Genomic DNA, 224,314 nt, shown 5'->3' on the forward strand with positions numbered 1-224,314 from the left:
ATCTTCCTGCTGTGCTTCCTCGTGCTGTTCGCGGCGGCGGGCATCGGCAACGGCTCGACGTACCGCATGATCCCGACGATCTTCGCCCTCAAGGCCAACGGCGGCGTCGGCGCGCAGCGCAAGGCCGCCGCGGCCCTCGGCCTCATCTCGGCGATCGGCGCCTACGGCGGCTTCTTCATCCCGCAGCTGCTCGGCTTCTCGAAGACGACGTTCGGCTCGTACACCCCCGCCCTCGGCTGGTTCGCCCTCGCGTACGTCGCGTTCCTCGCCCTCACCGCGGGCGTCTACCTGCGGATGTCGAAGAAGACCGGAACGCGGATCTGACCCCATGAGCTCCGCCGACACCCACTGCCCCTACTGCGCACTGCAGTGCGCCATGACCGTCAGCCACGCGGGCGCCACGACGGTCACGGGCCGCGACTTCCCCACCAACCGGGGAGGGCTCTGCGCCAAGGGCTGGACGTCGGCGGAGCTCCTGGCATCCCCCCACCGACTCCGGATGCCACTGATGCGGCGCCCCGACGGGACCCTCGCCGAGACCACCTGGGATGAAGCACTGGATGCCGTGGCCGCGGCGTTCCGCGACACGAAAGCCACGCACGGCCCCGACGCCAACGCCATCTTCGGCGGCGGCGGTCTCACGAACGAGAAGGCGTACCAGCTCGGCAAGTTCGCTCGCGTCGCGCTCGGCACCTCGCGCATCGATTACAACGGCCGCTTCTGCATGTCGTCGGCGGCGGCGGCATCCAATCGCGCCTTCGGGATGGACCGGGGCCTGCCCTTCCCCGTCACCGACCTCGACGACGCCTCGACGATCCTGCTGCTCGGCTCGAACGTCGCCGCGACCATGCCGCCGTTCCTCGCCCACCTCGCCGGGGCGCGCGCAGCCGGCGGGCTGATCGTCGTCGACCCGCGCCGCTCCGCCACCGCGCGCCTCACCGAGGACGGTGCCGGAAACCACCTGCAGCCCGCTCCCGGCACCGACCTTCCGCTGCTGCTCGGCCTCACGCACATCGTCATCACCGAGAACCTCCTCGACCGCGCGTATATAGAGGAGCGCACGACGGGGTTCGACGCGGTGCGGCGATCGGTCGGGGCGTGGTGGCCGGAGCGGACGTCCTCGACCACCGGCGTCCCCGTGGCGCAGCTCCGCGAAACCGCACGGCGCCTCGCCGCGGGGCGCGCGTACATCCTCACCGGACGCGGCGTCGAACAGCACGTCGACGGCACCGCCACCGCGACCGCCGCGATCAACCTCGCCCTCGTGCTGGGGCTCGTCGGCCGCGAGGGCTCGGGCTACGGCACCCTCACCGGGCAGGGCAACGGCCAGGGCGGGCGCGAGCACGGCCAGAAGGCCGACCAACTGCCCGGCTACCGCTCCATCCGCGACCCCGACGCCCGCCGCCATGTCGCCGGGGTGTGGGGCATCGACCCCGATGAGATCCCGGATGCCGGCATCCCGGCCACCGCTCTTCTGGCCGAACTCGGCGGGCCGGTGAAGACGCTGCTCGTCGCCGGGTCCAACGTCGTGGTGTCGGCGCCCGACGTGGATGCCGTGCATTCGCGGCTCGCCGCCCTCGACACCCTCATCGTCTCCGACTTCTTCCTCTCCGAGACCGCGGAGCTCGCCGACATCGTGCTGCCCGTGCTGCAGTGGGCGGAGGAGGAGGGCACGATGACCTCCCTCGAGGGTCGGGTGATCCGCCGTCGCCGAGCGCTCCCCGGACCCGACGGCGCCCGCAGCGAGCTGTGGATCCTGGCCGAGATCGCGCGGCGCCTGGGCGCGGCATCCACCTGGTCGACGGATCCGGCCGAGGTGTTCGACGAGCTCGCCCGAGCCTCGGAGGGCGGCATCGCCGACTACTCGGGCCTCTCGCACGCGCTGCTCGACACGGGAATCGAGGCGTATTGGCCGTACCGCTCCGAGGGCACCCCGCGACCGTTCACCCGGCGCTTCGCCCACGCCGACGGCCGCGCGCGTCTCGTGGCGGTGGATGCCACCCCCCCGGCGCCCACGGATCGCGGAGATGAGCTCACCCTCGTCACCGGCCGCTACCTGCAGCAGTACCAGTCGGGCACGCAGACCCGGCGGGTCGCCGAGCTGAACGGGGCCCGCCCCGAGGCGCGGCTCGAGATCCACCCGGCCACGGCGTCGCGGCTCGGCATCCGCGAGAATGCGGTCGTCCTCGTGTCGAACGAGCGGGGCGTGGTGCGGGCGCGGGCGACGGTGACGACCGACATCCGCCACGACACCGTCTTCCTGCCGTTCCACTACGCGGGCGACGAGTGCGCCAACCGGCTGACCGAGGCGCTCGTCGACCCGACGTCGGCCATGCCGGAGTTCAAGCGCACGCGGGTGCGCGTGGCTCCGGAGGCCGCTGTGCCCGTGCCCGCGTTCCCGCGGGGGTCCGTGGTGGTCTCGGCGCATCCGGACCCTGTTCGCATCGAGGAGGGAACCCATGCCTGAACGCGTGGTGCTGGTCGGCTACGGCCCCGTCGGAGCGCGGCTCGTCGAGGGTCTGCTGCCCGCCGTGCGCGAGGGGCGCATCGACCTGACGGTCGTCGGCGCCGAGCCCCACGATGCGTACAACCGCGTCTTGGTCGCCGAATATGCCGTCGGACGCATGGATCGCGCCGGGCTCGACCTCGGCGACCGTCGCGTCGCTGAACAGGCGGGAGCGCGGTTCCTCCTCGGGGTCGCGGTGGCCGGAGTCGACCGCACGCTCCGCTCGGTGCGGCTGGAAGACGGCATCCGTCTGGCCTACGACCGACTCGTGCTGGCGACGGGCGCCCGCGCGAACGTGCCGACGCTCGCCGGGGTGCGACGCTCCGCGGCCCTCGACGGCGACCTTCCGCGCGGTGTCGTGGCGTTGCGCGACCTCGCCGACGCCGAGGTGGTGCGCGCTGCGGTCTCGGCCGGGAGGCGGATCGTCGTGCTCGGCGCGGGGGTGCTCGGCATGGAGCTCGCCCTCGCCGCGGCCGAGGCGGGCGCCGAAGTGACGGTGGCGTACCACTCCGCGGCGCCGATGAACCGCACGCTCGACGAGAACGGCGGGCGCGTCCTCGCCGCCGCCGCGGTGGCCGCGGGGGTCGAGATGAGGCACCACGCGCGGGCCGAGAGCATCGTGCACCGCTACGACGACCACGGGCAGGCGTGGTTCGACGGCCTGGTCTGCGCCGACGGGCGCGTGCTCGCGGGCGACCTGCTCGTGCTGTCGTGCGGGGTGGGTGCGCGCACCGAGATCGCCGCAAGGGCCGGACTCTCCGTGTCAGCCGGCGTGCTCGTCGACGGCTCCTCCCGCTCTTGGACCGACGAGAACGTCTTCGCCATCGGCGACTGCGCGCACGTCGCCGACCCCGCCGACGCGGCGCCCGACGGACGCGTCCCCGGCGGGCCGAGCGGACTGATCGGCCCCGGCTGGCGCCAGGCAGACCGCCTCGCGACGCTGCTCTCGTCCGGAGCCTCGGCGCCCGCACCGGCCGAGCGCCCGGGCGTCGTCATGCTCAAGGCCGAGGGCATCGACGTGGTCGCCGGCGGCGTCGTCGACGCCGACCCCTTCGCGCACGCTCCCGGATGCCACGGCCCGCAGGTCACGATCTGGGCCGACCCCGCGCGCGGTGCGTACGTCAAACTCGTCACCGTCGACGGTGTCCTCACCGGCTTCGTCGCGGTCGGGATGCCGCGCACCGGCGCCGAACTCGCCCTGCTGTTCGAGCGGGGCTCGGAGCTGCCCGCCGATCGGTCGTCGCTCCTGCGACTCGACGCGCCCGACGCCGGTATGGCCGTGGTCGCCGACCCTTTCGCGGCCGATGCCACGGTGTGCTGGTGCAACGGCGTGAGCGCCGGCGCGATCCGCGAGGCCGCCGCCGCCGGAGAGCCGACGGTCGGGTGCGTCAAAGCCGCGACCCGCGCCGGAACCGGCTGCGGCGGCTGCGTCGGCCGGATCACCGAACTGCTCGCACGTGAGGCCGTGCCCGCGTAGCGCGCGCGGGCCCGCTCCGCGTGTGAGGGGTCAGATTTTGTCGCCCGGCGGCCACGGGAGCGACGATTCTCGACCCCTCACGCGCGCCCCGCGGGCGCGGGCTGGGGGACGACACGTCCGCGATACGCCGGAGCAGTACGCTGCACGCATGCCTCCGCTCGCCACCCTTCCCGCGTTCGTTCTGGCATCGCTCGTGCTCATCGTCATCCCGGGACCGGGTGTGCTCTTCGTGATCGGTCGCTCCATCGCCCTCGGACGCCGCGCGGGCGTGCTGAGCGTCGTCGGCAACGCCATCGGTAACATCCCGGCGATCCTCGCGACGGCTTTCGGCGTCGGCGCGATCGTCGCGTCGTCGATCGTGGCCTTCACCGTGCTGAAGATCGTGGGCGCGATCTACCTCGTGTGGCTCGGCATCCAGGCCATCCGCCATCGCCACGCGCACCTGGCGGCGGCCCGCCCGGCCGCGCGATCGAGGTGGACGCTGCTGCGGCAGGGCTTCGTCGTCGGCGTGACCAACCCGAAGACGATCGCGTTCTTCGTCGCCGTGCTGCCGCAGTTCGTCGATCCGCACGCGGGGGCGGTGTGGTCGCAACTGCTCGTGCTCGGGCTCATCTTCCAGGTGCTCGCGCTCATCTGCGACAGCACCTGGGCCCTGGCAGCCGGCACCGCCCGCACGTGGTTCGCCCGCTCGCCGAAGCGCCTGTCGGCCCTGTCGGGAACCGGCGGCGTCATGATGATCGGCCTCGGCGGCGCGCTCGCGCTCACCGGCGCGAAGAGCTGACCGCCCCGCCGGCACGACTCCGGCAGACGGCGGCCGGAACGCGTCGATCCCGCGCGCGAGCGACCGATGCGCCGGAGTCGCGCGTCACCGGAGGACGCGAATCGCCCCTCACCCGCGAACGGACGCGCCCAGATCGGCCGACGCCGAGCCCTCCACCCGCGTGCCGTCGGGGGCGTAGCGCGAGCCGTCGACGGGGCTGTCCCACGTGCGTTCGGCGTCGTTCCACGTCAGCGGCGCCGGCGCGGTGACCGCGCGCGTGCGTCCGTCGATCATGGAGACGGCGGCCGTGCGCAGTCCCTGGCGGGCCACGAGTCCGGCGCCCTCCGCGGGTCTCTTCGTCGGCGCGGGAACCGCCTCGGCGAGCGCCATCGCGGCCACCCGGGCACGCCGCGCGGCCTCGCCGATCCCTCGACCGAGATCGGCGGGCACGGTCAGGCGCGTGCCGATCGTCCGCATCCACTCGGGTCGTCCACTGCGCGAGACGCCGCGGATCTCCGCGGTCAGGCGCATCGCCGCCGCCGGGGCGTTGGTCATGCCCCACCCGGCGTATCCCGTGGCGAAACGCAGGCGGCCGAGACCGCGCGGCATCCCGCCCACGAACGGCACGAGGTTGTGCGACTGGTAGTCCTGCCCCGACCAGCGGGCGATCTCCGCGCCGACGGGGAGCGTCCGGCGTGCCCACGCGGCGAGCCCCTCGGCGAGCGCGACCTCCGACGATGCCGACCCGACCGGATGCCGCGCCCCGGTGACGATGAGCGCGGAACGCCCGAACGACGACGGGGCCGCCACGACGCTGCGCCCGTCGACGCCCACCTCGCTCCACATGCCGCCGGGGGCCTCGGCATCCCCCTCGAGCTCGAAGGCGATCGCCCACGAGCGCAGGGCCCGGGTCTTCAGGTCGTAGAGGCCGCGGCGGGTGATGGGCGTGCCGGTCGCGAGGACGACCGTGTCGCCGAGAAGCGGGCCGCGGTCGGTCTCGACGCGGCCGGCGGGGAGCGCGTGCACATCGGTCACGCGGATACCGGTGTGCAGGGTCGCACCCGCGTCCACCGCGGTGCGAGCAAGCGTGCGCGCCAGCATGACGGGATCGAGGGCCAGCTGATCGTCGAGCGCGAGGGCGCGCACGGGCGTGCGTCCGCCGAGGTCGGCGGGAGCGTCTTCGTGCAGGGTGAGACCGGCCTCGCGGGCCGCGTCGCGCACGGCGTCGAGGGCGGGATCCGCGGCGATGCCCCGCCCGAAGGTGAAGGCGGTTCGACGGTCCGCGGTGTCGCCGGCGCGCTCGGTGAGCCACTCCAGGCCCGCGCGGTTCGCGTCGACGTAGGCGCGCACCAGGCTCGCCGGATGGTGCCTCCGCAGCGACGCGAGGGTCGTCCCCTGCAGCAGGGATGCCATGCCGACGGACGCGCCAGTGGCCCCCTGCCCCACCCCGCCCGCATCGACCACCGCGACGTCGACGCCGGCCTCGGCGAGCATGACGGCGGTGGACAAGCCGGTGATGCCGGCGCCGACGATCACGACGTCGTGCCGTGCGCCGGACTCGAACGGGGTGCCCTCGACGGGCGTCTGATCGCGGAGCCACAGGGGGGAGGTCATGCGGTCCATCCCATCGCGGGGGCGGAGGTCTCGGCATCCACTTGCCCCCGGCGGTGGTTTCGGTTAGCCGCGGGTGGCGGATGCGCCGACGCCCTCGCCGTGACGGCGTGGACGGGTGGACCCACTCACCTCGCTCGTCTTCGTCGTGGTCATGGCCGCCGTCGCCCTCTCCGCGGTCTCCGGTGTCGTCCGAGAAGCCGTCCGCGACGAGCTCACCGCCCGCGGTCGGGAATCGCGCGATTCTCCGGCCTCCGACGCCTAGGCTCATCACGTGAGCGAGACCCCTGCCCCGCCGAGCCGGACGGCCGTGGTCGCCGCCGCCATCGACCTCTTCGTCGCGAACGGCTACGACCAGACCTCGGTCGAGCAGATCGCGCAGGCCGCGGGGGTGTCGCGCTCGACGTTCTTCCGGCAGTTCGGCGGGAAGGAAGACGTCGTCTTCGCCGACCACGAGGTGCTGCTCGCCGAGACGCGCGCCTATCTGTCGCAGCCGCACGACGACCCGTGGGCCGCGGTGTGCGAGGCGTCGGTGCGGGTGTTCCGCCACTTCGCGGCCGACCCCGAGCTCGCCCGCCGTCGCTATGTGATCGTGCGGGAGATCCCCGATCTGCGCGACCGCGAGATCGTCACGGTGTTCCGCTACGAACGCCTCTTCGACGAATACCTCCGCGAGGCCCTCCCCGGCCTCGACCCCCTGGATGCCGTCGGCTTCGCCGCCCTGGTCACGGCGGTGCACAACCACGTGCTGCGCCGGCTCATGCGGGGCGCCCGGGTGCCGGCATCCGTTCTGCGTCGCGCACTCGACGACGTGCTGCGTCGCTACGGCGTGCACGCCGACGGCGACGACGCGTCGGGCGACGACCTCATCGTGGCAGCGTTCCCGCGCCGCATGCCCGCCGCCGAGGTGACGCGCCGCCTGCGCGCCTCGCTCGGCGACTGACCCGGGGCCGCCTCCCTCGCCGCGGCGCGGCACTGCCCGAGCCGCGGGTCCCACCCCCTGTCGAGTGTCCAAGACACGCCGTTCGCCGGGGCGCCATACGGCGTGTCCTGGACACTCGGCGCTTCTCCCGAACCGCCGCCCCGGCATCCCCCCGGTCGAGTGTCCAGAACACGCCGTTCGCGGCGGCGTCATGCGGCGTGTCCTGGACACTCGAGAAGCGCGTCGGCGCGCACGCGGTGCGAGTGCGAGGGGTTGCCGTGAGAAACCCCCACGGCGTGACACCGAGTATCAGCGTGAGCGATACTGGGAACCATGACCATCGACGCCGATGCCCGCGCCCTCCCCGGAGAGCGCGTCGCCCACTACGACCTGCTGGGCCGCCGCGACACCGACTACTACGCCGTCTTCGCCGACATCCCCGACGCCGACCGCGCCGCGTGGAATGCCGCGAAGACCTTCGCCGACGAGGTCGGCGAGCGCATGCAGGGCGAGTGGGATGCCGCCACCTACCCGATCGACCTCGTGCGGCGCATGGGCGAGCTCGAGTTGTTCACCGACGGCATCGAGCACCCCGACCTTCCGCGCACCTCTCCCCTGGCCGCGGGACTGGTCAACATGGAGATCTCGCGCCACGACGGGTCGCTCGCCACGGCCCTCGCCGTGCAGGGCGGCCTCGCGCTGCGCACGCTGGCGTTCTACGGATCGCCCGAGCAGCAGCAGCGCTGGCTCACCCCCCTCGCCGCCGGCACCGTCCTCGGCGCCTTCGCGCTCACGGAGCCCGACCACGGTTCGGATTCCGTCTCGCTCGAGACCACCGCGACCCGCACCCCCGACGGCTGGTCGCTGAGCGGCACGAAGAAGTGGATCGGCAACGGCGCCTCCGGCGGCATCACCTTCGTCTGGGCCCGCGTCGACGACGAGGGCGGCGACGACCACGGCAACGTGCGCTGCTTCCTCGTCGAGCAGGACACCCCGGGCTACACGGGCACCGTCATCACCGGGAAGGTGTCGCTGCGCGGCATCCATCAGGCCCACATCGTGATGGACGACGTGCGTCTCCCCGCGGATGCCGTGCTCCCGGGCACCCGCACGTTCAAGGACGCGTCGGTCGTGCTGTTCGCCACCCGCTCGGGCGTCGCGTGGTCGGCCCTGGGCCACGCGACAGCCTGCTACGAGATCGCGCGGACGTATGCCACAGAGCGCATGCAGTTCGGCAAGCCCCTCGCGAAGTTCCAGATGGTCCAGGAGCGCCTCGCGCAGATGCTCGACGAACTCACCGCGATGCAGCTGTACTGCCGGCGCCTCGCCGACCTCGAGACCTCCGGCGGCCTTCGACCCACCCAGGCCTCCCTCGCCAAGTACCACAACACGCGCGCGGCCCGCCGGGTGGCGTCGATCGCGCGCGACCTGCTGGGCGGCAACGGCATCCTGCTCGAGAACGGCGTGATGCAGCACATGGCGGACATCGAGGCGATCCACACCTACGAGGGCACGGAGAGCGTGCAGGCCCTCCTTCTCGGCCGCGACATCACGGGCATGAGCGCCTTCGTCTGACCCCGGATGCCGAGACCCCGGCGCCGCGATCGCTCTCGGTCGTCCGCGCCGGGGTCTCACGGATCGCCGCCCTATCCGCCGGTCCCCACCCGCGCAAGCCGCGCGGACGATGTCGGGACCTCCCGCTAACGTCGTCGCATGGGCCTCTTCTCTCGCCATCCCGCGCCGCGTCGCGCGGTCGAAGCCGTCGCCGAGACCGTGCAGACGCCGCCGAAGAGCTTGTGGGCCGATGGGTTCGGGCGTCTCGCCGTACGCGCGGTGCAGATCATCATCGTCGTCGTGCTGGTCGCGGGTGTCATCTGGGGCATCCGTCAGGTGACGCTCGTCATCATCCCCCTGATCCTCGCGCTCATCTTCGCGTCGGCGTTCGGGCCGGTCACGATGTGGATGCGACGCAAGGGCGTCCCGGCGGTCCTCGCGACCCTGCTCACGCTGCTCGCGGTCGTCGTCGTACTCGCGGCCCTCGGGTGGCTCGTCGTCAACGCCGTGATCAACCAGTGGGACACCCTGAGCTCGCAGGCCGTCGAAGGATTCCAGAAAGCCCAGGACTGGTACCACACCCTGCCGTTCGCCATCTCGCCCGATCAGGTCGACCAGGCCGTCCAGGCGATCGGCGACTTCGTCACGAGCGCGCAGTTCGGCACCGGCGCCCTCGCGGGGGTCAGCGCCGTGGCCTCGTTCGTCACGGGCTTCGTGCTCATGGTCGTCATCCTGTTCTTCTTCCTCAAGGACGGCCCGCGCATGTGGGAGTTCGTCCTCCGCCCGTTCCACGGCAGCGACTACGAGCGCGCGCGTCGCATCGGCGACAAGACGGTCACCGTCCTCGGCTCGTACGTGCGCGGGACGGCGTCGGTCGCCGCCGTCGACGCCATCGGGATCGGCATCGGCCTGGCCGTCCTGGGTGTGCCGCTGGCGCTCCCGCTGGCCGTGCTCGTCTTCCTGCTCGCGTTCATCCCGATCGTCGGCGCCGTGACGGCCGGCATCCTGGCCGCGCTCGTCGCTCTCGTCACCAACGGGTGGGTGATCGCCCTGGTGGTCGTCGGCATCGTGGTCGTGGTCAACCAGCTCGAGGGCAACTTCCTCCAGCCCGTCCTCATGGGCCGGTCGATGAAGCTGCACTCGTTCGTCGTGCTGGTCGTGCTCGCCGGCGGGACCGCGATCGGCGGCATCCTGGGCACCCTGCTGGCCGTGCCCCTCACGGCCGTCGTCTGGGGCATCATCACCGTCTGGAACGGCTCCGACAAGCCGGCCGAGTGGGCCCGCCGCAAGAAGCGCAAAGACCCTGTGCCGCTCGCGGGCGACGAGAGCTGACGACCGTGTCCTACGACATCCCCTCACCGATGCTGGCGAAGTCGGTGCCCGAGGTTCCCGACCACGCCAAGGTCGACGGGGGCTTCAGCTACGAACCGAAGTGGGACGGCTTCCGTGCGCTGGTCTCGTGGGACGGTACCGACGTCGAGATCGGCAGCCGGGGCGCGAAGCCTCTCACCCGGTACTTCCCGGAACTGGTGGAGGCGTTCGCGCGACTGCTCCCCGAGCCGTGCCTCATCGACGGCGAGGTCGTGGTGGCGCGCGGCGAACCGGGCACCCAACGGCTGGATTGGGAATCCCTCTCGCAGCGCATCCACCCCGCGGCATCCCGGGTGAACCTGCTCGCCGAGGAGACCCCGGCGATGTTCATCGCGTTCGACCTCCTCGCCCGCGGCGAGCGCGACCTGCAGAACGAGCCGTTCTCCGAGCGCCGGAGGCAGCTCGTCGATCTGCTCGGTGACGTGCCGCACCCGGTGCACGTCACCCGCACCACCGACGATCCCGACCTCGCGCGCCGGTGGCTGGCCGAGTTCGAGGGCGCCGGTCTCGACGGTGTGATCGCCAAGCCTCTCGCTCAGCCCTACGCGCCGAACAAGCGCACGATGTTCAAGATCAAGCACGCGCGCACGGCCGACGTCGTGCTGATCGGCTACCGCATCCACAAGTCCGGCGAGGGCGTCGGCTCCCTGCTGCTGGGGCTCTACGACGACGACGGTCGACTTCACGGCGTCGGGGGTGCGTCGGCTTTCACCGACAAGCGCCGCCGCGAGCTGATCGACGAGCTCGAGCCGTACGTCGAGCGCGACGACGAGGGCGCCGCCGTCACCGGCGAGACCGACCGCTCGCGCTTCTCGGCGTCCAAAGACGTGTCGTTCGTGCGGCTGCGTCCCGAGCGCGTTCTCGAGGTGCGCTACGACCAGCTCGAGGGCATGCGCTTCCGGCACACGGTGCAGTTCGATCGGTGGCGCCCCGACCGCGACGCCGGCTCGTGCACCTTCGCGCAGCTCGACACCGTGAGCTCGTACGACCTGGGCGACGTTCTGGACTGACTCGCAGCGAGCCCGGGCGCGGTGCGGGCCGCTCCGTCATGCACGAGCGGCACCTCGGGCCCGGCCGGTCGCGCGCCGCTCGTTCCTGCGCACCGCCCCGCCACCAGAACAGGGGATGCTGCGAGAACAGGACGATCAGGTCGCCCGCGTCCTGTTCTCGAGGTATCCCCTGTCCTCGCGACGCCGGAGGCCGCTCAGCGCACCTCCACGGCATCCGCCTGCCGGGCGATCAGCACGACACCGGCTGCGGCGGCAGCGAACATCGCCGCGAGGATCGCCCACCCGGCGGTACCGAGGTCGATCGCCGTCATCGTCACGACGGCGGGGGCGATCATCGCCCCGACCGCATAGCCCGTGCCGTAGACGCCCTGGTAGCTCCCCATGCGCTCCTGAGGCGCGAGGTCGAAGCTCAAACTCCACCCCGCGGCGCTCGAGGCGATCTCGGCGAGCGAGTGGGCGACGGCCGCGGCGAGCAGCACGACGATCACCGCCGTCGCGGGCCCCCATCCCTCACCGCCGATCCATCCCGCCCCGGCCCACAGGGCGCACGCGGCGACCATGAGCCACCCGGCGCGGATCATCGCCCGCCCGGCTCCCGAGAACGTCCCGGTCCCGCGACTCATCCGCACCTGCAGCAGCACCACGACCACCGTGTTGACCAGAAGCAGCGGACTGACCACGACGTCGGCGGCGATCGTGTGCGCGACGACCCACAGGGGCACGCCGATCTCGAACACCCCGAACTGGATGCCGAAGACCCCCATGAGTGCGGTCAGCCACAGGAAGCGCGGGTCGCGGTAGGGGCTCCGCACGGCGGCGACCGGCGCGGAGGCCGGGGTCTCGGCATCCGGGTCCTCCCGCCGGACGTCGACGCGCCGCGGGTCGAGACCGGCGACGAGCACGGCGGAGAGCAGGAAGAGCGAGCCCGCGATCGTCATCGTGAGGTGGAACGCGAACGGCGTACCGAGCGCGAGGGGGACGGCTGCGACCGCGGTGCCGACTCCGATGCCGACGTTCGTGACGGTGCGCATCGTCGCGCGGATGCGCACCCGGTCCTCACCGCGGAACGCCCGCCCGACGACGGAGGAGCGCACGCTCCCCCCTCCCTGCTGCGCGAGCAGCACGAGCGAGGCGACGATCACGAGCGTCGGAAGATCGCGGACGAAGAGGTAGCCGATGAGCGCCGCCCCCTGCACGACGTGCAGGACGATGAGCATCTTCCGCGCGCTGACGCGGTCGGAAAGGTGACCGAAGGTCAGTGAGCTCGCGACGCCCACCGCCCCGGCGATCGTGAGGCCGATACCGACCGCGACGGGCTCGAGCCTCACGATGAGGGTCAGGTACAGCGTCGTCAGCGTGAAGAACGCGCCGCGGCCGAGCGTGTCGACGAGGGTGACGGTGAGCAGGCGGCGCAGTGTGCGATCCGTCTGCACGAGGGTTCTCAGCGGGACGGTCGGGATCGTGCTGGTCACCATCTCATTGAGGCAGGCGTCGCCGGCGGCCTCAATCGATGTAGCGTGAGGCTTCATGATCCGGTACGAGTTGGACGCCGCCGATATCTCGGCGATCCGGTTCGGCGTCTCACCGCTGTCGGAGCTCGGGCTGGGGCTGCGCGCCCTCTCCCAACCCGACGGCTTCCCCCTTCAGCAGCCGTGGCTGGAGCGCATCGCGTCGGTGCGCCCCCTGCTCGACCTCGAGGTGCTCCTCGGGCTCGTCAACGACCGCAAATGGACGGCGGACTTCGTGAACCCCCGCCCGTCGTCGCCGCTGACCTCGCTCGACGACGAGCTGGTCGCGCTCGGACGCATCCCCCGGGCGCGCTTCGTCGCCGACCTCGAGCGCCTCCATGGCGAGGTCCCGCCGGTGTTCCGCGGGCGGCACGACCTGGTCGTCGCTCGTCTGCAACGCGCTCTCGCCACCGCGTGGGACCTCTGCTTCGCCCCGCACTGGCCGCGCATGAGCGCCGTCCTGCGGGCCGACATCGCCTACCGCGGGCGGATCGCCGCGCAGTCGGGTCTGGGCGCCGTGCTCAACGGACTCTCGGATGCCGCCCGCTACGACGGCCGCCACCTCGACGTGCGGCTGTGGAACCCCGACATGCGCCGTCGGCCCGTGCTCGGCGACGGCCTCACCCTCGTGCCCTCGATGTTCACCGTCCGCGTCTCGACCCCCATCGACGACGATCTCCCACCGACGGTCATGTATCCGGCGCGCGGGCAGGGCGCGATGTGGTCGCGCAGCACGCAGCCTGAACCCGACGCCGTCTCCGACCTGCTCGGACGCACCCGCTCGACCCTTCTCGCAGCGCTGGGTGAGCCGGCATCCTCGACCGATCTCGCCCTGGGGCTCGGCGTCTCGACCTCCGCGGTCAACCAGCACCTGCGCGTGATGGAACGCGCCGGGCTGCTCAACCGCGCCCGGTACGGCCGGGCGGTGCTGTACTACCGCAGCGCAGCGGGCGACGCGCTGGCGGCCGGCGTCTGAGGCGCGGGCGACGGCGGCAGGCGCTTCGGTGCCGGTCATGCCGATGGTCGACGGCACCCGCGCGGAGCGCTTCCGTGCCGGGCGACGCACGATGACCGGAGGCACGCGCGGAGTGCGATTCGGTGCCCGGTGACGGGAGGCGCGCGGCGACGCGGCGGCCGCGCGGTCGCGCCGCCATCGGCATCCGCCCCAACGGGTCGGCACTCGCGGAAACAGGCGATCAGTCGAGAACCGGACGCCGATCTCTCTCGCCGTCCTGTCCCGGAACGATCTCCTGCTCTCCGCCCTCGTCCGCGCTGCGCCGCGTCACTCCGCCGGCGACTTCGCCCGTGACGGCTGCACGCGCGGTGGCTCGCCGGGCATCTTCGGGAACTCGGGCGGGAACGGCAGTTCGCCGAGCCCGTTCTCGAGATCGCGCTGCCACCACTCCAGCAACGTGTCGATGCGTCCGGGCTTCTCGGCGAAGCCCTCCCACGGATCCCCGACGGATGCCAACCGCTCCGGCACCGAGCGCACCGTGAACGCGAGCGGGTCGAGGCCGTCGAGCTCGTCCCAGGCCACCGGGGTGGACACCGTCGCGGTGGGCAGGGCCCGCGGGGAGTACGCGCCGGCCATGGTGCGGTCGCGATTCGCCTGATTGAAGTCCACGAAGATGCGCTCGCCCCGCTCCTCCTTCCACCAGCTGGTGGTCACGACATCCGGCATCCGACGTTCCAGTTCGCGTGCGGCGGCGATGACGGCGTGCCGCACGTCGAGGAACTCGTGCGTGGGCTCGATCGGGCAGAACACGTGCAGGCCCCGGTTGCCGCTCGTCTTGATCCAGGGCTCGAGGCCCGCCTCGCGCAGCACCACCCGCAGCTCCTGCGCCGCCGTGACGGCCTCGGCGATGCCGGTGCCGGGCTGCGGGTCGAGGTCGATGCGCAGTTCGACGGGATGGTCGGGGTCGGTCGCGAGCGAGGCCCAGGGGTGGAACACGATCGTGTTCATCTGCGCGGCCCACACCGCCGAGGCGATCTCGCCGAGGAAGAGCTGCGGATGCCGCCGCCCGCTGTTGTAGGTGACCGTCACGGCCTCGACGAACGCCGGCGCCCCCTTCGGCGGGTTCTTGGAGAAGAAGGCCTCGCCGCCCACGCCCTCGGGAAAGCGTTCGAGCGACACGGGCCGGTGTCCGTTCGCCGCGGTGAACGGGCCGCCCACCGCGATGAGGTACTCGGCCAGCTCGCGTTTGGTGATCCCGACCTCGGGCCAGAGCACCCGGTCGGGGTTCGAGATGCCGACCTCGCGGTCGCCGTCGGGGCCCGGGACGGTCAGCGTGACGCGAGGGGATGCCATGTGCCGACGCTAGTGCGCGGGCCCGCGCCGTGTCTGCCCCGTTGCGCGACGGCGGTCGCACCGTGCGCCGCGGGGCGCCGAATGTGGTCCCGGGGCCACCGCGCACGCTCCGCTCGCGCGCCCGCTCCGCGCCACCCGCGCGCACGCGGGTGCCCCGCGGCATCGCTGTCCACCCCGAGCCCCGGCATCCACCCCCGGCCTACGCTCGAGTCATGACCACCGCCGCCGCCCGCACCGCCCTCGACATCGCCGACTGGCGCCGCCGCGTGTTCGCGCTCTACGACGCCGTGCGCGAGGCCGACGACCCCGAAGACGCCCACGAGCTCTGGCGCATCGAGCGCGACGCGCTCTTCGCCGATCACCCCGCGACGCCGCTGCTCCCGGAGCAGCGCGACGGATTCGTGGGCCTGCCCCTCGCCCCCTACGACGCCGCCTGGCGCTTCGAGGTGCCGCTGCTCGACGCCGACGAGGCGTCGTTCGTCGCGACCACCGGCACCGACGGCGAGGTCGGCTTCGAGCGCATCGGTCGCGTGGAGCTCCCCGACACCGGATCGCTCGACGTCTGGCGCCTCACGTCCTACGGCGGCGGACTGTTCGTGCCCGTGCGCGACGCGGCCGCCGGTCGGCCGGGCGGCACGTACGGAGGCGGACGCTACCTGCTCGACACCATCAAGGGCGCCGACCTCGGCCGCGGAGCCGCCCCCGACACCCTCGTCATCGACTTCAACTTCGCCTACAACCCCTCGTGCGCCTACGACCCGATGTGGGCGTGCCCGCTCGCTCCCGCCGGCAACGTGCTGCCGGTGGCGGTCCCCGTCGGCGAACTGTACGGGGTGTGAGGGCCGAGCTCCTCGGCATCCAGGATCCGGTCGGAAACGACGGCGGGCCGCCCCTCCAAGAAGGGGGCGGCCCGCTGTCGTCGTGCGCTCAGGACTCCGCGGCGGCGTCCTGCGCGGCGAGGTCGATGACGGGCGCGAGCTCGTCGCGCGTGAGGCGGATCCACGGGCCCGCCGGATCGATCAGGATGCCGGTGAGCGCGGGGTCGCTCGCGAGGGCCTTCGACAGCTGCGCACGGCTGATGGGCAGCGGCTGATCACCGCGGCCGAGCGCGAGGAGTTCGAGGGGGTGGCTGAAGACCTCGAGGAAACGCTCGCCCGCGGCCGAACGCGACTCGGCGACGCCGATCGGTCCGCCCTCCTCGGTGCGGTTGACGGCGATCCACATCGGCGCTTCGGCGACGATCGCCTCGACGATCGTGGCCACCGTCTCGTCGGTACGCGTGTCGCACAGGGCGGTCTTGATGCGCAGCTCCGGGTCGACCTCGGCCACCATGCGCTCGAGGAGCGCCTTGGGCAGCACGGCGCGGTTGTCACCGGATGCCGGGTCGAGCACGATTCCGGCGTAGGAGCCCGAGAGGACGTGTCGCAGCAGGGCCATGATGGGCTGTCCCATCGCGGAGGTGTCGTGGTCGCCGTCCGCCTCGACGCTCGCGCGGAGCGCCAGGCCCCCGCTGTACGCGAGCACGAGCTGCTCGTCGCCGCGGTTGGCGACGGCGAGCGGAAGGTCTTTGCCCTCGGCCAGCAGCGCCCGCGCGTCACCCTTCACGCGCAGGAACACGTGACCCTGCAGCAGCTGACGCGCGACGTTGAGCAGCTGGGCCGGCTCGGGCTGCCCCGAGATCTCGGCGAGGGCGTTGCCGAGCAACGCGTTGTCGCGCAGGCCCTGCACCGTCTCGGGCGCCTCGGGGGCCTCCATCGGGCCGGGCTGACGGGCCGACGGGCGTGCGGCGACCGGCGGGGCGTTCGTCAAGGTCGGTGCGGGCTCGGGCCCCGCCCCCACTCCGCGGAACGACGACATCGAGATGCCGACGGTCGGCGCGGCCTCGGCCGGAGCGGCGGGGGTCGCGTCAGCGGCGGGAGCGGCATCGCTCGGGCCGGCGGGGTCGACGGGCTGTTCGCCCGGTTCGATCGTGGTGTCGGGCCGGTCGACCGATGCGTCGTCGGATTCGGACTTCTTGCGGCGCGAGAACAGAGCCATTCCGCCAGCCTATCCGGGCGGTCCGGGGGCCAGGGCCCCGTGGGCCCTGGCGGGGCGCGGCACCGCGCGGCACGGCAACGCGCTGATGCGCGGGGCGTCGGGTCGGCGGGTCGGCGTGCGGGGCGTCGGGTCGCCGTGCGCCGCGTGACCTCCCCCGCCTCGCGCGGACGCGCTACAGCTTCGCGATCGGCGCGATCTTCACCAGCAGCTTCTTCGGACCCACCGTGTCGAAGCGCACGTGCGCCACGCGCTTCGCGCCTTCGCCGGTCACGGCATCCACTCGGCCCTCGCCGAAGTCGTCGTGGCGGATGCGATCACCCGCGGCCAGAACCATGTCGCCGTTGTCGCGCACCTTCGCGGGGATGCGGTTCGGGAACTTGCTCGGGTCGGCCGGTGCGCGCTTGGGCAGGGGGACGAGGTCGTCGCCGTAGCGATTGCCCCCGCCGGGCTGGCCGGGGCGACGGCCGCGCGCGTTGAGCGCGCGGGACTGCGATCCGCCGCGGCCGTTCACGTCGCCCGGCGACTGACGCCAGTCGATGAGGTCGGCGGGGATCTCCTGCAGGAACCGGCTCGGCATGGCCACCGTGACCTCGCCGAACTGCGCGCGGGTCATCGCGAGCGAGACGTGCAGTCGTTTGCGGGCGCGCGTGATGCCGACGTAGAACAGACGACGTTCCTCCTGCGGCCCGCCCGGTTCGTTGGCCGAGATCCGGTGCGGCAGCAGGTCTTCCTCGACTCCGGTGAGGAACACCGCGTCGTATTCGAGGCCCTTCGCGGTGTGCAGGGTCATGAGCGAGACCGAGCCCGACGCGTCGTCGAGGTCGTCGGCATCCGCCACAAGGGTCACCTCGGTGAGGAAGTCGATGATCGTGCCCTCGGGGTTGTTGCGCGCGAACTCGCGCGTCACCGCGATGAGCTCGTCGAGGTTCTCGAGGCGCGCTTCGTCTTGCGGGTCTTTGCTCGCGCGCAGGGCGTCGAAGTAGCCGCTCTTGTTGAGCAGCAGCGTCAGGCCCTCGGTGACCGAGGTGGAGGGGGCGAGTTCTCCGGATGCCGGCAGCATGACCGCCGTGGCCTCGGTGAGCACGGCGTCGAGCTGATCGATCGCCTTCTGCAGCTTGGGGCCGACGCCGAGCTGAGCGGAGTTGGCGAGGGCGTCGCGGAAGGTGATGTCGTGCTCGGCGGCATAGCGTGCGATCGCCGTCTCGGTCACGTCGCCGATACCGCGGCGCGGACGGTTCAGGATGCGGCGCAGGGCCATCGAGTCGGCCGGATTGGCGACGGCCACGAGGTAGGCGAGGGCGTCCTTGATCTCGGCGCGCTCGTAGAACTTGGTGCCGCCCATGATCTTGTAGGGCACCGCGGAGCGGATGAAGATCTCCTCCAGCGCACGGGACTGCGAGTTGGTGCGGTAGAACACCGCGACGCCGGAGTAGTCGACGCCCTTCTTGTGCAGGGCCTCGATCTCGTCGGCCACGAACTGCGCCTCGTCGTGCTGCGAGTAGCCGGTGAACCCGATGATCGGGTCGCCCGCGCCGACGTCGGTCCAGAGCTTCTTGTCTTTGCGGTCGAAGTTGTTGGCGATGACCGCGTTGGCCGCAGACAGGATGTTCTGCGTCGAGCGGTAGTTCTGCTCGAGCAGCACGACTTTGGCGCCCGGGTAGTCGCGCTCGAACTCGCTGATGTTGCGGATGTCGGCACCGCGGAACGCGTAGATCGACTGATCGGAGTCACCGACGACGGTGAGGGATGCCGCGTCCTCGCCCGCGGGCTCCGCGTCGAAGATCATCATGCCGCCCGAGGAGAACGGCTCGGCGTCGGAGCCGACGGGGCGCGTGAGCTCGTGGATCAGTGCGTACTGCGCGTGGTTGGTGTCCTGGTACTCGTCGACGAGGATGTGCCGGAACCGCTTGCGGTAGACGTCGGCGACCTGGGGGAACGCGCGGAAGAGGTAGACGGTCTGGGCGATGAGGTCGTCGAAGTCGAAGGCGTTGGCCCGCTGCAGTTCGCGCTGGTAGGACGAGAAGATTTCGACGAAGACGCGTTCGGCGGGGTCGCTCATGTTGGCGGAGCGGGCGTACGACTCGGCGTCTGCCAGTTCGTTCTTGAGCTTCGAGATGCGGCTCTGCGTCCCCGCCGGGGTGAGGCCGAACGAGTCGCCCTCGTGCTCTTTCACGAGACGCTTGATGAGCGCGCGCGAGTCGCCGGAGTCGTAGATCGTGAACGACTTCGTGAAGCCGAACTGCTCCGCCTCGCGGCGGAGGATGCGCACGCACGCGGAGTGGAAGGTCGAGATCCACATGCCGTCGGCCTTCTGCCCGATGAGCTGATGGACGCGCTCGCGCATCTCGCCGGCGGCCTTGTTGGTGAAGGTGATCGCGAGGATCTGGCTCGGGTACGCCTCGCGCGTGCGCAGCAGCGAGGCGATGCGCCGGGTGAGCACGCTCGTCTTGCCCGAGCCGGCGCCGGCGACGATGAGCAGCGCCTGACCCCGGTAGGTCACGGCCTCCCGTTGCGGACCGTTCAGCCCCTCGAGCAGATCGGCGTCGGGTCGGGCGGCCGACGGTGCGGAACCGCCGACGATGAGGGGCGTGGAGGCGTCGGTCATGGCGCCTTCAAGTCTAGGCGGGGCCTCCGACATCGGCCTCGCGGCCGGGCGGCCTCACGAGCGCGACGCGCGCCGGTGGCCCGGGGTCACCCCCGACGCCCCGGGCCACGCGCGGGGCCCCACGACGCCGGAACCCGCCCGACAGCAGTGCGCCGACGTTACGCGCGACCCTCCCCCGCCGCACCCGACGACAGCAGCGACTGCGCGCGGGAGAAGTGCTCGGCATCCACCGTCACGTCCCAGCGCTCGGCCTCGAAGCCCTGCACCGACGAGAAGTCGCGGCGGCCACCGGTGAAGGCGTGTCCGGCGAAACCGAAGACCGCGCCCCAAACGGCACCGAGCACGAGACCCAGCAGCACGAACCCGAGGAATCCTCCGACGCTCAGCAGACCGATCAGCACGCCGATCATCAGGCCGAACCACGCGCCCGACGCGGCACCCAGCAGCGCCGCCCGTCCACGGGTCATGCGCCCCGTGACCTGCTCGACGATGCGCACGCCGTGTCCGACGATGGCGGTGTGCTCGACGGGGAACCCGGCGTCGGACAGACGGTCGACGGCGGCCTGTGCTCCCGTGTAGTCGCTGAAGCTCGAAAGGACGCGGCGTTCGGGGGTGGCGCGGGTGACGTCGGACATGATCGGTTCCTTCCCTCGGGGTGCCCCACGCTAGACCCCCGAGGTGGTGTGCGAAGGGCGCTTGCACCCCCACCGTCGGGAGGTTAGGCGAAGCGGTGTCAAACCCGTCGGGCGCCGCGTTCCGAACCGCGAGGATGGACGCATGCGCCTCATCCTCAACATCCTGTGGCTCGTGCTGTCGGGTTTCTGGCTCTTCCTCAGCTACCTCGCCGCGGGGGTGGTGCTCTGCATCCTGATCGTGACGATCCCGTGGGGCATCGCCTCGTTCCGCATCGGGCTGTACGCGCTGTGGCCGTTCGGCCGCGAGATCGTGGCGAAGCCGACGGCGGGCGTGGGGTCGTTCCTGGGGAACCTTGTGTGGGTCGTGCTCGCCGGCTGGTGGCTCGCCCTCGAGCACATCGTCACGGGGCTCGTGCTGTGCGTCACGATCATCGGCATCCCGCTCGGTATCGCGAACTTCAAGCTGGTGCCCGTCTCGCTGTTCCCGCTCGGTAAAGAGGTGCGCGAGATCCGCCGCGGCGGACCGTTCGATCAGACGCTCGGTCGCTGAACGTCGCCCACGCGGGCGGGGCGTCCGCGATCGGGCGCTCGAGGGCGCCGAGTCTCAGCGCGTGCGGCGTGCGTACACGCGGCGCGGCAGGGCGAGCAGGATGCCGACGATCGTGGCGATCGCGCCGATCACGGCCGTGACGCTCACGAGTTCCACCGGGAAGGCGCCGTCGCGCATACCGGTGAGGCGCGCGAGATCCCACGGCAGGATGCCGATCTGCTCGTTCCAGGAGCGCAGGGCGTCGCCCGCTCCCGCGACGGCGACGGTGGCGGCGGGGAGCGCGTAGCCGATCCCCATGCCCGCGAGGGCGATGCCCGCGGCGCGAGGGCGACCGAGTTGCGGAGCGAGCGACCAGCCCGCGGCGACGAAGACCCACGCCACGAGGGCGAACGCCACCATCAGGTAGAGGATCCGCACGGCCGGCACCGCCCACAGCGACGGCCATACGCCGTCGGGGCCCGACAGGGCGACGGCCAGGAGCCCGACGACGCAGCGCAGCACGAGGGCTCCCCCGACCGCCGCGATGATGGGCCACGGCGATCGGCGGCCGAGCAGGAGCCGCACGGCGGTGGCGAACAGGAGCCACCCCAGGATCGCGACGGCGACGCCGAGGAGTCCGTCACGCGGGGTCTGGACGATGCGCGTGGTGACGAGCAGCCCGCCGGGTACGAGGATCATCAGCCAGCGATCCAACGGCAGCAGACCCAGGCTCGACTCGCGGGCCCGCCAGGGTCGCGTCGAGGCGATCCAGGTCGCGCGCGCGGCCGCGGCGCCGGGCCGACGGACCAGGCTCGTGCGAGCGGCGAGCATGCCGATCACGAGCCAGGCGACGCCCAGGGCCAGAAGCACGCGCGCGAGCCACTCGGTCGTGGGATCGACCATCATGGGCACCCGCGCGAAGGGATCCACCAGCACGGCGATCACCGCACCGGAGGCCACAAGGATGCCGAAGACGCCCAGGGCCAGGATGCCTCGCCCCGCCGTCGTCGCCATGCGTCAACGTTACCCGTCGCAGGCTGGGCGTCCGCTCGGGGCGGTCGGGGCTCGACCGCCTCCCCGGGCCGCTCAGCCGCGGTCGTGGAGGGTGACGTGATAGCCGTCGGGATCGGCGAACGTGAAGGTGCGACCGAAGGGACCGTCGATCGGGTCCATGACGATGCGCTGGCCGTCCGCGGCGAGGGCGTCGTGGATCGCCTGCACGTCGGTCGCGAGCAGCCACAGGGCGACGCCCACGCCGGGCTGCGCGACGCCGGAGAGGTCGGCGCCCGGGGCGAGGTCGCGGAGCGCGAAGGCGATGGGGGCGGTGGAGAAGACGACCGCGTGCGGCGGGCCGGCGGGCGATCGCTCGAGGCCCAGGTAGCGCTCGTAGAACGCGTGGGAGGCGGCGAGGTCGCGCACCTGCAGGGAGACGAAGTCGGGACCGGTGACAGGCATGAGAACTCCTTGTGTGTCAGTTATCTGACATCAAGCGTATGTCAGAATACTGACATGACGCAAGAGCGGATCGATCTCGACACCTCCCTCGGCTATCTGCTGAAAGAGGCGGCCAGCGCGCTGCGAGCGGCGATGGAAGACGTGCTCCGCCCGCTCGGCATGACGATCACGCACTACTCCTGCCTCGAGCTGCTCGCGCAGCGCCCGGGCCTGTCGAACTCCGACCTCGCGCGCGGGGCATTCGTGACCCGGCAGTCGATGAACGTGCTCCTCCACACCCTCGAAGGCGACGGCATCGTCGAGCGACCCGCGACCCCGACCTCCGGCAAGGTCCTGCCCGCACGCCTCACGGCGAAGGGCCACGAGACGCTCGCCGCGGCGAGCGCGGCCGTGCGGGATGTCGAGCGGCGCATGCTCCACGGGATGACGGATGCCGAGCAGCAGGCCGCCCTGCGCGCGCTGCGCTCCATGGTGGCGGCCCTCCGGATCTGAGGTCACGAGCGGATTGTGTAACAATCCATCCATGCTTCCCGCTCTCGCGATCCTCGCTGCGGCGCTGTGCTTCTCCACGACCGGCACCGCGCAGGCCCTGGCCGGGGTCGACGCCTCGCCGATCGCCGTCGGCGCGGCACGCATCGTGGTCGGCGGCGGCATCCTGGGAGTGCTCGCCCTCGCCCGCAGATCCGCGCCCCGCCCCGCGACAGCGACGCGGGCGTCGACCGCCGCGCTCATCGCGGTCGGTGCGATCGGCGTTCTCGCCTACCAGCCGCTGTTCTTCCTCGGCACGCGCGAGAACGGCGTCGCCATCGGCACGGTCGTCGCGCTCGGGTCGGCCCCCATCGCGACCGGCATCGTGGATGCCGTGCGCCTGCGCCGCGCCCCCTCTGCGCGGTGGATGCTCGCCACCGCCGTCGCCCTCGCCGGGGTGGTGCTGGTGTCGGGGGTGACCGGCGGCACCGTGGCGCTGGCCCCCGGAGGACTGCTCGGGTCGGTCGGCGCGGGGATGTCGTACGCGCTCTACACGGTGTGCGGCAAGGCCCTGATCGAGAGGGGGTGGGACTCCACGCGCGTGATGGGCACGGTCTTCGGCGTGGCCGCGGTCGCGAGCGTCCCCGTCCTCCTGCTCGCGGGCACGGAGTGGCTGCTCACCCCGAACGGTCTCGCGCTCGCGCTCTGGCTGGGCGTTGTCACGACCACGGTCGCGTACCTGCTCTTCGGATGGGGGCTCGCGCGCCTCACCGCGGTGACGGTGTCGACACTCACCCTCGCCGAGCCGCTCGCCGCGACCCTCCTCGGCCTCTTCGTGCTGGAGGAGCACCTCACCCCGGTGGGCGCCCTCGGTCTCGCGCTCATCGCGGCGGGTCTCGCCGTGGTCTCGGCTCCCGTTCGTCGGCGTCAGGAGGTTCCGGATGCCACGTCTCGCGCGTGACGCCCCCACCCCGGGTCCTCGCGCGGCCGATGTCGTCGCCGACGCCGTCCGCGCCGGCATCCTGTCGGGGGAGCTCGCGCCCGGCGCACCCCTGCGCGAGGAGGAGCTGAGCGACACCTTCGGCGTCTCGCGCCACACCGCCCGGACGGCGCTCGCGCGGCTCACCGCCGAACGACTCGCCACCGCCGAGCCGTACCGCGGCGTGCGGGTGTCGTCGCTCGACGATGACGCCCTCGTCGCGCTGCAGCAGCTGCGGTGCGCCCTCGAGACCGAGGCGCTGCGGATCGTCCGCGACCGCGGCATCCGTCCTCCCGACGTCGACGCGGCGCTCGACGAGCTGGCTGCGGCGGAGGCATCGGGTGACTGGGCGGCGACGCTCGCTACCCACGCCCGCGTGCATCTGGCGCTCGTCGAAGCGGCCGGCAGCGCGCGGATCGCGGAGGAATACCGTCGCCTCGACTCCGAGATGCACCTGCTGCTGACGCACGTGCGGCCCGCGTACGCGTCCGGCGCCCTCACCGAGGAGCACCGCGCCTACGTGACCGAGGCGCTGCGCGACCCCGAACACGCCGTCCGTGCGCACCTGGAGCACTCGACGCGGGCGATCATCGAGCGGCGGCGCGCGGGTTGAGCGACACGCGGCGACACCTCCCGTCACGCACCGCAACGCACCTTCGTCGGGACGGCGGGGCGAGGTTAGCGTGGGGGCACATCGCGGCGATCCGGGCGGTCCCGGGCCTCGGCTCATAACCGAAGGCGTGGCGGGTTCGACTCCCGCCGTCGCGTCCACGTCCCCGCCGCCGAGGCACCATGCCGAGCACTCCCCGTCACCTGCCATGCTGGAGGAATGACCTCCCCCGCACCCCAGGACGTCTCGGTCGGCAGCGAGATGATCCGCCTCGGCCCGTTCCTGAAGTTCGCGGGCGTGCTGGACTCGGGCGGTGACGTCAAAGAGGCGATCATCGACGGCTACGTCCAGGTCAACGGCGAGATCGAACGGCGACGCGGGCGTCAGCTGCAGGCCGGCGACGTGATCGCCTTCGAGGGTCGCTCCTTCCGCGTCCAGGTCTGAGGCCCGCCGCCGGCGGAGCGCGCGGCTCTCGCGCCCGCCGGGACACGACAGAGGCCCGCCCTCCCCTCGCGGGGAGGACGGGCCCGAAGATCGGCATCCCTCGCTCGTGACAGGGGATGCCGCCGGAGCAGGTCAGTGCTCGTCGTAGTGGTCGCTGTGCAGCGCGTGACGATGGCCGTCGTGCACGTAGTCGGCGTGGTCGTCGTGCTCCACCTTCTCGTGGCCGCAGTCGTCGCCGTGACGGTGGTCGGCGATCGAGTGCTCGGCCGGGGATTCGTGCTCGTCGTAGTGGTCGCCGTGCAAGGCGTGGTGGTGGGTGCCGTGCACGTAGTCGATGTGATCGCCGTGCTCGATCTTCTGGTGTCCGCAGTCGTCGCCGTGGGCGTGCTCGTCGACGGTGTGCTCGGCGTGGGTTTCGGCGGTGCTCATTGTTCGCTCCCCTGGTCGGTCGGTTCGGTGACGTGGGCGATCGCGTCGAGCACGACATGGGCGACGTGCTGGTCGGCCAGGGCGTAGCGGATTTCCTTCCCGTCACGCTCCGAGGTCACCAGGCCCGCCTGCCGCAGAGTGCGCAGATGCTGCGACACGAGCGGTTGAGAGAGTCCGGATGACGTTGCCAGCGCGCCGACCGTGAGCGGTTCGCGGTTCAGCAGCCAGACGAGCGCGAGGCGCGACGGGCTGCCGAGGACCTTGAACAGCTCCGCGGCCTCGTCGAGTCCCGCGATCTTGTCCACGCCCTCACTCCACCAGACGCATAAACAGATTGCAATGTGTTTGTCATGTCGGGAACGGTTCTCGTTCGCGTTATCGCGGCGTCACTCCTGGGCCTACCCCTGCCGCCCCTTGAAGCGAGGGTTCAGCTTGTTGATCACGAAGACCTTGCCGCGCCGACGCACGACCTGCGCGCCGGGCTGCTTCTTCAAGGACTTGATCGATGCGCGGACCTTCATGTCATCCTCCTTTTTGATAACCGTTATCAATAACAGGCTAGGGTGTTTACGATCCCGAGACAACCGAGAGGTGGATGCCATGCCCCGCACGATCGCCATCATGGGCGTCTGCGCCCCGGAACGCCGGTCCTACGCCGAGAGGACCGCCGTCGCTCTCGAACGCCCTCTTCACCTTCTGCGATTCGCCGATCTGCGAGCCGCGCACGCTCTCCCGACCCCGCGCCCCCGCGCCTCGGACGACCACGCGGTCGTCGACCTCGGCAGCGACGTCGATCTGATCCACGTGCTCGTGGCTCGCGGAGGAGCAGACGTCGACGCGGTCTGCGTCGTCGACGCCCGCCACATGATCGGCGACCTGCTCGACGACGCCGCCCTGGTGGCATCCGCCCGCCCCGGCGACACCCGTGGCGACGTCGGCGCCCGCGCGCGCCAGGCCGCGCTCGCGCTCGAGCTCGCGACCCGCATCGTGTGGATCAACTGGGAGCAGGTCCCCACACCCGCTCTCGCCGTGCAGATGGCACTCGCCTCGCACCTCAATCCCCGCGCCGTGCTGCGACTGTCCCGTGATCCCGTGAGCGACCTGCGCTCCCCCGCGAGGCACGAGGGCGAGCTGCTCGAGCGCGCGGGATGGGTGCGGGCGCTCAACGGCGAACACGACCCGTTCATGCGCGACAACCGCGTCGCGACGCTCGTCTACGAGCAGGTGCGCCCCTTCCACCCCGAGCGCCTGTCCGCCGCCCTCGACCGATTGGACGACGGCGCGGCCGGTCGTCTCGTGCGCTCAGCGGGCTTCTGCCGCCTCGCCTCGCGGCCCGGCATCCTGGCCCGTTGGGAGCACGTCGGCTCGGCGATGTGGATCGAACCCCTCGGCGCCGACGACGGCCGCATGGGCCTCGGTCAGGAGATCGCCTTCACCGGTCTCGACCTGTCGGCGCCGCGCCTCGCGCACATCCTCGACGAGGCCGCCCTCACCGACGCCGAGCTCGCGGCCGGCCCGGCCGCCTGGGCGGCGTTCGCCGATCCCCTTCCGGCCTGGCCCGCCACGCAGCCCTCGATCCCGGATGCCGGCGACTGACCCGCACGCACGTGTCAAGCCGGTTCGCCCGCACGGGGTCGAGGAGCACGGTGGAGTCATGAGCACTCCTGACATCCCCTCCCGCCACTCCGACGACGCCCACGCCGACTCCGCCGCGCCCACCGACGCCGTCACCGACGAGGTCCGCGAAGACGCCGCCGAGGCGGAGGAGCACGTCGACCTCGACGACCACACCGGCGACGCCGTCGACGGTGACGCCGATCCCGCCGATGCTCCCGGCTTCCCCGCCGCCAAGGGCCACGCCTGACCGGGACCGCGTACGTCGGCGTCTCGGGGTGGCGCTACCCGCGCTGGCGCGGCGACTTCTACCCGCGCGGGCTCGTGCAACGGCGCGAGCTCGCGTACGTGGCTGAGCGCCTCCCGAGCGTCGAGCTGAACGGATCCTTCTACTCGCTCCAGCGGCCGTCGAGCTATCAGCGGTGGCGCAGCGACGTCCCCGACGACTTCGTCTTCGCGGTCAAGGGATCTCGCTACGTGACGCACATGCTGCGGCTGCACGGTGTGGGAACGGCGCTCGCGAATTTCTTCGCGTCGGGAGTGCTGGCCCTCGGACCCGCGCTCGGCCCCGTCCTCTGGCAGCTGCCTGAACGCGTCGAATTCGACCCCGCCGACCTCGACGGCTTCCTCGCCCAGCTTCCCCGCACGACCGGGGAAGCCCTCGCCCTGGCGCGCCGGCACGACGAACGTCTCGAGGGGCGCGCCTGGCTCGAGATCGACGCCGACGTGCCGCTCCGCCATGCGCTCGAGCCCCGCGCCCAGTCCTTCGCCGATCCGCGCGCGGCCGATGTCCTGCGCGCGCACGACGTCGCGCTGGTGCAGGCGGACACCGCGGGGCGGTGGCCCGCTTTCGACGCCGACACCGCGCACCACACCTACATCCGCCTGCACGGCTCACGAGAGCTGTACGCCAGCGGGTACGCGGCCGACGAGCTCGACGCGTGGGCAGCGCGGATCCGTGGGCTCCTCGACGGTTCCCCGGACGGCATCCCCCGCGACGTCTACGTGTATTTCGACAACGACGCGCGGGGCCGGGCGCCGTACGACGCCGTGGAACTCGCGGCCCGCCTGCGCTGACGCGTCCGGGCGAAGAGCACAGTGCGGTGAGGTTCGGGACCGTCCACCGCGCCGGCTTCCCTGGCCCTCACGGCGCCCGGCTCCCGCGCTTCTCGCCGCGACCGGACGCGGCTCACGATGCCGCGAGCGTCCGCCCGAGCGCATCGCCCGAGGTCCACGCGGTGCGCACCGCCGCGCTCTCGCCCCAGGCGTCGCCGCACGCCGACAGGCCCCGCGAGCGGAAGAACGGCTCCCCGGTCGTCTCGGTCGGACGAGCGAACGTCCACCGGTGCGCGTGGGTGGCGACCGGGTCGTCGTCGATCCGCAGCAGACGCTTCGTCGCGGCCACGACGGGCGCGACCGCCGCGTCCGGATCGTCGAGGTGGCGGTGCGCGCGCTCGCCCGTCGTGTGCACCACGAGCACGGGGGCGCCGTCCCCGCGCCGGTCGCCGTCGTCGGCGAGGAACGAGACGTCGGCGTCCTCGGCCGCGAAAGCGCCGTGCAGGTCGGCATCCCACCGCCGCTCGTCCCACCGCAGCACCACGGCGATCACGGGCTCCCACTCCTGCTCCCCGCCCGGGGCCTCCCCCGTCACCCGCGCGGCTTGCGGGGCGGGCATGGCCAGCACCACCTCGCCGGCGTCCTCGCCGTCGACGCGGAAGGGCTCGACGCGTCCGACGACGCGTTCCGCCTCGACGTCCAGCCCCTGGGCCAGATCGAGCGCGAGGGAGCGCAGTCCGAGGGGAGCCGCCCACCGCATCGGTCCGGGCTTCGGGGCGTGCGAGCCGTCGGGCTGGATCACCTGGAACGTGTCGGTCCAGGGGCGCGCGAGCTCGCGTTCCTCCCAGTCGGCCACGACGTGGGCGAACCCCTCCGCCTCGCCGACGACGAAGTACGACGCCCCGAGATCCACCGCGCGCCCGTCGATGGTGCGGCTGGACAGACGCCCGCCCACGCGCCGACCGCGATCGAGCACGCGCACCGACCGCCCGGCATCCTGAACCGCCCGCGCGCAGGCGAGCCCCGAGATGCCGCCGCCGACCACCGTCACATCCACCGTCATGCCGTCATCCTCACGCGGACGCGCCGGAGGACGGGCGGGGTTGCGCCCGGAAGAACTCCACGCCCAGGTCGGGGTGGTCGACGAACACCCCGTCCAGGTCGGCGTCGCGCAGCACGGCCCATTCCCCCCGCCAGTCGCCGAGAGCGGCCCTCCCGCCACCCCGGCGGTACCCCGGCAGGAGGAAGGCGTTCTCGGGGCGGCACGTCCAGGTGAACACGCGCAGGCCGCGGTCGTGCGCCGCGCCGACGAACGCGGCGGGTCCCTTCGCGCGGCCCCACCGGTCGGGGGCGAGGACGAGCCTCTTGTCGGGGCTGATGCCCTCGACCGCATCGGCGAGCGCGTCCAGCCCCGTCCCCGAGAGCATCGAGGCGTAGGTCGTGGCGTCGGAGCCGTCGCGTTCGCGCAGATCCCAGGGAGCCCCGTCCGCCTCGATCAACTGCACGAGCGGAACCCGGATGCCGCGCTCCCGCAGCCGCGCGAGCACGAGGGGCTCGAACGATTCGATGGTCAGCGCGTCCGCGGCATCCGCCCATCCGCTCTCGCGCACCTCGGCCGCGACGAGCTCGGCCATGTCGTACCCGAGACGGGAGAAGGCCGCGGCGTGCTTGATCTCGAGGACGACGCCGACGCCGCCGTCGCGCGCGAGATCGAGGACGTCGCGCAGACGCAGTACGGGATCGACGTCGTCATGCGCGGCGCTCGCGGGCCGGATCGCCGGGATGCGCTCGCGGCAGCGGAGGGTCTGCAGCTCCGCCCACGTGAAGTCCTCCGTGAACCAGCCCGTCAGACGCTCTCCGTCGATCACCTTCGACGTGCGTCGTGCGGCGAACTCCGCCCGGATCGAGACGTCGGTCGTCGCGGAGATCTCGTTCTCGTGGCGCACCACGAGCACGCCGTCCTTCGAGGGGACGACGTCGGGCTCGACGGCATCCACCCCCGCCGCGATCGCCCGCAGATAAGAGGATCGGGAGTGTTCCGGGAGGTATCCGGGGGCGCCGCGATGACCGATGACGACAGGCACCCCGTCACGCTAGCGAGGGCGGGTGAACAGCGGGTCCGCTCAAAGCAGAATCCCAGTCAGCACAAGGATTCCCGCGGCCCTCTCGGCTAGTGTTGTCTGACAGCACGGTGCTGTGATCACCATCTTTTGGAGTGTGAGTTCCCGTGGCCCTCAACAACCCGGCATTCAACAACCCGGCGTTCCAGGACCCTCGAGCCGGTGGCGCCCAGACGCGCTACAGCCCGCCCCCGGCCGTCGACCCCGCCGCCGCCGCGTCGATCGAAGGCGCGTACGCCGCACCGTCGGCGAGCGCCGTCGACACCGGCCGCATGACGGTCGAAGACACCGTCATGAAGACCTTGGCCCTCTTCGGCATCCTGGTCGTCACCGCCGTCGTCGGCTGGATCTGGTCGATGGCCGGCGTCAGCGCGGCCAACCCGAACCCGAGCGCCGCTCCGATGATCGTCGGTGGCCTCGTCGGTTTCGTGCTGGCCATGGTCGCGACTTTCAAGAAGAAGCCCTCCGTCCCCGTCTTCGTCGCCTACGCGGCGTTCGAAGGCCTGTTCGTCGGCGGCATCTCGGCGTTCTTCGAGTTCATCTTCCCCGGCATCGTCCTCCAGGCGACGCTGGGCACCCTGTCGGTCGTCGGTGTGACGCTCGCCCTGTTCGCGAGCGGCAAGATCCGCGCGTCGGCCCGCGCCACGAAGATCTTCATGATCGCGATGGTCGGCTACCTCGTGTTCAGCCTGGTCAACCTCGGCCTGATGCTGTTCAACGTCCCGATCGCCGGTGGAGCCTTCGGCCTGCTGAGCGAGGTCAAGATCCTCGGCATCCCGCTGGGCCTGATCGTGGGCGTGTTCGTGGTCATCATGGCCGCGTACTCGCTGGTGCTCGACTTCGACCAGATCCAGCGCGGCGTCCGCAACGGCGCCGCCCGCGTCTACGGCTGGGTCGGCGCCTTCGGCATCATGGTCACCGTCGTGTGGCTGTACGTCGAGATCCTGCGTCTCATCGCGATCGTTCGCGGCAACAACTGACGTCTCCATCCGTCGCGCGAAGGGCCGTCCCGTTCGGGGCGGCCCTTCGTCGTTCCCGCGCTGACGCCCCTCTCTCCCGTCGAGTGTCCAAGACACGCCGCGACCGGGGACGACACGCGGCGTGTCCTGGACACCCACGCCCGCGCCGCGCAGGCCGCGGCGCGACACCCGCACACCACCCCCGCACTGCCGCAAGGGGTACGGGCGCCGGATGCCGCGGCACTAGCCTCCCGGCATGAGCCCCGCCAAGACTCCTCCCGAGATCCTCGACATCGACGGCCAGGAGGTGCGCGTGACCAGTCCCGACCGTGTCGTCTTCCCGGAGCCCGGGCTCACCAAGCTCGACCTCGTGCGGTACTACCTCTCCGTCGCCGACGGCGCCCTGCGCGGAGCGGGCGGGCGGCCCATGGTGCTCAAGCGCTTCTCGAAGGGTCTCGACCAGGAGCCGTTCTTCCAGAAGCGCGTACCCGAGAACCACCCCGCCTTCATCGACACCGCGACCCTGCGCTACGCCTCCGGCACCTCCGCCGAAGAGACGGTGATCCGGGATGCCGCGGGTCTGGCGTGGGTCGTGAACCTCGGCTGCCTCGACCTCAACCCGCACCCCGTGCGCGCAGAAGACCTCGACCACCCCGACGAACTCCGCGTCGACCTCGACCCGATGCCGGGCGTGGACTGGTCGCAGATCGTCGACGTCGCGTTCATCGCGCGGGACGTGCTGGCCGACCACGGCTTGACCGGCTGGCCGAAGACCTCGGGATCCCGTGGCCTGCACATCCTCGCGCGCATCCGCCCCGAGTGGGAGTACGCCGACGTCCGCCTGGCCGCGGAGACCCTCGCACGTGAGGTCGAGAACCGTGCGCCAGGACTGGCCACGGCCCGGTGGTGGAAGGAGGAGCGCGGCGAGAGCGTCTTCGTGGACTTCAACCAGAACGCCAAGGACCGCACGGTCGCCTCGGCGTACTCCATCCGCGCGCTCCCCGACGCCCGCGTCTCGACCCCGCTCACGTGGGACGAGGTGCGGGGCCGTCGGCCCGAGGAGTTCACCGTCCTCACCGTGCCCGAACGATTCCGCGCGATCGGCGACCCGCACGCGGGGATCGACGACAGCGCCGGATCCCTCGACGCGCTCCTCGCCCTCGCGACGGAGCTCGGCCCGGCCGAGAAGCCCCCGCGCGGCTCCGACGGCTCCGGCCGTCGCGCCTCGACCATGCCGCTCATCGAGGTCGCCCGCACCAAGACCAAGCCCGAGGCGCTCGACGCCCTCGAGGCGTGGAAGACGCGGCATCCGCGGGCGAGCGCCGCCCTTCATCCGGCGGATGTCATGGTCGACGGCATGCGCGGCTCGAGCTCGCTCTGGTACCGCGTCCGCGTGAACCTCCAGCACATCCCGGATGCCGAGCGCCCGGCGCAGGAGGAGCTGATCGCCGACTACGACCCCTGGGCCGGCCGCACCGCGTCCTGATCCGCTGTCAACGAACCCACGATGTGACGCATCCCGTAGGCGAACGCTTCGTCGAGGTCGCCCCCGAGACGGAAGGCGCCGGTCAGCTCCATCGTGATGAATCCGAGCGCCCACGAGGTCAGCAACCGCGCCGCATCGAGGGCACGCTCGGACCCGACGATGGCCGCCGTCGCGCGGAGCACGGGTTCACTGGTCGCCGCGAGCCGCTCCGGATCGATCGATGACGCGAACAGCAGACGGAACGCCTCGGGCCGCTCCTGTCCGAAGCGGCGGAAGACGGTCAGCAGTTCGCCGAGGTCTCCCCCGGCATCCGTCAGTCGACGTGTCAGCTCGTCCGCCGTCGAGATGCCGACCAGTCCGAGGAGCGCCTCCCGGTCGCGGACGCGTTTGTACAGCGACGGAGCCTTGACCCCGACAGCCGCCGCCACGGCCTGCATCGTGACAGCGGCCGGACCGCCGCTCTCGAGCAGGCGGGCGGCCTGCGTGACGATCTCGGCGAGCGACGTGCGTTCTGGTGTCGGCATCGGGCCTCCTCATGGCTACACAGATAAGCTATCATGGCTATTGCTCGTAGCCATCCCGCGAAAGGTCACCCCATGCGACTCGCCCCCTCCCTCCACCGCCTCGGCAACGACATCGTCGCCTCCTACCTCATCTCCACGCCCGACGGGATCACCCTCGTCGACGCCGGCCTGCCCGGCATGTACGCCGACCTGACGCGCGAGGTGGATGCCATCGGCCGCCCGCTCGACGACATCCGCGGCGTGATCCTCACGCACGGCGACAGCGACCACGTCGGCTTCGCCGAGCGCCTCCGCCGCGACCACGGCGTTCCGGTGTTCGTCCACGCCGCCGACGCCGACCGTGCGCGGGGCGGCGACAAGCCGAAGACCCCCGTCGGCCCGATGCGGCTCGGCCCGCTGGTGAGCTTCGCCGCGTTCGGCCTCCGCAAGGGGATGCGGCCGCAGTGGCTGACCGACGTCGAGGTCATCGACGGTGACACCACGCTCGACCTCCCCGGCACGCCCCGGGTCATCTCGATGCCCGGACACTCGCCGGGCAGCATCGCCGTCTTCTCCCCCGAGGTCCGCGCCGTCTTCGTCGGCGATGCTCTGACCACCCGCCACGTGCTCACCGGCCGCACAGGTCCTGGCCCCGCGCCCTTCACCGACGACCCGGCCGAGGCACTGGCCTCGCTGGCGCACATCGCCGACCTGGATGCCGACTGGGTCCTCCCCGGTCACGGACCGGCGTTCCGGGGCTCACCGGCCGCCGCCGTGAGCGCCGTCCGCGAGGCCGCGCGCGCCTGATCGCAGCAGCCGACGGACCGCCGCCATGAAGGCGATCCGCCAGACAGAGCGCGCCTGAGCCCGGACCTCACCGACTATCGACGCGACGACGCGTGACGACCAGCGCCGGGCTCAGCGGCGCCGCGGGCGCGAGAGCGCGTCGCCGCAGGCTGCCGCGAGCGTCCGCATCGCGCGCGCGGGGCTGAGGGCCGACGCCGCCTCCACGGCCTCCGCCGACAGGCTCTCGCGCGCCTCGGCATCCGTCAGCACCCGGACGAGAGCCGAGACGAGCGCATCCTCATCTCCGTCCGGAACCAGGATGCCGCCGCCTCGGGCCAGCATGTCGCGCGGGCCGTAGCGGATGTCGTAGGCCACCACGGGGGTCCCGTGCGCGAGGGCTTCGGCGAGGGCGAGCCCCTGACCCTCGAACGCCGAGGTCGTCAGGTACACCGCCGCGTGATCGAGGACGGCGCCGGGGTCGTTCGTGAGCCCCGGGAGCGACACGGCGCCGGCCAGCCCGAGATCGGCGATCAGGGATTCCAGCTCGTCCCGCTGGGCACCGGCCCCCCAGAGCTCCAAGCGTGCCGTCGGGACCTCGGCGACGACCCGGGCGAACGCGCGGACGGCTGCGGAGAGGCGCTTGCCGGGAGCCAGGCGCCCGAGCACGACGACCAGGTCGGCGTCGCGACCCGCCGCGGGGACGACCGTCCCGGGCGCGCGGACGGCGTGCGGCGCGACGAGGTCGTTCGCCGCGGTTCCGAAGCGTTCGCGCACGTCGTCGCGCTGGTGCGCCGTCGGCCAGAGCACCGCGTCGAAGCGCGGGGCGATCTCGAACCAGCGCGTCCAGAGCGGGTTGAGCGCGGAGTCGGCACGGTAGGGCGGTTCGAGGTGGATCGTGTGGACGGTGTGCACGATCCGGACGTCCTCGTCGCCCCACCCGACGACCAGCTCGCCGAGCTGCCGCGACTCGCAGATGACGACGAGAGGTCGCTCGTTCTGCGCCCGCAGTTGCGTGCCGAGGTGCGTGAGCCACGCGCGGTAGAGCGCCCCGAATCCGTCGATCACCCCGATGGAACCGCCGGTGGCATCCCGGATGACGATCGGCGCCGTCGTCAGGTGCCAGTCGGGGTCGACGACGGTGGGCAGCGCGACCGCCCCTCCGGCGACGTCCCGGTATTCGAGAGAGGGATCCGGCTCACCCGCGTGGGCAGCCTCGCGCACCCACTCCGCGGCTCCGCCGTCAGGGGCGACGGCCTCGTCGAAGAGATTGCGGAAGAGCCCGGATGCCGACACGGCCCCTCGCTCGACGAAGGTCTGCCGGTGCGCGGTGTGGGCGTCGGCGGTTCCCGGGTCGACGGTCAGCAGCAGAGGCGCCGCTCCGGCATCCGCCATCTGCCGCGCCCGCGCGAGGGTCGAAATCGTGTACCCCCCGTCGAGGTCGGGGATGAGCCTGCTCGACAGGATGAGGTACCAGGCGTCGGGGAACTCAGCGTCGCTCACGTCCCCATCCTCCCCCACCCGCAGCTCACCCCGCGGCGTGCCCGAGACTCGGTGATCTCGGCGTGCTCGTCGGGTCGCGGAAGGTGGCCCCGGGGCGCCGCGCGTGCAGCTGCAGACGTCGCGCGGGTGCCGTGCGCGGCCCCGGGGCGACGAAAGGGGCCCCGGGGCCACCTCGTGACACGGTCTGAGGGGGATTCGCCGCCAAGGGGACCTCGACCGGCTGACACAGGGCAACGACGCCGCCCTCCGGTGGAGGGGTGTCGTCATCGAGTCGATCGGGGAAGGGACCCCGCTCTCGACCCCATACCCTCAGCGGACCGACAGAGCGCCGCCGTCGCCGGACGGCGCAGGGGCACCGTCTTCGGGTCGATCGGGGTAGGGGCCCCGCTCTCGACCCGCGCGCCGCAGGCGCGCTCATACCTCGACCGGCTGACACAGAGCAACGACGCCGCCGTCCGGTGGAGGGGTGTCGTCTTCGAGTCGATCGGGGAAGGGGCCCCGCTCTCGACTCGAAGATGACACCCCGGAACCGGACGACGGCGCCGTTGCGGGGCCGGGGTCAGCCGAAGCTCACTCCCACTCGATCGTCCCCGGCGGCTTCGACGTCACGTCGAGCACCACGCGATTCACGTCGCGCACCTCGTTGGTGATGCGGTTCGAGATCTTCGACAGCACGTCGTAGGGCAGGCGCGTCCAGTCGGCCGTCATGGCGTCCTCCGACGACACCGGCCGCAGCACGATGGGGTGGCCGTAGGTACGGCCGTCGCCCTGCACGCCCACCGAGCGCACGTCGGCGAGCAGCACGACGGGGCACTGCCAGATCTCGTCGTCGAGGCCCGCCTTGGTCAGCTCGGCGCGCGCGATGGCGTCGGCCTCACGCAAGATCTCGAGACGGTCAGCGGTGACCTCGCCCACGATGCGGATGCCAAGACCGGGCCCCGGAAAGGGTTGGCGGCCGACGATGGCTTCCGGCAGGCCGAGCTCGCGGCCGATCGCGCGCACCTCGTCCTTGAAGAGGGTGCGCAGCGGCTCGACGAGCTCGAACTGCAGGTCTTCGGGCAGGCCGCCGACGTTGTGATGGCTCTTGATGTTCGCCGTGCCGGCACCTCCGCCGGACTCGACGACGTCGGGGTACAGCGTGCCTTGCACCAGGAATCGCACCTGCTCACCCTCGGCCGCGGCCTCGGCGACGAGGTCGGCCTGCACCTTCTCGAACGCACGGATGAACTCGCGGCCGATGATCTTGCGCTTCTGCTCGGGGTCGCTGACCCCGGCGAGGGCGTTCAAGAATGTCTCGCGCGCGTCGACGGTGATGAGCTTCACGCCCGTGGACGCGACGTAGTCGTTCTCGACCTGCTCGCGCTCGCCCTTCCGGAGGAGTCCGTGGTCGACGAAGACGGCGATCAGCTGGTCGCCGACGGCCTCGTGCACGAGCGCCGTCGACACAGCGGAGTCGACACCACCCGACAGGGCCGAGATCACACGACCGGTGCCGACCTGCTGGCGGATGCGCTCGACCTGCTCGGCGATGACGTTGCCGCTGTTCCAGTCGGCGGGCAGACCCGCAGCCTTGTGGAGGAAGTTCTCGAGCACGTTCTGTCCGTGATCGGTGTGCTTGACCTCGGGATGCCACTGCACGCCGTACATGCGGCGGGTGTCGTTCGCGAAGGCGGCGACGGGCGTGTGCGCGGTGCGGGCGAGGACCTCGAAGCCCTCGGGAGCACGCGAGACCTGGTCGCCGTGGCTCATCCAGACGTTCTGCTCGGCGGGCTGGCCCTGCAGCAGCGTCCCCTCGGTGACCACGGTGGCGTCGGTCGCGCCGTACTCGCGCAGGCCCGTGTTGGCCACCTCGCCGCCGAGCGCCTTCGCCATGACCTGGAAGCCGTAGCAGATGCCGAGCGTGGGCACGTCGAGGTCGAACACGTCGGTGTCGAGGCTCGGGGCCCCGTCTTCGTACACCGACGAAGGACCACCCGACAGGATGATGCCGACCGGGTTCTTGGCCGCGATCTCCTCCGCCGAGGCGGTGTGCGGCACGATCTCGCTGTAGACGCCGGCCTCGCGGACGCGGCGGGCGATGAGCTGCGCGTACTGGGCGCCGAAGTCGACGACGAGGACGGGTCGCTGGGACGTTTCGGTCTGTTCGGTCACCGGGTGCCCTCCGGGGCGGAGACGGGAGCCGAGGCCGGGGCGGCCTCGCGCTCGGCGAGATAGGCGCGCACGCCGCGGGCGGTGCGCACCTCCAGGATGAAGGAGAGGAACGGCACCACGCCACCCAGGGCGAGGAAGACGAACCGACGGAACGGCCACCGCATCAGGCTCCAGACGCGGAAGCACGAGAAGAGGTAAACGACGTAGAACCAGCCGTGGGCGACGAGGATGGCCAGCGAGACGTTGACGCCGTCGCCGGTCGACAGGATCTCGCACCCGCTGCCGCCGGGCACGAAGAGCGAGAACCACTGGCAGTCGGGGCCGGGGACGGCATCCGCGAACCACAGGAAGCCGCCGGATCCGCCCAGGAACAGCTCCACATGAATGGGCGTGTACTTCAGGATCATCTCGGCGACCAGCAGCAGCAGGCCGACACCGGTGATGATCGAGCAGATCTGGTAGAACTTCAGGGCTCCGCGGATCGCCGGGAACGAGGCGAGCTTGGGGGCGCGGGGCATGGATGCCAGTCTAGTCGCGGGGTTCCGCGGGTTCTGCCGCGAGGGGGTCGGGCTGCTCGCCCTCGAACTGTTCGTCCTCGAGGTCTTCGACCTCCTTCTCCCAGGCGTCGCGCGCCAGGCGGTACCAGAGGTAGAGAGCGAAACCCGCGAAGACCGCCCACTCGGCGGCGTAGAAGATGTTCAGCCAGTTGACGCGCGAGCGCTCGTCGGGTGCCGGCGACGCGATGGCGTCGAGGGGGCCGATGGCCGTCTGCGACGCGATGTACTGCCGGTAGACGTTCAGTCCCGCCGTATCGCTCCAGCGCCCGAGCAGCATGGCCGGCGACATCTTCACCAGCGTCTGCGGATCGGCCCCGGCGGGCGGGACCGAGGGGCCCTCGTCGGAGATCAGGCGACCGGTCACCTCGACCTCGGCACCCGGGTCGGCCTGGGCGTCGGCCCGCAACTGCGCGGCGGCGGCGTTCGCCCGGCCGAGATCGCTCGTCCACCCCGTCGCCACGGCGATCGAGGTCGGCTCGGTCGTCCCCGAGACGCGGAGCTGGCCCGTCACCCAGTAGCCCTCGACGTCGTCGTTGAAGCGCGACGCCACGACGATGAAATCGGATGCCACCCACGTGCCGGTCACCTCGACCCTCTGCCCGACGAGCGGCTCGGGCAGGTAGTCGCCCGGCTGCACGACGTCGTCGAGCGGACGCACGACCTCGGTCTGCCCGGGCTCGGGCGGCGACGTGTCGACGGCTCTCCCGAGCTGCCACTGCCCGAGCCACGCGAGCGCTCCCGCCACCACGAGCGAGAACGCCAGGAGGGCGATCCACCGAGGCCGCAGCATGACCTCCCGCAGCGTGGGCGGGAAGATCTGAGGCGGTGCGGGGGCGGTCGCGGGAGTGGACGTCATGCGGTCTCCGGCGTCAGTGACCGTACGGGGCGACGACGACCTCGACGCGCTGGAACTCCTTGAGGTCGGAGTACCCGGTGGTGGCCATCGACTTCTTGAGCGCGCCGATCAGGTTGGCGGTGCCGTCGGCGACGGGCGCGGGGCCGTAGAGGATCTGCTCGAGCGGACCCACGCGGTCGACCGCGACCCGGCGTCCCCGCGGCAGCTTGGCGTGGTGCGCCTCGGGGCCCCAGTGGAAGCCCCGGCCGGGGGCATCGGTGGCCCGCGCGAGCGCGACGCCGAGCATGACCGCATCCGCGCCCATGGCGAGGGCCTTCACGATGTCGCCCGAGGTTCCCACACCGCCGTCGGCGATCACGTGGACGTAGCGTCCGCCCGACTCGTCGAGGTAGTCGCGGCGGGCGCCGGCGACGTCGGCCACGGCGGTCGCCATCGGCGCGTGCAGGCCGAGGGTGGCACGGGTCGTCGACGCGGCTCCCCCGCCGAAGCCGACGAGCACGCCCGCGGCTCCGGTGCGCATGAGGTGCAGGGCCGCGGTGTACGTGGCAGCCCCGCCGACGATGACGGGCACATCGAGGTCGTAGATGAACTTCTTGAGATTGAGCGGCTCGGCGACGCTCGACACGTGCTCGGCCGACACCGTGGTGCCCCGGATGACGAAGAGGTCGACGCCGGCGGCGACGACGGTCTCGTAGAGGTCGTGCGTGCGCTGCGGGGTGAGGGCACCGGCGACGGTGACACCGGCGGCGCGCACCTCGGCGAGGCGGTCGCGCACGAGCTCGGGCTTGATCGGCTCGGAGTACAGCTGCTGCATGCGCCGCGTGGCGTCGGCCTCGGGGAGGGTCGCGATCTCGGCGAGGAGCGGCTCGGGGTCGTCGTAGCGCGTCCAGAGACCCTCGAGGTCGAGCACGCCCAGGCCGCCGAGGCGCCCCAGCTCGATGGCGGTGCGCGGGCTGACCACAGAGTCCATGGGGGCTCCGAGCACCGGGATCTCGAACGGGAACGCGTCGATGGTCCACGCGGTCGAGACGTCTTCGGGATTGCGCGTGCGCCGCGACGGCACGACGGCGATGTCGTCGAAGGTGTAGGCGCGGCGGGCGCGCTTGGCGCGGCCGAGGTCGATCTCCATGGTCACCCGACCAGCCTACCCGCGCCCCCCGACATCCCCGTCGGATCCTCCACCGTCGCGAGAAGCGACCCACGGCGGCGACGACGGCTCATCGGCGCCGCGCAGGAGCCGCGTGAGGGGTCCGTCGAGGGCGAACAGCACGAAACCGATGGACCCGAGCCAGGGACTGAGCGCCATCGCCAGCCCGCTGATGACCACCGCACTGACGCTCGCCCGCCCCAGACGGCGGGCGTCGACGGCCGACAGGTCGGTGACGGCTCCGGATCGCACCGCCCACATCCACTGCAGCCACCCCAGCACGATCGCCAGGAAGAAGTTCACGGGCAGGAGAACACGTCCCAGGAGGAAGTCGCTGTATGTGGTGTCGAGGGATGACGTGAACGGCACCAGCACGATCAGAAGCAGGCGGACGTTGTTGATCCACATGCCCGCATTGTCGATGCGGACGATCCACTCGAACTGGCGCACATGCGTCATCCACATCACGCACAGGATGAGAAAACTGATGACGAACGAGAAGAGCGGATGGCCCAGGTCGCGCAGGCCCGTGACGAGGTCGTCGTCGGTGCGCACCGTCCCGAGCGACTGATCCGTCAGCCCGAGCACCAGCAGGGTCGCCGCGATCGCGAAGACCCCGTCGGTGAACGCCTCGGTGCGGCGCGTCGACACGGACGCCTCCGGGTGACTCCTGCTCCGGATCATGCGCTCAGCGTATCCGCGTCGCCGAGCACGACGAAGGGCCGGGTGGTCGCCCACCCGGCCCTTCGTGGGAAGCGCGTTACTTCTTGTAGTTCGGCGCCTCGACGACGATCTGCACGTCGTGCGGGTGCGATTCCTTCAGCCCCGCCGACGTGATGCGGACGAACTTGCCCTTGGCCTTGAGCTCCTCCACGGTGCGCGCTCCGACGTAGAACATCGACTGACGGAGTCCGCCGATCAGCTGGTAGGCGACGGCGGAGACCGGTCCGCGGTAGGGCACCTGGCCTTCGATGCCCTCGGGGATCAGCTTGTCGTCGCTGGGCACGTCGGCCTGGAAGTAGCGGTCCTTCGAGTACGACGTCTTCTTGCCCCGGGTCTGCAGCGCGCCGAGCGAACCCATGCCGCGGTACTGCTTGAACTGCTTGCCGCCCTGGAAGACGATCTCGCCCGGCGACTCATCGGTGCCGGCGAGCAGCGAACCCAGCATGACGGTGTCGGCGCCGGCGACGAGCGCCTTGGCGATGTCGCCCGAGTACTGCAGACCGCCGTCGGCGATGACGGGCACGCCCGCCGGGATCGCGGCTTTCGCGGCCTCGTAGATGGCCGTCACCTGGGGCACGCCGACGCCGGCGACCACGCGCGTGGTGCAGATCGAGCCCGGTCCGACACCCACCTTCACGGCATCCACTCCCGCGTCGATGAGCGCCTGAGCGCCCTCGCGGGTCGCGACGTTGCCGCCGATGACGTCGATGTGGTCGAACGACGCGTCGGCCTTGAGTCGACGGACGATGTCGATGACGCCGGCGGACTGGCCGTTGGCCGTGTCGACGACGAGCACGTCGACGCCCGCGTCGCGCAGGGCCTCGGCGCGTTGCCACGCGTCGCCGAAGAAGCCGATCGCCGCACCCACTCGCAGGCGCCCGTGGTCGTCCTTGGTGGCGAGGGGGTACTTCTCGCTCTTGTCGAAGTCCTTGATCGTGATGAGACCGGCGAGCTTGCCGTTCTCGTCGACCAGGGGGAGCTTCTCGACGCGGTGCTTCGCGAAGGTCGCGATGACGTCGTTCGCGTGGATGCCGACGTGCCCGGTGATCAGGCCGTCCTGGGTCATGACGTCCTTGACCTTCGTGGTCTGACGTTCGAAGCCCGAGACGAAGCGCATGTCGCGGTTGGTGATGATGCCGACGAGCACGCCGTCGGGGTCGACCACGGGCAGACCCGAGATGCGGTACTGCGCGCACATCGCGTCGACCTCGGCCACCGTGGCATCCGGGTTCGTGGTGATCGGGTTGGAGACCATGCCCGACTCGCTGCGCTTGACCTGGTCGACGATGCCGGCCTGGTCCTCGATCGAGAGGTTGCGGTGCACGATGCCGATACCGCCCTGGCGGGCGATCGCGATCGCCATGCGCGCCTCGGTGACGGTGTCCATCGCGCTGGAGAGCAGAGGGGTGGCCACTGTGATCCGGCGCGTGAGCCGCGACGACGTGTCGGCCTCGCTCGGGATGACGTCGGTGTGCCCCGGCAGGAGCAGGACGTCGTCGTAGGTCAGTCCGATGAAACCGAAGGGGTCGTGCTGCTCCATGGATCCTCCTGCGCGCGCGGCGCCTGCTCGATGAAAGGACGTCGTCGGCCGGTGCGCCCGGGAAAGCGCTCCGCCTGGAATTCTAAAGCGTCGGCGGCCCCGGAATTGTTCCCGTGGGCCTGGCCGCTGCACGCACCGCGGATGACACGGTTCGCTAACGACAGTGTCTGCGAAACACCGTCGACACATTACGCTCGTAGCGTCGACCGTCGAAGCTGACGGGACGACTTCGTCAGCGCTGCCGAACTGGAGACTCCGTGGGTCATTCCTCCCCCACCGCGATACGATCGCGCACCCTATCCCGACTGGCCGTGATCGTCGCGCTCTTCGCGAGCACGATCGCCGTCCTGAGCCTGTTCTTCGCGACACCCGCGAACGCCCAGACCACGCCCGCCCCCACCCCCTCCGCCTCGGCGGGAACGGGCGACGTCGCCACCCAGTACTCCATCGGCGGCATCATCCGCGCGGGAGACGAACCGGTCGAAGGCGTCGAGATCAGCGTCGAAGGCTCCGGTTTCTCGGAGATCGGCACCACGGGCGCCGACGGACGCTGGGCGGTCGCGGTCCCCGGACCCGGCGCCTACACCGCGACGCTGCAGGTCGACACCCTCCCCGACGGCGTCGCCCCGCGCGACCCCGACAACGTCACGCGCGACGTGACCATCGGGACGACCAACACGGTGAACGTCCTCTTCCCCACCGGTGAGGGCACGGCTGCGACGGGCTCCATCTGGGACACGCTCTTCTCGCGCTTCTTCTACGGGCTCAACTTCGGCCTGCTGCTCGCCCTCGCCGCGATCGGCATCTCGCTCATCTTCGGCACCACCGGCGTGAACAACTTCGCCCACGGCGAGATGCTGACCTTCGGCGCGATCATCTTCTACGTCTTCACGGCGATGGGGTGGAACATCCTCCTCGCGATCCTTCTCACGGTCGCCCTCTCGGCGGCGTTGGGATGGACGCAGGATGCCGTGCTGTTCAAACCGTTGCGCAAGCGCGGCGTCGGACTCGTACAGGTGCTCATCGTGACGATCGGCCTCTCGATCGTGCTGCGCTACCTGTACCTCTACTTCTTCGACGGCGGCACGCGCAACATCGACACCGGCATCACCGACAACGTCACGATCGGCCCGGTCACGGTGACCCTGACCTCGATCATCAGCATGGGCATCAGCGTCGTCATGCTGGGACTCGTCGCGTACTTCCTGACCCGCACCCGCATCGGCAAGGCGACGCGCGCCGTCAGCGACAACGCATCGCTCGCCGCGGCGTCCGGCATCAACGTCGACCGTGTCATCCGCATCGTCTGGGTGCTCGCGGGCGCTCTCACGGGTCTGTCCGGCGTGCTGTACGGCCTGTACCGCGGAGTCACGTGGGACATGGGCTTCGCGATCCTGCTGCTGCTGTTCGCGGCGGTCACCCTCGGTGGTCTCGGCAGCGCCTTCGGCGCCCTCGTCGGATCGCTCATCATCGGCATCATCACGGAGTTGTCGACCATCGTCATCCCACCCGACCTGCGGTACGCGGTGGCCCTGATCGTGCTCATCGGCGTGCTGCTGTTCAGGCCGCAAGGTGTGCTCGGTCGTAAAGAGCGGATCGGCTGAGGAAGAACGACATGGACTGGCTTTCGATCTTCAACAACGCCGCGGGCGAGCTCATCAGCCCGACCACCGCGGCCTATGCCCTCGCCGCCATCGGCCTGAGCGTCCACTTCGGCTACGCGGGGCTGCTCAACTTCGGTCAGGCGGGCTTCATGGCCGTCGGCGCCTACGCCTTCGCCATCGCGACCCTGTCGTTCGCAGCCCCGGTGTGGCTCGCGATCCTCGTCGCGATCGTCGCCTCGGTGCTGTTCGCCTTCCTCCTCGGCATCCCGACCCTGCGTCTGCGGGCGGACTATCTGGCGATCGTGACGATCGCGGCGGCGGAGATCGTCCGCTACGTCGTCTCGACCGTGGGTCTGACCAGCGTCACCGGCGGGTCCCAGGGCCTGAACGGGTACAACCGCGAGTTCCAGGCGATCAACCCGCTGCCGGCCGGTACGTACGGCATCGGACCGTGGACCTACTCCGCGAACGACTGGTGGGTGCGCCTGTTCGGCTGGGGCCTCGTCATCATCGCGACGATCCTCGTGTTCCTGCTCATGCGCAGCCCGTGGGGTCGCGTGGTCAAGGGCATCCGGGAAGACGAGGACGCCGTGCGCAGCCTCGGCAAGAACGTGTACTCCTACAAGATGCAGGCGCTGGTGCTCGGCGGCGTCATGGGCGGACTCGCGGGCGTGGTGTTCATCCTCCCCCGCGCCGTGCAGCCCGGTAACTACGGAACGGCCCTGACGTTCTTCATCTGGACCGCGCTCCTGCTCGGTGGAGCCGCCACGCTCCTCGGCCCGATCGTGGGCTCGATGCTCTTCTGGGTGCTGCTCTCGCTGTCGAACGGCATCATCGTGGGACTGCGCGACGTCGGCATCCTGGGCTTCATGTCCAGCACGCAGACGGGCCAGGTGCGCTTCATCCTCGTCGGCATCGGACTGATGCTCCTCGTGATCTTCCGACCACAGGGCATCTTCGGCAACAAGAAGGAGCTGTCGTTCAATGTCTGACACGACCGTCACCCATCCTCTCGTCAAGGGAGAGGTCCGACCCGGCTGCGAGAAGGTCGATCCGATCGTCGTCGCCGACGGCGTCACCCGCCAGTTCGGCGGTCTGAAAGCCGTCGACGTCGAGCACCTCGAGATCCCCCGCGGGCAGATCACGGCCCTCATCGGCCCGAACGGCGCCGGCAAGACCACGCTGTTCAACCTGCTGACCGGCTTCGACAAGCCGAACACGGGTCGCTGGAGCTTCGAGGGCTCGAACCTCGCCAGCGTCCCCGCGTTCAAGGTGTCGCGCCGGGGAATGGTGCGCACCTTCCAGCTGACGAAGTCGCTCGGTCGGCTCACCGTGCTGCAGAACATGCTGCTCGGCGCCCGCGGGCAGAAGGGCGAGAACCTGTTCCGCGCCCTCATCCCGGGCACCTGGCGCTCGCAGGAGGCCGCCAACACCGAGCGCGCCGACGACCTGCTGCGCCGCTTCAAGCTGGATGCCAAACGCGAGGACTTCGCCGCGTCGCTCTCGGGCGGCCAGCGCAAGCTCCTCGAGATGGCGCGCGCTCTGATGAGCGACCCGAAGCTCGTCATGCTCGACGAGCCGATGGCCGGTGTGAATCCTGCGCTCACGCAGAGCCTGCTGGGCCACATCCTCGACCTGAAGAAGGAGGGGATGAGCGTGCTGTTCGTCGAGCACGACATGCACATGGTCCGTCACATCTCCGACTGGGTCGTCGTCATGGCCGAGGGCCGCGTGGTGGCCGAGGGGCCGCCCGAGACGGTCATGAGCGACCAGGCCGTCATCGACGCCTACCTCGGCGCCCACCACGACACCGACCTGGGCGACATGACCACGTCGCAGCTCGAGACCATCCAGGCCGAGGCCGCCGCGGAAGCGGAGGCGGAGCTCACCGCCGACGAGAAGGACGGAAAGCTCTGATGACCGACACCACCGCCACCCGCACCCCGGTCCTGCGCACCGACGATCTCGTCGCCGGCTACCTACCGGGCGTCAACATCCTCAACGGGTGCACCGTCGACGCCTATCAGGGCGACCTCATCGGCATCATCGGCCCCAACGGCGCCGGCAAGTCGACCCTGCTGAAGGCCATCTTCGGCCAGGTGAAGATCCGCGGCGGCGCCGTCCTGCTCAACGGCGAGGACATCACCTCGTTGAAGGCCGACAAGCTCGTCGGCAAGGGCGTCGGCATGGTTCCGCAGAACAACAACGTGTTCCCGAGCCTGTCGATCGAGGAGAACCTGCAGATGGGGCTCTTCCAGCGCCCCAAGGTGTTCGCCGAGCGCTTCGAGTTCGTCACGGGCCTGTTCCCCGAGCTCGGCAAGCGGCGTCGCCAGCGCGCGGGCTCGTTGTCGGGCGGTGAGCGTCAGATGGTGGCCATGGGACGCGCCCTGATGATGGATCCTTCCGTCCTCCTGCTCGACGAGCCCTCCGCGGGTCTCTCGCCCGTGCGACAGGACGAGACCTTCCTTCGCGTGGCGGAGATCAACCGCGCCGGCGTGACGATCATCATGGTCGAGCAGAACGCGCGCCGCTGCCTGCAGATCTGCCACCGCGCCTACGTGCTCGACCAGGGCAAGGACGCGTACACGGGCACGGGTCGCGAGCTGCTCACCGACCCCCGCGTCATCGAGCTGTACCTGGGCACCCTCGCCGCCGACGAGGACGCCAAGCGCGACGGGAAGGGCCCCGAGGCCTGATCCGCCGCCGATACGCCGCGAGTGCGGCGCTCACCCTGGTGGGCGCCGCGCTCGCGGCGTGTTCGGCGCCTTCCCCACCGCCCGCGCCATCGCTCGAGGTCGCCCTCGTGCAGCAGCGCGGCGACATCGCCGTCGACCGCGTGCAGCTGCGCGTGACGAACACCTCCCCCGTGGCCACCACGCTCACAGCGGCATCTTTCTCCTCCCCCGTCCTGGACGGGCCCGCGGAATGGGATGCCACACGGCCGACCACCCTCGCGGCGGGGCGGACGGTCGACCTCCCCGTCTTCCTCCCCGCCATCCGCTGCACCGACGCCTCGGGTGTTCCCGAGGCCACGGTCACGGCCGACGGCGCGACGACGACCGTGACCCTGTCCGACGACCTGGACTTCATGCACCGGGCGAGCGCCACCGCGTGCGATCGTGCGGAGCTGGCATCCGTGGTGCGGGTGACGGCCACCGGAGCCGCCGTGGGCCCTGACGGCTCGATCACCCTGCGTCTGGCGGTGGAGCCGTCGCAGAGCGGCGAGGGGACGGCCGAGCTCGTCGCTCTGCGCGGAACGGTGCTGCTGCGCTTCGCCGCGGGCGCTGCGGCACCGCTCGGGGTGAGCGTGTCCGCGCGGGACGCGCCGTCGGTCGTCGAGGTCGCCGTGGTGCCGCAGCGCTGCGACGCGCACGCCATCGCCGAGGACAAGGTGGGCACCCTCTTCGACCTCGTCGCCCGCGTCGACGGGCGGGAGATCGTGGTGCCCCTGGAGCGCTCGAAGGACGTCGCCGACGCGTTGCTCGTGCTCACCGCCCAGGTGTGCGGCCTGACCCCCGCGCCGTGAGCCGGGTTCCTCTGCCCGGAGAGGAGGGGTGCGAGCGAGTTCCGGAGCACGCGAAAGGGGCCCGGATCCGAAGATCCGAGCCCCTCGCGTGGAGTCAGGTCACTCGTTGAGCGAGCCGAACTCCGTGTTCAGCAGGGTGTACTTGTTGTCGGCACCGTACTGGTAGATGCCGATGTACGCCTCGGTCGGGTCACCGTTCTCGTCGAACGTGATCGGACCGGAGACACCGTCGTAGTCGATGTCCTTGCCGTCGTTGATCAGCGCGAGGCAGTCGGCGAACGTCGTGCACTTCTCGCCGCCCTCGGAGACCGACTGCATGTTGTCGCGGATGGCCGTGCCCGAGTCGTCCTTGGCCTGCGCCGCGGCGAGAGCCGCGACGATGACCGCGTCGTACGACTCCGGCGCGTAGCTGTAGTCGGTGAGCGCGGGGTCGATCTCCTTCAGACGCGACTGGAAGTCGGTGTCGGCGGGGTTGCCGGGCAGCGTGCCCTTCGCGCCCTGGAGCGTGCCGGCCGGGAACTCGTACGAGTTCGACAGGTTGCCGTCGACGAAGTACACCTTCGACGCCGCGTAGCCCTGCGTGCTGACCAGCTGCGGGATGATCGAGGAGGTCTCCTCGAACGCGATGACCGCGATCGCGTCGGGCTGGGAGGCGAGCAGCTGGTCGACCTGCGAGGTGAAGACCGTGTCACCCGGGTTGTAGGGGACCGCGACCGAGACCTCGCCACCGGCGGCCTCGATGGCCGTGGTCGCGTTGTCCTTCAGGCCGGTGCCGTAGGGGTCGTTGATGTAGATGATGCCCACGTTGGCGGCACCGTCGCCGACCATCAGGTTGCCGAGCACGCGGCCCTGCAGCACGTCGGAGGGCGCGGTACGCCAGTAGTACCCGTCGTCGGCGTAGGTGGTGAAGTCGGGCGAGGTGTTGGCCGGCGAGATCTGGACGATGCCCGCGTTGACCAGCTGGTCGATGAAGGTGAACGAGACACCCGACGACGCGGCACCGATGACGACGTCGGCTCCGGCGCTGACGAGCTCGGACGCCGACTGGGTCGCGATGTCGGTCGTGGTGTCGCCCGAGTCGCGCTCGGTCAGCGTGGTCGTGAACGGGAATGCGTCTCCCGTGGCCTCGATGTCTTTGATGGCCAGCTTCACACCGGCGACCTCGGGCGGGCCGAGGAAGGCGAGGTTACCCGTGGCGGGCAGGATCGTGCCGACGCTGAACGTGCCGTCGGCCTCGGACACGGCGCCGCCGCCCGACGATGCACTCGGTGCAGCGGCATCGTTGCCGCCACCGGAGCATCCGGCGAGGACGAGCGCGCTGGCGCCGACCAGGGCGATGCCGCCGAGGATTTTGGCGCCGCGCGTGCGCGAAATGACGTTCATAGTGCTCCTTGCTGTGAATGAACGTTGGGCGACCCTATGGGCCACCTGGTGTCCTAAACCTAATCGGCAGCTCATTTTCCGCGTGTTGCCGTTCGTTAACGATGTGCGTCGAAGCGGTCACGGCCGCATAACGGTTCAGCCCGCGTCTTGACGGCGACCCCGAAGGAGCACGGGTCGCCGGACCCGGAACGAAGAAACGGCCGGATCGGGCAGGACGAACGCGGAACGACATCCTCCGCGCCCTCATCGTCGCACCCGCCGCCGACATTGTCTGTCGACCGAACGGAGGACGCCACGGCGGGTCGGACGAGGGGATCAGACGGGTTCGGCGACGTCGTCCACCACACGCCGGTGGCGCCGCGCGGCCACGATCGAGTCGACGCTCAACATGACCAGCGCGACCCACACGAGCGCGAACCCCACCCACCGTTCGAGCGTCATGGGCTCGTGGAGCACCCATACGCCGATGATGAACTGGATGATCGGCGCGACGAACTGCAGCAGGCCGATCACCGTGAGGGGGACGCGCCGGGCACCCGATGCGAACAGCAGCAGCGGTACGGCCGTGACCGCGCCGGCGAGCAAAAGGAGAACGGTGTGCAGCACCCCGGCCGTGCCCAGCGTGATGCCCGTCAGGTTCGCCACGAAGATCAGCTGGATGACGGCGACCGGCAGCAACCACATCGATTCGAGGGTCAGCCCGCTCACGGCATCCACCGCGGGACCGATCTGCTTCTTCACCAGTCCGTAGAAGCCGAACGAGAAGGCGAGGGTCAGCGCGATCCACGGGAAGGCGCCGTATCCCACGACGATCACCAGGACCGCGGCCACGGCGATACCCACCGCGATCCACGGCAGGAGCCGCAGACGCTCGCGCAGCACGACGACACCCAGCAGCACGGTCACGATGGGGTTGATGAAGTAGCCGAGACTCGTCTCGATGACGTGCCCCGTGAGGGCACCGAAGAGGTACGTCTGCCAGTTGACGTAGATGAGCACACCGGCGACCGCGGTCAACAGCATCAGCCGCGGTTGCCGCACGATCGCGAGGAACGGGCGCCACGCGCGCAGCACGGTGAGAAGCAGCAGGCAGAAGACGAACGCGAGGAGGATGCGCCAGGCCACCACCTCGAACGGGCCGGTCGGCTTCAGCTGCAGGAAGTAGATGGGCAGCACGCCCCACAGCAGGTAGGCGCCCAATGCGTACAGGGCGCCGCGGGTGCCCCCGCCGGTCGGAGCGGAGGGAGCGGGGGTCACCGATACAGCCTACGCGCGCCCCCGAGGCGGCGACGGTCGCGCACCCGCGCATTCCTGCCATCGCGTGGCGAGCGCTCCGCATCGTCCATCGACCCCCGGGGACGACGCGCGCCCCCGCCCTCCCCCGGGAACGACGAAGGCCCCGGATGCCGAGCACCCGGGGCCTTCGATCGAGTCACGCGATCAGCGGACGACGACCGCCAGGACGTCGCGAGCCGAGAGCACGAGGTACTCCTCGGCGCCGAACTTGACCTCGGTGCCGCCGTACTTGCTGTAGAGCACGCGGTCGCCGACGGCGACGTCGAGGGGGACACGGTTGCCGTTGTCGTCGATACGGCCGGGGCCGACGGCGACGACTTCGCCCTCCTGCGGCTTCTCCTTGGCGGTGTCGGGGATGACGAGACCACTCGCGGTGGTCTGCTCAGCCTCGACCTGCTTGATGACGATGCGGTCCTCGAGCGGCTTGATGGAAACCGACACGGTCTACCTCTTCTTTCTCGTTACAGAAGACTTGTCAGCACTCACGCGGGGAGAGTGCTAATCCGAGTGTAGAGAAGCGCTGGCACTCACGCAACGCGAGTGCCAGCACACTCCCCCGCCTAGGCTGAATCGGTGGATACCAGCGAGCTGACCGCCCTGCTCACGCCCGACGGCCTGCGCCTGCTCGACGAGCTCGGTCCCATCGGCTCGACCGACGAGGCCGCCCGCGCGGTGTCGCGGCTGCGGGCGGCCGGGCACTCCCCCGACCTCGTGTCGGCGGTCGTCGGCCAGGCCCGGCTCCGCGTCCGCGCGACCGCGAAGTTCGGCGCGTTCGCCGACCGCATGCTCTTCACCCGCGCGGGGCTCGAACAGGCCACGCGCCTTCCGATCGCCGCGCGTCACGCGGGCCGCTTCCGCGCCGCGGGCGTGTCGAGCGTCGCCGACCTCGGCTGCGGTATCGGCGGTGACGCGCTCGGGCTGGCGGGACTCGGCATCCGGGTGCACGCGGTCGACGCCGACGAGGTGACCGCCGCCATCGCGGCATACAACCTCGCCCCGTTCGGCGACGCCGCCACAGTGGCGCACGCGCGCGCCGAAGAGGTCGACCTGACGGGGACGGATGCCGTGTGGCTCGACCCTGCACGCCGCACGGCGGGCCACTCCGAGACGCGGCAGGTCGCCTCCGGCGAATGGTCGCCGTCGCTGGACTGGGTGGTCGAGCTGCTGCGGAGCACCCCGGGCGGGGTCAAGCTCGGCCCCGGCTTCGATCGCGCGCGGATCCCCGACGACGTCGAGGCCCAGTGGATCAGCGCCGACGGCTCGACCATCGAGCTCGTCCTCTGGTCGGGGGCGCTCGCGCGCGAGAACGTGCGACGCGCCGCGCTCGTGGTGCGCGGCACCGACGCGTGGGAGCTCACGGCTCCGGCGGACAGCCCCGACGCCGAGCCGCGGGACCTGGGCGCCTTCGTGCACGAGCCCGACGGCGCGGTCATCCGCGCGCGGCTCATCGGCGAGGTCGCGCGAGCACTCGAGGCGGGGATGCTCTCGCCGCAGATCGCCTACCTCACCTCCGACGCACCGCTGACGAGTCCGTTCGTGCAGTCGTTCCGGGTGCGCGAGCAACTGCCCGCCGACCCGAAGAAGCTCGCACAGGCGCTGCGGGCGCGCGGGATCGGCACGCTCGAGATCAAGAAGCGCGGCGTCGACGTCGACCCGGCGGCGCTCCGCCGGAAGCTCTCGCTCCGCGGAGACGAAGCGGCGACCCTGCTGCTCACCCGCGTGGGGTCGACGCGCCTGGCTCTGCTGGCCGACCGCGTCTGACGCCCGCCGGGCTCCCGCGCCTCAGCGCACGGCGAGCTGCGAGAAACCCCAGATCAACCACCCTGCGCTGAACACGACGGCCAGCAACGACAGGGACAACGCCCACACGGCCACGCGCCGGCTGTCGTGCGCGCGTCTTAGCGACAGGATGGCGAGGATCGCCCCGATCACGCCCAGGGGAAGCAGCCACCCGGTGATGAGGGCGGCGACCAGCGCGAGGATCGCCACGGCGAGCGCCCACGGCGCCAGCGAGGGCGGGGGTTTCGGCGCGGGCGGGACGTACGGGATCAGGTGGTCGCCGAAGGCCGCCATCTCCAGCTGCGCGGTGGGGAGGCGTTCGGGGTCGTCATCCGCGATCTCCGGGCGCTCGCCCGCGGGCACCATCCACGGCCGACGCGGGTCGATGGGCGCCGCGGCCGACTCGGGGGTCTCCTTGCGCGCACGGCGCGTGGGCGGGGTCTGATCCGTCACGGCGACCGGGTCTCGGCATCCGGAGCGGGGGCATCCGGGTCTTCGGCGACCTGGATCTCGGTGACGGGAAGGGTGGAGTCGGCTCCGAAGGCGAGGGTCGACGGGCGCCGACCCGAGGCGATGAGCTCCGCGGCGAGGGCGGCGATCATCGCGCCGTTGTCGGTGCACAACCGCAGCGGCGGAATGCGCACAGCGACCCCCGCCGCCGCCGCGCGCTCGAGGGCGACGTCGCGCAGGCGCTTGTTCGCGATCACGCCTCCGCCCAGCAGCAGTCGGGGCACGCCGTACCGCGCGCACGCGTCGAGGGCCTTGGTGACGAGAACGTCGACGACGGCCTCGCGGAAGGATGCCGCGACATCGGCGACCGGCACCGGTTCACCGGTCGCCTCGTGCTGCTCGACCCAGCGGGCGACCGCGGTCTTGAGCCCCGAGAACGAGAAGTCGTAGCGGTGGGATGCCATGTCGGAAGCGCGTGAGAGCCCCCGCGGGAAGCGGATCGCCGTGGGGTCGCCGCTCGCCGCCGCGCGGTCGATCTCGGGCCCCCCGGGGTAGGGCAGCTTCAGCAGCCGCGCGACCTTGTCGAATGCCTCGCCCGCAGCGTCGTCCATGGTCTCGCCGAGCAGCTCGACGTCGCTCGTGAGGTCGCGGACCAGCAGGAGCGAGGTGTGCCCTCCGCTGACGAGCAGGGCGACCGTGGGGTACTCGAGCTCCCCCGCCTCGGCATCCAGGATGTCGGCGGCGATGTGGCCCACGAGGTGGTTGACCGCGTAGAGGGGCTTGTCGAGCGCGACGGCGAGGCCCTTGGCCGCCCCCACCCCGACCATGAGCGCTCCGGCGAGCCCCGGGCCGCTCGTCACCGCGACGGCGTCGAGGTCGGCGAGCGTCACGCCGGCCTCGGCGAGCGCGGCGTCGATCGAGGGCTGCAGCGCTTCGAGGTGGGCGCGCGCCGCGACCTCCGGGACCACGCCACCGTAGCGGGCGTGCTCGTCCATGCTCGAGGCGATCGTGTTGCTCAGCAGCGTCCGGCCGCGCACGATGCCGATGCCGGTCTCGTCGCAGCTGGTCTCGATGCCGAGCACGAGGGGCGCGTCCATCAGCACCATCCCTTTCCGGTGGGCGACGGTGTCGCGGAGGCCGACGGCGCGTCGGACGCCGCGACACCGGGCGCCGCGCCGCCCGAGACCTCGGCGCGCCGGGCGGCCCACCCCCGCAGGTCGAGCTGCATCACGATCGCGTCCACGTCGTCGGGCTGGTAGTAGCGAGGGCGTCGCCCGACCTCGGCGAACCCCTCCGACACGTAGAGCGCCTGCGCCACCGGATTGTCGGCGCGCACCTCGAGGAACACGTCGTGCACACCGCGTGCGACGGCCTCATCGAGCAGCGTGGTCAGCAGGGCCCGCCCGCGCCCGCGTCCGCGAGCGGCCGCCGAGATCGTGATGGTCTGGACGTCGGCATCCCGAGCCCCCCGCACCGCGCGCAGGCCCGCGTACCCGACGAGACGCCCGGCTTCTTCGACGACGACGTAGAAGCCGTGCGGGGAGGCGAGCTCCTCGCGCATCATGGCCGCGCTCCAGGCGTCGGTGGGGAACGACGTGCGCTCCAGGTCCATGATCGCGTCGAGATCGGCGGCGGTGGCCGCGCGGGTCGACATCAGCTGACCCTTTTCGGCGCGTGGGCGGCGACGACATCGGGGCTGCGCAGGTAGAGCGGCTCTGCGCCGGTGAGGGTGCGGTCGGCGTCGAGCGCCCGCGCCGCGACGAGGGCGATCATCGCCGCCGACACGCTCGTGGCGTCGTATCGCCGGGCACCGATCTCGTCGAGACGCGCGTCGAGGTCGTCACGCGGGCTGAGGGCGGCGTCGGAGAGGCGCACCGGTAGACCCTCGTCGTCGATGCCGTCGTAGACGCTGAAGGCGAATTCGCGTCGCCGCGCGTCGGTCACCACGGCGAAGCGCCCGGTCTCGGTGCCGGTCAGGGCATCCGCGAGCAGGACGCCGAGGGCGACACCGTCGTGGCTGGGCACCGGCACCACCGGGACGCCGCGGCCCAGCGCGTAGACGCGCGCCGTGGCGATACCGACCCGCAGACCGGTGAACGGACCCGGGCCCATGCCGACCGCCACGTGGGTGGGGGCGACGGCGGACGATGCGCGGCGCAACAGGTCGCCGATGACCTCGGCGTGCCCGAGGGGATTGGCGCTCTGTTCGTCGGCGAGCACCTCCCCGTCGCGCGCGATCGCCGCGACGGCGGTGCCGAGCGAGGTGTCGATGCCCAAGATCACCGTTCCAGGGTATCCGCCGCCCTCCTCCCCCGAGCGTCACGGCATCCGCCGGCCCCTCCGCTCCGAAGAAAGGGCATGGATGCCACGGCACTCGGGCTGCGCCGCATGGTCGTCCCCACGGGGGTCGGCCCCGTCGTCGTGCGCGCGGGGAGGGCGTCGGGCAGTCCGGTCGCGACCGTGCTGCTGCACGGCGCGGCGGGGTCGTGGGCCACCTGGGCGCCGATGATCGCGGCGTCCGACGATCTCGGGCTCCCGCTCTCAGACATCGTGGCGATCGACCTGCCCGGTTGGGGCGAGTCCCCCGGCCCGGTTCCCGCGCCCGCCGACCTCGCCGTCGCCGTCGCGGCGGTGGCGCGCGCGCTCGGCTATCCCCGCTGGCGCATCGTGGGCCACTCGCTGGGCGGAGTGATCGCCCTCGACGTCGCCGCGCGCTTCCCCGCCGAGACGGTCGCCGTGGGCGTCGTCTCCCCGAGCGGCGCGGGCGCCCGCGCGGTGATGCAGCGCCCGCTGATCGGTGGGGTCCGCCTGCCCTGGCTCGCGGGCATGGTGCTGGCCATGCGCATCCTGCGCGCACTCGGTCGTCTCGCCCGCCCCCTGCTACGCGTCCTGCGTCGAACGGGGGCGCTGCGCACGCTCGCGCGGCCGCTGTTCCGGCATCCGGAGCGCGTCGACCCGGCCGTGAGCGCGGCACTGGCCGACGAGATCCGCCCGTCGGCCTTCCTCACCGCCGCGCGCATGTCGCGCACGCACGATGACGGCGTCTGGCGCCGCATCGCCTGCCCGGTGCGCTCGGTGCGCGGCGCGCACGACGTCTTCGTCGCTGCGGAGGACTCCCGGGCCTGGGCCCGTCTGATGCGCGACGTCGACGACCGCGTCCTCGCCGACAGCGGGCATTTCGCCCACGTCGAGCAACCCGCCGAGACGCTGCGCGCCCTGCGCGAGGTCTGGGCGGCCGCACGGACGCCGCAGTCTCCGCGACCGCGCCGCCGTGGCGCCGAGCCCCGACGCGGGCGCGCGACGCCGGCGACCTGACGAGAGCGGCCGTGCCGTCAGGGACGACGCGAGATCGTCACGGCGCGCGGGGCGTCGGCGTCGAGTTCGACGGTGTGCACGGCGATCTCGCCGCACGCGTTGTCGACGCCGCGACCGCCGGTCTGCCGCGAGATCTCGATCTCCCACCACGCGTCGGCCAGGTATTCGGCGACGCCACGGCCCCACTCCACGATCACCGCGCTGTGGGCGACGTCGATGTCGAGGTCGTCGAGCTCCACGGCGGCGCCGAGACGATAGGCGTCCACGTGCACCAACGGCGTCCCGCCGACCAGCGAGGGGTGCGTGCGCGCGATCACGAACGTGGGGCTCTGCACCGGCCCCCGGATGCCGAGTCCCTCGCCGATGCCGCGGGTCAGCGTCGTCTTGCCGGCGCCGAGGGGACCCGTGAGCACCACGACGTCCCCGGGCTCGAGCGCTCGCCCGATCCGTCGTCCGAGCTCCTCCATGTCGGCGGGGGCCTCGACCACCCGCTCACCCAGCAGCGCCTCCGGAACGCTCACGCGTGCACCTCCCGTCGGGGGACGCGCGCACCCACGCGCGTGACGATCTCGTAGTCGATCGTGTCGGCGGCATCCGCCCAGTCCCGCGCCGAGGGCGCTCCGAGCGTCGGATCACCGAAGAGCACGACCTCGTCGCCGACGGCCACGGGATGCTCGCCGACGTCGACGACGAACTGGTCCATCGCGATGCGACCGGCGACGGTGAAGCGGCGACCGCCGATCGACACCGGCCCGCGGCCCGACGCCTGACGCGGAACGCCGTCGGCATAGCCGAGCGGCACCAGTGCCAGCGTCGTGTCGGCCGACGTGCGGTAGTCGTAGCCGTACGAGACGCCGGTCCCCGCGGGAACGCGACGCACGGCCGCGACCGCGCCCCGCAGGGTCATCGCGGGCCGCAGACCCAGGTCGGCCGGGGTGCGGTCGGCGAAGGGCGAGACTCCGTAGAGCCCGATGCCGATGCGCACGCAGCCCAGGCGGGCCTCGGGGAGCGCGATCGCGGCGTTCGTCGCGGCGATGTGCCGCAACGGCGGCTGCAGGCCCGTCGACGCCGCCAGCACCACGCCCTCCTCGAATCGGGCCAGTGCCGCGCGGTCGTCGTCGAGGCTGGTGTTCGACAGGTGCGAGAAGAGCCCGACGACGCGCAGACGGCCGATGCGCTCGAGACGGGCCGCCTCGGAGAACACCACCCGCCAGTCCGCCGGGGCGATGCCGTTGCGCGAGAGCCCCGTCTCGATCTTGAGGTGGACGGCCGCGGGGCGGTCCTCCGTCGCCGCCTGAGCCGCCCGCAGCAGTTGATCGAGGTCGGAGATCCCCAGCTCGATCCCCTCACGGACGGCCTCGTCGAACGACGCCCCGGGGGCGTGCAGCCAGGCGAAGAGCGGAGCGCGGACGCCGGCCCGGCGAAGCGCCAGGGCCTCGGAGATGTCGGAGACGCCGATCCGCGCGGCCCCACCGCGCAACGCGGCCACCGCCGACCGGTGCGCCCCGTGCCCGTAGCCCTCGGCCTTGACCACCGCGATCACCTCGGCGCCGGTGAGCGCTCGCAGGTGCCGCACGTTCTCGGTGATCGCGTCGACGTCGACCAGCGCTTCGCGCAGCACGCCCGGTGCCATCTTCATGCGGTGTCCTCTCGGGCCGGAACGGGAATGGATGCCGGATGCGAGGGCTCTCCGCCCGCGTGGGGAGTCGTGGCCGGAACCGCCTCGGCGATCACGTACGCCGTCGCCAGCCCCGCGTCGTGCGACATCGAGAGGTGCAGCGCCGTGATGCCGCGCGCGGCGACGGTGGACGCCGTCTCGCCCCGCAGGGCGAAGACGGGGCGCCCCGAGGGCTCGGAGGCGATCTCGATATCGGTCCAGTGCACGCCGTCCGACCCGCCCAGCGCCTTGATGAGCGCCTCCTTCGCCGCATACCGCGCGGCGAGCGACCGTGGCTTGAGAACCCGCTCCGCGGGCGCGAACAGGCGCGCGAGAAGCCGCGGCGTCCGCGCGAGGTGCTCCTCGAACCGCGGCACGTCGACGAGGTCGACGCCGATTCCGACGATCATGCGGCCTCCTCCCGGCATCCTGTCCATTCTGCCGGTGTCCGCCGACGTCGGTCGCCCTTGTCGGCGCCGGACGCAGGGGGATCAGCGTCCGATGCGGCCCGCGGCGGGGCGGACGCCTCGGACCCCGTCGACGGAGACGACGAGGGGGCCGGATGCCACGGCATCCGGCCCCCTTCCATCGGCGGTCCTACTCGACCGTCACCGACTTCGCCAGGTTGCGCGGCTGGTCGACGTCGAGGCCCTTCGCCTCGGCCAGTCCCATCGCGAAGATGTGCAGCGGCACGACGGCGAGCAGCGGCTCGAAGAGGGGAGCCGCGAGAGGGATGCGCAGCACCTCGTCGGCGGCGGGGAGCACGGCGACGTCTCCCTCTTCGGCGATCGCGATGACGCGGGCGCCGCGCGCGCGGATCTCCTCGATGTTCGAGACGACCTTCTTGTGCATCTCGCCCGAGCCGCGGGGGCTCGGCACGACCACGAAGACCGGCTGCCCGGGCTCGATCAGGGCGATCGGCCCGTGCTTCAGCTCGCCCGCGGCGAAGCCCTCGGCGTGGATGTACGCGAGCTCCTTGAGCTTCAGCGCTCCTTCGAGAGCGATGGGGTAGCCGACGTTGCGGCCGAGGAACAGCACCGAGCGGGTGTCGGCCATCCAGTGCGCGAGCTGCTCGATGCGGGGCTGCTCGGACTCGAGGACGCGCGCGATCTTGCCGGGCACCGCCTCGAGCTCGGTGACGGCCTCGACGGCGACGACGGGGTCGATGGCTCCGCGCACCCGCCCGACGTGCAGGGCGAGCAGGTAGAGCGCGGTGATCTGCGCGACGAACGCCTTCGTCGAGGCCACGGCGACCTCGGGGCCGGCGTGCGTGTAGACGATGGCATCCGACTCGCGCGGGATCGTGGCGCCCTGGGTGTTGCAGATCGACAGCGTCTTCGCGCCGCGCGAGCGGGCGTACTTGACGGCCATCAGGGTGTCCATGGTCTCGCCCGACTGGCTGATCGACACCACCAGCGTCCGGGACGAGAGCACCGGGTCGCGGTAGCGGAACTCGTGCGCGAGCTCGACGTCGACGGGAACGCGGGTCCAGGTCTCGAGGGCGTACTTGCCGACCATTCCGGCGTAGGCGGCGGTGCCGCACGCGATGACGAGGATGCGGTCGATGTCGGCGAGGAAGTCGTCCATCCCCTCCAACTCGGGGATCTCGACCCGACCCTCGTGGATGCGGCCGCGGATGGTGTTCGCGACGGCCTCGGGCTCCTCGGAGACCTCCTTGGCCATGAACGACGACCAGCCGCCCTTCTCGGCCGCCGACGCGTCCCACGTGACCTCGAAGGCCTCGACCTCGACCGGGGCGCCGGAGAAGTCGGTGACCTCGACGCCGTCGGGGGTGATCGCCACGATCTCGTCCTGCCCGATCGCGAGCGCGTTGCGGGTGTGCTCGACGAAGGCGGCGACGTCGGATCCGAGGAAGTTCTCGCCCTCGCCGAGGCCGATCACCAGCGGGGAGTTGCGGCGCGCGCCGACGACGAGGCCGGGGTGGTCCTCGTGCATCGCGAGGAGCGTGTAGGCGCCCTCCAGGCGCGACACGACGGCGCGGAAGGCGGCGACGAGGTCTTTGGACCGCGCGTACTCGCGGCCGATCATGACGGCTGCGACCTCGGTGTCGGTCTCGCTGCGGAAGCTGAAGCCCTCGCCCACGAGCTCGCTCTTGAGTTCGGCGAAGTTCTCGATGATGCCGTTGTGGATGACGGCGAGCTTGTCGTCATCGGCGAGGTGGGGGTGCGCGTTCGCGTCGGTGGGTCCGCCATGCGTGGCCCAGCGGGTGTGCCCGATTCCCGTCGTGCCGTTCGGCATCGGCGAGGACTCGAGATCGTCGCGCAGCACCGCGAGCTTGCCGGCGCGCTTGCGCATGCCGAGAGCGCCGTCACCGTCGATCACGGCGATGCCCGCGGAGTCGTACCCCCGGTACTCCAGACGCGACAGGCCCGCCAGAAGGATGTCCTGGCTCTGCCGAGGACCCACGTAACCGATGATTCCGCACATGGTCACCGAGTCTACGCGGCGGGGCTGAGGGAACCCCTCCGCGGCGTGCCCCGAGCGGCGACCGGGCGCGGCGCCACCCGTCGGACCGCGGGGATGCGGTCAGAGCTTGCGCAGCAGCACCGACTCCACGGTGTGGTCGGCGCCCTTCTGCAGCACGAGCTTGGCGCGATGCCGGGTGGGCAGCACGTTCTCCTCGAGGTTGGGCAGGTTGATCTCGCGCCAGTACCCGAGGGCCCGCTCCACCGCCTCCTCGTCGCTGATGTCGGCGAAGACGCGGAAGAACGAGGTCGGGTTCGTGAAGGCGTTGTCGCGCAGGGCGAGGAACCGGTCCACGTACCAGCGCTCGATGTGGGCGGCGTCGGCATCGACGTAGATCGAGAAGTCGAACAGATCGCTCACCGCGACCTCGTTCGGAGACGGCGGCGGCTGCAGCACGTTCAGACCCTCCACGATCACCACGTCGGGCCGATGCACGCTCACGTGCGCATCGGGCATGATGTCGTACCGCACGTGGGAGTAGAACGGCGCCCGCGCCTCCTCCGCCCCCGACTTGACCTCGCTCAGGAACTCCACGAGCGCCCGACGGTCGTACGACTCGGGGAATCCTTTACGGTCCATGAGCCCTCTGCGCTCGAGCTCCGCGTTGGGGTAGAGGAACCCGTCGGTGGTGACCAGCTCGACCCGCGGGGTGTCGGGCCACCGGCTCATGAGCTCGCGCAGCAGGCGGGCGATGGTCGACTTCCCCACCGCCACCGATCCGGCGACGCCGATGACGAAGGGGGTCGTGGCATCCGGTTCGCCCAGGAACTCGCTCGTGTCGGCTCCGAGTCGCCGCGTGGCCCGGGCGTACAGGCTGAGCAGACGACTGAGCGGCAGATACACCTCGGCGACCTCGCGCGGATCGAGGCGGTCGCCGATGCCCCGCAGCTGCACGATCTCGTTCTCGGTCAACGGCTGCTGGAGACCCCCGGCCATGCGGGCCCAGTCGTCGCGGTCGATCTGACGGTAGGGGCTCAGCGACGGTGCGGGAGCGGTCGTCTCGGCGGCGGACACCTGCTCATGCTACCCGCGGGGCCCGCACCACCCGGCGACGCACGCCCGGCGCCGTTCGCTACGCTCGGACCGTGCGCTTGGGAGTCCTCGACATCGGCTCGAACACCGTCCACCTCCTGGTGGCCAACGCCCGGGCGGGAGGACGGCCGACCGCGACGAGCTCCCACCGCTCGGTGCTCCGTCTCATGCGCTATCTGCTGCCCGACGGATCGATCTCGCCCGAGGGCGTCCAGGGCCTCGTGGATGCCGTGACCGCCGCCTGCGAGCGCGCCCGCGCCGAGGGGGTGGACGAACTGCTCGCCACGGCGACCTCGGCCGTGCGCGACGCGACGAACGGCGAAGACGTGATCGCGAGGATCGAGGAGGTGCTCGGGCAACCGCTCCAGGTGCTCGGCGGCGAGACGGAGGCGCGCTTCACCTACCTCGCCGTCCGACGCTGGTTCGGGTGGTCGGCGGGGCAGATCCTGCTGTTCGACATCGGCGGCGGCTCGCTCGAGATCGCGGGCGGCGCCGATGAGCTCCCCGACCTCGCCGAATCGGTGCCCCTGGGCGCCGGACGCTCGACCGTGCAGTTCCTCCCGCACGACCCCCCGAGCGACGCCGAGATCGACGCCCTCCGCCAGCACGCGGCATCCGTCCTCGCTCCTGTGGCCGAGCGGTTCGCCGCGCTCCCCCGCCCCGACCACGTCATCGGGTCGTCGAAGGCCATCCGCTCGCTCGCGAAACTCGCCGGCTACCCGGTGCCGGGATGGTCGGGCATCGACCGTATGGTGCTGCCGCGCAAAGAGCTGAAGGACTGGATCCCCCGGCTCGCCCGCATCCCGGCCGACGCACGCGAGGCCCTGCCGGGCATCACCGCCGATCGCACATTCCAGATCGTCGCGGCGGCGGTCGTCGTCGAGCGTGCGATGAAAGCCATGGACGTCGAAGAGCTCGAGGTCTCGCCCTGGGCGCTGCGCGAGGGCGTGCTCCTGCGCTACATCGAGTCGCTCGAGTACTGACCGCCGCGGCGCTCCGCGCCCCGCCACCCGCCACCGACACCGAGGCCCCTGAGCCTGTCGACGGGACCGGGCCCCGCCCGGCGAACCCACTCGCACCGACGACGAAGGCCCAGGCACCCCGCACGGGGTCCCTGGGCCTGTCGAACCGACCGGACCTACAGCGCCAGGCGCTCGCGCACGACCTCGGCGAGACGGTCGGCGTGGGCTCGGGCGACATCCTCGGATGCCGCCTCCACCATCACACGCACCAGCGGCTCGGTCCCCGAGGCGCGAAGCAGCACGCGACCGGATTCGCCGAGTTCTGCGGTGGATGCCGCGACCTCGCGCTGCACGACCTCGTCGGCGACGCCGTCGCGGTCGACACCGCGCACGTTGACCAGTACCTGCGGGTACACGGTCATCAGCGAGGCGAGCTCGCCGAGCGTCTTGCCCTGGCGCGCCATCTCGGCCACCAGGTGCAGACCCGTGAGCAATCCGTCGCCCGTCGTGGCGAACTCGCTCATGATCACGTGACCCGACTGCTCGCCGCCGAGGGAGTAGCCGCCCTCGTTCATGGCCTCGAGCACATACCTGTCGCCGACCGCGGTCTGCAGCACCCGGATGCCGTGCTCCTGCATCGCGCGATGAAGACCGAGGTTGCTCATGACCGTCGCCACGAGGGTGTCGTCGACGAGAGCGCCGCGCTCCTTCATCGCCACCGCGAGGATGGCCATGATCTGGTCGCCGTCGACGACGTTGCCCTGCGCGTCGACCGCGAGGCACCGGTCCGCGTCGCCGTCATGGGCGATGCCGACATCGGCGCCGAGGCGCACCACCGCCTCCGCGAGCACGTCGAGGTGGGTCGAGCCCACCCCGTCGTTGATGTTCAGGCCATCGGGGTCGGCACCGATGACGGTGACCTGCGCGCCGGCGTCCTTGAACGTCTCGGGAGACACCCCGGCCGCCGCGCCGTGGGCGCAGTCGAGCACCACGTGGATGCCGTCGAGCCGGTGCGGGAGCGAGCCGAGCAGGTGCAGCACGTAGCGGTCCTCGGCATCGGCGAAGCGTCGGATGCGACCGACACCGGCACCGGTGGGCTGCAGACGCTCCCCCTCGAGGGCGCGCTCGATGCGCTGCTCGACGATGTCCGGGAGCTTGGTGCCCCCGCGCGCGAAGATCTTGATCCCGTTGTCGGGAGCGGGGTTGTGCGACGCCGACACCATCACGCCGAAGTCGGCATCATGGTCGGCGATGAGGAAAGCGGTGGCGGGGGTGGGGATGACGCCCGCGTCGAGGACATCGACACCCGACGAGGCCAGGCCCGCGGCGACCGCGGCCGCGAGGAACTCCCCCGAGACCCGCGGATCACGCGCGACGACGGCGGTGAGGCGGCGGCCTTCGGCCTTCCGCGCCTCCGCAGAACGGCCCTGGCCCAGGACGACAGCAGTCGCCTGGGCCAGGTGCAGCGCGAGTTCGGCGGTGAGGAGGCCGTTGGCCAGCCCCCGCACCCCGTCCGTGCCGAAGAGAGGCATACGGAGGGTCGAACTCAGCGCTTGGAGTACTGAGGCGCCTTGCGGGCCTTCTTGAGACCGGCCTTCTTGCGCTCCTTGACGCGAGCGTCGCGCGAGAGGAAGCCGGCCTTCTTGAGGGTCGGGCGGTTGTTCTCGGCGTCGATCTCGTTGAGCGCGCGGGCGATGCCCAGGCGCAGCGCGCCGGCCTGACCCGAGGGGCCACCACCGGAGATGCGCGCGATCACGTCGTACGAGCCCGCGAGCTCGAGCACCGTGAACGGGTCGTTGATCAGCTGCTGGTGCAGCTTGTTCGGGAAGTAGTCCTCGATCGTGCGGCCGTTGACCGTGATCGTGCCCGAGCCGGGAACCAGACGCACGCGGGCGATGGCCTGCTTGCGACGGCCGACGGCTGCGCCGGGAACCGAGAGCACGGGGCGCTCGGCCGCGACGACCGACTGCTCGGCCGGCGTCTCGGTGCTGTAGTTGCTGGAGTCGATGTTCGACACTGTTTCGTCCTTATCCGGCGGCGCTTACTGGGCGACCTGGTCGAAGGTGTATGCCGTGGGCTGCTGGGCACCGTGGGGGTGCTCTGCGCCGCGGTAGACCTTGAGCTTCTTGAGCTGCGCCGCGCCGAGGCTGTTCTTGGGCAGCATGCCGCGGATGGCCTTCTCGACCGCGCGGACGGGGTTCTTCTCGAGCAGTTCGTCGTAGGTGACGGACTTGAGGCCGCCCGGGTAGCCCGAGTGGCGGTAGGCCTTCTTGTTCTGGAGCTTCTGACCCGTGAGCGCCACCTTCTCGGCGTTGATCACGATGACGAAGTCGCCGGAGTCGATGTGGTTGGCGAAGGTGGGCTTGTGCTTGCCGCGGAGGAGGACCGCCGCGTGCGAGGCCAGGCGGCCGAGAACGACGTCGGTGGCGTCGATAACGACCCACTCGCGCGTGACCTCAGCGGCCTTGGGGGTGAAAGTGCGCGTCACAGTAGTGCTGCTTTCTTGATCGAACGGAGGAGTTCGTGAATCCCGCTCCGGTGGTCCGTTGCCCCGCCGATGACGGGGGAACAGGGCCGGTGGAGGGCTCACGTTCGGGCGACCCGCTCGCAGGGAGGCGGGCACCAAAGAGCAAGACTACGGCATCCGGATGCCATCGCCAAACGCCGACGGCACCCCCCGACGGCGGGGCGCGTGCGTCCCTACGAGAGCAGGGTGCCCGCAGCCACCAGCGCGTACCCCGTGGCGTTGAAGACCATGTGCACCGCGACGGCCGGCCAGACGCGCCCGGTCGCCACCACGAACGCCCCGGTCACGGCGCCGACCGCGGCGAGCGCGATCGACGCGAGATGGTCCTGTCCCGCCGCGAACTGATGCGCGAGCACGAACAGCGCCGTCGAGAAGGCGACGGCGGCGATCGCCGCCGGGACGCGCCCGCTGCGCTCCCGCAGGAGCACGTACGCGCAGACGAGCACGACCCCGCGGAAGAAGAACTCCTCCACCATCGCGGCGCCGATCGTGTCGGCGAGCGCCTCGGCGAGGAACGCTTCCGGCAGCGATCCGTCGGAGGAGAAGGTGGAGGGCCACGCGGCCGGGACGCCCCCGATTCCGGCGACGGCGCCCTGCATCGCGCGGAGAGCGACGCCGAAGACGATGCCGTAGAGCACGTCGACCGGACGGAGGCGAAGCAACCCGCGCGGCCGGGAGCGCGAGAAGGCGACGCCGACCGGCACACCGAGGGCCACCCACACGATGGCCCGCGCGCTCGCCTCGGCCGTCTCCGGCGGGAGCAGCGCGGATGCCGCCCGCTGGGCCAGAAGGCCCGCGCCGAGCGCACAAACGGCCCAGGCCAGCAGACCGAGGTCCCAGCGGCGGGTCGTCGAGCGCCCCTCCCGCCAGAGCCGTGGACGACGGCGTCGACGCCGTGACGACCCGCCGGTCGAGGCGTCGGCGGCGTCGGACATGGCGCTCAGGCTAGGTCCGGTCTGCGCCTACTCGCCCTCCTCGCCCGGCGGATGTGGACGTGCGCCCCCACGTTTCACCCACGCCCTCATCACGCACCGATGCCCCGTCACCGGGCGGCGACGGGGCATCGGTCGGATCGGACGCGTCCCCCGCGGGTGCGGGCGAGAGTGGGGCGCGTCGACCGGGTCAGCGCTTCAGGAAGTCGATGAGCACGCGGTTGAACTCGTCGGCATGGCTCACGTTGACGCCGTGCGGCGCCCCGGCGACCACGTGCAGCTCACTGCCCGCGATGGCCTCGTGGGTCCGCTTTCCGGAGCCCTCGAACGGCACGGTCGCGTCGCTGTCGCCGTGGATGACGAGAGCGGGCACGGTGACGTGCGGCAGGTCGTCGCGGAAGTCAGTGGTGGCGAACGCCTCCATGGACTTCAGCGCAGCGTGGTGATCGGCCTGGTTCGCGAGGCGCTCTGCCTCGGCCTGCTCCTCGGGCGCCACGGCCAGCTGGCCGTCCACCGAGAAGAAGTCCGTCGTGAACTGGTGGTAGAAGGCCTTCTCGTCGTCCTTGAGCCCCTGCTTCATTCCGTCGGCGGTCTCGTCGTCGAGGGGGCCCTCGGGGTTGTCCTCGGTCTTGGCCAGGTACGGCGGCACCGCGGCGGCGAAGACGACGCTGTGGATGCGATCGGCGCCGTGGCGCGTGAGGTAGCGCGCCACCTCGCCGCCGCCCATCGAGAAGCCCACCAGAGTGGCATCCCGCAGATCGAGCGTCTCGATCACGGCCTGCAGGTCGTCGGCGAACGTGTCGTAGTCGTACCCGGTGCGGGGCTTGTCGCTCCGGCCGAAGCCGCGGCGGTCGTAGGTCACGACCCGGTGGCCGGCCGCCTCGAGGGCCGGGACCTGGTGCGCCCACGACTCGCCCGACAAGGGCCACCCGTGGATCAGCACCACGGGGCGACCGGCGCCGCCGGTGTCGTCCACGTGGAGGTCGATGTCGGTCAGGAGTCCATGGTGTGCGGTGATCTCGCTCATGGCAGACATCGTTCGCCCGTCGTCTGAACGGAAGCCCGCCGTTGACGACCGCGCCGCGTCTTGGTAAGTCCCCGATCGACGCACAGGCGTCGCCGCGACGCAAGCTCTCCGCGGGCCCGTTCGCACCCGGCTAGCCTCGCGCCATGGCCTCGACCCGCTCCTTCGCCGTCGCCCTGCTCGCCGCATCGACCCTCGCTCTCAGCGCATGCTCGCCCGCCGCCGGTGGGGGCGGATCCCTCACCCCCACCGATCAGGATGCCGTCCGCGCGGTGACCACTGCCGAGTCCGATGCCGGGGGCCGCGCGTTCGAACTCGACAGCGATGACGATCAGTGGGAGGTGCACGTCGCGGTCGGCGACCGGGAGGTCGAGGTCCGGGTCGCCACCGACGGAACCCGCGCGGAATCGTCCGACGACTCCGAGCATCTCGACGCCGACGACGACGCCGCCCTCCGGGCCGCCACGACCACCCTCGCGGATGCCATCCGCATCGCCGCGGCACGCGCCTCCGGCGGTGCACGGGTGGAGGAGGCGGCCCTCGAGCAGGAGGACGGTACTCCCGTGTGGAAGGTGGAGATCGCCGGAGGCACGACGGTCCGCGTCTCGGGCGTCGACGGAAGTGTCCGCTGAGGCAGCAGAAGCATGCCGCATGCGCAAGCCCGGCGCCGGCATCCGTGAGGCTCGCCCCGTCTCATTACACTCGGCGCATGCGCCACGCTCTCGACGCCGACGGACATAGTCCGAGCGCCCGGGTGACCCCGGGTACCGGACACATCGCGGGGGGAACGGAGCGGCGATGAACGACCTCGCGCTCAACATCGTCCTGGTCGTCGTCTTCGTGCTCATCGGCGGAGTGTTCGCCGCGACCGAGATGGCCCTCGTCACCCTCCGCGAGAGTCAGGTGAACGCGCTCGCCGCGCGCGGGCGGCGCGGCCAGAAGGTGGCTGACCTCGCTCGAAACCCCAACACGTTCCTCTCCGCCGTCCAGATCGGCGTCACGGTCGCCGGTTTCGCGTCGGCCGCATACGGCGCGTCCTCGATCGCGCCGTCGGTGACCCCGCTCTTCACCGCCTGGGGGCTGGAGGAGCCGGTCGCGGCCACGGTCTCCACGATCGCGCTCACCCTGGTCATCGCCTACCTCTCCCTCGTCCTGGGCGAACTGGTGCCCAAACGACTCGCGATCCAACGCAACGCGGCGTTCGCCTACGCCGTCGCCCCCGTGCTGAACGGCTTCGCGAAGCTCATGCGGCCCGTCATCTGGCTGCTGTCGATCTCCACGAATGTGCTGGTGCGCCTGCTCGGCGGCGATCCCGACAAGACCGGCGAGGAGCTCACCGAGGAGGAGCTGCGCGACATCGTCTCGAGCCACGAGGGCCTCCCCGCTGATGAACGCCGCATCCTCGACGACGTGCTGTCCCTGCGCGATCGACATGTCAGCGAAGTCATGCGCCCCCGTCCGGAGGTCGTCACCCTGGATGCCGGCGGCTCGATCGCCGAAGCCGTGGAGCGCGTGCGGGACCTGCCGTATTCGCGCTATCCCGTCGCCGAGCACACGATCGACGACGTCGTCGGCTTCGTGCACGTGCGTGACCTCTACGAGGACACTGCGCGCCCCCTCGCCGCCGTCATGCGCGACATCCGTTACATCCCCTCGACCGCGCGGGTGCTGCCCACCCTCACCGCGATGCGCGCCGAGGGCAGCCATATCGCGGTCGTCGTCGACGAGTACGGCGGCACCGACGGCATCGTGACCCTCGAGGACCTCGTCGAAGAGGTGGTGGGCGAGATCTTCGACGAATACGACGTCGCCGCCGAGCAGCCCCTGGCCGAGGGCGAGCACGGAACCGTCGAGGGACGCCTCAATCTGCAGGACTTCGAGGAGGCGACCGGAGTGGTCCTGCCACGCGGTGCGTCCGACACCGTGGCCGGGTTCGTGGTCGAGCGACTCGGCCGCCTCGCCCGCGTCGGCGACACCGTGGAGGTCGACGGCGCCACCCTTCAGGTCAGCGCGGTCGACCGTCGCCGCGTGGCGGAGCTGCTCGTCACGCGGCATCCGGTCGACCACGACGAGGACGCCGCGGCCCGCGACTGAGCGCCCGCGGACGGTCCGGGCCCGCTCCGGGCGCACGACCGGTCGCCGGCGGGGCGTCGCCCGCCCGCGGGTGGGGAGGCTCAGGCGAGGTCGCCTCCGAGCGGGGCGACGGAGTCCCCCAGCTCGAAGTGATGCCCGTTGATGGCGAGCAGATCGCGGTCGCCGTCGGGCAGGAAGCCCGACGGCACCGTGAAGCTCGCGTCGCTGCGGCGGATCATGCGCCCATCGTCGCCCGGGAGCGGGGGCGATGGCAGGGCTTGACAGGATGCCGGAGCCGACCTCCGCCGATTGAGTTGTGCACAACTCAATTGTGTGCAACAGTTCTCTCATGCCCGCCGTCGACGCCCTCGTGTGCTTCGCGCTCTACGCCGCCAACCGCACGACGACGCAGGCCTACCGCGTGCTCCTCGAGCCGTGGAACCTCACCTACCCGCAGTACATCGCCCTCGTCACCCTGTGGGCCGACGGCGACCAGACCGTCAAAAGCCTCGGGGAGGCGTTGCAGCTCGACTCGGGCACCCTCTCGCCGATGCTCGCCCGGATGGAAGCGGCGGGCTACATCGAGCGGAGCCGTCGCTCCGACGACGAGCGCGTGGTGTCGGTGTCCTTGACCACGCGCGGTGCCGCGCTTCGCGAGGAGCTGGCTCATGTCCCCCGTTGCATCGCGGCAGGAGCGGGTCTGTCCGACGCCGACACCGCACGTGAGCTCATCGATGCTCTGCACCAGTTGACCGAGGCCATGAAAGACCTGCGCGACCACCCCGACACCGTTCTGTCGGCGGTGGGCGCCCCTCGCCACCCGGCATGATGCCGCCGCTCCCCCTCGTCCCCAGAAAGGAACACCCATGGACGTTCTCTACACCGCAGAAGCCGTCTCGACGGGCCACGGCCGCACCGGCCACGTGACGGCCGGTCCCTACATCGACCTCGAGGTCGCGCCGCCGAAAGAGATGGGCGGATCGGGCGCGGGCACCAACCCCGAGCAGCTCTTCGCCGCGGGTTACGCGGCCTGCTTCCACAGCGCCCTCCACGCCGTCGCACGCGGTCGCAAGATCGCGCTGGAGGACTCGTCGGTCGGCGGCCGTGTTCACATCGGGCCGAACGGCCAGGGCGGCTACCAGCTCGCGGTGCTGCTCGAGGTGGTCCTTCCCGGCATCGAGCACGACCTCGCCCAGGAGCTCGCCGACCAGGCGCACCAGGTGTGCCCCTACTCGAACGCCACGCGCGGCAACATCGAGGTGACCGTCACGGTCTCCGAGGACTGACCTCTCGACTCCCGGGGCGGGGCGCTGAGCCCCACGTATCGCGTCCCGTCCTGGGTCTGCTTCCGGCAGCGTGCGACGCCGCCCGTTCCGTGCGGGCGGCGTCGTCGTATCCGCCGACGCCACCCTCGATTGTCAGGACAGCTGCAGCTCGGCCTCGGTCTTGGGGTAGGAACGGCGCAGCCACTGGCCGAATCCCGGCTGGGCGAGACAGGCCGATTCATCGGCGCACGTGACGACCGGGTCCTCGGCCGCATACACCTGGTAGACCCCGACCTTCGCATCCAGCGGAGCACCGATCACGTTCACCGGCTGACGCTTCGACGGATACCCGATGTAGTACGTCACCGCGTCGGCCGACACCCCCGCGGACGGCGCCACGGCCCGCACGAGCGAGCCGACGCACGAGTGGTCGGGATGATCGCCGCGGGCGAAGGCGCTCTCGTGCGGGATGTTCGTCGTGATGTGGTCGGGCCGCCCCGCGTGGATGAGCTCGGCGACCGTGTCCGAGAGACGAACGGCGTCCAGAGTGGGGCCGTCGTCGATGGGCGCCAGGGCCGGCACGATGCCGTTGATGAGCTGCGTCAGCCCGGCGCCGCCGGTGGCGGGGAAGCCCTTGGCGCTCAGATTGCCGTCCGGCAGTCGCAGCACGGTGATCGACAGACGCGACTCGTCGCTGGGAACGAACCGCGTGACGCGGGCCCCGCTCAGGAGGGTGATCTCGCTCGTCCGCCACGGGGCCTCACTGCCGCGCATCCGGTCGTAAGCCGCGCGGATGCCGGCCTCTCGTTGCTGCGCATACGCGAGGCCGCGTCCGGCGTCGCCCGCGGTGATGAAGATCGTCCGCAGGGTCGCTCCCGAGGCGATGACGTCGCCGAGGTGCGGATTGGCGAAGATGATGTCGTCATCGGCATGCGCCCACACCGCCACCGTGGTGTCGGCGCCCGGCTCCTCGAAGGCGGGCGACGCGTCACGGGGCGCGTCACGGGGCTGGGGCACGATCGGGCTCAGCTTCACCCACGTGCCGTCGGGACCGTCGGAGCGTCGCATCTCCCGGTAGACCAGCGCGCCCCCGCCGATCGCGGCGAGGCCCCCGACGGCGAGGCCGCCGAAGACGAGCGAGCGGCGCGAGATCGACGGCCGGCGGGCCGCGCCCGACCCGTTCCGCGCGTCGCGGCCGACGGCGTCGTCGCCGCCCGAAGGCTCGTCGATGTCACTCACGGCGACTCCGTCCTGTGTTGCGCCCCCCGGCGACGGATTTTCGGGTTCCCCCTCGCCCTCGGGCGTACCTCGACGGTATCGCGATGCACGCCGCTCACCGCACACGAAACCCCGCGGCGGCGCGACGTCGCGGGCAGAGCGGACCGGTCACCGCATCGATCATCCCGCGGGTGACACCGCCCGGCGGAGCGGTCCACCCCACACATGGCCGATGCTCAGCCCGCGCCTAAGAACGCTCACGAGACTCGCCCCATGCAGACGTCCTCACCGCCGCGGTCTCTGTCGCCCGTCGCCCTCCGCATCCGCGCCGTCCTCAACGACTGGGACCCGATCGGAGTCCATCTCATCGGCCGGGGATGGCCCGACGACGAGTACGACGACCTCATCCTGCCGATCCTGAAAGCCCTCGAGGTCGCCCCGAGCGTCGACGAGCTGGCAGACGATCTGCGGGAGGTCGTCGAGGTCGACTACGGGCTCCCCTCCCCCGACGGATGCCACGACGCGGCCCGCTCGCTCCTCGCCCTATCCCGCTGACCGCTAACCCTCGGCGATCCAGGGCGCAAGCCCTGCCGACCGGTCAGGACCGGGTCCTATCGTGCGGTTCATGGTCGATCTCTCCCGCCCTCAGACGCCCGATCCGTACCCGCTCCTTCCCGCCGCCGCGTCGTTCGACGTGGCCAGCGACGACATCGGCGACGGTCAGCCGCTGAAGGACGACCAGGTCGCCGAGAAGGGCAACACCTCCCCCCACCTGCGATGGTCGGGCACCCCGGAGGGCACCAAGTCGTTCGTCGTCACCTGCTTCGATCCCGATGCGCCCACGCCGAGCGGCTTCTGGCACTGGGTGCTCGTCGACATCCCGGCCGACGTGCACGAGCTCGCCACGGGGGCCGCTGCGGAGGACCTGCCCGGCGCGGCCTTCCACGTGCGCAACGACGGCGGCGAGAGCGGGTTCATGGGCGCCGCTCCCCCGCAGGGCGATCAGCCCCACCGGTACTTCTTCGTCGTCCACGCCGTCGGCGAGGAGACGCTCGGCGTCGACGCGGACGCGAGCCCCGCCGTCGTGTCGTTCAACCTTGCCTTCAAGACGCTCGGCCGGGCCATCCTGCACGGCACCTACCAGCACTGAGGCCGGGCGATGACGAAACGCAGTGAGGGCTTCGACAAGGACGAGACGATCGCGGACGTCGAGGAGCGTGTGAAGGTGCGCTTCCCCGACGCCTCGCCGGAGGTCGTGCACGACGAGGCGGTGGCCGCCGTCGACAAGTACGCCGACGCCCCCGTGAAGGATTTCGTCGACATCATCGCGGAGCGCGACGCCCGCGCGGCCGTCGAGGACGCCCTCGGTTCCGAGGCGTGATCAGCCGAGCTGCAGTTCCGCCTCGGTCTTCGGATACGAGCGCTGCAACCACTCACCGAACTTGCGGGTCTTGAGGCAGTTGGCCCGGTCGGCGCAGCGGATCACCTTGTCCTGCTGCGTGTAGATCCGGTAGGTGTCCACCTTGCGGTCCAGCACGGCGCCGTCGAGGTTGCGCGGCAGGTTCTCGGACGGGTAGCCGACGAAGTACCGGATGCCGGGCGCCACCGCCACGTCCGACGAGAGCGCTTCACGGACGAGGGTGCCGACCACCGAGTGATCCGGGTGGTCGCCGGGGGCGAAGGCGCTCCCGCGCGGAATGTGCGTGAGCGTCGCACTCGGCCGCACGGCGTCGCCGAGCTCGCGCAGCGATGCGACGAGTTGGTCGCGGGTGATCGCCGGGCCCCCGTCCACCGGGGCCAGCGAGCCGATCGAGCCGTCGATCAGCTTGCTCAGGGTGGCGAAGCCCGTCGCCGCGAAGCCGCCGTCCGTGATGTTGCCGTCCGGCAGCCGTACGTAGGCGACCGAGATGCGGGGATCGCCGTCCGGGCTGAGACGGCGGATGTGCAGGCCGGTGTCGAGGGTGATGTCGTCGGCGTGCCAGAGCCCCTCCTGCCCGCGCATGGCGTTGTAGGCGCGCAGGATGCCGAGCTCCCGGGCCTGGACGTACTCCATGCCCTTGCCGGCGTCGCCCGCCGTGAGGAAGACCGTCCGGACGCACTGACCCGCGGCGATGGCGTCGGAGATCGTGGGGTTGGCGAAGATGATGTCGTCGTCGGGATGGGCCCAGACGGTGAGGAGCGTGGGCGCCCCGTCGCAGACCTGTGCGGCCGGAGACGTGGGCGGATCCGGCGTCGGGGTCGGTGTCGGTGTCGGGGTCGGCACGGGAGCCGGGGCCGGGGACTCGGGCGCTGACGCCGACGGAGAAAACGACGCCGCGGTCGGCGAGGCGGTGGTGTCGATCGCAACCGGATCCCCGGCGGGCCGCAGAAGTGCGAAGGCGAAGATCGCCGCCACGGCGACGAAGAGCACGGCGGCAATCGCGATCGCGGCGATGAGGCCCGCCGACCCCTCGCGTCGCGCGCCGGTGAGGGGCGGGGGGACGCGGGTCATCGTGTTCCTCCGGACGGCGGGTGTGGCATCCATCCCGCGTCGCGGGGGTGATCTCGCAGGCGGCCGGTGTCGGCCGATCCGCTGCCCGAGTGTAGGGGACGCGTCTCTCACAGGGCCACCCGTGCCCCGTCCTGCGCTGACGTGAACCGCGTGATCTGGCGAACCAACCTCACACGACAGGCGAGTTATGGGGTGAGTACTGGGGTGTTTCAGACTCATGACAACTAAGGCAGGGTGACTCGCCGGGTGACTTTCGCCTGTTATCGTTCACGGGGTAAGCCGACAAGCTCGCCGGTGGGGGGAGGAGCTGCACATCGTGACGTCCGACCTGCAGGTGAGCGCTGTCTCTCCCGACGCGGAACCGCTCGACGCGCGGGTGCCGCGGGAGGCCGCGGCGCCGACTCCGATGTACCGCCGCGATCCGTGGCGACGGCGCTACCGACTCAACCTCGCGCTCACCGACCTGTTCTCCCTGGTCTGGGTCGTCTACGGCACGCAGCTGCTCTGGTTCGGGCTCGGGAACGCCCAGGTCGCCGCCGGTCGCGACAGCCGGATCAGCGATCTGTCGTACTGGCTCTTCTCGGCGATCCTCATCGTCACCTGGATGTGGGCGCTGTCGTTCGTCGACTCCCGCAGCGACCGGGTCATCGGCACGGGATCTCAGGAGTACGTCCGCATCGCCGACGCCAGCTTCCGCCTGTTCGGGACGGTCGCGATCATCGCGTTCCTGACGCAGATCGACGTCGCTCGCGGCTACCTGCTCATCAGCCTGCCCCTCGGCATCCTGGTCCTGATCTTCACGCGTTGGATGTGGCGACAGTGGCTGGTGGCGCAGCGCTCACGCGGTCTCTACTCCGCGAACGTGCTGCTCGTCGGGTCGCTGCCCTCCGTCACGCAGTTGGCGCGCGAGTTCGGTCGCTCGCCGAGCGCGGGCTATCGCGTCGTGGGCGCATGCGTCCCCAACGGCAAGATCGCGGACGTCATCCCCGGCACGGCGATCCCCGTCATGGGGCACGTCGGAGACGTCACCCGCGCCCTGCAGGTGACGGGCGCGGACACGGTCGCGATCACGAGCGCCGACGACCTGCCCGCCGACAAGGTCAAGCAGATCTCGTGGAGCCTCGAGGCCGGCCGTCAGCACCTCGTCCTGGCTCCGAGCATCATCGACATCGCCGGCCCCCGACTGCACACGCGCCCCGTGGCGGGACTCCCCCTCATCCACGTGGAGACGCCGAAGTTCTCCCGCGGGCAGAGCTTCCTCAAGCGCAGCGTCGATCTCCTGGCAGCGTCCGTCGGCGTCGTCCTGCTGAGCCCTCTGCTCATCTTCCTCATCATCGCCGTCCGTCTCTCCAGCGACGGTCCCGTGTTCTTCCGCCAGACCCGCATCGGGTTCCGCGGACGTGAATTCACGATGATCAAGTTCCGCTCGATGGTCGTCAACGCCGAAGACCTGCTCGAACAACTCGCCGCGCAGGAGCGCGACTCGGGCAACGAAGTGCTGTTCAAGATGAAGAACGACCCGCGTGTGACCCCCATCGGGCGCATCATGCGGAAGTTCAGCCTCGACGAGCTGCCCCAGTTGTTCAACGTGATCGGAGGGTCGATGTCGCTCGTCGGCCCCCGCCCGCCGCTGCCCTCCGAGGTGGCCGTCTACGCCGATCACGTGCACCGCCGCTTCCTCGCCAAGCCCGGGATCACCGGCCTCTGGCAGGTCAGCGGGCGCTCCTCGCTCTCGTGGGAGGAATCGGTCCGCCTCGACCTCTCGTACGTCGAGAACTGGACGCTCCTCGGCGACTTCGTCATCCTCGGCAAGACCGCCCGCGCCGCCTTGGCGCCGGGCGAGACGGCCGCGTGAGAATCCTGCGCTCCCTCGCGGGTCCGCGACCCGGCGTGTCCGTGTCGCGTCGATGTGAATCTGAAAGGCTCTGATCGTGCGTTTGTCTGTGGTGGGTTGCGGGTACCTGGGAGCCGTGCACGCGGCCGCGATGGCGTCGATCGGGCACGAGGTGGTCGGCATCGACGTCGACGAGCGCAAGATCGCGTCGCTGTCGAAGGGAGAGGCGCCGTTCTTCGAGCCCGGTCTGCAGGAGATCCTCACCGAGGGCATCGCGTCGGGCCGCCTGTCGTTCACCACCGACATGTCGGCCGCGCAGGGCGCGAAGGTGCACTTCGTCGGCGTCGGGACGCCCCAGCAGGCCGGCGGCCACGCCGCCGACCTCACGTACGTGGATGCCGCCGTCGACGGGCTGCTCCCCTTCCTCAGTGAGGGCGACATCGTCGCCGGCAAGTCCACCGTGCCGGTGGGGACGGCGGCCCGCCTCGCCCCGCGCGTGGCCGAGCGCGGCGCCGTGCTCGTCTGGAACCCGGAGTTCCTGCGCGAGGGCTGGGCCGTCCAGGACACCGTCGACCCCGACCGCCTCGTCGCCGGCGTCCCGTCCGAAGACGGCAAGCCCACCGCCGACGGCGAGCGCACTGCCGAGGTCCTGCGAGAGGTCTACCACCCGTCGATCGCGAAGGGCACCCCCTTCATCGTCACCGACTACGCGACCGCGGAGCTGGTGAAGGTCTCGGCGAACGCGTTCCTCGCGACGAAGATCAGCTTCATCAACGCCATCGCCGAGATCGCCGAGGTCACCGGAGCCGACGTCACCACCCTGGCCGACGCCATCGGTCACGACGCCCGCATCGGCCGCCGCTTCCTCGGCGCCGGCATCGGCTTCGGCGGCGGATGCCTCCCGAAGGACATCCGCGCCTTCTCCGCCCGCGCCGAGGAGCTGGGCCGCGGCGAGTCCGTCGCCTTCCTCCGCGAGATCGACGCGATCAACCTCCGCCGCCGCGACCGCGCCGTCGAACTGACCACCGACGCCCTCGGCGGCAGCGTCTTCGAGAAGAAGGTCGCCGTCCTCGGCGCTGCCTTCAAGCCCCACAGCGACGACATCCGCGACTCCCCCGCGCTCGACGTCGCCGTGCGCCTGCACGGCCTCGGTGCGCGGGTCACGCTCACCGACCCGGCTGCGATCGAGAACGCCCGGCGCATCCACCCCCAGCTCACGTACGAAGCCGACCTCGACGAGACCCTCCGCGACGCCGATGCCGTGATCGTCGTGACCGAATGGGACGAGTACCGTCGCGAGCTGTCCCCCGAGCACGCCGCTTCGCTGGCCCGGGGGCGCGTCGTCGTGGACGGACGCAACTGCCTCGACCCCGTCGCATGGCGTGCCGCGGGCTGGACGTACTTCGGCATGGGTCGCCCCTGACCGCAGATGCCGCACTCACGGACGCCCCGGCCATTGGCCGGGGCGTTCGTCGCACGAGGAGGGGAGCGACGTCAACGGTCGCGACGCAGCGGGCGTTCACGACCTAGACCGGGGGGACCCCTCCGTGCGAAAGGCCCCCGCTCATGTCATCGCCCACCGCGAAGCCTGACTCCCCCACCGATCTGCACCCCCGTTCCTGGAAGTACGTCCTGCGCACGAGCGTCCGCGAGTTCGGCGCCGATCAGTGCACCGACATCGCGGCCAGCCTCGTCTATTACGGCGTCCTCGCCCTCTTTCCCGGGCTGATCGCGGTCTTCTCCCTCCTCGGCGTCGTGGGGCAGAGCGACGCCGCCGCCGACACGGTTCTGGACATCCTGGCCCAGGTGGCACCCGGCGGCACCACGGACCTCCTGTCCCAACCCATCCGCGACCTCGCCGCCTCGCCCGCGGCGGGCTTCGCGCTGGTCTCCGGTCTCGTCCTGGCGATCTGGTCGGCATCCGGCTACGTCCGCGCGTTCAGCCGAGGGATGAACCGCATCTACGAGATCGACGAGGGGCGCCCCTTCCTCGCCCTGCTTCCCGCCCAGCTCCTGCTGACCGTCGTGACGGTGGTGCTGGTGGCGTTCTCCGTGCTGCTCCTGGCCGTGTCGGGGCCCGTCGCCGAGGCCGTCGGATCCGCTCTCGGGCTCGGTGGCGCCGTCGTGACGACGTGGAACATCGTCAAGTGGCCGGTCCTCCTGGCCGTCGTGGTCGTCATCCTCGCCGTGCTCTACTACGGCGCACCGAACGTGAAGCAGCCGCGCTTCCGCTGGATCAGCGTGGGTGCGATCGTCGCGATCGTGGTCCTCGGGGTGGCGACGGTCGGCTTCGGCCTCTACGTGACCAACTTCTCCTCCTACGACCGCACCTACGGCTCGCTCGCCGGCGTGATCGTGTTCCTCCTCTGGCTCTGGATCGCCAACATCGCCATCCTCTTCGGTGCGGAGCTGGATGCCGAGCTCGAACGTGGACGTGAACTGCAGGCCGGGATCCCGGCGGAGCGCCGGGTGCAGCTGCCCCCACGGGGCACGGCGAAGATCGAGAAGGCTCGCGAGAAGAAGGAGAAGGACGTCGCCGAGGGACGCCGCATCCGGCTGACCCGTGGCGAGGATCGCGACTGACCGTCGCGCGAGCGACCTCGCATTTTCCTCCTCGGGCGTGACGAATACGCCCCGCGACGCGTCTGCGTAGTGACGGTCCGGAAGGGATCACCGCCGGACCCCATGCAGAAGGAGGATGCCATGCGCAACAAGATCATCCTGATCGGCGCCGTCGCGCTCGTCGCCTATGTCGTGGGAACCCGCACCCCGCGCGTGCAGGTCAAGAAGCGGGAGTCCGTCGGGCACCAGATCGTGCGGCTGTGGGACGACCCCAAGGCGCGCCGCCGTCGGCACAAGGCGGCGAAGAAGGCCGCCCACGCCGCCCGCAAGCGCGCCCGCCGCACCTTGCACGACCTGCGCTCCTGACCCGACGCCACCGAGAGAGAAGGGAACACCCCACCATGGGCCGCACCGCCTCGAGTCGGACGCTGATCCGCTCGCGCCGCAGCACCGCTGCCGCGCTGACCGGCGCGGGAGTCGTCGCCGTCATCGCGCTGCTCGGCTTCTTCCCCCTCGTGGGGTTCCTCGCGGGCGCGACGGCGAGCACCGCCGGACTGGTGCCGTTTCCCGCGGTGAGCGTCTGGCTGGTCACGCTCGTCGGGCTCCTCGTGACGATCGCGCTGCTCGCGGCCTCCGCGACCCGCCGCCGGGCACCCGCGGCGTGGGCGTTCTCCGCGACGGCGGTGGTCGTGGCCGTCGTCGTGACGGCGTTCCCGCTCATCGCCGTGATCGTGGGCTCCGTCGAGCGCGCGGGCGACCTGGGCAGCGTCGTCGAACAGCTCGTGCAACGGTTCGGCGGGCAGGGCTGACGCACGCCTGTGGATGACGCCCCCACACCGCGGCATGCGCATGCAAGAATGCTGCCGCGAGGAGGACCCATGAACCCATCACTTTCCGATGTGCGGCGAGACGGTGACCACCACGGCGACGACGACCTCCTGGACGGCTTCCCCCCGAAGTGCCCGGCCTGCGCGAGCACGATGGAGCCGCACTCCTCGGGCGACGAGCGCGCGTGGTGGCGATGCGGCGAGTGCGCGCTCCCCCTGATCGTCTGACCGGGCGGCTACGCTGAGCCCGTGGGGGCCACCATCCTGATCTCGATCTCCGCCGTCGTCTCGGCGGTGCTGGTCGGCTTCGTCGCTCGGCGCATCCTCGGGACCGCCGTCGGATGGCCGCGCAGCATCGTGGTCGGCCTGCTCGTCTTCTTCCTCGGTGTGCCCTCGGCCCAGTGGACGCTCCGTCAGACCGGTCTCACCGACACGGCCGCCCCCGTTCCGGCGAACGATGTCTGGCTGTGGATCGGGCTCATCGCCCTGTCACTCGCGTGGGTGTTCGCCCTCGGTGTCGCCGCGCTCGTCGCGAGCGAGGCGATCTTCCCGACGCGCCCTCTCCCCAATCCCATCGACCTCGTGCGCGCCGCCTTGCGTCAGCGCAAGCGCACCCGTCGCTACCTCGAGATCCTGACGATCGCCTCCCGGCACGGCGTGGGATGGCTGTTCCACGGCGGTCGCTCGCGCGTCGAGGAGCAGCTCAGCACCTCGGAAGAGCGCGCGAACGCCATCGTCGCGACCATCAACGACGCGGGAGTGAGCTTCGTCAAGCTGGGCCAGGTCCTCTCCACCCGCCGCGATCTCATCCCCGAGCCGTACCTCTCCGCCCTGTCGTCCCTCCAGACGAACGCCACCACGCTCGCCTGGGACACCGTCCGCGGGGTCATCGAGGCCGACCTGGGCGCGGCCATCGACGAGGTCTACGCGCAGGTCGATCCGGTGCCCCTCGCCGCGGCCTCAGTGGCGCAGGTCCACCGCGCCGTCCTGCGCGACGGCACCCCTGTCGTCGTGAAGGTGCAACGCCCCGCCGCCCGCGCCCAGGTCGAAGCGGATGCCGACATCATCGGCCGTCTCGCGCACCGGGCCGAGATGCGCACCCGCGTCGGCCGCGATCTGCGGATCGAGTCCGTCGCGCGGGGGTTCACGAGCACACTGGTGGAAGAACTCGACTACCGGATCGAGGCCCGGAACACCCGGATGATCCTCTCCACCCTCGACCTCATCGACCGCGCGGAGCCCTCCCGCCGCGGCGTCGTGACGGCTCCCCGGGTCTTCGAGGCGGCTTCGGGACAACGCGTGCTCACGATGGACCTCGTCGACGGCGCGGCGCTGAGCGACAGCGTCGATCGCCTCGCGTCCTTCTCCGCCGAGGATCGTGATCGTCTCGCTCAGACGCTGATGTCGACGGTCATCGAACAGATCCTGGTGTACGGCGTCTTCCACGCCGACCTGCACCCCGGCAACGTCCTCCTCAAAGACGACGGGACTCTCGGGCTCATCGACTTCGGCGCCGTCGGGATCATCGAACGCAGCCGCCGGCAGCACATGACCGCTTTCCTCCTCGCCGCATTGAGCGAGAACGACGTCGCCGCCACCGACGCGCTCCTGCTGATCGTCGATCCCCCGGACGGCCTGGACATGGACGCGTTCCGTCACGACGTCGGCGTCGTCCTCACGACCGAGCACCTCCGCACCGACGGCCAGGGGTCGATCTTCACCCGCATGGTCGACGTGATCCGTCAGCACCGCATCGCCCTCCCCGGCGAGCTCGCCTCGGCCTTCCGCAGCTTCGCCACCCTCGAGGGGTGTCTGCGCGTCCTGGTCGACGACTTCGACATGGTCGGTCGTGCTCTCCCCCTCATGCCGACGCTGCTGCGTCGGACCCTCTCGCTCAAGCGCATGGCCACCGATCTGCAAGCGCAAGCCGTCATCTCGCTGGCGCGCCTGGAACGGATGCCGCAGCGTCTCGACGCCCTGCTGTCGGGTGTCGAGAAGGGGTCGATCGGCGTCACCCTCCGCAGCGACGACGGGAACGACGTCAGCGGGATCCTCGGACGAGTGACGGCCGAGGTCGCGTCGACGCTCGTGTCGATCGCCGCCGTCGTGATCGCGGTCGTCCTCGTCATCGCGGGAGGCGGTCCGGTGCTCGGCGGGTCGGTGACCCTGTTCGCCGTCCTCGGCGCGGTGATCGGTCTGTTCGGGTTCCTGGGCCTCCTTCGCATCGTGCGGAGGACGTTCACCCGACCGCGGTGAGGCGTCGGCGCGTCGTGCGCGATGCCGCCCGCGCCGCGGCAGTACGGTGAGCGCACCACCGACCGGTGGACGGGCTCCGAAGGAGAAGTCCCATGATCGCTCTCGCCGTCGTCGTCATCGCCGCAGCCACCTGGGCGATCACTGCTCTCGCCACGGGGATCGGACTCGGACGGGTCATCGCCCGTGCGGATTCGGAGAGGGCGAAGGGCTCACTGTCCGCAACGCCGCGTCTGTCGGAAACGGTGCCGTCGTGAGCGGGGAACCGGCCCCCTGACGCCCGCCCGCGCCTGAGCGTGGAGCCGTGCGGCCGGATGCCGGGCGTTCCCCCACCCTGCACGCGAGGGATGGGCTACGCGCGGGCGCGCGGGAGCCGATCGTCATCCGCGGAGGGCGCATCGTCGCCCACTCGGCGCCCCTCCCCGCTCGTCTCCTTCTTCTGCGCGGTCTCGCTCGCGGGCGCTGACCGAGCGGCATCCCCACTTTCGCCGGATCCCCACTGGGCTTCACCCGTGGCCCCACCCGGATGCTCGCCCGACTCTGCGGGCGATATCACTGACTCGGTCGCCCCCGACGCGATGTCCTTGAGGATGCGACGGGGATGCAACGGCCGGGGGTCGTATTCCCGCCAGTCCGGTGCGAGCTCGTCGAGCTCGTCGACGACCTGCGCACGACCCTGCTGATACAGCGCGTGGAGGCGGCCGATGTGGCGCGGAAGCGCCCGCCGGAGCTCGCGCAACCGCTCGGGTCCCATGATCACACCGACCAGGACGGCGACGACGATCATCTTGTCTATTCCGAGGTCGAACACGTCAGCTCCGTTCGCTCGATCCGGCGACCCGCAGGGCGTTCTCCCGCGCGTGGCGATACTCCCGCCGGCTGAGGGGTCGCGCCACGGATGGCCCTGTGTCGGACGGTGTCGGTAGGGCCGTCAGGGCCGCGAGGATCGACGAGACCGCCTGCGTCGCCTGCCGCTCGAAGGCGAGCCACGCAGCGTCGGCACCCCCCACGGGGTCGAGCATGTCGTCCTCCTCGGGATCCCGCGGAGGACGACTGAGCCGTGAGCGCGACGCCGCCTGAACCAGCGCCGCCCAGCTCGGAGCTCGACCGGGGACCGTCTCCACCAGACGCGAGAACTCGCGGATGGTGAACACCGACGAGATGAGATCGGGACGCAGGTCGAGGACGACGCGACGGTGCGCGCGCTCCGCACACAGAACGGTGTCCCCCGTGCGGAGGAATCCCTCGTCCAGCCGCCGTGCGCGATGCCCCTCCAGGCTCAGCCCGTACGTGCGCCCGAGAGTGACGACCTTCTCGTCGGCCGGGGTGGACGGCCGGGCGAGCGTTCCGGCGCTCTGGAACGTCAGGTGCGCCTTGTGCCCCTCGGGCGACCGCGAAGACAGCAGAGCTGCGACGAAGGCCGAACGGATCACGTTCGCCGTGCAGACGATCACGACGCGGTCAGCACTCACGGTCACCTGTCTCCTCGTGGCACGGTCGCCCCCTGCGAAGGACGGCGCGGGGGTGAACCCAGTAAAGCCGTGCTGCGGGATGCCGCCTCGCCGTCCCTCCCTCTCGACTGCGACGGTGAAGCTGGTGAAGTCATGCCGGGGTCCGGGCGAATGTCGAACGCCTCAGGAGGAGTGGAAGACCGTGGACCCGAGCATGAAAGGACGGTCCTCCTCGAAAGGTCACCTCATGGGCATCTTCGGCAACGCATTCTCCGGCTGGCATCTCCTCCTGATCCTCGCCGTCGTCCTGCTGCTGTTCGGGGCGTCGAAGCTGCCGGGTCTGGCGAAGAGCGTCGGCGAGTCCGTTCGCATTCTCCGATCGGAGAGCGCGGCGCCCGACGAGGCCGCCGATGATGCCGCAACAGCCGCTTCGCCTGCCGTGGCCGATCGCGCCGCCGACAGCGGACGCACATCGCCGTCGGCGTGAGCCGCGACGCGCGCGAGCGCCGTCGGAGCGAACGGATCCGGTCGGATGGGAGAGGAGGGGCGATGCCCCTCCTCTCCCATCTTTCGGAGCTCCGACGCCGACTCATGATCGCGGCCGGCGCCATCCTGATCGGGGGCGTGGCCGGGTTCCTCCTCTCGGACATCGTGATCGGTGCGGCCGCCGAGCCGCTGTCGCACGTGCACGGTCCCTCGGTCGCCACTCTGAACTTCACCCGACTCGGCGAAGCCTTCGACCTCCGTTTCAAGATCGCCCTGACGCTGGGCATCGTCTTCGCCGCCCCGGTCTGGATCTGGCAGGTGTGGGCGTTCCTCGTACCCGGACTCACGTCGCGCGAGCGGCGGATCGGCGTCGGCTTCGTCTGCGCCGCCGTCCCCCTCTTCCTCGGAGGGGTCGTCTTCGGATGGACGATCGTCCCCCAGGTCGTGAACGTGCTCGCCGGATTCGCTCCGGCAGCGTCGACCACCATGCTGACCGCGGGTCAGTACTTCGACTTCCTTCTCAAGCTGGTCGTGGGCATCGGGATCTCCTTCGTCTCGCCGCTGGCCCTTGTGGCCCTGAACGCCGCGGGGGTGCTGAGCGCCCGGGCGATCATCCGAGGATGGCGGGTCGCCTTGGTGGCGATCATCGTCTTCTCGGCCGTGGTGACCCCCGCCTCGGACGTCATGAGCATGGTGCTCGTGGCTCTGCCCCTGTGCGCGCTCTACGTCGGCGCCGCGGTGTGGACGTGGATCCACGATCGACGGAAGGCCCGCCGCGTGCTCTCAGGCGCCTGACGGACGTCCGTCGACGAAGTCCCGGAGATGACCGTCGGCACGGACGGCGTCTACGAGTGCCCTCGTCGCCTCCCTGGACAGGGCGATCGACACCCCGCGGGGCGCCTCGACGACGAGCCATGTCTCGGCGTCGGCGGATCGGCGGATGAGGCCGATCTCCCATTCCTCGAGGTGACCGAGACCGCGACCCGTCGCGGCTCGCGTGCGGAGAGTGACCGCGACGCCGCCGCTGCGGTGGTCTTCGTCGTCGGGATGAACGGTACGACCGTGCTCCGTCGCGCACCAGTCGAAAGCACAGGGACGGGGGTCGGAGTCGAAAGCGTCTTGTCGGTTCATGGCGCACACCTCTCTCAGAGGACCGCCCGGGAGGGCGGACCGAACGGGGGTGGGCACGACACCAGTCTGCCGCGAACCTCCGACACTGCCGTCAGCGCCCGGGCGCGAGGCCTTCCGGCGGCGTCGGGACGAGGTCGCGGAGAGGAACGTCGAGGACCTCCGACAGCAGCACCAGGGTGCGCAGCCGGGGATTCGCCGCCGTTCCCGGGTTGGACTCGCCCTTCTCGAGCTTCCGGTAGGTGAAGGTCGCGAGTCCGGCCGCGTGCGCCACCTGCTCCTGCGACAGGTGCTTCCCGGCCCGCGCGCGGAGAAGGCGCACTCCGAGCTCTCGCGCGAACTCGGTCCAGGGGTCGGGCGCTTCGCTCATGCTTCCAGCTTGATCGGCGACCAACTCTCACATGAACATGTGAACATGCTGCCCTGGTGCGGATTGCAACTCCGTCAGCGCCAGGAGGACATGGTGAGCGGGAGGGCCCTTGGGGTGATGAGGGGAGCGATCCGCGTGCGGGTCGGGGCGATCCACCGGTCGCACCCCACCTCCTCGTACCGCGTCCGCCCGCACCCGGAGACGTGGCTGCGCGCCTCACCCGCGCACTGCTCCTCTGCGGCCGACCATCGCGCGCGCGCACGGGTGGGACATTTCCCGCGCCCACCGTCGTATCCACACCCGGGCGGCGGTTTCCTCACGACCTCGGGGCGCGGTCCGCGGAGCACAGATGAACCCTTCCGTCTCAATTGTCGACTCACCCCCCACCTCAGATGACGTCACCCCTCTGACGGCCGAGCGACGCATTCCCTGGCAACGCCGGTACGCGCGACTCGTCCTCGCGATCGACACCATCGTGGTCGCGGTCGCCGTCTTCGGGTCGCAGCTCTTCTGGTTGGGCCCGCACTCGGTGGACGTCGCGTCCTCTCCGCTGGACTACACCACTCTCTCGCTCGTCCTCTCCGTCGCGTGGCTCGCGGCCCTGACCGTCTGGGGGACGCGCCATCCCCGGGTGATCGGCTACGGGGTGACCGAGTACCGCGTGACGCTCGCGGCATCGTTCCAGTTGTTCGGCGCACTGGCGATCGTCGCCTACCTGGCAGGGGCCGACGTCTCCCGCGGGTACTTCCTCCTGAGCCTCCCCATCGGGACGACCGCCCTGCTGACCGGGCGGGCCCTGTGCCGCCTGTGGCTGCGGAACCGCCGCCGTCACGGCGTGATGAACGCCCGCGTGATCCTGGTGGGCGCCGCAGACGAGAACGCCCGCGTCGCAGCGGAACTCGCTCGACAGCCCGCCGCCGGACTGCAGGTCGTCGGCATCCACGAGCTCGCGGGCGATGCAGCCGCCGCGTGGGACGACGCGCAGGCGGCGTCTCTGCGGCGGCTCCTGACCGACCTGCGGGCCGACAGCGTGCTGATCTCGGGGGGCGCCCAGCTCGAGGCGCGCGACATCCGACGGATCGGGTGGAGCCTCGACCCGCGCCAGCAGCATCTCATCGTGGCCGTCAACCTCACCGACGTCGCAGGACCCCGCCTTCACACGCGCCCCGTCGCCGGGCTCCCCCTCGTGCACATCGAGACGCCGCAGTTCTCGGCGACACAGCGCCTCCTCAAGCGCGCCTTCGACATCGTCGGCGCCGCGACGCTCCTGCTCGCACTGTCGCCCGTGTTCCTCGTGCTCGCGCTCCTCGTCCGTGCATCCGGCCCCGGTCCGGTCTTCTACCGTCAGGAGCGCGTCGGTCAGGGCGGGACGCACTTCGGCATGATGAAGTTCCGGTCGATGATCGACGGCGCCGATGCCACGCTGCAGGCCCTCCTGGCCGAGCAGGGGCGGGAGGGGACCCCGTTGTTCAAGGTGGTCGACGATCCCCGCATCACGCCGATCGGTCGCTGGCTCCGCAAATACTCCCTCGACGAGTTGCCCCAGCTGCTGAACGTGCTCGCAGGCCAGATGAGCTTGGTGGGCCCCCGCCCGCAGCGCGACGCCGAGGTGGAGTTCTACGACGACGACGCCCACCGCCGCCTCATGGTGCGCCCCGGCATGAGCGGCCTCTGGCAGGTCAGCGGTCGGTCCGCGCTCGCCTGGGACGATGCGATCCGGCTCGACCTCTTCTACGTCGAGAACTGGTCGCTGGTGGGAGACCTCACCATCCTCGCGCGGACGTTCAAGGCGGTCCTGGTTCCAGGCGACACCGCTCACTGACCTCGACCGACGAGAAGAGGCGCCGACCATCTGGCCGGCGCCTCTTCTCGTCTTCGGTGCGCGTGCTCAGTTCGTCCGGCGGCGTCGACGCCCCGTCGCGGACGAGACGGGAGTCACGGGGGTCTCGTTTTCACTCGACGAGTCACCCTCGACCAAGACGGAGGTCCTGCGCTGCGAGAGGGTTCGCAGCCCGCTGACGTTCTCCGGGGGCAACTCCGATGTCCGCCGACGAGGGCCGGTGGTCTCGTCTCCGTCCACGACCTCCGCGACCCGGCCTCTCCGACCGAATCGCCACCAGGACGCCTTCACCGCGCCGCGCGGCGCCCCGTATCCGTAGTACCCGCCGTACCGGCCCCCGTAGTACGACGAGTCGACGCCACGGAGGGGAGCCCGGTTCAAGACGACCCCGAGGAGATGTCCTCGCGTCTTGCCGATGTTCTCGGCGGCCCGGGAGAGCATGTCGTCGGTCGTCCGTCCCGCGGTCACCACGAGGACTGCACCGTCGGCCCAGCTCGCGATGACGGCGGCGTCGGCCACCGCGAGCGTGGGCGGGGAGTCGACGATGACCACGAGGTCCTCGGCGAGCTTGCTCGCCAGCGCCTGCATCCGCTGCGATCCGACCATTTCGCTCGGATTGGGCGGGGTGCGCCCGGCAGCGACGACGAAGAGTCGACCGTTCTCGTCCACCTGGTGGGCGACCTGCTCGATCTGGGCGCGCCCGGCGAGCACGTCGGACAGCCCCACGTCGTCGGAGAAGCCGAACATCCCACCCAGGACCGGGCGACGCAGGTCGGCGTCGACGAGGATGACGGCCTGCCCGGTCGCGGCGATGCTCACGGCCAGATTCGCCGCCGTCGTCGACTTGCCGTCACCGGGGAGCGGGCTCGTGATCACCATCACGCGCGCGGGCCTGTCGACGTCGACGTACTGCAGGTTGGTGCGCAGCTCGCGCATCGCCTCTTTGTGCGCGAACGACCCTCGGCCGTCGCGGATGTCGTCGAAGGAGAAGACCGCGCGCCCCGACGCCAGCTCCTTGTCGACGGGCAGGATGCCGACCACGGATGCCGCGATGGTGTCGGTGATGTCCGAGGCTGTGCGTACGCGGCGGTCGAAGGCCCGGCGCACGAGGGCGAACACGACTCCCGCGAGCGCCCCGACGAGGGCGCCGATCCCGATGTCGAGCTTCACGTTCGGAGAGGAGGGCGAGGTCGGCAACCGCGCGGAGTCGCCCGCGATCAACCGCACGGCGCTCTCGCCGCCCTTCCCCGTCTGCAGCTGGTCGACCTGCGTCGTCATCCCCCGGATCCAGGCCTCGGCGAGGTCGCGGGCCGACTCCGGCGTCGGGCCGGTGGCATCGACGCGCACGTTCACCGTGTCGACGGGGTTGGAGACGCGAACGCGTTGCACCAACGCCTCCGGACTGTCGGTCAACCCGAGCTCGGATTTCGCCGTCTCCGCGACGCTGCGCCAATACCCCATGTCGATGAACGATTTCACTTTCGACAGCGCCAGCTGATCGCCGGCGAGCGCGGCACCCGTCGATCCGTCGGAGGCGACGGCGGCGACGTAGCCGCTGGCGTCCGCGGTATACACCCGGGGTTGCACGGCGCTCCACGCCAGTCCCACCAGGCCGCCTGCGATCGTCAGGGCGACGATCGCCTTCCAGTACGCGCGCAGGATGCGCACCACTCGCTGCATGTCCACTCGTGTCCGCCTTTCCGCGCCCGCCGGACAGACCCGTCGGACCGCCCGCAGCATAGGCATGCGCGACGCGACGGCGGGACCAGTCCCTCCCCCGCCGCGACCGGGCGAGGAATCGATCGGGCCGCTCTGCTGCCGTCGGAAGGGGTGACGCGGATGGGGTGATGAGGGGATGACGAGGAGGATGAAAGAGCCGCCCTCGATCCGTCTCGTCCTCCCCCTCACCCCCAGGATCATTCCTGCGCGGTCGGCGACCCGCTGCGCGCACGAACGCGTCCGACCGGAGGCGTTCGGTTCCTGAACAGGAGGTACCGATGCTGATCGATGTGGATAGCCTGCCCACGAACGCGCGCTCCACCCGTCGCACGAGCCGTTTCTGGGCGCCCCGCGACGGCACGCTCGCTCGTCTGCACGACGCGCTGAGCGGCGACGTGGTGCTGGTCCGTGGTCCGGCCGGGGTGGGGAAGACCTCTTTGCTGCGTCAGTTCGCCGCGTCGCTCGAGGACGATCCGGAGCGCGGCGTGCAGCTCATCGACGCCGCCCAGGTGCCGGCGATCCCCGTCCCGCGCGTCCTCGAGGCCTTCGCCGAGGGGCCGCCGGTCCACGTGCTCCTGATCGACAACTTCGTCGACGAAGCCGGGGTGACGACCGAGGACCTCCTCGGCATGCTGCGCAGCGATCCCACCCTTCGCCTCATCGTGGCCACTCGCGTGTCGACGGGGCTGGAGAGCCCGCTCGTGGCCCTGGAGTTCGACGTGCAGGTGATCGCCGCGGACGACCTGCGCATGACCCGCGACGAGTTGACCACGGTCCTCTCCCTGAACGGTGTGCCATGGACGGACCCCGCCGTCGACGTGCTGACCGAGCTCACCTACGGCTGGCCCGCCCTCGTGCAGCTGGCGGGCACTCGTCTGCGCCTGGAAGGGACGTCGCTGCGGACGCAGGACGACGCGGTCGGTGCGGCGCGTTACGCGGTCGCCGCCCTGACCAGCGACATGGAACAGCGCCTCGCCCTGCCCATCACCGATGAGATGCGCCTCCTCGCCGTCGCGCCCTACATCACCGCCCCTTTGGCCGAAGCGATCGGGGTGGAAACCACCACCGTCCTCTCGCACGATCTCCTGAGTCGCATGCAAGCGGCGGGCCTGGTCTGGCCGGGTTCCACGCGCGTCACCCTCGCCGAACCGATCCGCGAGCAGTGGGCGGGGGTCATCGCCGCCCGCAGCCCCCAACTCGTGTCCGCCGCACGACTCCGGCTCCTCGATCACCTCGTCGAGGGAGGAGAGCCACTCCTGGCCGCTCAGCTCGCCGCCGACGCCGGCCAGTGGAACACCCTCGCGGGAGTCCTCCGATCATCGGGACCCGAGATCTGGGCACGCGATCACGACGCCTTCACCCGTCTCGTCTCCGCACTCCGGACGAGCGGGCCCGCGGACCCGAAGGTCGTCGGCACCCTGCTCGCTCTCGACGCCGAGACGGCGTCGTCGCCCGAGACCCCGGCGCAAGCGGTCACCGCCCTCGGCCGACTCACGGATGCCAAGAGCGCCGCCGCGGCCGACCTCGATGCGCTCATCCTGCGCGTGAGCCTGCTCCGCGCCGCGGGTCGCTTCGCGCTGGCCACGGAAGCGGCGACGCTCCTCTCAGACGCCCTGCGGCGCCGCCATGACCTCGCCGGCGAGCCGGTGCACGAGGGCTGGTACCAGATCGGGATGACGGCGTTCGCGATGGGCAAGCTCCGCGAGGCGACCGTGGGGCTGGGACAGGCCGAACGCGCGGCGCCTCCGGCACGGCGCATGCGCGTCCGCGGAGCCCTCGCCGTCATCGCCCTCCTCGAGGGGGACGTGCGCGGCGCTCGGCGCATCATCGACGACAATCGCGAGGACCCCTGGCTGGCGTCGCCCTGGGGCGAGGGGATGCGCGTCGCCGAGGCCTGGCTGCTCCTCGAGACCGGCGACGCCGCGGAGGCGAGGGAACGCTTCGACGCCATCCCGGCGACCGAGGGAGCCCGTGAGCTGTGGCCTTTCGCCGCGGCGGCGCACACCCTGTCATTCCTGCTCTCGGGTGCGGCATCCGATGCTCTCGGGCTGCTGCGCGCCTGGACGGGGCGCGCGCGCAGCACGCCTCCCTCGCACTATCAATCCACGCAGATCCTCACCGCACGAGCGAAAGTGCTCATCGCGCTCCGTCAGGCGAGGAAGGCGTTGGCGCTGTTCGAAGGACCCTTCGCGCTCTCGCCGGTGACGGCGCCCGCGATCGCCCTCTCTCAGCTGTATGCGGGACGCACGCATGAAGCCTTCGTCATGAGCGTGAAGTGGGGCCTGCACCACGAGCCGTCCGCTCGTGCGGCGCTGGAGAGTCTCGTCGTGAGCGTCGTCGCGGATGTGCGGCTCAACGGCGTCGACGCGCACCGAACGGCGGTGCAACGAGCGGAGGCGCTCAGCACGCGTCACGATCTCTGGGGTCCGTGGAGCGCCGTCGCACCGGAGGATCGCGCTCTGGTGCTGCGACTGCTGTCTCCCGCCGCACGGGCGCACGTCGCCGAACGCGCGTCGTTCTTCGCATCGTCGGTGAGCGTGCCCCATCTCACCAAGCGCGAGCAGGTGGTCCTCGCGCATCTGACACCCACCTCGACGATCGCGGACATCGCCCGTGCACTCGTCGTCTCACCCAATACGGTCAAGACGCAGCTGCAGAGCCTCTACCGCAAGCTCGAGGTGTCGGACCGGTCGAGCGCGATCCGTGCGGCCCACGCATGGGGACTCATCGAGGGCGACGGCGAGGGTTGATCGGGTGGTCGCGCCGCCGTCGACGCGACCACCCCACCACTGCGCGTCCGACGAAGAGCAGGACGAAGACGAACACGACGCCGGGAACGGTCAGCGGGATTCCGGCCCCTCGCACGACCATCAGCACGACGACCAGAGCCGTAACGGGCAGGAGGACGCCCGCCGCCCGCTTCAGCTGGCGAACCGTCAGAAGACCCTTCGCCCGGCGGCGCGGCGGGCGGGACCCCACGTCAGAACCCGCGTCCATCGGGCGTCGATTTCCGCAGCTCGCTCGCGATCTGCGATCCGAACACGCCGAACCAGGCGATCGCCAATGTCGCGGCCGTGAACTCCAGGTTGCCGCCCAGCACGGTGTCGCCCCGGAACAGGGCGAGCATCGCGCCGGTGAGAGAGGTCGCTCCGACCGCGACGAGGATGAAGACGCTCGCCCCCCGCATCCACGGGCGCCGCCGCACCAGGGCGACCTGCCCCATCGCGACGATCGCGAGCAGGAAGCCGATCACGGCGAATGTGATGTGCACGAGATCCTGCGGGAGCGCTCCGGGCGTGAAGGGAACCGGACACCCCGGCGAGCAGGTGACGGCCGACGCGACACCGAAGCACAGGCCGCACAGGAGAAGAGTCGTGGCGATGGGCCACCCGACACGATAGGCGTCATCCGGGATCCGGTGGAGAGCCCGGTCGACGAGGACGGCCGCGACGGCCAGCAGCAGCAGCGCGAGGTTGAACACCGGGGCCGTCGGCATCCCGGTCGCCCCGAGCTGACTGACGTAGTGCACGCTCGGGTCCCACAGGCGGCAGACCCAGATGAGCGCCGCACTCGCGAACGCGGCGGCGGCGCCGCCCGCGGCCTGGGTGACGTGTCGGCGTGCGATCGCGGTCGGGCGGATGCCGGCCAACCGGTCGACGGTCTCGGTCATCGGCTCCTCCTGGATCGGGCTCCGCCACATTACCGTTCGACCGGTCCCCCTTCCGCGGGGTGGGGGTGATGTGCGCATCATCATGGGTGATTTTCCGGGGGCGGTCCGCGGACCCGATCCCGTCCGCGTCGGATGCTGGGCGTGCGGGCAGAGCGGCAGCGTCATCGTGCGAGCCGGGGGGCCGCACCGTCGGACCGTCGCTCTGCCCGCACCCCCTGCGCGCACGCCGGGCGGGCGGATCGCTCAGCGCGGCACGCGTGCAGCCCCCGCAGACAGGCGAATCCGCGGGTGAGAAACGGACCTCTTCGACGGCGCGCATCGACCCCGACTGGGAGGCTCGGAGAGAGCGGATGCCGAGTGGCTCTCCCCCAGAACCTCACTCTCCCGTGGCTCTGCTCGCTCACGGATGCGCGGCCCCGGTCACGGCACCCGGCCGCAGGGCCGCGCATCCTCCACCCCCTCGAATCCATGACCACCATGACCGATGAGGTCGGGTCGAGGCGCGGGTGGCGATCATCAGGAGGCACATGTGACCGAGCGACCCGACCGCAGCCCGGACGCCCTCGGCGACGACCGCCCGTCCGAAGCCGCAGCGGATGACTCCGTGCTCGACGCGCTGCTGAGGGCGGTCGAGAGCGATGCCGGTCCCGTCTTCCCCGTCGGGTTCCGCGGATACGACCGGGATTCCGTGGACGAAGCCGTTCGCGAACTCGGCGAACGCGTGCGGCGCAGTGCCGAGGAGGCGCACGATGCGCAGCTCCGGGCCGAGGCGAGGTTGGCGAAGCAACGGGCGGAGCACGATCAGGAGCTCGCGGAGGCCATCCGTCGACACACGGAGGAGAACAGCGCGCTCCGCGAGCAGGTGCGCGAGGCCTCTGCCCGCGCGGCGGCGGCGGAGACGCAGGTTTCGGCGCTCTCGAGCGAATTCGCGGGCCGCCGCAGCGACGACGACCCCGAGCAGGGCCGCCAGCAGTTCGACGCGATCTTGCGCGTCGCCGAGGAGCAGGCGTCGGTCCTCGTTCAGAACGCCGTCGGGCAGGCGGAGCGGCTGCTCGCGAGCGCGCACGCCGAGGCCGCGACGATCCGTGACGACGCGGTGACCGAGCAGGCCCGCCTCCGCGCGGAGGCGCAGCACGATGCCGATCAGATCCGTCTCCGCATCGAGACCGAGGCGACCGCGCACGCGGCGCGGCTGGAGCGGGAGGCGGCTCACGCGGCCGAGCGCGTCTCGCAGGCCGAGCGAGAGGCCGTCGCGGTGCGCACCGAGTCGGAGAAGGGGGCGGCCGCGCTGCGCTCGCTCGTGTCGAGGGAGACCGCCGACCTCCGCGCCAAGGCCGAACGCGACGTGCGGGAGATGACGGCGCGGGTGCTCGAGTTCGAGGAGTCCCTCACCCGGCGGCAGGACGAGGCCCAGCAGGAGTTCCTCGTCCTGCACGACCAGGCCGTGGCCCACGCCGAGCGGATCACCTCCGACGCGAGCGAGCAGGTCGCCGCGGCGCTGGAACACGCGCGACGCATCGCGGCCCGGGCCGACGACTACGAACGTCTCGCTCGCGCGCAGGCCCAGCAGGTCGAGGCCGATGCGCAGGTGCGCGCTCGCGAGGTGCTGGATGCCTCACGCGAACGGGCGCAGACGATCGCCGACACGATCACCCAGCACGCCGCCTCGGTTCTGCGCGATGCGGAGGACCGCACGCGCGACCTGCGCTGGCAGCAGCAGCAACTCGGTAGCTTCATGGCCGAGATGAACGAGATGCTGCGCGCGGTTCCGCGAGGCGGATCGGACGGGCGCGACCTCGGCGACGACGACGGCACGAGTCCGTCCGGGCCCGGCGTCGCCGACGGCGATGCGGCCGACACGCTCGACGACGCAGAGGGTCTCGCGGCATCCTCCGATCACGGAGAGTGAGCGCCGAGCCGCTCCTGCTCCCACTAGCGTGGAGCGATGCGCACCGTTCCCCTCGGCTCCTCCGGTCTCTCCGCCCCCAACGTCGTGGCGGGCATGATGCGGATCGACGACAAGAGCGACGCGGAGGTCCGCGCGCTCTACCAGGCGTCTCGTGACGCCGGCATCGACTTCTTCGACCACGCCGACATCTACGCGCGGTCCCTGCACTCCGCGGAGGAGCGGTTCGCGCAGGCCCTGTCCTTGAGCGACACGGAGCGCGCCGAGATCCGCCTGCAGACCAAAGCGGGGATCGTGCGGGAAGGGCCGTACTTCGACTTCTCGTACGAGCACCTCGTGTCGTCGGTCGAGAGCTCGTTGCGGGCCCTGCGTACCGACTACGTGGACGTTCTCCTGCTGCACCGACCCGACGCGCTCGTCGAACCCGACGAGGTGGCCCGGGCGTTCGATCACCTCGAGGAATCCGGAAAGGTGCGGGCCTTCGGAGTCTCGAACCACACGCCCCGCCAGATCGACCTCCTGCGGACGGCGGTCCGCCAGCCGATCGTCGCCAACCAGATTCAATTGTCCATCGCGCACGCGCCCGTCATCACGCAGGGGCTCGCGGCGAACATGGAGAGTGCTCGGCAGTCGGTCGTCCTCGACGGCGGCGGTCTCGTCGAGTATTGCCGCATCGAGGGCATCACGATCCAGGCCTGGTCTCCGCTGCAGGGGACGCGTGGAGGCGGCGGGGTGTTCCTCCGACACCCCGAGTACGACGAACTCAACGCGGTCATCGACTCTCTGGCCGCCCGATACCGCGTCACGCCCATGGCGATCGCGGTGGCATGGATCACGCGGCATCCCGCGGGGATGCAGGTCGTCCTGGGCACGACGACACCGGGGCGGGTCACCGAGGCTGCGGAGGGCTCGGACATCGAGCTCACCCGGGCGGAGTGGTACGCGCTCGTGCGTGCCGCAGGTTACGTCGTTCCCTGAGCGCGTCGCTCGTCAGTCGCCGCGACGACGGCGTCGGCCTCGGGAGATCACGACGATGGCGCCGATGACGACGATGGCCGCGCCGAGAAGCGGGATCAGGACGAAGGCGAGACGCCCGGCTTCCGCCTCGGAATCCGGTTGAGCCTGCTCGGCGACGACGGCGGATACCGAGGAGGCCGTGACCGCGACGTCGCCCTGCACGCTCGCCGACCCGGTGGGTGAGGCGAACGCGGGCATGGGTGCGAAAGCGATCGCGGTGGCGAGCACCGCCGAGGTGATCAGGGGGGATTTTCCGGTGCGCACAGCGTTCCTTCCGTCGGATCGCCCAGGCTACGCACGCTCCGGCCGGTCAGCCCGACGGTAGACGAGAGGGTCCGGGGAGGATATGGGCACGGCCTGTCGCCTAGGCTGGCACCGACCGCCGACGAGACGAGGCCACGAATGTCGCGATCCCGACGCCCGTGGGGAGCCGTCTTCAGCGGCGTCGCGGCGGTGATCCTGGCAGCCCCGACCCTGGTCTTCCCCGCGGATTCGCCGACGGAGCCGAAACTCGGTTTCCTGGCGGTCGGAACGGTCGTGTTCGCCGTCTCCGTGGTGCGGATCCGGGCGGAAGGGATCGAACGCACCACCGCCCCGCCGGAGGAGCCCCTCACCGAGGAGTGAGCGCCTCCAGGGCGTCCGCGGTGATCACGGAGATCGGTTCGGTGGGCAGTTCCCACGAGGCGAGGGGTTCCATGCAGTTCTTCCGTTCGTGGGTGTCCGAGTTCGGGCGACCGTCGCCGGTCGACGCGCGACGTGAAGGTCAGGCGGCGCGGGCGAGGCTTCGCGCGACCTTGTGGCCCTGAGGGGCAGTGCGAGCGGACGAGGATGCCGTCGCGGGCTCGTCGAGCGCGATGTCGAGGCTGAGCCCGCGCGAGGAGTTGGCGTCGTTCGCCAGGCGCTTCAGGAGGTTCTGGTCGAGCGCCTCGGGCTGCTCGGAGTCGAAGACGAAACGCAGCGGGATCGAGGGCTGCAGCCAGATCGTGGACCGGCCGACAGGCTGATCCGGACCGTGCACCCAGGACAACGTGAAGCTCTCCCCCCGGCGGAGCTTGGTCGCGACGACCACCTTCACGTGCGCCAGCATGCGGTCGTCGATGTCGATCGGCTCCGTCGAGGTGCCGTAGAAGAGCTTCGCCATGGTGATTCCCCTTTGCTCGTTGCTCACGGATAAACTTACTAGGTAGACTAGCGAATAGGCAAGCGAGATATTAGGAGAGCGATGACAATCGACACCCCATCGCCCCCGTCGTATTGGTACAGCGAGAGCTCGGACGACGAGCGTGGCGCACGGATCATGGAGGCGATGCGGGCATATCGTTCCGCCGAGATGGCGATGCGCCGGCGCACCCAGGAGTCCATGGCGATGGGCGAGAACGAGCTGCTCGTCCTCCGCTTCCTGACACGATCGGCCGCAGCGAACTCCGCCGTCACTCCGATCGACCTCGCCCGGCATCTCGGCGTGTCGACGGCATCCATCACCGCCCTCCTCGACCGGCTCGAGAAGTCGGGGCATCTCCAGCGCCGCCCCCACCCGTCCGATCGGCGGAAGGTCCTCGTCTCGAGCACGACCCATGCCGACGACGAGATGCGCGACACCCTGACCGGCATGCACGCGCGCATGATGCAGGCCACCCGTAGCATGACGGAGGAGGAGACGGTCGCGGTCACGGGCTTCCTCGACCGGATGCGGTGCGCCGTCGCCGACCTCTGCGGCCGAAGCGGAACGTGCTGTCCGACGGCACAGGCTCAGCACTCCTCCCCCCTTTCGTCGGACGCTGCCGCGTGAGGACCTCCGTCGGTGTCGGGATCGTCCTGCGCACCGAGGCCGAGGCGGACGTCGTCCTCTCGATCACCCCCGCGGACGGGTGGACCCACGACGAGACCCTGACGGTCGACACGGACGGACGGGCGATCCCCGCGGTCGAGGTCGCGGACGCGCACGGTACTCGCGCGCATCGCGTCGTCCTCCCCGCGGGGCGGACCCATGTCACCTATCGCGGTTCCGTCTCCCCTCCTCGCGCGCCCGCCCCCTCCGACGAGATCGACCCCGTGCGCTACCTGCGACCCAGCCGCTACGCGCCGTCGGACGATCCGCGCCTCTCGGACCTGGCGCCCTCGCGGTCCTCCTCGGCGCGGGAGCGCGTACGCGAGATCACGCAATGGGTTTCAGAGAGGCTCGATTACGTCTCCGGCGTCAGCGGCCCCACCGATACCGCTCTCGACACGCTCCGTGAGGGCGCCGGAGTCTGCCGCGACTACGCGCACGTGACCATCGCCCTCCTGCGCGCCGCGGGGATCCCCGCGCGACTCGTGTCCGTCTTCGCCCCGGGACTCGACCCGATGGACTTCCACGCCGTCGTCGAGGCGTTCGTCGACGGCCGGTGGGAGGTCGTCGATGCCACACGCCTCGCACCCCGTGCGCACTTCGTCCGCATCGCGACCGGTCGTGACGCCGCCGATACCGCCTTCCTCACGACTGTGTCGGGCACGGCGACGTTGGAGTCGGTCGAGGTGACGGCAGTGGCCGTCGGCGATCTCGTCCCGGACGATCCCGACGCGTCGATCCTGCTGCGCTGACTCCGTCTCGAGACGGAGGCACGGTCACGCCACCCCGGGTAGCGTCGGGGCATGGACCTCATCGTGCGGTCGCCTCGCCTGCTCCCCCGTCTCGTCGTCGGACTCGTCGGCCTCGCTCTCGTGGTTCTGAGCGCGATGGCCGTTCCCGCGCCGGCGCGCGCAGACGTCGGCGACTTCACCTTCGACTCGTTCTCGGCCGACATGACGCTCTCCCGAGCCGACGACGGGCACGCGGAACTCGCGGTGACCGAGACCCTGGTCGCACGTTTCCCCGACGAGGATCAGAACCGCGGCATCATCCGCTCCCTCCCCGATGACTACGACGGGGTCCCCCTGCACACGCGGGTGGTCTCGGTGACCGATGCCTCCGGCGCCCCCATCCCTTACGACGTCGAGACGGACCGGCGCGAGGTGCGGGTGCTCACGGGCGACGACTCCTTCGTGCGCGGCGTGCAGACCTACGTCATCTCGTACACCCAGCGCGACGCCATCCGTTCCTTCGCCGACACGAACGCCGACGAGTTCTACCGCGACATCAACGGCACGCAGTGGGAGCAGCCGTTCGGTGCGGTGAGCGCTCGCCTCCGGGTCGACCCCGCCCTGACGGATACCGCCCTCGACGGCGCCGCGGCGTGTTACGTCGGGACGCAGGGATCATCGCAGACGTGCACCCTCGACCGCGCGACGGACGGGGGCGGCCTCGTCTTCGAAGCGGGGGCCGAAGGGCTGGCCCCGGGAGAGAACGTCACGATCGCCGTCGGTTTCGCGCGCGGCACCTTCGTCGCGGGTGAGGTGGTCCGCACACCGCTCGAGCAGTTCTCCGTCGATGCGGCCCCGCTCCTGGCCGGTTCGTCGCTCGGCGCCGTGGGTGTCGGCGCCCTCGGTGTGGCCGCAGCGGTCATGGCTCGGCGTCGCGGACGCGACGCCGAGGGGCGCGGCATCATCGTCGCGGAGTACGACCCGCCGGCGGGAGTCGACGTGCTGCAGGGCGCGGAACTGGTGGCGCGTCGCGGGACCGGCATCCCCGCGGCCATCGTCGACACCGCTGTGACGGGGCACCTCCGCATCGTCGACGACGGCGACGCGCGGAGCCTCTCGCTCGAGCTCGTCACGGCCGAGGGAGCCGATGCGCTGCACGGGGCGATCCTCGGAGCCGTCTTCGGGGCGCACGCACGCCCGGGAGCTCGCGTATCGCTGGGCCCCGAGCGTCAAGACGTCGCGAAGGCCCTGCAGCGGCTCCCCCTCGCCGCCGCGTCCGAGCTGCGCGCTCGCGGGTGGAGCGAGAAGCAGCGTCTCGGACGCTCCCTCGCCGCGGCGGGTCTCGCCGTGGGCGCGTTCGTCGTCGCGGTGCTGGCCCTCATCCTCGCCGCGATGGGGACGACCCCGGCGTGGTGGCAGATCGCTGCGATCCCGGTGACGGTGGTGCTCGGCATCCTGAGTTTCACACTGCTGCGCTACCGCGATCGGATCACGGATGCCGGGGCCCCGGCGCGCGACCATCTTCGGGGGCTGCGCGAGTATCTGCAGCTCGCGGAGGCGGACCGACTGCGCGTGCTGCAGAGCCCCGAAGGGGCGGAGCGACGACGGATCGATGCGGGCGACGCGCGCCAGGTGCTGTACCTCTACGAGCGCCTCCTGCCGTGGGCGATCGTGTGGGGCGTCGAGAAGGAGTGGTCCGAGGCGCTCGACACGCGGGTCCGCGAGAGCGGCGACGACCTGCACTGGTACCGGGGCGGCGGCGGGTTCTCCTCCGCCGCTCTGATGTCGACGATGGGGACGCTGCGCACGGCGAGCACCCCGGTCACGACGACCACGAGCGGCTCGGGGAGCTTCTCGGGCGGCTCGTTCGGGGGCGGATTCTCGGGTGGGGGCTCGGGTGGCGGCGGAGGCGGCGGACGCTGAGTCGACCGGTCACTCGGCGACGCGCACGACCTCTGCGATGACGCGCGGGTCGGCGAGCACGCGGAAGTGGCCTCCGCTGGCCAGTTCCACGTTCCGGGCACCGGCGAGCTCGCTGCCCTCGGGGATGTGCGGGTCGAAGGGGCCGTAGACCGACACGATCCTCGCGTTCGCGTCGGCCGCCGCCGCGAGCGCGCGCATGGTGGCATCCCCCGAGGCGAACGCGCGCAGCGAGGGCGTGGGCATGAGGCGGCTGTACCGAGACCCGCCGAAGGGCGTCGCGACGGCGACCATCGCCCGCACCCGAGCCCCCTCCGGGTCGAAGGCCATCAGGTGCTTGCCTATCAGTCCGCCCTTGCTGTGGGCCACGAGGACGACGTCGTGCAGGTCGCGGGACGACAGAAGAGCCGCGACGCGACCGGCCGACTCGGCGATGGGACGACGATTGTCGCCCAGCTCCGTGACCACGTGCACCGGGTGTCCGCGCTCGTGCAGGGCGCGGGCCAGCGGCTCCAGAAAGCGCCAGGTCTCGTAGATCCCGGGGAGGAGCACGAGGGGGCGGCCCGAGCCCTCGCGAAGGTCCTCATCGACTGCACGCCCCCAGGCCGCGCGCACCTGCGCTCGCACGGCGTAGGCGTAGTCCTTCGCCCACCACGAGAGGTCACGCGCTCCGGTCCGCACGGCGGTCACGGCATCCATCGGCATCCCCCCATCCTGCGGGCTCGGACGCGGGCCGTCTGCGGGGTTGCGGCGACGGTGCCGCACACCCGCACAGCGGGCGCAACCCCGGGATCTCGGCGCTCGAGGCCGCCCTAGGCTCGGGTCATGGACATCTCTGACATCCGCTGGAACGAGCCCGCACGGCAGAAGATCCTCGACGACGCCGACAACGTGCTGCGGGAGGCCGTCGTGGCGATCGCGCGCGAGAACGACGGGATCTCGTCGGACGAGGCCTTCGCGCAGATCAACGCGCGGATCAAGGACCGCTTCATCGACTACGAGCCGGGCCCGGATATTCGCACCTACGCCGACGCGATCGCCGCCGGGGAGATCCCCACCGACGACGCCGGATGACCCGCGGCACGATCCTGCCGCCCGGGCGCCAGTTCGTCCTCACCTGGGGCGTTCCGCGCGAGTACGGCGGGCTGACCGCCGCGCTGCTGCAACGGTCCCGTCTCTTCGCCGGTCGAGGGGCGACGCCGGTGCACATCTTGACGTGCGACGACCGGGACGACCGCGACGCGGTCAGCGCCGAGCTGACCCGCCGCGACGCCCTCGGCGCCGGAGTGCGCGTCACCAACCTGTGGGATTGGCTGCGCGAGAACGAGCTGCGCGGGCGTCCGGTCTCGAGCGGCGCCGGATTCTCGCCTCTCCCCTCCGACGCGGAGGAGGAGTTCACGGGCGATGTTCTCGTGCGCCGTCTCCGCAGGGATGCCGACGGCACGGTGCTGCAGATCGACCACCTGCGCCCGGACGGAACGCTCGCGGCGAGCGATCGTCGGGACGTCCCCCACTCGTCCGCACGAGCGCGACGGATCATCGTGACGTGCGACGCGAGCGGCGCCCCCCGTGCCGTGTGGCGCGGGGTGCGCCAGCTCTACGCCGCATGGCTGGACCGCCTCACGGCGGGCGAGCGGTCCTTCCTCCTCGTCGACAGCAAGGCGATGGCGCGGTTCGCCGCCGGCTACCGCCGGCCGGGGGTGATCGTGCTGCACGTCGTGCACGGTTCGCACCGCACCGACGACGGCACGGCGATCCGCCCGTCCCGCGCCGAGGTCTTCTCGCGGTTGAGCGCCTTCGATGCCGTCGTGTTCTGCACCGCGCGGCAGGCCGGGGACGTGCGACGCGAGGTCGGCCCCGCGCCCCTTCTGGCCGTCGTGCCCCACCCCGTCGCCGTCGCGGGAGACGTCGACACGCGCAGCCCGCGCCAGGGCGCGATCGTGCTCGCGCGACTGGAGCCCATCAAGCGGGTGGAGCATGCGGTGGATGCCGTGTCCCGCGCCCGCGAGCGCATGCCGTCCCTGACGCTCGACGTCTACGGCGACGGCCCGGACCGCTCGCGTCTGGAACGGGGCGACGCCGAGGGCGTCCGCTTCCACGGCTTCGACCCCACGGCGCGCGACGCCCTCCGCCGGGCATCGGTCCTCCTGCTGACGAGCCGCTCGGAGGCTTTCTCGCTCGTGGTCGCCGAGGCGATGGCGGCGGGGTGCCTGCCGATCGCGTACGACGTGCCCTACGGTCCGCGTGAGTTGATCCTCGACGGCCGCACGGGGTGGCTGGTGCCCGCCGGCGACGTCGACGCCCTCGCCGAGGCGGTCGTGCGGGCGGCATCCCTCGATCCGACGACGCTCTCGCGGATGCGTCGACAGGCGGTGGAGCGCGCGCAGCTCTACGACGAGTCGCGGGTGCTCACCAGGTGGGCCCTGACCCTGTCGCGTGCCGCACGGCGTCACCGCCTGCGCGAGGCGACCTGGCGAATCCGCGAGGTCGTCCGGCGCCGCCTTCAGATCGGCTGAGACCCCTGCCGCCCGCGCCCGAGCGGGCGTACGCTGCCTCTACCCGGCCCCGGCATCGCCGGCGCGGATGACGCCGATCCGGCGTCCCCGACGACTCCCGCCCGTCGAGCCCGTCCCCCACACGGCTCCGGACGGGAGTCGTCGTCCGGGTCAGCGGTCCTCGCCGTAGCCGCGGATGCTGCGGAGGTCGTCCTTCAGGTCCTCCTTCGAGGCGTCGCCCGGGACGATGTCGTTCTGCGGCGCGCCGTCCTGAACGGCCGCGTCCGCCGCCTGCTGTTCCTCCGCGCCGTCCTTCTTCTCCTCGACGCCCGCGTCCGTGGCGCCGTCCATGACGGGGGCGTCCTGCGTCTCTTCGCGATCGGTCATCGTCGTCCTCCTCGGTGACAGTGTTACGGCATCCTGACCCCTGCCTGCCGCCGGGAACCGGGGCTTGCGCCGCTCGGCCCGGAATGCTCAGACGCCGTGGTGCGCGGGGTGACGCCGCTCGAGGGCGGAGCCCTCGACATCGACGTTCGGCACGATGCGGTCGAGCCAGCGCGGCAGCCACCAGACCGACCCGCCGAGCACGTGCATGAGCGCCGGCACGAGCAGCATGCGCACGACGAACGCGTCGAACAGCACGCCCAGGGCCAGCCCGAGTCCCATCGATTTGATGATCACGGAGTCGGAGGCGATGAAGCCGGAGAACACCGCGATCATGATGATCGCGGCCGCCGTCACGACGGTGCGGCCCGCGCGGAAGCCCTGGGCGACGGCCAGGCGCGGCGCCGCGCCGTGAGCCCAGGCCTCGCGCATCCCGGATGCGAGGAACAGCTGGTAATCCATGGCGAGCCCGAAGAGGATGCCGACGAGGATCACGGGCAGGAAGCTCAGGATCGGGCCGGGATTGTGCACGCCGAACAGGTCGCCGAGCCAGCCCCACTGGAACACCGCGGTCACCGCACCATAGGTCGCGAACAGCGAGAGCACGAAGCCTCCTGTGGCGATGAGCGGCACGAGCAGCGAGCGGAACACCGCCACCATGATGAGGAACGACAGGCCCACGACCACGACGAGGTAGATCGGCAGGACGTCGGCCAGCCCTTCCGAGATGTCGATGTTGATCGCCGCTGCTCCGGCCACGCCGAGGGCGATATCGCCGTTCACGGGCGGCAGCGCGCGAAGGTCGCGCACCAGCTGCTCGGTCGACACGGCGTTCGGCCCCTCGGCGGGGATGACCTGGAACGCGGCGAGGGTGCGGTCGTCTGAGACGGCGACGGGGGCGACCGCCGCGACGTCGTCCTGCGCGAACAGTTCGCGGGCCACGTCGAGCTGCAGGCCCTGGACGTCGGCTTCGGCGGTGCCCCCGGGGAGGGCGGCGGTGACGAGCAGCGGCGCGTTCGCGCCGGCACCGAAGGCATCCTCTGTCCACGTGAACGCCTGGTAGGCGGTCGAGTCCTCCGCCTCGGACCCTCCGTCGGGCAGCCCCAGACGCATCGACAGGGCGGGGATGGCGACGACGAGGAGGGCGACCGTGGCGACGAGCATCGTGACCACCGCGCGCACCGTCGACATCGGCCGAACGGGGCGACCGGTCGTCGCGACGGATCCGGTCTCGATCCGGGCCGCGCGCCGGGGGTGCTCGTCGGCTTCGATCGCCGCGGTACGAGCGGTGCGACGGGGGTGCTCCGCGGCATCCGCGGCGGCCGCGGCGCGGGCACGGGCCGCGCGACCGAGGACGCGCATCCCCGCGCGGCCCAGGAGTGCCGGCGTCAGCGACACCGCGATCAGCACGGCGACGAGCACACTGACGGCGCCCGCGGTACCCATGAGCCCGAGGAACGGGATGCCCGTGATGTTGAGCGCGAGCAACGCGACGATCACCGTCATCCCGGCGAACACGACCGCATTGCCGGCGGTGCCGTTGGCGAGACCGATCGATTCGACGACGTCCGCGCCCTGGAGCAGCTGCCGTCGGTGACGGTAGAGGATGAACAGTGCGTAGTCGATACCCACGGCCAGTCCCAGCATCACACCGAGGATCGGGGTGACGGATGCCATCTGCACGAGGCCCGAGAACGACAGCGTCGCCATGGCGCCGATGGCGACCCCGACGAGCGCCGTGATGATGGGGAACGACGCCGCCAGGAGCGACCCGAGCACGACGACGAGGACGATCGCCGCGATCGCGACGCCGATGGCCTCACCGAGTCCGAGGATCTCGGGCACGCCCTGGGAGATCTCCGTGTTGAAGGCGACGTCCACGCCCGCGACGGGGTCGGCAGTGAAGTGCTCGACCACGGCCTCCTTCGACGCCTCGGCGAGCTCGAGCCGGGGCTGATCGAACGAGACGTTGACGATCGCGGTCGATCCGTCATCGGAAACGAGCCGGATGGCGTCCGCGAAGGAGAGGAGTTCGGCGCCGTCGTCGAGCTGCGCCTCCTGCGCGGCGATCTGCGCGAGACCGTCGGCCACCTGGGTCTGCTGCTGTTCGAGGGCGCTGCGCTGCTGGTCGAGCTGCGCCTGCTGCGCGTCGAGGGCGTCGAGCTGCGCCTGCTTCTGTGCGGCCGGGAGGGGTGCGGCTTCGAGCTGCGCGCGGGCCGAGTCGAGTTGCTGCTGACCGGCGTCCAGCTGCGCGGCGCCCGCGTCGAGCTGCTGCTGGCCGGACTCGGCCTGCGAGCGCGCATCGGCGAGCTGCCCGCGGCCGTCGACCACCTGCTGGCGCTGATCGTCGAGCTGCTGCTGGGTCGCGAACGGATCGGTGACGCGGGCGACGTCGGGGAGGTCGCTCGACGAGTCGACGAGAGAGGTGATGGCGCTCTTCTGGTCGGACGTCAGAGCCGAGCCGTCCGTCGTGCGGAACACCACCGCTCCGGAAGCGCCGCTGAAGTCCGGGAGCTCGTCCTGAAGTTCCGCGATGACGTCGCCGGATGCCGTGCCGGGGATGTCGAAGCTTGAGCTCAGGCCTTTGAAGCCGACGAGGAACCCGCCGACGACCACGCCGAGGATCACCACCCACGCGACGATCACGGCCCAGGCGCGCCGGGCGGCGAAGGTTCCGAGACGGTGCAGCAGTTCGGCCATGCGGTGTTCCTCTCGTGCGGTGCACGCGGAAGAGCACCGTCGGCTCCGACCAGTCCCGGCAAAGATAACACGGACCGTCTCGTCTTGTTCGACCGCGTCATCCCCCAGAATGAGGGCATGGTTCTATCGCGAAGCGGACCGGTCCGAAGCGAAGCGGCGCACCAGGCGATCCTCGACGCCGCGGTGGCCCTCTTCGCCGAGCGCGGCTACGACCACCTCACCATGGAGGGCATCGCTCGGCGCGCCGGGGTGGGGAAGCAGACGATCTACCGGTGGTGGCCGAGCAAGGGCGACGTCCTCGCCGAGGCGATCCTCGAGGGACGCCTGCTCGGCCGCGAGCGCGACCTGCCCGACACGGGGGACGCGCGCAGAGACCTGGCCACCTGGCTGAACGGACTGTTCACGCTACGGGCCAGCGCCGACGGCGAGGGGTTGCTGCGCTCTCTCGTCGCCGCGGCCGCGGGGAGCGCGGAGACGGGTCGACGACTGCGCGCGGAGATCCTCGCGGCACCGCTCGTCGAGCGACTCTCCACCGCGATGGCCGGAACGACGGGACCTCGACTCGACGCGGCGGCCGACGCCCTCCTCGGCGCCGTGATCCTGCGCGCGCTCAGCCGTGAGGAGTTCGACTTCGACGACATGCTGCACCTGGTCGACGCCGTGATCGGCACGCCGACACCCCGCCGCTGACGCACACCGCTCGCCACCCCGCGGCCGTCAGCACCCTGATCTCTACCACGCGGCGCTGACCGGCGTCCAGACCGGGAACGCTCAGCCGCGTCCCGTACACTTGAGGGAGCAAGGGGAGTACTCCCATCGCGACGATCTCGTCAGTACGGTCCACGTCATCGTGAACCCGGGACGTCGGCCCATCTCGCCGGGTGGAGGAGACCTTGGTGTCTTGTCGTACACCTTTCTCCCTTGGAGGCCGCCATGGGCGTCACCCCCCTCATCTGGATCATCACGATCGCGATCACGGTCGCGTTCTTCGTCTTCGAGTTCTTCGCGCACGTGCGGAAGGCGCACGAGCCGTCGATCGCCGAGTCCGCCCGCTGGTCGGCGTTCTACATCGGGCTCGCGCTGCTGTTCGGTGTCGGCATCGGCGTGGTGTCGGGCTGGACGTACGGCGGCGAGTACTTCGCCGGGTACCTGACCGAGAAGGCCCTGTCGATCGACAACCTGTTCGTGTTCCTGATCATCATGACCGGGTTCGCGGTGCCGAAGATCTACCAGCAGAAGGTGCTGATGATCGGCATCGTCATCGCGCTCATCATGCGCGGGGCGTTCATCGCGGTGGGCGCCGCACTGATCGAGAACTTCTCCTGGATCTTCTACCTCTTCGGCGCCCTTCTGCTGTTCCTTGCGTACCGCCAGGCGTTCTCGCACGGCGAGAGCGACCCCGCCAACGGCAAGTTCATGCAGTTCGTCCGCCGCGTGCTCCCCGTATCCGAGGAGTACAACGACGACAAGCTCACCGTTCGTAAGAACGGCAAGCGCTTCGTGACGCCGATGCTGCTGGTCATCATCGCGATCGGCTTCATCGACCTGGTCTTCGCCGTGGACTCGATCCCCGCGATCTACGGCCTGACGAACGAGGCGTACATCGTCTTCACGGCGAACGCCTTCGCCCTCATGGGCCTGCGCCAGCTGTACTTCCTCATCGGCGGCCTGCTCGAACGCCTCGTCTACCTGGCGCAGGGACTGGCCGTCATCCTGGCCTTCATCGGTGTGAAGCTCGTGTTCCACGCCCTGCACGTCAACGAGGTCCCCTTCATCAACGGGGGCGAACCGCTGCTCTGGGTGCCCGAGATCCCGATCTGGTTCTCGCTGCTCTTCATCGCCGCCACGGTGGCCGTCGCGACGATCGCGAGCCTGCGCAAGACCCGGAACGACGACGAGAAGAAGAAGCGCGAGACCTTCGACGGCGAGAAGGTCATCCACGCTCCCGAGGACTGACCCTCCGAACTGATGACGGGCTCGCGGCGTTCGCCGCGGGCCCGTCGTCGTCTGCCGCATCCGACCGACGAGCGCAACCCCGGCGAGACGCTCCGGTGGTCGTCCTACCGTGGCCGACATGACGCGATTCGGCTACACCCTCATGACCGAGCAGAGCGGCCCGCGGGCGCTCGTCGACTACGCCGTCGGTGCCGAGCGCGCCGGCTACGACTTCCTCGTCTCCAGCGATCACTACTCGCCGTGGCTCACCAGCCAGGGCCACGCCCCCTATGCCTGGACCGTTCTCGGCGCCGTGGCGCACGCGACCACCGACGTCGAGCTGATGACCTATGTGACCTGCCCCACCGTCCGATACCACCCCGCGGTCGTCGCCCAGAAGGCGGCGACGCTGCAACTGCTGTCGGAGGGCCGCTTCACTCTCGGTCTCGGATCCGGCGAGAACCTCAACGAGCACGTCGTCGGCGAGGGATGGCCCGCGGTCCATGCCCGTCAGGACATGCTCGTCGAGGCGATCGAGATCATCCGCGCGCTGCACACCGGCGACCTCGTCACCTACGACGGCGAGTACTTCCGCGTCGACTCCGCCCGCGTGTGGGATGCCCCCGACGGCGGGGTCCCGATCGGTGTGGCCGTTTCCGGCGAGCACTCCATCGAGCGCTTCGCTCCGCTCGGCGATCACCTCATCACCACGGAGCCCGACGGCGACCTCATCAGCGGGTGGGATTCCCACCACGACGGAGAGTCGCGCAAGATCGGTCAGATCCCGATCAGCTGGGATCCCGACAAGGATGCCGCCATCGCACGCGCTCACGACCAGTTCCGCTGGTTCGCGGGGGGATGGGCCGTCAACGCCGACCTCCCGACGCCGGCGGGCTTCGCGGGGGCTTCGCAGTTCGTCCGACCGGAGGACGTCGCCGACTCGATCGCCTGCGGCCCGGATCTCGACGAGCTCGCGGAGAGCGTGCGTCCCTTCATCGATGCCGGCTTCACCGACATCGCCATCGTCCAGGTGGGCGACGAGCAACAGCAGCGATTCGTCGACGAGATCGCCGCTCCGCTGCTGGAGAAGCTCCGCGCCCTGTGACCGGCGGCGGGGCGCGCCCGACGGCGCGTCCCGCGGCTCACCGGCCGATTCGTCCCGTCTCGGCGACCCACTGTTCGAGGCGCCAGACGGGGAGGCGGAAGACGCGGGCGACCGCGACCGCCGTGAAGCGTCCTTCGACGACCGCGGCGATGGCGAATTCCCGCAGCGACGTGAACTCGCGACCGGCGAGGGCCCCCTCCCGCAGTTCCGCGAACGTGCGGGGCTGGCGCGTCGCGACGGGTCCCGAGGCATCCAGGACGTAGGGCGATCGCGCCTCGACGGCTCGGCGAGGCGAATGCGGACGCTCGGACGCTGACGGAGCCGGTTCCGGCGCGCCGGTGGGCGCGGCCTCGATCGCGACCGGCCCGCGGGTCCGCGTCCACGGCGCCGGCGGTAGCTCTCCGCCCCAGGTGACCTCCGTCGCCGGCACGACGGCTCCTGCCCGCTGGCGCAGAGGCCGCCCCTCGGGAGGGGCGTTGACGATCGACTCCCCGATCGGTTCGGGCATCGTCGGCGCGGCTCTCGCAGACGTCCATGGCGCTACGGGGAGCTCACCGCCCCAGACGACCTCGCTCGGCACCACGTACGAGCTCGCGACGGGAGGGGCCGGCGCGGTCTCGAGCCAGGGAGCCGGAGGCAGGTCTCCGCCCCACACCACGTCGCTGGGAACCACGTAGGCGCTCTGCGGGGCCACGGACGGCTCGGCGGGGGCGGGGACGGCATCCCCGAACAGCTCGCCGACCTCGACCTCGAACGTCTCGGCGAGCGCGACCAGCGTCGCCAGCGACGCCGTCGTGCGGCCCGCTTCGATCGCCCGCACGCGGGACTCCGACAGCCCCGCCTCGAACGACAGGGTCAGTACCGTCAGGCCGCGCTCTTCGCGCAACCGGCGCACGTGACGAGCCAGCGTGCGCAGCACCTCGTCGAGACGCCCGTCGAGGGGTGCCTGTGTCATCCGGTCCTCCCGTAACCGAGGATGCCAACCTGTGTCCGGGGGAGACAGTGAACAGTACCGCGTTCGCGGCGGGCAGCGCGGCACGCCGTCGGCGGCGCGCCGCCGTCAGCCCCGCAGCCCGGTCGAGCCCAGGACGCGCTCGACGACGATCTCCAGCACGACGCGCTCGGGGTTCACACGAGGCCGGCGATACCGCGCGGCGTAGAGCTCGACGGCGTGGGCCACGGCATCCGGATCATCACTCACGCGGGCGGTGCCTTCGAAGCTCATCCAGCGGGCCCCGTCGACCGAGCACACCGCGGCGCGCCCGCCGCGGACGGCGTTGACGAACTTCTGCGTCCCACGCGATCCGATCACGCGGACGACGCCGTCCTCGTAGGTGAAGCCGACCGGGACGGCATGGATCCGTCCCGACCGACCGAGGGTCGAGAGGGTGGCCAGGTGGTATTCGCTCAGGAAGGCGAGGGCGTCATCGGTCAGCACCCCTCCAGCGTGCCACGCGAGACGACCTCCGACACGGTCTTGGTGGCCGTCTCCCATCGACGGATGCCGACGGCTCGGACCGTCCTCTCGAGGGGGGCGTCGGCGGCGAGCACCCGCAGCGCGTCGCCGAGGCGCTCCAGCGGAACCCGGCGGGCGAGCGTGACGTGCGGCGTCCACGCTCCCGGTCGCGTGTGGTCGCCGTCGTCTCCCGCCCCCGCGAGGTCGTGCACCCGCGCGTGCAAGTCCAACAACGCGGCCGAGGGGACCACCGAGCGCGCGATCACCCGCGTGCGCCCCGTGCCGAACAGCACGGGAGCCCCGAGGGTCATCCCCCGGGGAAGGGCGTCCGCGAGCAGTGCGCCGTCCACGTCGGCGAGGGTCGGGCGCACCAGCAGCGTGATGTGGGGACGGTTGCTCTCTCCGGTGTGGCGCGCCTGACTCGGCAGGTCGGCTGCGACGAGGGCATCCCATTCCCCGCGGATCGCCGCGTCGGATTCGTCGTCGAAGACGAGCTCCAGACTGACGATGTCGCTCACGGTCGGATCACCGGGTCGACCACCACGCCGCCGCCACCAGTGCCGGCTGGAAGAAGAGTCGTCCGAACCGCTTCTGGTCGGTGTCGAGGCCGAAGGCCGACCGCCCCTTGCGCCATTGATCGATGTTCCCCGGGAAGATCGCGATGAAGAAGGCCGCCAAAGCGGCGCCGACACGGCGACGCTCCTTCGGCAGCGCGACGAGCGCGAGCCCGAACGCCGCCTCCACCACTCCGGAGGCCACGACCACTGCGTCTCGATCGAGCGGGCCGTGCTCTACGAGGGCATCCGGCACCTGCGCCTGGAAATCCCGCCGAGCGAAGGTCAGGTGCGAGATTCCGGCGAACATCATTGCCAGGGCCAACGCCCAGCGCACGAAGGTCTTCATGGCAGCACGCTAGATCGCGATCGTTCGCCCCCCGGCGGGCTTGACGACGCACGTCCGGGCTCTTCGCCCCCTCGAACCGGGCGCTACGACACCGGTCCGGTTCATGCAACCCCCGGCCGCTGACGACGCGTCGCGCTTGACTGGGAACACGTCAGACGAGGAGGTGCCCCATGACGATGACAGACGCCGGATCCCCGTCGATCCGCGAGGAGGATCTCGATGCGCTGCTCATTCGGGCCGCCTCCGGCGACTGCGACGCATTCGTCGCCTTCTACGACGCGACGGCGCCGCGCATCTACGCCACCCTGCTCGCGCTGACGGGTGTGGCCGCGAAGGCCGAGCTGCTGCTGGAGGGGATCTACGTCGAGGCGTGGGAACGCATGCGCGGCCGTGACGCTCCCCCGTGCCCGGGCATGCAGTGGGTGTCGGCCATCGCGCATCGGCACGCATCCGGGCGGGCCTGAGGCCGGAGCCAGGTGGACCGTCGCTGTTCAGGAAGCGTCGACGGGGGTTGCGATCACGCCGTGCGTCTCGAGATCGACGGTCAGACCGCTCGAGGAATTCGCGGAGTTGGCGTACGTCTGGAGGAGGGCGGGATCGAGCATCTCGGGCTCGACCGCTCCGAAGACGAAGCGCAGCGGGATCGACGGCTGGATCCAGATCGTGCTGCGACCGGTCGCCTCACCCGATGGATGCCGCCACGACATCGTGAAGCTCTCCCCGCGACGCAGCTTGGTGGCGATGACGACCTTCACATGCGCGAGGACACGATCGGGGATCTCGATCGGGCGCTCGGAGGAACCGTAGAACAGTGAGCCCATCAGCTTCTCCTTCCGAGGATGCCATCTTCGATTATTTTACTAGGTTGGCTAACTATCGCCAAGTGAATTCGCGGAGAATGTGCGGGGAACCGGATTGTTGGACGGGGGCGCGAATTAGTTCGGTCCTCTGGAATCTCGGGGACCGAACTACAATGGCGCCACGGGGGCCCGACCCGGAGGAGACGTATGACGATCGAGACCGCTCACGACCCCGCATCCACCACCGCTCGAGCGGTCGAACGCCTCCGCCTCGCCGAAGCCCGTCTCGCGCGGCGGCGCCAGACGGAGTGCGGTCCGAGTGAGAATGCGCGGGCCGCGATGCGCCTCATCCTCGAGCGCGCGGACGCCGGCGCACGCATCACGCCGACGGAGATCGCCCAGTCGCTCGCCATCTCCACGGCATCCGTCACCGGAATGCTGGACCGCCTGCATGCCGGTGGACTGATCTCCTTCGAGGCGAACCCCGCCGACAGACGCAGCAAGTTCGTGATGCCGTTGGATCGGGACGCCGATCCCGATGCCGTAGACCCCGTCACGGCTCGCATCCGGGAGTTCGCGCTCGATCTGCCCACCGACACCGCCGGTCAACTCGTGCAGTTCCTCGACCGGGTTCGCGAAGTCGTCGACGCCGAATGTCGCTGACGGCGTCAGGTCGCCGCGACCGCCTCCGGCTCGGGCTCGTTCGTGATGCTCAAGCCCCCGGGCGAGCTCGCCTCGTTCATGAGGTCGTCGATCCATCGACGATTCAGCTGCGGGGATCGGCTGCCGTAGAAGTGGAAGACCAGCGGGATCGACGGCGAGATCCACAGGCTGCGCGTCCCGCTGCCGTCACCGAGCGGGAAGTGGAACATGAAGGGCTCGCCGCGACGCAGCTTGTTCATGAACACCATGCGCAGGTGGGACAGGGTTCGATCCTCAATGTCGAACGAGTGACCCAGGGTGTTGTAAACCAGTTTTCCCACCATGACAGCGTACCGCGCTCCACCCGGTTAACTACTGCTCGACAGCTTCTCTCGGGCCTCAACTAGAGTGCTCAGCGTGCCCCGACTCCCGCGTTCCCTCCGCACCCGGCGCCGGGTTCCCCGCGCCGTGCTGGTGGCGCTCGCCGTGGTGGCGGCTGTCGCCGTCATCGCCCTGATCGCGGTCGTCGGCAACCTCGTCACGACCCTCTTCCAGACGTTGGCCGCCCGCCCGCCCGCCGTGGACACGCGTATCGTGGCGCCCGACGAATCGAAGGCCGCGCAGGCGGCGAGCGCAGGCGGCGACGCCACCGAGCAGGCCGCGGCGCAGTGGCTGGCCTCGCAGCCGACCACCTACTGGCTCACCCCCGAGATCGACCCCGTCGACGAGGTGTGGGACCGCGTCGCACACCTCGCCGCAGAGGCCCGCGATCAGGATGCCGCCCTCTCCATCGCGGTGTACGGCCTTCCCGATCGCGACTGCGGCAATCACTCCGCCGGCGGTCTCGACCCGGAGTCGTATCGCGCGTGGACGCAGCGCATCGGAGACGCGCTCGGCAACGCGTCGGACATTCAGAAGATCGTGGTGCTCGAGCCCGACAGCATCGCCCTGTCGTCGACGTGCGGCACACCGTCCGACCGCGCCGGCTACCTCAAGGAGGCCGTCGACAACATCCGCGGGACCAACACGTGGATCTACATCGACGGGGGCCATTCGTCCTGGCATCCGGTGAAGGAGATGGCCGACCTGATCCGCGCGACCGGCCTCCTGTCCGACGTGCGCGGCGTCGCCCTCAACGTCTCCAATTACCAGGACACGGCGGCCGAGTTCGACTACGCCCACGCATTGTCCGACGAGCTGGGCGGCACGCACGCCGTGATCGACACGTCCCGCAACGGCGCCGGCCCGGCGGGGTCCGAGTGGTGCAACCCGGCCGGTCGTCTCGTGGGCAGCCCCGGCGGCTCGTTCGGCGACGGCGTCGTCGACACGAATCTGTGGATCAAGCCGCCCGGCGAGAGCGACGGCGAGTGCAACGGAGGGCCCACCGCGGGCACCTGGTGGCCCTCGGCGGCCGTGGAACTCACGCGCGACCAGCGCTGACCGCGCACCCGCAGTCCGCGCCGCGCGCAACCCGTCGGTCGTCATCGTCGGGAAGTGTGTCAAGATTGCGCTCGTCGCTTCGCGACACCGCGTCTCGGGGGAGTACGCGGGCACGATCCCGTGCGAAGCCGGAAGAGTGGGTGAAATGAGCGACAGCTCCGAGTTGCTGAAGACCGCGGTCATCGTCGAAGACGATCCCGACATCCGTCACCTCCTCGTCGAAGTGCTCGAGTCCGCCGGGTTCTCGACCGTCTCGGTCGGAAACGGCATCGACGGTGTCCGCGCGGTCCTCGCCTACCAGCCGTTGATCACCACCCTCGACGTGAACATGCCCGGCATCGACGGGTTCGAGGCGGCCCGCCGCATCCGTCAGCAGAGTGACACGTACATCATCATGTTGACCGGCCTCGAGGAAGAGGCCGACGTGGTGCTCGGACTCGGCGCCGGCGCCGACGAGTACGTGGTCAAGCCGTTCCGTCCGCGCGAACTGCGCGCCCGCATCGAGGCGCTCCTCCGACGCCCCCGCGGCGGGGAGTCTCACGCGAGCACCGCACCTCGGCAGGACAGCGTCGGCCGCTCCTTCCCGAACCCCCGCCCCGAGGCGACCACTCCCCCGGTCACCTCCTCGGCACCGAGCGCTGCGGTGATCGTGCCGTCGTCGCAGGGACCCGAACCCCGCGCCGAGGCGCAGGTAGCCCCCGCCGCACGGACGGAGCTCGTGCCCCGTCCCGCCGCCGGCGACCTCACCCCCACCGGTGGAGCGTGGATCGCGCACCGCGACCTGCAGCTCGACCCCGACAGCCGTCTCGTCCGCGTCGGCGGCGAAGAACTCGAGCTCACGCGCACCGAGTTCGACCTGCTGGCCACCCTCATGGAGTCCAAGCGCCGCGTGCGCAGCAAGGCCGATCTCACGCTCGTCCTCCGCGGGGAGTCCTACGTCACGAGCTACTTCGTCGGCGAGGCCGACAAGAGGGCGATCGAGGCGCACATGACGAATCTGCGCCGCAAGCTCGGCGACAACCCGGCCAATCCGCGCTACATCGAGACCGTGCGCGGCGTCGGTTACCGCCTGACCTCGGAGCTGCTGGCCACGCCCTGAGCCCCCTGCGAATAACGGATGCCTCGACCCTCCCCAGGGCCGAGGCATCCGTGTCTCTGATGCGTTCGGGCGCGATCAGATCGTGTGTTCGTCAGACCTTGAAGCCGTGCTGGCGACGAACGAGCTTGGAGAACATGAGGAGGGTCTGCAGCACGGTGACCACGCCGACGATGGGCCATCCGATCCACAGGATCGAGGACTGCACCATCGGCCCGACCATGACCCAGATCACTGCGAGGGCGATGGCGACGGCGATGAGGACCACCATCGGGGTCCAGTGCCCCAGTCCGCCACCGCGCTCCGCCTTGGCCTGCATCGCCCAGTTGTCGACCTTCTTGCGCGAGAGGAAGCGGGTCCACGAACGCACGAAGTGGCTGATGCGGATCCACATGAACAACTCGGCGGGGAAGAACAGCACGGCGAAGAGGACGTCGCTGCGGTTGCAGTTCTTCATGGTCCGCGCGATGCGCAGGTTCAGCAGCATGGCGATGACCGGCGGGATCAGCCACAGGGGCGAGAACACGAAGGCGCCGATCGACAGCGAGCCCGCGAGCAACGTGAGGAACGCGACGCGCACGAACAGGTTGGTCAGCATGCCGAAGTTCTCGAACCAGCGCAGACGCAGGTTGGGGTGGAAGGGCTGGCCCTTGGTGTCACCGCGCTGCCCCGGCCACATGAGTTCGATCGCGCCGTAGGTCCACTTGACCTGCTGGGCGTCGTAGCCCGACAGGGTCGTCATGCCGCCCACGTCGGCCCGCGCGTACGGGCTGATCTTGGTGAGGTAGCCGGCGCTCTTGATCTGCAGCGAGAGGAGCGAGTCCTCCACCTCGGAGTCCTTCACCCAGGGGGTCGACTGGTGGTTCTGCTTCATGGCGTCGCGCAGGGCGTTCGTCGAGAAGATCGAGAACTGTCCACCCAGGACGGCCATGTTGCGCCCGCGCAGCATGTTCTGCAGGTTGAACGCGGCGAACTGCGTGCGCTGCCCGGCGGTCAGGAAGCGGGCGATGGCGCCCTTGATCGGCTTGTCGTCGATCGTGTAGATCGCCGAGATGCCGCCGATGCGGGAATCCGACACGGCCTCGGTCTCCAGGTACTCGACGGCCTTGGTGTCGGCGATGGTGTCGCCGTCGACGCCGAGGAGGTAGTCGTATCCCTCGACGAGCGAATACCCGTAATTGAGGGCACCCACCTTCTTGTCGGGGTTCTTGCCGATGTCGTGCACGAACACCTCGGTGAACTGCTCGCCCAACTCGGTCTGCAGCTCGTGCGGCCCGCTGTACTCGGAGGCGATCTTGACGGTCGCGTCGGAGGTGTTGTTGACGACGACGTGGATGACGTCGGGCACACGGGTCTGCGCGAGCAGCGCCTCGATCACATCGGCGATCGACTCCTCCTCGTTGTACGCGGGGATGACGCAACCGATCGTCGAGCGGTGCACCGAGGTGTGCTCGAGTACCGCGGCGAAGTCGTCGGCGAAGCCGTGATCCTCCGCCGACACCGACGCCGCCAGCTCGCCCTGGTGGAGGTTGAATTCCCGGGCGGTGGGGGTGAAGCTTCGCGCATCAGTCATGGCGGTGTCTTCCTGTCGGTGTAGCGGCGGATCGGCCATGTCCCACTCTGGTAGGTTCACCGCAAGGCGACCACCGCACACGACCACCGTCCCCGCAAGATTTCCGCAAGATTTGCGACGGACACCCGAAGGAGACGCGCCCCGTGATCTTCCTGGCGCTGCTGGCATCCATCGTCGCTGCGGGCATCGCGCTGACCATGCTGTTCCTCACCCATGGTCGACCGGACGACGACCGCGGCGGCCAACGCGCCGACATGGTCCGCTATTTCGGGATCGCCGCGGTCGCGGCCCTGCTCTGCGGCACCATGAACGTCCTCGAGACGGCCGGAGCCGGCGAAACGGCGGCGGCGGTGGGCAACGCCACGAATCTGGTCGCCGTCGGCCTGCTCTGGGCGGGCGCGCGGCGGCTGAACCACCGCCGCGCGATCGGGGCGGTCAGCACCGCCGCGGGCGCCGTGCTGATGCTGGGCTTCACGTTCCTGATCCCCCTGGAGGATGCGACGCTGCTGAAGACCGCCGGCCTCACCGTCTACGGCGCCCTGAGCGCACTCGAACTCTCGCGGCGGCCCCTCGGCGCCCTGTCCGGCGCACAGATCCTGTCGTGGACGCTGGGCGTCTATGCGGCGTACAACCTCTGCCGACTCGTGGTCGCCGCCGTCATGGGGCTGGAGCCCCTCGTCGGGAGCGGCCCGGTCTCGGCCGAGGCGACCGCCGCCGTCAGCGCCGTGGCCATCGCCCTCGTCTCCGTCGCGGCCGTGCGCTTGGGACGCCAGCTCGACGACGCACCGGCACCGGGCACCCGTGCGCACGACCGGGGCTCCCTCCGCCGCGAGGCCGCCCGGATGATCGCGGGGAACTCGCCCGTGCGGGCCACGCTCGTCCGCGTGCCCGAGATCGACCTGATCCGCGCCGCCCACAGCACCGGACGAGCCGAGACGATGCTGCGCACCGTGGCAGCGGCGCTCGATGACGCGATCGACGACGCGGCGTGCGGGATGCCGTCACGCGACACGGTCTTCGCCGTCGCTCCCGCCATCCTCGACGCGGCGGAGCTCGAGCAGGCGGTCCGCCGCGCCTTCGCCGGACGCATGCCCGGGATCGACTACGACGACGTTCCCGACCTCGTCTTCGAGCACTACCTCGTGGGCGACGTCGACGACCTCTCCCTCCTGATGGAGAGCACCCGCCAGCGCCCGCGGCAGGAGCACCGCGACGACTGAGGCCGACCCGTCGACGGCGTCAGTTCGAACCGGTGCTCTGCCCCCACCCGGGGGCACGGCCGGTGCTCGACGAGGTTCCGGTCGTTCCGGCACTGGCGCCCTGGCCCTGATCGGTGAAGATCGCGATCGGCAGGTACTGGTAGACCGTCTGCTGCGAGAACGACGAGTCGGTGTTCGCGGTGCCTTCGACGGCGACGTTGAGCGCGAACTCGAGGGTGATGCCGTACGTGTCGTTGGGCAGTTGCCGGATGGAGGTCGTCGGCACCAGCAGGCCGCCCTGGAAGCTGTTCAGGAGCAGGCCGCGGTCGGAGCGCAGGGTGTCCGAGGGAACCAGGGTACGGGGATCGGCACTGAACTGGAAGGGGTTGGAGACCTGACCGCTGGTCTGGGCGGTCTGCGACGAGATCGACACGGAGGACAGGTAGACGCGTCGCTTCTGCGTGAGGACGGCCTTCTCGTCGACGCGGTTGTCGACGACGTTGATCGCGAAGCCGAACTGCTTCTCGTCCGTCGACGACCACTCCATCGTGCGCTTGGGGTTGACCGCCCAGACGTCCAACCGCACCTCGAGACCGTCGGCCACCTCGGAGGTGAGCGAGACGGATCCGTCGTAGGTGAACTGCGAGTCGAACGGCTTGGATGACGCCGACGCCGCCGGTTCGGGGGTGGCGACGACGACGGACTGCCCGCCCGCTCCGCCGGCCTGGCCGGGCAGCGCGGCGAACAGATCGGCGACCTGGGTGCAGCCGGTCAGCGTCGCGGGAAGGACGACGGCCACGGCCAGGGCCGCGGCGATTGCGCGCGCGCGACGGCGAGAGGTCTTGCTCACGGGATTCTCCTGAGGATCAGCGCGAGATCGCGCAGAGGTCGATGAACGACCATCACGCTGCGGGATGCAGGCCTCAGGGGGAATCTGACCGGGCGTCGTGACACGTGTTCACGCGCGGCGAGCAGAGACAGGATGGCGCGCTGAACATTACACCACTCTCTATACACTCGATGACATGGCATCCGCGAGGAGCGTCCCCCCGGCGGTCGTCGCGGGAGGCGCACACGACGAAGACGGCGCGAGCCCCAGCAGTCGCACGCGCTCCGTCTGGCTCCTCCAACTGGTGCTCGGCGCCAGCGTGGTCATCACCGTCCTGCTCGTCCAAGCGCTCGAGCCCTCCCTGTTCTCCCTGTGGTCGTTCTCGTCCGGCGTCGGCGTGGTCATCGCGCTCACCGCGGTCGCGATCGTCGTACCGTGGCAGCGGCTCCCTCGCGCGGCGGTGGCCGCGGTCCCCTTCGGCGACATCATCGGCATCGGGTTGCTGAGCTTCGGGACCGACCTCCGATTCGGGTTCTTCTGGGTGTTCCCGATCATCTGGATCGCCACCCACTTCGCCCTCGCATACCTCGTCTCCGCCCTCGGCACCGTCGGTGCGCTGATCGTCATCGACGCCGCCGTGAACGCCACGGGGCCCGTGACGGCTCTGCGCCTGATCGTGGTGCTCCTGTCGCTGACGTTCATCGCGATCACGTCGTTCCTCTCCGCCCGTCAGACGCGGGCGTTCAAACAGCTCCTCCGCCGCCAGGCCAGCCGACTCCAGGGCACGCTTCAGCGCGTGTCCGGTCAGGAGCGGCGCGTCTCGCAGATGCTGAACGGTCTCGACACCGGTATCGCCCGCCTCTCCGTCGACGGCGAGGTGCTCGCCCTCAACGACACGTACGTCGACCTGTACGGCGTGGAGCGGGACGAGCCCCAGCGTCCCGGCGGTGCCGTCGAGTACGCGAACCTGCGCGGCGAGCCGCTTCCGGAGTCCGAGCGGCCGTTCGCCCGCGCAGCCAGAGGCGAGCAGTTCGACGACGAGAGGGTGTGGCTCTTCGACACGCACGGCGAATGGCACGCCCTGTCCGTGTCGACCCGTCGCCTGATCTCCTCGGACGAGGCGGAGAGCACGCTGCTGATCGTGCACGACATCACCGCGCTGATCGAGTCGGAGCGCGCACGTGAACGACTCGCCGCCACCGTCTCGCACGAGCTGCGCAATCCGCTGACGGCCATCATCGGACACGCCGATCTCGCCCTCGACGACCCCGGGCTGCCCCCGAAGGTCCGAGACCAGCTGGAGGTCATCGCGGGAGCCGGCGAGCGCATGCAGGCGCTGATCTCGGAGATCCTCGCCAATTCGCGCGGTGTCTTCAAGGACCAGAGCGCCCCTGCCACCGCGGACGCGAGCCGCATCATCGCGTCGTCGCTCGCCTCCTTCCGTCCCGCCGCCGCGGCGCGTCGCGTCAACGTGATCGACGAACTGCCCCCGTCGGCCGACGTCCTCGGCGACGCCTTCCGTCTGCGCCAGGCCTTCGACAACATCCTCAGTAACGCCATCAAGTACACCCCGGCCGGCGGCACCATCCGCATCTCCGGCGAGGTGTCCCCCGACGATGTCATCCTGCGCTTCGCCGACACGGGGATCGGCATCCATCCCGATGATCTCGCCCGTGTCTTCGATCCGTATTTCCGCGCCCAGAGCGTGCGCGACAGTTCCACCCCGGGCACGGGTCTGGGAATGGGGATCATCCGCACCATCGTGGAGGACCAGGGCGGTTCGCTGTTTCTGGACAGCGAGCTCGGCGCCGGCACCACGGTGACCGTCATCCTTCCGGTGCGCAGCGAGGCGGAAGCCGCGTGATGCCCGACGACGTCCTGTCCAATCTGGGCCTGGCGCAGGCGACGGTGGCCACGCTCGGCACCGTGATGATCATCGGGCTGGGGTTCCTCCACCGGCCCTCCCGCTCCGCGTTGCTGTGGTCGCTCGCCTTCGTCCTGGCGATGACCAGCACCTGGGTCTCCGTGACCGGCGCGATCCTTGACGACGAGACCGTGCGGAGGGCCGGCCTGGGGCTCATGCTGGGCGCCCCGGCGCTGATCTGGTCGGGGTTCCGCGCGCGTCGCGGGGTCGCCTCGCTGCCGTGGATCGGCGGCCTGCAGGCCATCCTCACGGCGATCGTCTTCGTGTCCGTCGTCGATGTCAGCGCCTACGGGCTCGCGTTCCGACTCGCGTTCCTCGCTGCGGCGGTGTTCGCCGGCCTCACGCTCGCCGAGCTGCGTCGCGCGGCCGATCGGCTCGAGCGGATGGCCCTGCCCCTCACGATCGTCTCCGCGGCATTCGTCGCCCTGGGCGCCGGCATCCTCATCTCCGGGCTCTCCGCCCCCGCGACGATCGGCGACCTCGCCCTGCCGCGTGTGCTCAATGGTCTGGCGATGCTGGTCTTCCTCGTCTGCGCCACGGTGTCGCTGCTGTATTTCACGTCGGTGTCGCCCAGTGGGCGGCGGGCGGCATCCTCGTGGCCCCACTTCGTCGTCACCGCGTCCGACCGCCTGCGCCGCGCGGCTCAGGCCCGGGAGGAGTCCTGGGCGGTCCTCACCGTCCGACTGGATGACCCTCAGCAGTTGCGCAGCGCCGCCGGCGAGAACGCCTGGATGCGACTCGTCGAGGACTTCGAGAGGGTCGTCGTCGAGACATTCCCCGCCGAAGCCGATCTGGGCCGAGAGACGCGCGGTCGGGTGGTGGTCGTCCTGGCGCGTCCGGACTCCGTCCTTCGCGAACAGGTGCGCACGGTGCTCCGACGCATCACCGAACTCGATGGATCGGCATCCGTCGGCGTCCAGCTCTCGGCGAGCGTGGGATGGGTCGCCGCGGAAATGGGCGGTTTCGACCTGCCGACCCTCATCGCGGATGCCGATCGCGCGGCCGCCGAGGCGACCCTGCAGGGCGGGGACCGCTGGCAGCGCGTGCGCGCCTGATCAGCCGCCGGATCCGGTCTCTCCGCCGCCGGCGATCGCGACGGTGAGGGTGTCACTGGCGGTCTGCTTGGCGAACTCGTTCGATGTCGGGGTGGTCTGCACCAAGAACTCGAAGGTGAACTGGAGGGTGACGAACGTCGCCTCCGCCGGCACCTCCCCGACATTGAACGTCTGCGAATAGCTGTACGGAGACAGGACGAGATAGCCCGGGGCATCGGTCTGATCGGTCTGCGCCGCCAGCGGTGAGAACGACTGCGCCGCGTTGCCGGGGACGGCCGTCATGGTGGCCCGTTGCAGGTAGACCTTCTGCCCGTCATCCGGGGAGACCGTGGTCATCATCGACAGGCTCACGGGCTTCAACGCCGTCGGCGTCCAGCGGTCCATCGACAGCGTCGACCAGTAGTCGACCGTGGCGCTGACGGCCCCCGCGGTCAACGGCCGCTGCGTCGAGCCGCTGCTCAGGTCGTTGCGGACGGGCTGCGGAGCGGAGGATGCCGTGGGTGTCGGCGAAGCCGAGGCCGTCGCCGGTCCTCCTCCCTGGGCCCACGGAGGAGCGCCGCATCCGGCGAGAGCGAACGCACCCGCGACCAGCAGTGCCGCGGCACCGATGAGCCTGCCGCGCCTCGTTGCGAGCCCCATTCGTCCTCCCCCGGATCGTTCCCTTCAGTGTAGGTGTCCGAGGACGGGTGGCTGCCGCCGGGTGTCTAAGGTATGCGCGTGCAACGCTCGTCCCCTTCGGTCCCTCGCCGTCGTGCGCCCGCCGTCTTCGCGGCCGTGGTGCTCGGCGTGTTCATCGTCGGCCTCGGCTGTGCGGTCTGGATCGGGCTTCGGGGCGCGTCGGCCGTGCAGCACCTGCGGTCGGCGCAGGCGACGGTCGGCTCCGCGACGACCGAGGTCGCCGATCCGGCGGGAGCGATCGAGCGCCTCGGCGAAGCCGCCCCCGACACCTTGGCCGCGCGCGCCCTCACCGGCGACCCGGTGTGGAGGGGCGCCGAGATCCTGCCCTGGATCGGACCGCAGCTCGCCGCTGTGAGGAGCGTCGCCGCGTCGGTGGACGACGCGGCATCCACCGCCGTCCTCCCTCTCCGAGCCGCCGCCGCCGTTCTCGCACCCGGCGCCCTCCACACGCCCGATGGGGCCATCGACGTGGCGCGGATCGCGGCCGCGCGGCCCGCGGCCGCCGATGCGGCGACGCGGCTGCGGATGGCCGTCGACCGTATCGCCGAGATCGACCACGAGCCTCTCCTCGGGGCCGTGTCCACGGCCGTCTCCTCGACCTCCGCCGCGCTGGATAGGGCGGCCACCGCCGCCGAGGCGCTGGAGCGCGCGACCACCCTCGTCCCTCGCATGCTCGGGGCCGACGGCCGACGCTCCACCCTCCTGCTCTTCCAGAACAACGCCGAGTGGCGATCCCTCGGCGGGGTGGTCGGGGCCGTGGCCCAGGTGGATGCCGATGCCGGGCGCCTCGCCCTCGTCGCTCAGGCGTCGAGCGCCGATATCACCGCCTTCGTCGACGACCCGGTCCTGCCTCTGCCCGACGATGTGCGCGGCGTCTTCGACACGCGTCCGGCCCGGTACCTGCAGAACACCACCCAGGTTCCCGATTTCGCCGTCGGTGCCGCTGTCGCCCGTGAGATGTGGCGTCGCACGCACGGCGAAGAGGTCGATGCGGTCGTCGCGCTGGACCCGGTGACGCTGTCGTATCTGCTGCGGGCGACCGGACCCGTCACCCTCCCCACGGGCGAAGTGATCGACGGCGACGATGCCGTTCCCCTCCTCCTCGACGAGGTGTACCGCCGCTTCGCTGATCCGCGCGAACAGGACGCCTTCTTCCAGAGCGCCGCCGCCGCGGTCTTCGGGGCGCTGGCGGAAGGACGCGGTGACTCGACCGCTCTCGTCGAGGCCCTGACGCGGGCGGGCGACGAGCGCCGCCTCCTGGTGTGGAACGCGGATGCCGCCGACCAGGCCGTGCTCGACGGATCGACGCTGCAGGGCGCTCTTCCCGTGTCCGATGACACCCGCACAACGGTCGGGGTCTATCTCAACGACGGCACGGGCTCGAAGATGGACTACTACCTGCACCCCCGCACGGCGATCGGATGGTGCGCAGACGGCCTGGCGACCCTCCGGGTGAGCCTGCGCAACGACGCGCCCGAGCCCTCCACGCTCCCGCCCTACGTGACGGGTGGGGGCGAGTACGGCGTCCGTCCCGGCGACGCGCTGACCGGCGTGTACGTCTACCTTCCGCCGGGGGCCGAGGTCGTCGACAGACGCACGTCGTCCGACGGAGCCGTCGCCCCGGGCTTCGCGGGCGGTCTGCACGACGGCCGGGCCGTGGTCAAGTGGTCCGTGCAGCTGTCCCCCGGCCAGACGGGCGTCCTGGACCTCGACATCCGGATGCCGACCACCCCCCGCCTCGAGATCCTGTCCACGCCGACGCGGGATCCACACGAGACGCCCGACGTGGGAGCGTGTCCGGCCGCTGGGTGACCCCTCTTCGGCGGCTGCGGGTGAAGTCGCGAGGCACGGGGCGTGAAAGGGAACGGGACACGCCGCACCGCGCACTCCTCCTCCGCGAGACTCCCCGGTGGAGCGGCGCGTTCCGCTTTTCGAACACCGGCTCGACCACGCCAAGCAGATGGGGCACACCATGAAGACCACGATCATCCGGGCCGTCGCGGCGCTCTCGCTCGCCGCCGCCGCAGTGCTGGCGCCCACGGCCGCCAACGCCTACACCGACCCCGCCGTGATCTCGGTGACGCCGCCCGTCGTCGCTCCGGGCGGCAGCGCGACGTTCACGACCGATCGCAAGGGCTTCGACGGTGATGAAGACGTCGCCATCTCGATCACCGGTGTGGCCGCGAAGGGCGTGGCCCTCGCGTCCATCGCGACCGAGACCAACGATTCGCTGCGGACGAAAGCCGTCGATGGCAAGATCCACGCGCAGGTTCGCTTCCCGGCGAACGCGACGGGCGTCTACTCGTTCACCTTCACCGGCACCCGCAGCGGCGTGGTCCTCCACTCGAGCGTGACCGTCACCCCGGTCGGAGCACCGAGCGCACCCGCCCAGGGCGGTCTCGCGGTCACCGGCTTCGATGCGGGCAGCACGACGGGCCTGTGGCTCACCGGCGCGGCCCTCCTGGTCGGCGGTTCGGCCGTCGGCATCGGAACCGTCATCCGCCGCCGCCGCGCCTCGAAGAGCTGACCCTCCTGACAAGAAGAGGGGGCCGTCCTCGGACGGCCCCCTCTTCGGCGGTGCCGAGCACTCAGTCGAGGGCGCCCGCACGCGATGGGGTGACCTCCGCGGTGACGAGGATCGGGAGGTGGTCGCTCTGTCCCTGGGGCAGCGTCTTGATGTGGGCGATGTCGAATCCCATCGACGTCGCGAAGTCGTAGTGTCCGCGGAAGAAGCGGTACCGCGTGTACGTCCGTGTGTCGCTGAGCGTCAGCTCGTAGCCCTGATCGCGCACCTTCTGCCCGAGGTTCTCCTTGAAGACGGGGTAGTTGTAGTCGCCGACCATCAGCGCGGGCAACCCCGGGCCGAGGTTCTGCAGCTCCGTGAGCGCCGTCCGGATCTGATGGCGGCGGAGCGAGTTGAGCGCGGTCAGGGGCGCGGCGTGGAACGAGGCGACGATGACGTCTCGCCCGTGGTCGATGTCGCGCAGGCGCACGCCGAGCATCCGTTCCTCGGCCGGTTTGAGCACGTAGTCGTGAAGCGACTTCTTCAACGCGATCGCCCGGACCTCTTCGGCGCGGAACGTGTTCTCGCGGTAGTACAGCGCGAGACCGAGCCGATTGCGCTGGGTGGCATCCGCCAATCGGAGGCCGCCGATCCGCTCCGGAATGTCCGTGGAGTCGCACTCCTGCAGGCAGAGCACGTCCACCTCGTGCTGCTCGACGAGCGCGGCGAGCTCACCCGCAGCGCGATGCTTGTTGAGGTTGTACGAGATGACCTTCATGGCGGAGCCAGCCTACGACTCGCGCCGATGCCGCTCCTGAGGGGTTGCGCAGCCGCCGTGAGGTCGATTCAGGATGCCGACTCGTCGGCGTCCCGTCGGTTCCGCGTCTGCTCCGCGCGCGCCGCGAGCAGGTCGTCGGCGGGGTATCCGACCTCGGCGAGGACGAGCCCCCGGGCCGCGAGAACCTTCGTCTCCGGGATCCGCATGCGAGCGTCGCGGATCGCCACGACGTCGTCGATCGCGATGCGCCCCTCCCCCACCGCGACGCACGCGCCCACGAGCGCGCGGACCATGCTGTGGCAGAAGGCATCGGCGCGCACGTTCGCCACGAGGACGCCGTCGTCGCCACGGTGCCAGTCGTATTCGAGGAGGGTGCGGATGGTGGTCGCCTCTTCGCGGGCCTTGCAGTAAGCGGCGAAGTCGTGGAGCCCGATGAGGCGACCGGCGGCGGCATCCATCGCCTCGACGTCGAGAGCGCTGCGAACGGTCGTCGTCCTCGAGCGATCGAGCGGGTCGTAGTCCGTTTCCGCGTCGGCCAGCCGGTAGGAGTACCGACGCCAGACCGCCGAGAAGCGGGCGTCGAAGCCCTCCGGCGCGAGAGACGTGCGACAGACCGTGACATCCGGGTAGGCGCCGAGGACACCGCGGACACGACCGGCCAGGGCGGCGACCGCGTCAGCCTCATCGTTGTCGCGACGCCGTCGCGGCAGGCGGGTGATCTGCGCGTCGTCGAGGTCGAGATGCGCCACCTGGCCGGAGGCGTGCACTCCCGCGTCGGTGCGCCCGGCCACGACGAGACGGGGCGAGCCGCCGATGATGCGTTCGAGCGCCCCTTCGAGCTCGCCCTGCACCGTCCTCAGCCGCGGTTGCCGCGCCCATCCCCGGAAATGCGTGCCGTCGTAGGCGATGTCGAGACGTATGCGCACACGTCCAGCCTACGAGCGCCGCAGCCGGGGAAATGACGGATCCCCCGGTCGGGGACGGCCGAGAAAACGACGGAGCCCCCACCCTGATGGGTGGGGGCTCCGTGCGAGCAGGAAGCTCAGGCCTTGGCGTCGTCCTGGACGGCGTCATCGGCGGCGGCCTCAGCAGCCGCGCCTTCCTCGGGCGACTCGGCGCCAGCGTCGGCGGCCTCGTCGGTCGAGGTCTCCTCGACGGCGGGCTCCTCCGCAGCGGGCTCCTCGGCGGCCGGGGCGGCAGCGGCAGGAGCCGCAGCGGCCTTCGACGACGCCTTCTTGGCGACGGGCTCGAGGACGAGCTCGATCACGGCCATGGGGGCGTTGTCGCCCTTGCGGTTGCCGACCTTGGTGATGCGGGTGTATCCGCCGTCACGCTCGGCCACCAGGGGCGCGATCTCGGTGAAGAGGGTGTGCACGACCTCCTTGTCACCGATCACGCTCAGCACGCGACGACGCGCGTGCAGGTCGCCGCGCTTAGCGAAGGTGATGAGACGCTCGGCGAGCGGACGCAGGCGCTTGGCCTTCGTCTCGGTCGTCTTGATGGACTTGTGCGTGTACAGGGCTGCCGCGAGGTTCGCGAGAAGCAGACGCTCGTGGGCCGGGCCGCCTCCGAGGCGGGGACCCTTCGTGGGCTTAGGCATGTCGTGTTACTCCAGTGAAAGGTTCGGTCGGGTCCGACCGGGGTCAGACGGTCTCTTCGTCGTAGCCGCTGTAGAACTGGGCGCCGTCGAAACCGGGCACCGAGTCCTTGAGCGACAGTCCGAGCGAGGTGAGCTTGTCGCGCACCTCGTCGACCGACTTCTGACCGAAGTTGCGGATGTTCATCAGCTGCGTCTCGGAGAGGGCGACCAGCTCCGAAACGGTGTTGATGCCCTCGCGCTTGAGGCAGTTGTACGAGCGGACCGACAGGTCGAGGTCTTCGATCGGCATCGACAGCTCGTTCGAGAGGACGGTCTCGACCGGCGCGGGGCCGATCTCGATGCCCTCGGCCTCGACGTTCAGCTCGCGAGCGAGACCGAACAGCTCGGTGAGGGTGCGGCCGGCCGAAGCGACGGCGTCGCGCGGCGCGATGGACGCCTTCGACTCGACGTCGAGGACGAGCTTGTCGAAGTCGGTGCGCTCGCCGGCACGGGTGGCGTCGACGCGGTAGCTGACCTTGAGCACCGGCGAGTAGATCGAGTCGATCGGGATCTGACCGGCCTCGGCGTACTCGTTGCGGTTCTGCGTGGCCGAGACGTAGCCGCGGCCACGCTCGATCGTCAGCTCGAGCTCGAACTTCGCGGTGTCGTTGAGCGTCGCGATGACCAGCTCGGGGTTGTGCACCTCGACACCCGCCGGAGCGGAGATGTCGGCGGCGGTGACCTCACCGGCGCCGGTCTTGCGCAGGTACGCCGTGATGGGCTCGTCGCGCTCGCTCGAGACGACCAGCTGCTTGATGTTCAGGATGATCTCGGTGACGTCTTCCTTCACGCCCGGGATGGTGCTGAACTCGTGCAGGACGCCGTCGATGCGGATGCTCGTGACGGCCGCGCCGGGGATCGACGACAGGAGGCTGCGGCGCAGCGCGTTGCCGATCGTGTAACCGAAACCGGGCTCCAGCGGCTCGATGACGAAACGGCTGCGGAACTCCCCGATCTTCTCCTCGGTCAGAGTGGGACGCTGTGCGATGAGCACTATGTGTTCCTTTCGATCACGTGCCCGCTATATGACACGTGTAATGGGGTGAGGTGTTGAGTTGTACTCGCGGGATGATGCTCGACCTCAACGGTCTCGCGGCATCCGGAAGTCTGAGTCGCGCGTGAGCGCGGCGTTCCCGGGGAGCGACGAGCACTCCCCGGGAACGGACGCGTCAGACGCGGCGGCGCTTGGGCGGACGGCAGCCGTTGTGAGCCTGCGGCGTCACGTCCTGGATCGAGCCGACCTCGAGACCCGCAGCGGTCAGCGAGCGGATCGCGGTCTCACGACCCGAACCCGGACCCTTCACGAAGACGTCGACCTTCTTGACGCCGTGCTCCTGCGCCTGGCGAGCGGCCGACTCCGCGGCCATGCCGGCGGCGTACGGCGTCGACTTGCGCGAGCCCTTGAATCCGACACCGCCGGACGAGGCCCAGCTGATGACGGCACCCGAGGGGTCCGTGATCGAAACGATGGTGTTGTTGAACGTCGACTTGATGTGGGCCTGACCCACGGCGATGTTCTTCTTCTCCTTGCGGCGCGGCTTGCGCGCGGCGGACTTGGCCTGTGCCATGTGCGTTCTCCTGAATCCTGACGCTCAGCCCGCGGCTTAGCGCGCCTTCTTCTTGCCGGCGACGGTGCGCTTGGGACCCTTGCGGGTACGCGCGTTCGTCTTCGTGCGCTGACCGCGCACCGGGAGGCCGCGGCGGTGGCGCAGGCCCTCGTAGGAACCGATCTCGACCTTGCGGCGGATGTCGGCGGCGACCTCGCGACGGAGGTCACCCTCCACCTTGTAGGTGCCTTCGATGTGGTCGCGAAGCGCGACCAGCTGGTCGTCGGTGAGGTCCTTGACGCGGATCTCCTGGCTGATGCCAGTGGCGTTCAGGATCTCGACGGAGCGGGTGCGGCCCACGCCGTAGATGTAGGTAAGTGCGATCACCACGCGCTTGTCGCGCGGGATGTCGACGCCGGCGAGACGTGCCATGCGGCTCTCCTCAGAGTGTCGTGGAGGTGTGGAGCAGGATCGGTGCTCGGGCCTCCGCCCCGAGGTGTCCCCCACCCGCCTGCGCGGGAAGGATCTGATCCTGCCGATATGTATTCAGTTGGAAAAGGTGTCGAGCTGGAAGCTCAGCCCTGGCGCTGCTTGTGGCGCGGGTTGCTCTTGCAGATCACCATCACGCGCCCGTGACGACGGATCACCTTGCAGTGGTCGCAGATGGGCTTGACGGAGGGGTTGACCTTCATGATGTTCCTGTTTCGCTGTCTTCGAGACCGCGGGTGCGGCTCGTTACTTCTCGACCGGACTCAGCGGTAGCGGTAGACGATACGACCACGGGTGAGGTCGTACGGGCTCAGCTCGACGACGACGCGGTCCTCGGGGATGATGCGGATGTAGTTCTGTCGCATCTTGCCCGAAATGGTGGCGAGCACCTTGTGACCGTTCGTCAGCTCGACACGGAACATCGCGTTGGGCAGTGCCTCGGACACCGTGCCCTCGATCTCGATGACACCGTCTTTCTTCGCCATAAACTCGCTCACGCTCAGTTGCAGACCGGCCGGTCTGCGGTGGATGGGGATTCGGTGCCTCGACACGCCAAGGAAGGCGCAACGCACCAAAGATCAAGCATACGTGGTAATACTCGCCCCGGCAACTCGCGGGGCGCGCGTCAGCCGTTCAGTCGACCGACGATGTCCTTCTGCGGATCGCCGGTGAGGTCGGACTGGTTCGACAGCACCGTCCCGTCCACGGCGATGGTCGGCGTGGCGATTCCGCTCTGCCCGGGCTGCACCGGGGTCTTCTGCGTCATCGCCGTGACGAACTTCGAGTAGGTCCCGTCGTCGATGCACGAGGTCACGGCATCCGACGCACCCGCCGACGTCGCGATCGACGCCAGTGCGGCGTTGTCGAGACCCGAGGTGTTCTCCGTCGGCTGCTGCGCGTACATCGCCTTCACGAAAGCCGGGATGTTGGAGGCGTCGTCGACCGCCACGCAGTACGCGGCATTCGCGGAACGCGTGGAGTACTGCGTCCCCTGCGATGCGCGGTCGAGGATCGAGATCGGGTGGATGTTGAGGGTGATCTCGTTGTCGGCGACGAGCTGGTCGAGTGTCGGGCCGTAGCTCTGCTCGAACTGGTTGCAGATCGGGCACATGAAGTCGACATACGTGTCGACCGTCTTCTCCCCCGTGCCGACGGAGATCGCGCCCGTCTCCGTGTTCACGGCCGACGACTGCGGAAGGGTTCCCGGCGAGGTCGCCTGACTGTTGGCGAACCAGACCACGCCGCCCACGACCAGCACGACCACCACGACCGCGGCCGTGATCCCGATCGCGAACCAGTTCGTGGACTTGCGGACAGCCGCCATCATCATCAGTCGATCTCCTTCGGCACCACACCGAACGGCGCCAGTTTCTCGGCACCGCCGTCGTGAGCGGTGAGGACCCAGATGCCCCCATCATGCACCGCGACGCTATGTTCCCAGTGGGAGCCGTCTGTGCCGTCGACGGTGGACACGGTCCACCCGTCGTCCTCGACCAGGGTCGCCTGGTCTCCGATGACGACCATGGGCTCGATCGCCACAGCCAGACCGGGGCGTACTTCCGGACCGCGGTCCTCGACCGCGTAGTTGAAGATGCTGGGCGGTTCGTGCATCTTGCGCCCGATCCCGTGGCCGACGTAATCGCGCAGGATGCCGTACCCGCCCTCGGGCGCGTGTTCCTCGATGTAGGACTGGATCGCGGCACCGACCTCGCCGAGGTGGGTCGCGCGGCTGAGAGCAGCGATGCCGGCCCACAGCGAACCCTCCGTGACCTCGGACAGACGGCGGCGGGGGGCGACGAGCGCGTCCGGCGCATCGCCCGGCACGATCACCGTGAAGGCCGAGTCACCGTTCCACCCCTGGAGCTCCGCACCGGCGTCGATCGACAGGATGTCGCCGGCCTGAAGAGGTCGTTCGTTCGGGATGCCGTGCACCACCTGCTCGTTGACCGATGCGCAGATGGTGTGGCGGTAGCCGCGCACCATCTGGAAGTTCGACTTCGCCCCCCGCGAGCCGATGAGACGCGCGGCCTCCGCGTCGAGCTGCAGGGTGGTCATACCGGGCTCGATGAGACGACGGACGGCATCCAGCGCGTCCGCCGTGATCAGCCCGGGCTCGATCATCGAGCGCAGCTGCGCCGGCTTCTTGTAGATCGAGGAGCGCAGTCCCACGTCAGCGAGCCGAGATGCCGCGCGCGTCGAGCGCCGCGAAGATACGAGCCGTGACCTCGTCGAGGCTGCCGACACCGTCGATCTCGTCGACGATGCCGCGCGTGCCGTAGACGTCGAGGATCGGGGCGGTCTCCCGCTCGTAGATCCCCAGTCGCGTCGCGATGGCTTCTTCGGTGTCGTCTGCTCGCCCCTGCTCCGCCGCGCGCGCGGTCAGGCGCGACAACGACTCCTCGCGGGGGACGACGAGCGCGATGACGGCGTCGAGCGCCTCGTCACGCCCTTCCAGGAACTCATCGAGGTGCAGCACCTGCGCGAGGTTGCGCGGGTACCCGTCGAGGAGGAATCCCTCGGCGGCATCCTGTTGCGCAAGGCGGTCGCGCACGACCGCGCTCGTGAGCTCATCGGGGACCAGATCACCGGCGTCGATGATCGACTTCACCTGGAGGCCGAGCTCGGTGCCGTCTTTGACGTTGGCGCGGAAGACGTCGCCGGTGGAGACGACGGGGATGCCCAGGGCTTCGCCGACGCGAACACCCTGCGTTCCTTTTCCGGATCCCTGCGGTCCGACGATCAGAAGACGCGCGGTCATCGCAGCAGCCCTTCGTAGTGACGCTGCTGGAGTTGCGCGTCGATCTGCTTCACCGTCTCGAGACCGACACCCACGATGATGAGGATCGAGGCCCCGCCGAACGGGAAGTTCTGGTTGGCACCGACCGTCGCGAGCGCCACCAGGGGCAGCAGCGCGATGAGGCCGAGGTAGATCGAGCCCGGGAGCGTGATGCGGGTCAGGACGTAGTCCAGGTACTCCGCCGTGGGGCGGCCCGCGCGGATGCCGGGGATGAATCCGCCGTACTTCTTCATGTTGTCGGCGACGTCGACCGGGTTGAACGTGATCGCGACGTAGAAGTAGGCGAATCCGATGATCAGGAGGAAGTAGATCAGCATGTAGAGCGGGTGGTCACCGCGCGTGAGGTACTGCGAGATCCACGTCACCCACGGCTGCGGCTCCTGGCCCGCCTGCGGCTGGTTGAACTGCGCGATGAGCGCGGGGATGTACAGCAGCGACGAGGCGAAGATCACGGGCACGACGCCGGCCATGTTCACCTTGATCGGGATGTAGGTGTTGGTACCGCCGTAGGTGCGGCGCCCGACCATGCGCTTGGCGTACTGCACCGGGATGCGCCGCTGCGACTGCTCGACGAACACGACGAGCGCCACGATGACGATGCTCACCGCCAGCACGAGGAGGAAGACCTCGACTCCGCGGGCGTTGAGGATGGAGATCATCGCACCGGGGAAGGTCGCGGCGATCGAGGTGAAGATGAGGATCGACATACCGTTGCCCACGCCACGCTCGGTGACGAGCTCGGCGAACCACATGACCAGGCCCGTACCGGCGGTCATCGTGATGATCATGAGCAGCTGCGCCCACCAGATGTCGTTGGTGAGCAGCTGCTGGCACTCGGGAACGCCGGCCGAACCGAAGAGCTGACCCGAGCGGGCGACGGTCACGAGCGTGGTCGACTGCAGCAGCGCGAGCGCGATCGTCAGGTAGCGGGTGTACTGGGTGAGCTTGGCCTGCCCTGCCTGGCCCTCTTTGTACAGCGTCTCGAAGTGCGGGATCACCACGCGCAGCAGCTGCACGATGATCGTCGCCGTGATGTACGGCATCACACCCAGCGCGAAGATCGACAGCTGGAGCAGCGCGCCACCCGAGAACAGGTTGACCAGCGAGAGCAGGCCCTCGGTGCCGCCCGACTGGTTCAGGCACTGCTGAACGTTGGGGAAGTCGACGAAGGGCGTCGGCACGTGGGCACCCAGCCGGTAGATGGCGATGATGCCCAGCGTGAAGGCGATCTTCCGCCTCAGGTCGGGCGTGCGGAAAACCCGCGCGATGGCGCTGAACAAGGGAGATTCCTCCAGAACGATCTCGGCGCGCGACGGGGCGCACACCAAATCAGACTAACCCAGAAGGGGCCGACGGCCGTAAGGCCGCCGGCCCCTGCGGGGTCGGGCGTCAGTTGACGGAGCCGCCTGCGGCGACGATCTTCTGCTCAGCGGAGCCGGAGACCTTGTCGACCGAAACGGTCAGCGCGACCGAGATGTCGCCGGTGCCGAGCACCTTGACCTTCTCGTTCTTGCGGACGGCGCCCTTGGCCACGAGGTCGGCGACGGTCACGTCGCCACCCTGCGGGTAGAGCTCGGCGAGCTTCTCCAGGTTCACGACCTGGTACTCGACGCGGAACGGGTTCTTGAAGCCGCGGAGCTTCGGGGTGCGCATGTGCAGCGGCATCTGCCCACCCTCGAAGCCGACCTTGACCTGGTAACGGGCCTTGGTTCCCTTGGTACCGCGACCGGCCGTCTTACCCTTGGAGCCCTCACCGCGACCGACACGGGTCTTCGCGGTGTGAGCGCCCGGGACGGGACGCAGGTGGTGGACCTTGAGCACGCCGGGGCGCGCCGCGGGGGCTTCCTTCTTGGCGGCCGTCTTACCGGCCGTCGCCTTCTTCGGGGCGTCGACCGTAGCGGTCTCGTCCTTCTTGGCAGCCATTAGTCGATCTCCTCAACCTTGACGAGGTGGGCGACGGTCTTGACGTAGCCGCGCGTCTGCGCGTCGTCGGGACGGACGACCGAGTCGCCGATCCGCTTGAGACCGAGCGAACGCAGCGTGTCACGCTGGTTCTGCTTCTCGCTCACCTTGGACTTGATCTGCGTGACCTTCAGACGCTCGGCCATCAGGCACCTACCTTCTGAGCGGCGGCCTCGGCGCGCACGAGGCGGGCCGGGGCGACCTGGTCGAACTCCAGGCCACGGCGAGCGGCCACGGCGCGGGGCTCCTCGAGCGCCTTCAGAGCCTCGACGGTCGCGTGCACGATGTTGATCGTGTTCGACGAGCCGAGCGACTTCGAGAGGACATCGTGGATGCCGGCGCACTCGAGGACGGCGCGGACGGGACCACCGGCGATAACACCGGTACCGGCGGCGGCGGGGCGCAGGAGCACCACACCGGCGGCGGCCTCACCCTGGACGGGGTGCGGGATGGTCGAGCCCGAGCGGGGGACGCGGAAGAAGTTGCGCTTGGCCTCTTCGACGCCCTTCGAGATCGCGAGGGGCACTTCGCGGGCCTTGCCGTAACCGACACCCACGACGCCGTTGCCGTCACCCACGACGACGAGCGCCGTGAAGCTGAAGCGACGGCCGCCCTTGACGACCTTCGACACGCGGTTGATGGTGACGACGCGCTCGAGGAACTGGCTCTCGTTGCGGTCGCGCGAACCACGGTCGCGCTGGTTGGTGTTGCGCTCGCGACCACCGCGACGGGGCTCGCGCTCGCGCTCGGCGGGGGCCTGAGCCGCAGCCGCACCCTCAGCCGGTGCAGTCTGCTCGGTCACTTCGGTCTCCTTGTTGTCACTCACAGGTTCAGCCCTCCTTCGCGAGCTCCGTCGGCGATCGCCGCGACGCGTCCCGCGTAGCGGTTGCCGCCACGGTCGAACACGACGTCGGAGACGCCCACGGCCTTGGCACGCTCGGCGACGAGCTCGCCGACCTTGCGGGCCTTGGCGGTCTTGTCACCGTCGAAACCGCGCAGGTCGGTCTCGAGGGTCGAGGCGGAGGCCACGGTGTGGCCCTTGCTGTCGTCCACGACCTGGACGAACACGTGGCGCGCCGAACGCGTCACGACGAGACGGGGGCGCAGCTCGGTGCCGACGACCTTCTTGCGAAGGCGCGCGTGACGACGAGCACGAGCGACAGACTTTGTCTTGACAGCCATGGTCACTTACCACTCTTTCCGGCCTTGCGACGCACGACCTCGCCCGCGTACCGCACACCCTTGCCCTTGTACGGCTCCGGCTTGCGGATCTTGCGGATGTTGGCGGCGGCCTCGCCGACGGCCTGCTTGTCGATGCCGCTCACGGTGACCTTGTTGTTGCCTTCGACCGTGAGGGTGATGCCCGCGGGCGGGTCGATCAGGACGGGGTGCGAGAAGCCGAGGGCGAACTCGATCGAGCTGCCCTTCTGCGCCACGCGGTAACCCGTGCCGACGACCTCGAGGCCCTTGGAGTAGCCCTGGGTGACACCGATGATGTTGTTGTTGATGAGGGTGCGGGTCAGGCCGTGGAGCGACCGCGACTCGCGCTCATCGTCGGGGCGGGTGACGAGAACCTGGTTCTCCTCGACCGACACCTCGAGGGGCTGGGCAACGGTGAGCGCGAGCTCGCCCTTGGGGCCCTTGACGTTGACCTCCCGGCCGTTCACCGAGACGGTGACTCCGGCGGGGATGTCGATGGGAAGACGTCCAATACGCGACATGTCAGATCACCACACGTAGGCGAGGACTTCCCCGCCGACGCCCTTCTGCTCGGCCTGACGGTCGGTGAGGAGACCGGAGGAGGTGGACAGGATGGCGACGCCGAGTCCGCCGAGGACCGTGGGGACCTCGGTCGACTTCGCGTACACGCGAAGACCGGGCTTGGAGACGCGCTTGATGCCGGCGATCGACCGCTCGCGGTTCGGACCGTACTTCAGCGTCATGTTGAGGGTCTGGCCGACCCGGGCGTCTTCGACGCTCCAGTCGGCGATGTAACCCTCCTGCTTGAGGATGGCGGCGATGTTCGTCTTCAGCTTCGAGCTCGGCATCGACACGGAGTCGTGGTGCGCCGAGTTCGCGTTGCGCAGACGGGTCAGCATGTCTGCGACCGGGTCTGTCATCGTCATGTGTTGCTTCTTTCTTTCATGAGGTTTCGGCTGCCGTTACGCGACAGCCGACCTTCGATGACGGGCCCCCGGAAACCCGGGGGCCCGAGGGGTCAGGCCTGCTGGTCGGCCGACTGGAAGGGGAACCCGAGCTGGCGGAGCAGCGAACGGCCTTCGTCGTCGGTCTTGGCGGTGGTGACGATGGTGATGTCGAAACCACGCACGCGGTCGATGCGGTCCTGATCGATCTCGTGGAACACGGACTGCTCCTGGAGACCGAAGGTGTAGTTGCCGTTGCCGTCGAACTGCTTGGCCGACAGACCGCGGAAATCGCGGATGCGGGGCAGGGCGAGGTTGACGAGACGGTCGATGAACTCCCACGCACGGTCGCCGCGGAGGGTGACGTGCGCACCGATGGCCTGGCCCTCGCGCAGCTTGAACTGCGCGATGGACTTGCGGGCCTTGGTGACGACGGGCTTCTGACCGGTGATCTTGGTGAGGTCGTCGACCGCACCATCGATCACCTTGCTGTCGCGAGCAGCCTCGCCGACACCGGTGTTCACGACGACCTTGACCAGGCCGGGGATCTGCATGACGTTCTCGTAGCCGAACTCGTCCTGCAGCGCCTTCTTGATCTCGGCGTTGTACTTCTGCTTCAGGCGGGGCTGGATCTTGCCAGCCACCGCGGCAGTGTCGGTGCTCATATTCAGAGGTCCTTGCCGCTCTTCTTCGCGTAGCGCACACGGACGGTGCGCTTGACGCCGTCCTTCACCTGCTCCTCGACACGGTGACCGACACGGGTCGGCTTCTTGGTCGAGGGGTCGACGAGCGCGACGTTGGAGATGTGGATCGGGGCCTCGAACGTCTCGATGCCACCGGTCTTGGTGCCGCGCTGGGACTGACCCACGCGGTTGTGCTTGGTGACGTAATTCACGCCCTCGACGATGACGCGGTTCTGCTCGGACAGGACCTCGAGGACCTTGCCCTGCTTGCCGCGGTCGCCGCCGCGCTCGGGCTTGGCGCCCGAGATGACCTGAACCAGGTCGCCCTTCTTGATTTTCGCCATGATCAGATGACCTCCGGGGCGAGCGAGACGATCTTCATGAACTTCTTGTCGCGAAGCTCACGACCGACCGGTCCGAAGATACGGGTGCCGCGGGGCTCCCCGTCGTTCTTCAGGATCACGGCGGCGTTCTCGTCGAACTTGATGTACGAGCCGTCGGGACGGCGGGTCTGCTTCACGACACGGACGACGACGGCCTTGACCACGTCGCCCTTCTTGACGTTTCCACCCGGGATCGCGTCCTTGACCGTGGCGACGATGACGTCACCGAGGCCGGCGTAGCGGCGGTTGGAGCCGCCGAGCACGCGGATGGTGAGCAGCTCCTTGGCGCCGGTGTTGTCGGCGACCTTCAGCCGGGATTCGTTCTGAATCACTTTTTACTCCTTGGGTTCCAAGCAAGCCGCGAGGCTTACTTGGCCTTCTCGAGGATCTCGACCAGGCGCCAGCGCTTGGTGGCGCTGAGCGGACGGGTCTCGTTGATGACGACCAGGTCGCCGATGCCCGCCGAGTTGGTCTCGTCGTGCGCCTTGACCTTGGAGGTGCGGCGGATGACCTTGCCGTAGAGCGGGTGCTTCACGCGGTCCTCGACCTCGACGACGATCGTCTTGTCCATCTTGTCGCTGACGACGTAGCCACGACGCGCCTTGCGGTAACCGCGGGCGTTCTCGTCGCGAACATCGTTCTCGGCGTGCTCGTGACCGGCGACCTGCGCCTCGGCCTTCTTCGCGGTAGCCATTACTCCGCCTCTTCCTTCGCGGCGTCGTCAGCGGCATCCGCCTTCTTCGCCTTGCTCTTCTTCGCCTTCGCCGGAGCCTCGACCGGAGCCGGGGTGGCGCGGATGCCGAGCTCGCGCTCACGGATCACGGTGTACAGACGCGCGATGTCGCGCTTGACTGCACGGATGCGACCGTGGCTCTCGAGCTGGCCGGTGGCCGACTGGAAGCGCAGGTTGAACAGCTCTTCCTTGGCCTTGCGCAGCTCCTCGACGAGGCGCTGGTCTTCGAACGTGTCGAGCTCGCTCGGAGCGAGCTGCTTGGTGCCGATCGCCATTACGCGTCGCCCTCCTCGCGCTTGATGATGCGTGCCTTCAGCGGCAGCTTGTGGATGGCACGGGTGAGTGCTTCACGAGCGAGTTCCTCGTTGACACCCGCGACCTCGAAGAGGACGCGACCCGGCTTGACGTTGGCGACCCACCATTCGGGGGAACCCTTACCGGAACCCATGCGGGTTTCGGCCGGCTTCTTGGTCAGCGGACGGTCGGGGTAGATGTTGATCCACACCTTTCCACCACGCTTGATGTGACGCGTCATGGCGATACGAGCGGACTCGATCTGACGGTTCGTCACGTACGCGGGGGTCAGCGCCTGGATGCCGAACTCACCGAACGACACCGTGGTGCCACCGGTGGCCTGACCCGAGCGACCGGGGTGGTGCTGCTTGCGGTACTTGACCTTGCGGGGGATGAGCATTACGCCGACGCTCCTTCTGCCACGGGGGCCTCGTTGCGCGGGCCACGACGACGGTCGCCACCGCGGTCGTCACGACCGCGCGACTTGGGCGCGTTGGCCTGCTCGCGGGCGAGCTCCTTGTTGGTGAGGTCGCCCTTGTAGATCCAGACCTTCACGCCGATGCGGCCGAAGGTCGTCTTGGCCTCGTAGAAGCCGTAGTCGATGTTCGCGCGCAGGGTGTGCAGGGGCACACGGCCTTCGCGGTAGAACTCGGAGCGGCTCATCTCGGCGCCGCCGAGGCGGCCCGACACCTGGATGCGGACACCCTTGGCGCCGGCGCGCTGAGCGCCCTGCAGACCCTTGCGCATCGCGCGACGGAACGCCACACGAGCAGACAGCTGCTCGGCGACACCCTGCGCGACGAGCTGAGCGTCGGCCTCGGGGTTCTTGACCTCGAGGATGTTCAGCTGGATCTGCTTGCCGGTGAGCTTCTCGAGGTCGGCGCGGATGCGCTCGGCCTCGGCGCCGCGGCGACCGATCACGATGCCCGGACGGGCGGTGTGGATGTCGACGCGGACGCGGTCACGCGTGCGCTCGATCTCGATGTTGCTGACACCGGCGCGGTCGAGCGACGTGGTCAGCAGGCGACGGATCTTGATGTCCTCGGCGAGGTAGTCGGCGTAACGCTGACCGGGCTTCGTCGAGTCCGAGAACCACCGCGACACGTGGTCGGTGGTGATGCCGAGGCGGAAGCCGTACGGGTTGACCTTCTGTCCCATTACTTGCTCGCCTTCTTGTTGGCGCGAGCCGGGGCTGCCTCAGCGGCCTCGGGCGTCGCGAGCACGACCGTGATGTGGCTCGTGCGCTTCTTGATCTGGAAGGCGCGACCCTGAGCGCGGGGCTGGAAACGCTTGAGCGTCGTGCCCTCGTCGACGTACGCGTTCTTCACGTACAGGTCGGCGTCATCCAGGTATTCGTTCGTCTTGTCGGCGGTGACGCGAGCGTTCGCGATCGCCGAGGCGACGAGCTTGTAGATCGGCTCGCTCGCGCCCTGCGGCGCGAACTTCAGGATCGCGAGGGCCTCTTCGGCCTGCTTGCCCTTGATGAGCGCGACGACACGACGAGCCTTCTGAGGGGTCACGCGGATGTGTCGCACACGTGCGATGGACTCCACCATTTCTCTCTCCTCCTCGGTCGCCTTAGCGGCGACGGCCCTTCTTGTCGTCCTTCACGTGGCCGCGGAAGGTGCGGGTGGGCGAGAACTCGCCCAGCTTGTGGCCGACCATGGTCTCGGTCACGAACACGGGGATGTGCTTGCGACCGTCGTGCACGGCGATGGTGTGTCCCAGCATGGCGGGGATGATCATCGAACGGCGCGACCAGGTCTTGATGACGTTCTTGGAACCGGCTTCGTTCTGCGAGACGACCTTGCGAAGCAGGTGCTCGTCGACGAAGGGGCCCTTCTTAAGGCTGCGAGGCATCTTCCTCTACTCCTACTTGCGCTTCTTGCCGGCGGTGCGACGGCGGACGATCAGCTTGTCGCTTTCCTTGTTCGCGTGGCGGGTGCGGCCCTCGGCCTTACCCCACGGCGAAACAGGGTGACGACCACCGGAGGTCTTACCCTCACCACCACCGTGCGGGTGGTCGACCGGGTTCATGGCGACACCACGCACGGTCGGGCGGACGCCCTTCCAGCGCATGCGGCCGGCCTTGCCCCAGTTGATGTTCGACTGCTCGGCGTTGCCGACCTCGCCGATCGTGGCGCGGCAGCGCACGTCGACGTTGCGGATCTCGCCGGAGGGCAGACGCAGCTGCGCGTAGGGGCCGTCCTTCGCGACCAGACGCACCGAGGCGCCGGCCGAACGGGCCATCTTCGCTCCGCCGCCGGGACGCAGTTCGATCGCGTGGATCACGGTACCGGTGGGGATGTTGCGCAGCGGCAGGTTGTTGCCGGGCTTGATGTCAGCGCCGGCACCCGACTCCACGACGTCGCCCTGCGACAGCTTCGCGGGGGCGAGGATGTAGCGCTTCTCGCCGTCCGCGTAGTGCAGCAGCGCGATGCGCGCGGTGCGGTTGGGGTCGTACTCGATGTGAGCGACCTTGGCGTCGATGCCGTCCTTGTCGTTACGACGGAAGTCGATCAGACGGTACTGACGCTTGTGGCCACCACCGATGTGACGCGTGGTGATGCGGCCCTGGTTGTTGCGGCCACCGGTCTTCGACAGCGGGCGCAGCAGCGACTTCTCAGGCGTCGATCGGGTGATCTCGGCGAAGTCGGCCACCGACGAGCCGCGGCGACCGGGGGTCGTGGGCTTGTACTTGCGAATAGCCATTGTTCTTGTCCTCTATCCCGACCGTCAGCCGACAGACGTGAAGATGTCGATGGTGCCGGACTTCAGCGTGACGATGGCACGCTTGGTGTCCTTGCGCTTGCCGATGCCGAAGCGGGTCCGACGGGCCTTGCCCTGACGGTTCAGCGTGTTCACCGAAGCGACCTTGACGCCGAAGATCTTCTCGATCGCGAGCTTGATCTCGGTCTTCGACGAGCGGGGGTCCACCAGGAAGGTGTACTTGCCCTCGTCGATGAGCGAGTAGCTCTTCTCGGAGACGACCGGCTTCAGGATGATGTCGCGCGGGTCCTTATTGACGGTGGTCATGCCGAGACCTCCTCGGTGGCAGCGCTCTTCGACGCGACGAACGCGTCGTAGGCGGCCTTGGTGAAGACGATGTCGTCGGAGACGAGCACGTCGTACGTGTTGAGCTGGCCGACGGTCAGCACGTGGACGTACGCGAGGTTGCGCACGCTCTTGATCGTCAGCTCGTCGTCGCGGTCGATGACCACCAGGACGTTCTTGACGGCACCGAAGGCCTTCAGCGCGGCAGCGGCGGCCTTGGTCGAGGGCGCACCCTCGATGGCGAAGCTGTCGACGATGTGGAGGCGCTGCCCACGAGCACGGTCGCTGAGCGCACCCAGGAGGGCGGCGGCGATCATCTTCTTGGGGGTGCGCTGGCTGTAGTCGCGGGGCTTGGGCCCGTGGACGATGCCACCACCGGTCATGTGCGGCGCGCGGATCGAGCCCTGACGGGCGTTACCCGTGCCCTTCTGCTTGAAGGGCTTGCGGCCGGCACCCGAGACCTCGCCACGACGCTTGGTCGAGTGCGTGCCCTGGCGAGCCGCGGCGCGCTGCGCCACGACGACCTGGTGGATGAGGGGGATGTTCGTCTTGACGTCGAAGAGCGCGGCGGGCAGCTCGACAGAGCCGGCCTTGTTGCCGTCGGCCTTCACGACGTCGAGCGCGAGAGTCGAGTCAGCCATGATCAGGCACCCTTCACTGCGTTGCGGACGTAGACGATGCGGCCACGAGCACCGGGGACGGCGCCCTTGACGAGCATCAGGCCCTTCTCGGCGTCGACGGCGTGCACCGTGAGGTTGAGGACGGTCACGCGCTCGCCACCCATACGGCCGGCCATGCGCATGCCCTTGAAGACGCGGCTCGGGGTCGACGAGGCGCCGATCGAACCGGGCTTGCGGTGGTTGCGGTGCGCACCGTGCGATGCGGAGACACCCTTGAAGTTGTGACGCTTCATGACACCGGCGGTGCCCTTGCCCTTGCTGGTGCCGACGACGTCGACCAGCTGGCCGGCCTCGAAGAGACCGTCGACGGTGAGCTCCTGGCCCAGCGAGTAGTCGGCGGCATCCGCGGTGCGCACCTCGGTGAGGTGGCGGCGCGGGGTGACACCGGCGGCGTCGAAGTGAGCCGTGAGGGGCTTGTTCACCTTGCGGGGGTCGATCTGGCCGTAGCCGATCTGAACGGCGTTGTAGCCGTCCTTCTCGAGCGAGCGCAGCTGGGTCACGACGTTCGGGGCGACCTCGATGACGGTGACGGGAACGAGCTTGCCGTTCTCGTCCCACACCTGGGTCATACCGAGCTTGGTGCCGAGGAGGCCCTTGGAGATCTTGGAGTTGATGTCAGCCATGTCGGACCTCAGAGCTTGATCTCGATGTTGACATCGGCCGGGAGGTCGAGGCGCATCAGCGAGTCGACGGCCTTGGGCGTCGGGTCGATGATGTCGATGAGGCGCTTGTGGGTGCGCATCTCGAAGTGCTCGCGGCTGTCCTTGTACTTGTGGGGCGACCGGATGACGCACACGACGTTCTTCTCGGTCGGAAGGGGAACCGGGCCCACCACGGTGGCGCCGGCACGGGTCACGGTGTCGACGATCTTGCGCGCCGACGAGTCGAGCCCGGCGTGGTCGTACGACTTCAGGCGAATGCGGATCTTCTGTCCCGCCATTGTCTGCTCTCTCTCTTTCAGCGTCTTACCCGACCTGGGGCATTGGACGCACGGTGGTGCTGACGCACCCTGGCACTTCCCCTCGCTCACGCGAGAGATGCTGCACCGCTGTTCAGCTGTCAAACCGGATGCCACGTCGTGGCCTCCGGCCCGCCCCGCGCACGCACGCGTGCGAATCCCGTGAAGGATGAGGGGTTCGGTGTGGTGTTCTGCTGCCCGCGGCCCAGGACCCTGCGCTTCCGCGCCGCCTGTGCACTGCCGAGACAGTGATCCTGGCGCGCGCCGAGCGCACGCCGGAATGTGGAACTGGACTAGTCTACGGACCCCCGGCACGTGTCGCAAACCCGGGCGTGTCGCGTGCGGCGGATGCTCAGGATCACCCTTCGAACCCATCCCGAACCGGCGGAGCTGCGCCATAGGATGGTCGCGCCTGGGGGGCGATCACAACGACCATCGCGCGTCTCCGGCCGGACAGGAAGGCACGGATGAGTCCTGCTGACGACGGGTCTGCACCCGCGACCGTATGCACCGTCGACGCGATGGGCGTCGTCGTCGACATGCGCACCGACGCCCCCCTGCCGGACCGGATGCGCTCCCGCATCCTGGAGGCGTGGCGCGATTGCCGCGTCGGGGCCGAGGACACCCGCGGTCGTCGCGTGCTGGAGCTCCACCCCGACGCGTTCGTCGACCCCGACGGCGGGCTCTCGAACCTCTCCACCCTCGTCACGCTGGAGGCGCTCGACGCCCTCCGCGGCACGCGGCTGCTCCTGCACGCTGCCGGGGTGGCCACCGAGGACGGCCGCACGATCGCGCTGGTGGGACCCTCCGGTCGCGGCAAGACCACGGCATCCCGTCATCTGGGACGGCACTTCAGCTACGTGAGCGACGAGACCGTGGCCGTCGCCGACGACCTCGCGGTGAGCCCCTATCGCAAGCCGCTCTCGGTCATCACCGAGGGGCTCGTCCACAAGGAGCAGATCGCGCCCAGCCACTTCGGGCTGAAGGGTCTGCCCGCTGTGCCGCTCCGGCTCGTCGGGCTCACGCTCATCGACCGCCGACCCGGGTCCCCGACGGTCGGTCCCGAAGTCGTCGACCTCATCGACGCCGTCTGCGAGATGACCCCGCAGATCAGCTATCTGCCGGAGATGCCGGCCCCGTTGCAGCGGCTGGCGCGACTGTTCGACACGATCGGCGCCCCCACCCGGTTGATCTACCGGGATGCCACCGAGCTCCCGGCCCTCGTGCAGCAGATGTTCGATGCGCCCCCGCCGCGCGCCCAAGCCTGGACGCTCCCCCGCCGCACGGACTCCGTGGGTCCGTGGCGGGCCACCGCGTACGACGACGCGATCCTCGTGGACGGCCGCGCGTGCATCCTCCGCGACGGTGTGGTGACGGCGCTCGAGCAGCTCGGACGCCTCGTCTGGACGCTGTGTCTCGCGGGGGCGTCCGAGGAGACGATCGCCGAGGCGGCGGAGGCGGAGTTCGGCGAGCCGGCGGAGGGGAGCGCGTCGGCGGTGATCCGTTCCACTCTCGACGAGCTGCGCACACGCGGGTTCATCGAGGCCGCATGACCGACCGGACCTCTCCCCCGGTGCCGCGTGCGCGCGGATGGCGACGGGTGCGCCGGTCGCCCGTGACCCACGTGATCGCGGCGTTCATCGTGCTGGCCCTCGTACAGCTGTTCCTGGTCAAGCCGTTCCAGGTGCCGTCGGAGTCGATGTCGCCCACGCTCGAGACCGGCGACCGCATCGTGGCCGACCGGATCTCGCTCGCCGTGTCCGACCCTGCGCAGGGCGACGTCGTCGTCTTCTCGCGCCCGGACGCGTGGAAGACGGATGCCGCGCCGCACGGAGCGCTGCGGACGGCGGCGGGGTGGGTCGGCGACCTCGTCGGATTCGGTCCGAGCAACCTCGATGCGCTCGTGAAGCGCGTCGTGGGGACCCCGGGGTCGACGGTGCGGTGCTGCAGCACTGAGGGGCAGGTCGAGGTCGACGGGGTCGCGCTCGACGAGGACTACGTTCGCAACGACCTGCCCTTCATCGCTGGACAGCTCGACTGCGAGAGCGCCCCCACGTCCTCGCGATGCTTCGGCCCCATCGACGTTCCCGAGGGCCACTACCTCGTGATGGGCGACAACCGGGCGAACTCGGCCGACTCGGTCGTCGGATGCCGAGGAGCCCCGGCATCCACGGACTGCGCACGCTTCGTCGACCGCGCGGACATGATCGGCGAGGTGCGCGCGATCGTGTGGCCCCTCGACCGCGCGTTCGGCCCACTGGACTGACGGCGGGCGGGCCGCCGCTCCCCCGTCCGCGGCGTCCGTCCGACGACGGCGCCGCCCCCGAGGTGGGAACGGCGCCGGCGCGAATAGGTGTCAGGCGTTGCCGATGTGCTTGTCGACGTTCTGACGGACCTCGTCGACCTTTGTGTGCTGCTCGGCCGGCACGACCTTCTTGATCGCGTCGGCGGCGCCGTCGAGGATCTTGTCGCTGACCTCTTCGGCCTTCTCGCTCTTGAGCGCCTCTTCGATCTTGTCGCGGTTCTCGTCGAGGAGCTTCTTGCCCTTGTTGATGATGTCGTCGACGCCCATGGCGTTCCCCCTCACTCGGTCGATCCGGCCGGAACGCCGGGTCGATTCACCGCTCATTGTGGCGCGCGTGGTCATCGCGGGGAAGACGTTGACGCGCACGGACGACGAAGGGCGCCGCGCGGTGTGCGCGACGCCCTCGTGTCACCGGTAGGTCAGATGGTGACGCCGCTGTCGATCGTCTCGAAGTTGACGGCAGAGGCCTCGACGACGGCGCGCGTCGGCGGCAGCGTGTTTCCCGAGGTCGGGCGGAGGATGACGTACGGAGCCGGAACGCGGTTCGCCGAGCCGTTGAGCAGCTGGCCGGAGTACGAGAACGTGATGCTGCCCGACGTCCCAGACGCGACCGTGCCGCCGGACTGGGTCCAGCCGCGCAGGTTCTGGAGGATCGGGGTGTAGTCGCCCGATCCCGACCACTTCACCGTGATCGTGGGCGCCGACGCGTAGTAGGAACCGGCCGGATACTCGTCGCCGTTTCCGTCGTAGATGAAGAACCCGAAGCCCGAGGTCGACTGGTTGATACGGATCTCGTTCGGGTTGCCGCCACGGTAGGTGGAGATCGACGTGCCACCGTCGAGCGTGCTCGCGGACCCCGACGGCACAGGCTGCGGTCCGGTCGTGCTGGCGGAGGCCAGCGGCGCGGCGACGGCCACGGCGATGACGGGCGCGGCCCACGCGGCGGTCTTGATGACGGCGCGACGGCTGACGGAGCCGGTGGCGGTCTCGGAGTTCTCGGTGCTCATGTGTGCCCCCCAGGGGTTCGATCGGATGTCTCGTCCGTCATCGGGTGAGGAACGAGGTGACAACACGGCGATGATCTCGACGCGGGGCGGTGAGCACGCGGGTGAGTGGCGGAAGACGGCGTCTCGGGTATGAGAGATGGCGCGTCAGGCGCGAACCGCGTGCGGGCGGCGCGCAGCGCGCACGCGCGTCGGAGAGGGATGCCCCTCAGCGGCGAACGCCCGAGCAAGAGACGAGCCGTTCGCGAGACCGCAGGTGTGCGCCACCCGCTCGATCGAGAGCGAGGAATAGGCCGGATCGCGCAGCAGTGTCATGGCGTGCCGAACACGCGCGCCCCGGATGCTGCGGTCCATCGTCGTGCCGCGCGCCGTGAACTGCCGCTGCAACGTGCGCAACGACGTGTTCAGCTCCGCGGCGACGGACGCCGCCGTCAAGTCGGGATCCCCGACGCGCGCGGTGATGACCGACAGGGCGGCCGCGTGCAGGTCCGCCGCGGGCTTGTCGTGCCGGGCTTTCAGCGACGCCACGACGACGCCGACGATCATCTCCTGCAGCAGTCGCTCCATGAAGTAGAGCGAAAGCCCGGTCTGCCGGTCTCGCGTCGTCGCGCAGGTCCACGCGAAGGTCAAGAACGGCCAGAAGAGGGCGGAATGCGTGTCGATCGCGTGCGCGAAGGGAGCCTCGATCCCGATGCCGTTCAGCACCTGAGCGGGGAACGTCAGCACGAGGTGGCACTTCGCCGCCGGGGTCATCGCCGCCTGCGCTCGCGAGGCGAGCAGTGCCGTGCTCGGCCCCTTCTCGGTCACCGCCCCACGAATGGAGGGAGGGCGGTCGAGCGCGATGAGCAGGGAGACCTCGTCGTCCGCGGCTCCGGATGCCACGGACACCGGCCGCGCGTGAACACTCGCGCGAATACGCACGCTGCCGAATCCGGCTTCGATCGGAGCGGTGTCGTTGACCGCGATGACCACCGACGCCCCCCGACGCAGTACGACAGGACCGCACCGGATGCGCGATCGTCGCGCCGGATCGCAGCCCAGCGCATCACCCATGCAATCGGGAGGAACGCAATGCTTTCGCGGTGGAACGTCAAGGGATTGTCAAGATTGCGCTAAGACTTGCACAATTCGCGCAGCCGGATGCCGCGAGCGGTGAAGCTCACGGCATCCTTCCTCCCCCTCAGAGCCCGGCGGTGGCTCGAAGAGATCGAGGATCGTCAGCTGGAGAAACCGGCGACGAACGGGTCGCACGACGGATCGATCGTGACCGGGGTGTCGCTCGCCGTCGGGGTGTGGCGCAGATCGAGCGGACCGAGCGGGCCGGAGGGCAGCTGCACGGTATACGAGACGGTGCGGGTCTCGTTCTGGCCGAGCGTGACCATACGGCTCTCACCGGTGTTGCCGTTCTCGTTGCCGCTGCGCGACAGCGACGCGATGTCGCCCTGCCCGGGGTCCATCGCCGTGATCGCCGCGCCGGGAGGTGCGAAGAACAGCGTGTCCAGCATCATCGTGCGCGGAGGCAGGCCGTAGGAGCTGTTACGGAAGCCCAGCGTGTACGCGTTCGTGATGTCATCCGTGATGCCGTTGCGCATGTTCATGCTGACGTTCACGGTGCGATCCGCTGCGTTGCACGAGGCGAAGACCTCGGTTGAGAGGTGGTACTCGAGCTTGCTGACCGAGAAGTCGTTCAGGTAGATGCCCAGCTGCGTCGACGCGGCGTTGTCGCCGCGCAGACCGCCGTCGAGGCCCACCTCCGTGACGAGGGCCTGGGCCTGCTCATCGGTGAACCAGAGGTTGATGCGCTGCTCCTGCGCGCTCCGGGTGAGCTGGTCGAACATCGCGATCGGGTTCCACTGCCCGGCTGCGAGGCGCGAGAAGACCGTCGACGACACGGCCGCGAAGAACTCGTCGGACGAACGTCCGTTGTCGCCGGCGTCGCCGTAGCGCTGGTAGGCGTCGCTGAGCACGAGCTTCACCGCGTTCTCCGCGGTGATCTGCTCGCCTGTCGGCAGATCGACGGGTCCGAGAACCTCGAGCATGTGCGCGAGCACGACCGGGTCGATCGAGATCACACCGTCGAACTGCGAGCCATCGGTGCGCTTCCACAGGGATTCGAACAGGCGCGCCGTGGTCGGGAAGTCCGGTGAGAACGTGAAGTCCTGCGAGTACCGCGTGAAGGTGTCGGGGTAGAGCGCGAGAGTGCTCTCGGGCAGGTCGAGCGCCGAGCGGCCGGCCTGACCCGCCGCGTAGAACGCCATCGAGTCGGACTGCTCCTTGAGCTCAATCCGTCCGTTGTCGACGACCATGACACTCGATGCGGCGGGGTTGCCGCCGGTGGCGCGGATCTCGGCGTTGTTCTGGAAGAGCACCAGATACGTCTTCGGTCCGTCCGCCCCCGCGGCCGCCAGCAGCGACGGTAGGTACTTCTGCACCAGCGTGAGCGAGGGGGCGGCCTGGTCGACGATCTGCGCGACTTGGTCGAGCGGCTCGGTGACGATGGGCAGCAGGTTGGTGCGGTCGATCCCGTCGGTGACCACCTTGGCATCCGTGAACGCGGCGGTGATCTCGGGCAGAGCGCCCTCGGCCGCGCGGAACGGCTCGAGGTTGATGCCCCCGCCTTCGACGGCGAGCGACGAGAAGTCCGAGGCCGACAGCAGCGCGACCGTCGGCGGGAGCGCCCGCGCGGTCAGCTCTCGCGTCATCGCGGTGAGATTCTGCACCGCCTCGGTGTTGTCCTTGACGAGAGGAAGGGAGGATGCCAAGTCCCAGAGCGGTCCGGACGAATTGGCATCCGCCCGATTCGTCTGCTCGAGCACCTCGCCCGAGACCTGGTTCAGACCCGCGATGTCGCGGTTGGCGACGATCTGCGGAACGAAGGAGAGCTTCGCCTGCGCCCCGAGGAGGTCGGTGCGCACGACGCCCGCCTGGTGGGCGAACGCGAGGGCGACGGCGGCCGCTCCGAAGACGGCGAAGCCGAGAGCGCCCAGGGTCCAGCCGGTGATGGTGGCGGCAAGAGAGGCGCGAGACGAGCGCTCGGGCGCTTCATCCGCACCCGAGCGGCGAGACCTGTCGCGGCGCGAGCTCGCGTCGGCGATCACGAGCTGGTCCCCGTGCCGTCACCGGTGGTGGGGGGATCGACGATGATCGGCGGGAGACTCGGCTCCTCCGTCGGCGGATCCGTCGGGGTATCGGTAGGCGGATCCGTGGGCTGGGTCGGAGGGGTGGACTCCGAGGGCGACGGGGACGGCGACGGCGCCGGGTTCGTCGACCCACCTCCCGAGTTCGACCCGCCCGAGCCCGGGTTGCGCGTCGGCTGCTGCGTGGGCGTCCGCTCGCGTTCGGCTTCTTCGAGCGCGAGCACACGCTGGTTCTCGGCACGAAGGGCGTCGACGGCCGCGGCGTAGACGGGCATCTCGGCGAGACCGTCTCCCCCCGCCTGCTGAGCAGCAGTCACACGTCCCGCCGCGTCGGTGACCGCCGCGCGGAAGCTCTGGGCCGCAGAGTCGTTCTCGATGACCAGCTTGTCGGCCTCCGCCTTGATCGCGGATCCGAGGGTCGCGAGCTGCGACTTGAATGCCGATACCGCCGCGGTGATCTGCGACCGGGCATCGCGTGCGTCGGTGATCAACGTGGGCAAAGACTCGCGGGCGAGACGGACGCCGTCGATCGCCTTGCCCACGTCAGCGAGCGACTTCTCGTCGATCGATGCGCGCTGATACTCCGGGATGGAGACGGACGTCGCGGTCGCGGACGCCTGCAGCAACGTGCCGCGCGCCGCCTCAGCCGCACCCAGGGCTGCTCCGTCTACGCGGCCCTGCAGCGCGACGAGGACCGATTCGCTGGCCTGCGCCAGCGATGCGGCCTCCGTCACCGACGCGTCATAGAGGTCAGCAGCGGTCTGCAGCACCTTCGTGTCGTTGGCCAACTCCGCCTCGCGCTCGCGCAGACTGACCATCGCATCGTCGGCGGGGTTCGCCGTCGCGCGCTGTACGACCGCGAAGGACGCCGTACCGACGATGGCGAGCACCGCGACCACAGCGGCTGCCACGCTCAGATAGTTGACCGCGCCGGCCTTGCGTCGTCCCCCGAACAAGGGCCTCTTGCCGACTTGCGCCAGTTCCGGGGCCTGCCAGCCGGCATCCTCGGCGGACTTGCCGCCAGCGCCAACGAGCGCGGAGAGGGCGGCGCGAGAGTCGGGCGTGGATGCGGGGCGGGAGCCGCCGACGAGCGCCGAGAGCTCTTCGGACCGCGTTACGACGCGCGATGAAGCGCCGTCGCCGACCATAGCTTTTAGCTCGGCGGACGAGACGGTTGACTCGACCTCGGGCGTCGCGCCCGATGAGTCCCCCACCAGCTCGCGAAGAGATTCGGTCTCCCTCGACCGCCCCGCTGCGGGAGTAGGAGCCTGATCGCTTTCCGGCGGCAGCCCGACGAGCTTCCTGAGATCGTTCATGGCGTCTCCCGGGCGCCGGGTCGGACGCCAATCCTCGAAATGTTGGGGGGTCTAGGGACAACCGGCTCAATGCGGGCAGTCCCCGAAGAGGATAGCTGGAAAATCGGTTCCGTTCCGCGGGGCGTCCGCGCTCACCCCAATCAGCTGGCTAATGTCCCACCGCTCTCACCACAGGTCTCGCCGAAACTATCTGCGGAGTTCCTGCGTATGCGATCGCGAGGCGTGTCCGTAGAGCACGTCAACTGGCCGTCGTGCATTACATCCATGGGCGTCATCGCGTCACTTCATTTGCGGGCCAGCATCCCCACGACACCGCCGAGCGTTGTTCAGTACGGAGCTCTCCGCAGTCACGAAACCAAGCAGACCTGTAAAGCACGGCGCTCCACAAGCTCCCTCAGCCATGCTCCCGAAAAGACCACCAGATAACTTTGGCTCGACGTGTAATCGGAGCGGCGAGTCGTCCTTGAAGCTCGTCCTGGCCGTTGGCTCAGTTGGCTCACGGTCGCGGATACATCTTCCACTTCCCGCGGGTGTCACCGGTAGCTGCGGGACCGCAGCTCTCGACGGCTCGTGGCGGACGCACGGCCGTCCACGGCTACCGGTTCGACAGGAACCTCTGATGAAGGCGCCCAACACGACCAGACGACGAACCCGAGAAGAAGAAGGTAGGGCCTGTGCGACTCCAGGACAGGGGTGAAGGAAATGGAAAACGCGTAGGCGATCACCGCCCCCGCCGCGGCATATCGCCCCCTCCTCAGCGCAAAGATGAAGGAACAGGCGAAGAGAAGCAGGAAAAGAAGAATTCCCGGAACTCCTAGGCTGATCAGAATCTGATACCAGGCGCCCTCGATGTAGATCTCATTCGCGTTGAAGGGCGCAGCGGCCTGCGCGGCTGAGGCAGCTCCGGCCCCCAGCCAGTCGTGCGCACGCGCTGCCCGTAGGGCTAGATCAAGCAACGCATCACGCGCGGCGGTTGACGATCCCGCCTCCGCAGAGTCCACTCGCTCTTGGAAGACACTGGACTGGAAAGCGAGCACCAGACCACCAAGGAGCAGCACTCCGAGACCGAGTCGCGCCAGGACGGGCACCTTGCTTCGGGGACTGAACATACTGACGCCCACCAGGAGAGCAGCCGCGACGGCAGCTGCCCCGAGCGAGTTTCGGGAGACCGTCAGCAGAACCCCGACGAGGGCAGCCCCAGCGAAGAGGAGGTTACGGTTCGCTCCCCCTTCGAGCTTCCGACCGACTGAAATCGCGAAGGCGATCGAGAAGAAAAGTCCGGCATAGAGGGGATGGCCGAGGGTCGCGTACGCCCGGTAGACGGACCAGTGCTGAACCGGCTCGGACCCAGAGAGCGCAATGAGAGGGTCGAAGATGGGATTCCGCTGGAGGACGAATTCGACGAGCGCGTACACCGTCAGAATCACGGCCAATATCTGCCACGTCGAGAGAAGCCGAGCAACATCCGCCTGAGATGCGCGAGCAGTGAGGAAGACTCCGAGCGAAAGCGCGAAAGCGATTACATATGTGTACCGGAACGGAGCCGAGCCGGCCAGCACGGACACCCAGAGCATCCACGCGCACAAGATGACTGCAAGCACGTTGATGAACTGCAACGAACGCGATCGCGGTCCGGCTTTCACCGCGAGCAGGCGGATACGCCATAGAAGCACGACGAAGAGGGCGACCGAGAAGTTATTGAGCAACGTCTCGGCGTAGAGCTGACGCGGAACGATCACCAACGCAACCAGCGCTACCGACGGCAAGTACTTGTTCGGGACTCCGAGAAGAACTAGAGCACCCGCGAAGCCGACAACCGCAAGCAGCCCGACCCTCCCAAAGGGAAGCGCGACCGCTAGTCCAACCATGAGCGCGAGCAAGCCGACGAGGACGAACACGGGAGCTCGAAGACGATCACTCATCGGACTGCCCAGAGGTCGTAGGGAAAGGCGTTCAGCAGCGGCTCAGCGTCCCACGTGAGAGCCGCACCGCCGCCCATCCGGAGGGCGTCCTCCGCGTCCCCCGCGATCTCCACGTCGCGGCGACCCGAGCCCTCGAAGTAATCCCGGTACTTGAACTCGGGTTCGTGCGCGGAAGCGATGAGCCGGGCAGGTATGCCGAAAGATTCGGCGAGCACAATCGCATGCAGAGAACTCCCGATGACCAGATCGCTAGACGCAATCTGGATCAGACAACTCTTGAGGCTGCTGGTCGGGTCGAGCAGGCGCGGATCTTCGCTATCGAAAAGAGGAAGGTCGTTCAAGTTCGGAACGACGAGAACATCGCGTCTGCTGCTGGCCTCGAGAAATTCGCTGCGTTGCCACAATCGGCCCACCAGAAGACCGGGATCTCCGTAGATCTCTGGGGCGTCGAAACCCTGATCGACCAGGTACTGCCGTGTCCGCGGTCCCCGAACAGCACGCACGTCGAGCCTCGTGGCTGGCAACGGGAGACCCACCGACTTGCCGTTTATGCCGGTCCCCCAGACCGTGTCTCCGTCGCTAGCCATTCGGAGAATAGAACCGACTGAAACGAGCCGTGCGTTACGGGCCGCCCGGGCGGGGCCCAGACGATCAGCCACCAAACGTTTCGCAATCACCGGCCCGAGAAGGTCGCCGAAATTGTTGACGCGCCGGAACCAGCCTGACGGCGACGATGCGAAACCAGACCGCTGCCATCCTCTCGGGTTCCAATGAACGAGCTCGACCCGAGACATCCAGATCCTCTCCTTAGCGCTGACATCTGACGTTGGTCACGACCGAGCCCGCCGTTTGGTTGAGGTTGTCGCAGGACACGATGTTATCCAACCCCGCGCGCACCCAGACGCCAACTCCACCTTCTCCCGTAGCGATCACATTTCGAGAGAACGTGTTCCGCATACCCCAGCCCGCTGCGGAAGAGTCCTGGGCGATGACGGCATTCGTGGCTCTCCCCGTGACTCGGTTGTCCTCGACCACCCAATCGTTACCCTTGATCGCAATGCCCGCCAACGAGTCAGCGGTCCCCGCCCCGTTCACCACGTTGCCCCGCACATCTCCGCCGGCGGAGCCAGCCTTCACTTCGATGGGTTCAGCCGTGGTGGACCAGATCGTGTTGTCTGCCACGATGTTGCGGTCGCTGCGGTCCGGCTGACAGGAGGTGAAGGCGCACCAGTTCTTTGGGTCCGTGCCGATGTAGACGCCTTCGCCGTATGTCGGCCCTGTCTTGCCCGTCGCAGAGACCGAGTTCTTCACCAGAACCGAGTCGGTCGTGCCGTAGCGCAGGTGCAGGGCCTCCTCACCTATGTTCTGCACGCGGGTTCCACTGATGGTGACGTGCGAACTCGAGCTCACGGAGATGCCTTTCCGTACGTTCTGCACAGTGAACCCGACAACATTCACGTATGACGAGTCGTAGATGTGCAGCCCGTATCCGGAGCCGACGTCGCCGTTGTCGATAACCGCGTCTCTGGGCCCGCAGATCCAAACGGGCGCATCAGAACGCGCGCTTACCGACAGACTGAAGGCGCCAGCGTAGGTACCGCTCGCGAGCCGTATCGAGCCTCCCGGAGCGACGCCTCGCATCGCCGCGCGGAGTTGGCTCGCATCCGACACCGTCACGGATGGAGCGGGGCAATCCGCCAGAGTCAGCGTCCTGTCGACTACGACCGGCACCTGAACTGAAGAGAAATCGCTCCTGGGCGATTTCAGCCCGGAGGAATCGACCGCCAGTACGGTCCACTCGGCCGTAGAGCCCGGCGCCACACCCGCGTCCACGAAGGTACTAGCCTCCGCCGGCGCTGTCTCCACAAACTGGAGCCCTCCGCCCGTCGACAAACGCCGCCACAGCTCATACCCAACGACATCCTGGTCAGCAACGCGGGTCCAGGTGATCGTCGCTCCATCGCGACGAGCGACCGCGGACACCTCCGCAACCCGAGCGGGTGGAGTGGAATCCACAACCCGGATGGCATCAAGATTGATTTGGCGAGTCGTCGACAACGGGTTTTTGGAGCCGGTTCGTGAAATGACAACCGTATGCGTTCCGGGAGCCAGGTCACGTGCGGACAACACCGTCAAAGCAAACTGGGAGGTCTTCGAGTAGAGGTCGACGGTGGTTGACGGAGCAGAGTCCACCGAGACGGCCGCGATTCCCAGCCAAGGATTCTTGCGCGCAATGATGTCGAATCCCGTGCCCTGGAATGTGAAAGTCGCGAACCCATTCGGGTCGTTCGTCGTGGATGAGTTGCGACCACTGTCACCGCTCGTGTCCTTTGAGACGACCCAATCTCCGGCATAGGTGATCGTGGGTGAGGTGTTTTCGTAGGTCCCAGAAGAAGGCTTCGCGGCGTCAGCGATAGCCGGTTCCTGCGGAACTATCGCAGACGCCACCACGACAGAAATCAAGGCAGCACAAACCACTTTTAAAGCATTTCGCATCATCGGGGCCCCCGCCTCGTGCACTCTTCCGCGAACAACGCTGAAGTGGTTACGTTGCTTGAGGAATGCGATCGTGTCAACCCGGCTGATCGGCGACGCCGAGGTTTTGATACGGTGCATGCTCGCCGACAAGCTGTTGCCCGTCTCTAGCCGGGAACGAGCAAGTCGCGCCGAGAGCGAGTCGATCCGAGTGACAGGTGTGGGGGTAGGTCATTCCGAAAACGTCAGCCATGGCGGTGGGCCTGGCGGCAATCGTTCTGACGCTCGCAGGTTGCTCGGAGGCGGTCACAGTCCGTGCGCCAACGTCCACTTCGCCATCGGGCGCGGTAGAGCTTCGGTCGTCCCCCATCGACCCGGATGCGCCGTCGGAGGCGGAGCGCCAGTATTTGAAATCCGTGCGCGCCCTGGGCAGCGGCATTCTGCTTTTTGAACGCGCAACGGACACGCAGCTGCTCGTCGCGGGATGGCAAGCTTGTGCGGAGATGAATGTCGGCAGCCGTGCGACGGAGATTGTTGTCATTGAAGGCGAGAAACGCGACGCCACGGGGGTCTACCGAATCAGCGGACTCGTCGTCTCGTCCGCGGACCTGTATCTTTGCTGAGGAGCTGACGGGCGTTACGAATCGACGACGTGGGTGCGGACTGTTCGAGCTCAACGAAAATCGACGGAGGGGTCGCGGCACCGACCCGATCGGCGGCCGCCGGTGCGAGGGGAAGTGTCTTTGAGGGCTTTGTATCTGTCGGGGGCCCCTAGGCTCTCGACGCGTGACTCCACGGAGAGCTTGGGGCCGAGATCTCACATCCTCGGCGTGTTGTTCGCATTCCGCCGGGCGGGCATTGAGGTCGACGAGCTCATCGTCGGGGACCGGTCCCCCGCCGCGTTCACCCAGCAAGGTGCTGAGGCGCGGCTGTCCAGGAGTTGGCTGACCGTTCTCGCCACGGACGTCCTGCGCCTTGCCTACCGCTTCCGGAACCAGTTGCTCGCTCGGCGCATGTTGTCGACCGGCCCGTACGACTTCGTGTACGAGCGGTACTCGCTGTTTCAAAGTCTCGGAAGTGTCCGACGTAAACCCGTGGAGTGGATCCTTGAGGTGAACGCTCTGCTCGCGATTGAGGCGACGAGCGAGCGTCGAGCGACCACGAGCCGGGCGATTGCAAAATGGGTTGAAGGCCGCACGTTCCGAAAGGCAGACCGCATCGTCGCAGTCACCGAGTCGCTCCGTGAACAGATCGCTTCCGTCTATGGCGTAGATTCCGCGCGTATCGAAGTTGTGGCGAACGGCGTCGATGTACAGCCGGGCCAACGGCGTGCACCGGAATCACTCAAGAGAATCGGCTTCCTTGGAGCCCTCTACGAATGGCAGAACCTCGACGCACTCATCGGCGCGCTGACGCTACCGGGTCTGCGACATCTGAACATCGATATCGCGGGGGACGGACCACAGCGCGCGCACCTTGAACATCTCGCAGCCAAGTTGGGCGTAGACGACCGTGTTGTATTCCACGGACGCGTGCATCCGGACCGCGTACAGGAGTTTCTCTCAACTGTTGACCTTTGCTACGCGGGTCACGACAGTTCGAACGGTGCCTACTTCTCCCCGCTCAAGCTTTGGGAATACCTGGCAGCCGGACGTCCGATCGTCGCGTCGATGCATCAGGTGACGACGGAACTGTCTGAAGAAGGTTTCGCCGTGATCACCTTCCAAGGGCGGTCGGCCGACCACGTCGGCGCCGTGCTGCTCCGCATCAAAGACGAATACGCCGCTCTGTCGAAGGTGGCAGCGGAAAGTGTCGACCGGGTACGCGAGTCCTTCTCCTGGGATGCGCGACTCGCGCCGCTTGTGCGATCGATCACCGCAAAGCACCATGGCGGTTGAGCACATCTCCTTGCCCCTCGGCCTGGGGCGCGTTACGCCGATGACTGCGACCGCGGTGACTGACCTCATCCTGGAGCATTCTTCATCATCGCGAGGCAAGCCGCTCATTCTTGGCAATCTCAACCTCCACGCCCTGTATGTCCGGGAGGTCGATCGAGATATGCGTCAGTTTGCCGAGATCTCGGACCTGACGTTGATTGACGGAGCGCCTATCCTCGTTCTGGCGGAGGCCGCCCGGCGGCGCAGAATCTCACCCTCGAACCGGATCGGTAGCACCGACTGGCTTGAGGAACTCATGCGACGTCAGCAAGCGATCACGGTCACCGCGATCGGCGGGACGGCACGCACAGCGTCCGCCGCATCTTCGTGGGCCAAAGCTACGAACCCCGCGGTAACTTGGCACGCCTTCGACGGCTACGGCCCCCATATCACCCGGCCGTCCGCACGCTTGCAGGAAGCGATCGCGGCAAGCGATCTCGTTCTTGTAGCGCTCGGGATGCCGAAACAAGAGAAATGGATTCTCGAGCACCTCGGCCTGCTCGACGGATGCGTGGTCGCGAACGTGGGCGGATGCTTGGACTATTTCGCAGGTGAGCAAGATTTGGCACCTCGATGGATGGGAGCCGTTGGTATCGAGTGGGCATTCCGCCTCGTCAAGTCGCCCAGACGGCTTGCCGGGAGGTACTTGATCGAGCCGTTCAGGCTCGTTGGCCTGGTCGTTCGGAGGCTTATACGTGAGAGGAATGCAACCGATGGGTAAGACCGCTTTCCGCTCGCCGTTCCGGGCGCACAGACGCGTCACCGTCCTGCAAGCCGACCGGGAACGAGGAGGAGGGACTCGTTTCGTCCATCAAGTAGTGCGCTACGCGCCTTCAGAGGTCCGGCATGTGTTCTTCTCATGGCCTCGTGCGCTCTGGGGCCGCTATGACGTGTTCCATGTGCACTGGCCGGAATTCCTGCTCCGAGCATCGACACCGATACGGTCTCTCGCGAAGGTTCCGCTCTACCTTGCGTTCGTTCTCCGGCTCGCCGTCACTCGAACGCCTGTAGTTCGCACAATTCACAATGTGGTGCCGCACCACGAAGGTCTGGCATATGAGAAGCCGCTGTTGAAATTGCTGACGAGCATGGTGCGGTTCAATGTCGTTTTGAACGAATCGACCCCGGTCCCTCCAGGCGTTCCCCATACCCTGATTCCACACGGAGACTATCGGGAGAGCTTCGCGTCATATCCGAAGTCAGACGCCGTTGATGGTCGACTTCTGGCCTTCGGGCGCATCGAGCGTTACAAGTCTGTGGACGTCCTCTTGCGGTCCTTCAGGCAGGTACGCGGCGAATACGAGCTACGCGTCGCCGGACGCGGTGAGTACGCGGTCGTGAATGAGCTCGAGCAGCTTGCGTCAGAAGACGCGCGTGTGACGACGAGGTTCGAGTTTCTGAGCGACGCTGACCTCGTGCGCGAGGTGACGTCTTCAGAACTGGTCGTCTTACCGTATGACGAAGTGCATAATTCGGGTGTCGCGCTCGTTTCCCTTTCGCTGAATCGGCCGATCATCGCGCGCCGCGGCCCTTCTACGGAACTGCTCCAGCAAGAAGCCGGTCCCCACTGGGTTTACCTGTACGACGGCGAGATGACACCGGGGTCTTTGGAACAGGCACTGGCGGCCCTGCGCGGCGACAAGGGGGTGAGAGAGGCGGAAGCCCGACTTGTCGGTCGTGATTGGTCGAATGTTGCATCTCGATATGCGGAAGTCGCACTGACCGTTTCGGATAGTCGCAAGAAGGCTGCCACCCAGCAGTACTTCGTCAATCCGAGTGGACAGCGGGACAATCTCGGAGACTCGGTGCTTCGGCGGCCATATCTGCAGCATCTGCGAAGCCAAGGAGCCCTGCACGTCTACACCGGCAGCGACGACAGTTATGCGTCTGGTCTAGGGCTGGAGACAGAAGACGTCCAATATCGGAGCCGGGGCGCCTGGCTGTGGGCGCTGGCACGCGCAGCACTTCGCAGGCGCGCTGCATACGCCGTTAATGCCGGAGAGATCGTCCTCGATCGTCGATACCTGGGAATTGCGGCTTGGCAGATCCCCGTCTGCGGGCTCGTTCGTCTCACCGGCGGGGATGTTGTCGCACTCGGTATTGCCACCCGATCTCGTCCGAAAACTCCGCAGGCCGTCGCAGCCTTGCGCGCGACGCTTGCTCTTGCCTCGAAGGTGGCGTGGCGCGACCCTCTGTCCGGGGTCGCCCGCGCGGATTCTGTGATGCCTGACTGGGCATTCGCGATTCGCACGACACGTGCTCCGCGACCGCGAGACATCCTCGCTGTCACCTTCCGGTCCGACCGCCCGCCCCTGCTCCCCTCGGAACGCGACGCTCTCAAGGCGCTGGCGGACCAGCTTTCGCTCGGAATTGTCGTGGTCACCCAGGTCAGGCGAGACGAGCAAAGCAATTCGGTTCTCGCTGAACAACTTGGTGCAACGCTGTTGAACTGGCCCAGCGATCGATCGCATGCCGCCCACGAGGAGCACGTACGAGAGCTCTACGCACGGACCAGCGTCGTCGTGAGCGACCGCATCCACGCTCTCATCATTGCCGCGACAGAGGGCGCCGTGCCCGTGGGCTACTCGACGACCACAGACGAAAAGATTGCTCGCACCTTCTCAACCGTGCTGTCTCGCCCGATCTCAGCGAGCCGGAGCGCTCCCGAGGGGACGAGTTTGCTCGCGAAGGCGAACGAAGTGCTGTCGTCGCACGACGACTTTTACGAGGCCTTCCTGAAGGCCCCCGACTTGATTTCCGCGGCCGTGGACGAGGTCCGCACTGACTCAAAATGGAAGATGTGACAGATGTCCTCTCTTGTCTACACAATTGCGCAAAATGGATATGGCCGCGCGTTCGCGCGTTGCATTAAGTCCCAAGAACGGTACGCCGACCGTATCGGCGCGCGATTCGTGGTCATCGACAAACCCTCTTACGTCCCGCATCCCGCGCTCAGCGCCTGGCTCAAGGTGCCAGTAATGCAGCACGCGCTCGATGAGGGCTTCGAGACCGTGGCGTACATTGATGCAGACTGCGAGGTTCGGGCTGACGCGCCGGACTTCTCCGACGAGTTCGGCTCACACCCCCACGCTGTCTTGATGGCTAACGGACGCTCAGGCCGTCTCAACTCGGGCGTGATGTTTAGCCGTCAATCGACCGAGGCGAAGGCGTTCTTCACCGCGGTTCGAGAGAGCCTCACGCAGAAGATCTCCGACGAAGCTCGAGCGAATCTCAAATACGAGAACGGCAACATCATCCACGTGGCAAACCAGATTGGTGGCGTCAGCATCCTCGGTAAGGAGTGGAACAACACCGAGGACGTCAACCTGCACGACAGGATCCGACACTTCAGTGGTCCGATGGCGGCCACCTACCGCCGTTCCTTCCTCGACGAGGCCTTCTATCGATTGATCAAGAACACGATCTCTCGCAGACCGGCTCAACCAGTTCAGCGTGAAGCTGACTTCGACAAGGCGCTTGATGATCTCGTCGCCGATGTGGTCCGCATCTACCCTTCTCTCTCCCAGTGAGGTCGTACGCGACGGATGAGTGAATCGGGTTCCGTAGGCGGGCGCGCAGCGAGCTCCATCCCCTGGATTGCGCTCGACAAGTGGGGCACGCGACTCATAAGCATCGTCGTCCTTCTTGTGCTCGGTCGCATTCTTTCGGTCGACGACTTCGGACTCATTGCGCTGGCTCAGATCTTCATTGCTTTCGCAGGCGTCTTTGTGGATCAGGGGTTCAGTAAAGCCCTGATCCAACGATTTGATCTCACGCCGACGCATGTCAATACCGCGTTCTTCGCGTCCAACGTCCTGGCGGTCATTCTCGCTGGCGCATCGGCGTTGCTCTCTGGACCAATTTCCTCCCTCTTCGGCTCCCCCGACCTCCAGCCAGTGATCGCCGTATTGTCCGGCGCCCTGGTCGTGAACGCCCTATCGTCAACGCCGGCCGCGCTGATGGAGCGCGATTTTCGGTTCCGCGAGCTTGCTATCAGACGAGTGTCCGGCGCGTTCGCGGGCGGAGTTGCCGGCATCGTTCTTGCTCTCGCTGGCGCAGGAGTCTGGAGTCTGGTGGCGCAGACGATGGTGGCAGCGGTCGTGGGCTTGATATCGATTTGGTTGACATCAGGCTGGCGCCCGGGGACGACGGTCTCGCGGGACGCACTGAGGGAGCTGTGGTCCGTCGGGTTCGCGGTCCTGGGCATCGAGCTGATCGGATTGGTCAACTCTCAATCCGACAGGCTCCTCGTAGCCGCTTTTCTGAGCACGGAGGCCCTGGGCTTCTACTTCATGGCCATGAGACTCGTTTCTCTTCTGGTCGAACTCTTCTCGTCGATCTTCTCCACAGTCTCGCTTACCTCTCTTTCACGGCTGCAGAACGACCGTCCCTCGATGCTGCGGCTGCTCTACAAGCTTGCGGGGTCCAGTTGCGCGGTGGCGATCCCCGTGTTCACCGGGGCGGTCATCATGGCTCCCGTCCTCTTCGAAGTCGTGATAGGCGCAAAGTGGCAACCCAGCGTCGTGCTATTTCAAATCCTTTGCGGACTCGGCGCTCTGAACGCGCTCGCTTACTTTGACCGGAGCACCCTGCTCGCCGTCGGTCGCGCTGGGGCAGCTTTTCAACTTACGCTCGGCCAAAGTATCCTCGGCATTCTGCTCGTGCTCGGGGTTGCGCCGTTCGGAGTGATCTGGGTTGCGTTGGCCGTGACCGCACGTCAGTATCTCTTTTGGCCTATTCGTTTGTGGTATCTCGCTCGGTACGCGGGTGTTCGCCCGCTGACCTACTTCGTCCAATGGTTCACGCCCTTTCTCATCTCCGTCTTCGTCCTTCTGGGCGCTTTCCTCCTGTCCTCTTACGTCGTCCGGTTTGACGATTCGCCGCTTGCTTACACGTTGGTCATGATTCCGTGGTGGCTCGGGTCCTTCGCGTTGGGATTTCGGCTATTCATGTGGGACACGGTCCGCACCGCCATTGAGGTCGTCCGGCGTCGGGGCAAGTGAGAGCGCGAAGTTCACAACACAATCTCGCCCTGAGGGCGGCGGCGACAGCAATCGCGATCGGCGCCTGACTGCGTCCATTCCTCAATGCGCCGCCGACAGGCATGGATTGGATTTGTCTGACGAACCCGCGTGAAGGCGAGAGCCGATCTGTTGAGGCGCAGGAGGAGATCGTAGGTCAGCCCGCGCTCTCCGGTCCTCGCACCTCCCTCGCCCCCCCGGAAAATAGCTCGGTCCTCTCGCTACAGAGCGTCGCGCGGATGGGACCGTATCGGCAGTCGATCGTTCCCCCAGTTGCGTAGATCCGCTTCCTGAGACGCTCTCTGCCGGCTCGATCTCGGAGGCCGCTTCCCGCCTGCGCGCGCCAACACCCGGGGCCTCACAAGGCCCCGCACAGGATCAGATCGATCAAGATGGCCTTCTCAGCCCCAAATCGGGCAACGATTTTGGGGTGTGGGTTGAGCCAAACGTCCGAGGCTGCAGACTCGGGCGGCGACGCGCAACGCCCGGACAGCCCAAGAAGCGTGCGCACGGCATTCCTGAAGCCATTCTTTGAATGTCGTAGGGTAGGCGGAGGGACGTCGAGTGCGGCGCGGTTTTTCTCGGCGGCCTGGGCCGCAGAGTCCGCGGGACGCTCGAGTCTCCGATCATCAACCGCTAGGCGAATGGACCAGGTTTGGAACTGCGCGACTATCTCAGGATCCTTCATCGGAACTGGGTCCTCATACTTGCGCTGACGGTCCTCGGTGGCGCCGGGGCGTTCGGCTACTCGTTGCTTCAGACTCCTACCTACGAAGCGAACACAGAGTTGTACGTGTCGGTCCGGTCCGATAGCTCGGGTGTGAGCGAGTTGGCGCAGGGCACCAATTTTGCGAGGCAGGCAGTCGTAAGTTTCGTCGACGTGGTGGACAGCGCCCTCGTGCTCGACCGCGTTATCGACGACCTGAACTTGGACACGACAGCGCAGACGTTGGCGAAGTCGGTGGCACCTTCGGCCTCCACCAATTCGGTGATCATCTCCATACGGGTCTCCGATGCGGACGCTGAACAGGCGGCCGCCATCGCCAACTCTGTCGGGAAGAACTTTGCCGACGTCGTGGTGAACCAGTTGGAGAAGCCCGAGGGCGACACCGCAAGCCTCGTACGCGTAGAGACGATCGCGCCAGCGCTGGTGCCGACATCTCCTTCATCCCCGCATGTCGCGATGAACATCGCTCTCGGCCTCATCCTTGGGCTCGTGGTTGGCCTGTCCATCTCAGTTCTCCGTACCGTCCTGGATACGAGGATTCACTCTCTGCACGACATCGAGGCCGCGACAGAGGCTCCGGTCCTGGGGGGCATTGCTCTCGACCCCGACGCGAAGAAGCGCCCACTCATCGTTCATGCGGACCCCCGGAACCCTCGCGCGGAGTCGTTCCGAAGCCTGCGAACCAACCTGCAATTCGTGGACGTCGACGGCTCATCCCGAATATTCGTCGTTTCCAGTGCCGGGCCGGGCGAAGGAAAGTCCACGACCACGGCGAACTTGGCAATCGCGCTCGCGGAAACCGGCGCAAGGGTAGCCCTGGTCGACGGTGACCTCCGGCTCCCCCGCGTGGCTGACTACATGGGTATAGAGGGAGGGGTCGGTCTTACCGACGTTCTCATCGGGCGGGCTGAACTCGTCGACGTTCTCCAGCAGTGGGGTACGGGGAGGCTTTTCGTCCTTCCGTCAGGCAGGACACCTCCCAACCCCTCCGAACTTCTGGGCAGCCAAGCCATGCAGCGAACTCTCGAAGCACTCGCAGACGCCTTCGACTACGTACTCGTGGACGCGCCGCCGCTGCTTCTTGTAACGGATGCTGCCGTGATTTCGAGATTTACAAGCGGAGTCCTGATGGTTGCAGCCTCTGGGACCACCCGGAAACCGCAGCTCACCGCCGCCGTGGAAAAGATCGGAGCGATCGGCAGCCGACTTTTCGGTGTGATCGTGACGATGCTCCCCTCGAAGGGTCCCGACAGTTACGGATACGGCTCCTATTCGTACACCGCGGGGCACGACGAACCGAAGAAGTCAGCCGCCTCCAGTCGGCGAACGCGCCGTAATGAGGCGAGCTGATGGATTTCAAGATCTTCTCGGTCTGTACGGGCAACGTATGTAGGTCACCGATTGCGGAGTTGATCCTGGCGGAGGAGCTCTCCTCGTACCCCACAGTCACCGTCGAGAGTGCCGGAATCGGTGCGCTGGTGGGGAGCGGCGTTCCAGAACCCGGCCGCCGGCTGGCGGGCGTTTATGACCTCGACGCCTCCCTCCATGTTGCACGGCAGCTCGACACGGAGATGATCCGTAGCTCCAGTCTCATCCTGGGCATGGCGAGGGAGCACCGTCGACGGGTGGTCGAGCTGGCGCCGGGCGCAATGCGACGTACCTTCACGCTCCGCGAGTTGGCTCGTATTGCTGACGCAGTCGAGGATCGTCTCCCACAGGCCGTTGAGGTCGCGCGCGGGCAAGGCCCCACGGCCGCCCTGAAGTCGGCCGTAGCCCTCGCTGCCGCGATGCGCGGGACGGTCCCTCCACCTGAGGACGCCGACGACTTCGATGTGGTGGACCCCTACCGCCAGTCGGACGACGTTTACCGTCAATCGTTTGAGGAGCTCGTCCCCGCGGCGCGGCGTGTGTCCGAGTTCCTCTCGCGCGCTGTGACCATCGCGTCAGTCTGAGTATCGGGTGCCAGCCACGGTGTGAGGTGTCGCCGCATCACCGTCGACTCATTTCCATCGTGACTCCACGCTCGACTTAGTCAAAGTGACAACCGGTTCGGCAGCGACGCTGGCCGCGCCAGAGGGACGCACGCAACCAGGTCACGGACCTTGTCCGTCGGCCTTGCCTCGGAAGAACTGGGGCCCCCTTGAAAATGCCATTCGAGAGGCAAGACGTTGTTGCATCTTTGAATAAGCTATGCGCCTGTTGGGGGCGATCCTCGGTCTGCAAACTGCTCGATATGGTGCGAGAGTGCGCACCATAATTGGGCAACTATCGCCAAGCCGCCGTGATCTCATTTTGATGACCGGTGTCGCAGCGGCGGGCGCCGTCGCCACGGCACAGCGCGGGCAACCTTCCCCTCCACCTCCCGCTTCGCTCTCCACATCGGTCCTCAACGTGAGGGACTTCGGCGCTACCGGCGACGACTCGTCCGACGACTCGGGCGCCGTGCAGGCGGCGATGAAAGAGGCTCAGGCGTCCCGAGCGCCGGCCACCATCTACTTTCCTGCCGGTGAGTATCGTGTCCGCGGAGGAGTAATCGTCGTCGACGAGGGCACACCGCTCCTCATCCGCGGTGACGGTGCGGGAGCTACCAGGATCTCATTCCTGGCGGGCGACACCTCCTCCGATCCCCTGGTTTCGGTGAACGCGGCATACTCCGCAGTCGAAGCCTTGCGGTTGGACGGTGGGGGTGCCAGAAATGGCGCAGCCCTGCTGGCATTGAATCAGGCCTACACGCGCGTCGATGGCTGCGTGCTCACCCACGCCCCTGGCACAGCGCTCGCGATTGGGGAGTCTGGTCCAGCATTGGTCCATGCGATCGAGAATGTGATCATCAGAGACGCGGGGCAGTACGGCATCCATGTGTTCGGAACTGTAGCCGGGCATGCCGGGGGATCAACCGACGGCCTCTGGTCGAATGTCGATGTCGGGCGGTCTGGGTTGTCTGGGGTCTTTCTCGAATCCTCGTCTCAGAATCTCTCGAACGTTCACGTTTGGCAATCGGGAACCGACCGCAATGCGGGGGATGACCGACATGGCTTCCGGGTCACTTCCCGAAGCCATATCTTGAACGGTTGCCAGGCCGAGACCAATCTCGGGGACGGGATCCGCTTCGAGAACGGCGGAGGCGATCACTCGGTCGTGAGCGCCGGCCGTGTATGGCAGAACGGCGGCTCGGGCTTGGTCGGAATTAACACGCACTTTCTGACCATCACAGGATGTTCTTTCACTCAGAACGGCAGAGCGAATGTCGGGGACGCCGCTTCCAAGAGCGCAACGAGTGCCGCGGCTATTCGAAACGAGGGCGGTGGTGGATGGGCGATTACAGGGTGCAGCGCGTGGGACGATGAGCAGCCATTGAAGGAGGTCAAGTCTCCAGCCCCGACGGACGGAGCGACTATCCCCAGCAGGGGGAAGCAACGGACTCAGACGTTCGCTTACGTCTCCACCGGAAAGGCTGATGATTCCGTCCTCACGGGCGGAGTGTGCTGCGCTGAAGACACGCTCAGTGGTGCGTCCATTCTCAGTGAATCGACGCGGCTCCGGGTCTGTGGAACCGACCTCGGAGCAGATACCGTCCCGCAAATCTCGACGATGGCAACGCTGACTCTCCCCCCGTGGGGAAGCACTGTACGGCTCGCCGGGGCGGGACAAATCTCACGCATAGAGCCGAGCTACGCAGGCAGGGTAGTCAATATTCTGTTACCAGCTGGGGCGACTGTAACCATAAGCGCCAAGAACCCCGCCTTGTTGCTGGCGGCTGATCTGACTGCATCTGGCGGAGGTTGCATCACGCTCGTTTGTTCGGGGGATGTCTGGCATGAGATCAGCCGAACAGCATGATCAACGCCCGCGGACACTCCTCAGGGTGGCTACCGCACGGGATAGGAGACGCGCTCTCAAACAAGAGCTCCCGGTTAGTCGCGGCGAATCCAGAACTGGAACCCGACCACGTCCCCCTCGAGGTCGTATGACCCTGCCACCCACGGCGCCAGCCCCGCGAAGTGGTCCTTATCCGCCGGACACGCGATCGAAATCCCGCACGACACGGGCGACTCCACGATGAGGGCCGGCGGAAAGGCTGTCACGTCTGCCAGGTACTGCGCCGGCAAGCCGGCGTATCCCTGCTCGACAGGCAACGAGTAGGTGATCGCCGTCGGCGACAACCGCTGCGAAGCCGCGAGAATCCACGTCTCCGCTCCGTGCACGAGCACACGGTCGTCGGGACTCGTCTCGGCGAGGACACGGTCGACGATCTGCGCCTGATAAGAGCCGGCGGTGAACACGCCCGCGCCGAGCGTGGTGCGAAGGCCCTGCAGGGCGGTCGTGCTCGAGCCGGACAGCACGATCGCCGCGAGCGCAATGAGTCCGATCGCTCGGCTCGTACGCTGCCGAGCGCGTGCTTCTCTGCGCCACCACTCCCCGACCGCCGACGACACCTCGGCACCGGCTCCGGCGACAGCGACGGCGAATCCGGCGATAGCCACGACGAGATAGTGCGGGTATGGTCGGCCGGACGCCATCTGAGAGAGCGCGTCGACCACTCCGACCCCGATGAAGACGACGATGACGGTCATGGCCGGTGACCACGTGCCCTTCGCGACGATCCGCCTCATGAGGACGGCGCCGATCATGACGAGCGCGGCGGCGACGACCGCTCCCGAGACGAGCAGCTGGGCCAGCGTCGCGAAAGAAGCGACGCGCTCCCCCAGCGGCGTGCCCTCGGAGTAGAAGAGGTTGTATCGGACGTACTGGTCCACCGCCGCCCGCAGGGCATCACCCGTCCACAACCACAGGGTCAGCGCCACGCCGACCGCGGCGATGACGCCGATGACGGACGCAGCGACGGCGAGGCGCCGCCGGAAGAAGACGACGCACACACCCGCGAGCACCAGCAGACCCGCGACGTTGTTCATACGCGTGAACAAACCGACGGATGCGGCGAGGCCAAGTGTCATGCCTGCTCCGACGAGGATCCGTGCGGGAGCGTCCCGCCCGAAGCGCAGCACGATGTCCGCGACGAGGCTGTAGGCGACGAGCTGGAACGGGAACAGCCACGTCTCCGTGAAGTTGCCCCCCTCGAAAACCCCGAGATAGGTCACGCCGGTGATGAGCACGACCACGGCCGCCCATGCGCGGATCCACCGCGCCCAGACCAGGCCCGCGACGGTGAGCCCGAGGAAAAGGACGATCGCCTCGAGGATCGGAGCACCGACGATGCCACCCCCGAGACGCCACGCGAGGGTCTCGATCACCGCGAGGAGCGGGCCCTTGTGATCCCATGAGTCGACATAGGGCATTCCCCCGCGCGAGACGACCATTCCCGTGTAGAGGAAGACTCCGGAGTCACGCGTGATGTGACCGCTGACGATCATCGGCACGTAGGCAGACAGGCTCACGATGAGGGCGGATGCCGCCGTGAGCAGCGCGGGGCGCGCGGTCAGGCGCGTCATCCGACGGACTCGCGGACACCGACGACGTTGCGCTCACGCCACTTCTGCAGCACACGCCGGTCCCGGGCGTGGACGGCAGCCACCGTCGCCGCCGCCGCGGCGACTCCCACCCAACCCCCCACGGTGTTCGCGATCACGTCGTTGACGGTTGCGAAGCGCGCCGGCAGCACGAAGAACTGCAGCGTTTCAAGCGCGACCGACAGGGCGGGCACGAGGGGCAGCGCCAGCCACAAGAATCGCGTCGGGAAGACGAGGGAGAGGAAATACGCCAGGGGGACGAACATGGCGATATTCGCCGAGAACTCAAGCCAGCGGTAGCCGAACCACTGCGGAACACCATTGCGATGCAGGATCGACAGGACGCGCTCGATGGCGCTCTCGTACCCCTGGTCGATGGGTGTCGGCGACAACGTGGCCGCCAGCACGACGGCGAGGCAGAGCCCCAGACCCGTCCAGGCGAACAGGTGACGCACGATCAGCCGCGCACGGTCGCGTCGTGCGGAACCCCGCGCCGAACGGAGCCGAGGATGTCGACCCGCCACAGTTCACCGAGCGCTCGGGCGGCGAATCGCACGAGACGACGCGGAGGCAGTACGGCACGCGCACGCCCGCCACCCCACATCGTGCCCTGTGCGACCGCGCCGCGACGGGGGATGCTGGCGACGGAGACGTACCGCACCCGCAGCCGTTCGCGTGCTTCGGAGATGGAGAAATGCACGTGAGGGACGAGGGCGTCCGCCGGGACACCGTCGACGAGGCGACGCAAAGCCGCCTGCCCGTAGGCGCGGAGAGGAGTGTTGACGTCGGGGACGGACCTCCCGCACAACAGGAACACCGCGAACCGCACCAGCCCGCTCAAGGCGCGCCGGAACCAGGGATCGGTGCGCCCGCGTCGCACGCCGTGCACGACATCGGCCTCCGCGTGGTCGAGAGCCGAGGCCACGCGGGCGATGTCGTCTCCGTAGAACTGCCCGTCGCCGTCGACGTGCACGATGATCCCGGCTCCGCTGCGGAGGCCCTGTTCGTACGCGGCGAGCGCCGTGGGGCCGTGACCCTGATTGCGCGGGGAGCGGATGACGTCGGCGAGGGGGGCGGCCGCGTCGCTGGTGGCATCCGTGGACGCATCGTCGACCACGATCACGGAAACGGAGACACCGATGCTCTCGAACGAGGCGTGGATCTCCGCGAGGAAGGACGGCAGAGCCTCGGCCTCATTGAAGGCCGGTATCACGACCGCAACATGGTCTTGCGCCTGCACCCTGGCATCCCCGCTCTCAGCCGGGACGGATTCACCCGGCAATTCCCCCGAACATGTAGCGTATGACACTCGTGGGGCGCAGCCGGAATCTTCGTCGTGCGGGCGCTCTGTCTGCCCGCTTCCTCATCGTGGGCGCGATCAGCACCGCGATCGAGATCGCCGCCTTCAATCTGCTGCTTCTGACGGGGATGGGTCCCGTCGCGGCGAAGATCGTCGCGTCGCTCATCGCCCTCGTCAACGCCTATATCGGCAACCGCGAATGGGCTTTCCGTTCGCGCGCACGAACGGGTGCCGGGCGGCAGATGGTGAAGTTCCTCCTCGTCAACGCCGCCTGCACGGGTCTCGGTGCGGGTGCCGTCTGGCTCGGAGCACGCGCGCTCGAGGCCGTGTTCGGAGCGGCTGACCCCGTGGGTCTCAATGTCGTCAACCTGTTCGCGATCGGCGGGGTGACCGTCATCCGGTTCGTGCTCTATCACTTCGTCGTGTTCCCACCGGCGCGGACGATTCCAGCCGCCGAAAGCCCCTCGGGTAGGCTCGCCCCGTGAAAACCGCCCCCCGCGTGCTCGGCACCTTGTCTCTGCTCGCCGCGCTCGCCTCCATCGGGGTGCAGCTCGCGGTCGTCGCGCGCTTGTGGGCGGCCTTCGTCGAGACACTGTCGCTCACGGGCACCCTCGCCTTGAGCGCCGCGGGTGCGGTGCTCGGCCTGGCCCTCGCCGTCGTCGCGGTGATCCTGCGACGCGGCTCGGTGGGCGTGCTCGCCCCGATCGCGGGACTGATCAACCTCGGCCTTCTTGCGGCATACGCCTACCTCTTCGCGGTGCTCTGAGTCACCCCGCGGACCGGCATCGCCAGGCTCCTGACAAACCGCTGTACCCGATCAGCCGCACGCCGTCTCGGTCACACTGGTGCGCACCGGGTTGACCATGGGGGTGTGCACGAGCGACACCTCGCCGCCGTCTTCGGGCGCGCCCTCGAACGTCATCGTCAGCGTGTGCGCCTGCTGCAGCCCGTTGACGACCCACATGCGACCCACGGGGCGGCCGAGGTGTTCACCATTGGTGATCTCGACGTCGGTCCCGTCGATCGTCGCCTTCACGAATCGCGCGCCACTGGGCCCGTAGAACTGGATGTCCGTCCCGATCGTTCCCTTCGGGTAGTGCCGCGCGCCGTCGACGTAGTTCACAAGACCGTCCGAGGTCGCTTGGTCGAGCGCATTCACGAAGGTCACCGTCGTGGTGTACGTGGGCACCGCAGAGCAGCGGTCGGCGACGACGTCGGCGGACATCCAGGTGTAGAAGCTCAGCTTGCCCTCGGTGAGGTCGTTGACGAACACACCCAGCGTCGTCTGGTCGGGGCCGTCGCTCTCCGGCAGCGGGCCGGACAGACGCGATCCGTCGAATGCGGACTCGATGCCGTCGTCGAAGGAATGGAAGTAGACCCTGTTCTCGTCGACCGCCTGAACAACGGCCGTTGCGAAGGGGACAGGCTTGAAGTCGCCGGAGGAGACCGCGTCGAAGACCTCCACGGCAGCTGAGGCGAAGAACGCGTCCTGGTCGTCGTTCTTGGGGTACCTGGCGTAGACATCGCTCAGCAGGATCTTCACCGCGTCGTTCGAGGTCAACTTGTCACCGGTCGCCAGCGTGATCGGACCGGTCGCCCGGAGGATGTACGACAGCACCACGGGGTCGATGGAGATGACCCCGTCGATCTGCGTGCCGAACGACTCGGTCCAGTAAGCCTTGGCGAGTTCGGCCGACAGGGTGAAGTCGGGCGTCGACGTGATGTCCTGCGAGTACCGACCGACCTTGTCGTCGTAGAGCTTCACAACCTCGGGGTCGAGGTCGATGATCGGCGTCTCGCGCTTGTTCGTGAAGTCACGGCTCGTCGCCTGCGCGGCGATCTCGAGCTTGCCGCCGTCGAAGCGGAGCATGACCACGGATGCCGGGATGCCGCCGGTTCCGCGCGCCTCAGCGTTGTTCTGCACGAGGAGCAGGTAGTTCTTCGCGCCGTCGGCGCCCATCATCGTCGACAGGTGCGGCATCACGGCGTTCGCGCGAGACAGCGCCGGCTGCAGGGCATCGACGGCGCCCGTGAGCTGCGAGAGCGGCCCACGCAGCATGCCCGGCGTGTCGGCGAGGTCGACGCCGGAGAGGGCATCGGCCGCGCGCTCTCCGGCATCCGCCGCCGTCGACACCGGGCCGGCGAGTGAAGAAAGCGCGGCGATGTCGAACACTCCCCCCGTCGGGCGCAGGAGACCCGGGTCGATGTCGGACAGGGCGGGCAGGACGCCTTGCGCCAGCTCATCGATCGCGACAGTCGACTCTCGGACCGCGTGCAGAGTGGGGCCCACGAACGGTGCTTGCTCCGCCACCCACCAGAACGGGGTGTCGGCTGCCCCGCGCGCGGCCGCTGCGTGCCCCTGCAGCGTCTTCACGGACGCCTGAACGGCTGCCGGGTCGTCGCCCCCGAACTCGTCCTGCAGTTGAGAGACCACGGGCACGGCGGCGCGCAATTCTTTTTGCGCGATGAATGCGCCGATTCCGACCGCCGCGACGACGATGACGAGAAACGCCGCGACGACGCCGAGCGCGATCCACGCAATTCTCGTGGGGCTCAGGCGGGTGAGGGAGATACGCGACATCACATTCCGTTCACGCCGCGAGTCCAGGGTCCGGCGTCGTGCGCAACAGGGCCCATCGCGCAAATCGGTATGCTAGCGGAGTCGAATGGAAAGACGGTTGATGCGCAGAGCGCTCACCCTGGGGGCTCATTCGACTCCTACCCGCCGAAAGACGAGGAGCCGCGTGGGATCCGACCGCACGCCATCCGTCGCCATCATCGGCACCCGGGGGTATCCGAGCTATTACGGCGGATTCGAAACCGCGGTTCGCCGGCTCTCTCCTTACCTCGTCGATCACGGCTGGGATGTGACCGTGTACGGGCGTCCCGGGTCGATCGAACCCGACGATCCCGAACGCGACCGCCGGGTGGTCTCACGGCAGACGAAGGGAGTCGATTCGCGCGCTCTCAGCACGTTGTCGTACGGGTTCACGTCCACTTTCGATGCGGTTCGTCGCCGACCCGACGTCGCGCTCATCATGAATGTCGCGAACGGCTTCTGGCTCCCGATGCTGCGCGCTCGTGGCATCCCCACGATCGTCAACGTGGACGGTCTCGAATGGGAACGCGAGAAATGGAGCGCGCTGGGGAAAGCCGTCTTCAAAGCGGGCGCACACGTCACGGCCAGATGGTCCACGGAACGGGTCGTCGACGCACGCACCATCGGTGACGCGTGGCAATCGCGTTTCGGCGTCGGGGGAGAGTTCATCCCCTACGGTGCCGACGTGCCCGCACCGTTGCCCGTCGAACCCGGCTTCTCGCACCGCGGATACGCCTTGCTGGTCGCACGTTTCGTGCCGGAGAACACCGTCGGCCCGTTCTTCGACGCCGCCGAGCGCCTGGCCGAGACCCACGACGTGATCGCTGTCGGCTCGGCGGGCTACGGCGGCGAGCTCGACGACCGCGCGGCCGCCCTCGCCACGCGTCTGCCCCGCTTCCACTGGTTCGGCCATGTGCACGACGACAACCGCCTCCACAGCCTCTGGCAGCACGCCGGCGCGTACTTCCACGGCCACAGCGTGGGCGGCACCAACCCCGCTCTCGTACAGGCCATGGCCGCGGGGGCGCCGATCGTGGCGCGCGACACCGTGCACAGTCGCGAGGTGCTGGGAACGGACGCCGGCGAGTTCACCGGCCCGGCTCCGGCCGACATCGAGAACTCCCTCCGTCGACTACTCGACAGCCCCGAGCGACAGCAGCAGCTCAGCGCGGCGGCGGTGCGGCGCGCCCGCGAGGCGTACTCGTGGGAGAGCGTCAACGCCGCGTACGAACGGCTCCTGCGCGCGCACCTGAACCCCGCGGGCGACCGTAAGAACGAAGCGCAGGAACGGGAACGCTGACGCCATGGGCATCGCCGGGAAGATCATCCACGAGCAGCGCGAGCGCCTGCGCGAGGCCGGCAGCGACCGGTGGCGCATCGTGAGTGCGCAACTCGCGGCGAAGGTCGGGCCGATGGCCGCGCGAGGGGCTCTCCTTGCCCCCCGCCTCGGATCCGTCCGGGGCCTGCCGTTGATCGGGCGGGGCGTGCGCGTGCGCAACCCTCACCTCGTGCACGCCGGTCGTGACCTGGTCGTCGAGGACTTCGCCGAGATCCAGGGTCTCAGTCGAGACGGCATCCGGTTCGGCGACGGCGTCTCGATCGGGACGGGGTCGCTCATCCGCCCGAGCAGCTACTACTCTCGCGCGATCGGCGTCGGGCTCGTCATGGGTGACGGCAGCAGCCTCTCCCCCGGGTGCTACATCGGCTGTTCCGGCGGGGTGACCATCGGCGAGAAGACCATGCTCGGCCCCGGTGTGCGCGTCTTCGCCGAGGATCACGTGATGAGCGACCCCTCGCTCGACGTGAAGTCGCAGGGCGTCGAGTGGTCGCCCATCACCATCGGATCCGGATGCTGGATCGCCAGCGGTGTGACCATCACTTCCGGCGTGACGATCGGCGACGGCGCCGTCGTCGCCGCCGGCGCGGTGGTGACCCGCGATGTGCCCGCCGGCGCGGTCTACGGTGGCATCCCCGCCCGGGAGTTGAAGTCGCGGAGCGCCGAGTGAAGACGCGTCGCTGCATCGTCATCCACCCCTCCGACGAGATGTACGGCGCCGATCGCGTGCTGCTCGAGGTGCTGCGGACGGCCCCCGACGATCTCGACATCGAGGTCTGGTTGCCCACCGACGTGGAGTACCCCGAGCGACAGCTGACGCGGGCGCTCGAGGATGCCGGCATCCGCGTGCGTCATCTCGCTCTGCCCATCATGCGCAGGGCCTATCTGCGCCCGGCGCGGCTGCCGGCGCTGGGATGGAGGACGCTGACCGCGAGTGTGCGCCTTCTGGCGGCTCGTCCTCGGCTCGTCTACCTCAACACCGCCGCTGCGGCCCTGGCCGCACCCGCTGCTCGCGCGTCGGGCGCACGTGTGGTTCTGCACCTTCACGAGCACATCGACGAGCGCTCGCGTGCCGTCGTCCCCTTCCTCCGTTTCGCGCATCGCATCATCGCCGTGAGCCGTGCGGTCGCCGACGTTTTGCCCCCGCCTCTTCGCGCGCGCACCCGGGTCGTGAACAACGGTTTCTCGGCGGACGCCCCCACCGACCTGCCTCCCTTCACTGATGGCATCCGCCTGGTCATCGCGAGCCGGTGGAACGCCTGGAAGGGCCACGCCGTCCTGCTCGCCGCGTGGAACGCCGCGCGACGCGACGATCTGCACCTCACGGTGCTGGGCGACAAACCCCCGAGTGGCGAGGCCGTCGATGTTCCCGCCCTGGTCGCGGTCTCTCCCCGTCCGCACAGCATCACGGTCGTCGGCCCGACCTCGGAGGTGAGGGCACACCTCGACGCCGCGCACGTCGTTGTGGTGCCGAGCACCTTGCCCGACCCGCTGCCGACGATCGCCATCGAAGCCCTCGGCGCGGGACGTGCCCTGCTCGCCAGCGACGGGGGCGGTCTGCGCGAGATCGCAGGAGACAGCCCTCTGCTGGTCGCCCCGGGAGACGTTGCGGCGTGGACCCGCGCGCTGGAGGGCCTCGACGAGGACACCGTGCGCGCCGCCGCGTCCGCCGCTCGCGCTCGCTTCGAGCAGTTGTTCTCTCGCGACACCTTCGATCAGCGCATGCGCGACGAGCTCTGGAACGAGGTCGCCCGGTGACGATCTCGACCGCCTCGGCCTTCCAGCGGCCCTCGCTGACCGGGCGGACCCGCCTCATCACGATCGCTCTCATCGCCGCGGTGGTGGTCAGCTCGTTCCTGGGCCGGTACGACGCGGAGATCCTCGGGTTCCGCGTCCGCGTCGAACAGGTCGTGCCGCTCGTGCTGGCGGGATGGATGCTGATCCATCCGGTGCTGCGGTCGGCGTTGTTGCGCGCGCTGCGGCACCCGGTGCCCCTCGTGTTCGCCGCCTTCGTCGCGTGGAACATCGTCACGACATTGATCTTCTCGCCGAGCCTGACGTGGAGCGCGTCGATCCTCATCTGGCTGCTGATCGATCTGCTGTTGCTGCTGTCGATGATGGCCCTCGCCGAGGGCGCCGACTTCGCCGGCCGGCTCGGGAGACTCTCAGTCGCTCCCTGGGCGCTCGTCGGCTTCGCCGCCTACGTCGTCGCGAACCTCACCCGCGGTCAGGTGGCGCTCGGCGCCGACTTCGACTATCTCTACGAGGTCTACGTCGCCCGCGTCACCGCGATCGAGGCCAACATCTACGCATCGATCCTGATCTTCTGGACGCTGCTCGCGATCACCCGGCGCGGCATCGGTCGCTGGGAGACAGCGGCAATCGCCGTCTCCGTGCCCCTCGGTCTCGTGGCTTCCCAGACGCGCACGGCCGTCTTCAGTCTCGTGCTCGGTCTCGCGGTGTTCGGCGTGTTCACCGTGTTCTCGCTGCGCTCGAGCTGGCGGGAACGCGTCCGGCGCATCGCGCCCGCTCTCGTGCTGATCGGGACGCTCGTGGTCACCTACGGCATCGTCGCCGCGCTGGGCGGCACCGAGCCCGCGGATCGCACCCTGCCGGAAGCGACGGCCTCCGCACCGGCCGCTACGGGCGCCCCGGCCGTGACGCCGACTGCGACCCCTTCCCCCGCCCCCACCCGGGAGCCCGACCCGACCAACCCCGAGCAGCAGAACAAGATCGGCGACGTCGACTTCCAGGGCGGCACGGTCGGCTTCCGTCTCGAGGTCGCCGGTCTCGCCGCGCAGGAGATGAAGGGCGTCAACCTGTGGTTCGGCAACGGCACGAACACCTTCGGCCTGCGACACGAACAGCCCGGCACCCCCGGAGTCAGCGGGCACATCATCATGCTGCCCGTGCAGGTGCTCTACGACGGAGGGATCGTCGGTCTCGGGCTGCTCGTCGCACTGTTCGTCGCGGTCTTCGTGTGCGTCCCTCGCCCGCGCAAGCCGATCGCGGCGGGTCTGCTCGCCTCGTACCTGCTGTCGGCGACCCTCACGAGCATGTTCTGGTTCGCGATCACGTGGATCCTCATCGCGGTGCTGCTGCGGCCCCTGACCGAGGACGAGCGTGACCTCGACCGCTCCTGAGGCGCCCCGGCCCCATCGCGCCCGCAGCGTCGCCCTGCTGACCGGGGTGTCCGCTCTCTCGGCCATCTCCCCCCTGATCGCGCTGCCACTCATCACGCGCGCCGCGGGCCCCACGGGGTTCGCGGAGATCGCGATCGGTCAAGCGCTCGGAACCCTCGCGGCGACCCTCATCACCTTCGGCTGGGCCGTGCGCGGGCCGGTCGAGGCAGCGCGGTCCTCGCACCCCTCGCGCGTCTTCCGCGCCAGCATCGTCGTGCGGGGTGCGAACAGCGTGCTGATCCTGCCCGTCGTGGCCGTCGTCGCCGCGCTCGCGAGCCACGCCGACGATCACGCGCTCGCGATCGTCTCGGCCCTGGCCTTCTCGCTGCAGGGGCTCTCCCTCAGCTGGTACGCGGTCGGCGTCGGCCGGCCTCTGCTGTCGCTCGTGTTCGACGCCCTCCCCCGCATCGTGCTGAACCTCGTCGGAGCCGTTCTGGCTCTCGTCACCGGCATCCCCCTGCTCTACCCGGTGATCCTGCTGGCCGGAACCTTCGCGGCGTTCGTCGTCGCCACGTGGCTGATCGGCCTGCGTGAGCGGTTCGCGGTCGGCGAGACCCTGCGCGACGCACGGTCGGCCTACCGCGGGGGCTGGCGCACGGCGCTGGCCGCCGGCCTGCTGACGTTCTCCGAGACGGCGCCGTTGTCCACCCTCGGCGTGGCCACCTCACCCGCGGCGATCGGCTTCGCCCCCTTCGATCGCGTGCTGAAGTACGGCTACATCGGCGTGTACATGATCACGTCGTCGTTCCAGGGGTGGGTGTCGTCCGCGGCCGGAGCCGCCGGGCTCCGTCGGATGCGCCGCGCGGTCGGCATCCACGGGCTGCTCGCGATCGGGCTCGGCGCCGGGTTCGCGCTGGTGGTCCCCTGGGCGACCCCGATCGCGCTCGGTCCGGGCTTCGAGATCGCCCCCCTCACCGCTCTGTTCGGTGGCATCGCCCTCGCCGCGATGACCCTGGCGACCGCCCTCGGAATGTGCGTCGTCCTGCCATCCGGGCGCGACGGCGCCTATCTGGCCTCGGTCTGCGTGGCGGCCGTGCTGATCGTGCCCGCGGTCCTCATCGGTGCGGGCCTCGGCGGGGTCGCGGGCGCCGCCGCCGGCGTCGCTGCCGTTCAGCTCGCGGCTTTGCTGGCGCTGAGCGTCGCTGCGGTGCCGGTGCTGCGCGGTCGGTGACCCTCGTCGCGGCCGATCAGGCCAGGAGGTAACCGGCGGCCGACATCGCGACCCAGACGGCGGTGAAGATCAGACCGGCGAGCAGAGGCCCCCACGGCCGACGCGACAGGGCGACGAAGACGGATGCCGCCAGGCCGAGGCCGATGAGGAGAGCACGCGGCATACCCGACACCGTCGGGGAGAACACGGCCGGCACGACGGCGAAGGCGAGCGTCGACGCGGCTGCAGCCGTGACCCGGCTCCACACCGGCGTCAGGCGCGTGGCGGCGAAGGACTCGGCGGCGGGGTAGACGAAGAAGATCGCGAAGAACGTCAGGCCCAGCACGACGATGAAGGGTGCGGCGACGCCGAGCACGAGCCAGCGGGGGGACAGGGCCGCGAGAGCGGGGAACCCGAGATCAGCGGCGAAGACGCCGGTGAGGAACGGCAGGATGACACCGAGCACGAGGGCCCACAGCACGTCGAGCGCCCGCAGCGAGAAGAACCCGGCGAAGCGCGTCCGGGCCGCCAACGCGAGTCCCGTCGCGCCCAGGATGAGAGCTGCGGCGAGAGCACCGATACTGCGGCCGACGTCGCCGTCGAAGGCGAGCGAGGCGAGCGAGCCGACAGCGAGGGCGACGACGAGCGCCCCGAGCGCAGCGGCAAGGGGCTTCCACGTGCCGGCGAAGCCCGCGCCGCGCCGCGGTGTCGAAGACGCTCGGCCTACGCCCCGGCTCTCGGGCCGCTCCGCGGCCGTGCCGCCGATGTCCGCCGGGATTGTAGAGTCGCCGCCGATCTCGACGCTGTTGGCGACGCGTGCTTCCCGACGGGATCGTCGGCTCGGGTCGACGGCAGCATCATTCACCCGCTCAGCATACGGGTTCCACCCGCGGCGCCCGGGTGGAGGACGCGAGGCAGCCGCGAGGCACTGCTGCGGCTTGCGCGCCAGGGTGAAGACTCAAGTAGGCTCGCGCTCACGCGAAGGATGAAGTGGGGACGACCGGAACGCTGATGGCACGCACACGTCGCCGTGAGGGGAGCCGCACCGCAGCCGCTCCGCCCGGGGCACCCGGACCAGCCAGCGAGCTGGTCCCGCTCCCCCACAATGTGGCGGTCGAGCTGCTCGCCGCGGCCGTGAACGATTTCGCGGAGCTGCACGGCATCCGCGTTCTGACGATCAAGGGTCGTGTGCTCGCGGATCAGGGACTTCGCGCGGTCCGCGGTTCGTCGGACGTCGACGTCCTGGTCGATCCGTCGGCATTCGAACGCCTGTGGCGCCTCCTCCGCTCGAGCGGGTGGACCGATCGCGACAAGGCCGTCCTGGTCGAGCTCCCTCGAGAGGGATCCGTGCTCGCGCCGCACGCGCGAACCCTGGAGCACCCGCAGTGGCCCTGTCACCTGGACCTCCATCGGTACTATCCGGGATTCCTGAGCCCCGCTCAAGACGTGTTCGACACCCTGTGGGAGGCCCGCTCGAAGATCGAGCTGGCGCACAGCGTGTGCCCCGTCCCCTCTGCGACCGACCACTGGCTCGTCGCCGCTCTCCACGCCGCCCGCTCCCGCGATGCCGTCCAGCTGCTCGATCTCGAGGAACGGGCAGCCGAGCGCCTGAGCGCGGACATGGGCGACCTCTCCCGACGAGCTGTGGCGACGGGAGCAGTCGGACCCCTCCGCGACACCCTGAAACGGCTCACCGGCGATACCTTCGCCCTGTCGCCCGAAGCGGACCGGCTGACGGCATTGTGGCGACGACGCGTGGAGTCGCCGGACGACCTCCCCGAGACCCTTGCCGAGCAATTCGCCGGCGCGAGCTGGCCGGCCCGCGCACGCCTGGCGGCTCGTAAGCTCGTCCCCAGCCCACGCTTCGCTCAAGCGTTCTTCGGCGTCGCCGACGATCCGCTCAGCCTGCTCCGCTTCTACCTGCGGCGCATCGTCACCGCGCCCGCCAAGCTGCTCCGCATCCTCGAAGCTGCACGTCGACGGAGGTCGTGAATGACTCACTCCACGCCCGTGTGGCAGCGCTCACCCGGAATCGGTTGGACGCGGGACGGCTCGGCGGCGTACATCGCGCTCCCCGCACGGATGACGCCGTTCGCCGTCATCCGGCTGTCCGATGTGGGCGTCGCGATCTGGGAGCTGATCGACGGGCTTCGCGACGAGGATGAGATCGTCTCGGAGATCGTCCGCGTCTGGGAGGCGGACGAGGCCGACGTGCGGCCGACGGTCGCCTCCTTCATCGACGCACTCGCTACGAAGGGCGTCGTGCAGCCGAGCGACGGCTGAGCCGGTCGGCTGGACCCGTGAGCGCGCTTCGTCAGCGGGCCGCTCGGCGGGAGCGCCGCGAGGGCGAGGCACTGTCGCCAGTCGTCGACGCCGCCACCGCTGTGCTCCGGCGGATGCCGGGCCCCTCATCCACGCGCGCCGACGTTCGCGCCTTCCCTTTAGAGGCCTTCGCGGGTCCCGCTGCCGTCACCGTCTCCGGAGTCGCCGATGGCGGTGCCGCGTAGTAGTCCCCGGTGTACTGGTAGTCGTCGTAGCCGCGGCCGCGTCCGCGGACGGGCACCCGGTTGATGACCACCCCGAGGCAGCGCGCGTTCGCCTTCTCGAGGTTGAGCATCGCCTTCTTCAGCGTCTCGATCGTGGTCTTGCCGACGCTGGCCACCACCATCACGCCGTCGGCATGGTGTCCGAGCACGGCGGCGTCGGTCACGGGGAGCAGCGGCGGTGCATCGATGATGATCGTCGCATCCGCCGACAGCGTGCGCATGAGATCGCGCATGCGCTCCGAGCCGAGGACCTCGGAGGGGTTCGGGGGAAGCATCCCCGCTCCCAGGACCAAGAGGTTGCCGTCGACGCCGACCGGCTGCGCGACCTCATCGAAGAGAGCGCGACCGGCCAGAACGTCGGTGAGGCCCGCACCGTCGATCAGGCCGAAGATGTTCGCCACCATGGGCCGTCGGAGGTCACCGTCGATCAGCACGACGCGTTGCCCGCTCGCCGCGAGCACGATCGCGAGGTTCGCGCTGGTGGTGGACTTTCCGTCGCCGGGGAGCGGGCTGCTGATGACGATCACGCGCGGAGGATTGTCCACGTCGATGAATTGGAGGTTGGTGCGCAATTCGCGGAGCGACTCCGCCACGCGGAAGAATTTCGCACGCGCTCCGCCGCTCATCCCCCCGTCGAAGGGAACCAGCCGACCGGTGTCGGTGAAGGACTTCTCAAGAGGAATGGTGCCGACAACGGGATGCCCGGTCTCGCGTTCGACCACCTCTGCAGATCGGATGCGGCGGTCGAGAACGTATCGGACCACGGCCCCCGAGACTCCCGCAGCGAGACCGATGAGACCGCCGACGGCCAGCGCGATACGCCAGTTCGGCGAACTGGGCGAGCGGGGCAGCTGAGCGGAATCCCCCGCGATGAGCTGCACGAGCGCTTGGCCCCCGTCTCGCGATTCGAGACGCGAGATCTCGGACGACATCGCCTGGATCCACGCCTGCGCGAGATCACGCGCGCCCTCGGGCGTCGAGGCGTTCGCGACGACGAGGAGGTTCACCGTGTCGACGGGATTGCTCACGCGCACCTGATCGACGAGCGTCTCCGGGCGGGTGTCGAGCCCCAGCTGCGTGATGACGTCTTCCGCGACCGACCGCCACGTGCCCAGATCGATGTAGGACTTGACCTTGGACTTCGCGAGGTTGTCGGCGATGAGCGCGGATCCGGTGTCTTCACCCTGGCCAGTCACGGCGACGAAGCCGCTGGCATCCGCGGTGTAGACGGGCTTCTGCAGGGCGACCCAGCCCGCGGCGGCCCCGATGCCGAGGAGAGTGCCGAGAAGCAGCCACACCCAGCCCACTCGGATGATGCGCAGGTACGTCTGCAACTCCACCGGACACACTCCCTTTCACGCCGTCATCGCGACAGCCTCGCCCCCCGGGCGTCTCAGCGCGAATTCCGAGGAATGCCTCGGGCACATGATTCTAGAACCCGCCCGCGCGTCTCCGTGAACACGAACGAGCGCATTCACACTCTCATTCTTAGCGTCCGGAGAAGGTCGGCGTCGACCGACGTCATGCCGAGGTGGACGACGTCTCGGACAGGGCACGTCGCATTGTCCGCTCCGATGCGAATCCGCTCTGCCGCGCAATGCGCTGCACGGTCATTCCCGAATCCGCTCGCACCTCGAGGAGGGCACGGGCGAAATCGACGCGGAGCGAACGGAGATACGTCGACGGCGACGTCCCGCGTTTCTCGAAGAGGCGATGCAGGTGTCGCGACGACACGTGCAGCTCCGCCGCGGCGGCCGCCACCGAGAATCGCGGATCGGTGAACCTCGACTCGAACAGCAACCGCACGCGATTGAACGTCGAGGTCCGCGCCGCCGCGACCACCTCGCGCTCCCCCGCGGAGAAGAACAACGCGAACGCGATGTCGAGGAGCGTCCTCTCCATGACCATCGCTTCGACCATGCTCAATGACGGCCGCATTCCCGCGACCGTCGTCACGTATGCCCGCGCCGCCAGGGCGGCCGTCGTGAGGGACGGCCGACTCGAGACGCGATCGACGTCGAGACCGAGGTCCTCCACCGCGGCCCGCGGAAGCCACAGCGTCGCCGCCGCTCCCCGGCTCCAGACCAGGCGCAGAGGGAATCCGTGGCGGAGGACGATCGGCGCGCGGTCCACCCCCTCGCGCGGGGTGTCGCCCTCGACGGTCGCCTGCGCCTCGTCCACGGGGAAGACGATCCCGATGTAGCCGGTATCGCCGGCCTCCGACCACAGCCACAGATCACCGTGATCGACCGCGTGCAACGTGATCGCGGCGCGCCCGGCTGAGGTGACACCGGCCGGATGCGGAATGCGCGACATCCGCAGGTGGTCCCGCAACAGCGCACGGATCGGGGCACGATCCGCGCCCGGATCGACCGCCAGGTTCCACGATGCGATGCTGCTCATCCGACCCCCCAGCCTCGATCGCAGCGTTGCTTGTCAGGGGGTGTGGTTGCACGGATAGACGGTGTGAGCAGCACTGCGCACGACCGCACCACGGCGCCCCGCCCCCGCCCCCTTACATTCGGGAGACGGGGCGCCGTGATCCTCCACCGCACGGTAGCCGCCGGCATCCGGCGTCGGTCGGCTCGACCGCGGATATCGGTACCGGAGTCAGTAGTCGCGTCGGTAGTCGGCCGGCCCTCCGCCGGCGCTCCTCCGTAGCCCGCCGGTATCCGGCGCGGACGTCAGAGGATGCCGGCTCCGACCGGGACCAGAATCGAAGACGACGCCACGAGCGTGCGTCCCGGGAACACGATGGTCGCGGTGACGGGGAACGACGCCAACGCATTGATCCCGACGCCCGTGCTGACGCCTGCGAGGCCCCACACCACGGGGATGTCGAGGGTCCCGTTCGACCCGACGCTGAAATTCTTCGACGTGGTGAACGACGTCTGCGGGAATCCGTACTGCGATCCGAGCGCGCTCTGGTACACCGCGGTCCGCTGGCCGGTCGTCGTCAGCGTGCTGTCGAACCGATAGACCCCGAATCCGCGAGCGCGTCCGACGGAGACGTTGATCCCGACGGGGCGCTGCACCGTGATCGTCACGGTCGCGGTTCCCGACAGCGCGCCGGCGCCGTTGGTGACCCGGAGCGTCGTCGGCACCGTGATCGCCACCGCGGCGGTCGCCGTAGACGCCGAGTCGAGGACATTGAGGGTCAGCAGGCTCGTCACGTCGTCCGTGAGGGCCACGGCGGCGTTGTTCACCGACGCGGAGGCCGCAGGAGCCGCGACAGCGGCCGCGATCACCGGAACCGACCACGCGGCGCCCTTCAGAACGGTACGCCGCTCGATCCCCCGCGCCGCACCCGTCGCACCCGACGCCGTGTCCGATGACAGCTCTTCCAACATCGATTCTCCCCTTTTGCGAAAAAGCGGGAACCGGTCGAACCCGCCACGCGATCGTCGCGAAGGGGGCTACTGGTCGACATCGGTAAGGTCTCATCACGGCCGCGAAAGGTCCGAAAGTGACCGGTCGGAAATGCGAAACAGGCGCCGCGAACGGCGCCTGAATGTCGGAAACGGACGCCGTCAACGGCATCCGGAAACGACAAAGGCCGGGCCCGAAGGCCCGGCCTTTGCCGAGTGAAGTCTGGGAGGACTTACTTGAGGATCTTGGTGACGGTACCGGCACCGACGGTGCGGCCACCCTCACGGATCGCGTAGCCGAGGCCCTCTTCCATGGCGATCGGCTGGATGAGCTCGACCGACATCTCCGTGGTGTCACCGGGCATGACCATCTCGGTGCCCTCGGGCAGCGTGATGACGCCGGTCACGTCGGTGGTGCGGAAGTAGAACTGCGGGCGGTAGTTCGTGAAGAACGGGTTGTGGCGGCCGCCCTCTTCCTTGGACAGGATGTACGCCGTGCCCTCGAAGTTGGTGTGCGGGGTGACCGAACCGGGCTTCACGACGACCTGGCCGCGCTCGACGTCGTCACGCTTGGTGCCGCGGAGGAGCAGACCACAGTTCTCGCCGGCCCAGGCCTCGTCGAGCTGCTTGTGGAACATCTCGATACCCGTGACCGTGGTCTTCTGCGTCGGGCGGATGCCGACGATCTCGACCTCGGAGTTGATCGCGAGGGTACCGCGCTCGGCGCGACCCGTGACGACCGTTCCACGACCGGTGATGGTGAAGACGTCCTCGATGGGCATGAGGAAGGGCTTGTCCTTGTCACGCACCGGGTCGGGGATGGAGGAGTCGACGGCCTCCATGAGCTCGACGATCGAGTTGACCCACTGCTCGTCACCCTCGAGAGCCTTCAGGCCCGAGACGCGCACGACGGGGGCGTTGTCGCCGTCGAAGTCCTGCGACGACAGGAGCTCGCGGACCTCGAGCTCGACGAGCTCCAGGATCTCCTCGTCGTCGACCATGTCGCTCTTGTTCAGCGCGACGAGCAGGTAGGGCACGCCGACCTGCTTGGCGAGCAGGACGTGCTCGCGGGTCTGAGCCATCGGGCCGTCGGTGGCGGCGACCACGAGGATCGCGCCGTCCATCTGAGCGGCACCGGTGATCATGTTCTTGATGTAGTCGGCGTGACCGGGGGCGTCGACGTGAGCGTAGTGACGCTTGGGGGTCTCGTACTCGACGTGCGAGATGTTGATCGTGATACCGCGCTGACGCTCTTCGGGCGCGGAGTCGATCGACGCGAAGTCACGCTGAACGTTGGTGGCCGACGGGAACTTGTCGGCGAGCACCTTCGAGATGGCAGCGGTGAGCGTGGTCTTGCCGTGGTCGACGTGACCGATCGTTCCGATGTTCACGTGCGGCTTGGTCCGCTCGAACTTGGCCTTAGCCACTGGGTCCTCCTCAGGACGTTGGTTGCGAGGTCTCGGGCGCTGGATTGCGACCGATTCTTCGCGGGGATGGTTCTCAGATTACTAGAGAGTCGGTATTCAGTTTGTGCGGATGCCGGGAACCCGAGCAGAACCCGGGATTCCCGGCATCCGTGAGAGCGGTGTTACTCGCCCTTGTTCTTCTGGACGATCTCGTCGGCCACGGCCTTCGGGACGTCGGCGTAGCTGTCGAACTCCATCGAGTAGACGGCACGGCCCGAGGTCTTCGAGCGCAGGTCACCGATGTAGCCGAACATCTCGGACAGCGGCACGTTGGCCCGGACGACCTTGACGCCGGCGGCGTCTTCCATCGACTGGATCTGGCCACGACGCGAGTTCAGGTCGCCGATGACGTCGCCCATGTACTCCTCGGGAGTACGCACCTCGACGGCCATGATCGGCTCGAGGATGGTGGGGTTCGCCTTGCGGACGGCCTCCTTGAAGCCCATCGAGCCGGCGATCTTGAACGCCATTTCCGACGAGTCGACGTCGTGCGAAGCACCGTCGAGGAGGATCGCCTTGACACCCACCATGGGGTAGCCGGCGAGCACGCCGACGTTCATGGCGTCCTGGAAGCCCTGGTCGGTCGGCGAGATGTACTCGCGCGGGATACGACCACCGGTGACCTTGTTCTCGAACTCGTAGGTCTTGTCGGCCGTGACCTCGAGGGGCTCGATCGCGAACTGGATCTTCGCGAACTGACCCGAACCACCGGTCTGCTTCTTGTGGGTGTAGTCGTGACGCTCGACCGCCTTGCGGATGGTCTCGCGGTACGCCACCTGGGGCTTTCCGACGTTGGCCTCGACCTTGAACTCGCGCTTCATGCGGTCGACCAGGATGTCGAGGTGGAGCTCGCCCATGCCCTTGATGACGGTCTGACCGGTCTCGGCGTTCTGCTCGACGCGGAACGTCGGGTCTTCTTCGGCGAGCTTCTGGATGGCGACACCCAGCTTCTCCTGGTCGGCCTTGGTCTTGGGCTCGATGGCGACCTCGATGACCGGCTCCGGGAACGTCATCGACTCGAGGACGACCTGGTTCTGCGGGTCGCAGAGGGTGTCACCGGTGGTGGTGTCCTTCAGACCGATGACCGCGTAGATGTGACCGGCGGTGACGGAGTCGACCGGCATCTCCTTGTTGGCGTGCATCTGGAAGATCTTCCCGATGCGCTCCTTCTTGCCCTTGGTCGCGTTGACGACCTGGGCACCGGAGTCGAGGTGACCCGAGTACACGCGGATGTAGGTGAGGCGACCGAAGAACGGGTGCGTCACGATCTTGAACGCGAGCGCCGCGAAGGGCTCCTCGCGGTCGGCGTGACGCTCGATGACGACCTCTTCGTCCTTGGGGTCGTGCGCCTCGATGGCGGGCACGTCCAGGGGCGAGGGGAGGTAGTCGACCACGGCGTCGAGCATGGGCTGCACGCCGCGGTTCTTGAACGCCGAACCGCACAACACGGGGTAGACCTCGCTGGCGATCGTCATCTTGCGGATGGCGCCCTTGATCTCCTCGTGGGTGAGCTCTTCGCCACCGAAGTACTTCTCGAGCAGGGCGTCGTCGGACTCGGCGACGGTCTCGAGGAGCTTCTCGCGGTACTCCTGCGCCTTCTCGACGAGGTCGGCCGGGATCTCCTGGATCTCGTACTTGGCGCCCATGGTGACATCACCCTTGGCGTCGCCGGGCCAGACCAGGGCACGCATGTAGACCAGGTCGACGACGCCGACGAAGTCGTTCTCGGCACCGATCGGGATCTGGAGCACCAGGGGCTTGGCCTTCAGACGGTTGACGATGGTGTCGACCGTGAAGTAGAAGTCGGCGCCCAGCTTGTCCATCTTGTTGACGAAGCAGATGCGGGGGACGTCGTACTTGTCGGCCTGACGCCACACGGTCTCGGACTGGGGCTCGACGCCCTCCTTGCCGTCGAAGACGGCGACCGCACCGTCGAGCACGCGGAGCGAGCGCTCCACCTCGACCGTGAAGTCGACGTGACCGGGGGTGTCGATGATGTTGATCTGGTTCTTTTCCCAGAAGCACGTCACAGCAGCGGAGGTGATCGTGATGCCACGCTCCTGCTCCTGCTCCATCCAGTCGGTCGTGGCCGCACCGTCGTGCGTCTCGCCGATCTTGTGGTTGACGCCCGTGTAGAACAGGATGCGCTCGGTCGTCGTCGTCTTGCCGGCATCGATGTGCGCCATGATGCCGATGTTGCGGACCTTGTGGAGGTCGGTGAGCACGTCTTGTGCCACGGGTGTCTTCCTTACCTGTTGGGAGGTTGATGCCGGGCCCATCGGAGGGTCCGTGACCGGGGTTCGATCACGGACCCTCCGCGGGTTTTACCAGCGGTAGTGCGCGAAGGCGCGGTTCGACTCGGCCATCTTGTGGGTGTCTTCGCGGCGCTTGACCGCGGCACCGAGGCCGTTCGAGGCGTCGAGGATCTCGTTCTGCAGACGCTCGGTCATCGTCTTCTCACGACGACCCTTCGCGTAGCTCACGAGCCAGCGCAGCGCGAGCGTGTTGGCGCGGTGCGGCTTGACCTCGACGGGAACCTGGTAGGTCGAGCCACCGACGCGGCGGCTCTTGACCTCGAGGGTGGGACGGACGTTGTCGAGCGCCTTCTTCAGCGTGGCGACGGCGTCCTGGCTGTTCTTCGCCTCGACACCCTTGAGGGCGTCGTAGACGATCGACTCGGCGATGGACTTCTTGCCGTCGACGAGGATCTTGTTGACCAGCTGGGTGACGACGGGGGCGCCGTACACCGGGTCGTTGACGACGGGACGCTTCGGGGCGGGACCCTTACGAGGCATGGTTCTCAGCCCTTCTTCGCGCCGTAGCGGCTACGAGCCTGCTTACGGTTCTTGACAGCCTGGGTGTCGAGCGCACCGCGGACGATCTTGTAGCGGACACCGGGGAGGTCCTTCACACGACCACCACGGACGAGCACGAGCGAGTGCTCCTGGAGGTTGTGACCCTCACCGGGGATGTACGCGGTGACCTCGGTGCCGTTGCGCAGCTTGACGCGGGCGACCTTGCGCATGGCCGAGTTCGGCTTCTTGGGGGTCGTCGTGTACACGCGGGTGCACACGCCGGCCTGCTGGGGGTTCGACTTCAGCGCGGGAGCCTTGGTCTTCGAGACCTTCGGCGAGCGGCCCTTGCGAACCAACTGCTGAATGGTTGGCACGTTCTCTCCTTGATTGGCCGGGCGGTTCCTCTCGGGCCGCCCGGGGTGCTGCACGGTGACAGCGGTCGTGTCTCCCCCGTCATGTCGCTCATCTTGCGATTCGTGACGTGTCGGGCTCACGTGTGATCCACCGCGCGTCAGAATGATCGGACGCGGTTGTGGTGGATATGCCGTGGGGGTGACCTGTTCGCAGGCCAGTCCCTGAGATGGTGCGAGCGTTGATCCGCACGACCTACCCGAAGGCACGACGCACGGCGCGCGTGAACGCACACCCGCTCAATGATACGCGTTCCCCGGAGGACGGGCAAACGTGCACGCGTCTCCCCCAGCCGACGGTCAGGATGCCGCCCGCTCAGCCCAGGAGCAGCACCGCCGCCGCCGCGCCGGCGGCCAGCAGCAGGACCACCGCGGTACCGATCAGCAGTGCTCGCCAGGCGCCCCGTCGAGCCGGCCGCGGCCGCACGAGGGCGGGATCGTCGCGGAGCCCGGACCGCGCAGGCGGCACGGAACGCGCCACCCGGATCGGCGCATCGACCCGCGGATCGTAGATCTCGCGCCCCAGGGCGGCGGGTACGCGCGCCTCGCGCACCGCCCCGTCGACGGCCTGCGGTCCTGCGTCCACCGACCGTCGGCTCGCGGAGGCATCGGCCGCATCGGCACGACGCGCGCGGCGCGTACCCGCCTGGGTGTCGTCGACTCCGCCGGGCGCGCGACGCGGTCGTGTGCTGTCGTCGGGTGACTCTTCGACGGCGGGCGCGGACGAGCGCCGGGCACGGAGCCCCGGCTCGGTGTCGTCGACGGGGAGAAGTTCCGGGCTGCGCGCCGCGCGCTCCTCCACCGGGGCACGACGCACGGTCGCGTCGTCGAGCTCCGCCTCCAGAGCGGCGGGCCGCGCGACCACGGTGCGATCGTCGGCGTCCGCTGCGATGTCGACGCGCCGGGCGATCACCGTCGCGTCGTCCGGCTCCGCAACGGCATCCGCACGACGAGCGATCTCCGTCGCGTCGTCCGGCTCCCGCACGTCGGAGCGCACGGTGGCGTCGTCGAGGTCGTCCGCGTGGGACCGCACGGTGGCGTCGTCGGGGTCGTCTGCGTCGGCGGCCGCGGGTGAGCCACCGTCAGCCGCGGCCGGCGGGTTCGCGGGCCAGGGGCGCAGTCGGCCCGCCCACAGCGTGACCTCGTCGGGATCGTCGGCTCGGTCGAACGGACCGCTCACACGTTCCTCCGAGTGAGGCGCACCTCCGCGTCGCCGAGGAAGAACCGTTCGCCCGCCTCGATCTCCTCGCCGGGGGGAGCTTCCACCTCGGTGCCCATGAGCGTGGCGAACAGCACGCCGTTCGTCGACTCCAGGTCGGTGACGTACCAGGTGTCGCCACGCAGCTCGAGGCGCGCGTGCGTCTTCGAGACCGTCCGCGTCTCGTCGACGATCGGGACGAGCTGACCGTCGGGGTGCGCGGCATCCGGGCCGGGACGACGGCCGAGGATGACGACCGACGACGTCAGATCGACCGTCTCGCCGTTGGGGGCGATCAGCGCCCACGGGATGCGCTTGCGCCGCGCCACGACCGTGCGGTCGAGTGCGTCGAAGTCGTCGTCCGACGGGACCTCCGGGCGCGTGTACAACGCCGACACCGACGTGCGGGCCGAGCGCGGAGCGCCCGCGTCGGGGGCGTCGGGTACGGCCGAGACCGCTTCGGAGAGCTCGGGGAACTCGTCGGCGGGGGTCCGGGAGACGCGGGGAGCGGGAACCGGCGTCGCCGCGGGCCGCGTGAGCGGTGCCTCCGGGATGATCGCGGGCGCCTCGTCCAGCTCCTCCGCCTCGCGGCGCGCGGGAGCAGCCCACGGCGACGGGCCGTCGTCGACGGGATGATCGGGTGCCGCATCCGCCGCGGGGGACGCCGGTGCCGCCGAGGGGGAGGCCGACTCGACATCGGTGGGATCACTCGTGCGCCGCGCGGCCGGTGACGCGCCACGGGTGGGAGCCCCGGGCAGCAGCAGCGCGCGGGTCGCGAGGGCGTCGCCATCGGGCTCAGCGGGCGGCTCGGCGAAGCGGGGGACCCACCCCGTCGGGGACTGCTCGGCATCCGGCTTCATGTCGACGTCGGCGGGCCCGGCCTGCTGATCGGCCCGATCTCGCGGCGCGGCCCCGTCGGCCCCCGCGGGAGCGCCGTCGCGCAGCGCGTCGAGCACCTCGAAGACCGATCCGGAGGCGGCGGGAACGGACCGGTCCGTCGAGCGGTGTCCGTCGAGACGGGCCGGCGCGAGATCGGTCGGCGGGGCCCAGTCGCTCGGGGACGGGACCGCATCGGCCAACGAACCGGCGGGGGCGGCGAAGGGCTGCACGACCGGCTCCGACACCGGCGGCGCCGCGTCGACGAAGCGGTCGGCTGCGGGGCGGTCGGCTGCGGGGCGGTCGTCCGGGGCGGGCTCGGCCTCGGGCGTCCACCCGCCGATCAGCGGGACGTACGGGCCCTGGAAGTCGCGTCCGCGGCGAACGGGTGCGGAGTCCTCGTCGGCACCGCGGGCGGCGTCGCCCTCCCACCGTGCGGAGCCGAAGCCGAGGACGCTGGCCCAGACGACGAGGAAGACGGCGCCCAGCACGGTGAGGCCGCCGCCCGCGCCGAATCCGACGGTGATGCGGTGGACCGCCACGACGAGGACCACGTAGAAGGCGATGAAGCCGAAGAGGGGCACGAGGTTGATCAGCACGAGCCACGGCGAGAACCCGCCGAGCTTCAGCACGGTGGCGACGTTGACCACCGGCACCCACGCCTTCCAGACCGGCTCGCCGATCTTGCGGAACATCGCGGCCAGGGCGAGAGCGAGCCAGACGTACAGCACCACGACCAGGGCGAGCGAGCTCGCTCCCAGGACCAGCGTCGTCGAATCGGTCATGTCGTGTCGCGCCCCGCCGCCGTGGCGGAACGCTTCCCCCTCTCGTCGCGATGCGGCGACCCCCGCCGAGAAGGCCGGGGGGCGAGGAACCGCAGGAACGATCTCAACGATACGGCCGCGCGCACTCGGCGCCAGAAGCCGCGCTGACGGGTGAGGACGCGACGTTCGTCGTCGACGATGCGCCAGAAGGCGGTGACCTCGTCGGGGGTGATCCGGTCGGCGGCGAACACGGCGCGATCGGCATCAGCGGCCAGGCGGATGCCGGAGGGCGTCGCGAACGCGTCAGCGACCTCGCGACGGGTCGATGCACGCGGCACGGAACGCCCCGCGTCGAGTCCGGCGTCGACGTACTCGTCCCACCCGCCGGCGATCGCTCCCCTCGGATCGGGGTCGTGTCGACGGCCGCGGCGGCGCAGCGCCTTGGCGATGAGCACGGCCAGGAACGGCCCGAACAGCACCAGCACGACGAGCACGGCGATGCCCGCGGTGCGCAGCAGCGGCCAGAGCCACGCGAGATCGATGCCCTCGTCGGTGCGGGAGTCGTCGTCGCGGGAGTCGTCCTCCTGCACGGGCTCGGGCGGGACGACCTCTTCGACGGTGTCGGGACGCACCTCGGTGACGTTCTCGGGGTCCTGCTGCTGGGTGACCTCGAGGCTCGGCGACTGCTCCCACTGCGGGGTGACGTCGACGGCCGCCCACCGACCGTCGGCGCCCTCGACCTCCGTCCACGCGGTCAGGTCGCGCGGTCGGCACTCCCCCGCGTCGCACGCCGACAGGGTCGGGTCGGCGGTCTCCAACCGCGTACCGACGACGACGCGGGCGGGGAAGCCCAGTTCGCGGGCGATGAGCGCCGTCGCGACCGCGAACTGCTCGTCGTCGCCGACGGCGGCGACGTAGTTGCCGGTCGCCTCCGCACGCGGGTCGTCCTCGCGATCGAGGAGACGCTCGAACATGCGGTCGATGCGCGCGAGGGAGTGACCCGAGGCGCTCGGCTGCAGCTGATAGCCGGGAAGGTCGGCGGTCCACGCGGGAGCGGCGGTGCCCGGCGCGGCCAGGCTGTGGCTGAGATAACCGCGCTCCCGGAGCAGCTGGACGAGGGCCTGCAGGGCTGCGCCGTCGGAGCCTGTCGCGTGCTCCTCGACCCACCTCTTCAGGTTGTCTCCGCCCGACACCCCCTGCGGCGCTCCGGGAGCTGTCACGGACGCGAGGTCGACGGGGGCGGGCTCCACACCCGAGAGCTCGTAGCGGTCCCCCGCGCGCAGGCCTCCGTCGGAGGTCTGCACCCCCGCTTCGGCGGAAGCACTGTAGTAGAAGCGGTCGGCCAGAGCGCCGCGCCGATCGCCCTCGAACGTCGCCGAGGCGAGACGGCCGGCGGTCGGCATCCAGATCCCGTCGAGATCGACGATCTCCACCTCGGCTGCGATCGTGCGACCCTCGCCGGCGTCGCGGGTCGAAGGTAGGCGGACGAAGCCCGCTCCTTCCTCGCCCGAGGCGCGGAAGATCTCCCCGTCGTAGGCATCGAGAGTGGCCAGACGGATGCGCTCGGGCAGGGTCCCCTCGCCGCTCACACGGAACAGCACCTCGTCGGCCCGGGCGTCCGAGAACATGGCGCGGTACTGCGCGAGCGGACTCACGGCCTCGGCGATCTGCTCCTGCGGTCCGGCGGCGGAACGGAGGACCTCCCGCTCCGCTCCCCGCGACACCCACGGCACGACGGCGACCGTGACGACCGCGGCGAGGGCGACCATCGCCACCCCGAGCGCGGCGCGTCGACGGTCGGTGCGGGAGCGCCCCGGGGCCACCTGCGCGGCGGAGACCTCGCTCGCGCGGCGGAGCGCGCGGGCACGCTCGTCGTGGGCGCGCCACGCCAGCCACAGCACGGCCGACAGCAGCGCCGCCAGGCCCACCACCGTCTCCACGGGAGCGGCGAGGACGACGGGTCCGATCGTGAGCGGCGCGCTCGTCGCCGTGCGGCCGAAGAACAGGCCGAAACCGCTCATCCCGAGACCGGGGACGACCGCGATGGCCGCCCATCGGTCGGTGCGCCCCGCGAGCGCGAGGGCGAGCGCGGTGCCGACGAGGAAGACCACGAGGGCGGGGATCAGGAGGTTGCGGTACGCACCGACCGGCAGGTCGACAGTGACCAGGTCTTTCCAGGCGACGACCACGCCGGCATAGGACTCGCCGAGCCCGCGCAGCACGTCCAGCGGCGACGTCAGGCGCGACGGCACGGCGAGAGGGACGGCCAGGAGCGTGAAGGCGGCGACGAGCCCGGCGGCGAGAGCCCATCCGCTCCCGCGCCGCCACGCGACGAGCGTCACCACGGCCGCCCCGGCGAGGGATGCCGCGACGACGAGGACGAGGAACGACACGGCCGCGTAGATGGGCCATGCCGCCACCGCGGCGAGCGCCGCGGACACCGCGGTGTACAGCGCGGCGGCGGTCCACCGCGGCGCCGACGACGCCTCACGGCGACGCCGGGGCACGCGGTCGCGCGAGCCGCTCACGAGGTGGCTCCCCGCACCAGAAGACCGGAGAGGTCGTCGAGGGTGCCGATGGTGAGCACGGTGAGGCCCGCCACGCTCTGCATCCGCGGGTGCGCGCGTTCGTCGCAGATGACCGCGGCGACCGCGGTGTCGGCGGGGAACGCGAGCGCCGCCTGCCGCAGGCGGGCGAGGGGCACGAGGGAGCCGGTGACGAGGAACGCGATCGACAGGCGCTCGTTCGCCTCGGATGCCAGCCGGCAGACGTCTTCGACGGGCATGGTGTTCTCGTGGCGCTGGATGGCGCTGAACCCGTCCAGCATCGCCCGCGGGGAGACCACCGGGATGTGACGGATCGCCCGGAGCCGGCCCTTCACCACGCGGGGGATCTCCGAGCCCGTGACGATGTCGATGTCGCGCGCATCGCGCACGGCACGCAGACCCAACGAGGCGGCGGCCGAGACGGCGAGCTCGTACTCGTCGGCATCCGCGTACTCCTGGGTCGCGGCGGCGAGCACGACCGCCATCCGCGAGCGGCGCGACTCCTCGTACTGGCGGACCATCAGGCGCCCGGTCTTGGCCGTGGACTTCCAGTGCACCTGGCGCTGCGAGTCGCCGGGGGCGTACTCGCGGATGGCGTGGAACGACATGTCCGCGTCGACGAGACGCCGGGTCGCGTTGCCCTCGAGGTCGCGGACGAGTCCGGCGCTCGTGGACGGCAGGCCGACCGTGCGCGGATGGACGAAGAGGTCGTGGACGTCGTCGAAGGCGTGCTCGCGTCGCAGCAGTCCCACCGGGTCGCTGCGCACGGTGGTCACCGGCCCGACGCGCACGACACCGCGCGGCAGCGGCGGGATCTCGAGAGGCTCGGTGCTGCTGTGCCCCGGCCGCAGGAACGGCACCCCGAATTCGACGAGACCGCGACCGACGGGGATGTCGAGACGCCCCGGCAGCGCCGGCCGCGAGCTGTCGTTGCGGACGACGATCTCGCCCGTGACGCCGTTCCCGGCGGTGACGCGCTCGTGCTCGAGAGCCAGATCGACGTCGTAGGCGCGTGCGCCGAAGAGGAACGGGACGCTCATGAGCAGCAGCAGCAGCGCCGCCGAGCCCGCCACCATCCACTCGACCCAGCCGAAGACGACGCCGAGCGCGAGGCCCACTGTGGCCGCGATCGCGACGACGGCGCCGGCGGGACGGACGGTGCGCCCCGCCCACGACAGGGCCGCGGCCACCGCCTCGGTGATGACGCGCCATGTCTCGGCGGCCTGCACCGCGGCGCGCACGATACGGCGCTGCCGGCGGGTGGCGGTCGAGGTGATCGACGTGCGCGAGCCCGTAGCCACGGTCGCGGCCGAGGTGCGCGTGAGCCGCGACTCGGTGACGTTCGGATCAGGCATGGCTCACCCCCCGATCCGTGCGGACACGGCGCACGGGCGTCACGCGCTCTCGCGCTGCGTCGGCGGGAGCGTGTCGAGCAGGACCTGGCCGACCACGGCCTCCTGCGTGACCCCGTCGAACTCCGCCTCGGGGTGCAGGATGAGCCGGTGCGAGAGCACGGGCACGGCGAGCGCCTTCACATCGTCGGGCGTCGCGTAGGTGCGGCCCTGCGACGCGGCCCGCGCGCGCGTGGCGCGCGTGAGGGCGAGCGCGCCGCGGATGCTGACGCCCAGGCGGACCTCGTCGGCCGTGCGGGTGGCATCCACGAGTCGGGCGATGTAGTCGAGGACGAGCGCGTCGACGTAGACGGATGCCGCGAGATCGGCCATGCCCACCAGCGCCTGGGGGGTGATGATCGGGCGCAGGTCGGCGGTGGCGACGGGGGCGCCGTCGAGGATGCGCACGGTCGCCGCGTGGTCGGGGTAGCCGAGGGACGTGCGCAGCAGGAAGCGGTCGAGCTGGGCCTCGGGCAGGCGATAGGTGCCGGCCTGCTCGACGGGGTTCTGCGTGGCGAGCACGAGGAAGGGCACGCCCACCTCGCGCGAGACGCCGTCGATGGTGACCTTGCCCTCCTCCATCACCTCGAGCAGGGCCGACTGCGTCTTGGGGCTCGCGCGGTTGATCTCGTCGGCGAGCACGATGTTGGCGAAGATGGGCCCGCCGTGGAACTCGAACGCGCCGCTCTTCTGGTCGTAGACGGTGATGCCCGTGATGTCACCGGGGAGCAGGTCGGGCGTGAACTGGATGCGGGTGTTCGTCCCCTGCACCGACTGCGCGACGGCGCGGGCGAGCGAGGTCTTGCCGGTGCCGGGGACGTCTTCGAGCAGCACGTGCCCGTCGCTCAGCATCGCGGTCAGCACGAGCTCGACGACGTGGCGCTTGCCGAGCACCGCACGCTCGACGTTGTCGGCGATCTGCGAGAAGGTCTGGGAGAACCAGGTGGCCTGCTCCTGGGTGATCGTCATGTCGGTGCGTTCTTCCTGTGGGGGATGGATGGATGCCGGGATCAGCCGTTGCCCTGGGGCGGCTGCGAGGGGTCGCCCTTCGGCGGCTCGGAGGGGTCGGCCTTGCCGGGGTCGCAGGTGCCGCCCGTGACGAGCGTGGCGTCATCCAGACCCCAGCCCTTGGCGGACCAGCTGACCTGGACCTTCGCGTTCTCGACGCGGGTGGCACCCTTCGGCACGACGGTCGGGTCGCTCGCGTCGAGCTTCTTGCCGCTCTTGTCGTAGTAGACGACGCCGGAGCGGTCGGTGGAGGTACGCGCCTCGCCGTTGCTGGTCTTCCACCCGAGTTTGAGCTCGCTGCCGGCGACGCAGGAGTCGATGTACGCCCTCGCCTGCACCTGGTACGGGGCGCTGCCGGATGCCGGCTTGACGACACCGCGGTCGGAACGCGCCGGCCACAGGTCGTGCTGGAAGTAGACGCCGATGTTCGGATCGCTGTCGTACGCCGAGGTGCCGTTGTCCCAGTTGTCGTAGACGACCGAGTTGGTGCGCGGCGGCTTGTCGCCCGCCTCGATGCGGGTGATCTTCCATCGGGCGGTGTCGCCGCTCACATCGGGCCACGCGTTCACGCGGAACGTGTAGCCCTGCGGGGCGGAGGTGTCCTGCGCGGCGTCGATGCTCTGCTCGATCTGGTCGGAGCCGTAGCTCTTACCCTCGTAGACCGAATCGACGCACATGCGGACCGTGTAGGTCACCCCGTCGTCCTTCCCCGGGAACTCGCGGCGCGGCCCGTCGTCACCGACGCGGCACGAACCGTCGATGGCGAAGCCGTAGCGCACCTCGGAACCGTCGCCGTTCTTCGACGCCGAACCGGTGGCGACGATCGTCACCTTGCCGCCGCCCTGGGGTTCGGACGTGAGCGTGAGGCCGAGCTGCTGCGGCTTGCCGACGCCGTGCGCGGTGAAGACGAGCGCCTGACCGCTCTGCGAGCCGCCGAGCCCCGGCGGCACGGTGAAGCGCGAGATCGGGGTGACCGTGATCTGCGTGGAGGAGTTGCTCCCGACCGGGAACGCGTCGACCGAGATGTTCTCCTGGTTGCGGCCGATGTCGACGGTGCGCTTCTGCCCCGCGGCGCTGACGATCTCGAGGGAGCCGGTCTCGGCGGAGTCGATGCCGCGGATGGCGAGATCCGCGACGCCTCCGTCACCCCCGTTGTTCACGGGCGCGAAGTCGCCCGACTTCGGCCTGTCGGGGGAGGCGTAGGCCCATGCCGTCGTGCGCACGGCGCCACGCGACTCGCCGACGCTGTTCACCGCCGTCACCACGTACTCGCGCTGCTCGCCGTTCGGGGCCGAGATCACGGGGCACCCGCCATCGGGGCCGCACTGCGCGACGACCTCGCCGCCGGAGCGGACCGTGAACCCGCTGAGCGCCGGGTAGGCGCGACGGGCCTCGCCCGGATCGACCCGGAGCGTCAGCGAGCCGTCGGCGAAAGCCGTCTGCCGCACGCTCGCGGGCGAACGGGGGTAACCGAGCAGGTCGAGCACGACACGGGCATCTCGCGTGGACGCGGTCGAGCGCCCCTGGGCGTCGCGGAGCGTGACGCTGGCGCTGCAGGTGGCGCCGGGGGCGTCGGCCGTCCACGAAGCGACGACGCTCGACGCCGAGCCGACGGCGAAGGTCACGCCCGTGCACGCCGCCGTGGGCCGCACGCCCACGACCTCGAGCGGGGTCCGCGGCAGCGGGTTGACCTCACCGCTGATGCCGATGACGTCGATCGAGCAGCTCGAGCCCTGAGCCTGCGAGCACTGCGACGACGTCGTTCCGCCCTGGGGCAGCGTCGAGGGCGCCGCGCCGACGCGGAGGACGAGCCGCGCGGGAGCGACGGCGTTGTGACTGGTGACGGAGATGACGGCGGCGTTGTCGGTGCCGGGCACGGAGCGGTCGCCGCCGACCACCGTCACGACCGATCCGTCGAGCGAGACCTGGAACGCGGAGCCGCTGTAGTCGAGGGCGTACCGGATCCCGGCCCAGTCCTCACGCCCCAGCTGCCACGAGGTCATGTTGCGCAGGTCGAAAGTGGCCGTCTCACCGGGGCCCACCGTGAGCGAACCCGGGCGCAGCTCCGGCTGCGGATCGCGGGCGACCACCCCGATGGGCACCGAGAGCACGGTCCAGTCCTGCGTCCCCGCCACCCGCACGGGCACCCGGCACGCGTCGGTCCACGGCGAGCCCGTCCCGGCGTCGTACTGCACGACCGACCCGGTGACGGAGCAGCGTCCCTCGGCGCGGACGCCGGTGGTCGAGACGTCGGTGCCGACCTCGAGCGCGGCCCGACGGGGAAGGGCGACGAGGGATGCCATGTCGAACTGCACCGAGGCCAGCTCATCGACCCGCTGCGCCGATCCGGGGCGAAGCGCGAGGGTCAGGTCGTCGTCGCCCGGCACGCGGAGGAACGCGTAGGTCGTGACGTCGGCGTCGCCGACGCGGCCCGTGATCGCGAACGGGATGACGCGACGGGTCGCGGGCAGCTCGCCGGAGATGCGCCGGCCGTCGAGGCGCACGTCGGTGGGCTGCCCCCACAGCGCCACCTCGAGGTCGCCGACCTCACCGCCGGACCAGGTCGCGCGGCCCGCGATCACGTCGACCCCGGTGGTGAAGTCGTCGCGGTTCTCGACCGTGAGCACGGTGTCGGTCACCACGGGGTAATCGGGCACGCTCTCGCGCACCACCTTGACCACGATGAGTCCGCGCCCGGTGTTGCCGGAATCGGACTCCACGTCGTACAGGAACGACATCGTGCCGGGCTCGTCGCCCGCGCGCAGGACCACGCCGGTGTCGCTGACGCTGTCGACGAACCCGTCGAGTCGCGCGTACTCCGGGTTGGCGCTGCCGTCGACGAGCGTCTCGGGAAGGTCGGGCCGCACCGCCGTGAGCGTCAGTCGCCCCTGCGTGGGATCGATGTCGTTCGCGAGCGGACTGACCCGGATCGTGCGGTCTCCCCCGGCCTGCACCTGCACGTAGTCGGTGAAGGTGATCGGACTCGGGTTGGCCTCGGCATCCAGGATTCCGATGCGCACGGTGCCCTCGCCCGTGGCGCCCGAGGAGTCCGCCACGCGGTAGCGGAACGACACCTGCCCCCGATCGCCCGGCACGGACGAGTAGACGATCGACGACCCGTCCGGGGAGACGGATGCCGTGCCCCGGTCGGGCTGGGCGACGATGCGGTCGAGCGAGACGGCGTCACCGTCGGGGTCGACGCCGAATCCCTGGAAATCGATCGTCGTCGTGCCTCCGCTGAGGACGCGCCCCTGGAGGGTGTCGGGGAGGGGCGCCCGATTGGCCTCGCCGCCGAGGACCGTGATGCGCACGGTCGCCTCGTCCCAAAGGGCGGGCGTACCGGTGGTGTAGACGCGGTACGTCACCTCGTAGGAGCCGGGCGTGGTCGGCGCCAGATAGCGCAGCACGCCGCCCGACGCGAAGGCGAGCGCGTCGCTCGCCGGCTGAGCCTGCACGCTGGAGGGGTCGAGGCTCGGTCGCCCTCCGGCCGGCGAGATGTCGTTGTCGAGCACCGGGATGTCGATCTGCGCCCCCGCGCGCACCGTGACGGTGTCGTCGACGGCGATCGGCGCGATCTCGGGAGCCGGCGGGAGAAGGTAGACGGTCGCCTCGCCGCTCACGCGGGAGCCCTCGTCGTCGGTTCCGTCGCTGACGGTGTAGTCGACGGTACCGAGCAGCCCCGCGCCGCCGTCGGCGGTGGAGCCCGAGACGCGCAGATCGTTCTGCCCGACGGTGTCGACGGTGAGGGAGGCCCCCTCCTCGGCCGCGGGCGTCACGTCGCTGAGCAGCAGCACGCGGCCGGTGGGGTTGGACACCGCGCTGAACACGTCGAGGGTCGCATCCTCCTGCGGGCGCACGAAGGCCACGACGGGGGCGGTCGACAACTGGGCGGGCGCGTCGGCGGGGAGGAGCGTGATGCGAGCCGTCCCCGTGGCGTCGCGACCCCCGGCGTTGACGGTGAAGTCGACGCGGTACACACCGGGCTCGGATGCCGTGAAGTCGAACACCGTGCTGCCGCCGACCACGGTCGCGGTCGCGGCGGCGTCGTCGAGGACGCGGACCGAGCCGAGGGAGATCTCCCCGGCGGTGCCGGTGACGTGCGGGCCGACGTCGACGGCGAGGGAGGTGCCGACCGTGTCGACGGTGGCGAAGGACTGCACTGCGAGAGTGGGATCGGGAGCCACCCGGATGACGAGGGGCTTGGTCGTGGTGGCCCCTGCGGTGTCGGCGATCGTGACGTCGAGCTGGATGCTCTGTTCGCCGCCCGACCCGTCGTCGGCATGCTGGTAGACGACGTCTCCGCCGGGGGTGGCGGCGACCGTGCCGACGCCGCTCGGGTTGTCGACCGAGAGCAGCAGGAGCGGGTCTCCGTCGGGGTCTACCCAGCCGGGCAGGACGGGGACCGTGAGGGTGCCGCCGCGCGCGACCTCGGGGGTCGGCCACTGCTGCAGGCATTTGTCGGTGCCGCACCACACGGGGGCGGCGTTCGACTCCGCCGGCGAGACCGTCAGGGTGACCGTGGTGGGTGCCGACGTGAGTCCGTCGGCCGTCGTGCCGTCGGTCACCGCGTAGCTGAAGGTCGCGGTGCCGGTTGCTCCCGGCTCGACGCGCACCGCCAGGCGCTGACCGGAGTCGATGAGCGAGAGCCTGCCGAAGCCGGGATCGAGCCCGGTGACGCTCTCGGGCACGATGCTCAGCACGTCTTCGTTCGGATCGTGGTCGTTCAACAGCACCGGAAGGGTGTTGAGCCGCCCCGCCCGTACCCCGAAGGCATCGGGTTCGGCGATGGGCGGCTTGGGGTCGAGGACGACGCTCAGCTGCTCCTCGCTCTGGACGGCGGCCTCTTCGGTGCGGTCGTCGAGCGACCAGTTCTGACTGGATGCCACGAGGGCGCCGTCGGGCACCGTCCACACCCAGCCGGTGCGCGTCTCGTTCAGGATGACGGCGTGATCGGTCGCGACGAACACCGGGCGCCGCTGGTCGGGCATGGTGGCTCCGTCGTAGGCGAGGTCAATCTCGCCCTGGTCCGACCGCCACAGGGTGCCCCGACTGTCGCCCGGGAGGAGCCAGGCGGCGTAGGTGACGCCCTGGTGGGTGAGCGGGCGCGCGGGCTGCCCGAGGATGTTGCCTCCCCCGCCCACCTCGCGCCGGGGTCCGGACCCGTCGGTCGGGATCGTCCAGAGCGACTGATCGTCGGCGACGAAGACGGCATCGGCTCCCGCGTCGGCGTCGCCGACCGAGACCTGGTCCCCCAGGTCGAGGTCGACCGGGTCGGTGCCGCGCATCCACACGCGGCCGGCCTCGGGATCCACGAGCACCCAGGTGTCGCCGGCCGCCGAGATCACCGGAGCGGTCACCGTCACGTCGAAGGCGTCGCGCGCGCGCACCTCGTCGGCGTCGATGTCGTACCGGATCACGGACTGGTCCACCGAGGAGTAGGCGAAGAGCATCCCCCGGTCGTCGAGGGCGATGGCATCCGCCGTGTACGACACGGCCTCGTCGTCACCGGCGGTTCCGAAGGGGTCGAGCTCGGCGGCGCGCTGACCCGCTTGGCTCAGCCGCCCCGCGAAGAGGGCTCCCGTGTCGGTGCGGTAGACGACGTAGTCGCCCGCCGTGGCGACCGAGGTGGTGCCGGGCGGGGTGTCGGGGGCGGCCTCGAGCTGGTCCTGCTCCAGGTCGACGGGCTGCGCCTCGTCGATGCGGGTGAGCTTGCTGTAGCTGTCGGTGAACAGGTACGCACCGTCGTGCGCCTGCGCCACCTGACTCGGATTGCCCGCGGTGCGCACCGTGTCGAGCTCGCCGACCGTCGTGTTCACGCGTGCGTAGCGCTGCCCGTCACCGGTCTGCAGCGCCCACACCGAGGTGTCGACCTCGGGGGTCTGCTGCGCGTCGAGGCCGGGCCACACGATGCTCGCGGTCACGACGAGGGTCGCGGCGACGAGGGTCGAGGCGAGCCCGACCAGCGTGCGGCGTTTCATCGCAGCACCCCCGTGGCGTAGAGCGCCGCGACGACGACCGCGCCGGCGGTGACGAGGGTCGCGGAGGCCAGCACCCAGGGCAGCGCCCGCGACGCGGTCGAGACCGGGGCCTGGATGTCGGTGTCTTCGTCACGTGCGTACCCGGTGATGCCCGAGGAGTCCCGCGTCTTGCGCGAGATCTCGCGCTCGATGCGCGAGCGCGCGGGGCCGCGGACGGTGCCGTCGGCGAAGTCGATGGAGCGGGCGGCGGGTGCCCACTCGGCCGCGGGGACCTCGAGCGGGGTCGCCGGCACGCCCATCTCGGCCTGCACCCCCTGCAGCGCCTCGCCGAAGGCGCGCGCGCTCGGGTAGCGCTGGGCGGGGTCGCGCGCCATGGCCTTCGCGAGGACGTCCTGCACCGACGGCGGGACGTCCGACCGGGAGATGGCCGTGTAGGAGGCGCGAGCGATGCGGCGGCGCAGCTGCTCGCGCGAATTCTGCCCCTTCTCGCGCCGCTCGAACGGACTCTGCCCCGCCAGCAGCGAATAGACGGTGGCGCCCAGACTCCACACCTCGCTCGCGATCGTGCCGGCGGTCTGCTCCGCGACGACTTCGGGGGCGCTCCACGGCACGCTCATGGCGAGCATCTCATCGGCCCCCTGGCGCACGAGCGACGACGAGATGCCGAAGTCGGCCAGCACGGGGGCACCGAAGGTGGTGACGAGGATGTTGCTGGGCTTGACGTCGCGGTGGATGAGCCCCGCGTGGTGCGCCGACTCGAGAGCTCCGGCCATGCGCACGCCGATCGACAGCACCTCGGCCACCGGCATGCGCTCGACGCGGTAGCGCTGGGCGAGCGAGCCCGGGCAGAACTCCATCACGATGTACGGGCGCCCGTCGGCCGAGATGCCCGCCTGGTAGACCGTCACGATCGAGGGGTGCGCCGACAGGTGCGCGAGCACGTCGGCCTCGGCGTTGAACATGCGCAGCAGGTCGGTGTCGCGCACGTCGCTGGGGAGGACCTTCACCGCGACGTCGCGACGGGGCATGTCCTGCCCGTACAGGAAGACGTCGGCGAAACCGCCCGACCCCAGAGGACGGATGTAGGCCAGCCCGGGCAGGATGGGCGGCGACGACGGAAGCCGCTGCGGCATCGAGCCCCCTCCCCCGGACGACGCGCCCGCACCTCAGCGAGCGCACAACCCGTCGATGCTAACAAAGCAGTCTTCATCGGCCCTGCGCGTTGTGCACAGGTGACCGCAGGACACCGAGCGCGCTCAGGATGCCGGGGCGTCGGGCTCGCGCGGATCGAACGGCGCGTCGAGGGAGCGGGTGAGGTCGTCGAGCAGCGCTGCGATCTGCGGCTCGACGTACTCCGCCACGGCCGCCTGGATGCGCAGGCGATGGTGCAGGAGGATCGTGCACACCTCCCGCCCGATCATGTTCGCGTAGTCGTCGGCCAGACCGACCTCCTGCCGCAGCGCCGCCTTGGCGGCATCCGACAGGGGCGGGAGGGCCGGGATCTCGGCGTCCTCCTCCGCGGCGAGACCCGAGAGGGTGAAGAGGAAGGGCGACCCGGGTTCGGGGTCGGGGTCCAGCGGCATCCCGTCGAACTCCGGTTCGAGCCCCTCGGCGGGCCGATACGAGCGGCGGCGATTGCGCTCGGCCTGCTGGTCGAGCTCGGCCTGCAGCATCGGGAGGTTGCGCGAGGTGTAGTCGGCGACGGCGTGGTCGACGATGCCCTTCACGCGCGTCGAGAGACCGTGCTGCACCCCGTGCGGAACGTCGGAGCCCAGGCCCGCGGCGGACAGGACCGGCGAGCCGAAGCACCGGCGACACGGGGCGACGCGACCGCGATGGTTCGCGGGCTCCCAGCGCGGCAGCCATCGCAGCCAGGCATCCACGGCCTGGCTGACCTGGCTTTCGAGCGACCGCTCCACGGCGCCTACGTTAGTGCGACACGCCCGGGCATGTGGGGATGCCACGGCGCGGAGGCGCCAGGACGTCCGGACGGGAGTGCCGGATCGGCCGCGCGTGATCATCAGGGGGCGTCTTCGTCGTCCTCCCACCGCCATCGGGGCCCCTCGGACCGGGTCCGGCACAGGAACACCCCGAGAAGGCCGGCGAGCAGCCCGGCCGCCGCGACCACGGGCCCGGGAAAGCCCAGCACGACGCTCCCGGCAGCGGCGAAACCGCGTGCCGGGTCTGCTCCGCTGACGACCGCGCCGACGACGATCCCTGCGGCCTCGCCGACGAATGCCGCGATGGCGCACGGAACCGCGGTGAGGTATTCCGGCGGGTCCGCCCGCAGGCCCCACAGGAGCACCCCGGCGAACAGGGCGAGAGCGGCGACCTGCCCGATGACGCCGGGGATCGAGCCGAGCCCGCGGACGGGGATGACGTCGGCGTCCAACGCGAGGCTCGCCACCCCGAGCCCGCCGATCGAGAGGGCGATGAAGGTGACCGCCGCGAAGACGACCGCGACCGGCGGGGTGACCCCCGCCGGTCGCGGCTCGTTCGTCATGGCATCCGTGTCGATCTCAGCGCTGCGAGAGCTGAGGACCGGCCTCGAGTGTGCGCTCGTACTCGCGCTGCGCTTCGGCGTTGATCTCGGTCACGCGGCGACCCCGTGCCGAGACCCAGGCGCCGAACCAGATGGTGAGCTCGCGCCCCAGCACGAAGGCCACGATCGCCAGCGGCGCGAGGACGTTGTTCTGCAGCAGGTCGAGCGACTCGCTCGAGGTAATGCGCCAGAAGGGGGCGGCGAACAGCACGCCCAGCAGGTGCCCCGCCCAGGCGATGACGCCGACGACCAGACCCCACACCACCCAGTGACCCCAGCGACCCCGGTTGATGAGGGCGCCCAGGAACCAGAAGCCGAGGAAGAACGCCACGGTCGGCACCCACAGGCCCGCGGTGGCGAGCGCCGCCAGCGCCTCGCCTCCGAGCTCCGAGACGCCGAAGGCGCCGGTCAGCAGGCCGAGGCCGAGCGTCGCCGCGAGGTAGAGCACCGCGAAGACGACGGCGGCGAGCAGGCCGATCGCGCCGGCGGCGCCGCGGTTGCCGCGCGGACGCGGCGCCTCGGGAGCCTGCACGAAGATGGGCTGCGGTGCCCCGACGGCACGGGTGGGCTCGTCGGCGACGGGCGTCGCGGTCGTGGCGGACGCGCCCGCGGCGGTCCCTGCGACCCCCGCGGCGACGGCCGGTGCGACCGTCGTCGGCGCGTCGTCGTGACGGGGCGCCTCGGTCTCGGCGGTCGCGTATCGTGCGGTGGGCGCGTCGTGCTCGGGTTCGGCCGACGCGGCGTAGGCGGCCCAGCGTGCGTCCTCGTCGTCCAGATCGACGGATGACGTGCGCCCGGCGGCGGCGGAGGCCTGGGGCTCGACGGGAGACGCATCGTGCACGACCGGAGCCGTGTGCTCGCTCCGGGCGTCGCGCAGTGCGGCGGCCTCGTCGCGCTCGTGCGCCTCGCGCTCGTCCCAGGCGGCCTGGGCCGCGTCGCTGTCGACGGCGTCGCGCTGCGCGGCCTCGGCGTCGGCGAGGCCCTCGTGGGCGCGCCCGACCACGTCGTGCGCGTCGTCACGGGGCTCGGCGACGGGGTCTCCGTACGAGTTCGTGGGCTCAGCGACGGGGTCGCCGTGCGGCTGGTGGTCGCTCATGGGGTCTCCTCACGCGGTGCTTGCGCCGCAAGGCTAACCCGCGCCCGGCGTGTCGCCCGGAAGGCGTGCCGTGGATGTGCGTCTCGCCTGAGTCCGATGAGACGCCTAGGCTGAACGCATGCCCGGTCGCCTGACTCGCACGGCCCTCGTCGCCGCGATCGTCGGCGCGGCCGCGCTCGGCACGACGGCGTGCGCGCCCTCGGCCGACGAGGCGTCTCCGCAGGAGTCGGCGCCGGTCGTCTCGACCAGTCCCACCCCGATCCCCACCATCACGCAGACCGCGACGGCCGTGCGCATCCCCGCGGACTGCCGCGCGATGCTCTCCGCCGACGTCCTCTCGCAGCTCGGGACGGTGCCGCTCAACGACCCCTCGCTGGGGCCGTCCGGCGTGCAGTCGGACGGATCGCTGATCTGCATCTGGCGCGACCCCGCCGCCGACACCACGAGCCTGATGACGACCATCTCGCGCGTGGACCGCGGCCCCGCCCTCGACATGCTCAACGACCTGGTGACCACCCAGGGCTTCAGCTGCTACACGCCCGATGAGGGCACCCGCTGCGAGAAGACCTGGATCAACGACACCTACCCCGTCAACGACGGTCGCACCCTCTTCTGGCGCGACGACGTGCTGGTCGACACCCAGTACTCCAACCTCGCCCCGACCGGCTACACCGCGAGCATCATCTCCTCGGTGTTCGGCTGATCGCGCGACGGCCTGCGCTCACTCCCCGAAGAACGCGTGGGATGCCACGGTCGCGGCGTACGCGTCCGGCATCCAGCCCGTGAGGGTCGACGAGACCCAGCGATCCCCGCGCAGGTCGTGGACCTCGAGGACGTCGCCGGTCGCGCGTTCGCAGTGCGTGACATCGCCGTCGGCCGCGCAGCCGAATCCCTGCGCGGCGAGCGTCGCCTGCGCCGCGGCCGCCCCCTCGGGCGTGACCGTCGAGACGGTCGTCTCCACGAAACGCCCGTCGACGCCGCGCCAGTGGCAGGTGACGACGACGGTGGGACTCGCGGCCGCCACCGCCTCGGGGGTCGAGAGCGGGGCGGTGCGGCGCTGCCACAGCAACGCCTCGGGCGACCACACCAGGGACGACCACAGGGGCTGAGAGTAGAGGTGGCGGCAGTCGCCCGCGGGCTCCGCGGCAGGGGCCGCGGTGGCCGTCGGCGTATCGGTCGTCGCGCGCAGGGTGTCGCCCACGAAGCTCACGGCGGTCGGGATGCCGGGCGCGGCGAGGATCCCCAGCGCCGCCACGGCCGCGGCGCAGAAGATGCCGGCCGGCCATGCCAACCACAGGCTGCGTCCACCGATTCGGGCCATGGGTTCCTCCGCATCCACGGTAGGCGCACACCCCCGGCGCACCCTCCCCTCGACACGCCGCGTCCCGGTCCCGGCACCCGCGCGACACACCGCCGGCACGACGCGACACCGGCGCCGTCCACGCGAGACGCTCCGCACGCACGACGAAGGCCCCCGGCGCGAGCCGGGGGCCTTCGAGGTGATCGGGATGCCGCGTCGAGGCGTGGCATCCGTCGATCAGGGTGGAGCCGGCGAGCGGCTCCACCCCGCGATCAGTTGTAGGTGCCGGGCGTGAAGTCGTCCGTCGAGAAGCTGTCGAAGTCGACGTAGCTCAGGTCGGCGTCGGAGTACGCACCGTCGGACGCGAAGATGCGGTTGGGGTACCGCTCGCTCTTCGCCTCTTCCGTCGCCTCGACCGTGACGTTGCGGTACTTCGCAAGACCGGTTCCGGCGGGGATGAGCTTTCCGATGATGACGTTCTCCTTGAGGCCGACGAGCGGGTCGCTCTTGCCCTCCATGGCCGCCTGCGTCAGGACGCGGGTGGTCTCCTGGAACGACGCGGCCGACAGCCACGACTCGGTCGCCAGCGACGCCTTGGTGATACCCATCAGCTCGGGACGACCCGACGCGGGGCGCTTGCCCTCGCCGACCGTCTCGCGGTTGATGGTCTGGTAGCGCTTGAAGTCCACCATCTCACCGGGCAGCAGGTCGGTGTCGCCGTGGTCGACGACGGTGACCTTGCGGAGCATCTGTCGGACGATGACCTCGATGTGCTTGTCGTGGATCGGCACACCCTGCGAGCGGTACACGCCCTGGACGCCGTTGACGAGGTACTTCTGCACCTCGCGGGCACCCTGCACGCGCATGACCTCCTTGGGGTCGAGCGTTCCGACCTGGAGGGGCTCACCCACCGAGACGTGCTGGCCGTCCTCGACCAGGAGCGTCGCGCGCTTCAGGACGGGGTAGACCACCGGCTCGTCGCCGTTGTCGGGCGTGAGGATGACCTTCTTGGCCTTGTCGGTCTCGTCGATCGTGATGCGACCGTCGGCCTCGGCGATCGGGGACGCACCCTTGGGGGTACGCGCCTCGAACAGCTCCTGCACGCGGGGCAGACCCTGCGTGATGTCGTCGGCCGACGCGGAACCACCGGTGTGGAAGGTACGCATCGTCAGCTGGGTACCGGGCTCACCGATCGACTGGGCCGCGATGATGCCGACGGCCTCGCCGATGTCGACGATCTTTCCGGTCGCGAGCGAACGGCCGTAGCACTTCGCGCAGACACCGACGGCCGAGTCGCAGGTCAGCACGGAGCGGACCTTGATCGTCTCGACGCCACCGGCGACCAGCTTGTCGATGAGCACGTCGCCCACGTCGTCGCCGGCCTCGGCCAGCACGGTGCCCTGCGCGTCGACGACCGCCGTGGCGAGCGTGCGGGCGAACACCGAGTTCTCGACGTTGGCGTCCTTGACCAGCGAACCGGTCGAGTCGGCCGCGGCGATCGGGAGCTCGAGGCCCTTCGACGTGCCGCAGTCCTCCTCGCGGATGATGACATCCTGCGAGACGTCGACGAGACGACGCGTCAGGTACCCCGAGTCGGCCGTACGAAGGGCCGTGTCGGCCAGACCCTTACGGGCACCGTGCGTCGCGATGAAGTACTCGGCGACCGACAGACCCTCGCGGTACGAGGAGATGATCGGACGCGGGATGATCTCACCCTTGGGGTTGTTCACCAGGCCGCGCATACCCGCGATGTTGCGGATCTGCAGCCAGTTACCACGGGCGCCCGACGAGACCATGCGGTTGATGGTGTTGTCGGCGGGGAAGTTGTCCCGCATCGCCTTCTGGACCTCGTCGGTCGCCTCGGTCCAGATCTTGATGAGCTCCTGACGACGCTCGGCGTCGGTGGTGAGACCCTTCTCGTACTGGCCCTGGACCTTCGCGGCCTGCTTCTCGTAGCCCGCGACGATCTCCGCCTTGTTCGGCGGGGTGAGGATGTCGCTCAGCGCCACGGTGACACCCGAACGGGTGGCCCAGTAGAAACCGGCGTCCTTGATGCGGTCGAGCGACGCAGCGACCTCCACCTTGGGGTACTCCTCGGCGAGCTTGTTGACGATCTGCGACAGCTTGCCCTTGTCGGCCTGCTCGCGAACGAACGGGTAGCCCTTGGGGAGCGTGTCGTTGAAGATCGCCTGGCCGAGCGAGGCGTCGACGAGACCGTGGGTCTCGTAGCCCTCGGGCGCCTGACCCTCGAGGAACGTCAGTCCGGGGATGCGGATGCGCGCCTTGGCCTGCAGGTCGAGGGTGCCCTCGTCCTTGGCCAGGATCGCCTCGCCCACCGAACCGAACGCACGGCCCTCGCCCACCGCACCCTCCTTGAGGGTGGTGAGGTGGTGCAGACCGATGATCATGTCCTGCGAGGGCAGGGTCACCGGGCGGCCGTCCGACGGCTTGAGGATGTTGTTCGAGGCGAGCATCAGCACGCGGGCCTCGGCCTGGGCCTCGACCGACAGGGGCAGGTGAACGGCCATCTGGTCACCGTCGAAGTCGGCGTTGAACGCCGCGCACACGAGCGGGTGCAGCTGGATCGCCTTGCCCTCGACGAGCTGGGGCTCGAACGCCTGGATGCCGAGACGGTGCAGGGTGGGTGCACGGTTCAGCAGCACGGGGCGCTCGCGGATGATCTCCTCGAGCACGTCCCAGACCTCGGGACGGTAGCGCTCGACGGCGCGCTTGGCGGCCTTGATGTTCTGCGAGTGACCGAGGTCGATCAGGCGCTTGATCACGAACGGCTTGAACAGCTCGAGAGCCATCTGCTTGGGCAGACCGCACTGGTGGAGCTTGAGCTGGGGTCCGACGATGATGACGGAACGGCCCGAGTAGTCCACGCGCTTTCCGAGCAGGTTCTGGCGGAAGCGACCCTGCTTTCCCTTGAGCATGTCGCTCAGGGACTTCAGGGCGCGGTTGCCGGTACCGGTGACGGGGCGACCGCGGCGGCCGTTGTCGAACAGCGCGTCGACGGCCTCCTGCAGCATGCGCTTCTCGTTGTTGACGATGATCTCGGGGGCACCGAGGTCGATCAGGCGACGGAGGCGGTTGTTGCGGTTGATCACGCGACGGTAGAGGTCGTTCAGGTCGGAGGTCGCGAAGCGGCCACCGTCGAGCTGCACCATCGGACGAAGCTCCGGCGGGATCACCGGGACGACGTCGAGCACCATCGAGGCCGGCGACATGCCGGTCTGCAGGAACGAGTTGACGACCTTCAGGCGCTTGATCGCGCGGATCTTGCGCTGACCCTTGCCCTCGGAGATCTGCAGGTGGAGGCTGTCGGCCTCGGCCTGCAGGTCGAAGGTCTCCAGGCGACGCTTGATCGACTCCGCGCCCATGTGGGCCTCGAAGTACTGGCCGAAGCGGTCCTGGAGCTCGTGGAACACGTCGTCCTCGGGCTTCAGGGCGCCGACCTCGAGCGTGCGGAAGTCCTCCCACACGCGCTCGAGCTTGGCGATCTGCTCGTCCGCGTTCTTGCGGGCCGCCGTCATGTCCTTCTCGGCGGCGTCCTTGACCTTCTTCTTCTGGTCGGCCTTGGCACCCTCCGCCTCGAGAGCGGCGAGCTCCTCCTCGAGCTTGGCGAGGCGAGCGGCGACGCGGGCGTCGCGGCGGTCGCCGAGCGTCTTCAGCTCGAGACGGATGTTGTTCTCCTGCGTGGCCAGGTCGCGGTGACGAGCATCCTCGTCGACCGAGATGACCATGTAGGCGGCGAAGTAGATGACCTTCTCGAGGTCCTTCGGCGCCATGTCGAGCAGGTAGCCGAGGCGCGAGGGCACGCCCTTGAAGTACCAGATGTGTGTGACGGGCGCGGCGAGCTCGATGTGGCCCATGCGCTCACGGCGGACCGAGGACTTGGTGACCTCGACGCCGCAGCGCTCGCAGACGATGCCCTTGAAGCGGACGCGCTTGTACTTGCCGCAGGCGCACTCCCAGTCGCGGGAGGGTCCGAAGATCTGCTCGCCGAAGAGGCCGTCCTTCTCGGGCTTCAGCGTGCGGTAGTTGATCGTCTCGGGCTTCTTGACCTCACCGAAGGACCAACGACGGATGTCGTCGGCGGTGGCCAGACCGATACGGATCTGATCGAAAGTGGTTGATTCGAGCACTGGTTCTCCTGTGTCGGAATTCTCTGAAATCTGAGCTGGGTCGCTGAGCTGGAAGCTCAGATCTCGTCGATCGACGAGGACTCGAAGCGGCTGGAGATGTTGATGCCGAGCTCCTCCGCGGCGCGGAAGGCGTCGTCATCCGTGTCGCGCAGGTTGACGGCGGTGCCGTCGGCCGAGAGGACCTCGACGTTCAGGCAGAGCGACTGCATCTCCTTCATGAGCACCTTGAAGGACTCGGGGATGCCGGGCTCCTGGATGTTCTCGCCCTTGACGATGGCCTCGTACACCTTGACGCGGCCGAGGATGTCGTCGGACTTGATCGTAAGGAGCTCCTGCAGCGCGTACGCGGCACCGTAGGCCTCGAGCGCCCACACCTCCATCTCACCGAAGCGCTGGCCACCGAACTGGGCCTTACCGCCGAGCGGCTGCTGGGTGATCATCGAGTAGGGACCCGTCGAACGCGCGTGGATCTTGTCGTCGACCAGGTGGTGCAGCTTCAGGATGTACATGTAGCCGACCGAGATGGGCGCCGGGAACGGCTCGCCGGAGCGGCCGTCGAACAGCAGCGTCTTGCCCGAGGAGTCGACCATGCGGTCGCCGTCGCGGTTGGGGATCGTCGAGTCGAGCAGACCCGCGATCTCCGCCTCGAAGGCGCCGTCGAACACCGGGGTCGCGACCTTCGTGCCGGGGGCGGCCTCGCGAGCCGACTCGGGCAGCTGGGCGGCCCACTCGGGGGTGCCCTCGACCTTCCAGCCCTGCTGGGCGATCCAGCCGAGGTGGAGCTCCAGGACCTGACCGAAGTTCATTCGACCGGGGATGCCGAGCGGGTTGAGGATGATGTCGACCGGCGTGCCGTCGGGCAGGAAGGGCATGTCCTCGATCGGGAGGATCTTGGCGATGACGCCCTTGTTGCCGTGGCGGCCGGCGAGCTTGTCGCCCTCGGTGATCTTGCGCTTCTGGGCGATGTAGACCACGACGCGGCGGTTGACGCCCGAGCCGAGCTCGTCGTCGCCGTCTTCGGCGTTGAACTCCTTGACCGCGATGATCGTGCCCTGCTCGCCGTGGGGCACCTTCAGCGAGGTGTCACGGACTTCGCGGCTCTTCTCGTTGAAGATCGCGCGGAGCAGGCGCTCCTCGGCGCTGAGCTCGGTCTCGCCCTTGGGCGTGACCTTGCCGACGAGGATGTCGCCGGGACGCACCTCGGCGCCGATGCGGATGATGCCGCGGTCGTCGAGGTCCTTCAGCAGGTCGGGGCTGACGTTGGGGAGGTCACGGGTGATCTCCTCCTTGCCGAGCTTGGTGTCGCGCGCGTCGACCTCGTACTCCTCGATGTGGATCGACGACAGCGTGTCGTCCTTCACGAGGTCCTGGCTGAGGATGATCGCGTCCTCGAAGTTGTGACCCTCCCACGTCATGAACGCCACGAGGAGGTTCTTGCCGAGGGCGAGCTCGCCGTTCTCGGTCGCGGGACCGTCGGCGATGACCTCGCCGGCCTCGATGCGCTCACCCGCGGAGACGACCACGCGCTGGTTGTAGGACGTGCCCTGGTTGGAGCGGTCGAACTTGCGGAGGAAGTAGTCCTGCGTTCCGCCCTCGTCGAGCTGGATGGTCACGACGTCGGCCGAGACCTCCAGGACGACACCCGACTTGTCGGCGGTGACGACGTCACCGGCGTCGATCGCGGCGAAGCCCTCCATACCGGTACCGACGACGGGCGACTCGCTGCGCACGAGCGGCACGGCCTGGCGCTGCATGTTCGCACCCATGAGGGCGCGGTTGGCGTCGTCGTGCTCGAGGAACGGGATGAGCGAGGTCGCCACCGACACCATCTGGCGCGGCGAGACGTCCATGTAGCCGATCTCGTCGACGGGGAACAGGTCGACCTCGCCACCCTGACCGCGGCGGGCCAGGATGCGGTCCTCCACGAAGTGACCGTCGGCCTGCAGGGCCACACCGGCCTGGGCGACGATGTGGTCGCTCTCCTCGCTGGCGGTGAGGTAGTCGATCGTGTCGGTCACACGGCCGTCGACGACGCGGCGGTACGGCGTCTCGATGAAGCCGAACGCGTTGATGCGGGCGAACGAGGCCAGCGAGCCGATCAGACCGATGTTCGGGCCTTCCGGGGTCTCGATGGGGCACATGCGGCCGTAGTGCGAGGGGTGGACGTCACGGACCTCGACGCCGGCGCGCTCACGCGACAGACCGCCGGGGCCCAGGGCCGACAGGCGGCGCTTGTGGGTCAGACCCGCGAGCGGGTTGTTCTGGTCCATGAACTGCGACAGCTGCGACGTTCCGAAGAACTCCTTGATCGCGGCGACGACGGGGCGCACGTTGATCAGGGTCTGCGGCGTGATCGCCTCGATGTCCTGCGTGGTCATGCGCTCGCGGACGACGCGCTCCATGCGCGACAGACCGGTGCGGACCTGGTTCTGGATGAGCTCGCCGACGGCGCGGATGCGACGGTTGCCGAAGTTGTCGATGTCGTCGGTGTCGAGGCGGATCTCCGCGGCCTGGCCGTTGCGGGTGCCGTCGAACGTGACGTCACCGCGGTGCAGGCGGACGAGGTACTTGATGGTCGCGACGATGTCGTCGACGGTCAGCACCGAGTCGCTCAGCGGCTTGTCGAGACCGAGCTTCTGGTTGATCTTGTAGCGACCCACCTTGGCCAGGTCGTAGCGCTTGGCGTTGAAGTAGAAGTTGTCGAGCAGCGCGCGCGCGGCCTCGGCGGCGACCTGCTCGCCCGGACGCAGCTTGCGGTAGATGTCGCGGAGGGCGTCTTCCTTGGTGAGGATCGTGTCCTTCGACAGCGTCTCTTCGATCGAGTCGAAGCCGCTGAACTCGGCGAGGATGTCTTCGCTGGTCAGGCCGAGGGCCTTGAGGAAGACGGTGACCGACTGCTTGCGCTTGCGGTCGATGCGCACGCCGACCTGGTCGCGCTTGTCGATCTCGAACTCGAGCCAGGCACCGCGCGAGGGGATGACACGGGCCGAGACGATGTCCTTGTCGGAGGTCTTGTCGGGCGTCTTGTCGAAGTAGACACCGGGCGAGCGGACGAGCTGCGACACGACGACACGCTCGGTGCCGTTGATGATGAACGTGCCCTTGTCGGTCTGGAGCGGGAAGTCGCCCATGAAGACCGTCTGCGTCTTGATCTCACCGGTCTGGTGGTTCATGAACTCGGCCTCGACGTACAGCGGGGCGGCGTAGGTCTTGCCGCGCTCCTTGCACTCTTCGATCGAGTACTTCTCGGGCTCGAGGTAGGGGTTCGTGAACGAGAGCTGCATGGTCTCGCTCAGGTCTTCGATCGGGGAGATCTCCTCGAAGATCTCTTCCAGACCGCTGATCTCGGGCACGTCGGTGCGACCGGCGGCCTGGGCCTCGGCGACGCGCGCCTTCCAGGCCTCGTTACCGACGAGCCAGTCGAACGACTCGGTCTGCAGCGCGAGCAGATCGGGAACGGTCAGCTTGTCGGAGATCTTCGCGAACGAGAGGCGGGATGCTCCGCGTCCGCTCTTCGGGGTGGTGGTGGTGGATGCGTTGCTCGCAGCAGCCAAGGGAATAACCTCCAGAAGCCCGGGCGAGGGGCTCGTGATTCCTTGTCGTCAGGTGGAGTGCGTTCCTGCCCCGATAACCTGCTCGTCGCACACCGCGGTGAGGCGGGGACGGGCAGGCTCAGCCGACCACCATATGAGGGCAGGGGGAATCGAGGAGCGCAAAGTCCAAGCATACGCGGCAGGACTCGCCGTGTCCAGTCGAATTCTTGACGCGTCTGCGGACCTGCGGTATAACCGCGTGCGCCTGTCGCCCATTCCCTCTCGGGCCCGCCCTCAGACGCGCCGGAACCGCACGCGATCGCCCGGTCTCACCTGCGCCAGCGCATCCAACGCGGCATCCGTCACCACGGCGATCACGGGATAACCACCGGTGACGGGGCCATCGGCCAGCAGGACGACGGGGCGGCCGTGCGGAGGCACCTGGATCGCCCCCGGACGCATCCCTTGGCTGGGCAGCTCGTCGTGTCGACCGCGGTCGAGGGCGGGGCCGTCGAGACGGACGCCGACGCGATCCACGTCGCTCGAGACGCTCCAGGGGGTGTCGAGAAGCGTCGCCCATGCGTCGGCCGCGAACCAGTCGGCACGGGGACCCTCCGCGACGGCGACCTGGTGCAGCGAGGGAGGAACCGTCCAGGGGAAGGCGTCGACCACGGGAACGGCGGATGCCGCGGACCCGGCATGCAGCACATCGCCCGCGTGCACGGGAGCGGGGCCGAGCCCCGCCAGCACGTCGCGCGCTCGCGAGCCCAGAGCGGCCGGGGCGGCGATCCCCCCGCGGACGGCGAGGTAGGCCCGCAGCCCCGCACGAGCGGACCCGAGGCGCACCTCGCCCCCGGCGGGAACGAACCGGGGCGCGTAGGCGTCCACCGCGCGGCCGTCGACGACGACGTCGACCAGGGCTCCGGTCACGCACACCCATGCGTCGCGCTCGGCGCGGGCGACGAAGCCGCCGAGGGCGATCTCGAGACCGGCGGCCGCCTCGTCGTTGCCGACCAGGCGGTTGGCCACGCGCAGCGCCCGCCGATCGAGGGCCCCCGAGCGCGCGACACCGAGGGCGGCGCGACCGGCGCGACCGAGGTCCTGCACGGTGGTGAACGCGCCGGGGTGGAGGACGCGGAGGGCGGGGCGGGCGTCGGCGGTCGCGACGGCTGCGGAGGGGGCTGAGCCCGTCGACGCCTCCGGGGGCGGCGGCGCGGCGAGGGGTCCGGCGGCGACGCGCTCGCGCTCCGGGACGAAACGCACGCGCGCTCGCGGCGGCAGCAGCACCGGCGTGGCGGCATCCGGATCGAAGAGCACCGCGTCGGTCGAACCGATCAGCCGCCAGCCTCCCGGGGTCTCACGCGGATAGGCCCCGCTGAAGGCGCCCGCGATCCCCACGGCCCCGGCCGGCACGCGGGTGCGCGGCTGCGCCAGGCGCGGCACGTCGTGGCGCCACTCGTCGCTGACGAGGTAGGCGAACCCCGGGGCGAAGCCCGTGAAGGCCACCGTCCATTCCACCCCCGCGTGCCGGGCCACGAGATCGCCCGCGGGGATGCCCAGCAGCGCGGCGGTCTCGTCGAGATCGGCGCCGTCGTAGCGCACCGGCACCTCGACGAGAGGGCCGGGCGGCCCGGCTCCGGCGGGCGAGAGGGCGGCGCGGCGGATCCACTCCTCGACCGCCGCCCGGCCGATGCGGCGCGGGTCGAACGCGACGAGGACGGTGCGCGCGGCCGGGATCAGCTCCTCCACGCCCGCGGGCGGCGCGACGGCGAGGGCCGCGTGCAGGGCCACGACACCGGTGAGGTCGGCGACCTCGGCCAGCACGGCCCGCTCCCCCATGGGCCGCAGGGTGACGGATGCCGCGCGATCGGCATCCCCCGAGGGCGTCACCACGGAGCGCGCACCGCGACACCGGCGTCGTCGAGAGCGATGCGCACCGCCCGCGCCATCTCGACCGCGGCGGGGCTGTCGCCGTGCAGGCAGAGGGAGGCCGCGTCGACCGGGAGGGAGGTGCCGTCGACGGCGTCGACCACTCCCTCGCGCACCAGCCGCAGCGCGCGCTCCGCCACCCGGGCGGGGTCGTCGAGCAGGGCTCCCGGGGTCCCGCGCGGGACGAGCGCGCCGTCGCGGGTGTAACCGCGGTCGAGAAAGGCCTCGCGCACGAAAGGAAGTCCCGCGGATACCGCAGCCTCGGCGATCGCCCCCGACAGACCGAGCACGGGCAGGGGCCGACCGAGGCGGGCGGAGTGGTCGGCGACGGCGGCGACGACCGCGGCCGCCTGCCCCGCGTCGTCGATCACCGCGTGGTACAGCGCGCCGTGGGGTTTGACGTAGCGCAGCTCGGCACCCGCCGCGGCGAGCGCGTCGAGCTGCGCCGCGATGCTCGCGCGAAGGTCGGCGGGGGCGGGGTCGCGGCGCACGCGGCCGAAGTTGTCGCGGTCGTCGTACGAGGGGTGCGCTCCGACGGCGACGCCGAAGCGGCGGGCCCGCTCGATCGAGGCCCGCATCGAGGCGGCGTCGCCCGCGTGCGCGCCGCAGGCGACGTTGGCGCTCGACACCACGGCGAACATCGCCTCGTCGTCGGCGGTCGGCATCCCGCCGACCGTCTCGCCGAGGTCGGCGTTGAGGTCCACCTGCATGCTGCCACGGTAGCGGCGGGGCGGCCGGGGCGGTGCCGCGCCCCTCACCGGAACACGGGATGCCCCGAGAACAGGACGCTCGGAGCCCGCGGCATCCTGTCCTCGACGGATCCCCCGTTCCCGACGCCCGGTCGGGCCTCGCCGCCGCCCGAGCCCCCTCACCGCCGCCCGGCCCGATCGACGCCCCGCCCGGCGGCCGCCCCGCGGGCGAGGGGCGGGCCGGTAGCGTGAACGCATGGCCCGCATGCGCATCGAACCCGACGACGCCCCGACGGCTCGACTGTCGGACGGGTCGCTCGCGCGCGTCTCTCCTTCGGGGTTCGTCTCGGGCTGGGAGCTCGTCGTCGACGGCACCCCGCAGTCGCACGTCGACCTCGACGACCCGACGCACCTGCACTTCGAGTACGTCGCGCGGATGGGCGCCGTCATCGACCGGCTCCGGATGCCGGGCCAGCCCCTCACCGCCGTGCACCTGGGCGCGGGTGCCCTCACGCTCCCCCGCTACGTGGAGGCCACGCGGCCGGGGTCGCGTCAGCAGGTGATCGAACTCGAGCCCGCACTGTGGGACCTCGTGCGCGAGAACCTGCCCCTTCCTCGCGGCGCCTCGGTGCGCGTGCGCATCGGCGACGCGCGAGAGGGACTCGGTCGGCTGCCCGCGGGCCTGGACGGGGCCGTCGACCTGCTCGTCAGCGACGTGTACTCGGGTGCACAGACCCCGGCCCACCTCACCACGGTGGAGTTCTACCGCGCGGCATCCCGTCTCCTGGCACCCGACGGTGTCCTCCTGGTCAACGTCTCGGACGGACCCGGCCTGGCCTTCGCCCGTCGGCAGGTCGCAACCATCCGCGAGGTCCTCCCCGAGGTCATCGTGCTCGCCGAGGTGCAGGTGCTCAAGGGTCGCCGGTTCGGCAACCTCGTGGTCGCCGCCTCCGCCGCGCCCCTTCCCGTCGAGTGGCTGCCGCGCCTGATGGCGGCGGGACCCCACCCCGCGAAGGTGGCCCAGGGCGACGAGATCGTCGAGTTCATGCGCGGGTCGCGTCCCGCCACGGATGCCGACGCGACGCCGTCGCCGAAGCCCTCGGCATCCATCTTCGAACGCTGACGTCGCCGGATGTCGGGCAGGGGCTTTCGCCCCTCGACCGCGTGGCGCGTGCGGTGTCGGCACGAGGTCGGCGCAGACTGGAACTCCTGCCCGACCGAGAGGAGCGACGGTGAGCTACATCCACGGGTACGACCCCGACACGTTGCGTGAGATCACCGACTCCCGCGAGTGCCAGGAGCGTCTCGACGAGATCGGGTCGCAGCGCAGTCTGCACGCCCTCCTCGAGCGGGTGTGGCTGCTGAAAGTGCTCGACCGGTTCGACGAGGCCTTGGCCGTCTCGGAGCAGTCCGTGCGCGTGGCCCGCATGGCCGGGACCCGCCGCGATCTGCTGCGCGCGCGCATCCTGCACGCCACGATCATGCAGTGCCGGGGCGCCTACGCCGCCGCCGAGCAGGAGCTCACCATGTGCGCCGAAGAGGCTGAGGGACAGGGCTGGGCGAGCATCGCCGCCTTCGCGCTGCAGCACCGCGGCAAGGTGCACTACGACGAGGGCGACTACGAGGGCGCCCGTCGCGACTTCAAGCAGGCGCTCTTCCTCCGTCAGAACGCCGGCGCCACCGACGCGCAGCTCGAGTCCACGCTGCTGGCGATCGACGCAGCCGACCGTCGACGCACGCGCGAGGTCGTCGCGAGCTGAATGTCGTAGGCCACGCCTAATCTTCCGGTCATGTCCGATCTGCAGCGCGTACGCACGTGGGCCGAGGCGCTGATCACCCTGCACCTCGACGCGTCGTGGACGTTCGCGTTCGACAACGCCAAGCGACGCGCGGGGCTGTGCGACTACAGCCGCAAGCGCATCAGCGTCTCGCGGTATCTGGCCGCCCGATACGACGACGACACCAACCATCAGACGCTCCTGCACGAGGTCGCGCACGCGCTCGCGGGGCCCTCGGCCGGCCACGGGCCGCGCTGGAAGCGCACGGCGCTCGAGCTCGGCTACGTCGGCGGCACGACCCACGCCGGAGAGACGGCGAACGAGCTCGCCCCGTGGGTGGGCACCTGCCCCGCCGGGCACGTCGCCTATCGTCACCGACGCGCGACGCGGCCGACGTCCTGCGCGAAATGCGCTCCGTCGTTCGACCCGCGCTTCGCGCTGTCGTGGGTGCACCGCGACATCACGCGCGCCGAACGTCGCGCTGCCGCCACTCCGCGGTGATGGCCTGCGGCGGGTGTCGCCGGGCCCGCGGCCGTCCGCGAGGGGCGGGCCCGATGACGTCGTCGCGTCATCCGTCCCGGCCCGCGCTGACAACACTTCGGCCTCGAACGTCGTTCGCGGGCTGACGCCCGGGCCTCGGGGCTCACGCGCCGACGAAGACCCCGTCGCGCAGCACCGGGACCACGGATGCCGCGTCGCGCGCGGCCGCGGCGAGCACGGCGTCGCGACCCCCGTCGGCGGCGAGCGCGCGTCCCCCGCCGCTCGCCGTGAGCAGGTGGCGCACCGCCCCACCCAGGGCACGGAAACCCTCGCCGGCGACGGCGGCGTCGGGCGAGGCGTGGTCGATGCCGAGGTCGCCGAGGGCGGCGATCACGGCGCCCGCACCGAGAAGGTCCTCGACGGCGAAGCGCACACCCTGATCGTCAGTCGACCCGGCGGCGAGGATCGAGATGCTGGTGCGCTCGCCGCGGGAGCGCTGCACCTCGAGCACGTGCGCCGCCACCGCCGCCGCGTTGCGCAGACCTGCCGCGACCACGTGGGCGCCCGTCTCGTGCGCCGCCCGGGCGAGCGCGGCCACCTCGTCGTCGTCCGCCGACACGTCGAGGCCGGCGGCGTTCTCGACGGCGGCGAGGGCGTGGGCGGTCAGGCCGAGAGGCTGCACGATCACCACGACGTGGGCGGGGGCGAGACGGCGGAGCCCACCGAGGCCCCACTCCAGGCGCACCTGGTAGTCGGACTGCGACAGGGCGGGGTCGATCGGCATCCTTCGATGCTAGAACGACGGGGACGTCGCGCCCGCCGGTCCTCCCCGCTGATGACGGATGCCACGGCGGGAGGCGGTTCGTCACGGCGCGGCCGTCAACCCATCGCTCACCCCCAGGCGGATCGGGCACCATCTGAACATGCGGATCCTGCTGAAGTTCGTGATCGACTGCGACCCCGACGCCGCGTGGCGCGCCCTACACTCCCCGCGCGCGGTCGCGGAGCTGTACGGACCCCTTCTCACCGTGGACGGGCTGACCCAGATGCCCCCCACCTTCGAATCCGGTGACGACGTGCCCGTGCAGATGAGCGTGGCCGGTGTCGTACCCGTCGGGCGCCAGCTCATCTCGGTGGCGGATCGGGAGACCAGCGACGCGCACGGTCGCGTCCGCGTGTTCCGCGACTGGGGCGTTCCGTTGACCGGACCGCTCTCGACCCTCGACGTGTGGGACCACCAGATGGCGGTCTCCGCCGCCCCCGGTGAGCCGGGGAAGACCCTGTGGCGGGAACGCCTCACCATCGGCGGCGCGACGGCCCCCGCGCTGTGGCCCGGGCTGTGGGCGACGTGGCAGTGGCGCGCCGCCCGGATCCGAGCGCTCGCCCCGACCTGGGCGCACGACCCCGAAGACGAGCCGAACGCCGAGGGATGAGCGACGTGCACGTGCGCGCGGCGACGCCCGGCGACAGCCGGTGCATCGCCCACGTGCACGTGCAGAGCTGGCGCGAGGCACGCACCGCGCAAGTGCCCGGCGCGCTCGTCGAACAGCTCGACGTCGAGCTCTCGGAATCGCGGTGGGCGGCGCGGCTGCGCGGGGAGGCACCCCCGGGAGCCGAGCGCCTCGGGGATGCCTGGGTGGCCGTCGTCGACGACCGCGTGATCGGATTCGCCTCGGGCGGGCCGACGCGCGACGCCGATCGCCCGCGGTCAGAGTCGGAGCTGTACGCCCTGTACGTGCTCGCGAGCCACTACGGCACGGGCGCGGGGGCGGCGCTGCTGCAGGCAGCCGTCGGGACCGGCGCCGCCAGTCTTTGGGTGCTGTCGGACAACGAGCGCGCCCTCGCGTTCTACGCCAAGCACGGCTTCGCGCCCGACGGTGCCGCCCGGGCCGACGAGCGATGGGGCGGGTCGCTGACGGAGCTGCGCCTAGCGAGGTGAGAGCCGGCCTCAGACGAGCCCGTGCCGGTAGGCGAAAACCACGAGCTGCACGCGGTCGCGCACCGCGAGCTTGGTCAGGATGCGGCTGATGTGGGTCTTCACGGTCGCCTCCGACAGGAACTCGCGCTCGGCGATCTCGGCGTTGCTGAGCCCCGTGGCGGCGAGCGCGAAGATCTCCTGCTCGCGCTCGGTCAACGCGCCGAAGGCCTCGGGGACCGGCTCGGCACCGGCGCCGTCGGCGATGTGGGCGAAGAGTTCACGGGTGGCCTCCGCCGCGATGACGGCGGAGCCGGCGTGCACGGTCCGCACCGCCGAGAGCAGGAACTCCGGCTCGGCGTCTTTCAGCAGGAATCCGCTCGCGCCGCGCTGGATCGCCCGAGCGGCCGCCTCGTCGAGATCGAACGTCGTGAGCACGACCACGCGGGGTGCGTCGGGCTCGCGCAGGATCTCGGCCGTCGCCGTCAGGCCGTCCATCACGGGCATGCGCACGTCCATCAGCACGAGGTCGGGGCGCGTCGCCCGCACGACCTCGATCCCCTCCCGTCCGTCGGAGGCTTCTCCCACCACCTCGAGGTCGGGTTGCGAGTCGATCACCATGCGGATGCCGGCGCGGAACAGGGCCTGATCGTCGACGAGGACGATGCGGACGGGGGCGGTCATGCGAGGGAGCCTCTCGTGCGGGATGGGTTCTCGGCATCCGTCCGCTCACTGCGGGGAGCCGATCGGAAGAGTGGCCTGGACGACGAATTCGCCGTACTCGGGCTCGGCCGTCAGTCGACCGCCGACGAGCTGTGCGCGCTCGCGCATCCCGATGAGCCCGTGGCCGCCGGCAGCGGGCACGCCGACGGCGGCAGACGTGGAGCGGGCGTTGCGGACCGACAGCTCGACGCGGTCGGCGAACCACCCGAGACGGACGCGCACGCGGGGATCGACACCGTGGCGGAGCGCGTTGGTGAGGGCCTCCTGCATGATGCGGAAGACCGCCAGCTGGATCGCGGCGGGCGGTTCGCCGGGCGGGACCGGGTCGACACGGACATCGAGCTCGACACCTGCCGCACGCACCCGGTCGAAGAGCTGATCGAGGTCGGCGAGAGTCGGTTGGGGGCCCTCACCCTGGCTGTGGCGCAGCTGACTGAGGAGCACACGTACGTCGGTGAGGGCCGCCCGCGCGGTCGACGAGATCGTCGCGAGGGCGTCGGAGGCCGCCGCGGGATCGGCGGCGGCCGCGTACCGTGCGCCGTCGGCCTGCGCGATGACCACCGCGAGCGAGTGCGCGACCACGTCATGCATGTCGCGGGCGATGCGCACGCGCTGCTGCTCGGCGATCGTCTCGGCTTCGGCGGCGCGCTGCGCCCGGCTGTTCGCTGCGGCGCGCACGGCCGTGCGCACCAGGGCGCCCGACACCCACGCGAGCATGAGCGCGAACCCGGATGCCAGCAGCAGGGCGCCCACGGCGAACCAGTCGTTGATCGTGAGCGGCGCCGACAAGCCCCGACCCACGAGATAAAGGGGGACGATCGCCGCCCCCGCGATGCCCGAGGCGAACCCCCACCAGAAGACCCGCCTGCTGCCGTAGGCGGCGGTCGTGTAGAGCACGGCGAAGATGGCGAGGTCGGCGGGCGACGGCTGACGTCCGAAGCCCATCTGCAGGAACGCCCCCGCCCAGGCCAGCACGAGGGCGAGTCCGGGCTGCAGGCGGCGCATCGCCAGCGCAGCGGTGAGGGCGAGGGCGACGAGGACCGCGCCGACGTTCTCCCCGACGACGGCGAGAGGGGCCAGCGCCCCGCTCGTGGTGCCCGCCAGCTCGACCGCAAGGGCGAGCAGCCCGAAGACACCGGCGACACCGAGGTCGGTGACCAGTTGATAGCGCTGCAGCGGGCGGAGGGTGAGCATCGTCCTCACGCTACGCGGCGACGCCGGGCGCGGCATCCGCCTGGGGATGTATCCGGGAGCCTCGGAAGGAGGACACCGGGGCGGCGTCAGCCGGGGAAGTCGGCGGGCTCGATCGGGCGCGCTTCGAAGAAGGTCTGCAGCACGACGGTCGTGCGCGTGTTGACCTGTGCGGCGGCACGGATGTCGCGGATCAGCGCCTCGAGATCGCGCGGCGTCGGGACCCGCACGAAGAGCATGTACGCCGCCTCGCCCGCGATCGAGTGGCAGGCCTCGATCGCGCTCAGGTGAGCGAGCAGCTCGGGGGCGTTGTCGGGCTGGGCGGGGTCGAGCGGGGTGATCTCGACGAAGGCCGCGAGCGGACGACCCAGGGCCTCGGCGTCGAGGATCGGACGATACCCCTGCACGATGCCCCGGGCCTCGAGGCGACGCAGACGCGACTGCACGGCGGAAACCGAGAGGCCGACGCGCTCGGACAGGTGCGAGAGCGTCGCACGAGCATCGATCGAGATCTCGCGGACGATCGCAGCGTCCACCGCGTCGTCGAGGCGGGGGGCGCGCGCGGGGACCTCGGTCATGCGCTCGACAGTAGCAGTGCACCCGAACGGCACCCTGGTGCGTGCCGTAAGTTTTCCGTTAGCATGACCTTTTAGCAGGAATATTTACAGTCCCGATCGGAGGATGCCATGACCACCGCGACACCCATCCGTGCTGACCAGGATCTGCTCGGCGGTCGCACCGTCGACGCGGTCGAGCACACCCCCGCCTGGACCCGGCTCAAGGCCGCCGCGACGGCGCTGCAGACGCTGCAGGCGAAGGACGGCTCGATCGACGACACCGCCGCCGCGGGGCCCCTCATCGACGACGTCGTCGAAGCGATCGACGCCCTCGCGCCGCTGTTCCCGCACGACGCCGCCTACCTCTCCGCCTCCGTCGCCGACTTCCGTCGATGGAAGGCCGAGGGGCTCGGGACGCCCGACTTCCTCGACTCCCTCGTGGCATTCCAGCCCCAGGAGCACCGGGTCGACGGCATCCGTCACCTCGTCGTGTTCCCCATGTACACGCAGAACGGCTCGAGCTCGCGTCACGTCGAGGCGGTGCTGGTCGAGGCGATCTGGCCCGAGTTCATCGCCCGCCTGGAGACGGAGTACACCAACCGCCTGTTCGTCTCGCTGCGCCTCATCGACTTCACCGCGGGCTACGACACGAACTCCGCCGTGCTCTTCCCCGAGACGGTCGCGATGCGGGAGATCCCGACCTTCACCTGGGGCGCGATCTTCCAGGACCGCGAGGCGGCGCGGTACCGCCGGGTGACGCGCGCCGCCGCGGAGATCACGAAGCTCGACCTGCCCGAGGCCGCCGCGCGCATGCTCGACGACCAGGCGCTGACCGAGCAGACGTTCGTGATGTGGGACATCATCCACGACCGCACGCACATGCGCGGCGACCTGCCCTTCGACCCGTTCATGATCAAGCAGCGGATGCCGTTCTTCCTCTACTCGCTGGAGGAACTGCGGTGCGATCTCACCGCCTTCCGCGAGTGCGTGTCGCTGCAGGCCCGCCTCTCGGCGCGCGACGACCTCGACGAGGCGGAGCGCGCGATGCTCGAGCACGCCGAGCTCGTGCAGTACGCCGTCATCTTCGATCGCATCTTCCGCTTCGCCATCACCGGGTCGCGCGTGCGCAACTACGACGGACTGGGCGGGCAGCTTCTCTTCGCGTGGCTCCACCAGCGTCGCGTGCTGCACTGGACCGACACGTCGCTCGCGTTCGACTGGGACGAGGTGCCGGCCGCCGTCGTGGCCCTGGCCGACGCGATCGACGAGCTCTACTGGCGCTCGATCGACCGACCGAAGACGGCGCACTGGCTCGCCGCGTACGACCTCGTGCGCGCCGTCGTGACCCCGCACCCCGCCTCGGTATGGGCGCGAGGCCTCCCCGACGACGTGCTCGCGGGCCTGCCCAAGGGGTACACCGACGCGGTGCTCGACGACGAGTTCCCCCTGTCGATGTTCTTCGAGGCGCTGGAGAAGAAGATGCGCCCGGTGATCGCCTCCACGGAGGGCATCCGCGGGACGGACTGACGCCGGGCCCCGGCCCGGCTCCGGGCGCGTCGCGGCCGCACTCA

At 69.8% G+C, this 224,314-nt stretch carries 228 protein-coding genes and 1 tRNA gene (1 of these 229 cut by a window edge); 97 read left to right on the top strand and 132 right to left on the bottom strand.

Going from position 1 to position 224,314, the window contains the following annotated elements; genetic code table 11:
- From AB0230_RS03580 to AB0230_RS03595, 4 genes are all read left to right on the top strand, one after another.
- Positions 1 to 324, top strand: the final stretch of a protein-coding gene (locus AB0230_RS03580) for an MFS transporter (protein ID WP_366374011.1). Its footprint begins 1,074 nt before the window's first position; the window shows 324 of its 1,398 coding nt (coding positions 1,075–1,398); its start codon lies off the left edge, out of view; its stop codon occupies positions 322 to 324.
- Between the two features lie 4 nt (positions 325 to 328).
- Positions 329 to 2,467 carry a molybdopterin oxidoreductase family protein gene (locus AB0230_RS03585; RefSeq protein WP_366374013.1) on the top strand — a complete coding sequence of 713 codons (2,139 nt, stop codon included), beginning with the start codon at positions 329 to 331 and terminating at the stop codon, positions 2,465 to 2,467.
- Positions 2,460 to 3,983, top strand: coding sequence for an FAD-dependent oxidoreductase (locus tag AB0230_RS03590; RefSeq protein WP_366374015.1), 1,524 nt, complete (start codon positions 2,460 to 2,462; stop codon positions 3,981 to 3,983). The genes AB0230_RS03585 and AB0230_RS03590 overlap by 8 nt, the downstream gene beginning before the upstream one ends.
- A 148-nt stretch (positions 3,984 to 4,131) precedes the next feature.
- On the top strand, positions 4,132 to 4,764 hold the full coding sequence (locus tag AB0230_RS03595; RefSeq protein ID WP_366374017.1) for a LysE family translocator: 633 nt from the start codon (positions 4,132 to 4,134) through the stop codon (positions 4,762 to 4,764).
- Between the two features lie 108 nt (positions 4,765 to 4,872).
- Here AB0230_RS03595 and AB0230_RS03600 read toward each other — a convergent pair whose 3' ends face one another.
- A complete protein-coding gene (locus tag AB0230_RS03600) occupies positions 4,873 to 6,357 on the bottom strand; it encodes an FAD-dependent oxidoreductase (RefSeq protein WP_366374019.1) in 1,485 nt (494 codons plus the stop codon).
- Positions 6,358 to 6,472: 115 nt separating this feature from the next.
- Here AB0230_RS03600 and AB0230_RS03605 point away from each other — a divergent pair, with 115 nt between their 5' ends.
- From AB0230_RS03605 to AB0230_RS03625, 5 genes are all read left to right on the top strand, one after another.
- Positions 6,473 to 6,619, top strand: coding sequence for a hypothetical protein (locus tag AB0230_RS03605; protein ID WP_363386756.1), 147 nt, complete (start codon positions 6,473 to 6,475; stop codon positions 6,617 to 6,619).
- Positions 6,620 to 6,628: 9 nt separating this feature from the next.
- Positions 6,629 to 7,297, top strand: coding sequence for a TetR/AcrR family transcriptional regulator (locus tag AB0230_RS03610; protein WP_363386759.1), 669 nt, complete (start codon positions 6,629 to 6,631; stop codon positions 7,295 to 7,297).
- Positions 7,298 to 7,609: 312 nt separating this feature from the next.
- Complete coding sequence (locus AB0230_RS03615) at positions 7,610 to 8,851, top strand: acyl-CoA dehydrogenase family protein (protein ID WP_366374021.1); 1,242 nt, start codon at positions 7,610 to 7,612, stop codon at positions 8,849 to 8,851.
- A 138-nt stretch (positions 8,852 to 8,989) separates the two neighbouring features.
- Positions 8,990 to 10,162 (top strand): AI-2E family transporter, encoded by a 1,173-nt coding sequence (locus AB0230_RS03620; protein ID WP_315993490.1) that lies wholly within the window; start codon positions 8,990 to 8,992, stop codon positions 10,160 to 10,162.
- Between the two features lie 5 nt (positions 10,163 to 10,167).
- Positions 10,168 to 11,211: an ATP-dependent DNA ligase gene (locus AB0230_RS03625; protein ID WP_366374023.1), complete on the top strand. Its 1,044-nt coding sequence runs from the start codon at positions 10,168 to 10,170 to the stop codon at positions 11,209 to 11,211.
- A gap of 194 nt (positions 11,212 to 11,405) precedes the next feature.
- Here the strand turns inward: AB0230_RS03625 and AB0230_RS03630 are convergent, their stop codons facing one another.
- Positions 11,406 to 12,683: an MFS transporter gene (locus AB0230_RS03630; protein WP_366374025.1), complete on the bottom strand. Its 1,278-nt coding sequence runs from the start codon at positions 12,681 to 12,683 to the stop codon at positions 11,406 to 11,408.
- Positions 12,684 to 12,738: 55 nt separating this feature from the next.
- Here AB0230_RS03630 and AB0230_RS03635 point away from each other — a divergent pair, with 55 nt between their 5' ends.
- A complete protein-coding gene (locus tag AB0230_RS03635; protein WP_315993493.1) occupies positions 12,739 to 13,695 on the top strand; it encodes a DUF5937 family protein in 957 nt (318 codons plus the stop codon).
- A 306-nt stretch (positions 13,696 to 14,001) separates the two neighbouring features.
- Here the strand turns inward: AB0230_RS03635 and ligD (AB0230_RS03640) are convergent, their stop codons facing one another.
- Positions 14,002 to 15,027, bottom strand: coding sequence for a non-homologous end-joining DNA ligase (gene ligD / locus AB0230_RS03640; RefSeq protein WP_366374028.1), 1,026 nt, complete (start codon positions 15,025 to 15,027; stop codon positions 14,002 to 14,004).
- Between the two features lie 212 nt (positions 15,028 to 15,239).
- Between ligD (AB0230_RS03640) and AB0230_RS03645 the strand changes: the two genes are divergently transcribed.
- Positions 15,240 to 15,866 carry a DUF1684 domain-containing protein gene (locus AB0230_RS03645; RefSeq protein ID WP_315993495.1) on the top strand — a complete coding sequence of 209 codons (627 nt, stop codon included), beginning with the start codon at positions 15,240 to 15,242 and terminating at the stop codon, positions 15,864 to 15,866.
- An 88-nt stretch (positions 15,867 to 15,954) separates the two neighbouring features.
- On the opposite strand, the gene AB0230_RS03650 is transcribed toward AB0230_RS03645, so the two are convergent.
- From AB0230_RS03650 to AB0230_RS03660, 3 genes are all read right to left on the bottom strand, one after another.
- Entirely contained in the window at positions 15,955 to 17,064 is a 1,110-nt protein-coding gene (locus AB0230_RS03650) for an SseB family protein (RefSeq protein WP_363578071.1), read from the bottom strand.
- A 172-nt stretch (positions 17,065 to 17,236) separates the two neighbouring features.
- Positions 17,237 to 19,669: a UvrD-helicase domain-containing protein gene (locus tag AB0230_RS03655; protein ID WP_363578069.1), complete on the bottom strand. Its 2,433-nt coding sequence runs from the start codon at positions 19,667 to 19,669 to the stop codon at positions 17,237 to 17,239.
- Positions 19,670 to 19,827: 158 nt separating this feature from the next.
- Positions 19,828 to 20,304: a general stress protein gene (locus AB0230_RS03660; protein WP_315993498.1), complete on the bottom strand. Its 477-nt coding sequence runs from the start codon at positions 20,302 to 20,304 to the stop codon at positions 19,828 to 19,830.
- A gap of 142 nt (positions 20,305 to 20,446) precedes the next feature.
- Here AB0230_RS03660 and AB0230_RS03665 point away from each other — a divergent pair, with 142 nt between their 5' ends.
- Positions 20,447 to 20,854 carry a YccF domain-containing protein gene (locus AB0230_RS03665; RefSeq protein ID WP_366374031.1) on the top strand — a complete coding sequence of 136 codons (408 nt, stop codon included), beginning with the start codon at positions 20,447 to 20,449 and terminating at the stop codon, positions 20,852 to 20,854.
- Positions 20,855 to 20,908: 54 nt separating this feature from the next.
- On the opposite strand, the gene AB0230_RS03670 is transcribed toward AB0230_RS03665, so the two are convergent.
- Both AB0230_RS03670 and AB0230_RS03675 read right to left on the bottom strand, forming a co-directional pair.
- Positions 20,909 to 21,847, bottom strand: a complete 939-nt coding sequence (locus tag AB0230_RS03670) for a hypothetical protein (RefSeq protein WP_366374033.1) — start codon at positions 21,845 to 21,847, stop codon at positions 20,909 to 20,911.
- 72 nt (positions 21,848 to 21,919) lie between these two features.
- Complete coding sequence (locus tag AB0230_RS03675; protein ID WP_366374035.1) at positions 21,920 to 22,288, bottom strand: VOC family protein; 369 nt, start codon at positions 22,286 to 22,288, stop codon at positions 21,920 to 21,922.
- A gap of 54 nt (positions 22,289 to 22,342) precedes the next feature.
- Between AB0230_RS03675 and AB0230_RS03680 the strand changes: the two genes are divergently transcribed.
- The 5 genes from AB0230_RS03680 to AB0230_RS03700 all read left to right on the top strand — a co-directional run bounded on the left by AB0230_RS03680 (position 22,343) and on the right by AB0230_RS03700 (position 24,789).
- Complete coding sequence (locus AB0230_RS03680; RefSeq protein WP_315993502.1) at positions 22,343 to 22,780, top strand: MarR family transcriptional regulator; 438 nt, start codon at positions 22,343 to 22,345, stop codon at positions 22,778 to 22,780.
- 31 nt (positions 22,781 to 22,811) lie between these two features.
- A complete protein-coding gene (locus tag AB0230_RS03685) occupies positions 22,812 to 23,717 on the top strand; it encodes an EamA family transporter (protein WP_315993503.1) in 906 nt (301 codons plus the stop codon).
- Positions 23,698 to 24,348, top strand: coding sequence for a GntR family transcriptional regulator (locus AB0230_RS03690; protein WP_363578062.1), 651 nt, complete (start codon positions 23,698 to 23,700; stop codon positions 24,346 to 24,348). The genes AB0230_RS03685 and AB0230_RS03690 overlap by 20 nt, the downstream gene beginning before the upstream one ends.
- A gap of 82 nt (positions 24,349 to 24,430) precedes the next feature.
- Positions 24,431 to 24,506 (top strand) — tRNA-Met (locus AB0230_RS03695).
- Between the two features lie 58 nt (positions 24,507 to 24,564).
- A complete protein-coding gene (locus tag AB0230_RS03700) occupies positions 24,565 to 24,789 on the top strand; it encodes an RNA-binding S4 domain-containing protein (protein ID WP_363578060.1) in 225 nt (74 codons plus the stop codon).
- A gap of 132 nt (positions 24,790 to 24,921) precedes the next feature.
- Here AB0230_RS03700 and AB0230_RS03705 read toward each other — a convergent pair whose 3' ends face one another.
- The 3 genes from AB0230_RS03705 to ykgO all read right to left on the bottom strand — a co-directional run bounded on the left by AB0230_RS03705 (position 24,922) and on the right by ykgO (position 25,739).
- Positions 24,922 to 25,218, bottom strand: coding sequence for a hypothetical protein (locus AB0230_RS03705; protein WP_366374038.1), 297 nt, complete (start codon positions 25,216 to 25,218; stop codon positions 24,922 to 24,924).
- Entirely contained in the window at positions 25,215 to 25,523 is a 309-nt protein-coding gene (locus AB0230_RS03710; RefSeq protein WP_315993507.1) for a metalloregulator ArsR/SmtB family transcription factor, read from the bottom strand. The genes AB0230_RS03705 and AB0230_RS03710 overlap by 4 nt, the downstream gene beginning before the upstream one ends.
- A gap of 93 nt (positions 25,524 to 25,616) precedes the next feature.
- A complete protein-coding gene (gene ykgO / locus AB0230_RS03715) occupies positions 25,617 to 25,739 on the bottom strand; it encodes a type B 50S ribosomal protein L36 (RefSeq protein WP_056226526.1) in 123 nt (40 codons plus the stop codon).
- Between the two features lie 79 nt (positions 25,740 to 25,818).
- Here ykgO and AB0230_RS03720 point away from each other — a divergent pair, with 79 nt between their 5' ends.
- From AB0230_RS03720 to AB0230_RS03730, 3 genes are read left to right on the top strand one after another with little or no spacing between them, the layout of a single operon-like run.
- Positions 25,819 to 26,814, top strand: a complete 996-nt coding sequence (locus tag AB0230_RS03720) for a GTP-binding protein (protein WP_366374040.1) — start codon at positions 25,819 to 25,821, stop codon at positions 26,812 to 26,814.
- 58 nt (positions 26,815 to 26,872) lie between these two features.
- A complete protein-coding gene (locus AB0230_RS03725) occupies positions 26,873 to 27,082 on the top strand; it encodes a hypothetical protein (RefSeq protein WP_363578054.1) in 210 nt (69 codons plus the stop codon).
- Positions 27,079 to 27,909, top strand: a complete 831-nt coding sequence (locus AB0230_RS03730) for a DUF72 domain-containing protein (RefSeq protein ID WP_366374519.1) — start codon at positions 27,079 to 27,081, stop codon at positions 27,907 to 27,909. The genes AB0230_RS03725 and AB0230_RS03730 overlap by 4 nt, the downstream gene beginning before the upstream one ends.
- 112 nt (positions 27,910 to 28,021) lie before the next feature.
- Here AB0230_RS03730 and AB0230_RS03735 read toward each other — a convergent pair whose 3' ends face one another.
- Positions 28,022 to 28,951 (bottom strand): FAD-dependent oxidoreductase, encoded by a 930-nt coding sequence (locus AB0230_RS03735; protein ID WP_366374042.1) that lies wholly within the window; start codon positions 28,949 to 28,951, stop codon positions 28,022 to 28,024.
- A 10-nt stretch (positions 28,952 to 28,961) separates the two neighbouring features.
- Positions 28,962 to 29,972 carry a glycerophosphodiester phosphodiesterase family protein gene (locus AB0230_RS03740; RefSeq protein WP_366374044.1) on the bottom strand — a complete coding sequence of 337 codons (1,011 nt, stop codon included), beginning with the start codon at positions 29,970 to 29,972 and terminating at the stop codon, positions 28,962 to 28,964.
- 143 nt (positions 29,973 to 30,115) lie between these two features.
- Between AB0230_RS03740 and AB0230_RS03745 the strand changes: the two genes are divergently transcribed.
- Both AB0230_RS03745 and ligD (AB0230_RS03750) read left to right on the top strand, forming a co-directional pair.
- A complete protein-coding gene (locus AB0230_RS03745; protein ID WP_298871399.1) occupies positions 30,116 to 30,988 on the top strand; it encodes a Bax inhibitor-1/YccA family protein in 873 nt (290 codons plus the stop codon).
- Positions 30,989 to 31,223: 235 nt separating this feature from the next.
- Complete coding sequence (ligD, locus tag AB0230_RS03750) at positions 31,224 to 32,453, top strand: non-homologous end-joining DNA ligase (protein ID WP_366374047.1); 1,230 nt, start codon at positions 31,224 to 31,226, stop codon at positions 32,451 to 32,453.
- Here ligD (AB0230_RS03750) and AB0230_RS03755 read toward each other — a convergent pair.
- Positions 32,420 to 32,977, bottom strand: a complete 558-nt coding sequence (locus AB0230_RS03755) for a TetR-like C-terminal domain-containing protein (protein ID WP_366374049.1) — start codon at positions 32,975 to 32,977, stop codon at positions 32,420 to 32,422. The genes ligD (AB0230_RS03750) and AB0230_RS03755 overlap by 34 nt on opposite strands.
- Positions 32,978 to 33,049: 72 nt before the next feature.
- On the opposite strand from AB0230_RS03755, the gene AB0230_RS03760 reads away from it, so the two are divergent.
- Complete coding sequence (locus tag AB0230_RS03760; protein ID WP_366374051.1) at positions 33,050 to 33,763, top strand: MBL fold metallo-hydrolase; 714 nt, start codon at positions 33,050 to 33,052, stop codon at positions 33,761 to 33,763.
- Positions 33,764 to 33,874: 111 nt separating this feature from the next.
- Here AB0230_RS03760 and AB0230_RS03765 read toward each other — a convergent pair whose 3' ends face one another.
- The 7 genes from AB0230_RS03765 to guaB form a co-directional block, all read right to left on the bottom strand.
- The gene (locus AB0230_RS03765) at positions 33,875 to 35,242 is read right to left on the bottom strand and encodes a glycosyltransferase (RefSeq protein ID WP_366374053.1); all 1,368 of its coding nucleotides are present in this window, start codon (positions 35,240 to 35,242) and stop codon (positions 33,875 to 33,877) included.
- Between the two features lie 570 nt (positions 35,243 to 35,812).
- On the bottom strand, positions 35,813 to 37,393 hold the full coding sequence (gene guaA / locus AB0230_RS03770) for a glutamine-hydrolyzing GMP synthase (RefSeq protein ID WP_366374055.1): 1,581 nt from the start codon (positions 37,391 to 37,393) through the stop codon (positions 35,813 to 35,815).
- A complete protein-coding gene (locus AB0230_RS03775) occupies positions 37,390 to 37,911 on the bottom strand; it encodes a DUF3817 domain-containing protein (RefSeq protein WP_363386845.1) in 522 nt (173 codons plus the stop codon). Before AB0230_RS03775 ends, guaA begins: the two co-directional genes overlap by 4 nt.
- Before the next feature lie 10 nt (positions 37,912 to 37,921).
- Positions 37,922 to 38,806 carry an SURF1 family cytochrome oxidase biogenesis protein gene (locus AB0230_RS03780; protein ID WP_366374057.1) on the bottom strand — a complete coding sequence of 295 codons (885 nt, stop codon included), beginning with the start codon at positions 38,804 to 38,806 and terminating at the stop codon, positions 37,922 to 37,924.
- A 13-nt stretch (positions 38,807 to 38,819) separates the two neighbouring features.
- On the bottom strand, positions 38,820 to 39,935 hold the full coding sequence (locus AB0230_RS03785; RefSeq protein ID WP_076673877.1) for a GuaB3 family IMP dehydrogenase-related protein: 1,116 nt from the start codon (positions 39,933 to 39,935) through the stop codon (positions 38,820 to 38,822).
- Between the two features lie 15 nt (positions 39,936 to 39,950).
- The gene (locus tag AB0230_RS03790) at positions 39,951 to 40,637 is read right to left on the bottom strand and encodes a TMEM175 family protein (protein WP_363386851.1); all 687 of its coding nucleotides are present in this window, start codon (positions 40,635 to 40,637) and stop codon (positions 39,951 to 39,953) included.
- A 76-nt stretch (positions 40,638 to 40,713) separates the two neighbouring features.
- Complete coding sequence (gene guaB, locus AB0230_RS03795; protein WP_363386854.1) at positions 40,714 to 42,216, bottom strand: IMP dehydrogenase; 1,503 nt, start codon at positions 42,214 to 42,216, stop codon at positions 40,714 to 40,716.
- A 311-nt stretch (positions 42,217 to 42,527) separates the two neighbouring features.
- On the opposite strand from guaB, the gene AB0230_RS03800 reads away from it, so the two are divergent.
- The 5 genes from AB0230_RS03800 (at position 42,528) to AB0230_RS03820 (ending at position 47,346) form a co-directional block, all read left to right on the top strand.
- Positions 42,528 to 43,820 (top strand): branched-chain amino acid ABC transporter permease, encoded by a 1,293-nt coding sequence (locus AB0230_RS03800; protein WP_315993524.1) that lies wholly within the window; start codon positions 42,528 to 42,530, stop codon positions 43,818 to 43,820.
- 11 nt (positions 43,821 to 43,831) lie between these two features.
- Positions 43,832 to 44,812 carry a branched-chain amino acid ABC transporter permease gene (locus tag AB0230_RS03805; RefSeq protein WP_315993525.1) on the top strand — a complete coding sequence of 327 codons (981 nt, stop codon included), beginning with the start codon at positions 43,832 to 43,834 and terminating at the stop codon, positions 44,810 to 44,812.
- Positions 44,805 to 45,737, top strand: coding sequence for an ABC transporter ATP-binding protein (locus AB0230_RS03810; RefSeq protein ID WP_315993526.1), 933 nt, complete (start codon positions 44,805 to 44,807; stop codon positions 45,735 to 45,737). The genes AB0230_RS03805 and AB0230_RS03810 overlap by 8 nt, the downstream gene beginning before the upstream one ends.
- A complete protein-coding gene (locus AB0230_RS03815; RefSeq protein ID WP_363578040.1) occupies positions 45,737 to 46,516 on the top strand; it encodes an ABC transporter ATP-binding protein in 780 nt (259 codons plus the stop codon). Before AB0230_RS03810 ends, AB0230_RS03815 begins: the two co-directional genes overlap by 1 nt.
- Before the next feature lie 107 nt (positions 46,517 to 46,623).
- Complete coding sequence (locus AB0230_RS03820; RefSeq protein WP_366374061.1) at positions 46,624 to 47,346, top strand: hypothetical protein; 723 nt, start codon at positions 46,624 to 46,626, stop codon at positions 47,344 to 47,346.
- Between the two features lie 99 nt (positions 47,347 to 47,445).
- Here the strand turns inward: AB0230_RS03820 and AB0230_RS03825 are convergent, their stop codons facing one another.
- From AB0230_RS03825 to groES, 3 genes are all read right to left on the bottom strand, one after another.
- Entirely contained in the window at positions 47,446 to 48,729 is a 1,284-nt protein-coding gene (locus AB0230_RS03825) for an ABC transporter substrate-binding protein (protein ID WP_366374063.1), read from the bottom strand.
- Positions 48,730 to 49,044: 315 nt separating this feature from the next.
- Positions 49,045 to 49,986, bottom strand: a complete 942-nt coding sequence (gene rarD, locus AB0230_RS03830; RefSeq protein WP_366374065.1) for an EamA family transporter RarD — start codon at positions 49,984 to 49,986, stop codon at positions 49,045 to 49,047.
- Between the two features lie 183 nt (positions 49,987 to 50,169).
- The gene (groES, locus tag AB0230_RS03835; RefSeq protein WP_013583903.1) at positions 50,170 to 50,466 is read right to left on the bottom strand and encodes a co-chaperone GroES; all 297 of its coding nucleotides are present in this window, start codon (positions 50,464 to 50,466) and stop codon (positions 50,170 to 50,172) included.
- Between the two features lie 132 nt (positions 50,467 to 50,598).
- Between groES and AB0230_RS03840 the strand changes: the two genes are divergently transcribed.
- Complete coding sequence (locus tag AB0230_RS03840; RefSeq protein ID WP_366374068.1) at positions 50,599 to 51,786, top strand: SAM-dependent methyltransferase; 1,188 nt, start codon at positions 50,599 to 50,601, stop codon at positions 51,784 to 51,786.
- A 21-nt stretch (positions 51,787 to 51,807) separates the two neighbouring features.
- Here the strand turns inward: AB0230_RS03840 and AB0230_RS03845 are convergent, their stop codons facing one another.
- The 4 genes from AB0230_RS03845 to tsaB are packed head-to-tail and all read right to left on the bottom strand — an operon-like array spanning position 51,808 to position 54,537.
- Positions 51,808 to 52,257, bottom strand: a complete 450-nt coding sequence (locus AB0230_RS03845) for a hypothetical protein (protein ID WP_315993532.1) — start codon at positions 52,255 to 52,257, stop codon at positions 51,808 to 51,810.
- The gene (tsaD, locus tag AB0230_RS03850; RefSeq protein ID WP_315993533.1) at positions 52,254 to 53,351 is read right to left on the bottom strand and encodes a tRNA (adenosine(37)-N6)-threonylcarbamoyltransferase complex transferase subunit TsaD; all 1,098 of its coding nucleotides are present in this window, start codon (positions 53,349 to 53,351) and stop codon (positions 52,254 to 52,256) included. Before tsaD ends, AB0230_RS03845 begins: the two co-directional genes overlap by 4 nt.
- Positions 53,351 to 53,908, bottom strand: a complete 558-nt coding sequence (gene rimI, locus AB0230_RS03855; protein WP_366374070.1) for a ribosomal protein S18-alanine N-acetyltransferase — start codon at positions 53,906 to 53,908, stop codon at positions 53,351 to 53,353. The genes tsaD and rimI overlap by 1 nt, the downstream gene beginning before the upstream one ends.
- Positions 53,908 to 54,537, bottom strand: coding sequence for a tRNA (adenosine(37)-N6)-threonylcarbamoyltransferase complex dimerization subunit type 1 TsaB (tsaB, locus tag AB0230_RS03860; RefSeq protein WP_366374072.1), 630 nt, complete (start codon positions 54,535 to 54,537; stop codon positions 53,908 to 53,910). The genes rimI and tsaB overlap by 1 nt, the downstream gene beginning before the upstream one ends.
- Positions 54,538 to 54,612: 75 nt before the next feature.
- Here tsaB and AB0230_RS03865 point away from each other — a divergent pair, with 75 nt between their 5' ends.
- Positions 54,613 to 55,569 (top strand): alpha/beta hydrolase, encoded by a 957-nt coding sequence (locus tag AB0230_RS03865; RefSeq protein ID WP_363386881.1) that lies wholly within the window; start codon positions 54,613 to 54,615, stop codon positions 55,567 to 55,569.
- A 17-nt stretch (positions 55,570 to 55,586) separates the two neighbouring features.
- Here the strand turns inward: AB0230_RS03865 and tsaE are convergent, their stop codons facing one another.
- The 5 genes from tsaE to coaA all read right to left on the bottom strand — a co-directional run bounded on the left by tsaE (position 55,587) and on the right by coaA (position 60,727).
- Entirely contained in the window at positions 55,587 to 56,036 is a 450-nt protein-coding gene (gene tsaE, locus AB0230_RS03870; protein ID WP_366374521.1) for a tRNA (adenosine(37)-N6)-threonylcarbamoyltransferase complex ATPase subunit type 1 TsaE, read from the bottom strand.
- Positions 56,037 to 56,086: 50 nt separating this feature from the next.
- The gene (gene alr / locus AB0230_RS03875; protein WP_366374074.1) at positions 56,087 to 57,208 is read right to left on the bottom strand and encodes an alanine racemase; all 1,122 of its coding nucleotides are present in this window, start codon (positions 57,206 to 57,208) and stop codon (positions 56,087 to 56,089) included.
- On the bottom strand, positions 57,205 to 57,636 hold the full coding sequence (locus AB0230_RS03880; RefSeq protein WP_363578020.1) for a holo-ACP synthase: 432 nt from the start codon (positions 57,634 to 57,636) through the stop codon (positions 57,205 to 57,207). Before AB0230_RS03880 ends, alr begins: the two co-directional genes overlap by 4 nt.
- Before the next feature lie 187 nt (positions 57,637 to 57,823).
- Complete coding sequence (glmS, locus tag AB0230_RS03885; protein WP_363386890.1) at positions 57,824 to 59,674, bottom strand: glutamine--fructose-6-phosphate transaminase (isomerizing); 1,851 nt, start codon at positions 59,672 to 59,674, stop codon at positions 57,824 to 57,826.
- A 99-nt stretch (positions 59,675 to 59,773) separates the two neighbouring features.
- A complete protein-coding gene (gene coaA / locus AB0230_RS03890) occupies positions 59,774 to 60,727 on the bottom strand; it encodes a type I pantothenate kinase (protein ID WP_363386893.1) in 954 nt (317 codons plus the stop codon).
- 71 nt (positions 60,728 to 60,798) lie between these two features.
- Here coaA and AB0230_RS03895 point away from each other — a divergent pair, with 71 nt between their 5' ends.
- Positions 60,799 to 61,728 carry a Ppx/GppA phosphatase family protein gene (locus AB0230_RS03895; RefSeq protein WP_315993541.1) on the top strand — a complete coding sequence of 310 codons (930 nt, stop codon included), beginning with the start codon at positions 60,799 to 60,801 and terminating at the stop codon, positions 61,726 to 61,728.
- A 155-nt stretch (positions 61,729 to 61,883) separates the two neighbouring features.
- On the opposite strand, the gene glmM is transcribed toward AB0230_RS03895, so the two are convergent.
- From glmM to AB0230_RS03920, 5 genes are all read right to left on the bottom strand, one after another.
- Complete coding sequence (gene glmM, locus AB0230_RS03900) at positions 61,884 to 63,239, bottom strand: phosphoglucosamine mutase (RefSeq protein ID WP_315993542.1); 1,356 nt, start codon at positions 63,237 to 63,239, stop codon at positions 61,884 to 61,886.
- 14 nt (positions 63,240 to 63,253) lie between these two features.
- Entirely contained in the window at positions 63,254 to 63,724 is a 471-nt protein-coding gene (gene rpsI / locus AB0230_RS03905; protein ID WP_058597862.1) for a 30S ribosomal protein S9, read from the bottom strand.
- A gap of 24 nt (positions 63,725 to 63,748) precedes the next feature.
- Entirely contained in the window at positions 63,749 to 64,195 is a 447-nt protein-coding gene (gene rplM / locus AB0230_RS03910) for a 50S ribosomal protein L13 (RefSeq protein WP_058597861.1), read from the bottom strand.
- Between the two features lie 212 nt (positions 64,196 to 64,407).
- A complete protein-coding gene (locus tag AB0230_RS03915; protein WP_366374079.1) occupies positions 64,408 to 65,169 on the bottom strand; it encodes a CPBP family intramembrane glutamic endopeptidase in 762 nt (253 codons plus the stop codon).
- A gap of 187 nt (positions 65,170 to 65,356) precedes the next feature.
- The gene (locus AB0230_RS03920) at positions 65,357 to 66,193 is read right to left on the bottom strand and encodes an alpha/beta hydrolase (protein ID WP_363386901.1); all 837 of its coding nucleotides are present in this window, start codon (positions 66,191 to 66,193) and stop codon (positions 65,357 to 65,359) included.
- Positions 66,194 to 66,336: 143 nt separating this feature from the next.
- Here AB0230_RS03920 and AB0230_RS03925 point away from each other — a divergent pair, with 143 nt between their 5' ends.
- Together AB0230_RS03925 and AB0230_RS03930 are read left to right on the top strand one after the other, a co-directional pair.
- Complete coding sequence (locus tag AB0230_RS03925; protein ID WP_366374081.1) at positions 66,337 to 66,822, top strand: PepSY domain-containing protein; 486 nt, start codon at positions 66,337 to 66,339, stop codon at positions 66,820 to 66,822.
- Between the two features lie 166 nt (positions 66,823 to 66,988).
- Entirely contained in the window at positions 66,989 to 68,284 is a 1,296-nt protein-coding gene (locus AB0230_RS03930) for a hemolysin family protein (protein ID WP_315993546.1), read from the top strand.
- A gap of 80 nt (positions 68,285 to 68,364) precedes the next feature.
- Here AB0230_RS03930 and AB0230_RS03935 read toward each other — a convergent pair whose 3' ends face one another.
- Positions 68,365 to 68,502: a hypothetical protein gene (locus AB0230_RS03935; protein ID WP_315993547.1), complete on the bottom strand. Its 138-nt coding sequence runs from the start codon at positions 68,500 to 68,502 to the stop codon at positions 68,365 to 68,367.
- A gap of 110 nt (positions 68,503 to 68,612) precedes the next feature.
- Between AB0230_RS03935 and AB0230_RS03940 the strand changes: the two genes are divergently transcribed.
- Positions 68,613 to 69,092, top strand: coding sequence for a MarR family winged helix-turn-helix transcriptional regulator (locus AB0230_RS03940; protein ID WP_315993548.1), 480 nt, complete (start codon positions 68,613 to 68,615; stop codon positions 69,090 to 69,092).
- 37 nt (positions 69,093 to 69,129) lie between these two features.
- Entirely contained in the window at positions 69,130 to 69,549 is a 420-nt protein-coding gene (locus AB0230_RS03945) for an organic hydroperoxide resistance protein (protein ID WP_315993549.1), read from the top strand.
- 132 nt (positions 69,550 to 69,681) lie between these two features.
- Here the strand turns inward: AB0230_RS03945 and AB0230_RS03950 are convergent, their stop codons facing one another.
- Positions 69,682 to 70,767 carry a PIG-L family deacetylase gene (locus tag AB0230_RS03950; RefSeq protein WP_363386912.1) on the bottom strand — a complete coding sequence of 362 codons (1,086 nt, stop codon included), beginning with the start codon at positions 70,765 to 70,767 and terminating at the stop codon, positions 69,682 to 69,684.
- A gap of 252 nt (positions 70,768 to 71,019) precedes the next feature.
- On the opposite strand from AB0230_RS03950, the gene AB0230_RS03955 reads away from it, so the two are divergent.
- The 3 genes from AB0230_RS03955 (at position 71,020) to AB0230_RS03965 (ending at position 72,127) form a co-directional block, all read left to right on the top strand.
- A complete protein-coding gene (locus AB0230_RS03955; RefSeq protein WP_315993551.1) occupies positions 71,020 to 71,301 on the top strand; it encodes a hypothetical protein in 282 nt (93 codons plus the stop codon).
- 70 nt (positions 71,302 to 71,371) lie between these two features.
- A complete protein-coding gene (locus tag AB0230_RS03960) occupies positions 71,372 to 71,896 on the top strand; it encodes a YbhB/YbcL family Raf kinase inhibitor-like protein (protein WP_366374085.1) in 525 nt (174 codons plus the stop codon).
- A gap of 9 nt (positions 71,897 to 71,905) precedes the next feature.
- A complete protein-coding gene (locus tag AB0230_RS03965; protein WP_363386920.1) occupies positions 71,906 to 72,127 on the top strand; it encodes a three-helix bundle dimerization domain-containing protein in 222 nt (73 codons plus the stop codon).
- Here the strand turns inward: AB0230_RS03965 and AB0230_RS03970 are convergent, their stop codons facing one another.
- The gene (locus AB0230_RS03970; RefSeq protein WP_366374087.1) at positions 72,128 to 73,237 is read right to left on the bottom strand and encodes a PIG-L family deacetylase; all 1,110 of its coding nucleotides are present in this window, start codon (positions 73,235 to 73,237) and stop codon (positions 72,128 to 72,130) included.
- Between the two features lie 376 nt (positions 73,238 to 73,613).
- Here AB0230_RS03970 and AB0230_RS03975 point away from each other — a divergent pair, with 376 nt between their 5' ends.
- The 8 genes from AB0230_RS03975 to AB0230_RS04010 all read left to right on the top strand — a co-directional run bounded on the left by AB0230_RS03975 (position 73,614) and on the right by AB0230_RS04010 (position 80,970).
- Positions 73,614 to 75,092 (top strand): sugar transferase, encoded by a 1,479-nt coding sequence (locus AB0230_RS03975; protein WP_315994588.1) that lies wholly within the window; start codon positions 73,614 to 73,616, stop codon positions 75,090 to 75,092.
- 76 nt (positions 75,093 to 75,168) lie between these two features.
- The gene (locus tag AB0230_RS03980; protein WP_315993555.1) at positions 75,169 to 76,494 is read left to right on the top strand and encodes a UDP-glucose/GDP-mannose dehydrogenase family protein; all 1,326 of its coding nucleotides are present in this window, start codon (positions 75,169 to 75,171) and stop codon (positions 76,492 to 76,494) included.
- A gap of 143 nt (positions 76,495 to 76,637) precedes the next feature.
- Positions 76,638 to 77,654 (top strand): YihY/virulence factor BrkB family protein, encoded by a 1,017-nt coding sequence (locus AB0230_RS03985; RefSeq protein ID WP_366374089.1) that lies wholly within the window; start codon positions 76,638 to 76,640, stop codon positions 77,652 to 77,654.
- 120 nt (positions 77,655 to 77,774) lie between these two features.
- Positions 77,775 to 77,999, top strand: a complete 225-nt coding sequence (locus AB0230_RS03990) for a hypothetical protein (RefSeq protein ID WP_315993556.1) — start codon at positions 77,775 to 77,777, stop codon at positions 77,997 to 77,999.
- Positions 78,000 to 78,034: 35 nt separating this feature from the next.
- On the top strand, positions 78,035 to 78,442 hold the full coding sequence (locus AB0230_RS03995) for an MFS transporter permease (RefSeq protein WP_366374091.1): 408 nt from the start codon (positions 78,035 to 78,037) through the stop codon (positions 78,440 to 78,442).
- A 69-nt stretch (positions 78,443 to 78,511) separates the two neighbouring features.
- Positions 78,512 to 78,688 carry a hypothetical protein gene (locus tag AB0230_RS04000; RefSeq protein WP_363577995.1) on the top strand — a complete coding sequence of 59 codons (177 nt, stop codon included), beginning with the start codon at positions 78,512 to 78,514 and terminating at the stop codon, positions 78,686 to 78,688.
- 21 nt (positions 78,689 to 78,709) lie between these two features.
- Positions 78,710 to 80,716 (top strand): AarF/UbiB family protein, encoded by a 2,007-nt coding sequence (locus tag AB0230_RS04005; RefSeq protein WP_363386939.1) that lies wholly within the window; start codon positions 78,710 to 78,712, stop codon positions 80,714 to 80,716.
- A 92-nt stretch (positions 80,717 to 80,808) separates the two neighbouring features.
- A complete protein-coding gene (locus AB0230_RS04010; protein ID WP_315993560.1) occupies positions 80,809 to 80,970 on the top strand; it encodes a hypothetical protein in 162 nt (53 codons plus the stop codon).
- Between the two features lie 95 nt (positions 80,971 to 81,065).
- Here the strand turns inward: AB0230_RS04010 and AB0230_RS04015 are convergent, their stop codons facing one another.
- A complete protein-coding gene (locus AB0230_RS04015; protein WP_366374094.1) occupies positions 81,066 to 81,524 on the bottom strand; it encodes a twin-arginine translocase TatA/TatE family subunit in 459 nt (152 codons plus the stop codon).
- A gap of 1 nt (position 81,525) precedes the next feature.
- The gene (locus AB0230_RS04020; protein WP_366374096.1) at positions 81,526 to 82,191 is read right to left on the bottom strand and encodes a hypothetical protein; all 666 of its coding nucleotides are present in this window, start codon (positions 82,189 to 82,191) and stop codon (positions 81,526 to 81,528) included.
- A 220-nt stretch (positions 82,192 to 82,411) separates the two neighbouring features.
- Between AB0230_RS04020 and AB0230_RS04025 the strand changes: the two genes are divergently transcribed.
- Both AB0230_RS04025 and tatC read left to right on the top strand, forming a co-directional pair.
- The gene (locus AB0230_RS04025) at positions 82,412 to 82,651 is read left to right on the top strand and encodes a twin-arginine translocase TatA/TatE family subunit (protein ID WP_315993563.1); all 240 of its coding nucleotides are present in this window, start codon (positions 82,412 to 82,414) and stop codon (positions 82,649 to 82,651) included.
- Between the two features lie 62 nt (positions 82,652 to 82,713).
- On the top strand, positions 82,714 to 83,445 hold the full coding sequence (gene tatC, locus AB0230_RS04030) for a twin-arginine translocase subunit TatC (protein WP_366374098.1): 732 nt from the start codon (positions 82,714 to 82,716) through the stop codon (positions 83,443 to 83,445).
- Here the strand turns inward: tatC and AB0230_RS04035 are convergent.
- Entirely contained in the window at positions 83,434 to 83,781 is a 348-nt protein-coding gene (locus tag AB0230_RS04035) for a hypothetical protein (RefSeq protein ID WP_366374100.1), read from the bottom strand. The genes tatC and AB0230_RS04035 overlap by 12 nt on opposite strands.
- Before the next feature lie 91 nt (positions 83,782 to 83,872).
- Positions 83,873 to 84,148 (bottom strand): helix-turn-helix transcriptional regulator, encoded by a 276-nt coding sequence (locus AB0230_RS04040; protein WP_315993566.1) that lies wholly within the window; start codon positions 84,146 to 84,148, stop codon positions 83,873 to 83,875.
- A gap of 349 nt (positions 84,149 to 84,497) precedes the next feature.
- On the opposite strand from AB0230_RS04040, the gene AB0230_RS04045 reads away from it, so the two are divergent.
- The gene (locus AB0230_RS04045; RefSeq protein WP_366374102.1) at positions 84,498 to 85,970 is read left to right on the top strand and encodes a sugar transferase; all 1,473 of its coding nucleotides are present in this window, start codon (positions 84,498 to 84,500) and stop codon (positions 85,968 to 85,970) included.
- 66 nt (positions 85,971 to 86,036) lie between these two features.
- On the opposite strand, the gene AB0230_RS04050 is transcribed toward AB0230_RS04045, so the two are convergent.
- A complete protein-coding gene (locus AB0230_RS04050) occupies positions 86,037 to 87,668 on the bottom strand; it encodes a polysaccharide biosynthesis tyrosine autokinase (RefSeq protein WP_366374104.1) in 1,632 nt (543 codons plus the stop codon).
- A 317-nt stretch (positions 87,669 to 87,985) separates the two neighbouring features.
- Here AB0230_RS04050 and AB0230_RS04055 point away from each other — a divergent pair, with 317 nt between their 5' ends.
- Positions 87,986 to 90,457 (top strand): LuxR C-terminal-related transcriptional regulator, encoded by a 2,472-nt coding sequence (locus tag AB0230_RS04055; protein WP_366374105.1) that lies wholly within the window; start codon positions 87,986 to 87,988, stop codon positions 90,455 to 90,457.
- A 230-nt stretch (positions 90,458 to 90,687) separates the two neighbouring features.
- Here the strand turns inward: AB0230_RS04055 and AB0230_RS04060 are convergent, their stop codons facing one another.
- A complete protein-coding gene (locus AB0230_RS04060) occupies positions 90,688 to 91,377 on the bottom strand; it encodes a DUF998 domain-containing protein (RefSeq protein ID WP_315993571.1) in 690 nt (229 codons plus the stop codon).
- Positions 91,378 to 91,906: 529 nt separating this feature from the next.
- Here AB0230_RS04060 and AB0230_RS04065 point away from each other — a divergent pair.
- Complete coding sequence (locus AB0230_RS04065; protein WP_366374107.1) at positions 91,907 to 93,286, top strand: cell division initiation protein; 1,380 nt, start codon at positions 91,907 to 91,909, stop codon at positions 93,284 to 93,286.
- A 36-nt stretch (positions 93,287 to 93,322) separates the two neighbouring features.
- Positions 93,323 to 94,261: an aldo/keto reductase gene (locus AB0230_RS04070; protein ID WP_366374109.1), complete on the top strand. Its 939-nt coding sequence runs from the start codon at positions 93,323 to 93,325 to the stop codon at positions 94,259 to 94,261.
- 12 nt (positions 94,262 to 94,273) lie between these two features.
- On the opposite strand, the gene AB0230_RS04075 is transcribed toward AB0230_RS04070, so the two are convergent.
- On the bottom strand, positions 94,274 to 94,564 hold the full coding sequence (locus AB0230_RS04075; protein ID WP_366374111.1) for a hypothetical protein: 291 nt from the start codon (positions 94,562 to 94,564) through the stop codon (positions 94,274 to 94,276).
- Between the two features lie 138 nt (positions 94,565 to 94,702).
- Here AB0230_RS04075 and AB0230_RS04080 point away from each other — a divergent pair, with 138 nt between their 5' ends.
- Positions 94,703 to 94,924 carry a hypothetical protein gene (locus tag AB0230_RS04080; RefSeq protein WP_366374113.1) on the top strand — a complete coding sequence of 74 codons (222 nt, stop codon included), beginning with the start codon at positions 94,703 to 94,705 and terminating at the stop codon, positions 94,922 to 94,924.
- 139 nt (positions 94,925 to 95,063) lie between these two features.
- Here AB0230_RS04080 and AB0230_RS04085 read toward each other — a convergent pair whose 3' ends face one another.
- Positions 95,064 to 95,441 (bottom strand): hypothetical protein, encoded by a 378-nt coding sequence (locus tag AB0230_RS04085; RefSeq protein ID WP_363577969.1) that lies wholly within the window; start codon positions 95,439 to 95,441, stop codon positions 95,064 to 95,066.
- A 165-nt stretch (positions 95,442 to 95,606) separates the two neighbouring features.
- Here AB0230_RS04085 and AB0230_RS04090 point away from each other — a divergent pair, with 165 nt between their 5' ends.
- From AB0230_RS04090 to AB0230_RS04100, 3 genes are read left to right on the top strand one after another with little or no spacing between them, the layout of a single operon-like run.
- On the top strand, positions 95,607 to 96,089 hold the full coding sequence (locus AB0230_RS04090) for a MarR family transcriptional regulator (RefSeq protein ID WP_366374115.1): 483 nt from the start codon (positions 95,607 to 95,609) through the stop codon (positions 96,087 to 96,089).
- On the top strand, positions 96,086 to 96,880 hold the full coding sequence (locus AB0230_RS04095) for a transglutaminase family protein (protein ID WP_366374117.1): 795 nt from the start codon (positions 96,086 to 96,088) through the stop codon (positions 96,878 to 96,880). The genes AB0230_RS04090 and AB0230_RS04095 overlap by 4 nt, the downstream gene beginning before the upstream one ends.
- Before the next feature lie 51 nt (positions 96,881 to 96,931).
- Positions 96,932 to 98,782, top strand: coding sequence for a DUF2207 domain-containing protein (locus AB0230_RS04100; RefSeq protein WP_366374119.1), 1,851 nt, complete (start codon positions 96,932 to 96,934; stop codon positions 98,780 to 98,782).
- Positions 98,783 to 98,791: 9 nt separating this feature from the next.
- Here AB0230_RS04100 and AB0230_RS04105 read toward each other — a convergent pair whose 3' ends face one another.
- Positions 98,792 to 99,484, bottom strand: coding sequence for an alpha/beta hydrolase (locus tag AB0230_RS04105; protein WP_363386988.1), 693 nt, complete (start codon positions 99,482 to 99,484; stop codon positions 98,792 to 98,794).
- A 120-nt stretch (positions 99,485 to 99,604) separates the two neighbouring features.
- Here AB0230_RS04105 and AB0230_RS04110 point away from each other — a divergent pair, with 120 nt between their 5' ends.
- Complete coding sequence (locus AB0230_RS04110; protein WP_363386991.1) at positions 99,605 to 99,853, top strand: hypothetical protein; 249 nt, start codon at positions 99,605 to 99,607, stop codon at positions 99,851 to 99,853.
- Positions 99,850 to 101,295 (top strand): glycosyltransferase, encoded by a 1,446-nt coding sequence (locus tag AB0230_RS04115; protein WP_366374121.1) that lies wholly within the window; start codon positions 99,850 to 99,852, stop codon positions 101,293 to 101,295. The genes AB0230_RS04110 and AB0230_RS04115 overlap by 4 nt, the downstream gene beginning before the upstream one ends.
- A gap of 150 nt (positions 101,296 to 101,445) precedes the next feature.
- Here the strand turns inward: AB0230_RS04115 and AB0230_RS04120 are convergent, their stop codons facing one another.
- Together AB0230_RS04120 and AB0230_RS04125 are read right to left on the bottom strand one after the other, a co-directional pair.
- Entirely contained in the window at positions 101,446 to 101,661 is a 216-nt protein-coding gene (locus tag AB0230_RS04120) for a hypothetical protein (RefSeq protein ID WP_315993583.1), read from the bottom strand.
- Positions 101,662 to 101,748: 87 nt separating this feature from the next.
- Positions 101,749 to 104,358: an MMPL family transporter gene (locus AB0230_RS04125; RefSeq protein WP_366374123.1), complete on the bottom strand. Its 2,610-nt coding sequence runs from the start codon at positions 104,356 to 104,358 to the stop codon at positions 101,749 to 101,751.
- 117 nt (positions 104,359 to 104,475) lie between these two features.
- On the opposite strand from AB0230_RS04125, the gene AB0230_RS04130 reads away from it, so the two are divergent.
- From AB0230_RS04130 to AB0230_RS04140, 3 genes are all read left to right on the top strand, one after another.
- Positions 104,476 to 105,048, top strand: coding sequence for a TetR/AcrR family transcriptional regulator (locus AB0230_RS04130; protein ID WP_315993585.1), 573 nt, complete (start codon positions 104,476 to 104,478; stop codon positions 105,046 to 105,048).
- A gap of 243 nt (positions 105,049 to 105,291) precedes the next feature.
- On the top strand, positions 105,292 to 106,314 hold the full coding sequence (locus AB0230_RS04135; RefSeq protein WP_366374125.1) for a TerC/Alx family metal homeostasis membrane protein: 1,023 nt from the start codon (positions 105,292 to 105,294) through the stop codon (positions 106,312 to 106,314).
- Between the two features lie 118 nt (positions 106,315 to 106,432).
- On the top strand, positions 106,433 to 107,398 hold the full coding sequence (locus AB0230_RS04140) for an LLM class F420-dependent oxidoreductase (RefSeq protein WP_315993587.1): 966 nt from the start codon (positions 106,433 to 106,435) through the stop codon (positions 107,396 to 107,398).
- Positions 107,399 to 107,435: 37 nt separating this feature from the next.
- Here the strand turns inward: AB0230_RS04140 and AB0230_RS04145 are convergent, their stop codons facing one another.
- The 4 genes from AB0230_RS04145 to AB0230_RS04160 all read right to left on the bottom strand — a co-directional run bounded on the left by AB0230_RS04145 (position 107,436) and on the right by AB0230_RS04160 (position 109,757).
- Positions 107,436 to 108,353, bottom strand: coding sequence for a helix-turn-helix domain-containing protein (locus AB0230_RS04145; RefSeq protein ID WP_366374127.1), 918 nt, complete (start codon positions 108,351 to 108,353; stop codon positions 107,436 to 107,438).
- A 105-nt stretch (positions 108,354 to 108,458) separates the two neighbouring features.
- Positions 108,459 to 108,836 carry a PPOX class F420-dependent oxidoreductase gene (locus AB0230_RS04150; protein ID WP_363387005.1) on the bottom strand — a complete coding sequence of 126 codons (378 nt, stop codon included), beginning with the start codon at positions 108,834 to 108,836 and terminating at the stop codon, positions 108,459 to 108,461.
- Complete coding sequence (locus AB0230_RS04155; RefSeq protein WP_366374129.1) at positions 108,830 to 109,372, bottom strand: 2'-5' RNA ligase family protein; 543 nt, start codon at positions 109,370 to 109,372, stop codon at positions 108,830 to 108,832. The genes AB0230_RS04150 and AB0230_RS04155 overlap by 7 nt, the downstream gene beginning before the upstream one ends.
- 7 nt (positions 109,373 to 109,379) lie before the next feature.
- Positions 109,380 to 109,757 carry a hypothetical protein gene (locus tag AB0230_RS04160; RefSeq protein WP_315993591.1) on the bottom strand — a complete coding sequence of 126 codons (378 nt, stop codon included), beginning with the start codon at positions 109,755 to 109,757 and terminating at the stop codon, positions 109,380 to 109,382.
- Between the two features lie 170 nt (positions 109,758 to 109,927).
- On the opposite strand from AB0230_RS04160, the gene AB0230_RS04165 reads away from it, so the two are divergent.
- On the top strand, positions 109,928 to 110,221 hold the full coding sequence (locus AB0230_RS04165) for a hypothetical protein (RefSeq protein ID WP_315993592.1): 294 nt from the start codon (positions 109,928 to 109,930) through the stop codon (positions 110,219 to 110,221).
- A gap of 27 nt (positions 110,222 to 110,248) precedes the next feature.
- Here the strand turns inward: AB0230_RS04165 and AB0230_RS04170 are convergent, their stop codons facing one another.
- Positions 110,249 to 110,578: a hypothetical protein gene (locus tag AB0230_RS04170; RefSeq protein WP_315993593.1), complete on the bottom strand. Its 330-nt coding sequence runs from the start codon at positions 110,576 to 110,578 to the stop codon at positions 110,249 to 110,251.
- 186 nt (positions 110,579 to 110,764) lie between these two features.
- On the opposite strand from AB0230_RS04170, the gene AB0230_RS04175 reads away from it, so the two are divergent.
- Entirely contained in the window at positions 110,765 to 111,220 is a 456-nt protein-coding gene (locus AB0230_RS04175) for a MarR family transcriptional regulator (RefSeq protein WP_315993594.1), read from the top strand.
- 5 nt (positions 111,221 to 111,225) lie between these two features.
- On the opposite strand, the gene AB0230_RS04180 is transcribed toward AB0230_RS04175, so the two are convergent.
- Complete coding sequence (locus AB0230_RS04180; protein ID WP_315993595.1) at positions 111,226 to 111,540, bottom strand: ATP-dependent DNA ligase; 315 nt, start codon at positions 111,538 to 111,540, stop codon at positions 111,226 to 111,228.
- Positions 111,541 to 111,616: 76 nt separating this feature from the next.
- Between AB0230_RS04180 and AB0230_RS04185 the strand changes: the two genes are divergently transcribed.
- Together AB0230_RS04185 and AB0230_RS04190 are read left to right on the top strand one after the other, a co-directional pair.
- The gene (locus AB0230_RS04185) at positions 111,617 to 112,639 is read left to right on the top strand and encodes a glycoside hydrolase family 6 protein (RefSeq protein WP_366374132.1); all 1,023 of its coding nucleotides are present in this window, start codon (positions 111,617 to 111,619) and stop codon (positions 112,637 to 112,639) included.
- A 145-nt stretch (positions 112,640 to 112,784) separates the two neighbouring features.
- Positions 112,785 to 113,738: a response regulator gene (locus AB0230_RS04190; protein WP_315993597.1), complete on the top strand. Its 954-nt coding sequence runs from the start codon at positions 112,785 to 112,787 to the stop codon at positions 113,736 to 113,738.
- 91 nt (positions 113,739 to 113,829) lie between these two features.
- On the opposite strand, the gene AB0230_RS04195 is transcribed toward AB0230_RS04190, so the two are convergent.
- Positions 113,830 to 115,308 carry a glycosyltransferase family 2 protein gene (locus AB0230_RS04195; RefSeq protein WP_366374134.1) on the bottom strand — a complete coding sequence of 493 codons (1,479 nt, stop codon included), beginning with the start codon at positions 115,306 to 115,308 and terminating at the stop codon, positions 113,830 to 113,832.
- 143 nt (positions 115,309 to 115,451) lie between these two features.
- On the opposite strand from AB0230_RS04195, the gene AB0230_RS04200 reads away from it, so the two are divergent.
- On the top strand, positions 115,452 to 116,528 hold the full coding sequence (locus AB0230_RS04200; RefSeq protein ID WP_366374136.1) for a hypothetical protein: 1,077 nt from the start codon (positions 115,452 to 115,454) through the stop codon (positions 116,526 to 116,528).
- A 19-nt stretch (positions 116,529 to 116,547) separates the two neighbouring features.
- On the opposite strand, the gene AB0230_RS04205 is transcribed toward AB0230_RS04200, so the two are convergent.
- On the bottom strand, positions 116,548 to 117,357 hold the full coding sequence (locus AB0230_RS04205) for a fructose 1,6-bisphosphatase (RefSeq protein ID WP_366374138.1): 810 nt from the start codon (positions 117,355 to 117,357) through the stop codon (positions 116,548 to 116,550).
- A 175-nt stretch (positions 117,358 to 117,532) separates the two neighbouring features.
- On the opposite strand from AB0230_RS04205, the gene AB0230_RS04210 reads away from it, so the two are divergent.
- Positions 117,533 to 119,200: a PAS domain-containing sensor histidine kinase gene (locus AB0230_RS04210; RefSeq protein WP_315993601.1), complete on the top strand. Its 1,668-nt coding sequence runs from the start codon at positions 117,533 to 117,535 to the stop codon at positions 119,198 to 119,200.
- On the top strand, positions 119,200 to 120,315 hold the full coding sequence (locus AB0230_RS04215; protein WP_366374140.1) for a hypothetical protein: 1,116 nt from the start codon (positions 119,200 to 119,202) through the stop codon (positions 120,313 to 120,315). Before AB0230_RS04210 ends, AB0230_RS04215 begins: the two co-directional genes overlap by 1 nt.
- Here AB0230_RS04215 and AB0230_RS04220 read toward each other — a convergent pair whose 3' ends face one another.
- Positions 120,316 to 120,954, bottom strand: coding sequence for a hypothetical protein (locus AB0230_RS04220; RefSeq protein WP_366374142.1), 639 nt, complete (start codon positions 120,952 to 120,954; stop codon positions 120,316 to 120,318). It abuts the gene before it with no gap.
- A gap of 78 nt (positions 120,955 to 121,032) precedes the next feature.
- Here AB0230_RS04220 and AB0230_RS04225 point away from each other — a divergent pair, with 78 nt between their 5' ends.
- Positions 121,033 to 122,805: a DUF4012 domain-containing protein gene (locus tag AB0230_RS04225; protein ID WP_366374144.1), complete on the top strand. Its 1,773-nt coding sequence runs from the start codon at positions 121,033 to 121,035 to the stop codon at positions 122,803 to 122,805.
- A gap of 160 nt (positions 122,806 to 122,965) precedes the next feature.
- Positions 122,966 to 123,520, top strand: coding sequence for a hypothetical protein (locus AB0230_RS04230; protein ID WP_366374146.1), 555 nt, complete (start codon positions 122,966 to 122,968; stop codon positions 123,518 to 123,520).
- Between the two features lie 61 nt (positions 123,521 to 123,581).
- On the opposite strand, the gene AB0230_RS04235 is transcribed toward AB0230_RS04230, so the two are convergent.
- The 32 genes from AB0230_RS04235 to rpsJ form a co-directional block, all read right to left on the bottom strand.
- A complete protein-coding gene (locus tag AB0230_RS04235) occupies positions 123,582 to 124,274 on the bottom strand; it encodes an endonuclease/exonuclease/phosphatase family protein (protein ID WP_366374148.1) in 693 nt (230 codons plus the stop codon).
- A gap of 68 nt (positions 124,275 to 124,342) precedes the next feature.
- The gene (gene truA, locus AB0230_RS04240; protein ID WP_366374150.1) at positions 124,343 to 125,200 is read right to left on the bottom strand and encodes a tRNA pseudouridine(38-40) synthase TruA; all 858 of its coding nucleotides are present in this window, start codon (positions 125,198 to 125,200) and stop codon (positions 124,343 to 124,345) included.
- 116 nt (positions 125,201 to 125,316) lie between these two features.
- Positions 125,317 to 125,874 (bottom strand): 50S ribosomal protein L17, encoded by a 558-nt coding sequence (gene rplQ / locus AB0230_RS04245; RefSeq protein WP_315993608.1) that lies wholly within the window; start codon positions 125,872 to 125,874, stop codon positions 125,317 to 125,319.
- A gap of 43 nt (positions 125,875 to 125,917) precedes the next feature.
- Positions 125,918 to 126,907, bottom strand: a complete 990-nt coding sequence (locus AB0230_RS04250; protein ID WP_058230893.1) for a DNA-directed RNA polymerase subunit alpha — start codon at positions 126,905 to 126,907, stop codon at positions 125,918 to 125,920.
- Between the two features lie 175 nt (positions 126,908 to 127,082).
- Positions 127,083 to 127,481 (bottom strand): 30S ribosomal protein S11, encoded by a 399-nt coding sequence (gene rpsK / locus AB0230_RS04255; RefSeq protein ID WP_013583990.1) that lies wholly within the window; start codon positions 127,479 to 127,481, stop codon positions 127,083 to 127,085.
- 36 nt (positions 127,482 to 127,517) lie between these two features.
- Complete coding sequence (rpsM, locus tag AB0230_RS04260) at positions 127,518 to 127,892, bottom strand: 30S ribosomal protein S13 (protein WP_076673723.1); 375 nt, start codon at positions 127,890 to 127,892, stop codon at positions 127,518 to 127,520.
- 143 nt (positions 127,893 to 128,035) lie between these two features.
- Positions 128,036 to 128,152 (bottom strand): 50S ribosomal protein L36, encoded by a 117-nt coding sequence (gene rpmJ, locus AB0230_RS04265; RefSeq protein WP_005050492.1) that lies wholly within the window; start codon positions 128,150 to 128,152, stop codon positions 128,036 to 128,038.
- 60 nt (positions 128,153 to 128,212) lie between these two features.
- Complete coding sequence (infA, locus tag AB0230_RS04270; protein WP_013583992.1) at positions 128,213 to 128,434, bottom strand: translation initiation factor IF-1; 222 nt, start codon at positions 128,432 to 128,434, stop codon at positions 128,213 to 128,215.
- A gap of 140 nt (positions 128,435 to 128,574) precedes the next feature.
- The gene (locus AB0230_RS04275; protein ID WP_363577943.1) at positions 128,575 to 129,279 is read right to left on the bottom strand and encodes a thioredoxin domain-containing protein; all 705 of its coding nucleotides are present in this window, start codon (positions 129,277 to 129,279) and stop codon (positions 128,575 to 128,577) included.
- A complete protein-coding gene (gene map / locus AB0230_RS04280; protein WP_366374154.1) occupies positions 129,279 to 130,118 on the bottom strand; it encodes a type I methionyl aminopeptidase in 840 nt (279 codons plus the stop codon). Before map ends, AB0230_RS04275 begins: the two co-directional genes overlap by 1 nt.
- A gap of 1 nt (position 130,119) precedes the next feature.
- Entirely contained in the window at positions 130,120 to 130,707 is a 588-nt protein-coding gene (locus tag AB0230_RS04285) for an adenylate kinase (protein ID WP_363387050.1), read from the bottom strand.
- Positions 130,704 to 132,026, bottom strand: coding sequence for a preprotein translocase subunit SecY (secY, locus tag AB0230_RS04290; protein WP_315993612.1), 1,323 nt, complete (start codon positions 132,024 to 132,026; stop codon positions 130,704 to 130,706). Before secY ends, AB0230_RS04285 begins: the two co-directional genes overlap by 4 nt.
- A gap of 109 nt (positions 132,027 to 132,135) precedes the next feature.
- Positions 132,136 to 132,669, bottom strand: a complete 534-nt coding sequence (rplO, locus tag AB0230_RS04295; protein ID WP_264629984.1) for a 50S ribosomal protein L15 — start codon at positions 132,667 to 132,669, stop codon at positions 132,136 to 132,138.
- The gene (gene rpmD / locus AB0230_RS04300; RefSeq protein WP_013583998.1) at positions 132,669 to 132,854 is read right to left on the bottom strand and encodes a 50S ribosomal protein L30; all 186 of its coding nucleotides are present in this window, start codon (positions 132,852 to 132,854) and stop codon (positions 132,669 to 132,671) included. The genes rplO and rpmD overlap by 1 nt, the downstream gene beginning before the upstream one ends.
- Entirely contained in the window at positions 132,854 to 133,510 is a 657-nt protein-coding gene (gene rpsE, locus AB0230_RS04305) for a 30S ribosomal protein S5 (RefSeq protein ID WP_235561317.1), read from the bottom strand. The genes rpmD and rpsE overlap by 1 nt, the downstream gene beginning before the upstream one ends.
- Positions 133,511 to 133,530: 20 nt before the next feature.
- Positions 133,531 to 133,890 carry a 50S ribosomal protein L18 gene (gene rplR, locus AB0230_RS04310; RefSeq protein WP_043361012.1) on the bottom strand — a complete coding sequence of 120 codons (360 nt, stop codon included), beginning with the start codon at positions 133,888 to 133,890 and terminating at the stop codon, positions 133,531 to 133,533.
- A 2-nt stretch (positions 133,891 to 133,892) separates the two neighbouring features.
- Entirely contained in the window at positions 133,893 to 134,429 is a 537-nt protein-coding gene (gene rplF / locus AB0230_RS04315; RefSeq protein ID WP_136585941.1) for a 50S ribosomal protein L6, read from the bottom strand.
- Positions 134,430 to 134,435: 6 nt separating this feature from the next.
- The gene (rpsH, locus tag AB0230_RS04320; protein ID WP_013584002.1) at positions 134,436 to 134,834 is read right to left on the bottom strand and encodes a 30S ribosomal protein S8; all 399 of its coding nucleotides are present in this window, start codon (positions 134,832 to 134,834) and stop codon (positions 134,436 to 134,438) included.
- 92 nt (positions 134,835 to 134,926) lie between these two features.
- On the bottom strand, positions 134,927 to 135,517 hold the full coding sequence (gene rplE, locus AB0230_RS04325) for a 50S ribosomal protein L5 (protein ID WP_315993613.1): 591 nt from the start codon (positions 135,515 to 135,517) through the stop codon (positions 134,927 to 134,929).
- Between the two features lie 2 nt (positions 135,518 to 135,519).
- Positions 135,520 to 135,879 (bottom strand): 50S ribosomal protein L24, encoded by a 360-nt coding sequence (gene rplX / locus AB0230_RS04330; RefSeq protein WP_076673708.1) that lies wholly within the window; start codon positions 135,877 to 135,879, stop codon positions 135,520 to 135,522.
- A gap of 2 nt (positions 135,880 to 135,881) precedes the next feature.
- Positions 135,882 to 136,250 (bottom strand): 50S ribosomal protein L14, encoded by a 369-nt coding sequence (gene rplN / locus AB0230_RS04335; RefSeq protein ID WP_013584005.1) that lies wholly within the window; start codon positions 136,248 to 136,250, stop codon positions 135,882 to 135,884.
- Positions 136,251 to 136,285: 35 nt separating this feature from the next.
- Positions 136,286 to 136,612 (bottom strand): 30S ribosomal protein S17, encoded by a 327-nt coding sequence (gene rpsQ / locus AB0230_RS04340; RefSeq protein ID WP_076673706.1) that lies wholly within the window; start codon positions 136,610 to 136,612, stop codon positions 136,286 to 136,288.
- Positions 136,612 to 136,926: a 50S ribosomal protein L29 gene (gene rpmC, locus AB0230_RS04345; RefSeq protein ID WP_058623969.1), complete on the bottom strand. Its 315-nt coding sequence runs from the start codon at positions 136,924 to 136,926 to the stop codon at positions 136,612 to 136,614. Before rpmC ends, rpsQ begins: the two co-directional genes overlap by 1 nt.
- Positions 136,926 to 137,345, bottom strand: coding sequence for a 50S ribosomal protein L16 (gene rplP / locus AB0230_RS04350; RefSeq protein WP_013584008.1), 420 nt, complete (start codon positions 137,343 to 137,345; stop codon positions 136,926 to 136,928). Before rplP ends, rpmC begins: the two co-directional genes overlap by 1 nt.
- Positions 137,345 to 138,103, bottom strand: coding sequence for a 30S ribosomal protein S3 (gene rpsC / locus AB0230_RS04355; protein ID WP_058230882.1), 759 nt, complete (start codon positions 138,101 to 138,103; stop codon positions 137,345 to 137,347). Before rpsC ends, rplP begins: the two co-directional genes overlap by 1 nt.
- Positions 138,103 to 138,501 carry a 50S ribosomal protein L22 gene (gene rplV, locus AB0230_RS04360; RefSeq protein ID WP_136585944.1) on the bottom strand — a complete coding sequence of 133 codons (399 nt, stop codon included), beginning with the start codon at positions 138,499 to 138,501 and terminating at the stop codon, positions 138,103 to 138,105. The genes rpsC and rplV overlap by 1 nt, the downstream gene beginning before the upstream one ends.
- A 22-nt stretch (positions 138,502 to 138,523) precedes the next feature.
- Positions 138,524 to 138,805 (bottom strand): 30S ribosomal protein S19, encoded by a 282-nt coding sequence (rpsS, locus tag AB0230_RS04365; RefSeq protein WP_013584011.1) that lies wholly within the window; start codon positions 138,803 to 138,805, stop codon positions 138,524 to 138,526.
- Between the two features lie 12 nt (positions 138,806 to 138,817).
- Complete coding sequence (gene rplB / locus AB0230_RS04370) at positions 138,818 to 139,657, bottom strand: 50S ribosomal protein L2 (RefSeq protein WP_013584012.1); 840 nt, start codon at positions 139,655 to 139,657, stop codon at positions 138,818 to 138,820.
- 24 nt (positions 139,658 to 139,681) lie between these two features.
- Positions 139,682 to 139,981, bottom strand: a complete 300-nt coding sequence (rplW, locus tag AB0230_RS04375) for a 50S ribosomal protein L23 (RefSeq protein ID WP_013584013.1) — start codon at positions 139,979 to 139,981, stop codon at positions 139,682 to 139,684.
- Positions 139,978 to 140,640, bottom strand: coding sequence for a 50S ribosomal protein L4 (gene rplD, locus AB0230_RS04380; protein WP_076673700.1), 663 nt, complete (start codon positions 140,638 to 140,640; stop codon positions 139,978 to 139,980). The genes rplW and rplD overlap by 4 nt, the downstream gene beginning before the upstream one ends.
- Positions 140,641 to 140,642: 2 nt before the next feature.
- A complete protein-coding gene (gene rplC, locus AB0230_RS04385; protein ID WP_076673698.1) occupies positions 140,643 to 141,302 on the bottom strand; it encodes a 50S ribosomal protein L3 in 660 nt (219 codons plus the stop codon).
- An 8-nt stretch (positions 141,303 to 141,310) separates the two neighbouring features.
- The gene (gene rpsJ, locus AB0230_RS04390) at positions 141,311 to 141,619 is read right to left on the bottom strand and encodes a 30S ribosomal protein S10 (RefSeq protein ID WP_013584016.1); all 309 of its coding nucleotides are present in this window, start codon (positions 141,617 to 141,619) and stop codon (positions 141,311 to 141,313) included.
- Positions 141,620 to 142,104: 485 nt separating this feature from the next.
- Between rpsJ and AB0230_RS04395 the strand changes: the two genes are divergently transcribed.
- The gene (locus AB0230_RS04395; protein ID WP_366374163.1) at positions 142,105 to 143,190 is read left to right on the top strand and encodes a PqqD family peptide modification chaperone; all 1,086 of its coding nucleotides are present in this window, start codon (positions 142,105 to 142,107) and stop codon (positions 143,188 to 143,190) included.
- Entirely contained in the window at positions 143,187 to 143,903 is a 717-nt protein-coding gene (gene lepB, locus AB0230_RS04400; protein WP_366374165.1) for a signal peptidase I, read from the top strand. The genes AB0230_RS04395 and lepB overlap by 4 nt, the downstream gene beginning before the upstream one ends.
- A 90-nt stretch (positions 143,904 to 143,993) precedes the next feature.
- Here the strand turns inward: lepB and AB0230_RS04405 are convergent, their stop codons facing one another.
- The 8 genes from AB0230_RS04405 to AB0230_RS04440 form a co-directional block, all read right to left on the bottom strand.
- On the bottom strand, positions 143,994 to 144,209 hold the full coding sequence (locus tag AB0230_RS04405) for a hypothetical protein (protein WP_315993616.1): 216 nt from the start codon (positions 144,207 to 144,209) through the stop codon (positions 143,994 to 143,996).
- Between the two features lie 152 nt (positions 144,210 to 144,361).
- Entirely contained in the window at positions 144,362 to 144,949 is a 588-nt protein-coding gene (locus tag AB0230_RS04410; protein WP_315993617.1) for a hypothetical protein, read from the bottom strand.
- 144 nt (positions 144,950 to 145,093) lie between these two features.
- Positions 145,094 to 145,918, bottom strand: coding sequence for a helix-turn-helix domain-containing protein (locus AB0230_RS04415; protein ID WP_315993618.1), 825 nt, complete (start codon positions 145,916 to 145,918; stop codon positions 145,094 to 145,096).
- Between the two features lie 245 nt (positions 145,919 to 146,163).
- A complete protein-coding gene (locus tag AB0230_RS04420; RefSeq protein ID WP_366374168.1) occupies positions 146,164 to 148,044 on the bottom strand; it encodes a DUF4012 domain-containing protein in 1,881 nt (626 codons plus the stop codon).
- The gene (locus AB0230_RS04425) at positions 148,041 to 149,399 is read right to left on the bottom strand and encodes a hypothetical protein (protein WP_366374170.1); all 1,359 of its coding nucleotides are present in this window, start codon (positions 149,397 to 149,399) and stop codon (positions 148,041 to 148,043) included. Before AB0230_RS04425 ends, AB0230_RS04420 begins: the two co-directional genes overlap by 4 nt.
- 533 nt (positions 149,400 to 149,932) lie before the next feature.
- The gene (locus tag AB0230_RS04430; protein WP_366374172.1) at positions 149,933 to 151,297 is read right to left on the bottom strand and encodes an O-antigen ligase family protein; all 1,365 of its coding nucleotides are present in this window, start codon (positions 151,295 to 151,297) and stop codon (positions 149,933 to 149,935) included.
- Between the two features lie 20 nt (positions 151,298 to 151,317).
- Complete coding sequence (locus AB0230_RS04435; protein WP_366374174.1) at positions 151,318 to 152,115, bottom strand: polysaccharide pyruvyl transferase family protein; 798 nt, start codon at positions 152,113 to 152,115, stop codon at positions 151,318 to 151,320.
- Between the two features lie 13 nt (positions 152,116 to 152,128).
- Positions 152,129 to 153,937: a right-handed parallel beta-helix repeat-containing protein gene (locus AB0230_RS04440; protein ID WP_366374176.1), complete on the bottom strand. Its 1,809-nt coding sequence runs from the start codon at positions 153,935 to 153,937 to the stop codon at positions 152,129 to 152,131.
- A gap of 110 nt (positions 153,938 to 154,047) precedes the next feature.
- Between AB0230_RS04440 and AB0230_RS04445 the strand changes: the two genes are divergently transcribed.
- From AB0230_RS04445 to AB0230_RS04485, 9 genes are all read left to right on the top strand, one after another.
- Positions 154,048 to 154,419 carry a hypothetical protein gene (locus tag AB0230_RS04445; RefSeq protein WP_366374178.1) on the top strand — a complete coding sequence of 124 codons (372 nt, stop codon included), beginning with the start codon at positions 154,048 to 154,050 and terminating at the stop codon, positions 154,417 to 154,419.
- Between the two features lie 114 nt (positions 154,420 to 154,533).
- A complete protein-coding gene (locus tag AB0230_RS04450) occupies positions 154,534 to 155,694 on the top strand; it encodes a glycosyltransferase (protein ID WP_366374180.1) in 1,161 nt (386 codons plus the stop codon).
- Between the two features lie 55 nt (positions 155,695 to 155,749).
- Positions 155,750 to 156,454, top strand: a complete 705-nt coding sequence (locus tag AB0230_RS04455) for a WecB/TagA/CpsF family glycosyltransferase (protein ID WP_366374182.1) — start codon at positions 155,750 to 155,752, stop codon at positions 156,452 to 156,454.
- Entirely contained in the window at positions 156,447 to 158,537 is a 2,091-nt protein-coding gene (locus tag AB0230_RS04460; protein ID WP_366374184.1) for a hypothetical protein, read from the top strand. Before AB0230_RS04455 ends, AB0230_RS04460 begins: the two co-directional genes overlap by 8 nt.
- Before the next feature lie 3 nt (positions 158,538 to 158,540).
- Complete coding sequence (locus AB0230_RS04465; RefSeq protein ID WP_366374186.1) at positions 158,541 to 159,263, top strand: hypothetical protein; 723 nt, start codon at positions 158,541 to 158,543, stop codon at positions 159,261 to 159,263.
- Positions 159,264 to 159,278: 15 nt separating this feature from the next.
- The gene (locus AB0230_RS04470; protein ID WP_366374188.1) at positions 159,279 to 160,736 is read left to right on the top strand and encodes a lipopolysaccharide biosynthesis protein; all 1,458 of its coding nucleotides are present in this window, start codon (positions 159,279 to 159,281) and stop codon (positions 160,734 to 160,736) included.
- Between the two features lie 673 nt (positions 160,737 to 161,409).
- Positions 161,410 to 162,831 (top strand): polysaccharide biosynthesis tyrosine autokinase, encoded by a 1,422-nt coding sequence (locus AB0230_RS04475; protein ID WP_366374190.1) that lies wholly within the window; start codon positions 161,410 to 161,412, stop codon positions 162,829 to 162,831.
- Complete coding sequence (locus AB0230_RS04480; protein WP_366374192.1) at positions 162,831 to 163,433, top strand: low molecular weight phosphatase family protein; 603 nt, start codon at positions 162,831 to 162,833, stop codon at positions 163,431 to 163,433. Before AB0230_RS04475 ends, AB0230_RS04480 begins: the two co-directional genes overlap by 1 nt.
- A gap of 439 nt (positions 163,434 to 163,872) precedes the next feature.
- Entirely contained in the window at positions 163,873 to 165,321 is a 1,449-nt protein-coding gene (locus AB0230_RS04485) for a glycosyl hydrolase family 28-related protein (protein ID WP_366374194.1), read from the top strand.
- A gap of 74 nt (positions 165,322 to 165,395) precedes the next feature.
- Here AB0230_RS04485 and AB0230_RS04490 read toward each other — a convergent pair whose 3' ends face one another.
- From AB0230_RS04490 to AB0230_RS04500, 3 genes are read right to left on the bottom strand one after another with little or no spacing between them, the layout of a single operon-like run.
- Positions 165,396 to 166,931, bottom strand: coding sequence for a hypothetical protein (locus AB0230_RS04490; protein WP_366374196.1), 1,536 nt, complete (start codon positions 166,929 to 166,931; stop codon positions 165,396 to 165,398).
- Complete coding sequence (locus AB0230_RS04495; RefSeq protein WP_315993635.1) at positions 166,928 to 167,404, bottom strand: VanZ family protein; 477 nt, start codon at positions 167,402 to 167,404, stop codon at positions 166,928 to 166,930. Before AB0230_RS04495 ends, AB0230_RS04490 begins: the two co-directional genes overlap by 4 nt.
- Before the next feature lie 2 nt (positions 167,405 to 167,406).
- On the bottom strand, positions 167,407 to 168,189 hold the full coding sequence (locus AB0230_RS04500; RefSeq protein ID WP_176776565.1) for a glycosyltransferase family 2 protein: 783 nt from the start codon (positions 168,187 to 168,189) through the stop codon (positions 167,407 to 167,409).
- Between the two features lie 62 nt (positions 168,190 to 168,251).
- On the opposite strand from AB0230_RS04500, the gene AB0230_RS04505 reads away from it, so the two are divergent.
- Both AB0230_RS04505 and AB0230_RS04510 read left to right on the top strand, forming a co-directional pair.
- On the top strand, positions 168,252 to 168,734 hold the full coding sequence (locus AB0230_RS04505) for a GtrA family protein (protein ID WP_315993636.1): 483 nt from the start codon (positions 168,252 to 168,254) through the stop codon (positions 168,732 to 168,734).
- Positions 168,731 to 169,015 (top strand): hypothetical protein, encoded by a 285-nt coding sequence (locus AB0230_RS04510; RefSeq protein WP_315993637.1) that lies wholly within the window; start codon positions 168,731 to 168,733, stop codon positions 169,013 to 169,015. Before AB0230_RS04505 ends, AB0230_RS04510 begins: the two co-directional genes overlap by 4 nt.
- A gap of 51 nt (positions 169,016 to 169,066) precedes the next feature.
- Here the strand turns inward: AB0230_RS04510 and AB0230_RS04515 are convergent, their stop codons facing one another.
- Positions 169,067 to 170,830: a DUF4012 domain-containing protein gene (locus AB0230_RS04515; protein WP_363387119.1), complete on the bottom strand. Its 1,764-nt coding sequence runs from the start codon at positions 170,828 to 170,830 to the stop codon at positions 169,067 to 169,069.
- 163 nt (positions 170,831 to 170,993) lie between these two features.
- Between AB0230_RS04515 and AB0230_RS04520 the strand changes: the two genes are divergently transcribed.
- Genes AB0230_RS04520 through AB0230_RS04540 form a run of 5 tightly spaced genes read left to right on the top strand, consistent with a single transcriptional unit; the run spans position 170,994 to position 176,537 of the window.
- Positions 170,994 to 172,148, top strand: coding sequence for a glycosyltransferase (locus tag AB0230_RS04520; protein WP_315993639.1), 1,155 nt, complete (start codon positions 170,994 to 170,996; stop codon positions 172,146 to 172,148).
- A 4-nt stretch (positions 172,149 to 172,152) separates the two neighbouring features.
- Positions 172,153 to 172,854, top strand: coding sequence for a DapH/DapD/GlmU-related protein (locus AB0230_RS04525; protein ID WP_315993640.1), 702 nt, complete (start codon positions 172,153 to 172,155; stop codon positions 172,852 to 172,854).
- A complete protein-coding gene (locus AB0230_RS04530; protein ID WP_366374200.1) occupies positions 172,851 to 173,942 on the top strand; it encodes a glycosyltransferase family 4 protein in 1,092 nt (363 codons plus the stop codon). The genes AB0230_RS04525 and AB0230_RS04530 overlap by 4 nt, the downstream gene beginning before the upstream one ends.
- Positions 173,939 to 175,327, top strand: coding sequence for a hypothetical protein (locus AB0230_RS04535; RefSeq protein ID WP_366374202.1), 1,389 nt, complete (start codon positions 173,939 to 173,941; stop codon positions 175,325 to 175,327). Before AB0230_RS04530 ends, AB0230_RS04535 begins: the two co-directional genes overlap by 4 nt.
- Positions 175,308 to 176,537: a hypothetical protein gene (locus AB0230_RS04540; protein ID WP_363387133.1), complete on the top strand. Its 1,230-nt coding sequence runs from the start codon at positions 175,308 to 175,310 to the stop codon at positions 176,535 to 176,537. The genes AB0230_RS04535 and AB0230_RS04540 overlap by 20 nt, the downstream gene beginning before the upstream one ends.
- A gap of 16 nt (positions 176,538 to 176,553) precedes the next feature.
- On the opposite strand, the gene AB0230_RS04545 is transcribed toward AB0230_RS04540, so the two are convergent.
- Complete coding sequence (locus AB0230_RS04545; RefSeq protein WP_315993644.1) at positions 176,554 to 177,381, bottom strand: hypothetical protein; 828 nt, start codon at positions 177,379 to 177,381, stop codon at positions 176,554 to 176,556.
- A 146-nt stretch (positions 177,382 to 177,527) separates the two neighbouring features.
- Between AB0230_RS04545 and AB0230_RS04550 the strand changes: the two genes are divergently transcribed.
- Both AB0230_RS04550 and AB0230_RS04555 read left to right on the top strand, forming a co-directional pair.
- Positions 177,528 to 178,508, top strand: a complete 981-nt coding sequence (locus AB0230_RS04550; RefSeq protein WP_366374205.1) for a nucleotidyltransferase family protein — start codon at positions 177,528 to 177,530, stop codon at positions 178,506 to 178,508.
- Positions 178,509 to 178,799 (top strand): PqqD family protein, encoded by a 291-nt coding sequence (locus AB0230_RS04555; RefSeq protein ID WP_315993646.1) that lies wholly within the window; start codon positions 178,509 to 178,511, stop codon positions 178,797 to 178,799.
- Between the two features lie 31 nt (positions 178,800 to 178,830).
- Here AB0230_RS04555 and AB0230_RS04560 read toward each other — a convergent pair whose 3' ends face one another.
- The 17 genes from AB0230_RS04560 to AB0230_RS04640 all read right to left on the bottom strand — a co-directional run bounded on the left by AB0230_RS04560 (position 178,831) and on the right by AB0230_RS04640 (position 204,500).
- Positions 178,831 to 180,402, bottom strand: coding sequence for a polysaccharide biosynthesis tyrosine autokinase (locus AB0230_RS04560; protein ID WP_315993647.1), 1,572 nt, complete (start codon positions 180,400 to 180,402; stop codon positions 178,831 to 178,833).
- 181 nt (positions 180,403 to 180,583) lie between these two features.
- Positions 180,584 to 181,465 carry a helix-turn-helix transcriptional regulator gene (locus AB0230_RS04565; protein ID WP_366374207.1) on the bottom strand — a complete coding sequence of 294 codons (882 nt, stop codon included), beginning with the start codon at positions 181,463 to 181,465 and terminating at the stop codon, positions 180,584 to 180,586.
- Positions 181,466 to 181,746: 281 nt separating this feature from the next.
- Positions 181,747 to 182,412 (bottom strand): hypothetical protein, encoded by a 666-nt coding sequence (locus AB0230_RS04570; protein ID WP_366374209.1) that lies wholly within the window; start codon positions 182,410 to 182,412, stop codon positions 181,747 to 181,749.
- A gap of 251 nt (positions 182,413 to 182,663) precedes the next feature.
- The gene (gene tuf, locus AB0230_RS04575; protein WP_076673648.1) at positions 182,664 to 183,857 is read right to left on the bottom strand and encodes an elongation factor Tu; all 1,194 of its coding nucleotides are present in this window, start codon (positions 183,855 to 183,857) and stop codon (positions 182,664 to 182,666) included.
- Positions 183,858 to 184,018: 161 nt separating this feature from the next.
- Positions 184,019 to 186,133 (bottom strand): elongation factor G, encoded by a 2,115-nt coding sequence (gene fusA, locus AB0230_RS04580; RefSeq protein WP_076673646.1) that lies wholly within the window; start codon positions 186,131 to 186,133, stop codon positions 184,019 to 184,021.
- A gap of 87 nt (positions 186,134 to 186,220) precedes the next feature.
- Positions 186,221 to 186,691: a 30S ribosomal protein S7 gene (gene rpsG, locus AB0230_RS04585; protein WP_013584050.1), complete on the bottom strand. Its 471-nt coding sequence runs from the start codon at positions 186,689 to 186,691 to the stop codon at positions 186,221 to 186,223.
- Positions 186,692 to 186,696: 5 nt separating this feature from the next.
- Complete coding sequence (rpsL, locus tag AB0230_RS04590; RefSeq protein WP_013584051.1) at positions 186,697 to 187,065, bottom strand: 30S ribosomal protein S12; 369 nt, start codon at positions 187,063 to 187,065, stop codon at positions 186,697 to 186,699.
- 352 nt (positions 187,066 to 187,417) lie between these two features.
- Entirely contained in the window at positions 187,418 to 188,281 is an 864-nt protein-coding gene (locus tag AB0230_RS04595) for a hypothetical protein (RefSeq protein WP_366374212.1), read from the bottom strand.
- Positions 188,278 to 189,960 (bottom strand): DUF5684 domain-containing protein, encoded by a 1,683-nt coding sequence (locus AB0230_RS04600; RefSeq protein ID WP_366374214.1) that lies wholly within the window; start codon positions 189,958 to 189,960, stop codon positions 188,278 to 188,280. The genes AB0230_RS04595 and AB0230_RS04600 overlap by 4 nt, the downstream gene beginning before the upstream one ends.
- On the bottom strand, positions 189,957 to 192,467 hold the full coding sequence (locus AB0230_RS04605; RefSeq protein WP_366374216.1) for a transglutaminase domain-containing protein: 2,511 nt from the start codon (positions 192,465 to 192,467) through the stop codon (positions 189,957 to 189,959). The genes AB0230_RS04600 and AB0230_RS04605 overlap by 4 nt, the downstream gene beginning before the upstream one ends.
- Positions 192,464 to 193,840: a DUF58 domain-containing protein gene (locus AB0230_RS04610; RefSeq protein WP_315993653.1), complete on the bottom strand. Its 1,377-nt coding sequence runs from the start codon at positions 193,838 to 193,840 to the stop codon at positions 192,464 to 192,466. The genes AB0230_RS04605 and AB0230_RS04610 overlap by 4 nt, the downstream gene beginning before the upstream one ends.
- A 39-nt stretch (positions 193,841 to 193,879) precedes the next feature.
- Positions 193,880 to 194,845: a MoxR family ATPase gene (locus AB0230_RS04615; protein ID WP_366374218.1), complete on the bottom strand. Its 966-nt coding sequence runs from the start codon at positions 194,843 to 194,845 to the stop codon at positions 193,880 to 193,882.
- A gap of 41 nt (positions 194,846 to 194,886) precedes the next feature.
- Positions 194,887 to 200,862 carry an Ig-like domain-containing protein gene (locus tag AB0230_RS04620; RefSeq protein ID WP_366374220.1) on the bottom strand — a complete coding sequence of 1,992 codons (5,976 nt, stop codon included), beginning with the start codon at positions 200,860 to 200,862 and terminating at the stop codon, positions 194,887 to 194,889.
- Positions 200,859 to 201,995 carry a serine/threonine-protein kinase gene (locus AB0230_RS04625; protein WP_363387172.1) on the bottom strand — a complete coding sequence of 379 codons (1,137 nt, stop codon included), beginning with the start codon at positions 201,993 to 201,995 and terminating at the stop codon, positions 200,859 to 200,861. Before AB0230_RS04625 ends, AB0230_RS04620 begins: the two co-directional genes overlap by 4 nt.
- A gap of 123 nt (positions 201,996 to 202,118) precedes the next feature.
- Positions 202,119 to 202,781, bottom strand: a complete 663-nt coding sequence (locus tag AB0230_RS04630; RefSeq protein ID WP_315993657.1) for a spermidine/putrescine ABC transporter substrate-binding protein — start codon at positions 202,779 to 202,781, stop codon at positions 202,119 to 202,121.
- A 101-nt stretch (positions 202,782 to 202,882) separates the two neighbouring features.
- Positions 202,883 to 203,365 carry a hypothetical protein gene (locus tag AB0230_RS04635; RefSeq protein WP_366374223.1) on the bottom strand — a complete coding sequence of 161 codons (483 nt, stop codon included), beginning with the start codon at positions 203,363 to 203,365 and terminating at the stop codon, positions 202,883 to 202,885.
- Between the two features lie 16 nt (positions 203,366 to 203,381).
- A complete protein-coding gene (locus tag AB0230_RS04640; RefSeq protein WP_366374225.1) occupies positions 203,382 to 204,500 on the bottom strand; it encodes an ABC transporter in 1,119 nt (372 codons plus the stop codon).
- Between the two features lie 118 nt (positions 204,501 to 204,618).
- Here AB0230_RS04640 and AB0230_RS04645 point away from each other — a divergent pair, with 118 nt between their 5' ends.
- Positions 204,619 to 205,203 (top strand): hypothetical protein, encoded by a 585-nt coding sequence (locus AB0230_RS04645; protein ID WP_315993660.1) that lies wholly within the window; start codon positions 204,619 to 204,621, stop codon positions 205,201 to 205,203.
- 18 nt (positions 205,204 to 205,221) lie between these two features.
- Here the strand turns inward: AB0230_RS04645 and AB0230_RS04650 are convergent, their stop codons facing one another.
- The 5 genes from AB0230_RS04650 to AB0230_RS04670 form a co-directional block, all read right to left on the bottom strand.
- Positions 205,222 to 205,821, bottom strand: a complete 600-nt coding sequence (locus AB0230_RS04650) for a hypothetical protein (protein WP_315993661.1) — start codon at positions 205,819 to 205,821, stop codon at positions 205,222 to 205,224.
- A 251-nt stretch (positions 205,822 to 206,072) separates the two neighbouring features.
- Positions 206,073 to 209,948: a DNA-directed RNA polymerase subunit beta' gene (gene rpoC / locus AB0230_RS04655; RefSeq protein ID WP_315993662.1), complete on the bottom strand. Its 3,876-nt coding sequence runs from the start codon at positions 209,946 to 209,948 to the stop codon at positions 206,073 to 206,075.
- Positions 209,949 to 210,004: 56 nt separating this feature from the next.
- Complete coding sequence (locus AB0230_RS04660; protein WP_315993663.1) at positions 210,005 to 213,502, bottom strand: DNA-directed RNA polymerase subunit beta; 3,498 nt, start codon at positions 213,500 to 213,502, stop codon at positions 210,005 to 210,007.
- Positions 213,503 to 213,775: 273 nt separating this feature from the next.
- Entirely contained in the window at positions 213,776 to 215,374 is a 1,599-nt protein-coding gene (locus tag AB0230_RS04665) for an urea amidolyase family protein (protein ID WP_366374228.1), read from the bottom strand.
- Positions 215,368 to 216,120: a 5-oxoprolinase subunit PxpA gene (locus AB0230_RS04670; RefSeq protein WP_366374230.1), complete on the bottom strand. Its 753-nt coding sequence runs from the start codon at positions 216,118 to 216,120 to the stop codon at positions 215,368 to 215,370. The genes AB0230_RS04665 and AB0230_RS04670 overlap by 7 nt, the downstream gene beginning before the upstream one ends.
- 235 nt (positions 216,121 to 216,355) lie before the next feature.
- Between AB0230_RS04670 and AB0230_RS04675 the strand changes: the two genes are divergently transcribed.
- The 3 genes from AB0230_RS04675 to AB0230_RS04685 all read left to right on the top strand — a co-directional run bounded on the left by AB0230_RS04675 (position 216,356) and on the right by AB0230_RS04685 (position 218,378).
- Positions 216,356 to 217,222 (top strand): fused MFS/spermidine synthase, encoded by an 867-nt coding sequence (locus tag AB0230_RS04675; RefSeq protein ID WP_366374232.1) that lies wholly within the window; start codon positions 216,356 to 216,358, stop codon positions 217,220 to 217,222.
- A gap of 109 nt (positions 217,223 to 217,331) precedes the next feature.
- Positions 217,332 to 217,859 carry a hypothetical protein gene (locus AB0230_RS04680; RefSeq protein WP_315993667.1) on the top strand — a complete coding sequence of 176 codons (528 nt, stop codon included), beginning with the start codon at positions 217,332 to 217,334 and terminating at the stop codon, positions 217,857 to 217,859.
- A gap of 30 nt (positions 217,860 to 217,889) precedes the next feature.
- Positions 217,890 to 218,378 carry a SprT-like domain-containing protein gene (locus AB0230_RS04685; RefSeq protein WP_315993668.1) on the top strand — a complete coding sequence of 163 codons (489 nt, stop codon included), beginning with the start codon at positions 217,890 to 217,892 and terminating at the stop codon, positions 218,376 to 218,378.
- 142 nt (positions 218,379 to 218,520) lie between these two features.
- Here AB0230_RS04685 and AB0230_RS04690 read toward each other — a convergent pair whose 3' ends face one another.
- Positions 218,521 to 219,141 (bottom strand): 2-phosphosulfolactate phosphatase, encoded by a 621-nt coding sequence (locus AB0230_RS04690; RefSeq protein ID WP_315993669.1) that lies wholly within the window; start codon positions 219,139 to 219,141, stop codon positions 218,521 to 218,523.
- Positions 219,142 to 219,280: 139 nt separating this feature from the next.
- Here AB0230_RS04690 and AB0230_RS04695 point away from each other — a divergent pair, with 139 nt between their 5' ends.
- The gene (locus AB0230_RS04695) at positions 219,281 to 219,790 is read left to right on the top strand and encodes a hypothetical protein (protein WP_315993670.1); all 510 of its coding nucleotides are present in this window, start codon (positions 219,281 to 219,283) and stop codon (positions 219,788 to 219,790) included.
- Positions 219,787 to 220,296: a GNAT family N-acetyltransferase gene (locus tag AB0230_RS04700; RefSeq protein ID WP_366374235.1), complete on the top strand. Its 510-nt coding sequence runs from the start codon at positions 219,787 to 219,789 to the stop codon at positions 220,294 to 220,296. The genes AB0230_RS04695 and AB0230_RS04700 overlap by 4 nt, the downstream gene beginning before the upstream one ends.
- 9 nt (positions 220,297 to 220,305) lie before the next feature.
- On the opposite strand, the gene AB0230_RS04705 is transcribed toward AB0230_RS04700, so the two are convergent.
- From AB0230_RS04705 to AB0230_RS04715, 3 genes are all read right to left on the bottom strand, one after another.
- Entirely contained in the window at positions 220,306 to 220,956 is a 651-nt protein-coding gene (locus AB0230_RS04705) for a response regulator transcription factor (RefSeq protein ID WP_315993672.1), read from the bottom strand.
- A 45-nt stretch (positions 220,957 to 221,001) separates the two neighbouring features.
- On the bottom strand, positions 221,002 to 222,189 hold the full coding sequence (locus AB0230_RS04710) for a histidine kinase (RefSeq protein ID WP_366374237.1): 1,188 nt from the start codon (positions 222,187 to 222,189) through the stop codon (positions 221,002 to 221,004).
- 86 nt (positions 222,190 to 222,275) lie between these two features.
- Complete coding sequence (locus AB0230_RS04715; protein ID WP_315993674.1) at positions 222,276 to 222,764, bottom strand: Lrp/AsnC family transcriptional regulator; 489 nt, start codon at positions 222,762 to 222,764, stop codon at positions 222,276 to 222,278.
- A gap of 108 nt (positions 222,765 to 222,872) precedes the next feature.
- On the opposite strand from AB0230_RS04715, the gene AB0230_RS04720 reads away from it, so the two are divergent.
- Positions 222,873 to 224,270 carry a DUF6421 family protein gene (locus AB0230_RS04720; protein WP_315993675.1) on the top strand — a complete coding sequence of 466 codons (1,398 nt, stop codon included), beginning with the start codon at positions 222,873 to 222,875 and terminating at the stop codon, positions 224,268 to 224,270.
- Positions 224,271 to 224,314: the final 44 nt, after the last annotated feature.

The organism is Microbacterium sp. NPDC089190 (assembly GCF_040701795.1).
Lineage (GTDB): Bacteria > Actinomycetota > Actinomycetes > Actinomycetales > Microbacteriaceae > Microbacterium > Microbacterium galbum.

Coding starts and splice junctions, on each gene's coding strand:
- AB0230_RS03585 (WP_366374013.1), top strand. CDS start 329: ATGAGCTCCGCCGACACCCACTGCCCCTACTGCGCACTGCAGTGCGCC.
- AB0230_RS03590 (WP_366374015.1), top strand. CDS start 2,460: ATGCCTGAACGCGTGGTGCTGGTCGGCTACGGCCCCGTCGGAGCGCGG.
- AB0230_RS03595 (WP_366374017.1), top strand. CDS start 4,132: ATGCCTCCGCTCGCCACCCTTCCCGCGTTCGTTCTGGCATCGCTCGTG.
- AB0230_RS03600 (WP_366374019.1), bottom strand. CDS start 6,357: ATGACCTCCCCCCTGTGGCTCCGCGATCAGACGCCCGTCGAGGGCACC.
- AB0230_RS03615 (WP_366374021.1), top strand. CDS start 7,610: ATGACCATCGACGCCGATGCCCGCGCCCTCCCCGGAGAGCGCGTCGCC.
- AB0230_RS03620 (WP_315993490.1), top strand. CDS start 8,990: ATGGGCCTCTTCTCTCGCCATCCCGCGCCGCGTCGCGCGGTCGAAGCC.
- AB0230_RS03635 (WP_315993493.1), top strand. CDS start 12,739: ATGATCCGGTACGAGTTGGACGCCGCCGATATCTCGGCGATCCGGTTC.
- ligD (WP_366374028.1), bottom strand. CDS start 15,027: ATGGCATCCCCTCGCGTCACGCTGACCGTCCCGGGCCCCGACGGCGAC.
- AB0230_RS03645 (WP_315993495.1), top strand. CDS start 15,240: ATGACCACCGCCGCCGCCCGCACCGCCCTCGACATCGCCGACTGGCGC.
- AB0230_RS03650 (WP_363578071.1), bottom strand. CDS start 17,064: ATGGCTCTGTTCTCGCGCCGCAAGAAGTCCGAATCCGACGACGCATCG.
- AB0230_RS03655 (WP_363578069.1), bottom strand. CDS start 19,669: ATGACCGACGCCTCCACGCCCCTCATCGTCGGCGGTTCCGCACCGTCG.
- AB0230_RS03660 (WP_315993498.1), bottom strand. CDS start 20,304: ATGTCCGACGTCACCCGCGCCACCCCCGAACGCCGCGTCCTTTCGAGC.
- AB0230_RS03665 (WP_366374031.1), top strand. CDS start 20,447: ATGCGCCTCATCCTCAACATCCTGTGGCTCGTGCTGTCGGGTTTCTGG.
- AB0230_RS03670 (WP_366374033.1), bottom strand. CDS start 21,847: ATGGCGACGACGGCGGGGCGAGGCATCCTGGCCCTGGGCGTCTTCGGC.
- AB0230_RS03675 (WP_366374035.1), bottom strand. CDS start 22,288: ATGCCTGTCACCGGTCCCGACTTCGTCTCCCTGCAGGTGCGCGACCTC.
- AB0230_RS03680 (WP_315993502.1), top strand. CDS start 22,343: ATGACGCAAGAGCGGATCGATCTCGACACCTCCCTCGGCTATCTGCTG.
- AB0230_RS03685 (WP_315993503.1), top strand. CDS start 22,812: ATGCTTCCCGCTCTCGCGATCCTCGCTGCGGCGCTGTGCTTCTCCACG.
- AB0230_RS03690 (WP_363578062.1), top strand. CDS start 23,698: ATGCCACGTCTCGCGCGTGACGCCCCCACCCCGGGTCCTCGCGCGGCC.
- AB0230_RS03700 (WP_363578060.1), top strand. CDS start 24,565: ATGACCTCCCCCGCACCCCAGGACGTCTCGGTCGGCAGCGAGATGATC.
- AB0230_RS03705 (WP_366374038.1), bottom strand. CDS start 25,218: ATGAGCACCGCCGAAACCCACGCCGAGCACACCGTCGACGAGCACGCC.
- ykgO (WP_056226526.1), bottom strand. CDS start 25,739: ATGAAGGTCCGCGCATCGATCAAGTCCTTGAAGAAGCAGCCCGGCGCG.
- AB0230_RS03720 (WP_366374040.1), top strand. CDS start 25,819: ATGCCCCGCACGATCGCCATCATGGGCGTCTGCGCCCCGGAACGCCGG.
- AB0230_RS03725 (WP_363578054.1), top strand. CDS start 26,873: ATGAGCACTCCTGACATCCCCTCCCGCCACTCCGACGACGCCCACGCC.
- AB0230_RS03735 (WP_366374042.1), bottom strand. CDS start 28,951: ATGACGGTGGATGTGACGGTGGTCGGCGGCGGCATCTCGGGGCTCGCC.
- ligD (WP_366374047.1), top strand. CDS start 31,224: ATGAGCCCCGCCAAGACTCCTCCCGAGATCCTCGACATCGACGGCCAG.
- AB0230_RS03755 (WP_366374049.1), bottom strand. CDS start 32,977: ATGCCGACACCAGAACGCACGTCGCTCGCCGAGATCGTCACGCAGGCC.
- AB0230_RS03760 (WP_366374051.1), top strand. CDS start 33,050: ATGCGACTCGCCCCCTCCCTCCACCGCCTCGGCAACGACATCGTCGCC.
- AB0230_RS03775 (WP_363386845.1), bottom strand. CDS start 37,911: ATGCCCCGCGCCCCCAAGCTCGCCTCGTTCCCGGCGATCCGCGGAGCC.
- AB0230_RS03780 (WP_366374057.1), bottom strand. CDS start 38,806: ATGACGTCCACTCCCGCGACCGCCCCCGCACCGCCTCAGATCTTCCCG.
- AB0230_RS03785 (WP_076673877.1), bottom strand. CDS start 39,935: ATGGAGATCGACCTCGGCCGCGCCAAGCGCGCCCGCCGCGCCTACACC.
- AB0230_RS03790 (WP_363386851.1), bottom strand. CDS start 40,637: ATGATCCGGAGCAGGAGTCACCCGGAGGCGTCCGTGTCGACGCGCCGC.
- guaB (WP_363386854.1), bottom strand. CDS start 42,216: ATGGAGCAGCACGACCCCTTCGGTTTCATCGGACTGACCTACGACGAC.
- AB0230_RS03805 (WP_315993525.1), top strand. CDS start 43,832: ATGGACTGGCTTTCGATCTTCAACAACGCCGCGGGCGAGCTCATCAGC.
- AB0230_RS03810 (WP_315993526.1), top strand. CDS start 44,805: ATGTCTGACACGACCGTCACCCATCCTCTCGTCAAGGGAGAGGTCCGA.
- AB0230_RS03815 (WP_363578040.1), top strand. CDS start 45,737: ATGACCGACACCACCGCCACCCGCACCCCGGTCCTGCGCACCGACGAT.
- AB0230_RS03825 (WP_366374063.1), bottom strand. CDS start 48,729: ATGAACGTCATTTCGCGCACGCGCGGCGCCAAAATCCTCGGCGGCATC.
- tsaD (WP_315993533.1), bottom strand. CDS start 53,351: ATGGACGCGCCCCTCGTGCTCGGCATCGAGACCAGCTGCGACGAGACC.
- rimI (WP_366374070.1), bottom strand. CDS start 53,908: ATGTCGACCCGCGCGGCCACCGCCGCCGATCTCGACGCGATCATGGAC.
- AB0230_RS03865 (WP_363386881.1), top strand. CDS start 54,613: ATGGATGCCACGGCACTCGGGCTGCGCCGCATGGTCGTCCCCACGGGG.
- tsaE (WP_366374521.1), bottom strand. CDS start 56,036: ATGGAGGAGCTCGGACGACGGATCGGGCGAGCGCTCGAGCCCGGGGAC.
- alr (WP_366374074.1), bottom strand. CDS start 57,208: ATGAAGATGGCACCGGGCGTGCTGCGCGAAGCGCTGGTCGACGTCGAC.
- AB0230_RS03880 (WP_363578020.1), bottom strand. CDS start 57,636: ATGATCGTCGGAATCGGCGTCGACCTCGTCGACGTGCCGCGGTTCGAG.
- glmS (WP_363386890.1), bottom strand. CDS start 59,674: ATGTGCGGAATCATCGGTTACGTGGGTCCTCGGCAGAGCCAGGACATC.
- glmM (WP_315993542.1), bottom strand. CDS start 63,239: ATGCCTCTCTTCGGCACGGACGGGGTGCGGGGGCTGGCCAACGGCCTC.
- AB0230_RS03915 (WP_366374079.1), bottom strand. CDS start 65,169: ATGTCCGACGCCGCCGACGCCTCGACCGGCGGGTCGTCACGGCGTCGA.
- AB0230_RS03920 (WP_363386901.1), bottom strand. CDS start 66,193: ATGAGCGAGATCACCGCACACCATGGACTCCTGACCGACATCGACCTC.
- AB0230_RS03925 (WP_366374081.1), top strand. CDS start 66,337: ATGGCCTCGACCCGCTCCTTCGCCGTCGCCCTGCTCGCCGCATCGACC.
- AB0230_RS03930 (WP_315993546.1), top strand. CDS start 66,989: ATGAACGACCTCGCGCTCAACATCGTCCTGGTCGTCGTCTTCGTGCTC.
- AB0230_RS03935 (WP_315993547.1), bottom strand. CDS start 68,502: ATGATCCGCCGCAGCGACGCGAGCTTCACGGTGCCGTCGGGCTTCCTG.
- AB0230_RS03940 (WP_315993548.1), top strand. CDS start 68,613: ATGCCCGCCGTCGACGCCCTCGTGTGCTTCGCGCTCTACGCCGCCAAC.
- AB0230_RS03945 (WP_315993549.1), top strand. CDS start 69,130: ATGGACGTTCTCTACACCGCAGAAGCCGTCTCGACGGGCCACGGCCGC.
- AB0230_RS03955 (WP_315993551.1), top strand. CDS start 71,020: ATGCAGACGTCCTCACCGCCGCGGTCTCTGTCGCCCGTCGCCCTCCGC.
- AB0230_RS03960 (WP_366374085.1), top strand. CDS start 71,372: ATGGTCGATCTCTCCCGCCCTCAGACGCCCGATCCGTACCCGCTCCTT.
- AB0230_RS03965 (WP_363386920.1), top strand. CDS start 71,906: ATGACGAAACGCAGTGAGGGCTTCGACAAGGACGAGACGATCGCGGAC.
- AB0230_RS03970 (WP_366374087.1), bottom strand. CDS start 73,237: ATGACCCGCGTCCCCCCGCCCCTCACCGGCGCGCGACGCGAGGGGTCG.
- AB0230_RS03985 (WP_366374089.1), top strand. CDS start 76,638: ATGTCATCGCCCACCGCGAAGCCTGACTCCCCCACCGATCTGCACCCC.
- AB0230_RS03990 (WP_315993556.1), top strand. CDS start 77,775: ATGCGCAACAAGATCATCCTGATCGGCGCCGTCGCGCTCGTCGCCTAT.
- AB0230_RS03995 (WP_366374091.1), top strand. CDS start 78,035: ATGGGCCGCACCGCCTCGAGTCGGACGCTGATCCGCTCGCGCCGCAGC.
- AB0230_RS04000 (WP_363577995.1), top strand. CDS start 78,512: ATGAACCCATCACTTTCCGATGTGCGGCGAGACGGTGACCACCACGGC.
- AB0230_RS04010 (WP_315993560.1), top strand. CDS start 80,809: ATGATCGCTCTCGCCGTCGTCGTCATCGCCGCAGCCACCTGGGCGATC.
- AB0230_RS04025 (WP_315993563.1), top strand. CDS start 82,412: ATGGGCATCTTCGGCAACGCATTCTCCGGCTGGCATCTCCTCCTGATC.
- tatC (WP_366374098.1), top strand. CDS start 82,714: ATGCCCCTCCTCTCCCATCTTTCGGAGCTCCGACGCCGACTCATGATC.
- AB0230_RS04035 (WP_366374100.1), bottom strand. CDS start 83,781: ATGAACCGACAAGACGCTTTCGACTCCGACCCCCGTCCCTGTGCTTTC.
- AB0230_RS04040 (WP_315993566.1), bottom strand. CDS start 84,148: ATGAGCGAAGCGCCCGACCCCTGGACCGAGTTCGCGCGAGAGCTCGGA.
- AB0230_RS04045 (WP_366374102.1), top strand. CDS start 84,498: ATGAACCCTTCCGTCTCAATTGTCGACTCACCCCCCACCTCAGATGAC.
- AB0230_RS04050 (WP_366374104.1), bottom strand. CDS start 87,668: ATGCAGCGAGTGGTGCGCATCCTGCGCGCGTACTGGAAGGCGATCGTC.
- AB0230_RS04055 (WP_366374105.1), top strand. CDS start 87,986: ATGCTGATCGATGTGGATAGCCTGCCCACGAACGCGCGCTCCACCCGT.
- AB0230_RS04060 (WP_315993571.1), bottom strand. CDS start 91,377: ATGACCGAGACCGTCGACCGGTTGGCCGGCATCCGCCCGACCGCGATC.
- AB0230_RS04070 (WP_366374109.1), top strand. CDS start 93,323: ATGCGCACCGTTCCCCTCGGCTCCTCCGGTCTCTCCGCCCCCAACGTC.
- AB0230_RS04080 (WP_366374113.1), top strand. CDS start 94,703: ATGTCGCGATCCCGACGCCCGTGGGGAGCCGTCTTCAGCGGCGTCGCG.
- AB0230_RS04085 (WP_363577969.1), bottom strand. CDS start 95,441: ATGGCGAAGCTCTTCTACGGCACCTCGACGGAGCCGATCGACATCGAC.
- AB0230_RS04090 (WP_366374115.1), top strand. CDS start 95,607: ATGCGGGCATATCGTTCCGCCGAGATGGCGATGCGCCGGCGCACCCAG.
- AB0230_RS04100 (WP_366374119.1), top strand. CDS start 96,932: ATGGACCTCATCGTGCGGTCGCCTCGCCTGCTCCCCCGTCTCGTCGTC.
- AB0230_RS04105 (WP_363386988.1), bottom strand. CDS start 99,484: ATGCCGATGGATGCCGTGACCGCCGTGCGGACCGGAGCGCGTGACCTC.
- AB0230_RS04110 (WP_363386991.1), top strand. CDS start 99,605: ATGGACATCTCTGACATCCGCTGGAACGAGCCCGCACGGCAGAAGATC.
- AB0230_RS04115 (WP_366374121.1), top strand. CDS start 99,850: ATGACCCGCGGCACGATCCTGCCGCCCGGGCGCCAGTTCGTCCTCACC.
- AB0230_RS04120 (WP_315993583.1), bottom strand. CDS start 101,661: ATGACCGATCGCGAAGAGACGCAGGACGCCCCCGTCATGGACGGCGCC.
- AB0230_RS04125 (WP_366374123.1), bottom strand. CDS start 104,358: ATGGCCGAACTGCTGCACCGTCTCGGAACCTTCGCCGCCCGGCGCGCC.
- AB0230_RS04130 (WP_315993585.1), top strand. CDS start 104,476: ATGGTTCTATCGCGAAGCGGACCGGTCCGAAGCGAAGCGGCGCACCAG.
- AB0230_RS04135 (WP_366374125.1), top strand. CDS start 105,292: ATGGGCGTCACCCCCCTCATCTGGATCATCACGATCGCGATCACGGTC.
- AB0230_RS04140 (WP_315993587.1), top strand. CDS start 106,433: ATGACGCGATTCGGCTACACCCTCATGACCGAGCAGAGCGGCCCGCGG.
- AB0230_RS04145 (WP_366374127.1), bottom strand. CDS start 108,353: ATGACACAGGCACCCCTCGACGGGCGTCTCGACGAGGTGCTGCGCACG.
- AB0230_RS04160 (WP_315993591.1), bottom strand. CDS start 109,757: ATGAAGACCTTCGTGCGCTGGGCGTTGGCCCTGGCAATGATGTTCGCC.
- AB0230_RS04165 (WP_315993592.1), top strand. CDS start 109,928: ATGACGATGACAGACGCCGGATCCCCGTCGATCCGCGAGGAGGATCTC.
- AB0230_RS04170 (WP_315993593.1), bottom strand. CDS start 110,578: ATGGGCTCACTGTTCTACGGTTCCTCCGAGCGCCCGATCGAGATCCCC.
- AB0230_RS04175 (WP_315993594.1), top strand. CDS start 110,765: ATGACGATCGAGACCGCTCACGACCCCGCATCCACCACCGCTCGAGCG.
- AB0230_RS04190 (WP_315993597.1), top strand. CDS start 112,785: ATGAGCGACAGCTCCGAGTTGCTGAAGACCGCGGTCATCGTCGAAGAC.
- AB0230_RS04195 (WP_366374134.1), bottom strand. CDS start 115,308: ATGACTGATGCGCGAAGCTTCACCCCCACCGCCCGGGAATTCAACCTC.
- AB0230_RS04210 (WP_315993601.1), top strand. CDS start 117,533: ATGGCATCCGCGAGGAGCGTCCCCCCGGCGGTCGTCGCGGGAGGCGCA.
- AB0230_RS04215 (WP_366374140.1), top strand. CDS start 119,200: ATGCCCGACGACGTCCTGTCCAATCTGGGCCTGGCGCAGGCGACGGTG.
- AB0230_RS04220 (WP_366374142.1), bottom strand. CDS start 120,954: ATGGGGCTCGCAACGAGGCGCGGCAGGCTCATCGGTGCCGCGGCACTG.
- AB0230_RS04230 (WP_366374146.1), top strand. CDS start 122,966: ATGAAGACCACGATCATCCGGGCCGTCGCGGCGCTCTCGCTCGCCGCC.
- AB0230_RS04235 (WP_366374148.1), bottom strand. CDS start 124,274: ATGAAGGTCATCTCGTACAACCTCAACAAGCATCGCGCTGCGGGTGAG.
- rplQ (WP_315993608.1), bottom strand. CDS start 125,874: ATGCCTAAGCCCACGAAGGGTCCCCGCCTCGGAGGCGGCCCGGCCCAC.
- rpsK (WP_013583990.1), bottom strand. CDS start 127,481: ATGGCACAGGCCAAGTCCGCCGCGCGCAAGCCGCGCCGCAAGGAGAAG.
- rpsM (WP_076673723.1), bottom strand. CDS start 127,892: ATGGCACGTCTCGCCGGCGTCGACATCCCGCGCGACAAGCGCGTGGTG.
- rpmJ (WP_005050492.1), bottom strand. CDS start 128,152: ATGAAGGTCAACCCCTCCGTCAAGCCCATCTGCGACCACTGCAAGGTG.
- infA (WP_013583992.1), bottom strand. CDS start 128,434: ATGGCGAAGAAAGACGGTGTCATCGAGATCGAGGGCACGGTGTCCGAG.
- AB0230_RS04275 (WP_363577943.1), bottom strand. CDS start 129,279: ATGATGATGGCGGCTGTCCGCAAGTCCACGAACTGGTTCGCGATCGGG.
- AB0230_RS04285 (WP_363387050.1), bottom strand. CDS start 130,707: ATGACCGCGCGTCTTCTGATCGTCGGACCGCAGGGATCCGGAAAAGGA.
- rplO (WP_264629984.1), bottom strand. CDS start 132,669: ATGGCTGCCAAGAAGGACGAGACCGCTACGGTCGACGCCCCGAAGAAG.
- rpmD (WP_013583998.1), bottom strand. CDS start 132,854: ATGGCCGAGCGTCTGAAGGTCACGCAGATCAAGTCCAAGGTGAGCGAG.
- rplR (WP_043361012.1), bottom strand. CDS start 133,890: ATGGCTGTCAAGACAAAGTCTGTCGCTCGTGCTCGTCGTCACGCGCGC.
- rplF (WP_136585941.1), bottom strand. CDS start 134,429: ATGTCGCGTATTGGACGTCTTCCCATCGACATCCCCGCCGGAGTCACC.
- rpsH (WP_013584002.1), bottom strand. CDS start 134,834: ATGACGATGACAGACCCGGTCGCAGACATGCTGACCCGTCTGCGCAAC.
- rplE (WP_315993613.1), bottom strand. CDS start 135,517: ATGAGCACCGACACTGCCGCGGTGGCTGGCAAGATCCAGCCCCGCCTG.
- rplX (WP_076673708.1), bottom strand. CDS start 135,879: ATGGCGAAAATCAAGAAGGGCGACCTGGTTCAGGTCATCTCGGGCGCC.
- rpsQ (WP_076673706.1), bottom strand. CDS start 136,612: ATGGCTACCGCGAAGAAGGCCGAGGCGCAGGTCGCCGGTCACGAGCAC.
- rpmC (WP_058623969.1), bottom strand. CDS start 136,926: ATGGCGATCGGCACCAAGCAGCTCGCTCCGAGCGAGCTCGACACGTTC.
- rplP (WP_013584008.1), bottom strand. CDS start 137,345: ATGCTCATCCCCCGCAAGGTCAAGTACCGCAAGCAGCACCACCCCGGT.
- rpsC (WP_058230882.1), bottom strand. CDS start 138,103: ATGGGACAGAAGGTCAACCCGTACGGCTTCCGCCTCGGCATCACCACC.
- rplV (WP_136585944.1), bottom strand. CDS start 138,501: ATGGTGGAGTCCATCGCACGTGTGCGACACATCCGCGTGACCCCTCAG.
- rpsS (WP_013584011.1), bottom strand. CDS start 138,805: ATGCCTCGCAGCCTTAAGAAGGGCCCCTTCGTCGACGAGCACCTGCTT.
- rplB (WP_013584012.1), bottom strand. CDS start 139,657: ATGGCTATTCGCAAGTACAAGCCCACGACCCCCGGTCGCCGCGGCTCG.
- rplW (WP_013584013.1), bottom strand. CDS start 139,981: ATGACCACCGTCAATAAGGACCCGCGCGACATCATCCTGAAGCCGGTC.
- rplD (WP_076673700.1), bottom strand. CDS start 140,640: ATGGCTGACTCGACTCTCGCGCTCGACGTCGTGAAGGCCGACGGCAAC.
- rplC (WP_076673698.1), bottom strand. CDS start 141,302: ATGGCTGACATCAACTCCAAGATCTCCAAGGGCCTCCTCGGCACCAAG.
- rpsJ (WP_013584016.1), bottom strand. CDS start 141,619: ATGGCGGGACAGAAGATCCGCATTCGCCTGAAGTCGTACGACCACGCC.
- AB0230_RS04395 (WP_366374163.1), top strand. CDS start 142,105: ATGAGTCCTGCTGACGACGGGTCTGCACCCGCGACCGTATGCACCGTC.
- lepB (WP_366374165.1), top strand. CDS start 143,187: ATGACCGACCGGACCTCTCCCCCGGTGCCGCGTGCGCGCGGATGGCGA.
- AB0230_RS04405 (WP_315993616.1), bottom strand. CDS start 144,209: ATGGGCGTCGACGACATCATCAACAAGGGCAAGAAGCTCCTCGACGAG.
- AB0230_RS04410 (WP_315993617.1), bottom strand. CDS start 144,949: ATGAGCACCGAGAACTCCGAGACCGCCACCGGCTCCGTCAGCCGTCGC.
- AB0230_RS04425 (WP_366374170.1), bottom strand. CDS start 149,399: ATGAACGATCTCAGGAAGCTCGTCGGGCTGCCGCCGGAAAGCGATCAG.
- AB0230_RS04435 (WP_366374174.1), bottom strand. CDS start 152,115: ATGTCTCGGGTCGAGCTCGTTCATTGGAACCCGAGAGGATGGCAGCGG.
- AB0230_RS04440 (WP_366374176.1), bottom strand. CDS start 153,937: ATGCACCGTATCAAAACCTCGGCGTCGCCGATCAGCCGGGTTGACACG.
- AB0230_RS04445 (WP_366374178.1), top strand. CDS start 154,048: ATGGCGGTGGGCCTGGCGGCAATCGTTCTGACGCTCGCAGGTTGCTCG.
- AB0230_RS04460 (WP_366374184.1), top strand. CDS start 156,447: ATGGGTAAGACCGCTTTCCGCTCGCCGTTCCGGGCGCACAGACGCGTC.
- AB0230_RS04465 (WP_366374186.1), top strand. CDS start 158,541: ATGTCCTCTCTTGTCTACACAATTGCGCAAAATGGATATGGCCGCGCG.
- AB0230_RS04470 (WP_366374188.1), top strand. CDS start 159,279: ATGAGTGAATCGGGTTCCGTAGGCGGGCGCGCAGCGAGCTCCATCCCC.
- AB0230_RS04480 (WP_366374192.1), top strand. CDS start 162,831: ATGGATTTCAAGATCTTCTCGGTCTGTACGGGCAACGTATGTAGGTCA.
- AB0230_RS04490 (WP_366374196.1), bottom strand. CDS start 166,931: ATGACGCGCCTGACCGCGCGCCCCGCGCTGCTCACGGCGGCATCCGCC.
- AB0230_RS04505 (WP_315993636.1), top strand. CDS start 168,252: ATGACACTCGTGGGGCGCAGCCGGAATCTTCGTCGTGCGGGCGCTCTG.
- AB0230_RS04515 (WP_363387119.1), bottom strand. CDS start 170,830: ATGTCGCGTATCTCCCTCACCCGCCTGAGCCCCACGAGAATTGCGTGG.
- AB0230_RS04525 (WP_315993640.1), top strand. CDS start 172,153: ATGGGCATCGCCGGGAAGATCATCCACGAGCAGCGCGAGCGCCTGCGC.
- AB0230_RS04550 (WP_366374205.1), top strand. CDS start 177,528: ATGGCACGCACACGTCGCCGTGAGGGGAGCCGCACCGCAGCCGCTCCG.
- AB0230_RS04555 (WP_315993646.1), top strand. CDS start 178,509: ATGACTCACTCCACGCCCGTGTGGCAGCGCTCACCCGGAATCGGTTGG.
- AB0230_RS04565 (WP_366374207.1), bottom strand. CDS start 181,465: ATGAGCAGCATCGCATCGTGGAACCTGGCGGTCGATCCGGGCGCGGAT.
- AB0230_RS04570 (WP_366374209.1), bottom strand. CDS start 182,412: ATGTTGGAAGAGCTGTCATCGGACACGGCGTCGGGTGCGACGGGTGCG.
- rpsG (WP_013584050.1), bottom strand. CDS start 186,691: ATGCCTCGTAAGGGTCCCGCCCCGAAGCGTCCCGTCGTCAACGACCCG.
- AB0230_RS04600 (WP_366374214.1), bottom strand. CDS start 189,960: ATGACCGATTCGACGACGCTGGTCCTGGGAGCGAGCTCGCTCGCCCTG.
- AB0230_RS04610 (WP_315993653.1), bottom strand. CDS start 193,840: ATGCCTGATCCGAACGTCACCGAGTCGCGGCTCACGCGCACCTCGGCC.
- AB0230_RS04615 (WP_366374218.1), bottom strand. CDS start 194,845: ATGACGATCACCCAGGAGCAGGCCACCTGGTTCTCCCAGACCTTCTCG.
- AB0230_RS04620 (WP_366374220.1), bottom strand. CDS start 200,862: ATGAAACGCCGCACGCTGGTCGGGCTCGCCTCGACCCTCGTCGCCGCG.
- AB0230_RS04625 (WP_363387172.1), bottom strand. CDS start 201,995: ATGCCGCAGCGGCTTCCGTCGTCGCCGCCCATCCTGCCCGGGCTGGCC.
- AB0230_RS04635 (WP_366374223.1), bottom strand. CDS start 203,365: ATGACGAACGAGCCGCGACCGGCGGGGGTCACCCCGCCGGTCGCGGTC.
- AB0230_RS04640 (WP_366374225.1), bottom strand. CDS start 204,500: ATGAGCGACCACCAGCCGCACGGCGACCCCGTCGCTGAGCCCACGAAC.
- AB0230_RS04645 (WP_315993660.1), top strand. CDS start 204,619: ATGCCCGGTCGCCTGACTCGCACGGCCCTCGTCGCCGCGATCGTCGGC.
- AB0230_RS04650 (WP_315993661.1), bottom strand. CDS start 205,821: ATGGCCCGAATCGGTGGACGCAGCCTGTGGTTGGCATGGCCGGCCGGC.
- AB0230_RS04670 (WP_366374230.1), bottom strand. CDS start 216,120: ATGCAGGTGGACCTCAACGCCGACCTCGGCGAGACGGTCGGCGGGATG.
- AB0230_RS04675 (WP_366374232.1), top strand. CDS start 216,356: ATGGCCCGCATGCGCATCGAACCCGACGACGCCCCGACGGCTCGACTG.
- AB0230_RS04685 (WP_315993668.1), top strand. CDS start 217,890: ATGTCCGATCTGCAGCGCGTACGCACGTGGGCCGAGGCGCTGATCACC.
- AB0230_RS04690 (WP_315993669.1), bottom strand. CDS start 219,141: ATGCCGATCGACCCCGCCCTGTCGCAGTCCGACTACCAGGTGCGCCTG.
- AB0230_RS04695 (WP_315993670.1), top strand. CDS start 219,281: ATGCGGATCCTGCTGAAGTTCGTGATCGACTGCGACCCCGACGCCGCG.
- AB0230_RS04700 (WP_366374235.1), top strand. CDS start 219,787: ATGAGCGACGTGCACGTGCGCGCGGCGACGCCCGGCGACAGCCGGTGC.
- AB0230_RS04705 (WP_315993672.1), bottom strand. CDS start 220,956: ATGACCGCCCCCGTCCGCATCGTCCTCGTCGACGATCAGGCCCTGTTC.
- AB0230_RS04710 (WP_366374237.1), bottom strand. CDS start 222,189: ATGCTCACCCTCCGCCCGCTGCAGCGCTATCAACTGGTCACCGACCTC.
- AB0230_RS04715 (WP_315993674.1), bottom strand. CDS start 222,764: ATGACCGAGGTCCCCGCGCGCGCCCCCCGCCTCGACGACGCGGTGGAC.
- AB0230_RS04720 (WP_315993675.1), top strand. CDS start 222,873: ATGACCACCGCGACACCCATCCGTGCTGACCAGGATCTGCTCGGCGGT.